The sequence below is a fragment of the Mesorhizobium sp. WSM3859 genome (assembly GCF_002295065.1).
GTDB lineage: Bacteria > Pseudomonadota > Alphaproteobacteria > Rhizobiales > Rhizobiaceae > Mesorhizobium.
In genome coordinates this window covers 1-223,006 of record NZ_NSGG01000012.1, presented here as the reverse complement: position 1 = coordinate 223,006, position 223,006 = coordinate 1, and the positions used below count along the sequence as shown (strand labels likewise).

Here is a 223,006-nt window from a genome sequence, read left to right as displayed (position 1 = left end):
CCCGTGGCGCCCGTGGCTCCGGTATCGCCAGTCGCACCCGTGGCGCCGGTCGCACCCGTGGCGCCCGTGGCTCCGGTGTCGCCAGTTGCTCCGGTCGCGCCCGTTGCGCCAGTCGCACCTGTAGCTCCAGTCGAGCCGGTAGCGCCCGTGTCACCCGTTGCGCCGGTGGCACCTGTGGCTCCGGTGTCGCCAGTCGCACCCGTGGCGCCGGTCGCACCCGTGGCGCCCGTGGCTCCGGTATCGCCAGTCGCACCCGTGGCGCCGGTCGCACCCGTGGCGCCCGTGGCTCCGGTATCGCCAGTCGCACCCGTGGCGCCGGTCGCACCCGTGGCGCCCGTGGCTCCGGTATCGCCAGTCGCACCCGTGGCGCCAGTCGCGCCCGTGGCGCCCGTTGCGCCGGTAGCACCAGTTGCCCCGGTATCGCCGGTCGCTCCTGTAGAGCCCGTGGCTCCGGTGTCGCCAGTTGCTCCGGTCGCGCCCGTTGCGCCAGTGGCACCCGTCGCTCCGGTATCGCCGGTCGCTCCTGTAGAGCCCGTGGCTCCGGTGTCGCCAGTTGCTCCGGTCGCGCCTGTTGCGCCGGTGGCACCCGTGGCTCCGGTATCGCCGGTCGCGCCCGTGGCGCCAGTTGCGCCGGTTGCGCCGGTAGCACCAGTGGCCCCGGTATCGCCAGTCGCACCCGTCGCACCCGTGGCGCCAGTCGAACCCGTGGCGCCAGTCGCACCCGTGGCGCCGGTCGAACCCGTGGCGCCGGTCGAACCCGTGGCGCCGGTCGATCCGGTGGCGCCGGTGGAGCCCGTGGCACCAGTCGCACCCGTGGCGCCGGTCGAACCTGTGGCACCGGTCGAACCCGTGGCGCCGGTCGCACCCGTAGCACCAGTCGCACCCGTGGCCCCAGTCGAACCCGTCGCGCCAGTCGAGCCCGTGGCCCCGGTCGCACCCGTGGGGCCGGTCGCATTGGACGCGAGCATACTGGTCGATATCGAGCCAGTTTGCTCTGTGTTAAGTGTCCAGAGTCCTGCGCTAGAGCCGTTACCGAATGAGGCATTATATACGCTGATGTCAAAAGTGCCGGCTGCCGGATTTCCGGCAGAAGCGTCACCGACGTCGTAGCTACCGGTGTTCGACAGGAATACCGGGACGGCATAGTTGCCAGTCGCACCGCCTGTGGGAACTGTAAAGCTGCCCACAACAGTTTGCGTGCCGGAACTATTGGTAATTACGACGAAATATTCGCCCGCCGCCGTGCCTGCTGGCCAAGAACCATACAAATACCAGATGCCGGGGCTTGATACGGTGATAGTTGCCGCAAGCACCTCGCCATACGTCCCGATACCCGCCGCCGTCAGCGGTGGTGGCACCACTGCGCGACCTGGCTGAACTTCTAACTCCCAGCTTCCGCCGAGCGCCGCGGCGCCGATAAGGCCGGTGGCTGCTGCCACGGGCGCGCCAGTCGCTCGCGACAGTGCCTCTACGAAATCCCGCCCACGAGCGCCTTCGCCCGTATTACAACCCCACAGCAATAGATCGCCGTTCGTCCCGAGGGCATCACCGATCGCCGCGAGATCCTTAGAGTACTGGTCGATGTTCGCAACCGAGAGCGGCCCGCTGGAAAAGCTGAGCTCACCAGGGCGGCCGTGGACGACAATATGGATTGCTTCCAAACCTTCTCGGCCACGCAACGCACCCGCAATCTCCGCTGAGGCGGGCATTTCGCCGCTGAGAACCACCGGCTGGACACCCCGCCTGAGTCCGGCGACGAGCACGGCAATATCGGCGACCGAGGGATCGATGAAGACGATTTCGCAAGCGTTTTTCATCTTGCTGTCCCCCGGTCAGATTGGCTCGGGGCGTCACCTGTCCTGTTAAGCGATGCGGTTATCGTCGGATTGAAATCGCCGACCGACCATGTCCCGCCATTGCTGCCTGCAGGGCTCCACCGACCGTTGTAAACTGCGATGGTATTCGGTCCTGGGGCACTCGGACCCACGGTGTAGCGTCCAGCCGGGAGAGCTTCGGAAATCGCGAAGGTGCCGCCAAAATTCGTCGGGACGATAAACTGGCCGATAACATTCAACGTCCCGCCTTCATTCAGGACTATGAAGTATGTGCCAGCCGCCGTACCGGCAGCCCACTGTCCGAAAACAGTTAACCGTTCACCACGGCCTGTTGAGGTCAATGCCACGGAAAACACTCCCTTATAGCTCGACATACCCAGTTCTGTGAGCGGCGGCTGTGCGGTTGCGCTCCCTGACCGCATGTCCAATTCCCAATTTCCACCTAGTGCCGGCGAACCCACGCGGTCCGTCGCAGCCGCCACGGGCGCCGCGGCGGCGCGCGAGAGCGCGCCGACAAAATCCGCGCCCGCCGCGCCGGCGCCGACCTCACAGCTCCACAGGCCGAGGCCGGCATCGGGCCTAAGGGCCTGGCCGATCGCGGCAAGGTCGGCTTCGTCGTCTTCGATGGTGAGGGGTGTCCATTCCCCGCGCGAAAAGCTCACGCGGCCGGGCGCGCCGTGCGCAATGACGTGCACGGCATCGAGGCCCCGGCGGCCTTCGAGCGCGGTTGCCATCTGCCGCGCCGGCGCGCTCGCGCCGTCGAGGACGATCGCCTCCACCTGGAGCCGCAGGTTGCGCAGGATTGTGCCGGGATCGGACACCGACGGATCGAGGAATACGACTTCGCGGATGCCAGTCTCGGCGAAATCCTTCGTAGCACTTGCGAGATCTACTGCGCCTTCTTCGCTGGCGACGGGCGAACAGGCGAGGGTCGAAGCCGCAAGCTGCGTGGCCGCCGAGGCGCCTGTTGGACTGCCGACGATTGGACGCCGCACACGCCGGTGTTCTAGCGCAGCCGAGGCCTGCCTTCCGGCGACCGAGGGCCGATCAATACTGGTCAATTTACGGGTTACACTGCCCCGCCCCGCACGAGTTCTCGCCCGATACAACACGCACCCCCGATGCCGCCGGTTTGCCGGCGACACTTGCGAGGAACTCGGAACGGAAACCGTCTGCCCCAGCCGCGAGACAGACATAGACGCAGCTATAAGTGGTGCGCGGACGCACAACCACCCCCCTCATCTGCGAAGGATTCTCTACCCCAGCCCTCTCAACCCCAACCACATCGCTATATGGCTTTTCGCCATAAGACCTGTGGACATCGCGCATATTAGTAAATTAGAAAATTGTTGGTTTGTAAATGACTGGTTTCTAGTTTGTTAACAAAACTACAACCATTGGTTAACATCGAGAGCGAGGGCTGCTCTGCCCTCGCCGCTGCCCAGCCTGTCGCCTGTCAGCGAAAAATGAAGCCGGCACAACCGCTTCAAGGCGGAAGGCGGCGCATTTTAGCGAGGTCGGGCCCGCCCTGGGCGCGGCGAATTTTCGAAGGCCAAGAGGACGGATTTGGAGGCGCCAGTTGTCTCGACAGGCGCCCCTGCCATCGCATCTTGTCCGCCGCTAACCATGGTCGATAAGGTTAACAAAGAATGACACGGGACGGCACAGCATGAACCGTGAGACTAACAGGGCCGGGATGATTTCGACGCCCGTCACGACGGGGTATGCGGCAACTGACAGTCTCATCGAGCGACGGATGACAAACGGCAAGCGCCTTTGCCTCAACATGATCGTCAAGAACGAGATGGCGAACCTCGAGCGCTGTCTTGGCGCCGTCGCCGATCACATCGATTGCTGGGTCATCGGCGATACCGGGTCGACCGACGGGACGCAGGATTTCATCAGATCCTTCTTCGCTGCCCGCAACCTGCCCGGCGAGCTGCACGAGTTCCCCTTCCACAATTTCGAACAGGCGCGCAACGAGGCGCTCGACCATGCCTATGCCTCGGCGCTGCCCTACGACTACCTCCTTTTCGACGACGCCGACATGGAGCTCATCGTCGAGGATGCGGGTTTTCGCGAGCAGCTCAACGGCCCCGGCTACCGGTTGCTGCAGCGATCGGGTTCCGGCCTCGCCTATTGGAATACCCGTCTGGTGCGGCGCGACGCCGGGGCGCGCTATCACGGCGTGACCCACGAATATCTCGATGTTCCGGGAGGCGTGGAGGAATTGCGCAGCGCCTGGTACAAGGACCACGCCAGCGGATCGAACCGCGTCGACAAGTTCGAGCGCGACGCCAGACTGCTGTCGGAGGCGCTCGAGAAAGAGCCCGACAACCACCGCTACTGGTTCTACCTGGCGCAATCCTATCGCGATGCCGGGCGAATGACGGAGGCCGCCGTCGCCTATGCCAAGCGCGCCGGCATGGGCGGCTGGGACGAAGAGGCCTGGAACGCCCGCCTTCAGCAGGCGCGCTGCCAGCGCCAGCTCGGCGACGACGAGGGCTTCATCCGCCATGCGCTGGCCGCCTTCAACCAGCGGCCGCAGCGCGCCGAGCCACTCTACGACCTTGCGCGGTACTATCGCGAGAAGGGCATGAACGACGCCAGCGCGCTGTTTTGCGAAGCGGGGCTGGCGATCGCCAAGCCCGAACAGGACATATTGTTCATCGAGGATACGGTCTACACGACCGGCCTGCGGGAAGAGTATGCGATCGCCGCGAACTACGCCCGCGATCCCGTCCGCAAGGATCGCGGCTTCGCCGCTTGCAACTGGCTGGCGCTGAACCGCGAAATCGGCGACGGCCCGAGGGACCTGGCGTGGTCCAATCTCTACTACTATGTGCAGCCGGCCAAGACGACGATGCCGTCCTTCAACGCGCGCCAAGTCGACTTCACCGCGCCGGATGGCTACCGGCCTCTCAATCCATCAGTAACACGACTGGGTGGACAGATTGTAGTTTCACAGAGGACTGTGAACTACGAGATGACAGAGGACGGCCTTCGTTATGAGACGAAGAACGGCGACGCGATCCGAACCCGTAATTTTCTTCTCCGGTTGAATGATCAGCTCGATGTGCAGTCGGCCACCGAGATTCTGGCGCCTCTCGACATGCCGGAACCTGTCTACAAAGGTGTGCGGGGTTTCGAGGACCTTCGGCTGTTTGCGTGGAACGGCGAACTTTGGGGCTCTGCCTGTGTTCGCGAGTTCACGCCGGAAGCGTGGTGTGAGCAGGTTGTCGCACGGATCGACGAGAGCGGACCCTGCCGGCTCACGGACTGGCGCGTGCTTCGTCCGTCAGGGCCACGAGTGCATGAGAAAAATTGGATGCCTCGCGTTGGGCGCAACGGGGAGACCGGCGCGGAGGAACTGCAGTTCATCTATTTCTGCGATCCCACCCGCATAGTGAACGAAAACGCGGCCACGATCAGCGAAACGTCACCCGCGATTTCCGCCAAACTGTTCAGGGGCGGCAGCCAGGCCATTGAATTCGCCGGTGGATGGCTCGCCTTGATCCATGAGGTGCAGTGGAGAGCTTCCGAGAACCGGCGTTTTTACCTGCATCGATTTGTTTGGTTCGATCGGAACAACGGTTTGCGCAAGGTAAGCCGTCCGTTCTTCTTCAACAAAAAAGGCATCGAGTTCGCAGCCGGCCTGGCCTGGCATCCCGACGAGCAGCGGCTGTTGATTTCCTACAGCGTTGCCGACAGCGAATCCTGGCTCGCGACGGTCGATGCGGCGGAGGTCGACGCCTCGTTGGAGGATGTGGGTGACCTGCAATCGGGCCTGCCGGCTTCGAACCCGGCCCCGTCCCCCCGCCCGATCACCGCTCTTTCCGGCGCATCAGGACACGCCGGTTCTCAAGGAACGGCGGCTGTCCAGTCTAACGGCATTGATGGTCAGGTGACCGGCGACCGACGCGACCTGTCGACGGACGATACGCAGGACGGGTCCGGCAGCGGCAAATCGGCCGACGAGATCTTTCATGGGTTGGCGCCGTTCCTGCGCGACGTGACCTCGCAGCGGGAACGCTCCGACCGGTCGCGCGAATTCGATGCCAGGATAACGCCCCTTCTGGGAACCGACGACGCTGCACTGCCGCGGATCAACTGCTTCTATGAAGTGATGTCCGAGACGGCGGAGCACCGAACGCTGATTGCCGCCGTCACCTCGATGCGCGCCGCCGGCCACCCAGTGCGGGTGTGGAGCTACACTCCCGACAAGCTCGAGTTCCTGCTCAAGCTTGGCGTGGAAGTGCGGGGCGCGGAGGACGTGGTGCCGCGCGCGTTGTTCGAGCGGATCGTCGCCGGTTCCGAAATCCGCTACTTCAGCGACGTATTCCGCTATGCCGTGCTCTACGAGCATGGCGGGCTGTGGATGGATACTGACGTGATCCTGCTGCGGCCGTTCCCGTTCCAGGGCGACCACTTCCTGAACCTGCAATGGCGCGGCTCGCACAAAGGCCACTTCATCTGCGGCAACGTGATGTACGCCAAGCCCTACAGCAGACATATGCGGGCGCTCTACGAACAGTCGATCGAGCGCTTTTACGCAGGGCAAGGCAAGGATTTCGGCGACGTCGGCCCCAAGCTTCTATCCGACTATGTCGGCTCGGACGAAGGTGCGGAATTGCGCAGCCAGGTCTTCGGCCCGATGTTCTTCAACTCGATCGACTGGATGGAGCTCGACAGGTTTGAAAAGCCGATCGGGGAGCTGGCCGACCACCTGAACGACGAGCGCGTGTTCGGCCTGCATCTGTGGACGGCCCGCAACGCGCCAAGGCCCGACGAGACGGGCACTCCCCTCATAGCGCAACTGATCGACCCGCTGGAGGGCTTCCCGGCGTTCACGACCCTGGCCGACCGGTTCAACACCGACAAGAACCGGCACACCGGCAACCGGCATTTCTACTCGAGGATCTACGATCGCCTGCTGTCGGCCCGGCGACTATCCATGCGGCGGCTGATGGAAATCGGCCTCTGTCGCGGATTGGCGGAAGGCAATCAGAGCGAGACGCCTTCCGTCTCGCTGTGGCAGAGCTATTTTCCGTTCTGCCAGGTGATCGGCGTCGATCTGACGGATTTTTCGCGGCTCAACAACAAGATGTTCAAATCGTTCGTCTGCGACCAGTCCAAGCTGGACGATCTGCGCGGTGTCGCCGCCAAGCTCGAACCGGGCTCGCTCGACGTGATCATCGACGACGGCAGCCACGCCTCGTTCGACGAACAGCTGACGCTGCGCGAATTCTTCCCGCTGCTTGCCGAGGGCGGCTGGTATTTCCTGGAAGACCTCGACTGGCAGCCGCCCGGCGAGGACCTCGGCAAGATCACGCTGACCAAGACCCTGCTGCGGGAGATCCAACAGCGCGGCAGCGCGCGCTCGGTCGACCCGCTGGGCGTCAGCGCTCTTGCCGATCAGTTCGCGGAGATCCTGTTCTTCGACAGCCACTACGAGTTGAACCGGGCAAAGCTGATGGGCGGGCTGGTGGCTATCCGCAAGGGCGCGTCGGGCATGTCCGTCAAGCAAGGTTTTTCAGCAGCGCGCGAGTGAGCGGTACACAGTGAAGATCGCGGTCTACACCATCGCCTTGAACGAGGCCGGAAACGCCGAGCGCTGGGCCAACTCCGCGATCGACGCCGACTACCGCATCGTCGCCGACACAGGCAGCACCGACGACACGGTGGGCCGGCTGACCGCGGCCGGCGTCGCGGTGCATAGCATAGCGGTCCGCCCATGGCGTTTCGACGACGCCCGCAACGCCGCCATGGCACTCATCCCCGCCGACGTCGATGTGTGCTGCACGATGGACATGGACCGGTTTCTTGAGCCGGGTTGGAGGTCAAAGCTCGAGGCGGCATGGACCCCTGAAACGACTGCTCTCTATTGCCAGACGGTTTACAGAGCGAGTGTCGACGATCCCACGCCGTTGCGGAGTTGGCCGGCGAAGAATTTTCATCACCGCTGGGGTTATCGGTTCAAGCGACCTGTCCATGAGGCCTTGGTCTTCGCCGGAGAAAGCGAAGTCACCGCGAGCAGCGACATCGTCATGTTCGAGGTGCAGGATCTCGCCAAACCAACGAGGAGCAATTACCTGCCGCTGATGGAAGTGGCGCACAAGGAAAATCCCGACGACGCGCAGATCTGCTTCTGGCTCGGGCGGGATTTGATGTGGGCCAACCAACACGAGCGGGCGGTTCCACTGCTTGAGCGCTACCTTGCATTGCCGGCGACCAAGTGGGCGGAAGAACGCTCCGAGGCGATGCGCTATATAGCACGCATGCTGCCAGAGCAAAGATTGTCCTGGCTGGACAAGGCCCGGATGGAAGCGCCGCACCGGCGTGAAATCTGGCTCGACCTAGCCGAGGAGTTCCACGGCAAGGCCGACTGGGTAAATCTATTTTGGGCCTGCACCAATGGGATTGAGAAGACGCACCGCACTGGTAGTTATCTGGACGACTCGAATTGCTGGAGTTTCCGGTTGTTCGACCTAGGGGCAATCGCCGCCTGGCATCTTGGCGTGATGAACCTCGCCGTGGAATGGGGCCAAAAGGCGCTCGACCTCGATCCGAGCAATCAGCGGCTGAAGAACAATCTTGAATTTTTCATTCGATTGCGAGAGGAGCGACGGGCAGGAGCATGAGCGTTTCCACTCTGCGACCGGCGCGGCTTCTGACCGCGTTCAACTCTGTTTTGTACGTCGACCCGGCCTCAGGCGAACTGCGCCACGGCGCAATTGAGACCAGCCCCGCAAACTTACATTTCGAAGCGATCGATAAAGTGCCGGGCGGCTCATGGCGTGGGCGATTGGTTTGGTCAGGCAACGTCTCTCCAGAGCCAATGACGTGTGGGCCAGACCGCTGCCTGCCCTGGTCTCTCCCCCTCAGTTCTGAAACGCCTGCCGAGGCCACTGTTTTCGACCTTGTTCCGCTAGAGCGCGGGTTGCTGGCACTTAAGTCAGCAGGCTTGTTCCTGTCATCCATACCGGATGGACGGGTCCGCCTATCAGCACCGGTCTGCAGCACATGGGAGCTGTTTGTCGCCTCTGAGGACTGGTGCAACGACGGCAATATAGAAACCCTACGTGAAACGGAGGGTTTGGATTTCAGGCGCATACAAGAATACATTATTCATCCAACCATACGAGCCGTCGCGAAATCAACCTCCAGTCGATTGAAGCTGCTTATTTATGGATACACCAAGTGGTCCCATGGACGCGTCTATTACGATTTGTGCAAACAATTGCATCGTAGAGGCTTTATTGTCGATGTAATGGATTGGCAGGTTAGTAATGAACAACATATTGACCTAATATCGAGCTATTACGACTTATACTTGACCGCATTGGACGGGGTTCCATCTCTGGTCGACAGATACGGCATATCGTACGACCGAATAATAGCAATATCCCATCACGAACTAGACATAAGAATGCTCGTTGAGCAGAAGGGAATTGAGGTATTCGACAAACTGGCCGCCTACGGGGTTGTCAGCGAATACGTGTATGCGGCCTCGGCAATGCGGGGCATACCAAGGATGCCGAAGGTGGCATCTCTTGGAATCGACTATCAGAGCTTTTTCGCCCCATTGCCGGACCGCCTGGCGACAGTCGGCTACGGCTCATCGATGTCTGTCAAAACCTACGGTGTAGAATGGAAGCGGGGCGAGTTGGCCGAGGCGGCTGCCCGCGAGGCAGGGCTTGCGTTCAAGATAGCAGGCTCGACTGGAAACCAAACTTCGTTTCACGACATGCCGCAATTCTATAGAACGATCGACGCTCTTTTGACGAGTTCAGTCAGCGAAGCCGCGCAACTGCCGGTGATGGAAGCGGCGGCGGCTGGGAGATTGGTGATAGGAACCCCGGTTGGACATTTTCCCCTAAGAGCCTATCAGGGAGGTGGCATTCTCGCACCGATCGAAGCCGACAAATTCAAGGCATTCGCCGCAAAAACCCTTAGTCACTACAGGGACAACCCTAGCGAATTCGCCGAAAAGTGCGCATCCATCCAAGAAGCGGCGCGAACGTTCGATTGGACGTTCGCAATCAACGATTGGGTCGAACTCATAGAAAGCGCCGGTCAAAGCGCCCGGATTCATCGCGGCACACAACCCGCAACCACTCCTGCGACCGCTAGAATCATCCGAAAAGCCGTAGTGTGCGACGTGGAGTGGCTTAGCTCGTACCTAACAAATGAGCATTACTATCTCATCAAGCTCCTCGGTGAGGAGCACGGTTTTGATGTACTCGACTCTTCGAAAATGAACTTTGAAGAAGAGCGAACAATATCGTTATTGAATTCATATGGCGCATTGCTTATTGCCTACCAAAGAGGGGCTCGAATACCAATTGACCGCCTTACTCCATATAAGATATTTCGAATAGATGAATTGGTCAGCTATAGCGACGTTCATGACAAGCTTGTTTCATCATACATTTCGGGATGCGATACTATCATAACCCCGTATTCTTATGATTTTGATAAATACTATACTCATAGAGACGTCGTATTGATCCCATATTCATCGTCTCTGGAAGGATGTCTGGGATACGATGATATTAAATTCAATGCGGACCCATTGGTTAAGGTTTTGGTGTCTGGAAGCGTCGCCTGGGACCGGCCATTCAGGCAGTACACTGCCGGTCTCAGCAATGAAACAATAGCCGTGTTAGACCATCCCGGTTATGGCAACCGCTATACTGATGACAGCACCGCTATTGTCAGAACCGCCTATTTTCGGGAGCTTTCCAAGTATATATCCTGCTTCTGCGATGGCCATACAGCAAACGGTGACGTAATTCGCAAATGCGTTCTTCTCAAGAATTTCGAAATAGCGTCTGTTGGATCCCTGCTGCTCGCCGATCGTGTCATTGAGAAAGAGTTGAACGATCTGGGTTTTGTAGATTATAAAAACTGCATTTTTTGCGGCCGGGACGATTTCTTAGAAAAAACGAAATGGATCACAAGTGAGGATAATCGGCGGGAGGTCGACAGGATAAGACGTGCCGGAATGGACCTGGCAAGAGGGAAGCATTTAACTCGACATCGAGCTGAGCAAATAGCCGAACTTGTCACAAATAGACTGCAAGGAAGGTCTGTAAACAGAACCAAGGGGTTGACGGAATTTAACGACTCCAAGCCGACTGTGCGAAGCTTCGATCTATTCGACACGCTGGTAGCGCGTAGATGCGTTGAGCCTCGAGAGGTTTTCCGGATTGTCGAGATGCGCGCCAAGCGCATTGGGTTTGCCGAAGCACGAATGAGGGCTGAAGCCGAAATATGCGGCTCTACCTACACGCTTCAGGATATTTACGACCAACTATCAACGAGCCACGGCGTCGCCAAAGATTCTGCAGAACTTCTGATGAATGTGGAACTGGCCGTCGAGGAGGAAATGCTGTTTCCAATTGCGGAGACATGCTCCTCATTTGCCCAAGGTGACGTCATCGTGTCCGATATGTACTTACCAGAAGATTTCTTGATGCGAATCATCTCGCAGCAGTGCCGTCTAAACCCAAGTAAACTGTTTCTTTCCTCGCACGGAAAACGGTCCGGCGACATCTGGGCGACGATCAATGAAGAGGTGCATCTCGCAGAACACATTGGCGACAACGAGGTTAGCGACGTGGCCTCTGCCCAGGCGTCAGGAATTGCGGCGCGGCTGTTCACCGGCGCGAAACAGACACCGGCCGAAAGTGACCTAAGTGACTCCGGGTACGGATGGTTAGCCAATCTTGTTAGGGAAGCCAGGCTTAGGTCATGGAATCCCGATGGAGAGTTGCGTCTGTTGCAGCTGTACCAGATCGACTTGAATTTCCCGGTTATCTTGCTGGCGACTCTGAGCCTTCTGCATCTTTCAAGGGAAAGGGGCTGGCGTCGGATTCTTTTTAGCGGCCGTGACTGCTACCTCTGGCATCAACTGTATCAGGAGCTTCTGCCAGAACTTTCCAACCCGCCCAGCTCGGCATATTTCTACACTAGTCGAATTGCTCGGGTGTCGCCGTCGCGCTCTTATTTGAAATACTTCAGAGAGGCGTGCGGAGGAGACCCGGCTGTAGTTGCCGACGTTTGTGGAACTGGATGGTCTCTGGATAGACTGCTTGATCATACGGGTTTTTTGACGGTGGATTCTTTCCTTATTCATCACATAGATACCGCCTCATGGAGGGAAGAGTATGAAAGCTTTGCGCCGGTGAGAAGGAGGTCGAATGTTATGTCGCTCGTTCGGCGCGCGGTGCACAGCGACGAGGCGGAGGTGATGGAGGAACTCAATCGCGCACCGCATCCTCAGGTTGAGGACGTGACCGAGATCGACGGTAGATTTGAGCCTGTGTTCACCGCAAGCGATAGGGAAGGAGGAGTGGCCCGGGATGATGTCCTCGCGGTGCACCATGGAGCCTTTCGCTCGGCGGTCGCATTGCTAAAAGGCGCTGGCGTCGGTGAAATGCACGTCGGTGACCATCGCTTGATGGTGGAAAGAATCTATCGGAGATTTGAAGGGCAACTCGCTTCCGTAGGGCACTTTCTAGCGCAAAAGCGGCAGGAACAGGCTCGGTTTTGGAACGTGGTGAAGCATGTCAATTGAAACCTGACGGGCCTGGTTGTCTGAATGAAGCGCCGGTACCTCCTGCAGGCAACGCTTGGCCTGGCTGCCTTGAGCCCAACCTTTGCGGCCCACGCGCGTTGGTTATCTTTGGCCACCGGGCACACCTGCATGCCAAAGCGCATCTCGTCGACCACTCCGCCTCCATCCCTCCTCACCGCCCCGATCGAACTCGCCGGCGATTGGGGTCACATGCTTCCTCGCTCCGCCGACCTCGTCCTCGAGCGCATGCGCCATGCATGCCTGGACGGTGTCCGCCTCGTTTCCGATCGCCAACCAACAAAGCTCCGCGTCGAGGAGCATACGTCGGGCACGCCCGCCATCTGGCTGCACCCGGACGGCAGCAGCATGGCCTGGATCATCGTCGACATCGGCGAGCGGGACTGGTCGAAGCTTGCCTATCAGTTCGGTCATGAACTAGGCCATGTGACAGCCAATAGCTGGCAGGCAGACGCCAAGCCGGCGCCTCCCTGCCAATGGTTCGAGGAGGCAATGGTGGAGGCCTTCTCACTGCGTGGGCTGGGGCTTTTGGCAAAAAGCTGGATGGCGGACCCGCCCTTTCCCGGAGACAACGCTTTCGGCGACGCCATTGCCGGGTATCGCGAGAACATCATCAAGGGCTATCGCGCGCTCGCCGACAGCCAAGGGCTCACCCGCGATGCTTCATCGTGGTTCGCGAAACATCGAAGCGAAATCGAGATCCCCGGCCTCAATCCTTTCGCGCAAGCCATGTCCCTGACCATTCTCGCGCAGTACGAGCAGGCTCCGGAGAGCGTCGAGGCGCTTGGCGCGCTCAACCGCTGGCCCGAGCGCACGGCTTTGTCAGCCAGCCAATATCTCGGGCGCTGGAAGGAGAGCTGCGCCGAGTTGCGCGCCTCGCCGCACCTTCCAAACCGCTTGAGCGAGCTGCTGGGGATTCCGGCGCGCTAGCAATTTCAGGAAAAGTGTGAGCGGTTTTCCGTCAAGAAATTGCGACAAATCAAAGAGACAGAGCGGTTCGCCGTTTCGGTGAAACGTGCAACGCGCTAGACTCCGTCGGGAAACGTCCTGCGGCCAGAGGCTTCGGCTATTCGGCCGCAACCCGCTGACCGCGGGCACGGCTCAACAGCGCGTATCCCGCTTCCTCGACCGCCTGCGCGGCGCGTTTGCGGATCGCTTCGGACACAAGCACGCCGTCGGCGAAATCCTTGTCCGTCGCATAAACTCCCGTCGGCAAGGCAAGCGCCTCGAAGAATCCGAACAGCGGCCGAAGCTGATGCTCGACGATCAGCGCGTGCCGCTCGCCGCCGCCGGTGGCAAGCAACAGCACCGGCTTGCCTCTCAGCGCCGTCGGATCGAGCAGGTCGAAGAAGTGCTTGAACAGGCCCGTGTAGCTGCCCTTGTAGGTCGGTGATCCGACCACCAGCACATGGGCGTTGACGACCTTGTCGAGGACGTCGCGGCCCTGCTGATCGAGATCGCGCGCCCATTTGGCGCTGCCGAGCGAGGCCCCGACATCCTCGATGTCATAGGTGCTCGCCGACAGATTGTTGCGGACCGCGATATCCCTGACGACATGCTCGACGAAGCCGCGCGTCTTCGACGGCCGGGTGAAATTTCCGGAGAAACCGACGACAGTTGGATTGTGCATGCTGTGGCACTTTCTCGGTAGGTCGACGCCAAACGTCCAATGTCTATAATTTTTATAGACTCCGGCCCGCCTTAGAAGGAACCGTCGACCCTTGGAGGGCTCGCCGCCGAACAATTTTTCCATGGATCGAACAGATTATGGATACCGACGGCGAGACGCATAAGCAGCGTGCCGATCAACAGGGGCGCCAAGACATCGGGCGCCATCCTCGATCGTCTCTTCAGCCCTGCGGATGAACTTGCGGCAGGGCGGCGTCGAGCGACCGCTCGAACGCATCGACCAGCACGTCGATCTGCGCCTCGGTGATGATCAGCGGCGGACAGAAGGCGATCGCGTCGCCCATGTTGCGCGAGATCACGCCGTTCTGCTGCAGGAAGCCGTTGACCAGCGCGCCGAGCGCCGCCGGCTTGCCCCAGGACGCCTTGGTCGCCTTGTCAGCGACGAGCTCGACCGCGGCGATGAGGCCGACGCCGCGCACCTCGCCCACCAGCGGATGCGAGGCGAGCTTGCGCAGCCTTGCCTGCAGATGCGCGCCGACCTTGCGCGCATTGCCGACGAGGTCGCGCTCCTCGATCAGCTTGATGTTTTCCAGCGCGACGGCTGCGGCGACCGGATGACCGCCGCCGGTGAAGCCGTGGCCGAAAGTGCCGATGCGGTTGCTCTCGTCGGCGATCGGCTCGAACACCTTGTCGTTGATGAGCAGCGCCGAGATCGGCAGATAGGAGGACGAGATCTGCTTCGACAGCACCATGATGTCTGGCTTGATGCCAAACGTCTGCGAGCCGAACATCTCGCCAGTCCTGCCAAAACCGCAAATCACCTCGTCGGCCACCAGCAGGATGCCATATTTCGACAGCACCGCCTGGATCTTTTCCCAATAACCGGCGGGCGGCACGACGACACCGCCGGCGCCCATGATCGGCTCGCCGATGAAGGCGGCAATCGTTTCGGGCCCCTCGGCAAGGATGAGCTTTTCCAGCTCGTCTGCGAGCCTGGCGGAGAACTGCTCCTCGCTCTCGCCGGGCTGGGCGTCGCGCCAGTGATGCGGCGTCGACGTGTGCAGGATATTGGCGATCGGCAGGTCGAAGGAGAGATGGTTGTTGGGCAGGCCGGTCAGGCTCGCCGACGCGATGGTGACGCCATGATAGCCGCGCTTGCGGCTGATGATCTTCTTGCGCGCCGGCTGTCCAAGCGCATTCGAGCGATACCAGATCATCTTGATCGCGGTATCGTTGGCCTCGGAGCCGGAATTGGTGAAATAGGCCTTGCTCATCGGCACCGGCGCCATCTGCACCAGCTTCTCGGCCAGGTCGATCAGCGGCGAATGCGCCTTCGAGCCGAAGTCGTGATAGAAAGGCAGCTTCGACATCTGCCGCGTTGCCGCTTCGACCAGCCGCTTTTCCGAGAAGCCGACGGCAACGCTCCACAAACCCGCCATCGCCTCGATGTAACGATTGCCGGCAATGTCCTCGACATAGACGCCGTCGCCCTTTTCGATGACCAGCGGACCAGTTTCCTGGTGCTTGCGGGCATTCGTGTAGCCGTGCATGTGGTAGCGGATATCGCGGGCTTCGGGGGAATTCGGTCGGGCGTCCATCATGGCGGGGTCCTGTCTTGGGGGTCCAAAGCGGAATAGAACGAGCTTCCTCGTCGAGAAATCCGAAAATTCCGCGTTGCATTGTCGCGGCTGATGCCTCATCGCGAAGGCTGATCGCAAGAGCCGCGAAGCCGGGATCGATAGCGCCAACAAGCCGCGACCGTCGCGGAACTGATGGTGCAGCAGGGTTGGAGCATGGAACAAGTCGATTGCATCATCGCGGGCGCAGGCGTGATTGGTCTGGCGATTGCGCGCGCGTTGGCTGCGCAAGGTCTTGAAACGCTGGTCCTCGAAGCGGCGGATGCCATCGGCACTGAGACGAGCTCGCGCAATTCGGAAGTCATCCATGCCGGGATCTACTATCCGCAAGGGTCGCTGAAGGCCCGGCTCTGCGTCGCTGGCCGCGACATGCTGTACCGGTACTGTGCGGAACGCGCGATCCCGCATCGCCGCGCAGGCAAGCTGATCGTCGCGACCGACGAGGCCCAAGACCCCGTGCTTGCCACGATCCAGGCCGGCGCCGCTGCCTGCGGCGTCGACGACTTACGCTTCGTCTCCGCCGCCGAAGCCCAAGCCCTGGAGCCGGCGCTTCACTGCACCAAGGCGCTGCTTTCGCCTTCCACTGGCATCATCGACAGCCACGCGCTCATGCTTGGCCTGCTCGGCGACGCCGAGGACAACGGCGCGACGCTGTCGCTCAACACCCGCATCGTCTCAGGCCGCGTCGAGCCAAACAGGATCGTGGTGCGGACGATGGACGCGGCGAGCGGCGAGCAGTTCGAGATCGCCGCGCCGCGCCTTATCAACGCGGCCGGCCTGGGCGCCGTCGCCTTGGCAGGTTCGCTCGAAGGGTTTGGCCGGCAATTTGTGCCGACGCTTCGGTACGCCAAGGGCAATTATTTCTCGGTTGCCGGGCGCGCGCCCTTTTCACATCTTGTCTATCCCGTGCCTGAGCCGGGCGGGCTCGGCGTCCATCTTACTCTCGATCTTGCAGGCGCCGCACGCTTCGGACCCGACGTCGAATGGACGGACACGCTCGACTACCGCGTCGATCCGGCGCGCGGCGAGCGCTTTTATGCCGCGATCCGCAAATATTGGCCTGATCTGCCCGATGGCAGCCTACAGGCGGCCTATAGCGGCATCCGGCCGAAGCTCTCCGGCCCAGGCGAGGCCAACAGCGATTTCGTCATCCAGGATGCCGCAACGCATGGCATCGACGGCCTCGTCAACTTGTTCGGCATCGAAAGCCCCGGCCTGACTGCCAGCCTGGCGATTGCAGAACACGTGATGTGCATCCTCGCGCCCAAGACGGGCTGACGGCGCCGCGGCGCCAAGACGCGGCGCGCTGGCGCTCAATTCTGGCGTCCACGTCCAACGAGGTGGTATCCGAAAGGACTCGCCGCGGCGGATCGTACCGAATGTTCTGGATTGCAGTGGAAGGCATGGCCGGCATCCTGTTCCCAACCTAACCCTTCACGCGTCTCCAGATTCCGCAGGCCGGGAGTGGCCTTGCACACATGCTCCGATCGCCTATCTGAGCCGCATGTCATCAGCCAAACGCCCGACCAAGGAGAGCGCCCGCCAGGGCGACCTCTTTGGTGCGCCCGGACGCGCGCTGCCTGCAAGCCTGCCCGAAGGATTCTCCTACCAGCCGGAACTGATCACCCGCGACGAAGAGCACGAACTGGTCAGCCACATCCAGGGCCTGCCTTTCAAGCCGTTCGACTTTCACGGCTACCTTGCTAACAGGCAGGTCGTCGGCTTCGGCCTGCGCTATGACTATGAGCGCCGCCAGGTGCTCGAAGCGCCGCCCATTCCGGATTTCCTGCTGCCGCTGCGCGCCAAGGTCGCCGAATTCGCGGGCGTCGCGGCGAGCGAATTCGCACAGCTGCTGATCAACGAATATCGCCCGGGCGCCGGCATAGGCTGGCATCGGGACAAGTCGCATTTCGAGCTGGTCGCCGGCGTTTCCCTGCTGGCGCCCTGCAGCTTCCGGCTGCGCCGCAAGAGCGGCACGGCATGGGACCGCGAGACGATAAACGTCGAGCCCAGGTCGGTCTATTTCATGGCGGGACCGGCGCGAAATGAGTGGGAACACTCCATCCCGCCTGTCGAACAACACCGCTACTCCGTCACCTTCCGGACAATGCGCGTCGGCTGAAGGGCCGGGCGTCCAGGTGATCCGCTATCGCGCCAAAAAAGAGCTAGGGCGGCCCACCGATTCCTGAAACGATGAACCCCTTCGGCCCTTATTTCTTGATCGGAAACGTCAGTTCACGTTGGGAAGTGTCGACGACGAAGACTGCCAGCAGCTTTGCCGGTTTCGTCTTGCTGGCATTTTCGCTGACGCCGTGGCGGTCGCCGGGCATTTCCGAAAAGCTCTCGCCAGCCTTGGAGACTGTAACGGGACCGTCATTGACCTGGCTGCGGATCTCGCCTTCCAGCACAGTGGCGTAGATGAAGGCGGACTGGGGGTGCGTGTGGCCCTCGGAGAAGCCGCCGGCTGCATATTCGACGAGAACGCCTTTCATGCTTTTGCCGGGCACATTCGGCAGCTCATGGTCGTAGACGAGGGTGACCTTTGCGCCTTTACCGCCGCCGGTGGTGTCGTCGGCGAAAGCCGAAGCGGGCAGAAACGCCGCGAGAATTGCGGCGGCGGCGAGTGACTTGATCATTTCGATTTTCCTTTCACGGGTTGAATGCCGCCGGATCAACGGCGGCGGGGCGCGCCATTTTTTCGGCTGGGCAGCGAACCATTGATCGAAGCCGACGCGGCCGATGCGGGGGTGGTCGTCGGAAACGAGCGAACCGTCTTGCAGTCTGGTTCCGAAGTACCGCGCCTCCGGATCGGCTAAGACGGTGCGCGTGTCGCCGATCGCCTTGAGGTAGCGGGCGACGAAATCACACAGCCGCAGGCGCTCCGGACCGGAGATCTCGACGATGCCGTTGACCGGCGCGGCAAGGGCGGCGTCCGTCACGAAGTCAGCGACGTCGTCGGAAGCGATCGGCTGAAGATAGCCCGTCGAAAGGCGCGTCGTATCGCCGACCGTGCCTTCCTTGGCGATGCCGCCTAGAAATTCGAAGAACTGGGTGGAGCGCACGATCGTATAGGGAGTGCCGCCTTCCCGGATGATCTTTTCCTGAGCGACCTTGGCGCGAAGATAGCCGCTGTCCGGCAATCGGTCCGTCCCGATGATGGACAGCGCGACGTGGTGCTTGGTGCCGGCAGCCCTCTCCGCGGCGATCAAGTTCCGCCCCGACGTCTGGAAGAATTCGAGCACGGCCTTGTCCTCGAAGGAAGGGGAATTTGCCAGGTCGATGACCACCTCGGCCCCCATCAACACAGCTGCCAGCCCCTCGCCGGTGATTGTGTTGACGCCGGTGTTGGGGGAGGCCGCAATCACCTCATGACCGTGCTTGCGGAGGCGTTCTGCGGTTTTGGAACCGATCAGGCCGGTTCCCCCGATGATGACGATTTTCATGTGATGTCTCCCTTTGCGCCACTCTTGCGGCACGCTCCTTGTTCGATGGTTCGTCGGGGCGAGCGGCCTGATCAGTCGATCATAAACCGCCTTCCCTTTATCAAGGATATCAAATATCCTCAAGGATACACAATATCCTTAATTGCCGAGCTGTAAAGCCCCTCCGAGATGAGCGAAGCGCTTCGAGCTTGAGCAGTTTCAGCAGAGGGTTCAGATGCCGCTTGTCCTGACCAACATCCTCGGAATCGCAGGTATCGTCGTGTGGCAACTCCAGGGCAGCAGCCGCCCGACAGGCCGGCTGATCGTCCAGATCCTTTTCTTTATCGGGATGAGTTCGGTGCTCTATCTTGGCGGCATCTCTCCGCAGCACGTCGACGACACCGATCTGCGGGGCTTCGCCGCGCTGCTCGTCAAATCGGCCATGATCCTGTGGTGGACGCACCTGGCATGGACGACCATCGGCCTGATCCACTTCTTGCTGATGCTCAAGCGTGGGCCGCGGGAAGCGCATCTCGTCCAGGATATGGCCGTCGGCGTCATCTATCCCGGCGTGGCGCTATCGATCATAGGCTTCGTTTTCGGCCTGCCGGTCGGCACCCTGGTCGCAACCTCGGGCATCGTCGCGGTCGTATTCGGCCTCGCCCTGCAAAACACTTTGGGCGATGTCTTTTCGGGCATCGCGCTGACGCTTGGCAGGACTTATGCGATAGGCGACTGGATCCAGTTGAAGGATGGCGCGGAAGGCCGTGTCATCGAAACCAACTGGCGCTCCGCCAAACTGCTCACCGCCCAATATAATGTCGTGGTGGTGCCGAACAGCGTGCTGGCCAGACAAGCGGTGACCAATCTCAGCCGTCCCGACGACACGCGCCAGATCACGTTTGGCGTGCGCGTCGCCCTCGCAACACCGACTTTTGTCGAACAGGTGATGTGGTCCGTGCTGGATGGCAGCACGCGGATCGTCAAGGACCCGCTGCCGATTGTCGCTTTGAAGACGATCGATGCGGCTGCGATCGAAGTCGACTTGCTGTTCCGCATCACAGACCCCGCCGATTGGGCAGCGGCCCGCAACGAAATCATCGGCCTCCTCTACAGCCACTGCAAGGCAAACGGCCTTTCGTTCGCCGCACCGGCCGAAAGCCTCGTCTTCGGCCTGGCCGCGACTGCCCAGGGCATCGATGCACGCTCAACCAGCGCGGTCTAACACCCACGCGAAAGTGTCCTTCCAGAGCTTTGCCGGGGTTTCCCGCACGAGCATGCGCCCGAGATCCGACAGTGTGACACTGCGCAGTTTTTCACGCCAGGCTTCGTCGGCTTCCCACATGATGCGTGCGACGGCGCACGAACCGCTGTAGCAATGGTCGTCGGGCAGGCAGGGATTGTTCGCGCGGATATTGTTGCACACGAAGGTGCGCGTCTCACCTTCCACCGCCTCGACGATATCCAGGAAAGTCATCTGCTCTGGCGGCTTTGCAAGGCGGTATCCGCCCGATGGACCCAGGGTCGTATCGACGAGCCCCGCCTGCGACAGGCTCTGCAGTGCCTTGGAGAGATATTCCTTCGGAAGTCCATGGAGTTCCGCCAGCGCCTTGGTAGACAGATAGCGCCCCTCCGGCAGACCGGAGAGAATGGCGCAGCAATGCAGCGCCCATTCAACCTGGCTTTTCAAAATCATAGGTCTTTTCCGGGAACGTATTAAGGATACATAATATCCCTATTATAGCACTATGTAAACATTGAGGCTTTGAACGCCTGCGACAAAGGCGGTTAGCAGCGCGGCGATGGACGCTCGAGGATTTCGCAATCGATGCGTGGCATCCCTCATATCCAGAGGCGCAGCGCACTCGCGCGCAGGGCGCATGAGGACTGCAATGGGGAACCATCACCCGGCCCCTGGGTTGTGTGGTCAGATTTCGAGATCGAGAGGAAAGACGATGCGCACCCTGACGATGGTCCTGACGCTGTCGGCAATGGCATTGGCGCAGCCCGCTTCTGCTCAACGCGCCGATCCGCAGCCGCCGCAAGCCCCGCCTCCTGCTCAGCAGCCGCCGCAAGCCCCGCCTCCTGCTCAGGAGCCCATCCCAGACCAGCCGCAGCCTGGCCAGGACGATGGCGCCCAGAACGTCACCAACATCGTCGTGGTGGCGATCGAGGACCTGCCTTCGGAAGTGAAGGCGCAGGCGGAGGCCATAGTCACCAGGACGACCGCCAAGGAGCTGGCCAAGCTGCAGAACTCGGTCGATGCCTCGCCCGAGGCAACGTCGGTCCTGCATGCGAACGGGCTGAATTCCTCGCAGGTCGTCGCCGCCAACATCGACGGTGACGGCACACTGACGCTGATCATCCAGACGACGGCCTGACCGGCCAGCGGCCGAGCGGCCGCGTCCCGCCTTCGATCCTCACTCTTGCGGAGGTCGCCATGACCGAAGCCGCGGTTCGCAACTTCACCCTGAATTTCGGGCCGCAGCACCCGTCCGCGCATGGCGTGCTGCGGCTGGTGCTGGAATTGGACGGCGAGATCGTCGACCGAGCCGATCCGCATATCGGCTTGCTCCATCGCGGCACCGAGAAGCTGATTGAGTACAAGAATTACCTGCAGGCCCTGCCCTATTTCGACCGGCTCGACTATGTCGCACCAATGAACCAGGAGCATGCCTTCTGCCTTGCCGCCGAAAAGCTGCTGGAAATATCGGTTCCCCGGCGCGGGCAACTCATCCGCGTGCTGTTCTGCGAGATCGGGCGACTGCTCTCGCATCTTCTCAACGTCACCACGCAGGCCATGGATATCGGCGCGCTGACCCCGCCGCTCTGGGGTTTCGCCGAACGCGAGAAGCTGATGGTGTTCTATGAACGCGCATCCGGCGCCCGCATGCACGCCAATTATTTCCGCGTCGGCGGCGTGCATCAGGATCTGCCGGAACAGCTCCTGGACGACATCTGGAATTTCTGCGATCCGTTCCTGAAGGTCTGCGACAATCTCGAAGGCCTGCTTACCGACAACCGCATCTTCAAGCAGCGCAACGTCGATATCGGTGCGATCTCGCTCGATGACGCCTGGGCCCTGGGTTTCTCCGGCCCCATGGTGCGCGGCTCGGGCGCCGCTTGGGACCTGCGCAAGGCACAGCCCTATGAATGCTATCCCGAGATGGAATTCGATATCCCGATCGGCAAGAACGGCGACTGCTACGACCGCTACCTGGTACGCATGGAAGAGATGCGCCAGTCGGTGCGCATCATGCGGCAGTGCCTGGAGAAGCTGCGTTCACCCGATGGCCAGGGCCCGGTCGCGGTGCCCAATCAGAAGATCACGCCGCCGCCGCGCGCCACCATGAAGCGCTCCATGGAAGCGACCATCCATCATTTCAAGCTTTATACCGAAGGCCACCGCGTGCCGCGTGGCGAGGTCTATGCCGCGGTTGAGGCGCCGAAGGGCGAGTTCGGCGTCTATCTGGTCTCCGACGGCAGCAACAAGCCCTACCGCTGCAAGATACGCGCGCCATCCTTCGCCCATCTCCAGGCGATTGATTTCCTGTCGCGCGGGCACATGGTGGCGGACGTCGCGGCGATCATCGGCTCGCTCGACATCGTCTTCGGCGAGATCGATCGCTGACTAGATCGATCGCCGACGCGGAGGAGCGCCCGGCGCCTCCCCATCTCTTCCATCAACCGTCGAGCCCGGCGCGCTCGCCGACGGAACTGCCTCAATGCATGAACACAGCTCTCAGCCACGCAAGAATGCCTGCCCCCGGAGAGACCGCCGCGCGCACGCGCGACGCCGCCCAGCGTGCCGGCATGTTGGCGCCGACATGGCAATGGCAGACAACCTCATGCAGTTGCCAGTCGCTCATCTCGAAGAAGCGCTTGGCTTCGCCGTAAGTATCGTCCTGCAGGCCCTGCGCACGGAAGATCGGATCTTCGAATGCGACGGTGATCGCCGATCCGTCGGTGCGCATTCTTTCACGCACGTCGGGTGGAGCGTATTCGGTGCCCGCCAACGCCGTGAGGCGGCGGCTGGGGCTTTGTTCGAGAAGTTGCGCCCAGCGCTCAAGGCGCTGGCCCCGATTGGCGATGAGAGCCGGTGCTTCGGCATGAACGTCGGCAACGGCGTTGATTTGGTCAAGGGTTTGGTGCTTCACGGCCGTCTCCTGTATCGACAGACAATCACCCGCCCGCAATGGGAATTAATGCGCCGACCGGCGCCGGCAAGAGCCGAAACGGACGCGCAGAATCATTTGATCGTCACCTGTCGCAATCTCGCGGAGCGATCGTGTGGGAACCATCCGCCGGCGCGGCCGTTCTGCCAGCTTGCGCCGCCGATCGCCCCCGACGAAACGTCCGAACGCGGCGATCGCCTCCATCATTTCAGGCCGGGCAGGACATCCCGCTTGTCGGGATCGCGCAGAGCCCTGCCAAGGCGCCGAGCGGAAGGAAAAAGCGATGGCCATTCTCCCCAATCCGGACCCGTCTCCAACGCCGGTGCCCACGCCTCCGCCGATCCCGGAACCCGAGCCGATGCGCGAGCCGGATCCGGATCGGCTTCCCGATGAGGAGCCGGTCCCCAATCCCGATGAGAATGACGCGCCGCCCAAGCATTCCACGCCCGGGCCGGCACCGACCTTGAATGGCTCATAGGAGGCGGCGGATACGCCTCCCGGGCCTCTCAGCACCACGCCAATGCGACGTTGCGGATTGACGCGCCTGCCCTCAGGCTGCAATGGTTGTTAACCAGCTGTTAACCTTGCGGCTGAGATCGAGGTGGGGGGCGATTTGGAACCGTTTTTGGACGCGAACCTCCTGAATTGGGATGATCGGGCCGAACTGCACGCGACCGACAATACGGGTAGTTACCGCATCGAGAATGTGCTGGCTGGCGGATCCAATCTCTATGAGTTGGAAACGCGTGAGGTCGGAGACATTTTCGGCAAGGACATCGTTCATCTGCAATGCCACATCGGGCTCGACACGATCAGCTTGAGGAATCTCGGCGCGGGCAGTGTGACCGGCCTGGACTTTTCACCAAGGGCAATCGCGGCGGCGCGGGATTTCGCATCCAAGGCAGGCAGCGACGTTCGCTTCGTCGAAGCGCCGCTATACGAAGCTGTCGAAGCGCTCGACCGGACCTTTGATATTGTCTACGTCACCTGGGGGTCGGTGAACTGGCTTGACGATGTCTTCCGTTGGGCGCGAGTGGTCGCCGATCTTCTGCGGCCTGGCGGTAGGCTCTATATGGCCGAGGGCCATCCCTTGATGTTCCAATGCAATCGCAAGGCTGCCGCCCTCGAATTGAAGGACGACTGGCGAACGCCGGTGGCGCGACCGCTCGTCTGGAACGAGCAGCGGACCTATACCGGCGATGAACGAACCTTGAAGCATCCTCGATATTACGAGTGGATCCATCCGATCAGCGACGTGGTGAACGCGCTGATTGCCGCGGGTCTGACGCTCGATTTTCTCAATGAGCACGACACTGTTTCCTGGCAGCACTTTTCATTCGCGGTGAGGGCCGGCAAGGACATGTATGGCCTGCCCGAAAACGCTCCCAAGATTCCGATGGCTTATTCAATTGGTGCGACCAAGCGCGGTGTTGGGACGTATCGGATCGTCCAGAAGAAGGTCGATCGCCACTAGCCCACCACGCGGCGAGTTTCTCGTGCGATTGCCGGCGTATCAGCGCCCGACGGCGCGAAATTTTAAGGACTGTGAAGTCTAAAATTAATTTATTGCGAACTAATATTCCCTTGATGAGGCTCACCCGGAGAGCCTGACAGCCACAGGGATTCTCGCTTTATTGGCTCTTTTTGCCAACATGTACAGCCGCATGAGGGGAGCCGTCCTTTCACCGGCAAGGATACCGGCGGCGATCGCGGTCGTGGTCATGGCCGTTTGCGCGATATTCGCTGATCATCAGAACAAGATCGTTTCGGACCAGGCCTCTCGCGCGGAGGTCCTGGCCAAGGTCAATGTCATTCGCGCCAAGCTCGAAGGCAACATCAACGGCAACCTCCAGCTGGTGCGGGGACTGGTCGCGGCAGTCACGACCGAACCCTATATGGGCCAGCAGCGCTTCGCGGAGCTTGCCAGCAGGCTGTTCAGCGAGGAGTCCCAGCTTCGCAACATTGCCGGCGCGCCGGATCTGGTGATTTCCTTGATGTATCCGATGGCCGGCAATGAAAAGGCCATCGGTCTCGATTACCGCAAGAACGATCAGCAGCGTGCCGCTGCCTTGCGTGCGCGTGACGAGCGCAAGCTCATTCTCGCCGGCCCGGTCGATCTGGCGCAGGGTGGGCAGGCTTTCATCGGCCGCTTTCCGGTTTTCGTCAAAAGCGCGGGCAACACCGACCGGTTCTGGGGCATCGTTTCAGCGGTCGTCGACGTGCAGCGCCTCTACAAGGCGAGCGGTCTTCTCGACAAGGATCTCGGGATCGACATCGCACTCATCGGCAATGATGCCCTTGGCACAAAGGGAATCCAGTTCTTCGGCGACGAACGCGTCGTCAAAAGCAATCCGGTGACGGCCGACGTTCTCGTCCCGTCAGGCTCCTGGCGGATCGCTGCCGTCCCCACTAGCGGTTGGCCCGACACGCCCGGCAATGCATGGCAGCTCCGGGCGATCATGGCGGCGGCGGCGGCACTGATCTTGATCCCTTTCCTGACGGCGGGCCGCCTGATTGGTGAAAGGCAGCGCAATTACTGGGAACAGCATCGGCTGTCGCGGCGACTGGAACTCGCTCTGGAGGCGTCGACCATCGGAGTGTGGGAGCACGACCTCGAAACCAACGATCTGACCTGGGATGACCGCGTCAACGAAATATACGGCAGAGACCCCGATGGTGGACCGCCCGGATACTCGGATTGGGCCGGAGCCATTCATCCCGCCGATCTGCCTGGCGCGCTTGCAGACTTCGACAATGCCGCGGCCGGGCGCGGCACCTATTCGTCGGAATACCGGATCATTCGCCCGGACGGCGAAATTCGCCACGTCCGCTCCAGGGCGATCTTCTACCAGACTGCAAACAATTCCCCTCGAATGGTCGGTGCCGAATGGGACGTGACTGCGGACGTTCTGCTGAACACCGATCTGGTTCGCGCAAAGCAGCTGACCGAGTCGAAAAATACGGAACTTGAGTCCGCCAAGGCGCGCATAGAACACATCGCACTGCACGATTCGCTGACGGATTTGCCCAATCGCCGTTACCTGGACCAGGTGCTGGAGGATTATGCGGCAAAAGCCAGGCTGAGCGGCGGCTACGCAGCGTTACTTCACGTTGATCTGGACCGCTTCAAGCACATCAACGATACGCTCGGCCACGCGGCGGGCGATGCAATGCTGGTGCATGCATCCTCCGTCCTCCAGTCCAACGTCGGCGACCGCGGTTTCGTCGCCCGGGTCGGCGGCGACGAATTCATCGTGCTCTGCACGGTGCATGAGGATGTCGATCAAGCGGCCGTGCTCGCGAACCGCATTATCGAACAGATGCGCAGACCGGTTTACTACCACGGTCATCAATGCCGCTTTGGCGTCAGCGTCGGAATTGCCATCGACAATGGCCGGGTTGCCGATGCCAAGCAGTTGCTGGTCAACGCCGATATTGCCCTCTACCGGGCAAAGAGGCGGGGCCGCAACCGGCATGAATTCTTCAGCGGAGAGCTGCAAAGCGAAATCGTCAACACGAAGAGGATTGCCGACGAGATTCTAGCCGGTCTCGAGCGCGACGAATTCATCGTGTACTACCAGCCTCAATTTGACGCCAAGACGCTGGAGATTGTGGGCGTTGAGGCGCTGGCGCGGTGGAAGCATCCAGAGAGGGGCATTCTGGCACCCGACGTGTTCCTGAAGACCGCCGAAGAACTGAACGTCGTCTCGGTGATAGACCGGAAAGTCCTCCAGCAATCGCTTTTGGACTTCGACGTTTGGTCGGCCGAGAAAATTGGCATTCCGCGCGTTTCGGTCAACGTTTCGGCGCGGCGTCTTCAGGATGAGGAACTGCTGAAGAGTCTGCGGGTCCTTAACATCAGGAAGGGGACTTTCTCCTTTGAACTCGTCGAGTCGATCTTCCTCGACAACAACGACGATCTGGTCACGTGGAACGTCGAGCAAATCAAGCAACTAGGCATCGACATCGAAATCGACGATTTCGGCACCGGTTATGCATCCATTGTCAGCTTGCTCAAACTGCAACCTCGCCGCCTCAAGATAGACCGGCAGTTGGTGGATCCTATCGTAAACTCACCCGCGCAACGGCAGGTCGTCTCGTCGATCATCGAAATCGGCAAGTCCCTGGGCATCGAAATCATTGCCGAAGGCGTCGAGACGATGAAGCACGCACGTCTGCTCAAAGGTCTTGGCTGCGACATTCTCCAAGGCTACGCATTCGGTCGCGCAATGGATTCCGACGCGCTGAGAAGCTTCGTTCGAGCTCGTCGGTTGCGCGTCGCAAGCTAGCCATTGATCGAGATCATGGCTTGCGTCTTATCGCACAAGGCTTCGCGTGCCTCACCCGAGTCGCGCCGCCGTCCAAGCCCCGCCCGCGGCACTCGACTCCACCGCCGCCGCAACGAACTTCACGCCGCGCGCGCCGTCGACCACGTCGGGCACCTGCGCCGCCCGCGCGGCATCGACCGCACCGCCCGCGCGATGCGCGCGGATGATGTCCGCCGCATCGCGATAGAAATTGGCGAAGGCCTCGATATAGCCTTCCGGGTGCGCGGCCGGCATGCGCGAGACGCGCCGGGCTTCCGCCGTCGTGCCATGGCCGCCACGCACCAGCGTGCGCGTTTCCTCGCCATAGGGCGAGAAGCGCAGTTCCTCCGGCCGCGATCCAGACCATTCGAGCCCGGCCTTTTCGCCATAGATGCGCACCGAGAGGTCGTTGTAATGGCCGGGCGAGGTCTGGCTGGCGAGGATCGTGCCGCGCGCGCCGCTCGCCCAGCGCACGAGCACATGCGCGTTGTCGTCGAGCCGCCGTCCCGGCACGGCGGTGAAGAGGTCGGCCGAAACCGCCTCGGCCTCGAAGCCGGAGACGAAGCTCGCCAGGTTGAAGGCATGTACGCCGATATCGGCGAGCACGGCCGACTGGCCCGCGCGCGCCGGATCGGTGCGCCATTCCGCCTGCTTCTGGCCCTCGGCGTCGATCGGCTTGGTCAGCCAGTCCTGGATATAGGCGCCATGCACCGACACGATGCGGCCGAGCTCGCCCGTCGCCACCATCTCGCGCGCCTGGCGCACCATGGCGTAGCCGGTGTTGTTGAGCGTGACGACGAAGCGGCGCTTCCTCGCTTTCGTCAGCGCCACCAGGGCCTCGGCCTCGCCAAGCGTCGTCGACAGTGGCTTGTCGCAGATGACGTCGATGCCAGCCTCGAGGAAGGCCGTCGCGATCGGCGCATGCAGATGATTGGGCGTGACGATGACCACCGCCTCGATCCCGTCCGGCCGTGCCGCTTCGGCCTTCGCCATGGCGTGGTAGTCGGCATAGCTGCGCTCCGGCGCGATGCCGATCTCGGCGGCGGAGGCCGCGGCGTTATCCGGATCCGAAGACAGCGCTCCAGCGACCAGCGCGATCTGGTCGTCGAGCCGCATGGCGAGGCGGTGCACGGCGCCGATAAAGGCATTGCGGCCGCCGCCGACCATGCCGACCCGCAGGCGTTGACGCGACATACCATCAGCGGTTGCATAGACCATGATTGTGATTATTCTCCAGGGTAGGACGGTTGGCGACGATAGCTGTCGCGAGTTTCGACCAAAGTCGATTGCTTGTTTTCGAATGATATTTCTATTTTCCGGTTTGTAAAACGATTGTGCCGCGTTAGCTTTTGATCAAGGTCCAGCGATGGACTGCATCCGGAGGGCAGGGATCGGATGACGCATCCGATGGTTAGGGTCACGATGGGGCATATCGTATGAGCGGCCGCGGCAAGGCGGCCGACGAGCCGTCCACACATAGCCTGGAGACGGCTGCGAGAAAGCGAAGCCGTTCGCTGGCGGCGCTGGGCTACACCAAGCCTCAAACCTATGAAGAGCTGCGGGCGGTGCTTTCGTCAGGCACCGTGCATTTCCCGAAACGGCTTCGCCAGGTGGCGATCTTCCTCTGGCAGCATCCGAGCGAAGTGGCGCTGGGCACGATCGCGCAGGTGGCGGACCAGGCCGGCGTGCAGCCGTCGACCCTGGTGCGCTTCGCGCAGATCTTCGGCTATTCCGGCTTTTCCGATTTCCAGCTGCTGTTCAAGGATCGCATGAAGGGCTCCTGGCCGGATGCGCAGGGCAGCCCCGACAAGGCCGAGGAGCCGAATGCCGATCTGCATTTCCTTCATGGCATGGTCGGCGCCTGCCAGGCCTCGCTCGGCCGCATCGGCAATAATTTCGATACCGCCGCTTTCGAGACGATGGTTGATCATCTGGCGGCGGCGGAGCTGATCTACGTCATCGGCAGCAAGCGCGCCTTCCCGGTCACCACCTATGTGTCGTTGACGCTGTCGCAGCAGGGCGTGCGCAATGTGCTGGTCGACAATGTCGGCTCGACTGCGCTCGACCAGGTCGGCTGCATTACGCCGCGCGACGCGGTGCTCGCCGTCTCCTTCAGCCCCTACAATTCGATCACGCCAGACCTCGTCGCCGTCGCGCATGAGCGCAAGGCGCGCATCGTGACCATCACCGACAGCACGTTCTCGCCGTTGGTGAAGCTTTCCGACACCTGGCTGGAAGTGGTCGAGCAGGATTTTGCCGGCTTCCGCTCGCTCGCCGCCTCGCTCGCGGTCGGCATGGCCTTGGTCCACGGCGTCGTCGCGCGCCGGACAGGCTGACAAGAGCAATTCCAGGAAAAGTGTGGAGCGGTTTTCCGTCCGGAATTGCGCAAGACAAGGAGATAGAGCGGTTCGCCGGTTCCATGAAAACGGTGAACCGCTCTAGCGCGGTTGACTAAAGGGAACTATCGTTCCATATTCTAAAAAATGGAAACTTTGTTCCGGGAGGAGGAATGGAGGTTCGTCTCGACGGCAAGGTTGTGCTGGTCACCGGCGCGACGCAAGGCATCGGCCGGGCGGTTGCCGAGACGCTTGCGCGCTCGGGCGCTGCCGGACTGCTGATAACCGGCCGGGACCAAAAGCGCGGCGACGCTGTCGCCGCCGAACTCACGGCCATGGGAGCCGCCACCGCTTTCGTTGCCGCCGACCTCGGCGATCCCGAAGCCCCAGCGCGGTTGGCCGGGGCCTGCATCGAACGCTTCGGCCGCATCGACGGTCTCGTCAACGCCGCCGGCCTCACCGATCGCGCGTCCTTCGTCGATGCCACGCTCGACGATTGGGCGTCGCTGTTCGCCGTCAACGCCCGCGCGCCCTTCTTCCTCATGCAGGCGGCGATCGCCGACATGAAGAAGCGCGGCCAGGGCGGCGCGATCGTCAACATCCTGTCGATCAACGCGCATTGCGGCGCGCCGGAGCTTGCCGTCTATTCCGCCACCAAGGGCGCGCTGGCGACACTGACCAAGAACGCCGCCAACGCCCATCGCTTCGACCGCATCCGCGTCAACGGCATCAATGTCGGCTGGACCGACACCCCAGCCGAGCGCGTCATGCAGGCCGAGACGCTCGGCCAGGGTCCGGGCTGGCTCGACGCGGCCAATGCGACGCAGCCCTTCGGCCGGCTGTTCTCCGTCTCCGACATCGCCAATCTTGCGGTCTTCCTGCTTTCCGACGCGGCCGGCCCGATGACCGGCACGCTGGTCGACCAGGAGCAATGGGTGATCGGAGCCAACCGGTGAGCGCCGAGAACCTCAGCCCTGCTCTCCTGGAACGCTTGCCATCGGAAGTCCGCAAGCCGGCTTACGATCGCCCCGCGCTGAAGCCGGGGATCGCCCATATCGGCGTCGGCGCGTTCCACCGCTGCCACCAGGCCGAATACACCGACGATCTGCTGGCGAAGGATTTCGACCGCTGGGGACTGGTCGGCATCAACATCCGCCCTCCTTTGCTGGCCAATACGCTGGGGCGGCAGGACGGTCTCTACACGCGGCTCATCCGCCAGAACGACGAGGTCGAGGCGCTCGTCATCGGCAGCATCATGCGCGTCATCGACAGCCAGGAGAGTGCCGCGCCGGCGCTGGACGTGCTCGCCTCTTCCGACATCGAGATCGTTACCATGACGGTAACCGAGAAAGGCTATTGCCACATCCCGTCGAGCGGCGCGCTCGACCTTGACCATCCCGACATCGTCCATGACCTCGCCAATCCGGAAAAGCCACGCAGCGTGCCCGGCATATTGGCAAGGGCGCTGGAATTGCGCATGGCCTCGCGCGGTCGTCCGGTGACGCTGCTGTCCTGCGACAACATCCCAGCCAACGGCACCATCCTCGGCAATGTCGTGCAGGCGTTCGCAGAGCGGCGCGACGCGAAGCTGGCCGACTGGATCGAAGCCAATGTCGCCTTCCCTTCGGCCATGGTCGACCGCATCGCGCCGGCGACGACCGCTGCCGATATCGACACGGTCGAGCAGCGCTTCGGCTACCGCGACGCCGCCGTCGTCGTCGGCGAGCGCTTCCGCCAATGGGTGATCGAGAACCGCTTCGCCGGCCGCGTGCCGCGCTGGGACCTTGTCGGCGCCAGTTTCGTCGATGACGTCACGCCGTTCGAGCATCTCAAGATGCGGGTGCTGAACGGCGCCCAGACGACGCTTAGCTATCTCGGGGTTTTGGGCGGTTTCGAGCACACGTTCGAGGCGATAGCCGACCCGTTTCTGGCAGGCTTCGTTCGCCGCATGCTGACCGAGGAAACACTGCCGACGCTGATGCCGGTCCCCGGCATCGAGCCGGCGGCCTATGTCGAGCAGAGCCTGTCGCGCCTCACCAACACCGCGATTCGCCACCGCAATCACCAGATCGCCACCGACGGCTCGCAGAAGATCGTGCAGCGCCTGCTCAACCCGATCCGCGACCGCCTGGCGAAGGGCGGGAGCATCGAGCTTCTTTCGGTTCCCGTGGCAGGCTGGATGGCCTATCTGATCAAGGCGTCGGCGCGCTTCGGCCGCGCCTGGCAGGTGTCCGACCCCTTCGCCGAAAGAATTGCAATAATCGCCGACCGCATTGGTTCGCACAGCAAACTGCTCGCCGACGCGATCTTGGCAATCGACGCTGTCTTCGACCCGTCCTTGGCCGCCAACGCGACTTTCCGCGCGCACGTCGTCGCCGGCCTCGACGGCTTGCTCTCGAATGATCCAATGGGCTTTGTCAAACAAACCTGTTCTGGGCCAACAGATGCGCCGTTGAAGCAGCCGGCTCGATCTGCATAGTTAGCTATTGGGAGGCATCATGAAACTTGGACTGCTCACGGCACCATTTCCGGATACTGCTCTCGGCGATGTTGCCGACTGGGCGCGCTCGGCCGGTTTCGAGGCGTTGGAAATCGCCTGCTGGCCGAAGACTTCCGGTGCCAGCCGCCGCTATGCCGGCACCAGCCATATCGACGTGGACATCTCGTCCGCTGAAGCCCAGGACATTGCCGCCGGGCTTGCCGGCAAGGGCCTCGCCATCTCCGGCCTCGGCTTCTACCCCAATCCGCTTCATCCCGACCGGGCGCATCGCGAGGCGGTGATCGATCACCTGAAGAAGGTGATCGTGCTGGCGAGCCGCATGGGGGTCTCGCTGGTCAACACGTTCTGCGGCGGCGACGCCTCGAAGCATGTCGACGCCAACTGGGAGGACGCGCAAAAGGTCTGGCCGGCGATCATCGCCCACGCCCGCGAGCACGGTGTAAAACTCGCCTTCGAGAATTGCCCGATGATCTTCAGCTATGACGAATGGCCGGGCGGGCACAACATCGCCTACTCGCCCTATGTCTGGCGCCGCATCCTCGAAGCCTGGGGCGGCGATGTCGGCATGAACTTCGACCCCTCGCATCTCGTCTGGCAGATGATCGACAAGGAGCGCTTCATCCGCGAGTTCGGCAAGAGCATGCTGCATGTGCATGCCAAGGACCTGATGATTGATCATGATGGTTTGTACGAGCGCGGAATTCTTTCCGCTGGCATAGGCTGGCAGGTGCCGCGCATGCCGGGGCTTGGGGACATCGACTGGAGCAGGATTTTTTCGGGCCTCTACCGGGCCGGATATGACGGGCCGGTCATCATCGAGCATGAGGACCGGCGCTTCGAGGGGACGGATGAAAAGGTCAAGCGCGGCTTCCTGCTTGCTCGCGACGTGCTGCGTCCTTTCATCAAATGACGAAAAGCTTGACGCCGGTCGCATCGGCGCCCGCGAACTGAAAAATCGAACTGAACTGAAAGATCAATGTGGAGGAGTACTGACATGAAGAAACATCTGACCGTGGCCTCGCTTCTTGCCGGCGCCGCCTTGCTTGCCTCGGTGGGCGTCTCGGCCGCCGCCGGCAAATACACGATCGGCATTTCCAACACCGTGCAGGGCAATGGCTGGCGCGAGGAAATGATCTGCGCGATGAAGGCGCAGGCACTCGCTTCCGGCGAAGTGGCGAAGCTCAACATCGCCCACCGCAACACCGACGCCGCCGGCCAGCTCGAGGACATCCGCAACCTGATCAGCGCCAAGGTCGACGCCATCGTCGTCAACCCGGCCGATCCGGCCGGCATCAAGGCAGGCCTCGAGGAAGCCACCAAGGCCGGCATCGTCGTCGTCGCCGTCGACCAGGCGGTGACCGAGCCCTCCGCCTACATCATCTCCAACAACCAGGAACAATACGCCTATCTCGGCGCCAAATGGCTGTTCCAGCAGATGGGCGGCAAGGGCGAGGTGTTCTACATGCGCGGCGCCGCCGGCGCATCGGCCGACAGCGATCGTGACAAGGGCTTCAAGAAGGCGCTCGCCGAATTCCCGGACGTGAAGGTCGCACAGGAAGTCTTCACCGGCTGGCAGCAGGATCAGGCCAAGCAGCAGATCCTCTCGTTCCTCGCCACCGGCACGCCGATCAACGGCATCTGGACCTCGGGCATCGACAACGTCATCGTCGACGCGCTGGTCGAGCAGCAGGCGCCCATGGTGCCGGTCGTCGGCGCCGACAATGCCGGCTTCGTAGGCCAGTTGAATACGGTCAAGGACCTGGTCGGCGCTGCCGTCACCAACCCCGGCTCGATCGGCGGCGCCGGCGTGACGCTGGCGCTGCAGATCCTCGACGGCAAGAAGCCGGCGCAGCAGACCGTGCTGGTCGAGCCGCAGCTTTGGGAAAACGCCACCGAGGAAGGCAAGGCTAAGCTGAAGTCCGCCGCCGACCCCTCGCTCAGCCCCGAATGGCCGGTCTCGATCTCGATCCCCGACTGGACGACCTACACCAAGGACCAGATCGTAGCCTGCAAGGGCCCGGGCGAATAAGCGCCTGATCTGAAACGGCAGCGCAAGGACGCCGGACTAATGCATGTCGCCCAGGAGTGTGCGCGGTTCTGGGGCAACGACATGCATGAAACAAGAACTTAAAGCGCGTCGCCTGAATCCGTTTCAGCGCGACGCGCTTTAAGTCTGGCGTCCTTGCCATTTGATTTGTCGCGCATAGTTTGAGCCTTTTAATCGAGAACGCTTTGACCACCAACCCTCTCCTCGACGCCACCGGTGTCGCGAAAAACTACGGTGCGGTTGCAGGGCTGCGCAACGCCTCGCTGTCCGTGCTGCCTGGCGAAGTCCATGCGCTGATGGGCGCCAACGGCGCCGGCAAGTCGACGCTGGTGAAGATCCTGACCGGCGCGATCAAGGCGGATGCCGGCCGCATCCTGATCCGCGGCAAGCACCTTGATGTCCGTTCGCCCGCCGACGCCCGCCGCGCCGGCCTGCTGCCGGTCTACCAGGAACCGTCGCTCATCCCCGACCTCGATGTCCTGTCCAATTTGCGGCTTACCGGCACGCCGGTCGAGCCATTCCGCGCCTGGGTGCGCGAGCTCGGCATTCCGAACCTCGACATTCGCGACACCGCGCGCGACATCCCGTTGGCCATCCTGCGCGTGCTCGACCTGGCGCGCGCGCTCGCCGTAGAGCCCGACGTGCTCCTGCTTGACGAGATGACCGCTGCCCTGCCGGCGAACCTCGCCGAAAAGGTGCTGGAAGTCGTGCGCCGCCAGGGCGACGCCGGCCGCTCCGTCATCTTCATCTCGCACCGTTTCGTCGAGATTTCCGCGCTCTGCGACCGCGCCACCGTTTTGCGTGACGGCTCCACGGTCGGTGTCGTCGACATCGAGCCGGGTATCGAGGAAAGAATAGTCGAGATGATGCTCGGCACCCGCATCGAGAAGACGCGCGTCGCCGCGCGCGCGGCGAATGATGTGGCGGTTGCGGCCGGCGGCCGTACGCGCCTATCGGTCCGCAACCTGCAGCTCGGCACCAAGCTCAACGACGTCTCCTTCGATCTCGCCAATGGCGAGGTCGCCGGCGTCTTCGCCCTCGAGGGCCAGGGCCAGGACGAGCTCTTCGCAGCCCTTGCCGGCTCGATCCGCCCGAGCGGCGGCACGATCGACGTCGACGGCGCGCCGGTGAAATTCTCGCATCCGAGCGACGCCATCCAGGCCGGCATCGCCTATGTGCCGGGCGACCGTAGCGAGGCCTTGGCCATGCAGCGCTCCGTGCGCGAGAACATCGCGCTGCCTTTCAGCGCCGGGCTGCGCAAATGGGGGCCGATCCGCATGCGCCGCGAGCAGGTGGTGGTTTCCGGCGCCATCGGCAGATTGCAGATCGACACCCGCGCCCAGGGCGAGGTGCAGCGCCTTTCCGGCGGTAACCAGCAGAAGGTGACCATTGCCCGCTGGATCGCGGCCAACGCCCGCACCATCCTGTGCTTCGACCCGACGCGCGGCATCGATGTCGGCACCAAGCAGGAGATCTACAAGCTGCTGCGCGAGCTCGCCGGCCAGGGCAAGTCAGTGCTGTTCTACACGTCCGAAATGGAAGAGGTGCAGCGTGTTTGCGACCGCGTCATCGTCATCTTCGGCGGCCGCGTCGTCGACACTTTTTCGGTCGAAGAGGCCGACGAGCCCGCTCTGATGCGCGCCGCCTACGGCCTGCCGCGCGGCGCCAGGGCCGATGTCGGCATTCTTGCCGACGTCAGGCCCGCCTCCGATGCGGAGGCCGCGTCATGAGCCGCTTCTTCCGCAACCAGGGCTGGGTCGCCGGCCTGTTTGCCCTGCTCATCTTCCTCTTCGTCATCACCAAGCTGATCCAGCCCGGTTATGGCAGCGGCGACTTCGGTTCGCTCGCGCGAGCAGTCTTACCCTATGCCTTCGCCGTCGCGGCGCAGACCGTCGTCGTCATCGCCGGCGGCATCGACCTGTCGGTCGCCGCCATGATGGCGCTGACCAGCGTCACCGCCGCCTCGATGATGAACGGCGCCAGCGAGGAATACGCGCTCTTCGTCGTGCCCTTCGTGCTGGCCATGGGGTTCGTGCTCGGCGCGCTGAACGGCATCCTCATCGTCGTCACCCGCGTGCCGGATATCGTGGTCACGCTTGCGACGCTGTTCGTGCTGCAGGGCGCGGCATTGCTCGTGCTCGGCGCTCCCGGCGGTGCCGCGGCCGAATGGCTGAAGGCGAGCGTCATCGGCACCGCGCCGATCCCCGGCCTGCCCGACTGGGCGGACGCCTGGGTGCCGAGGGCGCTGGTGCTGCTCGTCGTTTGCCTCTGCATCGTCTGGATACCGCTCACGCGCTCGCGCCTCGGCCTCTCCATCTACGCCATCGGCAGCAACGAGCTTGCCGCCTTTCGCAGCGGCGTGCCGGTGGCGCGGACCAGGATCATCGCCTATGCGCTCTCCGGCCTCTTCGCGGCGATGGGCGGCCTGTCGTTGACTATCAGCACCGGTATCGGCGCGCCGATCCCCGGGCCTTATCTGCTCGCCAGCGTCGCCGCGGTGGTGCTGGGCGGTGTCGCCCTCGGGGGCGGCAAGGGCGGCCTGTTCGGACCGATCATCGCCGTCTTCGTGCTGAGGCTGGTGCGCACCGACCTGACGCTTCTGGCCATCGATCCGAATGTCACCGCGATCATCGAAGGCCTGATCATGGTCGCGGTCGTGATGTTCGGCGCCTTCATCACCATCCGCGGCCGCCCGGCGGGAGCAACGCCATGACCGACATCGCGACCATGCCCCGGCCGGTCTCATTCGGCCGCCGCATCAAGCGCTTCATGGCGGACCGGCCGCTCATTCCGCTGATCATCCTTTTGATCATCCTCGTGGCGATCCTGCAGATCCTGCGCCCCGGCATCGTCAACGAGCGCTGGCTCGCCAACACGGCGAAGTTCGCCATCCCGCTGGCGATCCTCGCCGGCTGCCAGACCATGACCATGCTGACCGGCGGCATCGACCTTTCCGTCGGCACGGTGGCGACGATGAGCGCCTTCATCATGGCCACCCAGATCGTCAGCCAGGATCCGACGGTGGCTTTCCTGCTGGCCATCCTGCCCGCCGTGCTGATCGGCCTCGTCAACGGCATCGGCGTCGGCGTGTTCCGGGTGCATCCGCTGATCATGACGCTCGGCACCAGCCTGATCGGCACCGGCTTCCTGCAGGTCTACCAGCGCACGGTGATCGCTTCCGGCGCGAAAATTCCGGATTTCCTCAACTGGCTGGGCACCGGCGTCACCTACGGTTTTCCCAATGCGCTTCTGCTGTTCGTGCCGGTGGCGGTGCTGATCGTCTTCATGCTGAACCGCACCGGCTTCGGCCGCCTGCTCTATGCCGTGGGCGACAATGAACGCGCCGCAAGGCTGTCCGGCGTCCGCTACTGGCAGGTGATCACCGCGCTCTACGTGCTTTCCAGCCTGCTCGCCGGCATCACCGGCCTGCTCTATATCGGCCTGATCAAGGCGCCCTCGCTGTCGCTCGCCGAACCGCTGGTGCTGCCTTCGGTGGCCGCCGCCGTCATCGGCGGCACCTCGATCTTCGGCGGCCGCGGCGGCTACACGGGCACCATCATCGGCGCCCTGATCCTGACCGTGCTGACGACGCTGCTCACCATCCTGCAGATGCCCGAAGGCGGCCGGCGCATCCTGTTCGGCTTCATCGTGCTGTTCGTGACGGCGGCGTATCTGCGGATCATCGAGGACCGGTAGAACCGGTCGAAAGGCAGGCACATTTCACTCCGCCGCCTGCACCTGACGGGCATCGATGATCGCCCTGATCTCCGAGCGGCACGAGCCGCAATTGGTGCCGGCGCGCAGCGTCGAGCCTATCGCTTCGAGGCTGTCGCATCCGCCCGCGACTGCCGATGCGAGCTGGTTGACGCCAACATGGAAGCACGCGCACACGACGCGGCCGATGGCCGGCATCGGCACGGGCGAGCGGCCGGATAGAAGCGCATGGCGATCGGTTGTCGACAGCGGTTGGCGCGTGGCAAGCAGCGACACCAGCCAGTCGCGCGCCGGCAGCTGGTCCGGAGCGGCGACGAGCAGGGCTTCAGCCATGGCGCCTGCATCGTCGATAGCTGCCGCGCGATAGGCGAGCCCGCGGCGATCGGTGTATTCCAGCAGCTGATCCCGCCGCTGGACAGCGAGCAGCTTGCGCGAGAGCAGAATGCCCTGGTCCGGCGGCTCGGTTCCGGTCAGTTCGTAGACCCAGCCGCCCTCGACCGCGTACCGGCTCCAGTGGACGAAACCCGTCGGCCGCAGATCGCCGCGCGTGATGAGCACGCCGGTCCAGCCAGTGTTCTCGCGCACGATCCTCGCCGGAACATGCTTGAGCTCCGGTTGGCCGGAATGCGGATCGGTGACCGGTGACGACAGCAGGCCGGCGGAAGCCCTGGCTGCGAACTGCCCGCTCCAATGCATGGGCATGAAGGCCTGGCCGCGCCGCTGTGCATCGGCCACGCGCACCCTCGCTCGAACGAAGCCAAAGCGTGTCGAAAGCCGGGCGAGATCGCCATCCCTGAGATGGTGCGCTGCCGCATCGGCCGGATGGAGATCGACCGCCGGCTCCGGCGCATTCGCCATCAAACGAGGCACATTCCCGGTGCGCGTCATCGTGTGCCACTGGTCGCGAAGCCGGCCGGTGTTCAGGGCAAGCGGATAGTCGGCATCGACCGTGAAGGCGGTCGCCTCCTGCCGCACGGGCACGAAGCGCGCGCGGCCGTCCGGCGTCGGGAAACGGCCGTTGGCGAACAATCGTGTCTGCTGCTCGCCCCGCTCCGACGCGGGCCAATGGCGCGGCGCGAAAGCGGCATACTCTTCATCGCCGAAATCAGCCATGCCGCCGAGATCGAACAGGCGCTCGCCCCTGTTCTCAAAAGCTGAGAGTGCGGCATGCTCGCAGAAGATGTCGGCCGGCGACTGGTAGGCGAAGGCATCGCCAAACCCCATGCGCGCGGCAACCTCGCAGACGATGCGCCAGTCGGCCTTTGCCTCGCCCGGCGATGACAGGAACGGTCGCTGACGCGAGAGGCGCCGCTCCGAATTGGTGACGGTGCCGTCCTTCTCGCCCCAGACGGCGGCCGGCAGCAGCACATCGGCATAGCGCGTGGTGTCGGTGCGGGTGACATCCGAGACCACGACGAAATCGCATTTGGCGAGCGCGGCGCGCACGCGCGAAGCGTCCGGCATGCTCACGGCTGGGTTGGTGCCCATCACCCACAGCGCCTTGATGCGGCCGTCGGCGACCGCCTGGAACATGTCCACCGCTTTCAGGCCGGCGCGTTGCGCGATGTTCGGCGCGTTCCAGAAGCGGGACACACGATCGATGTTGGCCTCGTCGGCGAAGTCCATATGCGCCGCGAGCTGGTTGGCCAGCCCTCCCACCTCGCGACCGCCCATGGCGTTCGGCTGCCCGGTGACCGAGAACGGCCCCATGCCGGGCTTGCCGATGCGGCCGGTGGCGAGATGGCAGTTGATGATGGCGTTGACCTTGTCGGTGCCATGCGCCGACTGGTTGACGCCCTGGCTGTAGACAGTGACAGTACGCTCGGTCTCGGCGAAGAGATCGTAGAAGTCCTGCACATCGGCGGCCGCCAATCCGCAGCCTTTCGCGACACGCGCGACCGATGGCGCATCGGCGCCGGCCAGCGCGGCCGTGGCGTCGAAGCCCGACGTATGGTCGCGGATGAAGCCGGCATCGATCTTTCCAGATTGCGCGAGGTGCGCCAGCAGCCCGTTGAACAACAGCACATCCGTGCCCGGATCGAGCGCCAGATGCAGGTCGCATTCGTCGGCCGTGGCGGTGCGGCGAGGATCGATTACGACGATCCTGGTGCCGCGCTTCTTGCGCGCGACAAGCATGCGCTGGTAGAGCACGGGATGGCACCATGCGGTGTTGGAGCCGGTGAGCACGATGAGATCGGCGTGCTCGAAATCCTCGTAGATGCCGGGAACGATGTCCTCGCCGAAGGCGCGGCGGTGGCCGGCGACGGACGACGCCATGCAGAGCCGCGAATTGGTGTCGATATTGGCCGAGCCGATAAAACCCTTCATCAGCTTGTTGGCGACGTAATAGTCCTCAGTGAGCAACTGGCCGGAGACGTAGAAGGCGACCGAGTCCGGACCATGCTCGGCAATCGCCCGCGAGAATTTTTCGGCGACGAGGTCGAGCGCTTCGTCCCAACCGGCCTGCTTGCCGAGAACCTCCGGCTGCAGCAGCCGGCCGTCGAGGCCGAGCGTCTCGCCGAGGGCGGCGCCCTTCGAGCACAGCCGGCCGAAATTGGCCGGATGGTCGGGATCGCCGCGGACGGTTGTCGTGCCGTCAGCGGCGATCCCGGCCAGCACGCCGCAGCCCACCCCGCAATAGGGGCAGGTGGTCCTCACCTCGCGCGCTTCTTCCATGCCTCAGGCCGCTTTCGAGGCCAGCGCTTCGAGCGCGATGAAGATCCGTTCGCCCTCGACCTTGAGGGGAAGCGTCCTCACCGAGCCCTCGTCCGCGCCGAGCGCCTTGCCCGTCTCCAGCGAGATCACCCAATTGTGCAGCGGGCAGGTCACCGCCGCGCCATGGACGATGCCCTGGCTGAGCGGCCCGCCTTTGTGCGGGCAATGGTCGTCGATGGCGAAGACCTGGTCGTCCGCCGTGCGGAAGACCGCGATCTTGCCCTGCGGTGTGGCGACGCAACGCGCGCCGCGCGGCGGAATGTCGGCGATGGCGCCGATGGCGATCCAGGTCATTGGGACGCTCCCGCATTCGATTGATAGGAATGCGCCCAGGCACCCCCCTCTGTCCTGCCGGACATCTCCCCCGCAAGGGGGGAGATTGACAGCTTGGGCGCTCCGCCCAATCCTGCAACGGTGGAGATTGGCGAAAGCCGCGATGACACCCGATCTCCCCCCTTGCGGGGGAGATGGCCGGCAGGCCAGAGGGGGGTGTCCAAGCTCGATGTCGGTAAGAAACGGGCCGAACGACTGGACGCTGGCGGTGTGAATGACGCAACCATCCCCATCACTCCGCCGCCTCCGCGAACCCGACCGAGGCCATCGGTCGAAACTCATGCTTGTCCTTGCCGGAGACGCGCTCCGACCACGGATCCACCTGGGCGAATTTCTGGGAAAAGACGAAGCGCTGGTAATAGACCTTGCGCTTCTCGCCGTCATCCAGGATCTGCCGCTTGATCTCGGCAGTGCCAATCCGCTTGGCCCATTTGTAGATGCGCTCCAGATAGCGGGCCTGCTCGCGATACATCTGGACGAGCGCCACGATCACCTCCAGCGCCTCGTCCTCGGTCTTCACGAGACCCAGCACTTCGGTGCCTTTGATGTCGAGGCCGGCCGCACCCGCGAAGTGTATCTCGTAGCCGGACTCGACGCACACCACGCCGACATCCTTGCAGGTCGCTTCGGCACAGTTGCGTGGGCATCCCGACACCGCCATCTTCACCTTGGCCGGCGTCCACGACCCCCACATGAACTTTTCGATGCGGATGCCGAGGCCGGTCGAATCCTGCGTGCCGAAACGGCACCAGTCGGTGCCGACGCAGGTCTTCACCGTGCGCAGGCCCTTGGCATAGGCGTGGCCTGAGACGAAGCCGGCCTTGCCGAGATCGGACCAGACCGCCGGCAGGTCCTCCTTGCGGATGCCCAGCATGTCGATGCGCTGGCCGCCAGTGACCTTGACCATCGGGATCTCGAACTTGTCGACGACGTCCGCGATGGCGCGCAGTTCAGCGGCGCTGGTCACGCCGCCCCACATGCGCGGCACCACCGAATAGGTGCCGTCCTTCTGGATGTTGGCGTGCACGCGCTCGTTGATGAAGCGCGACTGATAGTCGTCGGCATATTGGTCCGGCCAATCGCAGACCAGATAATAGTTGAGGGCCGGGCGGCATTTGGCGCAGCCGCAGGAGGTCTTCCATTCGAGCTCCTGCATGACGGCGGGGATCGTCTTCAGCCCCTTCGCCTTGATCAGGCGCCGCACATCGTCATGGCCGAGCGACGTGCAGCCGCACATGGGCTGCACCGCCGCCGGGTTGTAGGCTTCGCCGAGCGTGAGCTTCAGCAGTTGCTCGACGAGACCCGTGCATGAGCCGCAGGAGGCCGAGGCCTTGGTGTGGCCGCGCACGTCATCGAGCCCGGTCAGGCCCTTGACGGTGATCGCGCCGGTGATCTTGCCCTTGCAGACGCCGTTGCAGCCGCAGATTTCCGCATCATCCGCCAGTGCCGCAACGGCCGCCAAAGGGTCCGAGGAAGCACCTCCCTGGAACGCCTGGCCGAAGATCAGCGTGTCGCGCATCTCGGAGATGTCGGTCGCCTTCTTCTTGAGGTCGTTGAACCAGGCGCCGTCGGCCGTCTCGCCGAACAGCACCGTGCCGATGATGCGGTTGTCCTGCAGCACGACGCGCTTGTAGATGCCGGCCGAAGCGTCGCGCAGGATGATCTCCTCGCGGTCCTCGCCGTCGGCGAAGTCGCCTAGCGAATAGAGGTCGATGCCGGTGACCTTGAGCTTGGTCGGCGTGTCGGAGTGGACGAAGCGCCTGTCTTCGCCATCCGCGAGCCCGGCCGCCGCGACGCGGGCCATCTCGTAGAGAGGCGCGACCAGTCCGTAAACATGGCCGCCGACCTCCGCGCATTCGCCGAGCGCCATGATCGCCGGATCGGACGTCCGCATTCGGTCGTCGACGACGATACCGCGATTGACCTCGAGCCCTGCCTCCTTGGCGAGCGCAGTGCTGGGGCGGATGCCAACCGCCATCACCACCAGCGTTGCCGGGATGATCGTGCCGTCCATCAGCTCGACGCCCTCAACCTTGCCGTTGCCGAAAATCGCCTTGGTATTGGCCTTGGCCATGACCTTGATGCCGCGCGCCTCGACGGCCTTCTGCAGCAGATAGCCGGCGGCCGGATCGAGCTGGCGCTCCATCAGCGTCGGCATGACGTGCAGCACGGTCACGTCCATGCCGCGCTCCTTGAGCCCCGCCGCGGCCTCGAGCCCGAGCAGGCCGCCACCGATGACGACCGCCTTGGCGCGCGACTGCGCGGCAAGCAGCATGGCGTTGACGTCGTCGAGGTCGCGATAGGTGAGCACGCCGGGCAGGTCCTTGCCCGGCACCGGAATGATGAAGGGCACCGAGCCGGTGGCGATGACCAGCCGGTCGTAGCTCTCGGTCACGCCATGGTCCGAGGTAACGGTCTTGGCCTCGCGATCGATGGCGACGATGCGGTGGCCCTTGTAGAGGGTGATGCCGTGCTTGATGTACCAGCCGTCGCCATGGATGACGATTTCCTCGAACGCCTTCTCGCCCGAGAGCACCGGCGACAGCATGATGCGGTCGTAGTTCACGCGCGGCTCGGCGTTGAAGATGGTCACGGCGTAGCGGTCGGGCGCGGCCTCCAGCAGGTGCTCGAGCATCCTGCCGGGCGCCATGCCGTTGCCGATGATGACGAGTTTTTCGCTCATGTCGGTCTCCGGTCTATTCGGCGGCGTACGAAAGGGACGATGTCTTGACGGCGGCCGCGCGCTCCATCCGGCGGATGCTGAGATGCATCCAGACCAGGCAGGAGACGACGATCACGAAAAGCAGCATGAAGCAGCTCGACCAGACGCCGGTGAGGTCGTTCAGCGCGCCGAAGGCGATCGGCAGGATGAAGCCGCCGAGGCCGCCGATCATGCCGACGACGCCGCCGACCGCGCCGACGCTCTGCGGGTAGTAGGCCGGGATGTGCTTGTAGACGGCGGCCTTGCCGAGGCTCATGAAGAAGCCGAGCACGGAGGCGACGGCGATGAAGGCGAGCGGGCCGATCTCGAAGTGGAACGGGATCGGCCCGCTGATGCCGCGCACCACGTAATCTGCCGAGGGGAGAGACAGAACGAGGGTCGCGACGGCAGAGACGCTGAAGGTCCAGTAGAGCACGGTGCGGGCGCCGATGCGGTCGGAAAGCACGCCGCCATAGGCGCGGAAGATGCTTGCCGGGATCGAATAGGCGGCGCCGATCATGCCGGCGGTGGCGATGCCGAAACCGTAGACGCCGATCAGGTAGCGCGGCAGCCAGAGCGACAGCGCCACGAACGCGCCAAAGGCGAAGAAATAGTAGAAGGCGAAGCGCCAGACCTGCAGGTTCTTCAGCGGCGCGAATTCCTGCCAGAAGCTCCTCGCCGGTGCCGCCTTGCCGGCGCGGCGCTCGCGGATGACCGGATCGTCGTTGGTGGTGAACCAGAAGACAATGGCCATGACGACCAGCGCCGCCGCCCAGATCAGCGCCACCGACTGCCAGCCCCAGGCAAGCAGCACGAGCGGCGCCAGGAACTTGGTGACCGCCGCGCCGACATTGCCGACACCGAAAATGCCGAGCGCCGTGCCCTGTCTGCCGGCGGGGAAGAAGCGCGAGACATAGGCGACGCCGACCGCAAAGGAGCCGCCAGCAAGCCCGACGCCGAGCGCGGCAAGCAGCATCTGCTGATAGGTGTGGGCGAAAGCGAGCAGGAAGGTCGCGACCGCCGCCGCGAGCATGGTGAGCGTGTAGACCAGCCGGCCGCCATAGCGGTCGGTCCAGACGCCGAGCACCATGCGCACAAGCGAGCCGGTGAGGATAGGCGTGCCGACCAGCAGGCCGAATTCGGTCTCGTTGAGCCCAAGCTCCTGCTTGATGCGCACGCCGATGATGGAAAAGATCGTCCACACCGCGAAGCACACGGTGAAGGCGATGGTGGACATGACGAGCGCCTGCCGGGGAGCACTGTCCTGGCTGGGCGCGGCTGGGAGGTTTGCGGTCATGGTCGGCTCCGGTTTGCGGCATGGCACGCGCCGCGTGTGGTGTTGATCAGGGGCACGGCATCGGTCAGCGCGACGGGGCTTGCGCGGTCACTTGCGGACCCTTGCCCTCGGCTTCGTGGCTGGCGGGAAACAAGAGCAGCGCGGCGATGAACAGCACCGCCGTCAGCGCGCTGCTCGCCAGGACATCGCGGCGGGTGAAATCCCTGAGCGAAGGTCCGATCCGTCTCGTCATCGTCGTCTCCGGTCCAAAACGAAAAAAGCTGCCGACCAGGCCCCCTCGCGTCCGTACATCCGGGATCGCGTGGTGACCTGAGCGGCAGCTTTGCCTGTGGCGCCCGCCATTGGACGCCGATTCTGTTGCCCACGAGGGGCTCGGTTTATTTCAAAGCACGAAGCGTGCCAGTTCTGCGAGAAATAAGAATTTCAATTAGAATCAAGTAGATAACGGAATCGGCCTGCGACGGAGCCAAGCGGCAACGCGGTCAAACATTGATCAATGGCATAGACAGGTCGCATAAATTTTGTGCAATGCACAAGAATGGCGCGCAAATGATCAGGCACTTATCTGGCTCGCAATGTAGGCGTCGATCTGGTCTGGATCGAAGATCTGGCCGTCGAAGAATCCATCCGGGCCAAGCACCAGGCTCGCTCCCGCCGAGCCGACCGGCGTCGCAACCTTCAGCGCCCCCTCGACCTTGGCATTGGCGCCGGGCAGCGCCACGCCAAGCGGCTTCAGGGCCGAGCGGTAGAGGTCGGGCCGGTAGCAGTCGCGGGCGATGGCGAGGTTTTGCGGCGTGTGCGGCAATTGCCCCCAGCGCACCATCTGCGTGTAGAACCACAGCGCATGGCTCTTCCAGGGGAAGTTCGCCGCTTTGTCGAAGGGCAGGAAGAAATCCTCGACGCTCCGCTCCACACCGCCGCCCAGTTGAAGGCGTCCAGTGAGCGCCGGCATCTGGATCGCCTCCGGCTGACCGAGGAAAGCGGGCCTCGCCATCAGCGCGGCCAGCTCGCCGCGGTTTACCGGATCCTGGCACCAGCGGGCGGAATGATGCAGCGCTCTCAGCAGCGCCGCCAGCGCTTCCGGGTTCTCCTCCGCCCAGGCTTTGCGCGCGCCGATCACCTTTTCCGGGCTGTTGCGCCAGAGCAGCGCCTTGACGGTGACGATGCGGCCGGTTCCGGCTGCAACAGCGGCGCTGTTCCAAGGCTCGCCGACGCAATAGCCGTCGATGCGGCCGGCAGCCAGCGCATCGGCCATGAAGGGCGGCGGCACGATGACGATCTCGATGTCGCGATCGGGGTCGATGCCGCAGGCGGCGAGCCAATAGCGGAGCTCGTAGTTGTGCCCGGAATGCGGATGCACGACCGCGAAGCGCAGCGGCTCGCGGCCGGCAGCCGACCGCTCGCGGATCAGCGCGCCGAGCGCCGCTCCAGCGCGCGCCGGATCGAGGTCAGGGATGGCTCCGTTCGCCACCATGCCGTCCCACACGGCGTTGGAGACGGTGATGCAATTACCGCCGAGCCCGAGCGAGAACGGCACAATGGTGTCAGAGGCAAGCGGCGTGAGGCCGAGGCTGCAGGCGAGCGGCATCGGCCCCAGCATGTGCGCGACGTCGAAATGGCCGATGGCGATGCGGTCACGGATGTTGGCCCAGGAGGTCTCGCGCTGCAGCTTGAGCTCGATGCCCTCGCGGGCGGCAAAGCCCATTTCGCCGGTCGCGACCAGGACGGCGCTGTCGAAGAGCGGCATGAAGCCGGCGGTAATCTCATGCGTCGTACTCATTCGCCCTCCAGCGGGCCCAGCAGCCCTGCCGCCGTCACCAGGCTCTGGGCGATCTCGGCAATCTTGCGGTTCTGGTTCATGGCGGTCTTGCGCAGAAGCGTGTAGGCAGCCTCCTCGCTCAAGCCGCGCGACTTCATCAAGATGCCCTTGGCCCGGTCGATGACCTTGCGGTTCTCCAGCTCGCTGCGCGCCTCCTCCAATTCGCGCGCCATGCGTGAGAAGGCGTTGAAGCGGCTGATCGCCATGTCGAGGATCGGTTTGATGCGTTCCTTCTTCAGCCCGTCGACGACATAGGCGGACACGCCGGCATCGACGGCCGCCTCGATCGAGGCCTGGTCGGAGCGGTCGACGAACATGGCGATCGGTCGTTTCACCGCGCGCGACAGCTGGAACATGTTCTCCAGCATGTCGCGGTTGGGATTTTCCAGATCGATGACGATGACATCCGGCTCGATCTCGGCGATACGCCGGGCAATGCCCGCCACGTCATGGATGACCGTGACATGGCGATGGCCGGCGTCCCGCAATCCGGCCTCGATGATCGAGGCACGGATGCTGTTCTCGTCGATAACAAGGATGGTCAACGAACCGGCGGACATGCGCCTATTGTGCAGGCGGACCGCAATTGTGCAATGCGGTGGTCGACGGGAATGGTTTGCATCCGATCCTCGCGGCATGGGCTGCGACGCTTTCGTGTCCCGGCCTGCGTTGCCGCTGAGGGGCGGGAACACTATAGATATTCCATCGTGCGCGAGGATATTCACACGGCAGGCGTCCCGGTGCTCTGCGCTTCATGCGAGGCGCGGCATCGCGGCATATGCGGCGCGCTCAACTCTGAGCAGCTCATGGCGCTTGCCAAATCGACGAAGCGGCACAACGCCGAAGCCGGCAAGGAACTGGTGGGTGATTCCCGGAGCGTCGAGCGCTTCTCGAACGTGCTTTCGGGTGTCGTGAAGCTGACCAAGACGCTCTCCGACGGCCGCCAGCAGATCGTCGGCTTGCAATTCGCTCCCGATTTCCTCGGCAGACCCTTCCAGAGCGAGAGCACGCTCACCGCCGAGGCTGCAACCAAGGTCGAACTCTGCTCTTTCCCGCGCCATGCGCTGGAACGCATGATGAGGGAGCAGCCGAATCTCGAGCATCGCCTGCTCGAACAGAAGCTGCGCGAGCTCGATCAGGCGCGCGACTGGATGGTGGCGCTCGGCCGCAAGACGGCCTCCGAGAAGATCGCCAGCTTCCTTTTGATGATCGTGCGCAACATCGATCCCGCCGCCGGACCTGAGCGGCGCGGCGCCGCTTTCGACCTGCCGCTGTCGCGCGCGGAGATCGCGGATTTCCTGGGCCTCACCATCGAGACGGTGAGCCGGCAGATCACCCGCCTGCGGGGCGAGAGCGTCATCCGAGTCGAAAACAACCGCCACGTCATCGTCGACGACATCGGGCGTCTGGCCGCGCGGGCCGGAGACTGATCCCGCGGCGTTCGATTATTGAGTGCCGAGAACCTTCGGCAGCACGTGGTCGCGCTCAAAGGCAATGTGGCGGCGCAACGATTCGAAAAAGGCGCGCAGCATGTAGCCGAACGCCTCGGGATTCTCGATCTGCCGCCCGTGGCCATAGGCCAGCAGCGCCTCGCTGAGGTCCGCCGCCGCGCTTTCATCCTCCAGGTGCTCGAGCTTCAGTCGGGCGACGGTGTCTTCCTCGCCCGTCTGCCGCGCGAAGTCAGGGAAGACGACCTCTTCCTCGAAGCGGTGGCACTCGCGCATCAGCGGCAACAGGTCGGCCGCCACAGCGAGGCACTGGAGCCGGTCGACGCGCGACGGCAGGTCGTCGGCGATGCCCTCGAGCATGTGGCAGAGCGCGAGCTTCTGCATATGCGCCCGCCGCATATCCGCCGGGCCATGCAGCGGCTCCGGCCCGGTGCCCGTCATGATAGCTCCTCCGTCATGCCCAGACTCAAGGAGTGGGCAATGAGACGGCGTCCTCTACGGGTTCTTCGCGAACCGTGCGCAACTCGTACCAGAGCGCGTTGAGGATGCCGACGGAGGCCGCCAGCCCGAGGCCAAGTATCCAGGAAAAATACCACATGGTCAGAAACTCCGGTTGGATCAATAGGCCGACGAACCCGCTTTCTCGATGCTCTTTTCACCGACCTTGCCCCACAGCACCCTGTAGACCCAGGCGGTGTAGGCAAGGATCAGCGGCATGAAGATCACCGTGGCAATCAGCATGTTGCGCAGCGTGGCGCGGCTCGACGAAGCGTCGAAGACCGCCAGCGAATGGCCGGGATTGCTGCTCGACGGCAACAGGATCGGGAACATGGCCAGTCCCACCGTAGCGATGATCGTCACGACGCCGAGCTTCGAGGCGATGAAAGTCCACCCTTCGAGCCGCGCCTGGAAACCGGCGGCGGCAAGCAAAGGTGCTGCGACGCCGAGCCCGGGCACGATCCAGAGCAGCGGGTGGGCATGGAAGTTTCCCAGCCAGGCGCCGCCGTCAGCCACCACCGTCTTCACCAGCGGATTGGAGGGCCCGTCCCAGACGATCGGCGACGTCACGCGGTAGCCGCCGAGCAGGCCGAGCCAGACCAGCACGCCGCCGCCGGCAAACAGCACCGCCGTGATGATCGCGGAGCGCGTGCCGACGACGCGGGCGCGCTCGGCGACGCTGCCCTCCGCCTTGAAGGTCAGCCAGGCCGCGCCATGGGTCACCAGCATGGCGAGCGACACCAGGCCGCAATAGAGCGCGAGCGGATTGAGCAAACCGAAAAGGCTGCCTTCATAGACCGGGCGCAGGTCCGGCGTGAAATGGAACGGCACGCCCTGCAGCGTGTTGCCGACGGCGACGCCGAAGATCAACGCCGGCACCGCGCCACCGACGAACAGCGCCCAGTCCCAGCGCGTGCGCCAGGCCGGATCGGGCCTTTTCGAGCGATACTTGAAGCCGACGGGACGCATGATCAGTGCCAGGAGCACCAGGAACATGGCGAGGTAGAAGCCGGAGAAGCTCACCGCGTAAAGCGCCGGCCATGCCGCGAAGATGGCGCCGCCGCCGAGGATGAACCACACCTGATTGCCTTCCCAGACAGGCCCGATCGTATTGATCGCCACGCGACGCTCGGCATCTGTCTTGGCCACGAAGGTGAGAAGCGCGCCGACCCCCATGTCGAACCCGTCGGTCGCGGCGAAGCCGATCAAAAGCACGCCGAGCAGTATCCACCACATCACGCGCAGCGTTTCATAGTCGAAGAGAAATTCGATCATCGTCGTGATCCTTCACTCTGCCGGTTGCATTGCGGGGTCGGCGCTCGGGCGCAGGTCATCGATGACCTTCGCCACCTCCGGCCCCTTGCGGATGGCGGCCAGCATCAGCCTGACCTCGATGATCGCGAGCACGCCATAGACGAGCGTGAAGCCGGCGACGGTGAGCAGAAGATCGCTGACGCCGAGCTCCGACGTCGCAAGGAAGGTCGGCAGCACGCCGTCGATGATCCACGGCTGGCGTCCGAACTCGGCCACGAACCAGCCAACCTCGATGGCGATCCAGGGCAGCGGCATGGCGACGAGCGCGGCGCGGAACAGCCAGCGCGGCGCTCCGGTCTCCCGCGTCGTATGCCAAAGCGATACCGCGAACAGCGCCAGCAGCGTGAAGCCGCAGGCCACCATCAGGCGGAAGCCGAAGAAGAGCAGCGGCACGTAAGGCACTGTCGACCAGGCGGCGTCCTTGATCTGCTGCTCGCTCGCTAGCCGCGGATCGGGTAGGTAGCGCTTGAGCAGCAGCGCGTAGCCGAGATCCTTGGAGCTGGCGTCGAAGACCGCACGGGCGGCGGTGTCGTTGCGGTCCGCCTTTATCTTCTCCAGCGCGTCATAGGCGACGACGCCGTTGCGGATGCGGGCTTCGGCATGGGCGACGAGTTCGTCGATGCCGGCGATCTGCTTGTCGAAAGAGCGGGTGCCGATGATGCCCATCACCCATGGAATGTGGATGGCGAAATGCGTTTGGCGATCGCTCTGGCTCGGAATGCCGAACACCGTGAACGACGCGGGCGCCGGCTCGGTCTCCCACATGGCCTCGATGGCCGCGAGCTTCATTTTCTGGTTGTCGGTGAGCGCATAGCCGCTCTCGTCGCCGAGCACGATGACGGACAGCGCCGATGCCACGCCGAAGGCCGAAGCGATCACGAAGGAGCGCTTGGCGAGCTCGACATGGCGTCCCCTGAGCAAATACCAGGCCGATACGCCGAGCACGAACGTGGCGGCGCAGACATAGCCGGCCGAAACGGTGTGGACGAACTTCGCCTGCGCCACCGGATTGAAGATCACCGCCATGAAGTCCGTGACTTCCATGCGCATTGTGTCCGGGTTGAAAGCCGAACCGACGGGATTCTGCATCCAGCCATTGGCGATCAGGATCCAGAGCGCAGAGAAGTTCGTGCCAAGCGCCATCAGCCAGGTCACGATCATATGCGCGCGCGGCGAGAGCCGATCCCAACCGAAGAAGAACAGGCCGACGAAAGTGGCCTCCAGGAAGAAGGCCATCAGCCCTTCGATGGCGAGAGGCGCTCCGAACACGTCGCCGACATAGTGCGAGTAGTAGGCCCAGTTCATGCCGAACTGGAATTCCATGGTGATGCCGGTCGCGACGCCGAGCGCGAAGTTGATGCCGAACAGCACGCCCCAGAATTTCGTCATGTCGCGCCATACGGTGCGGCGGGTCATCACATAGACGGTTTCCATCATGGCGATCAGGATGGAAAGGCCGAGCGTGAGCGGGACGAAGAGGAAATGATAGAGGGCCGTCAGCGCGAATTGCAGCCGCGACAGGTCGACGAGAAGAAAGTCGGACATGGGAGCATCCTTTCTGGATACAGCCTGATAGCGCCGGACGAACGCCGGCGACTTGATCTGGATCAATTCCTTTCCTCCTTGCGCGTGCGAAAACCTGCGCATGAGATCGCCAGCCGCTTCCGCCTCAGCTCATGATCCAGCCGCCTCGGCGCCGGACGCTTTCGAGGCGCTCGCCACCGCCCAGCGTCTGGCAAAACGCGGGTTGCGCCGCTTGCTCTGCCTGCAAGTCGCCCGCACGGCGTTGCGGCTGGGTTTTGCCGCGACGGCAGCCATGGCGGTGGGCCGGCTCGTCATGGGCGAGCCTGTCGCCTCCTGGCTCGTCCCGGTCACGATGGTTTTTCTCTTGGCTGCCTGCGTCGCCGGGTTTGCTGCCGACAGGGCGCAAGCCTTCGCGGAGAGCACCGTATCGATCGCTCTGCGCCGGCTGGCGGGCAAGCGCCTGGACGAGATGCCGGCACGCCGGCTGCAATCGCTCTCCGTCGGCAGCGTCATCCTGTCGATGCAGCGTCATCCCGAAGCGATCGCCGGCCTTGTCGTCGGCCACCGCGCGGCAAGCGCCATGATGGCGGCGGGGCCGCTCCTTGCGGCGGCGGCGCTTTTCCTCGTCTCCTGGCAGGCAGCCCTGCTGGTCATCTGCCTGACGCCGGTGATGATCCTGTTCTTCGCGCTGATTGGCGACGCCATCCGCCGCCGTGCCGATGCGCAGGAACGCGCCTTGGGCCGGCTGGCCGACCAGTTCGCCGATCGCATCCGCACCTTGCCGACGATCCTCGCCAACCATGCCGCGAGCGGCGAAGAGGCCAAGCTCGCCCGGCGCCTTGAAGCCTATTCGGACAACACCATGGGTGTGCTGCGCATCGCCTTCGCCAACGCCGGCATTATCGACTTCTTCGCCTCGCTCTCGATCGCCATCCTCGCCGTCTTCCTCGGCCTCGGCCACCTCAAGCTCGCGATGATCCCCGGTTTCTCCAACCTGGCACTCTGGCAGAGCCTGTTCATCCTGATGATCGCCCCGGAATATTTCGCGCCGTTCCGCCGCTTTTCGGAGCAGTACCACGCCAAGGCTGAGGGACAGGCGGCGGCTGCCGCACTGAACCGGCTGATGAATGCCGAGCCGGTCAAGGCAAAGGCCCTGCCAGCGCTCGACCGCCTGCGTCTGATGCTGCCGGCGAAAGGCCTCGTCGCCATCGTCGGGCCTAGCGGATCAGGCAAATCGACCTTGCTGCGACGTCTCGCCGGCCTCGAACCTGGCGTCGCGCCGGCGCCAGGGACCCGTTCGTTGGTTGCTGAAGACATCGCCTGGGTTTCGACGGACGCCTACGTACCCGAGGGAATGCTGGCCGAGGCGATTTCGTGGAATGCCGGTGCGGTAGCCCGGAACCGGCTGGAAGATGCCGCCCACGCGATCGGGCTGCTCGACGACACGCTGCTGCCGGGCGGCCTCGATGCAAGGCTGGACCAGGGCGGCGCCAACCTTTCGGGCGGCCAGCGGCTTCGCGTCGCCGTTGCCCGCGCGCAACTTTCCGGCCGTACCGTGCTGGCCGACGAGCCGACGGCAAAGCTCGACCGCGAGACAGCCGAAGCCGTGCGGAGCGTGCTGCTTGAGATTTCGCGCGGGCGGCTGGTCGTTGTGGCGACACATGACCGCGATCTGGCTGCCGCCGCCCACCTGACCGTCGACCTTACCGACAGCGATGCCGTCGAGGTTGCGGCATGAGCGCAGCAGTTCAATCATCGAGCCGGAAGTCGTGGCGGCTGGCGACGGGTTTCGCCTTCGCCGCGCTCTTTTGCGCCATATTGCTCGGCGGCGTTTCTGCCTGGCTGCTGGGATCGGTGGCGATCGCCGGCCTTTCCGCCACCGCTTTCACCTTCAATTTCCACATCGCGGGGGCACTGATCCGGTTCTTCGCGGTCGGCCGCACCGCTGCCCGCTACGGCGAGCGCCTGGCCGGCCACAAGGCGGCGCTCGCCGATCAGGTAGCGCGTCGGGCCGAACTTTTCGCCGCCATGGCGGCGGCACCGGCCGTGCGCCAGGCGGGATGGCAACTCGGCGACGATTCGCGTCTCGCCGACTATCTCGACGACGTCGAGGATCTCGACTTCGCCAGGCTGCGCGCCGGCCTGCCGGCGCTGACGCTCGCCTGTGGCCTCGCGGTCCTGATCGCCGGCTCGGCGGTGCTGGCGCCTTTATCCCTCCTGCCGATCACATTCTTGCTGCTTGCCATCCTGTTCGCGGGAAACCGGGTGGCCAGAGCTGGCGCCATGGCGTGGGGTGAAGCCAGGTCGCTGCGTCGCGGGGGCGCAAGCCGGCTCGGCGCGGCCATGGCGTCAGGCGTACCCCTGAAGGCGGAGGGCGCCTGGAACCGCGAATGCACGGAGGCCCTTGCCGCGTTCTCTCGCGCCGACGGCGCGCTGCTTTCGCTTCGCCGGATGCAGGCCATGTTCGACATGATCGGCGCGGCCTTCGGTCCGGTTGCCGGCGTCAGCGTGATGGCGGCGGTCTGGCATGCCGGGCGGCAGGGCACGGATCTTCTCGCGCCAATGCTGCTCGCCTTCTCCTGGCTGGCGCTGGGCGAAGCCATGAATGGCGCATCGCGCATGCTGGTTGCCGTGCTTCGCCGCAACGCGGCTCGCGCCGAGATCGGCCAATGGACACGCGCGGCCGACAGGAGCGAATTCGCGCCGGATAACATCAAGCCCGGCCTGCTGCGTCACGGCGCCCTGCAACGCCGTGCGCCCGACGGCCGCTCGATCGGAACGCCCATCTCCCTGCTCCTCGCGCGGGGCCAGCCGACGGTGCTTGTCGGGGCAAGCGGCTCGGGCAAGACGAGCCTGCTCAAGCAGATCGCCGGCTGGATCGGCGACGATGCCTTCGCCGCCGGCGACCGCATCCTGTCGGCAGGCGAGCGGCGGGCGCTCGCGTCGCTCGTCCTGCACGACGCGGTCGTGCTCGAGGACACCGTCCGCGCCAATCTCTTCGCCGGCGATGTCCCGGATGCCGCGCTCTGGCGGGCGCTCGAAGCCGCCGAGATGGACGGCCGTATCCGCGACGCGGGCGGGCTGGACAGCTGGGTCAGGCAGGACAGGTTCTCGCTCGGCGAAGCGCAGCGCATCAACCTAGCGCGCGCCTGGCTGTCATCCCGCCCCCTCGTGCTGCTCGACGAGCCGACCGAACACCTCGACGAGGCGCAGGGGGAGCGTATCCTTGAGCGGCTGCTCGCCCGCTTCAGCGATAGGATCGTCGTCGTCTCCACCCATCACGCGTCGCTGCACGGCGCCAGCGCGATCGAGCTGCGGCCGTAATCACGCCGCTGAGCTGTCCTGCTCCGCTGCGTTGGGATCGCCCGGCGCCGTCGCCCAGGCGAGCTCGACCAGCGTCACGGTGCGGCGACCGGTGCCGTCGATCTGGCAGACGATGAGGCCCTGTTCCTCGATATAGTCGAGCAACCGCCGCGCGCGGCGCAACGAATGCGAGCCATAGGCGCGCGCGATCGCCGCGTCGCTCGGGCAGGGCCAGCCTTCCTTGGCCGCCCGGGCGATCATCATGAACACGCCCTGCATGTCCTCCGGCAGCAGCGAGGCGCGGACCGAAACGTCGCGCCACGCGTCGTCCTCGCCCATGTCGGAGCCGACGCCGGCACGAGCCCGCGTCAGCATGCGGCGGAATTCCGATAGATCGGGCACGACCGAAGCAAGGCCCTCGATGCGGCAGCGGACCACGAACTCCTGGTAAAGCACGCCGATGACACGGAACCCGGCATCCGGCTCGGCCAGGATGGCGCGCAGGATGCGGTCCATGCGCTCGCGCCGCTCGGCCAGGTCCTCGGCGCTGGGCTGCGGCTCCGCCGGCTCGGGGCGCATGTCCAGCGGCGCGGCCTTGGCCGCCATCAGCTGGTCGAGCAGGTCGGGCGAAGGCCGACGTTGCGGCCTGACCGTCTCCGGCGGCGGCGCCGCGAGAATGATCGAACGTGCATCTTCCAGCGTCGCTTCCGGCAGCGGCATCAGCCGCGGCGTGCCGTTGCGCGGGCTGGTCTCGGTCTGGCCGATGCGCACGCCGAGCGGACGGCGCGACAAGGCGGGCCCAAGCGCCATGAAATGCCCGCGCTCCAGGTCGCGAAACGCTTCGGCCTGGCGCCGTTCCATGCCGAGCAGGTCGGCCGCGCGCGCCATGTCGATGTCGAGGAAGGTGCGTCCCATCAGGAAGTTGGAGGCTTCCGCCGCGACGTTCTTGGCGAGCTTCGCCAGCCTCTGCGTGGCGATGATACCGGCAAGCCCGCGCTTGCGGCCGCGGCACATCAGATTGGTCATCGCACCGAGCGAGAGTTTTCGCGCTTCGTCCGAAACCTCGCCGGCGGCGGCGGGCGCGAAGAGCTGCGCCTCGTCGACGACCACCAGCATGGGATACCAGTGGTCGCGCGCGACCTCGAACAGCCCGCCGAGGAAAGCCGCGGCGCGTCGCATCTGGTTCTCGGCGTCGAGTCCCTCGAGGTTGAGCACAGTCGAGACGCGGTGGATGCGCGCTCGCTCGCCCGCCGCCTGCAGGCCGCGCTCGGTATGCTCCTCGGCGTCGATCACCAGATGGCCAAAGCGTTCACCCAGCGACACGAAGTCGCCTTCGGGGTCGATGATGGTCTGCTGCACCCACGGCGCGCTCTGCTCGAGCAGCCGGCGCAGCAGATGCGACTTGCCGGAGCCCGAATTGCCCTGCACCAGCAAGCGGGTCGCCAGCAGTTCCTCAAGGTCGAGGGCGGCCGGAGCGCCTGCTCCTGTCTGCCCCATCTCGATTGCAACCGTCATATTTCGACTCGGATCGTCTCCCTGCGCGCCACGGGCTTATCAACCGAAGCCGGGCGCGTCGAGCATGGCAGCGCACGGCCGGGCGGTGTTCCACATCTAAGGGCGAGCGTGAGCTCTTCCCAAGGGCGAGCGTCAGCTCGTCCCCACGGGGCAACTGGCGGCAGGGTGTCGCCATCGGCACTGGTCGGACCACCATTTCGCTGGCGCAATCCAGCCATTGGCGTATCATCTTTCCAGGGAGGGTTCATGGCAGGAGGAGGCCAATGAACGTCGCTGCGGAAGTGCCCGTCATGGACCCGACGGTGCAAGACCTTGTTTCGTCTGCCCTTTCGAAATTTCGCGCCGGCGACACCGTGTCCACACGCGCCATGCTCGAGGCCATACGCCATGCCGATCCATCCTGCGGGGACAGCGATGACCATCTGGTCGAGCTGATCGTGATGGCCGCCGTTGGTAAGACCATGGGGGTCGTGTTCGACCACCGGTCGCCTGACGAGCGGTTGCCGCGGCTGTCATAGGCTCCGAAGCGTTTACCTGCGGATACATGAGAACTGGAAGCGCGGGAACCCGCTATTTGCAGGCCGGGCTCACCTGAATTTCGACATGCATTAGCCCAGCGGATGCGGCATGTAACCGACAAAGCCGGCGATCTTCCAGCGCCCGCCGACCTTGCGGCAGAAGTAGAGCGTCTGCCATTTGAGCCGGTCGATGCCGCCGTCGGCCTTGGCGATCGAGCCATCGAACTTCTTGTGCAGCACCGCACGATCGCCGTCGACGTCGATATCGCGCATGTTGGTGACACGGAAAATCGCCTCGCGCAGCGGCTCGGCGAATTTCGTCGCGGCTGTCTCCTTGGCCTGCCGCAGCCATTCGTCGCGATAGACGTCGAGCCTCGGAAACTGCAGCCGCCAGGCATCGGCATTGTTGAGGAAATGCGCATGCATGCCGAAAAAACTCTCGGCGATGAAATCGTCCTCGACCATCGACCAATCCTGGCCGAGGAAGGCGTCGATGTCGCGCCGCACCAGCATTTCCCACAGCGCGTGGCGATCGGCATCACCTTCCGGAAACGGATTGTTGTCGAAGGTCATGCCCGATCTCCTCTCATATCGCGCAGCCGGACGAAAGCGGCGTCGAGCGCAAGATGCTCAGGCCTTTGTAATAAAGCAACATAGATTTCGAAAAAATGTTGCTTTCCGACATTGCCTCTATGAGGATCATGCCGACAAGCGTAGACGGCCACGCGAACGGTTCCGCTCGATCGCCAAGAGGAGGCTTACTTGCCCAAGCAATGCTTTGGAAAATCGCATGTCCCGCTCTCGCCGGCCGTGCGCGCCGGCGATTTCGTCTTTGTCTCCGGCCAGGTGCCAGTGGGCAGCGACGGGCTGGTGGTGAAGGGCGGCATCGCCGAGCAGACCGAGCAGGTGCTGCAAAACGTCAGCGCGGCGCTGGCGCTGGCCGGCTGCACCATGGACGATGTGGTGAAGACCACGGTCTGGCTGGAGGACGCGCGCGACTTCGGCACCTTCAACACCGTCTATGCAAAACATTTCTCGAAGGATCCGCCGGCGCGCACCACCGTCGAATCGCGGCTGATGATCGACATCAAGATCGAGGTCGAGGCGGTCGCCTACCGGCCGCTCTGATCGCAAAAAGCAATTCCAGGAAAGTGTGTAGCTGTTTTCCGTTCGGGATTGCGTCAAACAACAGGGAGGGCAGCGATGCAGTTCGATCTCCTGATCAAGGGCGGGCGCGTCATTGACCCCGCATCGGGCCTGGACGCGCAGCGCGATGTCGCCATCGCCGATGGCCGCGTCGCCGCGATCGAGGCCGCCATCGATGCCGAACACGCCACGCAGGTGGTCGATGCCAGGGACTGCATCGTCACGCCCGGCCTCGTCGACCTGCACAGCCATGTCTATTGGGGCGGCACCTCGCTCGGCGTCGATGCCGACCGGCTGGCCGCCAAGAGCGGCACCACCACCTTCGTCGACGCCGGCAGCGCCGGCGCCGGCAATTTCCTCGGCTTCCGCCGCCATGTCATCGAGCGTTCGAAGGTCCGCATCCTCGCTTACGTCAACATCTCCTTTGCCGGCATTTTCGGCTTCTCGAACACCGTGTCGGTCGGCGAGTGCAGCGATCTGAGGCTCTGCGAGCCGCGCGAGACGGTGGCGGCGGTGCGCGAGCACGCCGATGTCGTCGTCGGCGTCAAGGTTCGATCCGGCAAGCATGCCGGCGGTACCAGCGGTATCGCTCCGGTCGACCTCGCGCTCGAGGCCGCCGACAAGGTCGGCCTGCCGCTTATGGCGCATATCGACGAGCCGCCGCCGGGCCGTTCGGAAGTGCTCCCGAGATTGCGCCGTGGCGATATCCTCACCCACTGCTTCCGGCCATTCCCCAACGCGCCGGTCTTCGCCTCGGGCGCGGTGCGGCCGGACATGCGGCTGGCGCGCGAGCGCGGCGTCATCTTCGACATCGGTCACGGCATGGGTTCCTTCGACTTCGAGGTGGCGAAGGCGATGCTCGCGGAGGGCCTGGCGCCCGACGTCATCTCCAGCGACGTGCATCTCTACTGCGTCGACGGCCCGGCCTTCGACATGCTGGTCTGCATGTCGAAGCTGATGGCGCTCGGCATGCCGCTGGTCGAGGTGCTGCGCGCGGCGACGGTGAACCCCGCGCAGGCGATCGCGCGGCCCGAGCTCGGCGCGTTGAAGGCCGGTGGCATCGGCGATGTCGCGGTGCTGAGGCAGCAACCTGGCCGCTTCACCTTCGTCGACGCTGTCGGAGCGTCATTGGTCGCGGACCAGCGGTTGGTCTCCAGCGGCATCGTCGTCGCCGGCAAATGGTGGCCGAACGACGCGCCCGACCACAACGAGACCGAGCGTTTTGAGCCGCATGCGCACCACGCGCATGTGGATGTGGCGGCGAGGCATTTTGGGAAGTGATGAGGGGGCGCGAAGGAACGCGGCGCGCCAAGATCAAGGTTCCTCGCCCCACGAAGTGGGGAGAGGTGGCTCGGCGAAGCCGAGACGGAGAGGGGAGCGCCCTACGAGGCCCCCTCTCCGTCCGCTTCGCGGACACCTCTCCCCCGCCTCTGTGTACAGACTGGGGAGATGGTGGACAGGCGTTCGGAGACATCGTGGACACTTCCCGATCCTTGGATCGGGAGGGATGGAATGCCGTTTTACGAGGTGTCCATGATGGATCAGAAGCGAGAGTTCGTGGAGTTTGCCTCGCGAGAGGGGGCGAATGTGCGTGAACTTTGTCGACGGTTCGGGATCAGTCCGACGACCGGCTATAAGTGGCTCGAGCGATACCGGTCGGAAGGGCCGGCTGGATTGGTCGAACGATCGCGTCGCCCGCACTTGAGCCCGCAACGCACCGCTTCGGCAATTGAGGCAAGGGTGTTGCAGGTACGCGACGAGAGCAACGACGTCTGGGGCGGTCGCAAGATCAGACAGGCGATGAAGAGACATGGTGAGCTCGACATCCCGGCGGCGAGCACGATCACCGCGATCCTGCGTCGTCATGATCGGCTGACGGAGTCGACAGCAGCGCAACATCCGGGACCATGGCAGCGCTTCGAGCGGGAGGCTCCCAACGAGCTGTGGCAGATGGACTTCAAGGGTCACTTCGCCATCCATGGCGGGCGCTGCCATCCGCTCACCACGCTCGACGATCACTCGCGCTTCAACCTGGTGCTGTCCGCCTGCGGCGACGAGCAGGGCCGGACGGTACGCCGGGAGCTGGAGATTACCTTTCGCCGCTATGGCTTGCCGCTGGCGATGCTGATGGACGGCGGCTCGCCGTGGAGCGATTCCGGCGGTGAGCCTTACACCGGCTTCAGCTTCTGGCTGTTGCGGCTCGGCATCCGCGTGCTGCACGGTCGGCCGCGCCATCCGCAGACCCAAGGCAAGGAAGAACGCTTCCATCGCACACTCAAGGCCGAGGTGATCAATGGGCGAAGCTTCGGAGATCTCGCCGAGTGCCAGCGAGCCTTCGATCGATGGTGCCCGCGCTATAACTACGAACGACCACACGAAGCACTCGACATGGCCACGCCGGCCGAGCGCTACCGGCCGAGCCCGCGCAGCTTTCCCGACGTCCTGCCCGCGATCGAGTACGCACCGGGCGACCAGGTTCGCAAGGTCGACAGTGATGGCTTCATCAGCTTCAGGAACCGACCCTGGCGACTCGGCAAGGCATTCCGCGGCGAGCTGGTGGCGCTTCGCCCGACCGTTGAGGATGGTGTCTTCAGCGTGCACTACTGCTCGCATCGAATTGCCACCCTGAACCTACGTCAGGGCGCAAGCGAGACCTGTGGACTTGTGGACAACGCTGAGCGTTGCCCACAGGGTCCACAGGCCGAACAACAAAAACAACCCAGCAGTTCGTGATGAACAAAAGCGTCCACGATGTCCCCGAACACCCGTTCACCTTGTCTCCAGCACAAACACAAAGGCGGGGGCGAGGAACGCAAGCGGTGAGAGGCCGGTGCGACGACCCCCCTCTGCCTGCCGGCATCTCCCCCTCGAGGGGGGAGATCGAACGTCACCGCCCTGCATTACTCGGCTCGCCATAGACCGGCGTCGCAATCCCTTCCATGCGCGCCTTGAGCTGCAGCGCCACATATTTCGAGTAGAACCTCGACAGCGCCAGATTGCCGCCATGGAACCACAGCGCTTCCTGCGCCGTCGGCTTCCACATGTTGCGCAATTCGCCCTGCCAGGGACCCGGATCGCCCTTGACGCCGGAGCCAAGGCCCCAGCACGGGCCGACCTTGTCGGCGACCTCGCGCGAGACGATCCCCGCCACCGTCTCGTTCATCGACTGGTAGCCGGTGCAGCAGACGATCGCATCGACTTCCAATTCGCTGCCGTCCTCGAACAGGATGCCGCTCGGCGTCAGCGACGTGATGCCGACGCCGCTCTTCACCTTGATCTCGCCGTTCAGGATCAACTCGCAGGCGCCGACATCGATGTAGAAGCCGGAGCCTGTCCGATAGGCCTTCATCAGCAGCCCGGTCTCGTCCTCGCCGAAATCGATGGCAAAGCCGCTGTCGCTGAGACGCTTGTAGAAATCCGCGTCGCGCGCCCGGATGACGTCGTAGAGCGCGCGCTGCCCCTTCGGCACCAAGGCAAAGGGCGTCGAGGCGACAATCATGTCGGCCTTGTCGGTGGTGATGCCGCGCGCCAGCGCCTTCTCGGAAAAGATCTCGAAGCCGACCTCCATCAGCGTATCGGACTTCACCACAGTCGTCGGCGAACGCTGGACCATGGTCACCCTGGCACCCGCTTCCCAGAGGTCGACACTGACATCGTGGCCTGAGCTTGCGGCGCCGATCACCGCGACGCGCTTGCCGCGGAATTTCTCGCCGGTGGAATACTGGCTGGAATGCAGGAGCTCGCCCTTGAAGCTGTCCGCTCCCGGCAATTCGATCTGCCGCGGCGGGCCATAGGCGCCGGTGGCGAAGACGATGTGCTTCGGCTTCAGCGTGACGCGCTGGCCGACGCGGTCGACCACCACGGTCCAGACCTTTTCGGCCTCGTCATAGGCGGCGCTGATGCATTTGGTGGCCACCCAATAGTTCAGCTCCATGACGCGCGTGTACATCTCCAGCCAGTCGCCCATCTTGTCCTTGGGCGTGAAGACCGGCCAGTTTTCCGGGAACGGAATGTAAGGCAGATGGTCGTACCAGACCGGATCGTGCAGCACGAGCGAGCGGTAGCGGTTGCGCCAGGAATCGCCGGCGCGCGCATTCTTCTCGATGATGAGTGCGGGCACGCCGAGCTGCCGCAGCCGGGCGCCCAGCATGATGCCGCCCTGCCCGCCGCCGATCACCAGGCAATAGGGCTGCTCGTGCACGCCGAGATCGCGCGCCTCGCGCGCCCGTGCTTCCGCCCAGGTCTCGCGCTTCGGGTCCGCCTTGTGGCGAATGCCGAGCGGCCGTGCCGGGCCCTTCCGCTCCTCGAAACCCTTGAGCTCGCTCATAGCCGTGAACAGCGTGCGGCAGCGACCCTCCTTGAGCCGCAGGATCCCCTCGCCCCGCGCCACCGCCGTCTCGAAGCTGAACCATGCCTCGACGGTGCCGTCGTCGACGCTTGGCTTTCCGGTCAGGTGCCAATGCGACGGCCGCGCCAGCGACAGCGTTGCCTTCAGCATCTCGCGGATCGCGGCCTGCCCCTCCATGGTCTTGATGTTCCATGTGAAGGTCAAAAGATCGCGCCAGTAGCAATCCTCCGCGAAAAGGCCGGTCGCTGCCTCGATGTCGCCGGCCTCAAGCGCCCGGCCGAATGAGCCGAGCCAGCTTGCCGCCTGTTGCGATGGTGCGATGCCGAGCATTTTTGTCCTTCCCTTGCTTCAATTCGAAAGCCGGCGCGTGGCCCTCATCGCGAAGAGGTGTGCGAGGACATCGCGAACAGTTTTGCATGCTATCGAGCGAGGGCATTGAGGTCGACCGTTTCTATTTTCTGATGTCTGAACCAGGCGTCGAAGACCCCGTCGGCGGCGGTGGGGCCCAAAGCGACAGACTTTCCGGTGGTGAGTCGCCGCCTCAGGGAAAGAGCACCTGCGGACAGCTCACCTTGGCGACAGGTTCACGGCTGAATAGTCAGGCCAAATTCCTATAAAATTCCTATATCTTGCCGATCCGCCCCGTCTCGAACCTTTATGGCGATCGGGTCCATATTTCCATTTGAAAAGACGCATTGTCGCCGTTGCTGCCAAGGTGGCGTGCGCGCGCGTGCAGTTTCGTGCCTGCCGACGCGGACCGAAAATACAAATGCAAACAAGGAAGACCTGCCATGGACCTTATAGTTCTCGGGATCGGGATTTTGTTCTTTGCCCTGTCTTTAGCCTACGTCAAAGCCTGCGACAGAATCTGAGCGGAAGGGCGCTATCATGCTTCTTGATTACATCCTTGGCGGCGCGGTGACCCTGTTCCTGCTCGCCTACCTCACCTACGCCCTCATCCGCCCCGAGCGTTTTTAGAACGCTCCGGCGCCAGGCACGGAAAGCCATCCCAATGACAATCTACGGCTGGATACAGATCCTTATCTACTGCGCCATTCTCGTCGCGCTCGTTAAGCCGCTTGGCTTCTACATGCACCGCGTCTTCAATGGCGACCGCACCTTGCTCTCGCCCGTGCTCGTCCCGATCGAGCGCGGCCTCTACCGTCTCTCCGGGACAAGCGAGAAGGAAGAACAGCATTGGGCCGTCTATGCGACGGCCATGCTGCTCTTCAACCTTGTGGGCCTTCTCGTTCTCTATGCGCTGCAGCGGCTGCAGGGTGTGCTGCCCTACAATCCGGCAGGCATGAGCGCGGTCGACCCGCAGCTCGCCTTCAACACCGCCGCGAGCTTCGTCACCAACACCAACTGGCAGAACTACGGCGGCGAAAGCACGATGTCCTATCTCGTGCAGATGGCGGGCCTCACCGTCCAGAATTTCGTCTCGGCCGCCACCGGCATCGCCATCGCTATCGCGCTGATCCGCGGCTTCGCTCGTGCTTCGGGCAAGTCGATCGGCAATTTCTGGGTCGATCTGACCCGCTGCACGCTCTACGTGCTCCTGCCGATGTGCATCGTGCTGACGCTGGTCTATGTCTGGCTCGGCATTCCGCAGACGCTTGGACCTTATGTCGACGCCACCACGCTGGAAGGCGCCAAGCAGACCATCGCGCTCGGCCCGGTCGCCTCGCAGATCGCCATCAAGATGCTCGGCACCAATGGCGGCGGCTTCTTCAACGCCAATGCCGCGCATCCGTTCGAGAATCCGGATGCGATCTCGAACATGATCCAGATGCTGACGATCTTCGCGCTCGGCGCCGGCCTCACCAACGTCTTCGGCCGCATGGTCGGCAATCAGCGCCAGGGCTGGGCGATCCTCGCCTCGATGGGGGCGCTGTTCATAATCGGCGTCATCGTCTGCTACTGGGCCGAGGCCGCGGGCAACCCGCTGGTCCATGCGCTCGGCATCGACGGCGGCAACATGGAAGGCAAGGAGACCCGCTTCGGCATTGCCGCCTCGGCACTGTTCGCGGTTATCACCACGGCTGCCTCCTGCGGCGCCGTCAACGCCATGCACGATAGCTTCACCGCGCTCGGGGGCATGATCCCGCTCATCAACATGCAACTTGGCGAAGTCATCGTCGGCGGCGTCGGCGCCGGTTTCTACGGCATTCTGATGTTTGTCGTCATCGCCGTTTTCGTTGCCGGCCTGATGGTCGGCCGCACGCCGGAATATCTCGGCAAGAAGATCGAGGCCAGGGAGGTCAAGATGGCGATGCTCGCCATCCTGTGCCTGCCACTGGCCATGCTGATCTTCACGGCCATCGCCGTGGTCCTGCCGAGCGCCGTCGCCTCGATCGCCAATGGCGGCCCGCATGGCTTCACCGAAGTGCTCTATGCCTATACCTCGGCGGCCGCCAACAACGGCTCGGCCTTCGGCGGCCTCACCGGCAATACGCCTTGGTACAACCTGACCATGGCCATCGGCATGCTGATGGGCCGCTTCCTGGTCATCATCCCGGCTCTGGCGATTGCCGGCTCGCTGGCGGCGAAGAAGACCGTGCCTGCTTCGGCGGGCACCTTCCCGACCGACGGCACGCTGTTCGTCGGCCTGCTGGTCGGCGTCATCATCATCGTCGGCGGCCTCACCTTCTTTCCGTCGCTCGCCGTCGGTCCGATCGTCGAACACCTGGCGATGATCCATGGACAGACTTTCTGAGATGGCCATGCTCCGCTTCAACGACATCCTTCGGAACGATCCTCACCAGCCTGGTGACGGATCGCCCGACAACGGAAGGGACGAGAAGCCTCGTCCTTTCCCCACCCTTTCAACCTTTCTCGGCATGGCGGCTGTGCTGTTCGTGCTGTGGCTGCTGGCCGTCGGCCTTCCGCACCTCCTCCCGAAGACCGAACACCCGGCGCCGTCCAACATAACCGATACTGGAGCCTCGAAATGAGCCAGTCCAAATCCGCGAGCATTGTCGATGCCCGCATCCTTGTGCCCGCCATCGGCGGCGCCTTCCGCAAGCTGAACCCGCGCACGCTGATCAAGAATCCGGTGATGTTTGTCGTCGCCATTGTCTCGTTGCTCACCACCGTGCTTTTCATCCGGGATCTCATCTCCGGCGGCGGCGATCTCGGCTTCACCCTGCAGATCATCATCTGGCTGTGGTTCACGGTGCTGTTCGCCAATTTCGCCGAGGCCGTCGCCGAAGGCCGCGGCAAGGCGCAGGCCGACTCGCTGCGCAAGGCGCGCACCGAGACCCAGGCCAAGCTGCTCACCAATGGCGACCGCGCCAAGTTCAAGCTGGTGCCTGGCACCAGCCTGAAGGTCGGCGATGTCGTGTTGGTCGAGGCCGGCGACATAATCCCGTCCGACGGCGAGGTGATCGAAGGCGTGGCCTCCGTCAACGAGGCAGCGATCACCGGCGAATCTGCGCCCGTCATCCGCGAATCCGGCGGCGACCGCTCCGCCGTCACCGGCGGCACCCAGGTGCTTTCCGACTGGATCCGTGTGCGCATCTCCGCCGCGTCCGGCCATACCTTTCTCGACCGCATGATCTCGCTGGTCGAGGGCGCCGAGCGCCAGAAGACCCCGAACGAGATCGCGCTCAACATCCTGCTGGTCGGCATGACGCTGATCTTCGTGCTGGCGACCGCGACCATCCCGAGCTTCGCCTCCTACTCGGGCGGCTATATTCCGGTGACAATCCTGGTTGCCCTGTTCGTGACGTTGATCCCGACCACGATCGGCGCGCTGCTGTCGGCCATCGGCATCGCCGGCATGGACCGCCTCGTGCGCTTCAACGTGCTTGCCATGTCCGGCCGCGCCGTCGAGGCCGCAGGCGATGTCGACACGCTGCTCCTCGACAAGACCGGCACCATCACGCTCGGCAACCGCCAGGCGACCGAGTTCCGTCCGGTCAAGGGTGTCACCGAACAGGAGCTGGCCGATGCCGCCCAGCTGGCCTCGCTCGCCGACGAGACGCCGGAAGGCCGCTCGATCGTCGTGCTGGCCAAGGAGAAATACGGCATCCGCGCCCGCGACATGGCGACCCTGCACGCGGCTTTCGTGCCCTTCACCGCGCAGACCCGCATGAGCGGCGTCGACATCGACGGCTCGTCGGTGCGCAAGGGCGCCGTCGATGCGGTGCTCGCCCATGTCAACCAGGCGACCGTCGCAGCCCACGGCACACGCCCGACAAGCGACACCATCCGCGATCTCCAGGCCGTTGCCGACGAGATCGCCAAGGCCGGCGGCACGCCGCTGGCGGTCGAGCGGGACGGACGCCTGCTCGGCGTCGTCCACCTCAAGGACATCGTCAAGGGCGGCATAGCCGAGCGTTTCGCCGAGCTGCGCAAGATGGGCATCCGCACGGTGATGATCACCGGCGACAACCCCCTGACTGCAGCGGCGATCGCCGCTGAAGCCGGCGTTGACGACTTCCTTGCCCAGGCGACGCCTGAGAACAAGCTGTCGCTGATCCGCGAGGAGCAGGCCAAGGGCAAGCTGGTTGCCATGTGCGGCGACGGCACCAACGACGCGCCGGCGCTCGCCCAGGCCGATGTCGGCGTCGCCATGAACACCGGCACGGTCGCCGCGCGCGAGGCCGGCAACATGGTCGACCTCGACAGCGACCCGACCAAGCTGATCGAGATCGTCGAGATCGGCAAGGCGCTGTTGATGACGCGCGGCTCGCTGACGACCTTCTCGATCGCCAACGACGTGGCCAAGTACTTCGCCATAATCCCGGCGATGTTCGCGGTCTTCTATGTCGCGCCCGGCCAGTCCACCGGACCGCTGCAGGCGCTCAACATCATGCATCTGGCGACGCCGCAGAGCGCCATCCTGTCGGCCATCATCTTCAACGCGCTGATCATCATCGCGCTGATCCCGCTGTCGCTGAAAGGCGTGAAATATCGTGCCATCGGCGCCGGCTCGCTGCTCACCCGCAACCTGCTCGTCTACGGCCTGGGCGGCATCATCGTGCCCTTCGTCGGCATCAAGGCGATCGACCTGATCGTCACGGCCCTCGGCCTCGCATAAGGATTTATCCCGATGTTCAAGCAACTCAGACCCGCTTTTGTCATGATCGTCTTCTTCACGGTGCTGACCGGCCTGATCTATCCGATCGGCATGACCGGCATCGCCCAGGCGCTGTTTCCGAGCCGGGCCAACGGCAGCCTGATCGAGAAGGACGGAAAGGTCATCGGCTCCAGCCTGATCGGCCAGGCCTTTGTCGGCGAACGCTATTTCCACGGCCGGCCGTCGGCCGCCGGCGACGGCTACAATGCGACGTCCTCCAGCGGCTCGAATCTCGGCCCGACCAATCCGAGGCTGATCGAACGCATCAAGGGCGACGCCGAGAAGCTGAAGGCCGAGAACCCGAACGCGCCGGTGCCGATGGACCTCGTCACCACCTCCGGCAGCGGCCTCGATCCCGACATCAGCCCCGAGGCCGCCTATTTCCAGGTGCCGCGCGTCGCCAAGGCGCGCGGCGTCGACGAGGCCAAGCTTAAGGCGCTCGTCGACGGCCATGTCGAAGCTCGCGAGCTTGGCGTCCTGGGCGAGCCGGTGGTCAATGTGCTTGCGCTGAACCTGGCACTGGACGAGCTGAAGTGATCCACGCGCGCCGGGGATCGACACGGTCCCCGGCGCAATCCATGATTGGACTGATGCCCGACGACAGGACCGACTCCGAGAACCGCCCCTCCCCCGACGCGCTGCTGGAGCATGCCGAGCGCGAGGGCCGCGGCCGCCTGCGCATATTTCTCGGCGCGGCACCCGGCGTCGGCAAGACCTACGAGATGCTGATGGCGGGCCGCGCCCGCCGCGCCGACGGCGTCGATGTCGTGATCGGCATCGTCGAGACGCATGGCCGCAAGGAAACCCAGGCGCTGGTCGACGGCTATGAGGTGATCGCGCGCCGCCTGGTCGACTATCGCGGCCAGACCTTGGACGAGATGGACATCGACGCCATCCTGAAGCGGCGCCCCGCTTTGGTCCTGGTCGACGAGCTTGCCCACACCAACGCGCCAGGCAGCCGGCATCCAAAGCGCTATCTCGACGTGCAGGAGATCCTGGCGCAAGGCATCGACGTGTACACCACGCTGAACATCCAGCATGTCGAGAGCCTGAATGACGTCGTCGCCCAGATCACGCGCGTCAGGGTGCGCGAGACGGTTCCCGATTCCATCATTGACGAGGCCGACGACATCGAGATCATCGACCTCACGCCTGACGATCTCATCAAGCGGCTGCAGGACGGCAAGGTCTATTTCCCCAACACCGCGCAGCGCGCCATCGAGAATTATTTCTCGCCGGGTAATCTGACGGCGCTGCGCGAGCTGGCGCTGCGCCGCACCGCCCAGCGCGTTGACGAACAGCTGCTCAACCACATGCAGTCACACGCCATTCCCGGTCCCTGGGCGGCTGGCGAACGGGTGCTCGTCTGCGTCGATTCGCAGCCTGGCGGCGCGGCCCGCATCCGCTATGCGCGCCGGCTCGCCGACCGGCTGCGCGCGCCCTGGACGGCGCTTCACATCGACACGCCGCGTTTGGCCGGCATGTCCGAGGAAGACAAGGACCGCCTGGCCAGGAACCTGCGCCTCGCCGAGCAGCTCGGCGCCGAGATCACCACCATTCCCGGCCAGAACGTCGCCCAGGACATCGTGCGCCACGCGACGACGAACAATTTTACCCATATCGTCATCGGCAGGCCGACGCGCTCGCGCTGGCGCGAGCTGATCGAGGGCTCGCTCACCTATGACCTGATCCGCAATGCCGGCGACATCAGCGTCCACGTCATCTCGGGCGCTGAGCGCGATGGCGACGCCCCGCCGGTACGCGTCAAGGCAGCGCCCGAGCAGAAGCCTTTCCAGATCTGGCCCTATCTGATCTCGACCGTCTATGTCGTCGGCGCGCTGGCCGTCAGCTCGATCCTCGACCAGTTCCTGGATGTCCGCAATCTCGCCAGCGTCCTGCTTCTGGCGGTGCTGACCGCGGCTGTGACCTTCGGGCTCTGGCCGGCGCTCTATGCCTGCTTCGTGAGCGCGCTTGCCTTCAACTTCTTCTTCCTCGAGCCGCGCTACACGCTGACGATCCGGGATCCGGAAAGCATCGTAGCCTTCGTCGTCTTCGTCGTCGTCGCCGTGATCGCCAGCAATCTGACGGCGCGCGTGCAGCGCCAGGCCGCCGCCGCGCGCTCGCGGGCGCGCGCCACCGAGGACATCTATTCCTTTTCCAAGAAGCTCGCCGGCGCCGGCACGCTCGACGACGTGCTGTGGGCCACCGCCTTCCAGATCGCCTCGATGCTGAAAGTCCGTGTCGTGCTGCTTCTGCCGGAAAACGGCACCATCACCGTCAAGGCCGGCTATCCGCCCGACGATACATTGGCCGAGGCCGACATCGCGGCCGCCCGCTGGGCCTGGGAGCACAACCGCGCCGCCGGCCGCGGCGCCGACACCTTGCCCGGCGCAAAGCGTCTCTATCTGCCCTTGCGGACGGGGCGGACCGCGATCGGCGTGGTCGGCCTCGACAACGACAAGCAGGGACCGCTGCTGACGCCTGAGCAGCAGCGCCTGCTCGACGCCCTGGCCGACCAGGCAGCGGTGGCCATCGAGCGCGTCCAACTCGTCGACGATGTCGACCGCGCCAGGCTCGCGGCTGAAGCGGACCGGTTGCGCTCGGCGCTGCTCACCTCCATCTCTCACGATCTGAAGACGCCGCTCGCCGCGATCATGGGCGCGGCCGGCACGCTGAAGGAATTCGCGCCGGCGCTGCCGGAAAAGGATCGCGCGGAGCTTTTGTCGACGGTCGTCAGCGAGTCGGAGCGGCTGAACCGCTTCATCGCCAATCTCCTCGACATGACCAGGATCGAGTCGGGCGCGATGGAGCCGAATTACGCGCTCCATTATGTCGGCGATGTCGTCGGCTCGGCTCTGAACCGGGCGCAGACGATCACCGCCGAGCACACAATAGAGACCGACATTCCGGCCGACCTGCCGATGCTGAGGCTCGATCCCGTGCTGTTCGAGCAGGCACTATTCAACCTCCTCGACAATGCCGCCAAATACGCGTCGCCCGGCTCGATCATCCGGCTGCAGGCCTGGGTCGACAACGGCGCCATCATCCTGCAGGTGATGGATGAGGGGCCGGGCATCCCGCCGGGCGACCTGGAGCGGATATTCGACACCTTCTACCGCGTGCGCAAACGCGACCAGGTGCGTGCCGGCACCGGTCTCGGCCTGTCGATCAGCCGCGGCTTCATCGAGGCGATGGGCGGCACGATCGCGGCGGCCAACCGCACCGACCGTCCGGGTGCGATATTCACCATCCGCATGCCCGTGCCGGCTGACTTGCCGGCGCTCGGCGCACCCCTTACGGATGATGCGGCATGACAAATCAGACCGTTTCCATTTTGGTCGTCGACGACGAGCCGCCGATCCGCAAATTGCTGCGCGTCGGCTTGGGCAGCCAGGGCTATACGGTCTCCGAGGCGCCGAATGCCAAGGCGGCGATCGAACTCATGCAGACCGAACGGCCGGATCTGATCCTGCTCGATCTCGGCCTGCCCGGCATGACCGGCCTGGAGCTGCTCGGCAAGTGGCGCGGCGACGGGCTCGACATTCCGGTCGTGATCCTCTCCAGCCGCACCGACGAGGCCGGCATCGTCTCGGCGCTCGAGCTCGGCGCCGACGACTATGTGACAAAGCCCTTTGGCATGAACGAGCTGGTCGCCCGTATCCGCGTGGCGCTGCGCCACAAGTTCCAGCAACAGGGCGAGAAGCCGGTGTTCCACACCGGCGATCTCTCCGTCGACCTGGTGAAGCGCATCGTCAAGGTTGAGGGCAAGGAAGTGAAACTGTCGCCCAAGGAATACGACATCCTGCGCATGCTCGTGCAATATGCAGGCAAGGTGCTGACGCATCAGTTCCTGATGAAGCAGATCTGGAACGACTCGACCGACGTGCAATATCTGAGGGTCTATGTCCGCCAGCTGCGGCAGAAGATCGAGAAGACGCCGGACCAGCCGCGCTACATCATCACCGAGACGGGCGTCGGCTATCGTCTGCGCGAGGTGGAGTAGCTGAGGCAAGCCGTGGTGGTTGGCCGAAGCATCTCAAGGTCGTCATCCCAGGGCGAAGCAGGAGCGAAGCTCCGTCGCGGAGACCCTGAGATGACGAAGCATTCAGCCGGCCGGCCTAAAACGAACTAATCCGCCGACAAATCCGCCGTCCGTGCAAGCGCGCTTCCAAAACCGTTGAGCGAGATGGTGAAGGAGATCGGCTGCAAGGTGTCCGCCGCTGTGGCGTTGATCTTCAGCATGGTGGCGTTCTGCAGCAGCGGCGTGGTATCGGCATCGAACGTCACCGGCACCAGGCAACCCACCGCCTGGCAGGTGTTGAACTGCAGCGCGCCGTCGAGCTTCTTGTCGTCGATTTCGAGCGCGACGCCGTTGGCCAGCGCAAGTCCGAAGGGCAGCGCCAGCGTGCCCGCGGCGTCCTGACCGGTCTTGGTCGTCAATTCGATCGCCAGCAGCCGCTGGCCGCTTTGCTTGTTGAACTGCTGATGCGACAGGCTGCAGACCTTGTTGGTGCCGGTGACCTGGCAATTGACCGTCCAGTCGCCATGCGTTTCCGACAGCGCCGAGGCGCCGCCCGGCAACTGCGGCTTGGCCGCCGCGTCGGCGGGCTGAGCGGCAACCTTGTCGCCCTTGTTCTGCGCCGCAAATGCCGGCAGACCGACGATACTCGCGACGGCCAGCATCGCTATGGCGAACTTATACCTGATTTTCATCGAATCCCTCTTTGCCAACCGGCCAGTCGCGCGGACGGGCGGAGCCGCTGTTAGAGCCGCCAGCCGTCGCCGCCGTCAAGTGCAATGCTGGGGCACGGGCCGGGTTTTCTTTGGCATGACAATCGATCAGCTGACCATGGCACCGCCGGTCGAACACCCTATATTAGATCGAGGTTCTGTTTTTCATGCGGACAAAGAAGCCATGTCGTCCCGCTACCTGTCGACGTTTCTGATTTCAGCTGCCCTGGCGGCCACCGGCCTGGTGGGCATGGCTTCCGGCGTGTCGGCCCAGGTCGTCATCCCGACGAACCGCAACGCATTGGTGCAGCAGAACCAACTGCAGCAGTTGCAGAACCAATTGCAGCGGCAGCAATACCAGCAGCAGCAACAAATCTATCGTGAGCTCGACCGGCCGACCGCGCGCCAGCCTCAGCCCAACGTGCCGGTATATGATCAGACATGTCGAATGGAAGCGGTCGGCAACACGATTTCGCGAGTTTGCCGCTGACATTTTGTTTTTTTCAGTTTATTAGCCGACTTACTTACCGGCAAAATACCAGATTGCAAGGGCGGTGGTTTTAGAGCAATTCCAGGAAAAGTGTGACACGGTTTTCCGTAAGGAATTGCGTCAAGACAGAGAAATAGAGCGGTTCGCCGTTTCCACGAAACGGTGAGACGCTCTAGGGTTTGCAGGGGACAGGTTTTGCCGGCGCCGATAGCGTATGGCAGGGATGCTGCTCTCACCGGAATTTGGGATGGCAACAACCAAGAAGAAAGCAGTTCGCCGAGCCAAGAAAGGGCAACGGATCCGCCAGGTGGCGGCCATTCCGTTTCGGTTGCGGGAAGACGGTGGCCTCGAAGTGCTGCTCGTCACCTCGCGCGCCACGCGGCGCTTCATCGTGCCCAAGGGTTGGCCGATGAAGGGCAAATCCGGACGCAGGGCGGCAACGATCGAAGCCCAGGAAGAGGCCGGTGTTCTCGGCAAGGCCCTGAAGCAGCCCGCCGGTACCTATTCCTATTGGAAACGCATGACCGATGGCTTCATTCGGGTGGACGTTTCGGTCTATCTCCTCCAAGTCACCGAGGAACTTGCCGATTGGCGGGAAGCCGCGAACCGGCAACGCGCATGGCTGCCGCCGGCAGACGCTGCCCTGCTCATCGACGAGCCTGAGCTTTCGACGCTGCTCCGGGATTTGACCATTTCTCGAACTTCCCCGGCATAGATAGCCACTCTATTCCGTGTCGTTCGGGAAAGGCCGTGCCGGTGCGCCGGTATAGGCCCACAGCCATTCCCGGGGCAGCGGCCCCTTGTTGCGGTCGCTTTGTTGCGACTGTTCCCATGCATGCGCCAGAATGCCGACCGACCGCGACAAAACGAAAAGGCCGCGCGTCAGCGCCGGGGGGAATCCGAGCTCGCCATAGATGACGGCCGTCGCGCCGTCGATGTTGAGCGGGATCGTCTTGCCCTTGCGCGCGGCGACCTCCGCCTCGATTGCCCCGGCAATGTCGGCAAAACGCCCACCGACCACGCCGCGCGCGGCGAATTCCCGCGTCAGCTCGATGAGGCGCGGCGCGCGCGGATCGACCGGATGGAAGCGGTGGCCAAGCCCTGGCACATAGCCTTTCTCCTCGGCGAAGAAACGATCGAGCCGCGTCTTTACTGCCTGGGCAAGAGGCGTGCCGCCATCCATCGCCGCGGCGATATCGCCATAGAAGGAAAGCGCCTGCTCGCCGGCGCCCCCATGCACGTCGCCAAGCACGTTGATGGCCGACGCCATCGCGTTGTTGATGCCGACGCCGCAAGTGGCGGCCATGCGGGCGATCGCGATCGACGGGGCCTGCGGACCGTGGTCGACGGCCGCACCCAGCGCAATGCCGAGGAGTGCCGCCTGGTCTTCGCTCGGCAATTCGCCGCGCAGCATCAGCCAGATCATCGCCGGGAAGCTGACGCGGCCGATCAGATCCTGGATCTCGTAGCCGCGCAGCCGGATGAGGCCCGGCCGCATCTCCATGATGGACGTCTGCCACCATTCCTCCGCGCGCTCGCGGCCGGTCTTCTTCTCATCGCTCATGCCCGTGCCCTCGACGTGCCGCGCCCGGGCAAGGCGGCGAACACCTCGTCCATATGCTCGCCAAGGCGCGGCGGCGGTGCCGTTGGCGTGGGCGCCACGCCGTCGACCATGAAGCCGCCGCGCACCACCGTCAGCGGCCGATCCATGCCGGACACGCCTTCGAACGAGGTCGCCATGCCGCGCTCGGTGACCTGAGGCTCCTCGAGCACCTGCGGGATCGTCAGCACCCGCCCTGCCGGCACGCCGGCGCGGTTGAGTTTCTCTTCCCACGCCGCCGCCGAAGCGCTGCCAAGCGCGTCCTCGATCAGCACCTTCAGCGCCGCCCGGTTCTGCTTGCGCGTCTCGCGCTCGGCAAAGCGTGTATCCGACGCCAGCTCCGGCCGCCCGATCAACCCGCAAAGGGTCACGAACTGCTCCTGCTTGTTGGCCGCAATGTTGAGCAACCCCTCGCCGGTGCGGAACGCGCCGGAAGGTGCGGCCGTCATGTTCTCATTGCCCATCGGCTGTGGCTCGACCCCGGCCGTCAGGTAGTTCGACACCGGCCAGCCCAGCGCCGACAGCGTGCATTCGAGCATCGAGACGTCGAGAAAGGCGCCCTCGCCTTTTGTCTTCTGCTTCACCAGCGCCGCGGCGATGGCGAAGGCGCCGACCAGCCCGCCCAGCGTGTCGGCGACTGGATAACCGACGCGCAGCGGCGCCGTTTCCGGCGTGCCGGTGATGCTCATGATCCCCGACAGGCCCTGGATGATCTGGTCATAGGCCGGATTGCCGCGCATCGGCCCAGTCTGGCCGAAGCCAGATATGGCGCAATAGACCAGGCTCGGCCGGATCTCCTTCAGCTTCTCATGGCCGAGGCCGAGGCGTTCCATCACCCCCGGCCGGAAATTCTCGACCAGTGCGTCGGCCGTCGCCACCAGGTCGAGGAAACGCTCGCGATCGTTGGGCTTCTTCATGTCGAGCACGACCGATCGTTTGCCGGCGTTCTGCGCCAGGAACGAGGCCCCCATACCGGCCTGGTTGAGGTCAGGCGAGGCGCCGAGCTGGCGCGCCAGATCCCCGCCCGGCGGCGCCTCGACCTTTATGACGTCGGCGCCGAGCAGCGCCAGCTGATAGGCGCAGTAGGGACCCGCCAGCACATTTGTGAGGTCGAGGACGCGGATGCCGGAAAGCAGGTCTGTCATGATGCTCCAACCCGGTCAGGCATCGCCCGGCACATGCTCCGGCCCGCGCCTGCGCCGGTGCTCGATCCAGGCCCAGATATGCGGCCCGACAAGGCCGATGAAGGCGAGCGTCAAAAGCGTCAGCGACAGCGGATGCCGGAAGAACACCGTCCAGTCGCCGTTTTCTATCGTCATCGCGCGGCGGAACTGCGTTTCGGCGAGCGGTCCTAGGATCATGCCGATGATGACCGGCGCGGTCGGGAAGTCGAAGCGCCGCATCAGAAACCCTGCCGCGCCCAAGAGATAGAGGATCGCGAGGTCGATCGGCGACTGCGAGATGCCGTAGGTGCCGACGGTGGCGAACACCAGGATGCCGGCATAAAGCTGCGGTGCTGGGATCTTCAGGAGCCGCACCCAAAGGCCGATCAGCGGCAGGTTGAGGACGACCAGGATGACGTTGGCGATGAACAGGCTGGCGATGAGGCCCCAGACCAGATTGGCCTGCGTCGTCAAAAGCAGCGGCCCCGGATTGATGCCGTAGCTCTGGAAGGCCGACAGCATGATCGCCGCGGTCGCCGAGGTCGGCAGGCCGAGGGTCAGCATCGGCACCAGCACGCCGGCGGCGGACGCGTTGTTGGCGGCTTCCGGCCCCGCGACGCCTTCGATGGCGCCGACAGTGCCGAACTCCTCCTTGTGCCTGGAAAGCTTCTTCTCGATCGCATAGGACAGGAAGGTCGGGATCTCGGCGCCGCCGGCCGGCATGGCACCGATCGGGAAGCCGATCGCGGCCCCCCTGAGCCAAGGCTTCCACGAGCGCGCCCATTCGGCCGCCGTCATGTAGAGCGAACCTTTCAGCGGCACGATCTCGTCCTTGCCGGCATAGCGGCGCGAGGCCATGTAGAGCGTCTCGCCGACCGCGAAAAGGCCGACCGCGACGATGATGACGTCGACACCGTCGAGCAATTCAGCCGTGCCGAACGTGAAGCGCGGCTGTCCGGTCTGCAGATCGACGCCGATCATGCCGACGACAAAGCCGAGGAACAGGCTGGTCAGTCCTCGCACCGACGACGAACCGAGCACCGCCGAGACGGTGATGAAGGCCAGCACCATCAGCGAGAAATATTCGGCCGGCCCGAACTTCAGCGCGTATTTGACCACGGTCGGGGCCAGGAAGGCGACGCCCAGCGTGCCAAGCGTGCCGGCGACGAAGGAGCCGATCGCCGAGGTGGCGAGCGCAGCACCTCCGCGCCCCGAACGCGCCATGCGGTTGCCCTCGAGCGCGGTGACGATCGTGGCGCTTTCGCCAGGCGTGTTGAGCAGGATCGACGTTGTCGAGCCGCCATACATGGCGCCGTAGTAGATGCCGGCAAACAAGATGAACGAGGCTTCCGGCGCCACCTGGTAGGTGATCGGCAACAACAGCGCGATGGTCAGCGCCGGCCCGAGCCCGGGCAGCACGCCGATGGCCGTTCCGAGCGTCGTGCCGACCAGGCACCACAACAGGTTGGTCGGCGTGAAGGCGACAGCGAACCCGTGCGCGAGATGGCTGAGCGTGTCCATGATCTCAGCCCCCCTTGCCGCCGAGCATGGCGCCGATCAGCGCGTTGAGCTGATTCTCGATCAAGCCGGCGCCGATGTTGACGCCGAGCGCCTTGGCGAAGCCGAAATAGGCGGCAAGCGCCAGCACCAGGCCGAGCAGCGCGTCACGCAGCGGGTGCCGGCTGCCGAAGCCGAAACAAACCAGAACGAACATGATGACCGAGGCCGCGGTGAAGCCGAGCGGCTGGATAAGCACGAGGTTGGCGACGAGACCCGCCGCCACCAGGCCCATCGCCTTCCAATCGGTCGGCGTTTCCTTCTCTTCGTCAGGCTGCCAGCCGCCGCGCATGGCGGCGAGAATGAGCAGCAGCGACAGCAAGATCATCCCGGCCATGGTGATATAGGGGAAGACCGTCGGGCCGACCTTGGAGTAGAGCGGCGAGACCGGGATCGCCAGCGTCTGCCAGGCCACGGCGCCGGCGCAGGCGAGAAGCCCGACGCCGATCAGCAATTCAGGTAAGGCAAGACGCGGCGGTGACGCCTGATGGTCGCTGGTGCTCATGATCTCCTCCCCGGATGGCCGGCACGCGGCTGCCGGCATCGCCGCAGTCCATTTCCTGCTTGCATGCTGTCACGGAGGCGGTACCGCCTCCGTGAGCCGGTGGAGACCTCAGGCGAGACCGAGATCCTTCAAAATGGCGCCGATGCGGGCGGTGTCCTCGGTGACGAACTTGGCGTAGTCGTCGCCGGTGAGCAGGATCGGCGTCCAGTTGCGGTTCTTGCACTCTGTCGCCCAGGCGTCGCTTTTGGCCATGGTCTCGATCAGCTTGATCATCGCCGCCTTGTCGTCGTCGGACACGCCGGGCGGCGCGAAGACGCCGCGCCAGTTGAACAGTTCGACATCGAAACCGGCCTCCTTCAGCGTCGGCGCATCGATGCCGTCCTGGCGCTTGTCGGCCGAGATGGCGAGCAGCCGGAGCGCGCCTGCCTTGATCTGCTCGGAGAATTCGCCGTAGCCGGAAATGCCGGCCGCGACCTGGTTGCCGAGCAGCGCCGACAGTGCCTCGCCGCCGCCGGCGAACGGCACATAGGAAAGGTTCGCGGCGGGCACGCCAGCCGTCTTGGCGATCAGGCCGAACAGGATGTGGTCGGAACCGCCTGCCGAGCCGCCGGCGACCGGAACCTTGGTCGGATCGGCTTTCAGCGCGGCAACGAAATCGGCGGCCGTCTTGAACGGCGATTCCGCCGGCACCACCAGCGCCTCGAACTCACCCGTAAGGCGGGCGATCGGTGTCACCTCGGTAAGATTGTTGGCTGCCTTGTTGGCGATGATGGCGCCGACCATGACCATGCCGGCGACCATCAACGAATTGCCCTTGCCCTTCCACTGATTGACGAATTGCGGCAGGCCGACCGTGCCACCGGCGCCGCCGACATTGGTGATCTGCGAGCCGGAGATGAGCTTCTCGGAGCGCAGCACCTGATCGATCGTGCGCGCTGTCTGGTCCCAGCCGCCACCGGGCGCCGCCGGAACGAAAATCTGGATCTGCGGCGCGTCCTGCGCCAAGGCGGGCGCAAGATGCAGCGCGGCGAAACCGGCGGCGCCGACGGCTGCCGTGGTCGTCAGGAATTTGCGTCTGTTCAGCATGGGATTTCCTCCAAATCACGACACCTCTCCTCCAGGTGCCTGCCAAGACGAGGCCCGATCACAGGCCTTCACTTCGATTTCAAGCAAATGTTATCTCGTTCTGTCAATAGGAATACCATTCTGCTAGACAGAACAGCGGCGCCGGGATTAAATCTCGTGTCCGGATCAGTCCCGGATGGGCGACTGCGATGAAATCACCGTTGCAATGACAGATACGCCTCCCAGTTCGGCACGAGCCGACGGCGTTGCCGCGCTCGACCGCGCCATCGCCATTCTCGATGCCTTCACCGCTGCCGACCGCTCGCTCGGTCTGGCCGAAATCGCCGCCCGTACCGGCCTTTACAAGAGCACGATCCTGCGGCTGGCAAATTCGCTGATACGCGGCCAATTGCTGGAGCGTCTGGATGATGGGCGCTATCGCATCGGGCCTGCCGCATTCCGGCTCGGCGCGCTCTACCAGCGGTCCGTCGTGGCGATGGACGTCCTGCTGCCAATCATGCGCGATCTTTCTGAGCAAAGCTGGGAAAGCGTCGCTTTCTACGTGCGCTCCGGCGATCTGCGCACTTGCCTTTACCGTGTCGAATCCAAGCATCCGATCCGCTACACGATCCGCGAAGGCGACGTGCTGCCTCTGCTTGTCGGCTCCGGCGGCCGGGTGCTTGCCGCCTTTTCGGGCCAGGAGGGCGCGCCCTACGAAACGATCCGCAAGACCTACAACTACATCTCGATCGGCGACCGCGACCCGCAGACCGCCGGCATATCCGCGCCCGTCTTCGGACCAGGACTCACACTGCTCGGCGCGCTGACGCTCGCAGGGCCGAGCACGCGCGTCGACGCGGCCTTTCTCGAGCGCATGAAACGCCCGCTGCTGGAAGCCGCCGCGCGCGCCACCCGCGCCTTCGGCGAGGATGCCTTCATGCTGGACGTGGCAGCCCTCAACGCGGGCGCCGGCAACTAGCGCCGTCCAGCTTTCTGCTTGACTCACATATACCCCAATAGTTATACGTCAATCAATAGCCAACGGGTTATCGATCTGAGATGCCGGCCACGCACGATATGCTGTTCAGGACGCTTGCCGATCCGACGCGGCGCGCCATCTTCGAACGTCTGTGCCGCCAGGGCGAGCAGACGGTCGGAGCCCTCACCGCGCAGGCAGGTGTGTCGCAGCCGGCGGTGTCGAAGCATCTCGGCGTGCTCAAGGAGGCGGGGCTGGTGCGGGACCGCCATGAAGGGCGCCAGACCCATTATAGCGCGCAGCTCAAGGCGCTTGCGCCGCTCATGGACTGGACGCGCGACATGGCTGGGTTTTGGGAAAGCCGGTTCGACGAGCTGGAAGACCTCCTCAAAAGGATGGATCAATGAATGAAGCAACAACGCGCTCCGTCATTGTCGAGCGCGAGATACCTTTTGCGCCGGAAAAGATCTGGCGCGCGCTCACCCAGCCGCATCTCATCGAGGCATGGCTGATGAAGAACGACTTCAAGCCTGTCGTGGACCATCGCTTCAATCTGAGCGCGGACTGGGGAGGCGTCGACTGCCGGGTGAAGACGGTCGAGCCGAACCGGACGCTGTCTTACAGCTGGGACACCAAGGACCTCGAGAGCGTGGTCACCTGGACGCTGACCCCGACGGGCACGGGCACGCATCTGCGCATGGAGCAGGTCGGCTTCCGCACCGATCAGGAGCCGTACTACCGCGGCGCCACTGTCGGCTGGAAGAGGTACCTGGCGAGCTTGGAGGAAGTCCTTTCGCGGCTCGACTGAGGTCCGGCCAACAGCAGGACTGCTCGGAACCACACACTGTTTGGCGGGCGGCACACCGCAGGCGCAAGCCATGGAGATATCGAAATGAAGATCAAGCTGACCAGCATCTATGTCGACGACCAGGAGAAGGCCCTCGGCTTCTACACTGACGTTCTGGGCTTCACCAAGAAGGCGGATTTCACCAACGGTCCGTTCCGTTGGCTGACCGTTGCTTCGCCGGAAGATGTCGACGGCACCGAACTGCAACTGGCGCTGAACGACAATCCCGCGGCGAAGACCTACCAGCAGGCGATGTTCAAGCAGGGCCAGCCGGCGCTGATGCTTTTCAGCGACGACATCAAGGCCGACCATGAGCGCATCAAGGCCAATGGCGGCAATTTTGCCATGGCGCCGACCGCGGTGACCGGCGCGACCATCGCGCAGCTCAACGACACCTGCGGCAACATCGTCCAGCTTTCGCAGCTGGCGCGCTGGTAGCGAGCTCGATCCGTCTCGTCATTTGCAAGGGAGGTCAGATTGGACTGGAGCAAATGGATCAGGCAGCTTCATCGCTGGCTGTCGATCATCTTCACCGCGACGGTCGTTGCCAATTTCGCCGCCATGGCCATGGGCCCGCCGCCCGCCTGGATCGTATATTCGCCGTTGATCCCGCTTTTCCTGCTCTTGTTCAGCGGGCTCTACATGTTCGTGCTGCCCTATGCCGCCAGATGGCGCGGCGGGCCGACGCGCGAGCGCACGGGATCGGCCTGATGGCGAAGGCGAAATCGAAGGCCGACGCATCTCCGGACAAGAAGCCGGTCCTGCTTTCGGGCGGCAATCCGCAGATCGCCAAGGGCCATGGCGACGCGCCCGTGCAGGCCTACATCGCGGCAATGCCGGGCTGGAAGAGCGAGGTCGGGCGGCGGCTCGACCAGCTCATCGAGCAAGCCATTCCCAATGTGCAAAAGGCCGTCAAATGGAATTCTCCATTCTACGGCATGGAGGGCGAAGGCTGGTTTCTCGGCATCCATTGCTTCGCCAAATACATCAAGGTGGCGTTCTTTCGTGGCCTGTCGCTGGACCCCGTGCCTCCGGTCGAATCCAAGAGCAGGGACACGCGCTATGTCCATATCCATGAGACCGATCGGCTCGACGAGGAGCAGTTCCTTTCCTGGGTGAAACAGGCGAGCCAGCTGCCCGGCGAACGGATGTAAGCGCACGAGAGAAGCGCCGTCTCCCCGAAAGACCACGGCGGCGATCTCATATTCAGCATCGAGGAGAAACCAGACATGCAAAAAGACGGCGAGCAGGACGGCAAGTCTGCGTCCGAGCTGATCGACGGAAGGATCAAGGAACTGGGCGACTGGCGCGGCGAGATGCTTGCCCGGCTCCGCGCCCTGATCCGGCAGGCCGCGCCGGAAGCCATCGAGACGTGGAAATGGCGCGGCGTGCCGGTCTGGGAGGATGCCGGCATCATCTGCACCGGCGAGACCTACAAGGCCGTCGTCAAGCTGACCTTCGCCAGGGGCGCGGCGCTGCCCGATCCCAAGAAGCTCTTCAACTCCAGCCTCGAAGGCAACACGAGGCGCGCCATCGATTTCAAGCAAGGCGACACCATCGACGCCGATGCGCTGAAGGCGCTCGTCCGCGAAGCCGTGGCCCTCAACAGATCGAAGGCCAAGCGCTGAGAGATGGCTGCGGTGTAATGCTATCGGGTTGATGTTGCCGACCTTTTTCTTCCGCGCCCCGGCAACACGGATCGATACTATGCGCCAAGTATCGCCATCACGCAGCGTAAGCGTCCTTCTGCTTCTGAGCAATAATTCATGAAACAAATACTGGGCAAATTTATCGGCCGTTAAGCCAGGCGCGCTATCTGGATCGATGTCGCCAATAACCGGGCGACATGCGGGAAAGAATATCGTCTCAACCGACGGATGAGCCAGTCGGACAGACACCGGGGGAGCCAGAACGAGCTCCATGGGAATGGGATGAAGCTCTCGTCGACCGATGCCGGTCCGCGTCTGATAGGGCTGGTCTGGCCCTTCGTCGCGGTGGTTCTGATCCAGGCGCTGGTTGCAACCCTCAGCCTTCACACACTATCGGCGGTCCGCGCCTATGTCGGCGGCGAAAGCCAATGGTCGAAAGGCCAGAAGCACGCCATCTACTTCCTGAACCTCTATGCCGATACCGGCCAGCAGGAGTATTTCAACGAATATCGTCAAGCCATCGCCGTGCCGCTCGCCGATCGGGCCGCGCGGCTGGCGCTCGAACGGGTCGAGCCCGACATGAATGCGGCCAGGATTGGCTTTCTCGGCGGCAACAACCACCCCGACGATGTTGACGGCCTGATCTGGCTGTTCCGGAATTTCCGCCGCGTCAGCTATCTCGACACCGCGATCCGCCACTGGACATCAGCCGATGAGATGATCCTCGCCATCGAGGGACTTGGCGACGACATGCATCGAAGGCTTGAGAAGGGGCCGGCATCCGCGGCTGAGATCGGTCTCTGGAAGGAAAAAATCCACCAGCTCGACCGCCGGATCGGACCGCTTGCCAAGGCCTTTTCCGACAGCCTCGGTGAGGGATCGCGCTTCATCAAGATGGCGCTGACGGCGGCCAATCTCGCCACCGCCGCCCTGCTTATCCTGCTCGTCGTCTGGCGCACGCGCAAGCTGATGATACAGCGTCAGGCGTTTCAGAGCGCCCTCAACGCCGAGCGCGAGCGCGCCCAGACCACGCTGGCCTCGATCGGCCAGGCCGTCATCAGCACCGATGCCGAGGGGCGGCTCGACTATATGAATGCCGGGGCGGAGCGGTTGCTTGCTTGCGCGCTGGCCGCAGCCAGGGGCAGACCCATCCCCTCCTTGTTCCGGCTCCTCGACAAGGACAGCGGCGTCGAGGAGACCGATCTGATCCCGCGCCTGCTGGCGGGCGAGCCGCGCCGCTCCAATGTGCGCCCGCAACTCCTGGAGCGTCTCGACGGCTCGGTCGTGCCGGTGGCGCTGAATGGCGCGCCGCTGATCGTTTCAGGCCAGATCCTCGGCTGTGTCCTGGCCCTGCACGACATGACGCGCGAGCAGGATTATATTGAGCGCCTGTCGTGGCAGGCATCGCATGATGCGCTGACAGGTCTCGTCAACCGCCGCGACTTCGAGAACCGGCTGGCGGGTGCGATCTCCGAAGCGCCGGAAAGGTCGCGCCGGCACGCGCTGATGTATCTCGATCTCGATCAGTTCAAGCTGGTCAACGACACATGCGGCCATGCCGCCGGCGACCAGCTGCTGCGCCAGATCTCGGTGCTGCTCGCCAACGAGCTGCCGCCCGGCGATATTCTGGCCAGGCTCGGCGGCGACGAGTTCGGCGTGCTGCTCTTCGACTGCGATGCCGATTGTGCCGCCGCAACGGCCGAACGGCTGCGCGCCACCGTCCAGGACCTGCATTTCTCCTGGGACGGGCGCCCCTTCAACATCAGCGTCAGCATCGGCATGGTCGAAGTCGCCAATGTCGGCATGACGCTGGAGGAGGTGCTGCGCGCCGCCGACGTCGCCTGCTACATGGCGAAGGAAAAGGGCCGCAACCGCGTCCAGTTCCACAGCGAGGGCGACACCGCGCTGCGCGAGCGCTTCGGCGAGATGGCTTGGGTGCAGCGTCTGCATGCCGCGCTGGATCAGAACCGCTTCAGGCTGCATGCGCAGGAGATCGCGCCCCTGCGCGACGATATCCCGGAGCAGGGCGCGCATATCGAAATCCTGCTCAGGCTGACCGACGAGGACGGCAGCTTCGTCACGCCGCAGAGCTTCATCCCGGCGGCCGAGCGCTACGGATTGATGCCGGCGATCGATCGCTGGGTGGTGCGCAACACCTTCGCCACCTTGGCGGCCAGGCAGGCCGATCCGCGCGCGACGCCGATATCCACCTGCGCGATCAATCTCTCCGGCGCCACCTTCGGCGACGAGGCCTTCCTCGGCTTCATGCGCGAGCAGTTCGCCACGCACGCCGTTGCGCCCGAAACGATTTGCCTGGAGATCACCGAGACCAGCGCCATCGCCAATCTTTCCGAAGCCATGCGCTTCATCGCCGATCTGCGCGGGCTGGGCTGCCGCTTCGCGCTCGACGATTTCGGCTCCGGCATGTCGTCCTTCGCCTATCTGAAGCATTTGCCGGTCGACTACCTCAAGATCGACGGCAGCTTCGTCAAGGACATGCTCGACGACCGCATCGATCGCGCCATGGTCGAAATGATCCATCACATCGGCAAGGTGACGGGAAAGCGCACCATCGCCGAATTCGTCGAAAGCGACGGCATCCTCGACGCCTTGAAAGCGATAGGCGTGGACTATGCACAAGGCTATGCGATTGCGCGGCCCCAGCCATTCGACGCAACCACGGTGCTGCGCGCCAATCGCAGCGAGCGCGATGCGACGGCGGATAGCTGGGAGACTTTGACGCGGACGCTGCGACGCAAAGCCGGCTGATTGCCAAACTCCAAAGCGCGTCGCGATCTTTCAGATTCGCTCCATGCGCTTTAGGTTTTTGATTTTACGCATCTTTATCCCGAAACCGGTTCCCATTTTCGGGAGACATGCTCTAGAGCAATTCCAGGAAAAGTGTGAGCGGTTTTCCGTCCGGAATCGCGTAAAAACAAGAAGATAGAGCGGTTCGCCGTTTCCGTGAAACGGTGAAATGCTCTAGGCGACAACCCCTCCGGCCCGCCGTTCCAGCAGGATCGTCGGCTTCTCGTGATAGGTGGTCCGCAAAATCTCTCCATAACCGTTCTTTTCGGCCACCTTCAACGAAGCGCCGTTTTCCGGATCGATGATGCAGACGGTTCTCGCCTCTCCGAACGCCTCGTCGCTCCAGGCGACGATCCGCCCGACAACCTCGCTCGCAAGCCCTCGGCCTTGTACCTCCGAGGCCAGGGCCCAGCCGGCTTCCGGCACGCCTTCGATCGAAGGTTCGATCTCGCGCTTCAAGTCATGGAAGCCGGCCTCGCCGATGAAATGCCCCGTCGCCTTGTCTTCGATCGCCCAGAAGCCGTAGCCGATCAGCGACCACAGGCCGGCATGGCGCAGGAAGCGCATCCAGCTTTCCTCGCGCGTGCGCGGCTTGCCGCCGATGAAACGGGTCACCGCAGGTTCCGCCCATATAGCGGCATACGTCTCGAAATCGCCCAGGCGATGGGGCCGCAGGATAGTCCGCGCCGTCTCCAGTATCGGCACGCCAGCTTCCGTTTTGATGCTCATGGCACTCCTCTCGTTGAGACGGCAGCGCTTAGTGTGTTTCACCGTTTCGCGGAAACGGTGAAACACACTAACTCTTTGTTTTTAGGCAATTCCGGACGGAAAACCGCTCGCACTTTTCCTGGAATTGCTCTAGCAAACCGGCGTCCCCTGGCAAGGGCCAGGATTGGCCGGGATCATCCTCCAGCGCAACGATTTCGCCGTCTGGGATTCTTGACCAATAATGCTACTCTTCGGACCCAGTATCCAGCCGTGTTGCGGCCATCATGCGAAGGGAAGAACATGGACACTACTGATCTTGTATTGGCCATTCTCCATCATCTGCTGGTGTTTTCGCTGGCCGGCATCATCGGCGCCGAGTTCGTGCTGGTGCGCGGCGATCTGGGCGCGACGACGCGCCTTTCCGGCATCGACCGCCATTACGGCATCATCGCCGCGCTGATCATCATCGTCGGCGTCTGCCGGGTATTCTTCGGTCTGAAGGGTTGGGATTTCTACGTCTACAACTGGGTGTTCTGGGCAAAGATGGCGGCCTTCGCCATCGTCGGCCTGCTGTCGATCGTGCCCACCATGCGCTTCATCTCCTGGAACAGGCAGGCCAGCGGCGATCCCTCTTTCGCGGTGCCGGCGGCGGAACTCGCCTCGGTAAAGAATTATGTCCGCGCCGAGGGCTTCATCTTCCTGCTCATCCCGGTTTTTGCCGCGGCCATGGCGCGCGGCTACGGCTACTGAGCAATTCCAGGAAAAGTGCGCAGCGGTTTTCCGTCCCGAGTTGCGCAAACAAAGACCTAGAGCGGCTCGGCGATTCGGCGAACCGCTGATCGGCTCTAGGCCTCGGCGGGAAACGTCTCATCCAGCGGCGCGATCGGCACCAGCGGCGCCGGAATGTCGGTGGTCTTCTCCTTCGACTTGCAGATATCGGCGATCACGCAAGCCGGGCAATCGGGCTTGCGCGCCTTGCAGACATAGCGGCCATGCAGGATCAGCCAGTGATGCGCATGACGCATAAACTCGGCCGGAATGACCTTGAGAAGCCCCTGTTCGACCTGGTCCGGCGTCTTGCCGGGGGCGAGCCCAATCCGGTTGCCGATACGGAAGATATGCGTGTCGACCGCCATCGTGTGCTGGCCGAAGGCGACGTTGAGCACGACATTGGCGGTCTTGCGCCCGACGCCCGGCAGCTTCACCAACTCGTCGCGATCCTGCGGCACCTCGCCCGCGTGATCGTCGATCAGCGCTTTCGACAGCGCGATCACGTTCTTCGCCTTGTTGCGCCACAGCCCTATCGTGCGGATGTAATCGCCGACCTTGGCCTCGCCCAGCGCCAGCATCTTGGCTGGCGTGTCGGCAGCCGCGAACAGTGCCTTGGTCGCCTTGTTGACGCCGGCGTCGGTCGCCTGCGCCGACAACACCACCGCGACCAGCAGGGTGAAGGCGTTGACATAGTCGAGCTCGCCTTTCGGCTCCGGCCGCTGCACCGAAAAGCGCCGGAAGATCTCATGCACCTCGGCGGAGCTGTAAAGCGAGCGCGAGGCGGCCTTTCGCGGCCGCCCAGCGAGCGCCCGACCGCCGCTGGCAGTGGAGGGTTGAGACTTTTTGACAGCTGCGGATTTTTTCGACTTGGGAGGCGCCATTTCCCTCCTATAATAGTCCCTCATGAGCGACACAAACGCCTCGTTTCAGGCCGACGAGCCATTTTTCCAGGCCTTGCTCACGCCGCATCGCTCGCTCGGCCGCACCGGCTTCCTGATCCTGATGGGAGCGCTTCTGTTCGGCTGGGCGGTCACCGGCGCCTTCTTCCTGGCGCACGGCGCCTGGCCGGTGTTTGGCTTCTTCGGCCTCGATGTGATCGCCGTCTATATTGCTTTCCGCGCCAACTATCGCGCCGCGCGCGCCCGCGAGGAAATCTCGGTATCGCGCACCAGCCTCGACATCCGCAAGACGGCGCCTTCCGGCCGCTCCGAGAGCCACCGCTTCAACCCGTTCTGGACGCGGTTCTCGATCGCCCGCCATGCTGAGATCGGCATCACCAAGATGGCCGTCGAGGCGCAGGGCAAGAGCGTGGCGATCGGCGGCTTCCTCAATCCCGACGACCGCGAAAGCTTCGCCACCGCCTTTTCGCGCGCGCTGGCGACCGCCAAGACGCGCTGACGTCCAAGCAAATCTGAACCGGTAGCGCAGCAACCTGCCGACCTTGCGCATGGCGTGATAAGCCTCCAGAGGCCAACGAACAAGCGCGCGGACCAGCTAAGCCGCGCCCCTTGTCGCAGCTTGTAGGACGGTCTGGGTGCCGGCGTCAGGAAGGCAAGTTTCGGGTGGTTGCAAAGCTCTGGAAGACCGATATTCGCGGCCAAGGAGATATTGCCATGAACGCTCAGATGACCATGAATACGCAGATGCGCCCGATCGCGATCCTTGAGAACGACATCACGCCGGAAGGCAGCGACTACGACGTCGTGCGCCGCGCCATCGAGAAGATCAGCCTCGACTATCGCGACCAGCCCTCGCTGGAGGTGCTGGCCGCGGAAGTCGGCGAGACGCCGACCGGCCTACAGAAGCTGTTCACGCGCTGGGCCGGCCTGTCGCCGAAAGCCTTCCTGCAGGCGGTGACGCTCGACCATGCGCGCAGGCTGCTCGATTCCGGCATGCCGCTCCTGGAGACGTCGTTCGAGCTCGGCATGTCCGGCCCCGGCCGGCTGCACGACCTCTTCGTCACCCATGAGGCGATGTCGCCCGGCGACTACAAGACCAGGGGCGCGGGTCTCACCATCCGCTACGGCTACCACATCTCGCCTTTTGGCATCGCGCTGATCATGGTCACCGACCGCGGCCTCGCGGGTCTCGCCTTCTGCGATGCCGGCAGCGAGCGGGCTGCCTTCGCAGACATGTCCGGCCGCTGGCCGAACGCGACCTATGTCGAGGACATGTCAGCCACCCAGGCTTACGCCGCGCGGGTCTTCGACCCGACGAAGTGGCGCGCCGACCAGCCGCTGCGCGTGGTGATGATCGGCACCGATTTCCAGCTGCGCGTCTGGGAAGCCCTGCTGCGCATCCCCATGGGCAGGGCCTGCACCTACTCCTCGATCGCAGCGAGCATCGGCCATCCCAGCGCCAGCCGGGCCGTCGGCGCGGCGGTGGGCGCCAACCCGATGTCGTTCGTGGTGCCCTGCCATCGCGCGATCGGCAAATCCGGCGCGCTCACCGGCTATCACTGGGGCCTGACACGCAAGCGCGCCATCCTCGGCTGGGAAGCGGGGCAAGTGGGCTCCTGAAACAATCGATTTTTTGGCATGCCATTGCGAAAAACCGCGTATCGTAATATAAATCGGTACATCCTAAATAGACCGATCGATCTATTCGCAAAATACAACCGGCGACAACCCATGGTTATCGTCGGTTGTCTGTTAAGTTGCTTCCGGATGTTACTTCACTTAACGCTTAATTAACCACGATAAAGGGAAGATGACCCGACGTTGAGCCGGCCCCATCCGGCTCGAAAGAGGGGTCTCAATGAAGTTCTTTCGCGTCGCCATGGCTGCGAGCCTGCTGGCCGCCTGCGCCGGCCAGACGGCATCGGCCGCCACCGGAAACGTGCTGTTCAATGGCACGATCACCGCCACCTGCACCATCACGATCAACTCCAACGGCACGATGACCGTGAGCAGCAATCTTCAGTCGCTGAGCTCGCACAATGCCGGCGGCTCGGCGGGTAGCGCTCAGGTCGATACGACGGGCGGCGTCTCGCTCAGTGTGGACCCGGTAACCACGACGACCGTGCCGGCATCGGACACGACGGCGACGACATGGACTCCGACCTTCGCCACTTCAGGCGCGCAGACGATTGCCGAAACCGGCACCGCGACCGCGCTGACGGTGCCGGGCACATCGACGGTGGCGGTCAATCTTGCCGGCACCAAGAGCGGCACAAACCGGTTCTCCGCCGGCAACTACCAGGCAACGGTGACGCTGCGCTGCGAATAGTCCTAACGCGAAAGGAGCGATCCTTGAGAAGAATTGCAATCCTGGCGGCGGGCCTGATCGCCGCGCTGTCTCCCGTGGCCGCGACCGGCCAGTCGATGACGCCGATGCGGGGCGAGGTGCGATCCTTCACCGATGCCTTTGCCGTCCGCGTCTTTCCGGGCAACCCGTACAACCAGCGCATCCGCGTGGAGGTCCATGTCTACGACCAGGATTTCCAGCCCGTCGCGGCCAGGATCACGCCGAGCGCCTTCCTTCTGGCCGGCCAGGCTTCGCGCCCTGTCCTGGTGGTCGTCCCGTTCGACGGCGCGAACGAGCGTAAAGTGCGTATCTGTACCGAGAGCATCCCCTTTCCAAGCGAGCAGACCCAGATAAGGGCACAGATATGCGGAAAGTTCTTCGGGCATCGCAGGTTCTGACCTTGTCCTTGCTGCCCGCCCTGGCTGCCGTCAGTCAGGGGCTTGCAGAGGATATCCTGAACCTGAACCAGAACCAGACCGGTTTCAGCCTGCCCGGCGTCACTCTGCCCCAGGGCCAGGACGAGGTTCATGCCAGCGACGGCACGACCTGCCGATCGGCCGTTTCCGGCAGCGGCGCCTATCTCGACCTCGGCGTCATCCACGGCAACAACTCGAGCAACCTGACCAACAGCGACATCGCCACCTATGGCCGCGTGGTCATCCCGATCGGGCGGACGCCGAAGCGCGTCGATTGCAGCCGCCTTTACGAGTTGGAAGTCGAGCGCCTGCAGCTTGAATTGAAACTCCTCAAAATGGGTCTCGGCGCCGACGGCCAGACGACGGGGAGTGTGGCCGCCTCCACACCCCAAGGCCCCGCGCCCCAGACCAGTGCGGCCCAAGCCAGTGCAGCACAGGTCAAATCAGCGGGATGGGCCAATGAAGGCTGGACCATCAGAGGCACGACCGGCAATGGCAAGAAGCGAAAATAGCCGCGCGCTGTTCGCGGCAGCAGCGCTTGCCGGCTTTTGTCTCCCGGCGCAGGCGGCGATCATCGGCACCTGCACGATCATGATCGGGGCGTCGGGAACGATGAAATCCAATCCCGCAATCAACATCTTCGGCTCCAAGCAGGCAGGCGGGTCGAGCGCCGGCGCCACCATCACCGCGAACTCGACGCTGTGTTCCATCCTAAACCTCCTGGACTGCTATTCCGTCTCCGCGCCGGCGCCGATCGCCTTCACCTCAGCGCCAAGCGGCGGCGACACCAATGTCACTTTCGCCACTGTTTTCCGGCTCGACGGCTCAGGCGTGGACATTCCGGGCAGCTCGCCGCAGCGGGTGACCAACGGTACCCATACCATCCAGGTCGATCTGACCGCCACGAAGTCGCCCGGCATCTTCCCGGCGGGCAATTATCAGGGCACCGTCACCGTGCGCTGCGAATGATGCCTGTGGGCCGTGGGCGCGCACAACCGACATGATCTGGCAACCGGCGGGCTTTGCGGCTAGCTTCGCGCCCAGCCCGCAATTGCAGGAAAAGCGCTTCGCGCATTTCGCCTGGACTTGCGCAAAAGCAAAGTCTTGGAGCAGGTCCGCCTTTCAGCACGGGCTGAGCCGCTTCGATGGGAGGCAGTTTTTTGATTATCGTTGTCGGTTCGATCAACCTCGACCTTATCGCCAATGTCGACCGCCTGCCGGAACCCGGCGAGACGGTGCGCGGCTCCAGCTTCGCCACCGCGCCCGGCGGCAAGGGTGCCAACCAGGCGCTGGCCGCGGCGCGCGCGGGAGCCCAAGTGCGCATGGTGGGCGCGGTCGGCAAGGATAGCTTTGCCGCCGACGCGCTCACGCTGCTCAAGGCCGGCAATGTCGATCTCTCCGGTGTCGGCCAGAGCTTCGCATCGACCGGCACGGCGTTGATCCTGGTCGGCGCCGACGGGGAGAATGTCATCGCCGTCGTGCCGGGCGCCAATGATTCGGTGGTGCCTGGCGATATTGCCAAGGCCTATCTCAAAAAGGGCGATGTCGTGCTTCTGCAGCACGAGATCCCGCTGCAGACGGTCGAGGCCACGCTTGATGCTGCGCGCGCCGCGGGTGCCGTCAGCGTGCTCAACACCGCCCCCTTCCGTGCCGAAGCGGCCGGCTTCGTCGGCAAGGCCGACTATGCGGTCGCCAACGAAACCGAGTTCGATCTCTATGGCGAGGCGCTGGCGCTTTCGGGGCGCGACCGCCCCGCCCGCATGCGCGACTATGCCCAAAAAACCGGCCGCGCCATCGTCGTCACGCTGGGTGGCGACGGCGTGCTCGCAGCCACGCCGGATGATTTCCTCACGATTCCGGCGCTGAAGATCACCCCGGTCGACACGGTCGGCGCCGGCGACACTTTCTGCGGGTATTTCGGCGCCGGCCTGTCGTCGGGTCTTTCGCTCGAACAGGCGCTTACCCGCGCCGCCGCGGCCGGCTCGCTCGCCTGCCTGAAGCCCGGCGCGCAGCCGGCGATCCCGCTGGGCAAGGATGTCGACGTGGCTTTGGCGGGAACGCGTTAAGCATGCGTCCCGTCACCAAGCATGCCGTACCGCCGGCCGGCGATATCTGCCGCCTCCCCGCCGTCGAGCTCGCCGACAGGATCAGGCAGCGACAACTCTCGGTGCCTGAAGTCGTCAGCGCTTTCCTCGATCGCATCGAGGCCGTGAACCCGCTGGTCAACGCGATCGTATCGCTGCGCGAGCGCGCCGAGATCCTGGCCGAGGCCGAGAGCGCCGATGCTCATCTGGCCCGCGGCGGCTCGGCCGGATCGCTGTTCGGCCTGCCGATTGCCATCAAGGACCTCGCCCTGACCAAGGGACTCAGGACCACCTTCGGCTCGCCGATCTTCGCCGACTTCATCCCTGACACGGACGACTTCTTCGTCGAGCGCATCCGCAAGGCCGGCGCCATCATCATCGGCAAGACCAACGTTCCGGAATTCGGCCTTGGCTCCAACACCTACAATCCGGTCTTCGGGCCGACGCTCAACGCCTTCGACCCGGCGCTCACCGCCGGCGGCTCGAGCGGCGGCGCGGCGGTGGCGCTGGCGCTGGATATGCTGCCGGTCGCCGACGGCAGCGACTTCGGCGGCTCGCTGCGCAATCCGGCCGCCTACAACAATGTCTACGGCTTCCGTCCCTCGCAGGGGCTCGTGCCGGCCGGTCCCGACATCGACGTCTTCCATTCGCAGATGGGCGTCGAGGGACCGATGGGCCGCAGCGTCCGCGACATCGCGCTGCTGCTCGACGAACAGGCGGGCTACCACCCGCAGGCGCCCTTGTCCCATGCCAAGGAAGGCTCGTTCCTCGACGGCTTGAGCACAAAAGCCTCCGGCGGCCGCGTCGCCTGGCTGAGCGACCTCGGCGGCCACCTGCCGACGGAGCCGGGCGTCATCGACCTTTGCGAGGCCGCCCTTGCCCGCTTTGCGGACGCGTCGTTCCACAGCGAAAAGCTGGTGCCGGATGTCGATTTCGAGGCGCTGTGGCAGGCTTTTGTCACCTTGCGCCAGGCAAGCAGCGGCTGCGGGCTGAAGGCGCATTGCGACGATCCGGAAAAACGCAAATTGCTGAAGCCCGAGGCCGTCTGGGAAGTGGAGCAGGCGATGCGTCTCACTGCGCCGCAGATCCATGCGGCAACGGTCCGGCGCACCTCCTGGCACGGGACGCTGCTGTCGCTGTTCGAGCGCTTCGACCTCGTCGCCTTGCCGACCGCGCAAGTCTTTCCGTTCGACGTCTCGACCCACTGGCCGGACAAGGTCGCGGGGCGGACCATGGACAGCTATCACCGCTGGATGGAAGTCTCCGCCTTCGCCACGCTGGGCGGCTGCCCTGCGCTCAACGTGCCGGCCGGGTTCGACGCAAAAGGCCGGCCAATGGGCATGCAGTTGATCGGCCGCCCGCGCGGCGACCTCGGCGTGCTCAAGGCTGGCGCCGCCTATGAGGCGACGATGCCATGGCCGGCGGGGGCTGCGTGACGGGCCGCCCTGCCCGGCGAGCTTGCGCCAACGCCAATCCCGTGCATTGATCGCGCTCCGCCCAAGTCGGCGCCGTCCCGTTCGAGGAAATCATGTCGCTGGAACTCTACGCAACCTATGTCGTCGCCTGCATCGTCATCGTCCTCGTGCCGGGTCCCACGGTCACGCTGATCATCGCCAACAGCATCCGCCACGGTTCGCGCGCGGGCTTGGCCAACGTCGCCGGCACGCAGGCCGGGCTCGCCATCATGATCGCCATTGTCGGCATTGGCCTCAACACGCTGATCGCCGGCATGGGCCACTGGTTCGAATGGGTGCGGCTGCTCGGCGCCGCCTATCTGATCTGGATGGGCGTGCAGATGTTCCGCGCCAAAGGCACGCTGAACCCTGACGGGTCGGCGAAGAAGCCGCGCGGCGGCTTCTTCCTGCAGGGGTTTCTGGTGGCGATCTCCAATCCGAAGACGCTTGTCTTCTTCGGCGCCTTCTTCCCGCAGTTCATCGCGCCGCAGGGAAACTATACGCTGCAGATCGTGGTCATGGGCCTGACGGCGATGATCTTCGCCGCCATGTCGGACTCGACCTACGCCCTTGCCGCCGGCCGCGCCGGCCGGCTGCTGTCGGCCAGCCGCGTCAGGCTGATGTCGCGTATCAGCGGCAGTTTTCTCGTCGGTGGCGGCCTATGGCTGGCGTTCTCCAAGGCGAAGTAGCAACTCTTTCCCTTCTCCCCTTGTGGGAGAAGGTGGATCGGCGCGCAGCGCCGAGACGGATGAGGGGTGTTCCGGCGGAGTGAGACATTGGCGCTCCCTGGAACACATCCGAACTCGCCTCGCGAGGCCACCTTCCCCCACAAGGGGGGAAGGAGCGGCCCTACAACCGCCCCAACCTCTCCACCAGCAGCGCGAAGAAGCCGTCATGGTCGATGTCGCGCATCACCATGGCGTTCTTCTCGCGCTTGGTGACGCCCCACCAGTCGATCACCGTCATGCCCATGGTGAGCTCCGACGCGGTCTCGACGCTGACATTGCAGTGACGGCCTTTGAACAGTTCCGGCTTGAGGAGATAGGCGATCACGCACGGATCATGCAGGGGCCCGCCGTCGGTGCCGTATTTTCCCTCGTCGTAGCGCTCGAAGAACTCCAGCATCTCGGCGGTCGCGGTGCCAACCTTGGTGCCGAGCTGGCGGAAAGCCTGGATGCGCTTGGAGGTGGTCAGCGCCTTGTGGGTGACGTCGAGCGGCATCATCACGATCGGAATGCCCGACTTGAAAACGACATCGGCGGCCTGCGGGTCGACATAGATGTTGAACTCGGCGGCCGGAGTGAGGTTGCCGCCTTCGAAGAAGCCGCCGCCCATCAGGACGATTTCCTTGATGCGCGGCGCGATCCTGGGCTCGCGGATCAGCGCCAGCGCGATGTTGGTGAGCGGGCCGAGCGGGCAGAGCGTGATTGTGCCGCTTTCCTCGCGCATCAGCGTGTCGACGATGAAATCGACGGCGTATTGCTCCTGCAACGGCATGGTGGGCTCAGGCAGCTGCGGGCCGTTCAGGCCGGTCTTGCCATGCACTTCCTCGGCGGTGACGAGCTCGCGCGCCAGCGGGCGGATAGCGCCGGCATAGACCTTGATGTCGGGCCTGCCGGCCAGCTCGCAGATCTTGCGGGCGTTGTTCTGGGTTAGCTTCAGCGGCACGTTGCCTGCAACTGCGGTGATACCGACGATCTCCAGCTCGGAACTGCCAAGCGCCAACATTATGGCGACGGCATCGTCCTGGCCGGGATCGGTGTCGATGATGATCTTTCTGGACTGGGGCATTTCATTTCCTTTTGGGGAGTCTTTTTGGGCGGGGTTTCGAGCATGATCCCGAACCGAAGGACCGCGTCAGCGAAAAGTGGGAACCGATTTCGGACGAGATTATGCTCCAACGAAGGGCTGAGCCAGGAGGACGGTTCAACGAAACATCATCCTGATTCAGCGGCTTGAACTTGATCGGCCGGCGGACCATATCAAGACCATCGGGAAAAATGCCATCCGGGTTTTTCCAGTTTGTGTCGCTCTTCAGAGGACAGTGTAACAATGAGTCGAATGACGCCCTTCTCCAGCCCGCTTCTTCTGGGCTTCGATGCCATGGAAAAGACGCTTGAGCGTCTGGCGAAGACCGGCGACAGCTATCCCCCGTACAATATCGAACGCCTCAGCGCCGCTGACGGCAAGGCCGAAAGGCTGCGCATCACACTGGCCGTTGCCGGTTTCGCCGAAAGCGACCTCGATGTCACCACGGAGGAAAACCAGCTGATCGTGCGCGGTCGCCAGACAGACGACACCGAGCGCGAATTCCTCCACCGCGGCATCGCCGCGCGCCAGTTCCAGCGCTGCTTCGTGCTGGCCGACGGCATGCGGGTGATTGCGGCCGAGCTGAAGAACGGCCTGCTGTCGATAGATCTCGATCGGCCGGAGGCCGAGCGGCTGGTACGGAAAATAAACATATCGGTGAAAGACTGACCTTTGCCGATGGCTCTATGCGAGGCGGCCAATCCTGGCGTCCTCGCGCCAAGGAGGCTTTGAAATGACCAGAACTGATGAAACGATCACCATGACCAGCGGCGAACTCGCCCATCTCGGCGAAGGCTCTGTGGCCTATCTGAGGAAAGTGTCGAGCGACGACCTGCGCGGCCGCTTCCCGGGCCTCGGCGAAATCGCGCCCGGGCTGGAGTTGTGGGCACTGTTTGCCGCCAACGGCCAGCCGATCCTGCTTTCCGACGCCCGTGACCGGGCGCTGGCGGGTGCGTTGGAGAACGACCTGACCACTGTCGCGATCCACTAACGCGACTTTGGACGTTTGAAACGGAAAGGGCCGCTTGGGGCGGCCCTTGGAAGCTTTAATCCGAAAACTTCAGGCCGCGTGCGAGGCCTGCGTGTCGGACAGCAGGGCGTGGATCGCCACCGCGTCGCGCGTACCCCTGATCTTGGCAACCGTATCGGCATCGCGCAGCACGCGCGCGATGCGCGACAGCGCCTTGAGATGGTCGGCGCCCGCGCCTTCTGGCGCAAGCAGCAGAAACACCAGGTCGACCGGCTGGTCGTCCAATGCCTCGAAATCGACAGGCGTTTCCAGCCGCGCGAAAACGCCGGCGATCCGCTTCACGCCGGCGAGCTTGCCGTGCGGGATGGCGATGCCGTTGCCGACGCCAGTCGAGCCCAACCGTTCGCGCTGCAGGATGGTGTCGAACACCTCCCGTTCCGGGATTCCCGAAATCGCCGCCGCCCTCTCCGACAGCAATTGCAGAAGCTGCTTTTTGGAATTCGCCTTCAACGCCGGCATGATCGCCGGGACGCTGATGAGATCGCTGAGATCCATGCTTGAAAAATCCCTTGCTCGCCTGCCGCGCCAGTCGTCGCCCCCTCGCGCGGCTGGCTTTTTATGCCTGTGCGACTTTGGTCGTCGACGGATCGATCCAGCCGATATTGCCATCCGGCCGGCGGTAGACGATGTTGAGATGGTCGGTCCCGGCGTTGCGGAATAGGAATACCGGGCTGTCGCTGTTGTCGAGCTCGATGACAGCCGACGCCACCGACATGGTCCGCAGCGTCATGCTTGATTCGGCGACGATGGCCGGAGCGAAGTCCGCCGGAATGTCTTCTTCATCGTCGGTGAGAGGCGCCATCACGGTGTAGGCGATGTCGGTCGGCTCTTCGCCATTGCCGTTGCCGGTGTTGCGCGATTTCAGCCGGCGCTTGTAGCGGCGCAGGCGCGTTTCCAGGCGGTCGGCCGCCGCCTCGAAGGCAAGCGTCGGGTCCTGGGCGTCGCCGGTCGCCTGCAAGGAAGCGCCGGAATCGAGCCGGACCATACAGTCGGCGGAGAAACGCGACCCCGATTTGATGACCGTGACATGTCCTGAAAAACCCCGGTCGAAATATTTCTCGATCGCCTCGCCGACCCGGTCGTTGATGCGCGTGCGGAACGCATCGCCGATGTCCATGTGTTTTCCCGAAATGCGTAGATTCATCTGAAAACTGACCTTCCTTGCTCAGGCTTCAAACTGGTTCCGAGTTTATACCCGTGGCGCGCGCGCACAAGCTTCGCAACGGCATGCGCGCCGATTTTAGACCCGAACTTTCCGGTTGATCACAAGTCGCCTTCTTGGCCATCCGTGGCCGTATCTGACGGACCCATTCGCAAGCGGGCATTACCGCCCCGCTCATGCGGGCGGGCTTCTAGACACTTCATTGCGGCTTGTCAATGAAGCTTGGGAATTGTGGAAAATCAGCCTGTCTCGCACCGGCCAGGGCTTGTGGGGTTTCGGGTCGGGCCGGCATCACCCCGAATACCGGCAGGCCTAGCGGCCGGCGTTCGCGAGCGCTCGCTTCTCCCGTCGCCGCTGCACCGACGATGGAATGTTCATGCCTTCGCGGTATTTCGCGACGGTGCGGCGCGCGATGTCGACGCCGCTTTCCTTGAGCATGTCGACAATGGCGTCATCGGAGAGCACGTCGGCGGGCTTTTCCTCGTCGATCATCTGCTTGATGCGGTCGCGCACGGCCTCGGACGAGTGCGCTTCGCCGCCTTCGGCCGAGGCGATCGACGCGGTGAAGAAATAGCGCAGCTCGAAAACCCCGCGCGGCGTCAGCATGTATTTGTTGGCGGTGACACGGCTGACAGTCGATTCATGCATCCCGATGGCGTCGGCCACCGTGCGCAGGTTGAGCGGCTTGAGGTGGCGCACGCCATTGACGAGGAAGGCGTCCTGCTGCCGCACGATTTCCGAGGCCACTTTCAGAATGGTCTTGGCCCGCTGGTCAAGGCTGCGCGTCAGCCAGTTGGCGTTCTGCAAGCATTCGGCGAGAAAATCCTTTTCCGCCTGCTCCCTGGCGTGGCTCGAAACGCGGGCAAAATAGACATTGTCCACCAGCACGCGCGGCAGCGTGTCTGCGTTGAGCTCAACCGCCCAGCTGCCGTCATTGGCGGCGCGGACCTCGACATCGGCGACGATCGCGTCGCTTGCGCCGCCTGAGAATGCCAGGCCTGGCCGCGGATCGAGCGCGCGGATCTCTGCCAGCATGTCGAGAAGGTCCTCCTCGTCGACGCCGCAGATGCGCTTCAGCGTCTGGAAATCGCGCCGCGCCAAAAGCTCGAGATTGGCGACCAGCGCTTTCATCGCCGGATCGAACCTGTCGCGCGCCTGAAGCTGCAGCGACAGGCACTCGGCAAGGTCGCGTGCGAAAAGCCCTGCCGGCTCGAAGCTCTGGCAGACGCCAAGCACATGCGCCACCGCCGCTTCATCCGTGCCGAGCCGGACCGCGGTCTCCACCAGGTCGGCGCGCAGATAACCAGCCTCGTCGAGCCCGTCGGCAAGCTCGCCAGCGATGAGGCTTTCGCCAGGGCTCAGCGAGGCAAGCGCGATCTGCTCGCCGACATGTTCGCGCAATGTGACGGCGGCCGCAGCCATGTCACCGACGTCGAACCCCTCGGATGAGGCCGTGCCGGCGCTGCCCGCTGCCGACTTCCACTGCGCCGTGAGGTCCGGCCCCAGCCGCTCGCTGGTGCCGGGATCGTCGGGAAACAGGTTCTCCAGGGAAGAGTCGAGTTTTTGCGAGATCGCTTCCGCGCTCCACTCCGTCTCGCCCTCGAACCAATCGCCCGCGCTATCCCGCTCCGGCGCGGCCTCGCTTTTCTGGGCCTGGTCGCTGGCGGCGTCGTCCTGCGGCTCGGCACGCTCCAGGAGGGGGTTGCGCTCGATCTCGTCGTCGATGAAGCGCTCGAGTTCGACATGGGTGAGCTGCAGCAGCCGGATCGACTGCATCAGCTGCGGCGTCATCACCAGCGACTGGGATTGTCTGAGCTGCAGTTTGGCTGCCAGCGCCATGATGGGATTCAAACGCCTCGTCTACGCGTCGTACAGTTGCTTTCCGGTCGGGCATAGAAACTGGCCCGGCTTTTGCTTGTCAAGGAAAACGCTAGCAGGATCGGCTTACCGGAGCGTTATCGGGCCAAAAAATCGCGGCAAACCGGTCGAAATTCGCTCAAATTCACTCTGGAGAAAGGTATTTTACGCTCAGAGCGTGAAACCCTCGCCGAGATAGAGACGCCGCACATCCGCGTTGGCGACGATTTCGTCGGCCCGGCCATGCGTCAGCACCTGGCCGGCATGGATGATATAGGCGCGATCGATCAGGCCGAGCGTCTCGCGCACATTGTGGTCGGTGATCAAGACGCCGATGCCGCGCGCCGTGAGGTGGCGGACGAGCTGCTGAATGTCGGCGACGGCGATCGGGTCGATGCCGGCGAAGGGCTCGTCGAGCAGCATATAGGCAGGCCGCGTCGCCAGCGCCCGCGCGATTTCGAGGCGACGCCGTTCGCCGCCCGACAGCGACATCGATGGCGCCTTGCGCAGATGGCTGATGTGGAACTCCTCGAGCAGCTCGTCGAGGTTGCGTTCGCGCACCTTGCGATCCTTTTCGACCACTTCCAGCACGGCGCGGATATTCTGCTCGACGTTCAGGCCACGGAAGATCGACGCTTCCTGCGGCAGATAGCCGATGCCAAGGCGGGCGCGCCGGTACATCGGCATCGAGGTGACATCGAAGCCGTCGATCTCGATGGAGCCCTCATCGACGGGGACAAGGCCGGTCACCATGTAGAAACAGGTGGTCTTGCCGGCGCCGTTGGGGCCAAGCAGGCCGACGGCCTCGCCGGCGCGCACGCCGAGCGTCACCCCGCTCACCACCTTGCGGCCCTTGTAGCTTTTGGTCAGGCCCTTGGCGATCAGGGTACCCTTGAACTTCGCCTTGTCGGTGCCGACCGTCGCCGGGGCAGCCGGCTTTGCGGCCGCCCGTCCCGGAAGACGGGCAAGCAGCGAGGATACGCCGGCCATTACTTGCTCGACGCTCCCTGCTGGGCCGTGCCCTGCTTCTGGGGCGTGATCGACATGATGACGCGGCCGCTGCTGCCGCAGCCGTCGACATTGGCTAGGCCGCTTTTCATCTGCACGGTCAGCTTGCAGCCCTTGAGCACATTGTCGCCCTGCGACAACACCACTTCCTTGCCTGTGAGCACCAGAACCTGCGTCTTCATGTTGAATGTGCCGCTGTCGCCGGTGGCGATTTGGTCGTTCGATTTGACGTAGACTTTGTTCTCGACCTCCAGGCGGTCGATATTGGCGGCGCCCGTCATCGCCGACGCGCCGGCCGCGGCGCTTTTGCCGGCATTGGCATCCTTGACATAATACACCGTCATCTTGCCGGCCTTCAGCAAGGTCGGCCCTTGATTGACGGTGACGTTGCCGCTGAATATGGCCATGCTTTCCGCTTGGCGGACCTCGAGCTTGTCGCTCTCGATCTGGATCGGCTGGTCACCCGAAAGCTTGAGTCCCGAGATCTGGCTGGTCGCGCTCGACTGCGCGAAGGAATGCGCCGCTCCCAGAAACAGCAACGCGGAGGCAGCACCCAGAGCCCACGCGGATTTACTGCGACGCATTCTGTTCTCCACTGTTTACCCCTGCCGCCTTCAGCGCAGTCGGATCGATGTTGACGCGAACCCGGTTCTCGAAGACCACAAGCCTGCCATTGTCCTCGACCGACATCGAGTCCGCGGTGATGCGCGACCCGCCACGGCTGACGTCGACCGGATTGCTCGTCTTCATAGAGCCTTTGCCCATGTCTAGGAAGATCGATTTGAATTTCGCCGCAAGGCCGTCCGTCGTCGTCACGCTGACGTCGCTGGTGAGGTTCATCGTATTGGCGTCGCGATTGTAGATACCGTGCTCGGCATCGACCGATACGATATTGTCGGTGGCGACTGGCAGTTTGGCGTTGATGCCTTCGAGATCGATCACTGCCTGCTGGCCGACATCCTGCGTCGCCCTGGTCGCCGTCAGTGAATAGGGCAGCTTCTGCTTGGTGAAGCCGTTGAGCTTCGGATTGGCCATCACCAGCTTGCCGTTCGAAAACGCCGTGCCGTCGGCCTGCACGGAAATGGACATGGGCGCTTTAAGGTAGGAATAGACTGGAAAGGCGATCGCAATCGCGACCGCGAGCAGCGGCACTGCGAATTTCAGCACGCGCACGCGGCGCGAGTGTCGTCGCGCGCGGTTGAACGCCTCGCCGCGCGTGCCGTCTGGGATCGCGGGAGCCGGTGCCGGTGCGGCATCGCTCGTTTCGTCAGATCGCGCCAACATGACTTTTCTAATGGACCTTTGCCCGCCCAAACATCGCCTATAGGTGGTATGCCGGCACCTACACGCAAGCACAAGGGGACGAAAACTGCAAAAATGTGACGGCTGCCGCCCACAAAATCGGGAGGAATTCGGGGAGACGGCCCGCACTTCATAGCAGATACAGACGGGGACTGCGTTAATTTTTCGTGAGGTCGGCATCAACGCCGAGGCTCGAAGCCGGCGTTCAGGAAACGGTAGCCGTGTGCCGAGGCTTGCTTTAAAAGCTTGCTTTCCCACCGACCCATGAGGCTGACGATGGCAATGAGAGCCGACGACCTGATCGACCGCCGCCGCTTGCGCCGCAAGCTGACTTTCTGGCGCGTGGCCGCTTTTGTGGTTCTGGCGGCAGCCGTCATCGCCTTCTCGGCCTGGTTCTATGACGACAATTTTACCGGCCGCGCGGTCCCTCACATCGCCATGGTGAAGATCGAAGGCACCATCACCGAGGACGAGGAACTGCTCAAAAGGCTGGAAGCGATCGGCAAGTCGCCGCAGGTGAAGGGCGTCATCCTGTCGATCGACTCGCCCGGAGGCACCACCGTCGGTGGCGAGTCGACATTCGAAGCCGTGCGCAAGCTTGCCGGCGACAAGCCCGTGGTGGCCGAGGTCGGCACGCTGGCGGCATCGGCCGGCTATATGATCGCAAGTGCCGCCGACCATATCGTCGCCCGCAAGACCTCGATCGTCGGCTCGATCGGTGTGCTGATCCAGTATCCTGATGTCAGCGGCCTCATGGACAAGCTCGGCATCAAGCTGGAGGAAGTGAAATCCTCGCCGCTCAAGGCTTCGCCCTCGCCCTTCAAGCCGACCAATGACGATGAGCGCGCCATGGTGCGCAAGCTGATCCTCGACAGCTACGACTGGTTCGTCGGCATCGTCGCGGACCGCCGCAAGATGACGCATGAGCAGGCGCTGGCGCTGGCCGACGGTTCGATCTTCACCGGCCGCCAGGCTTTGGCCAACCATCTGGTCGACGCCGTCGGCGGCGAACAGGAGGCGATCGACTGGCTGGCGACGAAGGGCGTGGATGCCAAGCTCAAGGTCGTCGAGTGGAAGGACAAGGACAGGCGTGGCGGTTTCCTGTTCTCGCAGTCGATGGCAAAAATGGCCGCCAGGGCGCTTGGCCTGCCGGATGCCGGCGGCGATGTCATTCACGAGCTCGGCGCCGACCGCTTGTTTCTTGACGGTCTCGTTTCGGTCTGGCACCCTTGACATGCCGTTGGCAAGAGCCAAAAAAGCAATAAAAATCATCCTGATAATCGTCTGCAGTGGTTTTACGGGGAACGTTCTATGATCAAATCCGAGCTTGTGCAGATCATCGCTGCACGCAACCCGCACCTTTTTCTGCGCGACGTCGAAAATATCGTCGGTGCGATCTTTGACGAAATCACCGACGCGCTTGCCGAGGGCAACCGGGTCGAGTTGCGCGGTTTCGGCGCCTTTTCGGTGAAAAATCGTCCCGCCCGCACCGGCCGCAATCCACGCACCGGCGAATCCGTCGAGGTCGAGGAAAAGTGGGTGCCGTTCTTCAAGACCGGCAAGGAGTTGCGCGAAAGGCTGAACGGCGGCAAATAGGCGCCGCGCCGGCGAGTGAGACGGCATCTTGGGGCTTAAAGCATGTCTCCCGAAAGTGGAGGCCGGTCTCGGGGCAAAGACATGCGCGCTTAGGAAGCTTCTCTCTATGGAGATCTGATGTTCAATCGCTTCATCCTCGTCGTGGTCTTCGTGCCGCTGGCCATCATCCTGATCGCGCTCGCCGTCGCCAACCGCGGCGCCGTCGCCTTCACGCTCGATCCATTCCATCCCGGCAATCCCGCGCTGACGCTGAACCTGCCGCTTTTCATCTTCCTGTTCCTGGCCTTGGCCATCGGCATGGTCGTCGGCAGCATGGCGACCTGGGTGAAGCAGGGGCGCTACCGCAAGCTCGCGCGCCAGCGCGGCCTGGAGGCTGAAAACCTGCGCCAGGCGGTGAGCCGCGCGCCGGCGGCGCCGAATGGACCGGCGCTGCCCAAGCCGACCAATTAAAGCAATCCGGAGCCTTCGATGCTGACCATTTCGGCCGCTGAGGTCGACCGCGCGCTGACCTTTCCCGGCCTGGTCGAGACATTGCGCACCGCTTTCCGCGAGGGCGCCGTGCAGCCAGTTCGTCACCATCATGGCGTCGAGAGGCCGGATGGTGCGGCCTCGACCCTGCTTTTGATGCCGGCCTGGACCGACTTCAACGCCGCCGGCACCTCGGCGGGAGGCCATATCGGCGTCAAGATTGTCACCGTCTCGCCGGACAATAACGCCATCGGCAAGCCGGCGGTGATGGGTCTCTATCTTTTGCTCGACGGCGTCACCGGCGAGCCGCAGGCGATGATCGACGGCCAGCGGCTGACGCAGTGGCGCACGACCTGCGCCTCGGCGCTCGCCGCCTCCTATCTCGCCCGCAAGGATGCCTCGCGGCTCTTGGTCATCGGCGCCGGCGCGCTGTCGCCGTTCCTGGCCAAGGCGCATTCGGCGGTCAGGCCGATCACCTCCATCCGCATCTGGAACCGCACGCCGGCCAATGCCGAAAAGGTGGCCGCCGCCTTGCGCGCCGAAGGCCTTCCGGCAAGTGCGGCCGGCGATCTCGACGCGGAGCTTGCCGAGGCCGACATCGTCGCCTCCGCGACCATCTCGAACACGCCGTTGGTCAAAGGCGCGCTGCTGAAGCCGGGCGCCCATGTCGATCTGGTCGGCGGCTTCACGCCCGAAATGCGCGAGGCCGACGACGATGCCATTTCGCGCGCCCGCGTCTATGTCGACACCCGCGCCGGAGCCACCAAGGAGGCCGGCGACATCGTCCAGCCTCTGGCCTCGGGCCTGCTGAAGCCGGAGGCGATCATCGCCGACCTGCATGAACTCGCGCGCGGCGAGAAAGAAGGCCGCCAAACCGACAGCGAGATCACGCTGTTCAAGTCGGTTGGTGCGGCCCTTGAAGATCTCGCCGCCGGTATCGCCATATATAAGGCGCTGAGGTAGCGGCTAGGCCGGCCCGGCTCCCATCGCTTCGCCGACCAGCCGGAAATCGTCTTCGCTGATCTCGAAAAGTCCGAAACGAAGCTGATAACCCCAGTTCGGCTTACCCGCGGTGAAGTCGAGCCGTTCGAGCAACGGCTTGATTGGCGCTTCCTTGGCGTCGAACCAGTCGACGTCGCGCCGGGCAGGCGTGAAACCGCCGCCCATGACGCCCTCATACACCTCCCCTTGCCGCACCGTGCCGACGGCCGTGAAGGATTGCAGCCCGTCTTTCTCGCCGAGCACGGTGCTTGGCGAGTAGTAGACGATGCCGTCGCCCGGCTTGATGCGGCGTAGCGGTGCCGCCTTGCCGTGGTTGACCTGCATGAGCCGTTCTTGCGGCCGATCCGCACATGCTCGGCCGATGCGACAGCGAGCCAGAAGGCACTCATCCCTGCGCTCCCGCGAAAGGCCAGTAGACGCGCAGGCGATGATTGTCCGGATCGAGCGCCACGAAGGTTCGGCCGAAATCGAGATCGGTTGGAGCTTGCAGCATTTTGAGGCCTCTGCCGGTCCAATCGGCATGGGTGGCATCGACGGCGCTCGCATCCGCCACCGCGATCACGAGCTCGCCGCCACCGCCTGCGGCCGCAGCCGCCGGTTGCACCGTATGGCGCGACCAGAGGCCGAGCTTGAAGCCCTTGTCGAGCACGAACATGACGAAGGTCGGCGAGGACTCGACCGGCTCGCGCCCGAGCAGCGAAGCGTAGAACGCACCGCTCTTTTCCGGGCTGTCGACATAGAGGATGACGAAATTCGGCGTGGTCATATCTGATCTCCAATGTGTCTGGACCTTGGGGACCCATACGCAGACTTGCTGTCAGATTCTGGCAGCAGCAATCAACCGGAAGCGTCTTTCGCGCGGTTCTGATCCGGCCCGTTGAGCGTCGCCCGCCACTCCTTCAGCATTGACTGGCGGCGGCGCGGATAGCGGATGCCGGTCGCTGTCAGGTCGGACATACGATCGGCGCGGAAATGCCGGAAATCCTGGCGCGTTTCGCACCACGCCGCCATCACCCGCACTTTGTCGAAGAAAGCAAGCGCGAACGGCCAGACCACGCGCTTCGACGGCGAGCCACCGGCATCGCGATAGAGAAAGCCCAGCTTGCGTTCCTCGCGGATCGCCTGCCGCACAACGCCGAGGTCGATCGCTTCGAGGTTGTCCGATCGCGGTCCGACCAACAGCGTCGTCGCGTCGAGGTCATCGCGCAGATCACCCGGCAGCACCGCCGCAATCTTGGCCAGCGCATCCGCCGCGGAGGTCGCCAACCTTTTGTCCGGCTGCTTCGCCACCCAGCGCGAGCCGAGCACGATCGCCTCGATCTCCTCGTCGGTGAACATCAGCGGCGGCAGCATGAAGCCGGGCTTCAGCACATAGCCAAGCCCCGCCTCGCCGTCGATCGGCGCGCCCTGCCCCTGCAGCGTCGCAATGTCGCGATAGAGGGTGCGGATCGACACACCCATCTCGTCCGCAAGCGTGCGGCCGCTCACCGGCCGGCGATGGCGGCGCAGGATCTGGATAAGGTCGAGCAGTCGTTCAGAGCGGGACATCGATTTGCTGTTTGCTGCGGCCGGACGATAGGTCGGCAACGCACGCCACGGCAAGATAGCGTTGGAACACCTCCGCTCCGGCATCGTTACCCCGAATGGAGATGCGCGGGTTCCTGTTGTTCTGGTCTGTGCTTAGCGTCACTGTCGCCGCGCTAAGCCTCGGACCATCATTTGCTCATACCTTGGAATCTCTTCCCAGATTGATGAAATGGTCGCCCGCGCTTTGGCGCGAGACGACCGTCTTCAATGCGCAGTTCCAGCTCTTTCTGCTGATCGGAGCGCCGCTCGATATCGCGGCCATCGTCTGCCCGGCGGTGCTTGTCTGGATGCTGCGCGACGAGGCTAGCGCCTTCTGGTTTTTGCTGGCCGCCACCTTGCTTTATGCGCTGGCGCTCGTGCTTTGGACTGTTCTCGTCAAACCGGCGAACGATATCCTCGCGACCTGGACGCCGGGGCCAATTCCGGAAAACTTCGACACCGTCCGGCTGCGTTGGGAAACCGGCCACATGGCGGTGACCGCGGCGAAGGTCCTTGGCTTCATTTCGCTTTGTTTCGGCCTGCTCGGCGTCCGGCATGGTTGATGACCCCACCATTGAATAGGCCAGGCTTTGTTGCGCCGGGGGGCTTAGCTGTGGCAGAAGCGGGCCGAACCGCCGGAGATGATCCTTCTTGAAATCTTTTCGCGACAAACGCCGCGATAATCGACCGCATCCCGCAAGGACGGAACAGCCCCGCTTGCGTGAGGCGTCCCCGGCCGGCCGGCAGCAGGCCGCACCCGCCGAGCGCCGCGAAGTCAAACCAGCGGATCGGCAGGACGCCAAACCGACGCAGCGCGTGCTTGCGCGCCGCGAGGGCTCCTTGCCCGCCGAGCGCCTGCCGCTGATCCTCGAAGTCGCGCCCAACGCCGATTACGCGCTGCTGGACAGCGGCGCGGGCGAAAAGCTCGAGCAATACGGCCCCTACCGCATCGTGCGCCCCGAAGGCCAGGCGATCTGGCAGCGGGCCCTTCCGGCGAAGGAATGGGAGCGCGCCGACGCCATCTTCACCGGCGACACTGACGAGGAAGGCATCGGCCGCTGGCGCTTTCCGAAATCGCCGCTCGGCGAGACCTGGCCGATGAAGCATGACGGGATCGACTATCTCGGCCGCTTCACCTCGTTTCGCCATGTCGGCGTCTTTCCCGAGCAGGCTTCGCATTGGGACCATGTGGCGGGGCTGATCGCGGCTGCGAAGCGTCCGGTCAAGGTTCTCAACCTGTTCGGCTATACCGGCTTGGCCTCGCTGGTGGCGGCCCGCGCCGGCGCCGAGGTCACTCATGTCGATGCCTCGAAGAAGGCGATCGGCTGGGCGCGCGAGAACCAGGAAATGGCCGGCCTTGCCGACAAGCCGATCCGCTGGATCGTCGAGGATGCGGTGAAATTCGCCGAGCGTGAAGAGCGCCGCGGCAGCCGCTACGACATCGTGCTGTTCGACCCGCCGGCCTATGGCCGCGGCCCCAAGGGCGAGGTCTGGCAATTGTTCGAGGACCTGCCAGGTCTTACCGACCTTTGCCGCGCGATCCTGACGCCGAAACCCCTGGCTGTCGTTCTCACCGCCTATTCGATCCGCGCCTCTTTCTTCGCGATCCATGCGCTGATGCGCGATACATTCGCCGGCATGGGCGGCACGGTCGAATCCGGCGAATTGATCATTCGCGAGAGATCCGCCGGCCGCGCGCTGTCGACCTCGCTGTTCTCGCGCTGGGTGGCTTCCAATGAACGCACATGACGGCGCTCGCCCGGTCGGGCAGGTCAAGGAAGTTACCAGCCTCGCCAATCCGCTGGTCAAGGACATCAAGGCGCTGGCGCTGAAGAAGTTCCGCGACCAGCAGAACGCCTTCATGGCCGAGGGCCTGAAGCTGGTCATCGACGCCCTCGATCTCGGCTGGTCGATCAAGACCCTGGTCTTCGCCAAGGCCGGACGCGGCAACGCGGCCGTCGAAAAGGTCGCCGCGCGGACTGTCGCCGCCGGCGGCACGGTGCTGGAGGTCTCCGAAAAAGTGCTCGCGGCCATTACCCGCCGTGAAAACCCGCAAATGGTGGTCGGGGTCTTTGCCCAGCAGACCGTGCCGCTGAAGGACATCCGCGCCAGGGACGGCGACGTCTGGGTGGCGCTCGACCGCGTGCGCGACCCCGGCAATCTCGGCACCGTGATCCGCACCGTCGACGCCGTCGGCGCCAAGGGGGTCATCCTGGTCGGTGACACCACCGATCCGTTCTCGCTGGAGACGGTGCGCGCCACGATGGGCTCGATCTTCGCCGTGCCGGTCGCGAGAGCAACCGAGCAGGCCTTCCTCGCCTGGCGGCGCGATTTTTCGGGCCTGGTCGTTGGAACGCATCTCAAGGGCGCGGTCGACTATCGCTCGGTCGATTTTTCCAGGGGACCGGTTCTACTGCTGATGGGAAACGAGCAGCAGGGACTGCCCGACAGCCTGGCCGAGAGCTGCGACCGGCTGCTCCGAATCCCCCAGGCAGGCCGGGCCGATTCGCTGAATCTGGCGGTCGCCACCGGCGTGATGCTGTTCGAGATCCGGCGCGGCGCGCTGAAACTCGAGCCTGCCAGCGATGTCCGATGAAGACTGGCGATGAGGACTGATAAGTGAAATCCTGGTCCCCTTATGCCCTGCTGGTCGTCGTTGCCATTGCGCTCGACCAGTGGATCAAGCAACTGGTCGAGAACGGTCTCGCCTTTCAGGAGAAGGTCGATTTCCTGCCCTTCCTGGCGCTGTTCCGCACCTACAACACCGGCATCGCCTTCTCGATGTTCCAGTCCTTCGGCGATACCGGCCTGGTGGTCATCGCCGTGCTGGTCGTCGCCTTCGTGCTCTATCTCGCCACGCGCACGCCGGCCGGCCATGTCATCGCCCGCATCGGCTTTGCGCTCATCATCGGCGGCGCGCTCGGCAACCTCATCGACCGGGCCGTCTACGGCCACGTCATCGATTACGTGCTGTTCCATACGCCCGTCTGGTCCTTCGCGGTGTTCAATCTTGCCGACGCCTTCATTTCGGTCGGTGCGGCGCTCGTGGTCTTCGACGAGCTGATCGGCTGGCGGCGCGAGCCGAAACCTTCGCAAGATTGACGGCGCGCGGCTGCCGCCCCACAGTCAGCTCCATCGCCGCAACCAGAGGAGAAAACCGTGTCCGACACCTTCAAAGCCATCCTCGTTTCGCGCGATGCCGAAAAGAAGCAGTCGGTCGATGTCGTCGACCTCACCGAGGCCGACCTGATGGAGGGCGACGTCACAGTCGCCGTCGAGGCGACAACGGTGAACTACAAGGACGGGCTCGCCATCACCGGCAAGGCGCCGGTCGTGCGCCGCTGGCCGCTGGTTCCGGGTATCGATTTCGCCGGCACCGTGATCGACTCTTCCCATGCCGATTGGCGCAAGGGCGACAAGGTGATCCTGAACGGCTGGGGCGTTGGCGAGACGCATTACGGCGCTTATGCCGGCCGCGCCCGCGTCAAGGGCGACTGGCTGGTGCCGCTGCCCGAGGGCATGAGCGCGCATGATGCGATGGCCGTCGGCACGGCCGGCTACACGGCCATACTCTCCGTCATGGCGCTGGAGCGTCACGGCATCGTGCCGGATCGCGGTCCGGTGGTGGTGACGGGCGCGGCCGGCGGCGTCGGCTCGGTCGCCATCTCGATCCTGTCCAGCCTCGGCTATCATGTCATCGCCTCGACCGGCCGCAACGCCGAAAGCCCCTATCTGATCGACCTCGGCGCGGCCGAGGTCATTTCGCGCGACGAGCTCAGCCAGCCGGCGAAGCCGCTGGCCAAGGAGCGCTGGGCGGGCGGCGTCGACTCGGTCGGCAGCCATACCTTGGCCAATGTGCTGTCGATGACCTCTTATGGCGGCGCGATCGCCGCTTGCGGCCTGGCCGGCGGAATGGACCTGCCGGGAAGCGTCGCGCCCTTCATCCTGCGCGGCGTCTCGCTGCTCGGCATCGATTCGGTGATGGCGCCGAAGCCGGTCCGCCTGGAGGCATGGCGCCGCATCGGCGCCGACCTCGACCTGAAGAAGCTGTCGACATTGTCACGCACCATCGGCTTCGACGGCATTATCGCCGCCGCGCGCGACATCGTCGAAGGCAAGGTCCGGGGCCGCGTCGTTGTCGACATGTAGCCGGCAGGCCCCGCAAAAAGTCCCGTTCGCCCGCGCATGCGGGCGGCCGGAATCCGGGCAATCGCTAAAATTCGAACGATCCGCCCCAGTCTTCCATAATTTCTGTCTGGCATGGTCCGCGCATGGTCGCGGACTCCCACATCAGGCAGGACAGCAAAGCCGCGGGCGCTGACAGGCTCATCCCCGATGCGCCGAAGCGGCAGGTGCTTGTCGCGCCGCCGCTGGCTCCCGACTTGCCTGCCGCCAGCCACGAAGGCCTGCCCTTCCTGACGATCGTCGCCATCGTCGTCCTGGCGGGGCTGGCGCGTCTCACCGGGGCGCCTATCATCGTCACCATCGGGCTCGCCGCCGCGGCCTTCGCCGGCCTTGCCATGCACCTGCGCAGCCGCCGCGACGAGCGGCGCACCGCGGCACTTCTCGACGAGACCGCCGCACGCAGCCGCGCCGAGATCGAGACCCTCGCCGACCGCATGTGGGAGATGCAAGAGAGCGAGGAACGCTTCCGCGGCCTGATCGACGCGCTCGGCGACCTCGTCGTCCATCGCGATCGCGACGGCCATATCGTCTATGCCAACAGCGTCTTTGCCTCGCTTGTCGAGATCGACCCTCGCAATCTCGCCGGCAAGACCCTGTCCGAGCTTGGCATCGACGTCGGCATCGTTCCCGACGCCGCCTTCTCCGACCATGAATGCCTGAGCTCCACCGATGTCGCGATCCGCACGCCGAACGGGCCGCGTTGGTTCTCCTGGATCGAATTGTCGGTGCGCGACAAGGACACCGGCGCCGTCTCGCACCGGGCGATCGCCCGCGACATCACCGCCCGCAAGCGCGCCGAATCCTCGCTGATCACCGCGCGCGAGCGGGCCGAATATGCGAGCCAAGCCAAGTCGCGCTTCCTCGCCACGGTCAGCCACGAGATCCGCACGCCGATGAACGGCATCATGGGCATGGCGAAGCTGCTTGCCGACACCGACCTGTCGCCGGAACAGCGGACCTATGTCGGCGCTGTTTCCACCTCGGCCAGCGCGCTGCTCGCGCTTATCGAGGACCTGCTCGACTATTCCAAGATCGAGGCTGGCCGCTTCGAGCCCGAGCCTCAGCCGACTTCGCTGCGTGAAATCGCCGACAACATCATCGAACTTCTGGCCGCGAAGGCCTTTGCCAAGAATATCGGTCTCGGCTGCTATGTCGAACCCGATGTGCCGCAGATGATCACCGCAGACCCCGGCCGCCTGCGCCAGGTGCTGCTCAACCTCATCGGCAACGCGGTCAAGTTCACCGATACGGGCGGCGTGCTGCTTACCGTGGCGCGCGCCCGCACCGAAACCAGCGACTGCATCTGCTTCACCGTCGCCGACACCGGCCCCGGACTGCGTGAAGAGGACATGGAGCGTATCTTCGAGGAGTTCGAGCAATCCGACGGCACCTCGACCAGGGTGCATGGCGGCGCCGGCCTCGGCCTTGCCATCTCGAAGCGGCTGGTGACGGCGATGGGCGGCACGATCTCCGTTTCGAGCCGGCTCGGTGAAGGATCGGAATTCTTCCTCGAGATCCCGGCGGTCGCGGCGACCGAGCCGCCGCCGCACCGGCAGAACATCCTTGCCGACCGGCGGGCGGTGATCGTTTCGAAGAACACCATCGAGGCCGATGCCATCGCCCGCGCCATCAGAGCCCATGGCGGCATTGTCGAGGTTGCGGCGACGCCAGGCCAGGCCGCTCCGTTCGCTGCCGGCTGCAACGTGTTGCTGATCGACGCGGCGCTCGAAAACAGTGATGGCAGATTGCTCAAGCGGATGCGCGACTCAGGCTTTGCCGATTGTGAAGCCATCACCCTGATCGCGCCCACGGACCGAGGCATGCTCGGTGAATTCCGCGCCAACGGCTACGCCACCTTCCTCGCGAGGCCCGTGCGCGGCGAGACGCTTTTGCGGGTGCTGTTGACCAGCCATGGCTCCCCACTCACCCAGCCGCGGCCGGAGCCGCGCGGCGCCACCTCGGTGCGCAGGCGCGACCAGGGCCTGTCAGTGCTGATCGCCGAGGACAATGACATCAACGCCATGCTCGCCCGCGCCACGCTGCTCAAGGCAGGGCATCGCGTCAAGGTTGTCGGCAACGGCAAGGCCGCGGTCGACGCCGTTACCGAGGCCGGCCTCAAGTTCCGCTTCGATGTGGTTCTGATGGACCTGCATATGCCTGTCATGGACGGCCTGGATGCGATCGCCGCCATCCGCCGCCATGAAGAGTCCCTGGCCATGCCGCCGATCCCGATCATGGTGCTTTCGGCCGACAGCCAGGAAAAGACCCGGCATGCCGTGCTCGCCCATGGCGCCAGCGGTTTCGTGACCAAGCCGCTCGACCCGGACGCGCTCGTTCAGGCGGTCGAGGGCCAGGTCGCCGCCTGACGAAATTTTGAAGCCTTGAAAGCCGTGCATTGCCTGGCTTTCGCGACCGTAAGATAGCCGGTTGAGGGTATTGTCCAGCCGACAAAGTATTGCCCGCCACCTCGTATCACGGTACTGTCACAATCCTGTTGCACCTACACCGTATCCCCGTGCCAAGAGGGATGGCTCGAAGGAGAATCACTCGTGCATACAGTTATGCCTGAATGTGACACTCGGCCGAATGCCGGCGGCGCCCTGCTCGCCGCCCGTACCGCCGATGCCGTCGCAAGCGGTGCTCCGCTGGGCCGGATCGGCAACCTCGAAGTGCGGCTCGCCCGCAACGAGGCTGAGATCGCCGCCGCCCAGGAAGTCCGCTATCGGGTATTTTATGACGAGCTTGGCGCGAGGAAGGACCTGTTCCAGGCGCAGGACCGGCGCGATGCTGACCGTTTCGACCCGCTCTGCGATCACCTTCTCGTGTTGGACACGTCCCTTCCAGGTCCCGAGCATCGCCGCATCGTCGGCACCTATCGCCTGCTGCGGCAGGAGATAGCCGCGACCGCCGGCGGCTTCTATTCCGAGGGCGAGTTCGAGCTCACCAAGCTGATCGCGCGCCACCCCGGCCAGCGCTTCCTCGAGCTCGGCCGCTCCTGTGTTCTGCCCGAATACCGCTCCAAGCGCACCATCGAGGCGCTCTGGCAAGGCATCTGGGCCTACATCAATCACTACAACATCGGCGTGATGACCGGCTGCGCCTCTTTCCACGGCATCGTGCCGGCGGCGCATGCCGAGGCGCTGACCTACCTCGCCCATCATTGTCGCACCAACTCCGCCTGGGATGTCCGCGCGGTTCCGGGACGCTATTGCTCGATGGACCTGATGCCGATCGAAGCGGTGAACACCAAGGCGGCGATCGCCGCCATGCCGCCGCTGGTCAAGGGTTACCTGCGCGTCGGCGCCCGCATCGGCGACGGCTGCGTGATCGACCACGAATTCTCGACCGTCGACGTGTTCGTCGTCATGCCGGTCAAGGAGATCGGCGCCCGCTACGTCAATTATTATGGCGGCGAAGGGCAGCGCTTCGCGGCCTAGCGAATAGCGAATAGCGAATAGCGAATAGCGAATAGAGCGCTATCTCGGGTGATCTCTATTCGCTACTCCCTATTCGCTATTCGCTCACGGGATGTCTTCCGGCCTTCGCCCCGGCCGGCTCTTGTAAGCCGGAAACGACCAGCCGAACCTGAGCGCCCCGCCGCGCACGACGAATGCGGCCGCGAAGCCGAGCAGGCTGGACGCCAGCGCCGGCAGGCCGGCAATATCGCCAATTGTGAAAATGGCGGCGCCGGCAAGGGCGGCCGTGACATAGATTTCAGGCCTGAGCAGCACCGAGGGTTCGCCGGCAAGCAGGTCGCGCAATATGCCGCCGAAGGTCGCCGTCAGCACGCCCATGATGACCGAAACGACCGGCGAACCGGTGATCGCCAGCCCCTTTGCCGCGCCCATCACCGAGAACGCGGCAAGCCCGATGGCATCCAGCCAGAGCAGCAGCTTGTAGCGGGATTCGAACCGGTGGGCGCTGAAGAAGACCAGCACCGCGACGACGGCGCAGATCAGCACATAGCCGCTGTTGGCGACCCAGAATACGGGCAGGTTGAGGATGACGTCGCGCAGCGTCCCGCCGCCGATGCCGGTGATGCTGGCCAGGAACAGGAAGCCGATAATGTCGAGCTGCTTGCGCGATGCGGCAAGCGCGCCCGTCGCCGCGAAGACGGCGACGCCGGCGTAGTCGAGCAAGGCGATGGGATTCATGGTTGAGCGAGTAGTGAGTAGCGAATAGTGAGTAGTGAATACCACGAAGCCGAGCCGTTGATAGCCAGCTTCCCTATTCGCTACTCACTACTCACTACTCACTATTCGCTACTCACTATTCGCTACTCACTCTCACGCATCCTTCTCGGCCTGCTCGTTCACCGGGCCGGGCTCGACCTTCGCTTCGGCGGTTGCCTTCGGGCCACCCTTGGCGACACCGACCATCGCCGGCCGCAGCACGCGCTCGCCGATCGAATAGCCGGGCTGCACCACCTGGACGACGGTGCCGGCCGGGACCTCCGGGTTGGGCACTTCGAACATCGCCTGGTGGAAGTTCGGATCGAACTTCTCGCCCTCGGGCGAGAGTTTCTTCACGCCATGGCGCTCCAGTGCGGAAAGCATGGCGCGCTCGGTAAGATCGACACCCTCGATAAGCGCCTTGAAGCCGGCATCGCCGGAGGCCTTGGCCTCGGCCGGAATGGCATCGAGCGCGCGGCGCAGATTGTCCGACACCGACAGCATGTCACGTGCGAAATTGGCCACCGCATAAGTGCGCGCGTCATGCACGTCGCGCGCGGTGCGCCGCCGCAAATTCTCCATTTCGGCCGCGACGCGCAGCGCCCGGTCCTTCAGTTCCTCGTTTTCCTTCAGCAGCCGTACAAGCGCCTCATAGTCGCCGTCGACGCCACCTTCCGCACGCTCGCCGGAAGCCTGGGTGGCTTCCATATCTTCGGGCGTGCGTTCGTCTTTTGCCTGGTCGCTCATCGCCGTTTCCCGTCATTCGGATTGGTCTGGATTTGCGCCCGATATCGAGGTTTGGAGGCCAAAAATCAAGGGGTAAGCGCTCGCGGCGGATGTCGAGCCATCATTCCAAATTAATTCAAATTTTACCGTATCACGCAGCTTTGCTTGCCCTCGAATGCCGTTGCGGGAACCATAAACGGGCTGGAGGAGTTTCGAAGCCGACACAGGATTTTGGGACGATGAACGGCAACAACGGCAACCGGCGCGCCGAATTGGCCAACGATATCAGGCGGCAGGCAGGCAGCGAAGCGACAAAGCGCTTTCTGCGTACCTTGCCGGCATTTCGCCTGGAAAAAGAGGTGCCCCGGCGGCTGAGCGACCTGCTTGACCGCCTGGACGGGGTCGATGCCAGGAAAGCAGGCGGCGAGCGGCGTCAATAGCCGCGCGCCGCGGTTAGAGCAATTCCAGGAAAAGTGTGTAGCGGTTTTCCGTCCGGAATTGCGCAAAGAACAAGTTTAGGCCGCCTTTCGGTCCTCACGCATCAGCGCTTCGCCGTGGCGAATCTCGGTGCCGAGCACCTTCAGGCATTCCCGCATGAAGGCTGCAAGGCCAGGCCAGCCTTTCGCCGAAACCAGATTGCCGTCGACATGCGCGCCGGTCGGCGCGACGTCAATATAGGTGCCGCCGGCAAGCGTCACTTCCGGCTCGCAATAATGCAGCGCCGCCACTTCCTTGCCGCGCACCACGCCGTCGACAGCGATCAGGATCTGCACGCCGTGGCAAATGGTGAAGATCGGCTTGCCGACCTCATGGAAATGCCTGACCAGCGCCTGCACGCGCTTGTCGATGCGGATATATTCCGGTCCGCGCCCGCCCGCGGCGTAGACCGCGTCATAGTCGGCGGGGTTCACCTCGGCGAAGGCCTTGTTGAGGATGTAATCGTGGCCGAGTTTTTCGGTATAGGTCTGATGGCCCTCGAAGTCGTGCAATGAGGTCTTGAGCACGTCGCCCGCCTTCTTGTCAGGGCAGACGACATGGACGGTATGACCCACCGCGTGCATGGCCTGTTCAAAGACGAAAATCTCGTACTCCTCGCTGAACTCGCCAACGAGCATCAATATCTTCTTGCCTGCCATGCCGTTTCCTCCTTTAGCTGGCATTTATTTCGGGGCGCAAAATAACAACCCTATCCTAAGGTGAGGGCGGCAAAAGGGGAAGCGCAAATCGCCGAATTGGTCTGACCAGATGGATTCGATCCTATTGGTGGCGGGCGGGCAAAGGCGACATCCCGGTGACAGAACCGAAAGAGGCTGGTCCGACCAAGACCCGCCATTCAGGCCGCGGCCCGGATCATATCCGCGGCCTTCTCGGCGATCATGATCGTCGGCGCATTGGTATTGCCGCCGATCAGGGTCGGCATCACCGAGGCATCGACCACACGCAGTCCCTCCAGCCCGTGAACCCTGAGCTGCGGGTCGACCACGGCCATGTCGTCTACGCCCATCTTGCAGGTGCCGGCAGGGTGGTAGATCGTGTCGGCGCGCGCCCTGATATGCGCCATCAGCTCGGCATCGCTGGACGCGCCGGTGGTGTAGATTTCCCTGGCGCGGTATTTCGCCAGCGCCGGCGCCTCCAATATGGCGCGCATCATCCGCACGCCCTTGAGCAGCAGGTCGGCGTCGCGCTCGTCCTCGAGGAAGCGCGGATCGATGCGCGGCGGCGCCAGCGGATCGGCGCTGTTCAAACCCACCTCGCCGCGCGAATACGGCCGAAGCACACAGACATGGCAGGAAAAGCCATAGCCCAGATGCAGCTTGCGGCCGTGGTCGTCGACGATGGCGATGCAAAAATGCAGTTGCAGGTCGGGACGCTCGATCGCCGGGTCGGATTTCAGGAAAGCGCCGCCTTCGGCATAGGGCGTTGCGATCATTCCGGTGCCGTCCTTGCGCCAGCGCAGCATGTGCCTGATCAGACCCGGCATGCCACGGAGGCCGATGCCCATCAGATCCGTCTGCCTGGACTTCCAGGCGAGGATGAAATCGAGATGGTCCTGGAGATTCCTGCCGACGCCCGGCAATTCGTGGACGAGCGGAATGCCGTGCGCCGCGAGCTCGACCGCCGGCCCGACGCCCGAGAGCAGGAGCAGCTGTGGCGAGCCGAACGCCCCGCCGCAAAGGATGACTTCGCGCTTGGCCTCCGCCACGTCTTCCCTTTTACCGATACGATAGCGCACGCCCTTGGCGCGCTTGCCGTTGAGCGCGACCCCCGTCGCATGCGCGCCGGTGACCACAGTGAGGTTCGGCCGGTTCATCGCCGGATGCAGATAGGCAGCCGCCGCCGAGCAGCGCTCGCCATTGCGGCGCTCGCCCCAGAACTGCGTCACCTGGTAGAGGCCGGCCCCTTCCTGCTCTGGCCCATTGAAATCGTCGTTCAGCCTGATCTGGTTTTCGCCGCAGGCCTCGACGAAGGCCCTGGAGATCGCGCGCGGCTCCTGCTGCTCGCAGACCTTCAGCGGCCCGTCGCCGCCATGCAGTTCATCAGCGCCCCGCTGGTTGCCTTCGGCGCGCCGGAAGTAGGGCAGCACCTCGTCCCACGACCAGCCGTCGCAGCCGAGCTCGGCCCATTCATCATAGTCGCGGCGGTTGCCCCGCGTGTAGAGCATGGCGTTGATGGCACTTGAGCCGCCCAACGCCTTGCCGCGCGGCTGATAGCCCCTGCGGCCGTTGAGACCTTCCTGCGGTATTGTCTGGAAGCCCCAATTGTTGATCTTCGGCCGGCCGGGCAGCAAAGCGATGATGCCGGCCGGCGCGCGGATCAAGAGATCCTTGCCGGCGCCGCCGGCTTCGAGCAGACAGACCGTCTTCGACGGATCTTCGGAAAGCCTGGCGGCAAGCGTCGAGCCGGCGGAGCCGCCGCCGGCAATCACATAGTCGTAGCGCATGGTTCCCTCCCGGCGGATCTTTCCGTCCGTTACCTGGAGAGAATGCTTGCTGAAGCGCCTTGTAAAGATGCCGTTGCGTTAGCCAGAGCATGATCCCGGACCGAGGGTTCGGAAAAGATCATGCTCCGGCAAAGGACTGGATCAGGGATGACGTTTCAACCGAACGTCATTCTGATCCAGCGCGCTTACGCCGCCAGGAATATTTAGGCCCCTTGGGCTCCGGCTCCACGGCCGGCTGGTAATGGACCGGCAGGCCGCCGATGCGGCCTTCCTCCAGCCGCTTCAACAGCACTGGATTGGAGACCTCGAACTCGTCGAAGCCGAGCCGCAGCATATGCGGAAGCTGGTCGACTAGCACCTGGCCGGTGGCGCGCACCGCGCCCTTGAAATGATGCCGGGCGCGCAGCAATTCGCCCTTGGAGAAGGAGCGGCCGTCATTGAAGGCCGGGAAGGCGAGCGCCACCAGCGACAGCTGGTCCAGCAGGCCGGTTATCTTGTCGAGCTCGTCGCCCGGCTGCAGCAGCACCCCGAGGCGTTCCTTGGCTGACTTGCGGACTTCTTCATCCAGCCCGAGAAAAGCCTGCAGCGGCAGGATGAAACGGCCATTGCCGGCAAGCGCCTCGGCACTTTCGGCGTGCGTCCACTCATCCTCGCGAAAACCGTCCGGGGTCCAGAGGCGGGTCCCCGCTATAGTCGATCCAGTCATCAAAAATCCTAAAGTGCCAAAGATTCCAAGGATATGTCGAGATTCAGGTCAGGCCGAGCCGAAAATGGTGGCTTCCGAGAACCGGAGCGGAGCGTACTTGAAGTACGTGAGCACCGGAAGCGCAGGAAGTCGCCATTTGCAGGCCGGCCTCACCTGAATATCGGCGTATCCTTAAAGCGAGGCGTCGGTCAGCGACTTCTCCAGTCCGGAGAGATGAATGCCGCACTCGGTCTTGGCGTGGCCGGCCCAACGGCCGCTGCGCGCGTCCTCACCGGGCTGCACCGGCTGTGTGCAGGGGAAGCAGCCGATCGAGAGGTAGCCATAGGCGACCAGCGGATTTTCGCGCAGCGCATGCGCGCGCATATAGTCGGCCTGGTCCGAGGTCGTCCAATGCGCCAGCGGATTGATGCGGATGCGCGAGCCGACCGCCTCGAAGACGGGCAGCGCCGCGCGCGTCGAAGCCTGGAAGCGCTTGCGCCCGGTGAACCAGGCACGGAACGGCTCGACGCCGCGCGCCAAGGGCTCCACCTTGCGCACGTTGCAGCAGGCGTCGGTGTCGGTCTCGTTGAGCTGGCCGGTCGGGTCGACGCGTTCGAGCGCCGTCTCGTCCGGGTTGATCACCCTTATATCCGTCAGGCCGAAATCGGCGACCAGCGCGTCGCGATAGCCGAGCGTCTCCTCGAAATGCTTGCCGGTGTCGAGGAAGATCACCGGCGTTGAGCGGTCGATCTCCGAAATCATGTGCAGCAGCACCGCCGAATCCGCGCCGAAGGACGACACCGCCGCGACCTCGCCGCGGAAGGATTCGCGCGCCGCGCGCTCGATGATCTCGATCGGCTTCAGATGGCCGAGCAGCGCGTCGAGCCCCGCCGCTTCGGCGGCGATGCCGGCCTCGGCGTCGACAATACGGTCAAGCGGCCTTGGTTTCGCCAGCATAGAGCGCCTCCTTGAACGGCGCGGGACCGACTCTGCGGTAGGCGTCGATAAAACGTTCGTCGGGACTGAGCCGAAGGCCGAGATAGGTATCGACGATCTGCTCGATGGCATCGGTGATCTCTTCCGATGAAAAGCCGCGGCCGATGATCTCGCCCACGGAGGTGTTCTCGTCGGCCGAGCCGCCAAGCGTCACCTGGTAGAGCTCGGAGCCCTTCTTCTCGACGCCCAGAATGCCGATATGGCCGACATGGTGGTGGCCACAGGCGTTGATGCAGCCGGAGATCTTCAGTTTCAACTCGCCGATCTCGCGCTGCCGCTCCAGCGAGGCGAAGCGCTGCGAGATTTCCTGCGCGATCGGAATGGATCGGGCCGTGGCCAGCGCGCAATAATCCAGGCCCGGGCACGAGATGATGTCGCTGATCAGGTTGGAATTGGCGGTCGCGAGGCCGATCTCGACCAGCGCGTCATAGACCGTCTTCAGGTCGGCGCGCGCCACATGAGGCAGGATCAGGTTCTGCTCATGGCTGACCCGCAGTTCGTCGAAGGCGTATTTCTCGGCGATGTCGGCCACCGCCTCCATCTGGCTGTCGGTGGCATCGCCCGGCACCTCGCCGATGCCCTTGAGCGAGACGGTGACCGCCGCATAGTCGGGGTGGCGATGCGTCACGACATTCTGGTCGAGCCATTCCGAAAAGCTCTTGGAATCGAGGCGCGCCTGCTTAACCAGCGCATCGCCTTCAGGCCTATCCGTCAGGGCGGGCGGCGCGAAATAGGCGTTGATGGCCTGAATGTCGGCCTCCGGCAGCTTCAGCTCGGCGTCCTTCAGCTCCTGCCATTCGGACTCGATCTGGCGCGTGATCTCCTCGACGCCGGTCTCATGCACCAGGATCTTGATGCGCGCCTTGTACTTGTTGTCGCGGCGGCCATAGAGATTGTAAACGCGCAGGATCGCCGTGCAATAGGACAGAAGATCGGCTTCCGGCAGAAAGTCGCGGATCTTCTTGGCCACCATCGGGGTGCGGCCCTGGCCGCCGCCGACATAGACCGCAAAGCCGAGCTCGCCGGCCGCGTTCTTCTTCAAGTGCAGGCCGATGTCATGCGTCTGGATGGCGGCGCGGTCGCGCTCGGCGCCCGTGACCGCAATCTTGAACTTGCGCGGCAGGAAAGAAAACTCCGGATGCACCGAAGACCATTGACGCAGGATTTCCGCATAGGGCCGCGGATCGGCGACCTCATCGGCGGCGGCACCCGCGAAATGGTCGGCGGTGACGTTGCGGATGCAGTTGCCGCTGGTCTGGATCGCGTGCATCTCGACGCTGGCGAGATCAGCCAGGATCGCCGGAATGTCCGACAGCGCCGGCCAGTTGAACTGGATGTTCTGGCGCGTGGTGAAGTGGCCGTAGCCCTTGTCGTATTTGCGCGCGATATGGCCGAGCATGCGCAACTGCCTGCTGTTCAGCGTGCCGTAGGGCACGGCGATGCGCAGCATATAGGCGTGCAGTTGCAGATAGACGCCGTTCATCAGCCTGAGCGGCCGGAACTGGTCCTCCGTGATCTCGCCGGCAAGCCGGCGCTGCACCTGGTCGCTGAACTCGGCGACGCGGGCGTGTACGAAATCCTGGTCGAACTCGTCGTAGCGGTACATGCTTCGTCTTTCCGGGCGCGTCCGCCCGCTCTTTACTTCAAATCTTAAGCGGCCTGGATCGCTTCCGGGGCCGCCTGCTTGCCAAGATCGGTGCGGATGGTCGGCCCCGCGGCGCGGATCTTTTCGCGCAGCCGCACCGGCTCGGCCAGGCCATCGACCACTTCGACGTCGATCAGGTTGACGTCGACCACCTCATTGTTGGCGTAGGCCGCTGCGCCGATCGCTTCCAGCCGGTCCTCCGCCGCCTTGTCATGCGCGATATCCGCATGACCCACCGTCTCCGCCCAGCCGCCATCGGCGTACCAGACGGCGATTCCATCGGAGAGCCTGTTCGCGGTCAGAACCTTCATTGCTCGACTCCTTCGGCGACGGCTGAAGCCGCTCCCTCATGCTTATGTGCCGCGAGCGGCTCAGATTGTTCGAAGTTGGCGCCCGCGACCGCATCGCCAATGATGGTCATGACCGGGCCGGTGAGGTCGGCGCGCTCTTCCAGTGACGGCAGGTCGGCGAGCGTGCCGTGGAAACGGCGCCGGTTGCCGAGGCTGGCATTCTCGACAACGGCGACGGCGGTGTCCGGCGACAGCCCGGCTTCGATCAGCCGGCCAGCGACTTCCGCCGCGACCGAACGGCCCATATAGACAGCGACCGTGGCGCCCGAGATGGCGAGCTTGGCCCAATCGGGCAGCGAGTTGCCCTTGAGATCGTGGCCGGTGGTGAACACCATGGAGGACGAAACACCGCGCAGCGTCAGCGGCAATTCGAAATCGGCGGCCGCGGCAAAGGCGGCGGTAACGCCCGGAACCACCTCATAGGCGATGCCGGCCTCGCGCAGCGCCGCCATTTCCTCGCCGGCGCGGCCGAACACCAGCGGATCGCCCGACTTCAACCGCACCACGCGCTTGCCGGCTTGGCCGAGTTCGATGAGCAATGCGTTGATCTCTTCCTGGCTCTTGGAATGGCAGCCCTTGCGCTTGCCGACCGGCAGGCGCTCGGCGTCGCGGCGCCCCATGGCGACGATCGCCTCCGGCACCAGCGCGTCATAGACGATGGCATCGGCTTCCATCAGCAGGCGGTGCGCGCGCAGCGTCAACAAGTCCTCCGCGCCGGGGCCGGCGCCGACCAGCGCGATGTGACCCTCGGCCGACGCATCCGCACTCAGGAGTTCGAGCGCCGCGCCATGCGCCTGGGCGAGGTCACCGGCTTCGATAGCCTTGGCCGGCGCGCCGGCGAAGAAATCGCTCCAGAAGCGGCGGCGGCGATTTCCCTTCGGCAGCCGCTCGGCAGCAGCGCGAAATGACGCGGCAAGTGCCGCCAGCCGGCCGAGCGACGGCGACAGCATGCGGTCGATGCGCCCACGCAGCATCTGCGCCAGAACCGGTCCGGCCCCTTCGGTGCCGATGGCGATCGCCACCGGCGCGCGGTTCACCAGCGCCGGAGTGAAGAAATCGCACATTTCTGGCTGGTCTACCGCATTGACCGGAATGCCCAACCAGCGCGCGTCGTCAACGACGCGGCGATCGAGGGCTTCATCACCGCTCGCAGCGAACACCAGGGCAGCACCCTGGAGATGCGCGGCCTCATAGGCTGCGTTGATGTGAACGGCGCCGGTCGATGCGATGAAATCCAGCAACCCGCCACTGGCATGGTCGGCGACGATGCGCAGCACGGCGCTCGACTGCGAAAGCAGCCTGGCCTTGGCGAGCGCTTCCTCGCCATTGCCGACGATGGCTACGGCTTGGCCGTCGACCCTCATGAAGACGGGAAAGGCATTGAGCTTGGTATTGGCTTGCGGCATGGCGATTAGCGATACTGGAACAGTTTGGCAGTTTTACGCGGGCTGGCCAAAAACCAGAAGGCAAGCACTCGCGCGTCGCCGAACGGCAGGCAATCGCTTTTTCGCAGCCGCGAAGAGCAAGAGAAAAAAATTCTACTTTGAGAATAAGAGAGCCAGAACGGCGTGAGAAACCACCTTGATCCGCCGCGATTTTTAGCACCGTCTCGGGAAAACGGCAAAACAGTTTTTTCTAAATTCTACTAACTTAGTAGATTAAAGCCGACCTTGCCGGTCAGCGCCCAGCCCTGATCTGCGGCGAGCGATCGAGGCATCGCCGTCAAGCGGAACAATCCTGCTTCGCGGCTCGTTTGGCTAGCAATCCATTCTGTCGATCCTGGGCTCGACCAGTCGACAACCCGCAAGCAAAGGAGGAACGCCATGAACATCAAGCTGAAGCACGGATTGTGGGTCGTCGTGGCCGATGGCGAAAAGGCGCTTTTCCTGCGCAACCAGGGCGACAACAAGTTCCCGAACCTGGAGGTGGTGCAGGAGATGGAGCAGGAGAATCCCGCGACGCGTGAGCAAGGCACGGACAAGCCGGGCCGGTATGGCAACGAGGGACCTCGCAGCGCCGTTGAGGAGACCGACTGGCACCGCCTGAACAAGGAACGCTTCGCCATCGACATTGCCGACCGGCTCTACAAGCTCGCGCATCGTGGCGCGTTCGACGCGGTCGTGCTGATCGCGCCGCCGCAGGTGCTTGGCGAGATGCGCCAGAAACTGCACAAGGAAGTCAGCGAGAAGGTGCAGGCCGAAATCCCGAAGACGCTGACCAACCACACGATTTCGGATATCGAGAGCCTGCTGCAGGCCGCATAAAGCGGCCGAAAGGCAGCGGGTTCAAGGCCGAAAAGGGCCTCGAAGCCGCCTCTTTGACGGCGTGGCGCTGATTTTGCGCGCCGCGCCCTGCCTCAGCGTCGATTTCTGCGCGCCGGCGGTTGCGTCATCGCCGCTCCCTCCACCATATTGCCAAAGGCGGCAGCCTCGGCGGGCGCCCATCCGACATCGTGAATTTTCGAAAGCCGCGCAAAAGACAATGCCGCATGACACGCCCCTTATCGCCACCATCGTCGCCGGTCTGGGGCTTGCTTTCGTCTTCGGGGCCTTAGCCAACCGTTTCCGCATTCCGCCGCTTGTCGGTTATCTTGTCGCCGGCGTGCTGGTCGGGCCGAACACGCCGGGCTTCGTCGCCGACGCTAGCCTTGCCAACGAGCTCGCGGAAATCGGCGTCATCCTTTTGATGTTCGGCGTCGGCCTGCATTTTTCGCTGAAGGATCTCCTGTCCGTCCGTGCCATCGCCGTGCCGGGCGCGATCGTGCAGATCGGTTTTGCAACCCTGCTTGGCGTCGGGCTTGCCTGGCTGCTGGGCTGGTCGCTTGGCGCCGGCCTAGTCTTCGGCCTAGCGCTTTCGGTCGCCTCGACCGTGGTGCTTTTGCGCGCGCTGCAGGAGCGGCGGCTGATCGAGACCGAGCGTGGCCGCATCGCCGTCGGCTGGCTGATCGTCGAGGACCTCGCCATGGTGCTGGCGCTGGTGCTTTTGCCCGCGCTCGCCGGCGTGCTTGGCGGCCAGCCGCAGGTCGACGATCATACGAGCCTGCTCTCGCTGCCCGCCAGCTACGGCATATGGGGCGTGGTCGGCATCACGCTCGCCAAGGTCGCCGCCTTCGTCGTCGTCATGCTGGTGGTCGGCCGCAGGGTCATCCCCTGGATCCTGCACTACGTCGCCCATACCGGCTCGCGCGAACTGTTCCGGCTTTCGGTGCTGGCCATCGCGCTCGGCGTCGCCTTCGGCGCGGCAAAGCTGTTCGGCGTCTCGCTGGCGCTCGGCGCGTTCTTCGCCGGCATGATCATGAGCGAGTCTGAGCTCAGCCACCGCGCTGCGGAAGAATCGCTGCCGCTGCGCGACGCCTTCTCTGTGCTGTTCTTCGTCTCGGTCGGCATGCTGTTCGACCCACTCAGCCTGATCAGCAACGGCCTGCCGATCCTCGCCACCCTGGCCATCATCATCATCGGCAAGTCGATCGCCGCTTTCGTCATCGTCATCGCCTTCCGCCATCCGATCGCGACCGCGCTGATGATTTCGGCGAGCCTTGCCCAGATCGGCGAATTCTCCTTCATCCTGGCCGAGCTTGGCGTCGGCCTGAAGCTGTTGCCCGAGCAGGGCCGCGACCTGATCCTGGCGGGCGCCATCCTCTCGATCCTGCTCAATCCGCTGATGTTCCTGGTTGTCGACTGGATGAAGCCGTGGCTGGAAAAGCGCGCTGGCAAGACGGCACCGGTCGAAGAGGCAAGGCCGATCGGCCCGGCCACCGAGCCCGGCCAGGTCGCTTCGGTCCAGGCAGCTCCAGGCAAGGAAGACGGCCCGCCGCCCAAGACCGCGCTTGCCGGCCATTCCATCCTGATCGGCTACGGCCGCGTCGGCAGCCTTGTGGGCGCGGCGCTGAAGGAAGCCGCCCTGCCCTTCCTGGTCATCGAGGATGCCGACAAGACGCTGGCAAAGCTGAAGAGCGACGGCGTCGAAACCGTCGCCGGCAACGCCGCCAATGCGGACGTCTTCTCGGCCGCCAATCCGGAAGGCGCCAAGCGGCTTATCCTCGCCATCCCCAATGCGTTCGAGGCCGGGCAGATTGTGCTCAGGGCCCGCGCGGCCAATCCGGCGATCAACGTGATCGCCCGCGCCCATTCCGATGCCGAGGTCGAGCACCTGAAAGGCCTCGGCGCCGACATCGTGATCATGGGCGAACGCGAGATCGCCCGCGGCATCGTCGAGGTGGTGACCGGCAAAGCCGCCGTTGCGGCAAAGCCCGTCATGGAGATCAAGCCGCAGCCCGCTTGACCAGTGTCACGCCGCGAATGCGGAGCCGCCGTTCTGCGCGATATCGCTGAGATATTTCGCCGGCGGCTTGCCCAGCGCCTTCTTGAACATGGTGATGAAGGCGGTGACGGATTCATAGCCGAGATCGCCCGACACCCGCTGTACGCTGGCGCCGGCGGACAGTTCCCGCAGCGCCACGATCAGGTGCAATTGCTGGCGCCAGCGGCCGAAGCTCAGGCCCGTCTCCTTGACGATGAGGCGCGCCAGGCTGCTCTCGCTGAGCGCCACGCGATCCGCCCATTCCGCCAACGTGCTGCGGTCGGCAGGGTCGTCGGCCAATGCTTCGGCTATCCGCCGCAGCCGCGGCTCGGCCGAGATCGGCAAGTGCAATTGCTGAACCGGCATAGACGGCAGCTCGGCAAGCAGGACGCCTCCCAGGAAATCGCATCGCGCGTCGTCCGGCGCGCACTCCGACAGTTCGATGATCAGTTCGCGCAGCAGCGGCGAGATCGACAGCGTGCAGCAACGATCCGGCAGCGCAGCGGCGCCCGGCTCGATATAGACGAAGAAAATCTGCGCGTTGGCTGTTGCGGTGTTGCTGTGCTCCATGCGGCTCGGCACCCAGACCCCGCAATGCGGCGGCACCATCCAAAGCCCGCTGGGAACCCGGCATGTGACGCCGCCGCCCAACGCGAAGACGAGTTGTCCCTTGCGATGCCAATGTGCCGGCACCTCGGCCTTTGTCTCGGTCACGTCGACGCCGACGGCGATCGCCGGCGCGACGACGTCGTCGACATCGAAATCCAGCCAGGGCCAGCGAAGCGGCTGTCTCATGCTTGACTGATTTTAGCGATCATTTGGCTTTATCTCTAAATTCTTCAGCCGCGAAAGTCGATAGGCTCGCGCCAATATCGTCGCAATCGCGTCTGTCAGGCGCCAATTTCAAAGGTGGGCCATGCTCGCTCTCGTTATTTCTTCCGACAGCCCCAGCGGGCTGAAGCTCGCCCAGGCCGACGAGCCAAGCTGCAATGCGAATGAAGCATTGGTGGCTGTTCATGCAACATCGTTGAATCGTGGCGAGCTGCGCCTGCTCGGCATCCGTCCCGACGGCTGGATACCCGGCCAGGACATCGTCGGCATCGTGGAACGCGCGGCGGCCGATCGCTCCGGCCCGGCCGCGGGCACGCGCGTTGCGGCTTTGGTCGACCAGGCCGGCTGGGCCGAACGCGTCGCCGTTCCGACCGACCGACTCGCCGTCATACCCGAGGGCGTCGGCTTCGCCTCCGCCGCGACGCTTCCAGTGTCGGGCACGACGGCGCTGCGAACGTTGCGCCATGGCGTCGACCTCGCCGGCCAGAAAATCCTGATTACCGGCGCAAGCGGCGCGGTCGGCCGCTTCCAGATTCAGATCGCCCGCGAGCAAGGCGCTTCGGCGACGGCGGTCGCCTCGGCCCGGCACCATGATGATCTTCGCAATCTTGGCGCGGGGCAGGTCGTGGAGTCGATCGAACTGGCCGAGGGACCCTTTTCGCTGATCACCGAGTCGGTCGGGGGCAAAAGCCTCGCCGCTGCGATCGAACGCGTCGCGCCGGGCGGCACTATCGTCATGTTCGGGTCGAGCAGCGGCGAGCTCACGCCGATCGGGTTTCGTCAGTTCGTCCCGGGCCACGAAGGCGCGCGGCTGCAGACCTTCGCCTATTACACCTCTGGTTCAGCCATCGGCGCCGACATCGCCGCGCTGCTCGATCTGGTCGCAGCTGGCAGGCTCGAAACCCGCGTGGCCATGACCATGCCCTGGACCGACATCGGCCAGGCCCTGGATGCGCTCAGGCGGCGCAGCTTCAGCGGTAAGGCCGTTCTCACACTGGCTTGAAGGCAGTCACGTCACACGTGCTGGCCGCCATTGATGTGGATTTCCGATCCGGTCACGTAGGACGACTGGCCGGAGCACAGGAAGTAGATGATGTCGGCAACTTCCGAGGTGGCGCCCAGCCTTCTCAGCGGGATCGCCTCGACTATTCTGTCCGTGCCGGGCGACAGGATCGCCGTGTCGATCTCGCCCGGCGCAATCGCGTTGACGCGGATGCCGTGCGGGCCGAAATCATGCGCCATCTCACGCGTCAGCGAACCAAGCGCGGCCTTCGATGTCGCATAGGCCGTGCCGGCGAACGGATGCACGCGGGTGCCGGCGATCGAGGTGACGTTGACGATCGAGCCCTTAGCGGCGGCGAGTTCCTTGAACAGGCCGCGCGCCAGCATGATCGGCGCGAAGAAATTGACCTGGAAGACGTCGCGCCAGACATGCATCGGCGTCTCGATCGAGTTCATCCGGCTGCCGTCTTTCAGCTTCGGCGAGATGCCGGCATTGTTGACCAGCGCGTGCAGCTGGCCGCCATGCGCCTCCAGCCGGTGGCGGATTTCCGAGATGGCGATGCCGACGTCCTCCTGATCGGCGAGATCGACCTTGATGTGGTCTTCCGGCCCGGCCGGCCACGGGCAGTCCTCGGCGAAGGCCTGGCGCGAGCAGGTGATGACGCGCCAGCCCTCGCGCGAAAAACGCTTCACCGTCGCATGGCCGATGCCCCGGCTGGCGCCGGTGAGCACGATGGTTTTTCTGCTGTCGGTTTCGGCCATGAGCTTTGTCTCCGGCCGGACATGTAGCCGAAGGCGCTTGCCATGGCGAGAGGCGAAGTTGCCGCTTCAGCCGCCGCCGAGGATATCGAGGATCGAGGTCTGCCGCTTTTTCTTCGGGCCGCCGACATCGCCGGGCGGCACCGGATGCTTGATCGAGGCGGTCGACCCGCTGTCGCTGGGCATGTCGAAGCCCTCGGCATCGACGGTCTGGGCTGGACGCGCTTGCCGTGCCGGCGCCTGGGCGACGGGCTGCGATGGGGCAACAGGCTGCGACTGGCCGACGGCCGCGGGCGGCGCGGGCGGCTGCGAGGCGTCCGCCGACGGGATCTCATCCGGCACGATCGTGTCGGACGGGGTCGACTTCCAGGTGCCGGGCAGCGGCCGCACGGGCACGCCTTGATGCGCCGCCACCATGAATTCGTGCCAGGCCTGCGCCGGGAGCGCGCCGCCGGTGACCTTCTTCATCGGGCTGCCGTCGTCATTGCCGAACCAGACGCCCGTGGTGAGATTGGCGGTGTAGCCGACGAACCAGGCGTCGCGCGAGTTCTGGCTGGTGCCGGTCTTACCGGCCGAGGGCCAGTTGAACGCCGCCTTCTTGGCGGTGCCGACCTCGACCGTGCCGGTCATCATTGAATTCATCATGCCGACGATATCGGCCTTGATTACGCGCGGCGCGCTGCCGGCGGTGCCCTCGTAGAGCACCTTGCCGTTGGCGGTGGTGATGCGCTGGATGAAGTGGATGTCCGGTTTGTAGCCGCCATTGGCGAAGGGCACATAGGCCGAGGTCAACTCCAGCGGCGTCACTTCCGAGGTGCCGAGCGCGATTGAGGTGTTGGCCTGCAGATCGGATTGGATGCCCATGCGATGCGCGGCCTCGACCACGGCGTCTGGGCCGACTTCCATGGTGAGCTGCGCCGCCACTGAGTTGAGCGACTTGGCCAGTGCGGTCGCCAGCGTGACCTTGCCGTAATATTTGCCGCCGTAATTGTCGGGCGTCCATTTGCCGATCTTGATCGGCGCGTCGTTGCGGATGCTGTCCGGCGTGCGGCCGGCCTCCAGCGCCGCCATATAGACGAAGGGCTTGAAGGCCGAACCTGGCTGCCGGCGTGCTTCCGAGGCGCGATCGAACTGGCTGGTCGAATAATCATAGCCGCCGACCATGGCGCGAACCGCGCCGGAATCGTCGATCGACACCAGCGCGCCCTGCGTGACGTTGAGCTTCTTGCCGCTTTCGTCGATCAGCCGGCGGATCGACTGTTCGGCAAGCTTCTGCAGGTTGAGGTCGATCGTGGTGTCGATGACGATGTCGCCGCGCACATCGCCGATCAGGTCGGGAAGCTCGTCCATTACCGTGTCGGCGACGTAGTTTTCCGAGCCGGTCCAGTAGGACGGCGCGCGCGTTGCCGGCGCGCTCAGCGCGGTCTTGTATTCCTTGTCGCCGATCTTGCCTGTCTCGCGCATGGCCGCGAGCACGAGCTGCGCACGTTCCTCAGCCGCCTTAGGGTCGCGCGCCGGCGAAAGCTTCGACGGTGCCTTCAGCAGCCCAGCCAGCAACGCGGCTTCCGAAAGCGACACGTCGCGCGCGCTCTTGCCGAAATAGCGCCGCGAAGCGGCCTCGACGCCATAGGCGCCCGAACCGAAATAGACCCTGTTGAGGTACATTTCGAGAATCTGGTCCTTCGTGTGCTTGTGCTCGAGCCAGAGCGCGAGCAGCACTTCCTGCACCTTGCGCTCCAGCGTGCGGTCCGGCGTCAGGAAGAGGTTCTTCGCCAGCTGCTGCGTCAGCGTCGAGCCACCCTGCGAGAAATGCCCGCCAAGCAGGTTGGTGACCATGGCGCGCGACAGGCCGATCGGGTCGATGCCGAAATGCGAATAGAAGCGCCGATCCTCGATGGCCACGACCGCCTCGGGGATATAGGGCGACATTTCATCCAGGCCGACGGCCTCGCCGCCCGACGCGCCGCGATTGGCGATCAGCGCGCCATCGACCGAGACGATCTTGATGTTGGGCGCGCGGTCCGGGACCGACCACGTCGTAGCCGCCGGCATCTTGGCGCCGTAATAGACGACGATGCCGGCCGCCGCGATGCCGCCCCAGATGCACAGCACGAAGCACCAGTAGGCAAGCCGCGTGGCGATGCCGAGCAGTCCGCGCCGATTGCGGTCGCGGCCACGTCCGCGTGATTTCGCCTTGGCGGATTTGCCCTTTGCAGCGGATTTGCGGGTGCGCGGCACGACGCGATCCTCCTCGCTCACCGAAAAGCCCACGGAGGATTTCGCCCGCGGCGATTCCTCGAAGCTCGGTTCGATGCGACTATCTCTGCGGTTCGCCATGCGCTCTAGCTGTCTGTCCCCGGTACCGATGGCGTTCGGGTTGAAGAGTAGATGCGGCGGTTTAAAGGCGCGTTAAAGCAGGGTTTATGCACGGTTTTGAAAACCCTTGGGATTTTCTGAATGTGCCATCACCATCGACATCCCGGCGGCACGAGGAGAGCCCGGCCGGTCGGTGCGCGGCTCCTGGCACCGCATTAGGCGGCCACACGACCTTGTCGCAGCCTCAATCGCACCGTCAGCCCGGCTGGGAGACTGCCGCGGCGGGTCTGGCTCTTACCGGGGCAGGATCGGCGCTCGCCGGCACGGCATAGCGAAGACGCAGCCGCAGGAACGGCACTTCGATGCAGGAATAGCTGAGATGACCGATCGGGATGGTTGCCAGGAAGCATGCCAGGGACCAGAGGCATGCGATGTAGAAATTGCTGATGTCCATGATGTTGTCGTTGATGAACGCGGCCAGCTGATGCACGAAAAACAGGTGCAGCAGGTAGATCGAATAACTGTAAGATCCGGCCTTCTCCATGATCCTGAAGGGCAGGCTCGTTCGCTTCCTGGCAAAGGTCATGTCGTAGTAGGCGATCCCGAAGGCATAGGCGGCCGCTTCCAGGGTGGGCAGGATCACCCATATCCAGGGCGGCGCCGAGCCGGGCCCTAGATGGTAGAAACCGCCCGCCGCGTCGAACCACCAGAAGAACGCCGAAAATGACGCCAGAACGGCCAGCGCCAGCCAGTGCCTGCCCTTCGCATAGGCGCGAAAGTGGAAGGCAAGAATGCCGGCCAGGAACTGGTCCGCATGTCCTATGATCGTCCAGTACGCTGCCCACTGCACCTCGCCGAACTGCACATACAAAGCGAGCCTCAACAAGATGGCTGCAGCAATGAACAGCAACGGGGCAAACTGGAATCGCCTGGACGCCATCAGCAGGAATGGCAGCAAAAGGTAGAAATGAGCTTCGACGGTGACCGACCAGCCGCCATTGGGAAGCGTGGGGAAAATCAGTCCCTTGCCGACATCGGTGAAGTACGTGTTGAGGTCCTCGCCTGCCAGATATCTGCGGCAAGCCTCGACGCAAATCACGGCGAACAAAAGGGGCAGCAGCCTGAGCGCCCTGTTGGCGAAGAACGGCAGATATCTGACCTGCTTGCCGTCAAGAAGCTTGGCAAAAAGGTAGCCGGAAAGCGCCATGAACAACGAGACGCCTGTGTGCCCTTCATCCAGGATGCTGAACAAGGGCAGAGCTGGCACGAAGCCATAGGCCACCGGCCCATCCGGAGATGCATGAAGGAAGTGAAAGGAGAAGACCAGAAAGGCCGCCATACCACGGATGTGATCCAGCGCTGGATAGTATTCTCCGGTCGAGGACTTCATTTCGAGATCACGCGCTCCCGCGCCTTGCCGCCACCAATTCCGAGAATCCCCGACCTTAAGTCGCTGCCACACGCTCGCTCGGTGCGCCCTCGAAGCTCGGTTCGATGCGACCGTCCCTGCGGTTCGCCATGGGCTCGTGCGTGCCTGCCCGGCGCCTATGGCGTTCGAGTTGCAGACTAGAGGCTGCGGGTTAAAGGCGGGTTTATGCAGCCTGTTGAAAACCCTTGGATTTTCTAAATCCAGCTGTCTCGCGGTCCGGTTCGAAGTCAGGTCGACCACCCTGCTGGACGCCGTACCATTGCGTGTGGAGATTGCTCAAAGTCCCGCCGCCTTGGCCAGATAGGGCGCCAGCGCCAGCGCGTAGGTGGCGGTAAGATGATGGTTGTCGCGCAGCACGACGATGTTGCCGACCACCGCCGGGCAGCTGTCCTTGCCGCACAGCGCGTCGTTCATGTCGACCACGGTCACTCCCGTCACGGAGCGGGCCGCGAGCGCGAAGATGTTTTCCCGTTCGACCTTGCCGCGCGGATTGACGCATTTGCCGGGATCCGTTCCCAGGCAATTGCGTGGGTCGAACAGGCTGAAGGGCGTATTTCGTATGGCAATTACGTGCACGCCCTCACCGGCGAGCTCGCTCCAGACGCTGCGCAAACCCTCGATCATCGCATCCTGCGCAACGCTGGCGTAGTTGCTCTGGCTGGTGATCACGAAATCGGGCTTCAATCTCGCAATCTCGGCGAGAACCTTCTCCCGCCACAGCGCGCATTGCTCATACGGCTTGCCGTGGTCCAGGATCGTGACCCGGCTCACCGGGCATGCCGCCTTGGTGAAGCTGATGAGCTTCCACTTCCTGTCCTTGGCGATCTTGTCGACCGCCGGCACCCATTGCGCCGCGTGGGAATCGCCCATCACGACAATGGTCCTCGTCCCCGCCGGGTCGCCGAGCCGGCAACCGGTCGCATCGATGCCCTTCTGCTCCTGATGACATTTCATCCTGTAGATGACGGGCACGTCGCTGCCGATCTTGCTCAAGGGGGGCAGCGGCCTGACGCCATCGGGGACGGCAGCGTTCGACAGCAAGGCGGCCGGCCCCGGGTAACTTGCCGTACCGACCAGGCTGGTATCGATGGGCTGCCGGTCGATCGCATAGACGAGCCCGCCGGCCACCGCCACACACAACCCCACCGCCACCGTGCCGTCGATCAGCGGCCGCCATTCCAGGCGCGAGCGCGAATGGCGATAGGGCTGTTCAACAAAGCGATAGGAGAGTTCGGAGATGGCCAGGGTGGCGACGGTCAGCAGAAGACCGTCGACGAGGCCGATCGAACCTCGCTGTGCGGCATAGAAAATGATCAGCGGCCAGTGCCACAGATAGATCGAATAGGAACGATCGCCGATATAGCGCAACGCGGCGATATCCAGGCCGCGGAAGCGGCCGATGCGTATGCCACCGGCCGCAATGACCAGAGCCGCGCCGAGCGTCGGCAGCAGCGCCTTGAAGCCCGGAAAATCGGTCGACCTTGAAAACAGCATGGCCGAAGCAAGCGCCGCCAGCATGCCGGCTCCAGCCATCGCCGCCCGCACGCCCCCGCTTGGCTGGAATCGGCCGAGGATCAGCGCCAGCAGCCCGCCCAGGGCCAGTTCCCAGATCCGGGTGTGGGTGACGAAATAGGCCCATGCCGGATCGGACCGGGTGAGAGCGACGGAAGCCGCGAGCGAGCCCGCCAGGACCACGCCGAGCACGAAGGTGAGTATTTGCACCGGTGAGTGCCCGCGACGCCTGGCCCACCACAGCGCCCCGATCATCAGCACCGGCCAGACGATGTAGAACTGCTCCTCGATCGACAGCGACCAGAAATGCTGGACGGGGCTCGGCGCGTCCTCGGCGCCGAGATAATCCACGGCCTGCCCGGCAAGCCGCCAGTTCTGCACGTAGAGCGCGCTTGCAATCACTTGCTTGGCGGTCTCTTCCCACCAGGCGTCCGACACAAACAACAGCGTTCCCGCGAGCGTGACCAGAAGTGTGACGATCGCCGTCGGCAGCAACCGCCTCACCCGGCGCGTGTAAAAGCCGACAAGCGAGATGCCGCCCTCGCCGAGCGCCATGCGGGTGAGCAGGCCGGTGATGAGGAAGCCGGAGATGACGAAGAAGATGTCGACGCCGACATAGCCGCCGGGAAGCGCCGCCGGCCAGATGTGGAAGATCACCACAAAGGCTACGGCAAGCCCGCGCAGCCCCTGTATTTCCGGCCGAAATCCCCCCGACGCAATGTCGTCTCGCAAAGTCAGTCTAGCCCCTCACGGCGCCGGCGGCTGGCCACCGTGATCAATTCTGCTGGATTGAAATGCCCTTGTCGTCGATCTTGAGCTCGACGCCTTTCGGCTTGGTCTGCTCACGATAGACATAGATGCCGAGCGCGATGATCACCGCGACCAGCGCTCCGATGATGAGATAGAGCGTGTTCTGCCTCATTCGCGTCCCCTCATTGCGACAGTCTCACGCCTGCTTTGAAATGGCGGGCCGCGGTCGCCTACTGGTCGTCGTCGTCATCGCCCGATGCCGGACGCCAGCTCGTCGGATCGACCTTCTTCTGCGTGTCGCTGTCGGTGTAAACCCACCAGCCACCGTCGCGATACTGGCCGACGGATTCGTTGACGACGCCGTCGCCGTCCTTCCACAGGATGGTGACCTTCGAGCCGTCCTTCGGGGCGCTGTCCATCGGTTTGCGGTCTGCCATCTCACTCCTCCACGAACCGGCCCAACGTCCTTTCGGAGCGCCGGGTTCCGTCAGCTATGCGCGAAGATGTCTTCCTCGGCCCAGCCCATCAGATCGAGCTTGGCGCGCGTCGGCAGGAAACGGAAGCAGGCGTCCGCCTCCTTGGTGCGGTTTTCGCGCGCCAGGCGCGCCGCCAGCACCTCGCGCAGACGGTGCAGGTAAAGCACGTCGGAGGCGGCATAGTCGAGCTGCTCGGGCGACAGCGTCTCCGCTGCCCAGTCCGAGGATTGCTGCGCCTTGGACAGGCCGATGCCGAGCAACTCGTTGCACAGATCCTTCAGCCCGTGGCGGTCGGTGTAGGTGCGCACGAGTCGCGAGGCGATCTTGGTGCAGAACACCGGCTCCGCCATCACGCCGAAGGCATTGTAGAGCACGGCGATGTCGAAGCGGCCGTAGTGGAACAGCTTGGTGATCGCGCGGTTGCGGAGCAGGCTGACGAGGTTGGGCGCCTTCTTCTGGCCGGGTGCGATCTGGATGACGTCGGCGCTGCCGTCGCCGGGAGAGATCTGCACCACGCAGAGCCGGTCGCGATGCGGGTTCAAGCCCAACGTTTCCGTATCGATGGCCACCGCCCCGACATTGTACCGGGCGAGATCGGGCAGATCGTTCTTGTGGAAACGGATATCGGTCATTCTCTTCTCCGGATCGCACCTGCGGCGCCGCGCATCCCTGGGATGCGCGAAGAACGCCGCGGCGCTTCGCGCCAGCTAATTCGTCCTCGCCGCGATCCGGAGAAAAATCAACAGAAAGTTGAATCTCACGTCTTTCGTGACTTTCGCCTCAGCGGGTCAGCGCATCGAGGATGCGCGCCCAGGACCGCTGCCCCTTGTGGAAGGAGGTCAGCTCGTATTTCTCGTTGGGCGAATGGATGCGGTCGTCATCCAGTCCGAAGCCGACCAGCAGCGACTCCATGCCGAGATAGGTCTGGAAATCGCCGACCACCGGGATCGAACCGCCGCCGCCGGTGGTGATAGCCTGCTTCTGCCACTCGTCCGACAGCGCGTCCTTGGCCTTGGCCAGGAACGGCGAGTCGTAGGAAAGCTGGATCGCCGGCGAGCCGCCATGCGGGTGGAATTCGACCGAGCAGTCGCCGGGGATGCGTTCGCGTACGAAAGCCTGGAATGCGGCGCGGATCTTCTTCGGGTCCTGTTTGTGGACGAGCCGGAACGACACTTTCGCCGAGGCTTCCGCCGCGATCACCGTCTTGAAACCCTTGCCGGTATAACCGCCGATGATGCCGTTGAATTCGGCCGTCGGCCGCGCCCAGATCATTTCGAGCACCGAGCGGCCCTTTTCGCCGGCCGGGATGGAAAGGCCGACCGGTCCGAGAAACGTCTCGGCTGTCTCGCCCAGGCCTTCCCAGGATTTCAGCACTTGGCTGGGTGTCTCCTCGACGCCGTCATAGAAGCCCTGAATGGTGACGCGGCCATCCTTGTCGTGAATGTCGGCCAGCACCTTGGTCAGGATGCGGATCGGGTTGGCGGCCGGGCCGCCATAGAGGCCCGAATGCAGGTCGCGGCTGGCCGCCTTGACGGTGACCTCCTCGCCGACCATGCCGCGCAGCGACACGCAGATCGACGGCGTCTCGCAGTTCCACATGCTGGTGTCGCAGACCAGCGCGAAATCGGCTTTCAGCTCGGCGGCGTTGGCTTCCAGGAACGGCTTCAGCGACGGCGAGCCGGATTCCTCCTCGCCCTCGAACAGTATGGTGACGCGGCAAGGCAGATTGCCATGCACCTGCTTCCAGGCGCGGCAGGCCTCGACGAAGGTCATCAACTGCCCCTTGTCATCGGCCGAGCCGCGGCCGGTGATCACCTTGCGACCGGGCTCGATCTCCTTGATCGAAGGCGCGAACGGATCGGTTTCCCACAATTCGATCGGATCGACCGGCTGCACGTCGTAATGGCCGTAGAACAAAACATGCGGCGCGCCTGCCGGTCCCTCGTGATGCGCCACCACCATCGGATGTCCGGGCGTGTCGCGCACGCTTGCGTCGAAGCCGATCAGCTTGAGCTCGGCGACCAGCCATTCGGCGCCCTTGCGGCAGTCGGCGGCAAAGGCCGGATCGGTGGAGATCGACTTGACGCCGAGCAGGCCGAACAGCCGCTCCAGGCTCTGGTCGAGATTCTGGTCGAGACGTTCGAGGACGGCGGAGATTCTGGACATGCTTTTGCCTTTCGATTTTGGGCAGACCCTAAAGGGCCACGCCCAAAACGAAAAGGCGCGATCGTTGGACCAAGACGCAATCGTCGCCGAGGATAAAAAGAAGACCGCCGTGGTGGAGGGGGGAACCACGGCGGTCTCTACTCGAAACGTTGCGGCAGCCCGGAGAGGGGGGATAGGCTGCCGCAGTTTGCCCGGAATAGGCGGGGGACGGGCCTTGCTCCGGACTTCGGCGAAAATTGCCGATGACGTCTATTTGGGTCTCTGAACATGGCGATTCAAGGGCACGAGAATTACACTTTTGTAACATGCCCGTGAGCGCCCGAATTCGGGCCGGACAGGATCTGTCAGGGGTGTTGCCCGTACCGGCGGGTTCCTCCGCCTTTGGCATGGACCGCGAAGGCTGGCCGCGCTATCCCTGCCGGCATGAAAAAAGGCGATCACCTCTTCCTCGTCGACGGCTCCGGCTACATTTTTCGCGCCTACCACGCGTTGCCGCCGCTCAACCGCAAATCCGACGGCCTGCCGACCAGCGCCGTGCTCGGCTTCTGCAACATGGTGTGGAAGCTGATGCAGGACGCCCGCAACACCAATGTTGGCATCGTGCCGACGCATTTCGCCGTCATTTTCGATTATTCCTCGAAGACCTTCCGCAGCGATCTCTACCCCGAATACAAGGCGAACCGCTCCGCTCCGCCAGAGGACCTGATCCCGCAATTCGGGCTGATCCGCCAGGCGACCGTGGCCTTCAACCTGCCCTGCATCGAGATGGAGGGTTTCGAGGCCGACGACATCATCGCCACCTATTGCCGGCTCGCCTGCGAGGTCGGCGCCGACACCACCATCATCTCCTCCGACAAGGACCTGATGCAGCTGGTCGGCCCGACGGTCGGCATGTACGACCCGATGAAGGACCGCCAGATCGGCATCCCGGAAGTGATCGAGAAATGGGGGGTGCCGCCGGAAAAGATGATCGACCTGCAGGCGCTGACCGGCGACTCGGTCGACAACGTGCCGGGCGTGCCCGGCATCGGCCCGAAGACCGCCGCGCAGCTGCTGGAGCAGTTCGGCGACCTTGACGGGCTGCTGGCGCGTGCTTCCGAGATCAAGCAGGAAAAGCGGCGCGAGACCATCATCGCCAATGCCGACAAGGCTCGGATCTCGCGCGAGCTGGTGACGCTGAAGAACGATGTGCCGCTGAAAGAGGAGCTGGACGATCTGGTGCTGCACGCGCCGGACGGACCGAAGCTGATCGGCTTCCTGAAGACCATGGAATTCACCACGCTGACGCGACGCGTCGCCGAGGCGACCGCCACCGAGATCGGCGACGTTCAGGCTTCCGCAGTCGTCGTCGAGCGGGCCGATGCCGCGCACGGGCCCGATGTCGGCGCCGGAGTGCCGCCGAGACGGCCGGCACCTCAATCAAACGGCGACGCAAAACCCGCCGCGCCGGCCACAAGGGGTGAGGACGCGCCGCCGCAGGGCGACACTCCATCGCTCCTCTCGGCGCTGCGGCTGGAACAAGCGGCAGCGCGCAAGATCGACCCTTCGGCCTATGGCGCCATCCGCGACGCGGCCGGGCTGAAAGCGTGGATCGCCGAAGCCCGCGACGCCGGCATCCTCGCCTTCGACGCCGAGACCAGCTCGTCCGACCCGATGCAGGCCGATTTGATCGGCTTGTCCATGGCAATCGCGCCCGGTCGGGCGGTCTATGTGCCGCTTGCCCACAATAGCGGCAATGGCGACCTGCTCGGCGGCGGCCAGTTGGAGAACCAGATTCCGGTCCGCGAAGCGCTGGCGCTGCTCAAGCCGCTGCTCGAGGACCGGTCTGTCCTGAAAATCGTGCAGGACATGAAATACGACATTGTCGTGATGAGCCGGCACGGCATCGAGGTCGGCCCGTTCGACGACACGATGCTGATCTCCTACGTGCTCGACGCAGGCACCTCAGGCGGCCACGATCTCGCCTCACTCTCGGAAAAGTGGCTCGGCCACGCGCCGGCGGTGAAAAAGGAACTTGCGGGCTCGGGCAAGAGCGCCATCGGCTTCGACCAGGTCGACATCGAGCGCGCTACGAAATATGCCGCCGAGCAGGCCGATATTGCGCTGCAGCTCTGGCAGGTGCTGAAGCCGAGGCTCGCCGCCAAGGGGCTGGCTTCCGTCTACGAGCGGCTGGAACGGCCGCTGGTGCCTGTGCTTGCCCGCATGGAGCAACGCGGCATCTCGGTCGACCGCCAGATTCTGTCGCGGCTGTCGGGCGAACTGGCGCAGGGCGCCGCCCGCGTCGAGGAAGAGATCTACGGGATTGTCGGCGAGCGCATCAACATCGGCTCGCCGAAGCAGCTCGGTGACATTTTGTTCGGCAAGATGGGCCTGCCGGGCGGCTCGAAGACCAAGACCGGCCAGTGGTCGACCTCGGCGCAACTGCTGGAAGACCTCGCCGCCGAAGGTCATGAGCTGCCGCGCAAGATCGTTGACTGGCGCCAGCTCACCAAGCTGAAGTCGACCTACACCGATGCCCTGCCCGGCTTCATCAACCCCGGCACCAACCGCGTGCATACGTCCTATGCGCTTGCCGCGACCACGACCGGGCGGCTGTCGTCCTCCGATCCCAACCTGCAGAACATCCCGGTGCGCACCGCCGAGGGCCGCAAGATCAGGACCGCCTTCATCGCCGAGAAAGGCCACAAGCTGGTCTCGGCCGACTACAGCCAGATCGAATTGCGCGTGCTTGCCCATGTCGCCGAGATCCCGCAGCTCAAGCAGGCCTTCGCCGACGGCGCCGACATCCATGCCATCACCGCGTCGGAAATGTTCAACGTGCCGGTCGAGGGCATGCCTTCGGAAGTGCGCCGCCGCGCCAAGGCGATCAATTTCGGCATCATCTACGGCATCTCGGCCTTCGGCCTCGCCAACCAGCTGTCGATCCCGCGCGACGAGGCCGGCGCCTATATCAAGCGCTATTTCGAGCGCTTTCCCGGCATCCGCGACTATATCGAGGAAACCAAGGCCTATGCGCGGGAGAACGGCTTCGTCGAGACCATCTTCGGCCGCCGCATCCACTACCCGGAGATTAGGTCCTCCAACCCGTCGGTCCGCGCCTTCAACGAGCGCGCCTCGATCAACGCCAGGCTGCAAGGCACCGCCGCCGACATCATCCGCCGCGCGATGGTGCATATGGAGGAGGCGCTGGAGAAGGCGAAGCTCTCGGCCCGCATGCTGCTGCAGGTGCATGACGAGCTGATCTTCGAAACGGTGGAAGCGGAAGTCGAAGCGACTATTCCCGTTGTGCGCCGCGTGATGGAAAACGCGCCGATGCCGGCCGTCTCGATGTCGGTACCGCTGCATGTCGATGCGCGGGCGGCGAACAACTGGGACGAGGCGCATTGATGTGAGCGAGATGCTGCCGCTCTCGACGGCCACGCTGCTCTCCTTCGCGCTTGCTGCCCTGCTGATCGAGCTGACGCCGGGACCGAACATGACTTATCTGGCGCTGGTTTCGGCCAATGATGGCCACCGCGCCGGATTCGCCACGGTCGCCGGCATCGCGTCAGGGCTGGCCATCATCGGCGCCATCGCCGCTTTCGGCGTCGCCGAGCTGATCCAGGCTTCCAGGCTGCTCTACGAAGGCCTTCGCTGGGCAGGCACGCTGTTTCTTCTCTATCTCGCCTGGGAAGGCTGGACGGCCGGCACCGATGTGGTTTCGGCCAACGGCATGCCGGGCGGCAGGTATTTCACCGGCGGGCTTGTGACCAATCTGCTCAACCCGAAGGCGGCGATCTTCTACATTGCGGTGCTTCCGACATTCATCGAGGCCGATCGGCCGGCGCTTGCCCAGACCGAGTTGCTGACGGCGGTCTATGTCGCCATCGCGACCGCCGTCCATGCGATCATCGTGATTTTGGCGGGAACGCTGGAGCCGTTCCTCAACGATCCGCGTCGCGAAAGCATCGCCCGCAAAGTGCTCTCCGCCATGCTGGCGCTGGTCGCGATTTGGTTCGCCTGGTCGACGGCGCGTTAGCTGCCCAAAGCTATCTCAGGCCGCTTCAGCCCGGCACTTGGCGCACACGCCGCGAAACTCGATCACCGCCTTCTTGGCGGCGAATCCAGTCGAGCGCACCCACTCGTCCAGCCGGTGGTCGACATCGTGGTCCGACATCTCGGTCACCTGGCCGCAATTGTCGCAGATGGCGAAGGCCGTCATCGAATGGCTGTGATCATGCGGCTCGGCGCAGGCGACGAACGAGTTGAGGCTTTCGAGACGGTGCACGAAGCCCGACTTCACCAGCGTGTCGAGCGCCCGGTAGACCTGCAGCGGGGCGCGAAAACCACGCTCGCGCAGCTGGTCGAGCAGCGTATAGGCGCTGAGCGGCCCGCTGGACGCCTCGAGCTTCTCGAGCACGCAGAGCTGGTTCTTGGTCAGCGCATCTCTTGCCGTCATCTTGTTCGCCCAATCGACGCCCGCATTAAATCTCTAATGCGAACGACTTGAATTCCCCTGAGATAACGACGAACGGATGATTTTGCCACTGTTTCCGCAGCGCGTCCCTTCAAGCACGGGCCGGATCGGGATGCTTCGGCGGCTAACCTCTACTTGCGCGGCGGTCCCTTGCGTTCGGCCGAGGCCGCCCACAGGTTGATGTCGGACTCGCGCGCGTAGGTATCGATGTCCGCGAGCTCGGCATCGCTGAAGTCGAGCGCCTTCAGCGCGCCGACGCAATCCTCGACCTGTTCCGGCCGGCTGGCGCCGATCAGCGCGGTGGTCACGCGGCCTTTGCGCAGCACCCAGGCCAGCGCCATCTGCGCCAGGGTCTGACCGCGCTTCTTGGCGATTTCGTTCAGCGCCTTGATGTTGGCGATCGACTTGTCGTTGATGAAGGCCGGCCTGAGCGACTTGCTTTGGGACGCGCGGCTGCCCTCGGGAATGCCGCCGAGATATTTGTCGGTCAGCATGCCTTGGGCCAGCGGCGAGAAGACGATCGAACCGATGCCCAGCCCCTCCAGCATGTCGAGCAGCCCGTCCTCCTCGACCCAGCGGTTGAGCATCGAATAGCTCGGCTGATGGATCAGGCAGGGCGTGCCGAGCTGCCTCAATATGTCGGCCGCTTCGCGCGTGCGTTGCGAATTGTAGGACGAGATGCCGGCATAAAGCGCCTTGCCGGAGCGCACGGCATGGTCGAGTGCGCCCATGGTCTCTTCCAGCGGTGTCTCGGGATCGAAGCGGTGCGAGTAGAAGATGTCGACATAGTCGAGCCCCATGCGCTTCAGGCTCTGGTCGAGGCTCGCCAGCACATATTTGCGGCTGCCCCATTCGCCGTAGGGACCAGCCCACATCTCGTAGCCGGCCTTGGTCGAGATGATCATCTCGTCGCGATAGGCGGCGAAATCGGTGCGCAGGATCTCGCCGAACGCGGTTTCCGCCGAGCCGGGCGGCGGGCCGTAATTGTTGGCGAGGTCGAAATGCGTGATGCCGAGGTCGAAGGCCTTGCGCACGATCGCCTGCTTTGTCCTGTGCGGCGTGTCGTTGCCGAAATTGTGCCACAGCCCGAGCGAGATTGCCGGCAGTTTCAGGCCGGACCGGCCGCAGCGGTTGTAGATCATCTTCTCGTAGCGGTTTTCGGCGGCGACATAGGGCATGGGAAAATCCTCGGGATCGAAGCGGCGCCGCAAGCGCCGCTAGAACATGAAGCCGCAAAGTGTGGAGCGGTTTTCGAGCGACTTCATGCTCGGCTCAGGGGTTAATTGAATCGATGCTTGCCCCTAACCCTTACCCTCTCCCCGCCGAAACGGGGAGAGGGGTTGCCACCTAGTTTTTCTTCGCCAGCAGCGCCTTCGCGTCCTTGACGCCGAGCGCGGCCGGCCGTTCGCAGCTCGTCTGCATGGCGACGTATTTGCCGGTTTCGCCGGAACGCAGGATGCCGGTCATGACATCGACAGCGTGCAGCGCCAGCTCCATCGAGCAGCGGTGCGGCCGCCCTTCGGCGATCGCGATCGCCATGTCGGCAAGGCCGGCGGTGCGGTAGTTGGCCATCATGCCTTGGCCGTGCATCTCGTTCGGCACGCCGAACGGATGGTTCCATTTCGGCAGCTTCTTCACCGGCTTGGCCGCGTCGGTGAAGCGCACCTCGCCGCCGAAGAAATTCGGGTCCGGCACGAAGACGGTGCCCAACTCGCCATAGAGCTCCATCGGCGCGTGACCGTGGCTCCAGACGTCCCAGGAGGTGTTGAGCGTGATCACCGCGCCGTTGGCGAATTCGAGCAGCGCATGGATCGTGGTCGGCGTGTTGACCGGGATCTTCTCGCCCGCCCGCGGTTTCGACGAGATCGTCCGCTCCTTGGCCGGCGTCGTCGCGAAGGCCGCCACCTGTTTCACCGGCCCGATCAGCTGGATCAGGTTGGTGACATAGTAAGGCCCAATGTCCAGCACCGGACCGGCGCCCGGCTGGAAGAAGAAATCGGGATTGGGGTGCCAGTGCTCCATGCCGTGGCCCATCACATGGCAGGTGCCGCTGGTGATCTTGCCGAGCTTGCCGGTGTCGATCAGCTCGCGCACCAGCTGGTGTGCACCGCCGAGAAACGTGTCCGGCGCCGAACCGATGCGCAGGCCCTTCTTCTCGGCCCGTTTCTTGAGATCGAGTCCTTCCTCGATCGACAGCACGAACGGCTTTTCCGAATAGACGTGCTTGCCGGCGTCGAGCACAGCTTTCGAGATTTCGTAGTGCACGGCCGGGATAGTCAGGTTGACGATGATGTCGATCTCGTCGTCGTTGAGAAGGTCGTTGACCGTCTCGGCGCGCAGCTTGAACTCCTTTGCCCGCGCTTTCGCCGCATCCATGTTGATATCCGCGCAGGCGCGCATCTTGATGCCGCGGAACAGTGGCGCCAGTGAGAAATACGCCTTCGATATGTTGCCGCAGCCGATAACGCCGACGCCAAGCTTGTCTGCCATTTCGATTACTCCTGCCAGCTCTTGGCCGTCGCGATCGAGCGCCGGGCGTAACGCTCGATGTCGTTGGGGTTGTCCTGTTCCATGATGAAATACTGCGCCGCGCTCTTGGCGCGCAATGTCTTGAAAAGGCCTGCCCAGTCGATTGTGCCGTGACCGACATCGGACCAGCCGTCCTCGTCCAGCCCCTCGCCCGGCTTGGCGATATCCTTGACGTGGACCGCGACGATGCGCTTGCCGTGTTTTTCGATCCAGGGCAGCGGATCGGCACCGCCGCGCACCACCCAGGCGACGTCCATTTCCCAGCCGATGTCGGGTGCGGCGGACAGGATGTGGTCCTGCGGCAGCGAGCCGTCGGCAAGCGCCTTGAACTCGAAATCATGGTTGTGCCAGGCAAAGCCGTAGCCGGCCTTTTTTGCCACCTCGCCCACCTTGGCGAGACGTTCGCCGAAGCCGCGCCAGCCGGCAGCATCCGACGGGCGCTGGTCGGGCATCAGATAGGGGCAGATCAGCAGCGTGATGCCGAGCGCGTCGGCGGTTTTGCGCACGCCGTCGAAGTCGTTTTCCAGCGCGTCGATCGAGAAATGCCCGGTCGGCATCGCAAGGCCGTTCTTGTCGAGCTCGGCGCGGAACGCTTTGGGGTCGTCATAGACGCCACCGAAGCCCTCGACTTGCTTGTAGCCGAGCTCGCCGAGCATCTTCACCACGCCGTCCCATGGCTGGAAATTGCGGGCGCTGTAGAGTTGGAATGACCAGTTCATCTGTCCTGTCCGTTCTGCTTGGGGGATTTTTTCGGAGTTAGAGGCGATTGTCGGTTTGAGCGTCGAACAGCGAGGCGCGCGCTGGATCGAAGCCGATGCGGATTGCATCGCCGTTGCGCAGCGTCTTATCCGCTTCGACGCGGAAGGAGATGATCTGGCCGCCGAGCTTGGTCCACACCAGCGTGTCGGAGCCCATCGGATCGACGATCTCGACTGTCGACTCGGCGGTGAACGGCATTGCCTGGGCGGCGTCGCCGAAGGCGATGTGCTCAGGCCGGATGCCGAAGATGCAAGGCTTGGCGGCCCGGCCACCGTCGCCGTCGAATTGATAGCGGCCGAGCGGCACCGATATGCCGTCCGCTTTGAAGACGGGGACGGCGCCCACCTCCAACTCGCCCTTGAGGAAATTCATCGCCGGCGAACCGAGGAACCCGGCGACGAAGCGGTTGACCGGCCGGTTGTAGATCGTCTGCGGCGCATCGAGCTGCTGGATAACCCCGCCTCTCATGACGGCGATGCGGTCGGCCAGCGTCATGGCCTCGATCTGGTCGTGGGTGACGTAGATCATCGTGTTCTCCAGGCGGCGGTGCAGCAGCTTGATCTCGACGCGCAGTTCCGAACGCAGCTTGGCGTCGAGATTGGAGAGCGGCTCGTCGAACAGGAAGACATCGACGTCGCGCACCAGCGCCCGGCCGATCGCCACACGCTGGCGCTGGCCGCCGGACAGCGCCGAGGGCTTCCTCTGCAAAAGCGGTTCGATCTGCAGGATCTCGGCGGCGCGGGCGATGCGCTTGGCGATCTCGTCCTTCGGCACGCCGGCGACACGCAGGCCGAAAGAAAGGTTCTTCTCCACCGTCATCTGCGGATAGAGCGCGTAGGACTGGAACACCATGCCGATGCCGCGGTCCTTCGGCTCTTCCCAGGTGACGTTCTTGCCCTTGATGAAGATGCGGCCGTCCGAAATGTCGAGCAGGCCGGCAATGCAGTTGAGCAAGGTCGACTTGCCACAGCCGGACGGGCCGAGCAGCACGATGAACTCGCCCTCGGCGACATCCAGGTTGAGCGTCTGCAGCACCGAGACGGCGCCGAAATTGAGCGACAGGTCCTGGATCGAAACGCTGGGATTGGCGATGTCCATCATCATCCTTTCACCGCGCCGGCGGCGATACCGCGCACGAAGAGCTTGCCGGAAACGAAGTAGACGATGAGCGGAACGAGGCCCGTCAGGATGGTCGCAGCCATGTTGACGTTGTATTCCTTCACGCCCTGGACCGAATTGACGATGTTGTTGAGCTGCACCGTCATCGGGTAGGTGTCGGGGCGGGTATAGACGACGCCGAACAGGAAGTCGTTCCAGATGCCTGTGACCTGCAGGATGATGGCGACGACGAAGATCGGCAGCGACATCGGCAGCATGATGCGCAGATAGATGCCCCAGAAGCCGGCGCCGTCGACGCGCGCGGCGCGAAACAACTCCTCCGGCATCGAGGTGAAATAGTTGCGGAAGAGCAGCGTCAGGATCGGCATGCCGAAGATCGAATGCACGATCACAAGGCCGGTCAGCGTGCCGTAGATGCCGATTTCGCGCAGGATGATGACGATCGGGTAGATCATCACCTGGTAGGGGATGAAGGCGCCGACGATCAGGATGATGAAGAAGGTGTCGGCGCCCTTGAATCGCCAGTTGGCCAGCGCATAGCCATTCACCGAGGCGATCGCGATCGAGAGCAACACCGACGGCACCGTGATGCGCACCGAATTCCAGAAGCCGCGCGAGAGCCCGTCACAATTGAGCCCGGTGCAGGCGGTGGCCCAGGCCTTCACCCAAGGCTCGAAGGTGATCTCCATCGGCGGCGAGAAGATGTTGCCGAGGCGGATCTCGGGCATGCCCTTCAGCGAGGTGACGATCATCACGTAGAGCGGCAAAAGATAGTAGAGCGCCACGACGATCAGCGTGCCGTAGAGGAAGATATTGCGGCGCGACAGCACATGCCGCGGCTTCGGGCCGCTGGGACCGGCGGCACCGCGCCTGAGCGCTTCGGCGCCTGGGGACAGGGAGGCGACGTCAGCCATGCTTCTTGCCTCCGAATTCGAGATAGGCCCAGGGCACGATGACGATCACCACCGACAACAGCATCATCGTCGAGGCGGCAAAGCCCTGGCCGAGATTCTGGGCGAAGAACATGTAGTCATAGACATATTTCGCCGGCACTTCGGAGGCGATGCCGGGACCGCCGCTGGTCTGTGCCACGACGAGGTCGTAGACCTTGACGATGCCGGCGGCGATGATCACCAACGTGGTGATGAAGACCGGCCGCATCATCGGGATGATGATGAAGAGATAGGTCTTCCAGGCGGGAATGCCGTCCACCCTCGCCGCCTTCCAGATGTCTTCGTCGATGCCGCGCAGACCGGCGAGCATCAGGCACATGATGAGCCCGGTGCCCTGCCAGAGCGCAGCGATCGAAATGCCGTAGATGACGATGCTGGAATTATAGAGCGGGTCGAAGCTGAAGCTCGTCCAGCCGAGATCGCGCACGACGCGCTGCACGCCGAAATCCGGATTGAGCAGCCACTGCCAGACCAGCCCGGTGACGATGAAGGACAGCGCGAAGGGATAGAGGAAGATGGTTCGGAACGTGTCCTCGAAGCGGATCTTCTGGTCGAGAAGCGCCGCCAGCAGGAAGCCGATGACCAGCGAGAACACCAGCGAGATCGCGCCATAGATCAAGAGGTTCTCGATCGAGACCAGCCAGCGCGATGTCGACCACAGCCGGTGATATTGGTCGAGCCCGACGAAGTTGAGCCGCGGCAAGAGCTTCGAATTGGTAAAGGAATAGAGCACTGTCCAGGCCGTGCCGCCGACGAACACCACCACAGCCGTCAAGATCATCGGGATCGACGCGATCTTGGCGTTCAGGTTGCGGAAAAGCTGGTTGGGGCGTTCGTTGTTGCTCATCTAGGCAGCCGGACAATGAGACGTCAGGCTCCCGGCCCCGGATAGGCTGGGGTCGGGAGTTGGCGGGGGCGCCGTTGATCAGTCGGCCGAAGCGATGATCTCGGCGAAGCGCTTCTGCGCCTCTTCGAGCGTCATGTCGGGCTTGGCGAAGAACTCGGAGAACAGATCCTCCTTCTGCTTCTGGCTGTCCTGCGAAAGCAATTGGTCCGTCCACGGGATGACGGCGCCCTTGGCGAGGATGGCAAGACCCTTCTTCATGCAGTCGTTCGCCGCGTTGAGGTCGACGTCGCCGCGCACCGGCAGCGAGCCCTTCTTGAGGTTGAAGGCGACTTGCGTCTTCGGATCGAGCAGCGTCTCGGCCAGCACCTCCTGCGCCTTGGACTTGTCGGCGTCCTTGAGCAGCGGGAAGTAGAAGGCGTCGCCGCCGGTGGCGATGACCTCGTTGAGCCCAAGGCCGGGCAGGCAAGTATAGTCCTTGCCGGCGGTCTTGCCGGCGACCTGGAACTCGCCCTGCGCCCAATCACCCATGATCTGGCCGCCGGCCTTGCCGGTGATGACCAGGTTCGTCGCCTGATTCCAGTCCTGCACATTGGTGTTCTTGGCCATCTTGCGGGCGTCGTCCGCCGCTTTGAACACCTTGGCGATCTCGGGGCCGGCGGCGAACTTGGCGTCCTTGTCCTTGTAGACCTTGAGGAAGGCGTCGGTGCCGCCGACCGCCGCCAGCAGCACGTCGAAGGCGCCCGATGCCTGCCAGGGCTGCCCGCCGACCGCGAGCGGGATGATGCCGGCCTTCTGCAGCGCCGGAGCGGCGGCCACGAATTCATTCCAGTCCTTCGGCGTCGGCACGCCGGCCTTCTGGAAGGCCTCGTTCGACAGCCACAGCCATTGCCAGGAATGGATGTTGACCGGCACGCAATAGATCTTGCCGTCGATGGTGCAGCTGTCGAGCAGGCTCTTCGGCCGCACGATTTCGGTCCACTTGTCCTTGGTGGCGATATCGGTGAGGTCGCGCATCAGCCCGGCCTGCACCAGTTCCTCGGCCTGGCGGCCGTGGTTGAACTGCGTGGCGCCCATCGGGTCGCCGCCGGTGATGCGGCTGATCATGATCGGCCGCGCCGTGCCGCCGGAGCCGGCGATGGCGCCGTCGACCCAGTGATTGCCGGTCCCGTCGAAGGCTTTGGCAAGCTCGGCCACCGCCGCCGCCTCGCCGCCGGAAGTCCACCAATGGGTGACTTCGAGGTCGGTCGCGGCCGCCGGACCGGCGAAGTTGAGTGCAGCAACCGTCGCGGCAAAGGCGGCGGTCAGGAATTTGTATCGCATTTCGGCTTCCTCCCAGAATCTGAAACGTTACAGATTTTCGATACGGCAAATGCTCCGCCTAGGCAACCCCTCGTTTCAAAATGCGTTGAGATTTTTTCGAGGCGCGAACAAATTCTTTCCGCTGGGGCGGCGGAGTTGAAACCCGAACGGCCGATCCGTGCCAAAAATGGGTCCAGGCCGACATTTCCTTGGGATTCCGGCAACTTTCACCCATCTCTATGTCGGGAAGGCAGAATCGGCGGCCTCGCCGGTCAATCACGAAGATTGGCAATCTGTAACGTTTCAGTATATTGGACCCGACCGCAGCCTGAAGTCGCGCAATCGTCAACGCTGCACGATTGCCGGTCGGCCCTGCGGCTGCTATGCGCCTGACGGGCGGGACGAATGGATAGACGGGTAACGAAGAAGGGCGACGACACGTCGGGCAAGGAGCGCCCGACGCTGAAGACGCTCGCCTTCATGACCGGGCTTGGCGTCACGACGGTGTCGCGTGCGCTGAAGGATGCACCCGAGATCGGCGCCGAGACCAGGCGCCGCGTCCAGCTCGTCGCCAAGCAAATCGGATATCGCCCCAACCGTGCTGGCGTGCGCCTGAGGACCGGCAAGACCAACGTCATCTCGCTCGTGCTGAACACCGAGCACGAGCTGATGAGCTTCGTCTCGGACATCATCTACGGCGTCACCGAGGTGATCGCCGACACGCCCTACCATTTGATCGTCACGCCCTATTCGCGCTCGCAGGATCCGCTCGACCCGGTGCGCTATCTGGTCGAGACCGGCTCGGCCGACGGCGTCATCATCTCGCGCACGCAGCCAAACGATCCGCGGGCGCGCTACATGCTGGAGCACGGCGTTCCCTTCGCCACACATGGGCGCACCGACATGGGGCTGGTGCATCCCTATCACGATTTCGACAATTACGCCTTTGCCGGCGAAGCTGTCCGCGCGCTCGCCGCCAAGGGCCGCAACCGGCTTGCGCTCGTGACGCCGCCGGTTGGCCTCACCTATTTCCGCTATACGGTGAACGGCTTTGCCGATGCGCTGAGCGAGGTCGGCGCCTCAGAGGTGCCGTTCAATACCGTCTCGATCGACCATACGATCGAGCAGATCAGGATGCGCACCGCCCAGCTCATGCGCCGAGACGACCGCCCGGACGGCATCATCAGCAGCGCCGCCGCAGCAACGCTCGCCGTCGTCGCCGGCATCGAGGATGCCGGCCTGAAGCTCGGCCGCGATGTCGACGTGGTGTCGAAACAGTCCTCGGAGGTGCTGCACCTGTTCCGGCGAGAGCTGCTCGTCGTCAACGAGGATTTCCGGCTGGCCGGCTCAGAGCTCGCCCGTGCCGTGCTCGGTTGGATTGCAGGCAAGGAACCCGGCTCGCTACAGTCGCTGAGCAAGCCGAGTGAGGTTCTGCCCTATCGGGGCTAATGCCCGGCCCCACTCCCCCAAGGACCGTGGAACGCCCCCTGCTCGCCGATGCGCTCGAAACCATGCGCGCCGAAGAAATCGCGCTGCGCCTGGATCAGGTTCGACGTGCCGCGTCCCTGGCGGTAGCTGTCGAAATAGGCGAGCGCCGACGACAGCGCCGGCACCGGCGAGCCGGCTTCGGAGGCCCGCGCCACGATACGCCGGAGCGAGGGATGCGCCTCCTTCATCATCGCGATGAAGGCCGGCGCCATCAGGAGGTTGGTGGACGCGCTGCCCGAGCCGAACGCTTCGGCCATCGTGTCCAGCATCTGCGAGCGGATGATGCAGCCGGCGCGCCAGATCTTGGCGATGGTCGGCATCGGCAGGTTCCAGTTGAACTCCTTCGAGGCGCCGCTCATCACCGCGAAGCCCTGCGCGTAGGCCGCGATCTTGCCGGCGAACAGTGCCAGCTCCAGATCCTTCAGCAACGCGGCCTTGTCGCCGGAAATCTTCTCGACGCCGATATTGCCGTAGGCTTTTTCCGCTGCCTGCCGCTCATCCTTGATCGAGGACAATACGCGCGCCGCAACCGCCGCCTCGATGGCGGTGGCCGGAATGCCGAGCTGCTGCGCTTCGATGACCGACCATTTGCCGGTGCCCTTCTGTCCGGCGCGGTCGAGGATGATGTCGACCACGGGCTTGCCGGTCTTCGGATCGTCGGCGGCCAGCACCTTGGCGGTGATCTCGATCAGGTAGGAGTTGAGGCGGCCCTTGTTCCATTCCTCGAAGACCTTGCCGATCTCCTTGGGCGCCATGCCGAGCCCGTCGCGCAATATGCCGTAGATCTCGGCGATCATCTGCATGTCGGCATATTCGATGCCGTTGTGGATGGTTTTTACGAAATGACCGGCGCCGTCATGCCCGAGCCAGGCCGCGCAGGGCTCGTCCTTGAACTTGGCGGAGATCGCCGTGAGCACCTTCTCGACGCGCTTCCACGAGTCTTCCGTGCCGCCGACCATGATCGACGGACCGTGGCGCGCGCCTTCCTCGCCGCCCGAAACGCCCATGCCGATGAAGGTCAGGCCCGAGCCGTTGAGCTCCGAGAAGCGCCGCATCGTGTCGCGGAAATTGGCGTTGCCGGCATCGATGACGATGTCGTTGTTGGAGAGCACGCCGCGCAATGCCGCGATCTGCTCATCGACCGGCTTGCCGGCCAGCACCATGATGATGATCGGCCGCGGCGGCCGGATCGCCGCGGCAAGCTCCTCCAGGCTGTAGCAGGGAACGACCCTGTCCTTCAGCGGACCGGCGCTCTCGACGAAGGCGTCGGTGCGTGCCGGCGTGCGGTTGAAGACGGCGATGCGGTGCCCGTGCTCGGCGATGTTGAGCGCCAGGTTGGAACCCATCGTGCCAAGGCCGATCAGGCCGATTTCGGCTTTTTCCATCGTTTCTTCCCTGCTTTCGCATGCTTGTTGGTTGGAGCCCGCGATTTGCGCGGATGATTGACGGGCCTTTCGCGCCACGTCAACCGTCCCACTGTCGTCGCGGATCACCGCAACGCTTCGGTGGTCGATTTTTGTCGCCTAATAGCCCAAAGAGTTCTGGAAGGCCACTCCGCACTTCAGCTGTTACAAGCACTTTGTATCTCCCAGGCGGAGCGGCCCATGACGACTTCTCCGCGGGTCAAATTACGTTCTGACATTGGGTACCGTCCTCTTACCAGGGACGAGGAATGCAGCTCTCCGGGCGGTACGTGGCCAGGACTGCGTCCATGGCCTTGCTGTATTCGGAAAAGCCTGGAATGAGCCCCAATTCGATGGCCTGAGCGACACATCTATCACCGGCAGGAGGGGAATTTGCCTGAGACAGGCAATTTTTCAACTTTGTCATTAAAACCGGAGGGGGAGGCTTGATTGAGCTATAACTGATCAAGCCTGAACGAATGGATACAACCGTGACATCGGCCTTGTTCCATCGAGCAGGGTCAAAGACGTAGTTGAGATTGCGTTTGCCGTCAGGGTGTTTTGATGCACCGTAGACGGCAATGACAATCACATTGGCATCATGCCGATCACCTTTCATATCCGAATCCGAGGCCGGCATCTTGAGCCCTAGCTCAAGCTCAAAGGCCAGCTCTGAAAGAGCTTCGCCATCGCCTTCTCGCGCCAAGGGCCAAAGCACAGCCCACTGCTTTTTACATTGGCCTTCGGAGAAGGAGTCCAGCGCAAACTTTAGACGTTGCTCACGGGTCAAACTTGGCTGCATCAAGCTTGTTTTACCTGTAAGATCGCATCCGCAGATAACGAAGAGGACCAGAAGGCCCCAACATGCCTTCGCGATAAACCGGGTCGAAATGGCGGTCCTGCCCGCGAACAAAATCCGTGGCGCGCCGTCAGCGACAATTTTTGACACTACAGAAGCACCTTGTCGTCGAGCGCATTGTAGCGTGTGAACGCCAAAGACTCGATCTTCACGTGAGTTTCCTGTCCTTCATGGACGCAGCCCCTATCGCAGCTCCGCGGCATTGCCCAATCCTGACATACCTATGCAATAGTAAATACCAATAAACGACACAAGCCGATCCACAGCTTATATGGAAAACGAAAACATAGCTACCTGGTATATTCACGCTAGACTAGGACACCCATCCACTCTTTTAAGAAGCCATCCCAGTGAAAGCCTAGTCAGCGCGGATATCGATCGGCGCTTCGATCTTCACCATCTCGAAGTCGGAAACGAGGATGTCGAGCCGGGCGTTCCATCGGCCAGGCAGCGGAATGACGAGATTGTCGACGCGCCAGGTGCCATCGCCGGGTTTCCTCGCCGGCCGCTTGATCGGCTCGATGCCGGAATCAGGCTTGGACAGCACCAGCGTCACCTGCTTGGCGTCGAGTGGTCCGAAATCGCCAGTCATGATCACCATCGAAGCGGCGACCGCGCCGGCATGTCCGGGCGTGATGCTGAGATCGGCCATCGCTTCCAGCGTGTGGATGTGGATCGACACCGGCTGGGCGGCGGCGATCGCCAGCGCGCGCGGCGGCGGGGTGAAGCGCCAGCCGGCGGCGACGCCGAAGATGGCAAGCACGATGACGACCTCGATGCCGATCGAGCGCACCAGCCGTCGCTGCACCTCCGTGTCGCCCGCTTGGGCGGGCGCCGTCAGCGTCCAGCGGTTGACTGCGGCAAGCGTGAACACGAAAAGCAGCAGCGCCAGCTTCAACAGCAGAAGTCGGCCATAGGACGTGTTGATCAACGCCGCCGGTTCCTGCACCTGGATGATCGCCAGCACGATGCCGCTTGCGGCAAGCAGGATGACCACCGGCAGGATCGCGCGGGAGAAGCGGCGCAGAAAGACTTTTGCTTCCGCCGGTTCTCGCCGCAATGCCAGGCCGAGCGGCGCGAGCGAACCGGCCCAGAAGGCGATTGCCGTGCCGTGCAGGAACACCAGCGGCCGCGTCAGCCATTGCGGTTCGGCGGCGCTGGCGTGGCCGCTGGCGGCAAGGGCTGCGCCGACACCAAGCAACGCCGCGCCTGCCGACAGCTTGCGAAGACCTGCCGGCCCGGCAAGCGACAGCAGAGCGACACCAAGCGCGATCAGGCCGATCAGCACCGTCCAGACGAAGCTCGTCTCAACCGCCGTCTTCCAAACCGCCGGCGTCGCAAACCGCGCGAGCGGCGCGCCAAGCCCATCCAGCCCCTGCAGGCCGAGCGACACCGGCGCCGCGACGAGACCAAAAAGCAGCGCCGCCGTGACAAAGCGCTGGCCGCGGCGCCCGTCCCCGGCCAGCCAGGCGAGCGCGAACGCGCCGCCGACGCCGAGGAAGAGCCCGGCATAGAAAAACGGCCTGACTGCCCAGATCGCCGCGCGCAGCGTCCAGTCCACGGCTTCGCCCGCGTTCGGTGCCGCACTTGGCGCGCCGATGGAAAACAGCGCCGAGCCCCCGACCGGATGGCCGTCGACCGACACCACCCGCCAACTCAGCACATGCGTGCCGGATTTGAGCACCTCGGGATTATCGATCTCGACCGTCTGGTCGTTGAGGCGGAAGGATGTCAGCGCAAGCCGCGAGCCATCGGGCCGCACAAGGGTCAGGACCAGCGGCGAGACGGGTTCGCTGAAGGTCAGCGAAAACTGCGCCGGGCTTTGCGCCAGCACGGCGCCGTCGGCTGGGTCGGTCGCGACCAGCGCCGCATGCGCGAAGGCGCGCCCGGGCAGGATCAGCATGGCGATCAGCACGAAAATTCCGACCAGGCCGCTGGCGAGCAGCCTGGTGCGGGAGCCGTCCTGGGAAGCAGTCGACAGCAGGAGAATTGGGCTCATCCTATCACTTCGAGGGAGCGATGACGCGGCGAGCGCGCCAACGCCCGGTTCGTGTCTTCAACGATGCCCGGATTATTCGGCGTGATCCATATCGCCACTGCCCGTCTCGCCCATGCCTTCGACGGCAAACTCGACTTTGACGCTGCCGGCCTTCTCGAAGGTCAGGGTCGCGGGGAATTTCTCGCCCTGCTTCGGCTGCCGCTTCAGGCCGGTGAACATCAGATGGTAGGCGCCGGGCTTCAGCGCGACCTTGCCGCCGGCCGGAATCTCGAGCCCGCCCTCGACCGGCCGCATGGTCATGACGCCGTCCTTGACGCCCATCTCATGCAGCTCGGCCTTGTCGGAGATGTCGGAGGAAATCGACAGCAGCCGGTCAGGCGCGCTGCCCTTGTTGACCACGGTGAAATAGCCGCCGGCCACCTTGGCGCCGGGCGGCGTCGCCCGTGACCATGGATGCTCGATCTCGAGGTCGCCGGCCTTGAATTCATGCGCGATGGCGGAGGGAACGCAGGCTAGGAGAAGCAGAAGGCTGAGCACGGCAAGGCCGACGCGCTGCTGAAGGTGGAACGGCGGCGTGGCGCGAAGGGCATAGGTACGAGCCGTGGAAAAAAGATTGGACATGGTTGCTCCATGAATATGAGGATCGCGCCGCCTTTGCGGCCGCGAACAGTCTGATCTTTGGATGAATGGGTCCGCGAAAAGGTTCCGCGGCTCAGACCATTGCCGGCGGCGCGCGCGGATTGGCTGGAGAACGGTCGCGGGCGAAATCCTGGTGCCGGAAGGCCGGAAGCTGGAAGGTGACCGCCTCGAAAATCCGGGTTCCGGCCAGCGCGCCTGCGTCCGGTGGCGGCAGATGCGCCGGCGAAACCATGCTGCAGCCGAGCGAGCAACAGGCCGGCATATGCTGCTGGTGCGGATCGCCGCCGGGGAGTTTTACGGCCCCTTCATGCGTGCAGATGACGTTGCCGAAGGCATCGAGCTGCGACGGCGCGCCAAAGGCGAAGGCGCCGAGCGAGGACTGAAGCAACAGGAACAGCGCCGCGACGAACGCGGCCGGCATGCTCCCTCGTCTCAGCCGGATATGCAACGGAAATCCTCTCCCGGAAATTCGATCGACCGTAACACGGACGATAAGGCGGGAAAATCGGCAAAACCGTGCTGCGGCAACGCGGCGCGATACCCGTTCATGCCCGGGCAAATGTGCCCGATAACGTGCCGTCGGCGGGCTGCGCCTGGCGTCCTTCGGGAATCGAGCTCAGCAGCGTCTGGCGCGCCGACTTCAGGTGCTTGCGGCAAGCGGTGTCCACCTTGGCGGGATCGCGCGACTTCAGCGCCGCAATATAGGCGAGATGCTCCTGGATCGCGACCTCGTTGCGCTGGCGCTCCTCGGCCTTGTTCCACTGATAGTGGTAGTGGAAGATCATCGCGATCACGTCATAGAAGTCGACGATGAAGCGGTTGTGCGATGCGCGGTGGATCAGCCGGTGTAGGCGCTCGTCGAGCTCGGAGAACTCGTTGAAGCGCGTGGCGATATCGCTGGCAAGCTGGCGGTGTTCGACCTCCAGCCGGTCGAGATCGGCCCACACCGCGCTGTCTTGCGGCAGCGCGGCGAAGGCCGCCGCCGAGCGCAGCTCGAACATCTCGCGGATTTCGGTCAGCTCCAGCGCGAAGGCGCGCGTGAAACCCTTCAGCACCCAGTGGCTGTTGCGCCGCTTCTCGATCAGCCCGAAGCGCGAGAAGCGGATCAGGAATTCTCGCACGCTGGTGGTGCCCACCCCGATCTCGCGCGCCAGCTCCAGCTCGTTGATCTGCATGCCGGCCTCGGCGCCGCCGGCAAGCAGCCTGCGCATGAAGGAGCGCTCGATGATCTCGGCCAGCGAGTCCGTCTCTTCCTCGGGGAAGAAATCCTCCGGCCGCGGCGTCCTGAGCACTGTCTTGTTGCGCTTGTTCCAGGCGATCAGCCCGGTCTCTTCCATGCGCGAAAGGATGCTGCGCACCGTGGTGCGGCTGACACCGAGCAGCGTGCCGAGTTCCGGCTCCGACGGCAGGCTTTGGGTCTCGTCGAGCAGCCGCAGGCAGCGGTTGAACGCGTCCTTATAGACGTTGTTGCTCTTCGACATGCCTGTAACCCCCAGCGCTTGCGGCGGGCGGCCGGAAGCGCGATATGATCGGTGTCTCCTAGCGCACGGCCCCGAAAAGCGGAATCGTTTTTCGCCGGCTTGCCAAACGGGCGGTCGCGCATCGAACAAGAGGCGCCAGCCGCCGCTGATGAAAAAACAATTGACGCAAAAATGTTTTTTCACGATAAAAGACATTACCCCCAAACGGGCGCATGTCAATCCGCCCGCATTCCCAGGATGACTCAGGACAGCCGCTCGTGACCCCCGCAAACACCATTCTTCTTTCCCCCGCCGACAATGTCGCGGTCGCCAATGGCCGCATCGAGATCGGCACGGCGCTGCCGGGCGGCGCCACCGCGATCGCGGTGATCGAGCCTGGCCACAAAGTTGCGATCAGGCCGATCGCCGCAGGCGAAGCGGTTGTGAAATACGCGCAGGCGATCGGCCGCGCCACACAGGACATCGCGCCCGGCGAGCACGTCCATTCGCACAATCTGGTCTTCGAGAGCGGCCGCCTGCCGGTGGTGCCGCCGAGCGAGGCCGAGCACGCCACCGAGGCCGACCGCAAGCGCACCTTCATGGGCTATCGCCGCGCCGACGGGCGCGCCGGCACGCGCAACTTCATCGGCATCATCGCCAGCGTCAATTGTTCGGCAACCGTCTGCCATGCCATTGCCGACGAGGCCAACCGCACGATTCTGCCGAAATATCCCGGCATCGACGGCTTCGTGCCGATCGTGCATGGCCAGGGCTGCGGCATGAGCGGCACCGGTGACGGCATGATGGTTCTGCACCGCACGCTCGCGGGCTATGCTCGTCATCCGAATTTCGGCGGCGTGATGATGGTCGGGCTCGGCTGCGAGGTCAACCAGCTCACCCTCTACGGCCAGAAGGGCGTGGCGGCGGGAAAACGCCATTTCAACATCCAGGAGGCCGGTGGCTCGCGCAAATCTGTCGAGAAGGCGATGGGCGTCCTCACCGAGATCGCCGAGGAAGTCGGCCACCTCAAGCGCGAGCCCATCCCGGTCAGCGAGATCGTCGTCGGCCTGCAATGCGGCGGCTCGGACGGCATGTCCGGCATCACCGCCAATCCGGCATTGGGCGCCGCTGTCGACATCCTGGCCGGCGTCGGCGGCATTGGCATCTTGTCGGAGACGACCGAGATCTACGGCGCCGAGCATCTGCTCGCCTATCGCGCCGCCTCGCCCGAGATCGCCGCCAAGCTCGACGGGTTTGTGAAGTGGTGGGAGGACCATACCGCCAAGCACGGCGCCTCGATCGACAACAACCCCTCGCCCGGCAACAAGCGCGGCGGCCTGACCACGATCCTGGAAAAATCTCTGGGCGCGGTTGCCAAGGGCGGCCAGACGCCGCTCAACGGCGTCTTCGGCTATGCCGAGAAGGTTTCGGGCCACGGCCTGGTGTTCATGGACACGCCCGGCTACGACCCGGTCTCGGCCACCGGGCAGGTGGCGGGCGGCGCCAATGTCATCGTCTTCACCACCGGCCGCGGTTCTTGCTTCGGCTGCCGGCCGACGCCGTCGATCAAGGTCGCGACCAACTCGACCATGTACCACCAGATGGAAGAGGACATGGACGTCAATTGCGGCGTCATCGCCTCGGGCGAGAAGACCATCGCCGGCATGGGCCGCGAGATCTTCGAGCTGATCATCGAGACGGCGTCCGGCCGCAAGACCAAGAGCGAGGCGTTCGGCTACGGCGACAACGAGTTCGTGCCCTGGCATCTCGGCGCGACGCTTTAGTCCGAAGACCTTCGGCCGAAGTGCGACTAGGACGCGGGCCTTCATTGCCGTATGACTTCATGATGGAATGAATATTCCACATTGACAGTTCAGTGAAATTATCGTTCCATGTCATAGGGAGGAACGGAAGCGCCGACATGCTGCCAATGAGGAGCCGCAGGGCGGAGCAAATCCATCGCACATCACACAAACGGTACCAGACACCGCTTGCATCCGCCATGGCAATGCTCTATCAAAAAATGGCATCTGTTTTTTATTGATAAAGTTCTGTTTGGGCCGCGCCTATCCAGATGGAGCTTCCGAAACCTTCACCAGGCGACTTAGGGAGGAACCTAATGAAATTCGTGACCAGCCTTCTCAACCGCCGTGCTTTCGTGGCCCTGGCCGCTGCGTCGATGCTTGCCGGCGCCATGCATTCCGCGCCCGCCTCGGCGGCCGACGTGACCATTCCGATCATCGTCAAGGACACCACCTCCTTCTACTGGCAGATCGTGCTGGCCGGCGCCCGCAAGGCCGGCAAGGACCTCGGCATCAACGTGCCGGAGCTCGGCGCCCAGGCTGAGACCGACGTCAACGGCCAGATCTCAATCCTCGAGAACGCCGTCGCCAGCAACCCCGCTGCCGTCGTCATCTCGCCGACCGAATTCAAGGCGCTCGGCAAGCCGATCGATGAGGCGGCTTCCAAGGTCAAGGTCATCGGCATCGACTCCGGCGCCGACTCCAAGGCCTTCACCTCCTTCCTCACCACCGACAACGTCCAGGGCGGCCGCGTCGCCGCTGACGGTCTCGCCGCCGCCATCGGCGCCGCCAATGGGGGCAAGGTGGAAGGCAAGGTCGCGCTGATCACGGCCCTTCCCGGCGCCGGCTCGCTCGAGCAGCGCAAGCAGGGCTTCATCGAACAGATCAAGGCCAAATATCCCGGCCTCGAGCTGGTCGCCGACAAATACGCCGACGGCCAGGCCACCACCGGCCTCAACATCGCCACCGACCTGATCACCGCCAATCCGGACCTCAAGGGCATCTTCGCCTCCAACCTGATCATGGCCCAGGGCGTCGGTCAGGCGATCGCCGAGAACAACCTTGCCGGCAAGGTGGGGCTGATCGGCTTCGACAGCGACGAGAAGCTGATCAAGTTCCTCAACGACGGCGTCATCTCCGGCCTCGTCGTCCAGGATCCGTACCGGATGGGCTATGACGGCATCAAGACCGCTCTGGCCGCCTCGAAGGGCGAGAAGGTCGAAGCCAATGTCGATACTGGCGCGAACCTCGTCACCAAGGCGAACATGAAGGACCCGAAGATCGACGCGCTGCTCAATCCGAAGCTCAACTGAGCATCGTGACCCAATCCGTTTCCGGGGCCTCTGCGCCCCGGAAACTCCACCGGGCGATTTGGAAATTCGCCGGCCTGATTTAGGCTCCTGCTTCAAGATGCGCGTCAGACGCATCGCTGCGTACCCAATGGTTGAGACCAATCTGGGAGGATTGTCATGACGTCGACGGCGCAGGAACTGCACCCCGCCCCCACGCTGCAGCCGGGCAGGACGATCCTCGAACTCAACGGGCTAGAAAAGCGCTACCCCGGCACGCATGCGCTGAAGCCGGTGCACCTCGCCTTCAAGGCGGGCGAGATCCACGCCATCGTCGGCGAGAACGGCGCCGGCAAATCGACCCTGATAAAACTTCTGACCGGCGTCATGCCGCGCACCTCGGGCGAGGTGATCTGGGAGGGCAAGCCGGCCGCCCTGGCCACGCCGCATGAAGCGATGGCGCTGGGCATCAACGCCGTGCACCAGGAGGTGGTGCTGTGCCGCCATCTCACCGTCGCCGCCAATATGTTCCTCGGCGAGGAGGAGTCCCGCTTCGGCCTCCTGCAGCAGCGCACCATGGTCAAGGACGCGCAGAAGATCATCAACGGCCTCGGCTTCGACCTGCCGGCGCATGTCGTGCTCGGCGACCTCACCATCGGCCAGCAGCAGCTGATCGCCGCGGCTAGAGCCACCGTTCGCGGCACGAAGTTTCTGATCTTCGACGAACCGACCGCCTACCTTACCCGCAAGGAGGCCGACCAACTGTTCAAGCTGATCCGAAGGCTGAAGGGCGAAGGCGTCACCATCATCTATATCAGCCACCGCATGGAGGAAGTGTTCGAGCTCGCCGACCGCGTCTCCGTGCTGCGCGACGGCACTTTGGTCGGCACCCGCAACATCGCCGAGACCAACGAGCCGGAGCTGGTCAAGCTGATGATCAACCGCTCGATCGAGCAGATCTACCACAAGGAGCATTTCACCCCCGGCGCCACGATCGTCGAGACGAGGAACCTTTCTGGCAAAGGTTTCGAGAATGTCTCGGTGACTGTCCGCGCCGGCGAGATCGTCGGCCTCTACGGCCTGATCGGCGCCGGCCGCAGCGAGTTCGTCACCACGCTCTACGGCCGCCACAGGAAATCAGCCGGCCAGATCCTGTGGGAGGGCAAGGAGGTTCAGGTCAATTCCGAGCATGACGCCATAAGGCTCGGCATGGCCCTTGCCCCGGAAAGCCGCCGCGACCAGGGCCTGTGCCTCAATCTGCCGGTCGGCATGAACCTCAACCTGCCGATCTACAAGCGCATTTCCAGCAACATGCTGATCTCCGGCGCCAAGGAAAAGGCCGAGGCCGACCGCCAGATCGCCGACCTGCGCATCAAGACGCCGACGCGCAACGCACTCGCCTCCAGCCTGTCCGGCGGCAACCAGCAGAAGATCGTCATCGGCAAATGGCTGGCGCATGGCGCCAAGCTGTTCATCTTCGACGAGCCGACGGTCGGCGTCGACGTCGGCACCAAGGCCGAGATCTACCGCCTGTTCAGCGCGCTTCTGTCGAAGGGTGCCGGCATCATCCTGATCTCGTCCTATCTGCCGGAAGTCTACGAGCTTGCCGACACGCTGCATGTGTTCCGGCGCGGCAAGCTGGTCGCCACGCATGGCTTCCGCACCGCCGACCACGAGGAAATCCTCACGCAGGCGCTCGCCGAGAAGCAAGAAAAACAGGGAGGTCAGACATGAGCACCGAGGCTATCGCCGCCGAACGGCCGAAGCGAAATTACAATGCCCTGTTCGGGCTGACGCTGCTGGCGCTGCTGGTCCTGCTGTGGGTGATCCTGTCGCTGGCGACGACGAGCTTCGCCTCGGCCAACAACATCTCGAACCTTTTGCGTCAGGGTTCGATGATCGCCATCCTGGCGGTCGGCCAGACCTTCGTCATCATCACCGGCGGTATCGATCTTTCCGTCGGCGCGGTCGTCGGCTTCTCGACGGTCATCGCAGCCATGCTGATCAATGCCGGCGTGCCGGTCTTCGCCGCCATCCTGATCACACTGCTGGTCGGTGTTGCCATTGGCCTGTTCCACGGTTTCGGCATCGTCAAGATGGGCCTGCCGCCCTTCATCATCACGCTGGCGACGCTGACATCGCTGCGCGGCATCGGCCTGCTGATGACCAACGGCAATTCGATCTCGATCAACAACGACGCCTTCCAGGAATTCTCGCGCAACTCCTTTGTCGGCATCCCCAACCTGTTCTGGATGGTGATCCTGGTCGGTATCCCGGCCTACATTTTCCTGCATCACAGCCGCTGGGGCCGCTATCTGTTCTCGGTTGGCTCCAATGCCGAGGCCTCGCGCCTGTCCGGCGTCAACGTCCCGCGCACCATCTATATGGCCTATACGCTGTCCGGCCTGTGCGCGGCCTTCGTCGGCGTGCTGCTCGCCTCGCGCATCGGCATCGGCAATCCGACGCAGGCCGAGGGCTGGGAGCTCCAGGCGATCGCCTCGTCGGTGATCGGCGGCACCTCGCTGTTCGGCGCGGTGGGTTCGGTGCACGGGCCGCTGCTCGGCGCCTTCATCCTCGCCACCATCAACAACGGCGCCAACCTGCTCAACGTCAATGCCTTCTGGCAGCGGATCATCACCGGCCTGCTGATCATCGTCATCGTCTACTTCGACGGCCTGCGCCGTCGCGGCAAGTGACTCCTCCCTGAAACTCCGCGCCGGCCTCGCAAGACCGAGGCCGGCGCGCCTTTTTGCTTTGGATTGCCCATGAAAGCCGTCGTCTGCCGCTCGCCCGGCGACCTTGTCCTCGAAGACCGCGCCGATCCAGGCGCACCTCCATCAGGTTGGGCACGCGTCGCGGTCAGCCATGTCGGCATCTGCGGCACCGACTATCACATCTTCGAAGGCAAGCATCCCTTCCTCGCCTATCCGCGCATAATGGGCCATGAGGTTTCCGGCACCATCGTCGAAAAGGGAGAAGGCGTCGATCTCAGCGTCGGCGAGGCGGTCATCATCAACCCCTATCTTTCATGCGGCAAATGCATCGCCTGCCGGAACGGCAAGCCTAATTGCTGCGTGAAGATCGAGGTGCTGGGCGTTCATCGCGACGGCGCCATGTGCGACGAGATCCTGGTGCCGGCGCAGAACCTTTATCCGACAAACGGCCTGTCGCTGGCCGATGCCGCGGCGGTGGAATTTCTGGCGATCGGCGCGCATGCCGTGCGCCGATCGCTTGGGCTCCCCGGCCAGCGCACGCTGGTCATCGGCGCGGGCCCGATCGGGCTGGGCACGGCGATCTTCGCGCGCATCGCCGGGCTCGACGTCAGTCTGCTCGACATGAGCAGCGAGCGCCTCGGCTTCGCCGAAAAGGAACTCGGCTTTGCCCCGCTCGACACCTCGAAGGCGGCAGCCGACGAACTCGTGCGGCAGGCAACCGGCGGCGAAGGGTTCGACCTCGTTTTCGACGCGACCGGCAACACGGCATCGGTGCAGTCGGCATTCTCCCATGTCGCGCATGGCGGCACGCTGGTGCTGGTCAGCGTCGTCAAGGACGATATCACCTTCTCCGACCCTGAATTCCACAAGCGCGAGATGACGCTGGTCGGCAGCCGCAACGCGCTCAAGGCCGATTTCGAGCATGTCGCGGCTTCGATCCGCGACGGCGCCGTGCCGTTGGGCAAGCTCGTCACCCATCGCACCACGCTTGCCGGAACGCCGCGCGACCTCGCCAGATGGACGCATGAGAAGTCGGGGCTTATCAAAGCGGTTATTGAGGTCGGGTGACGACATGGCAGGCGGCGAGTCGGCCCGAATTGACGACGCGACGCGCAGTCGACCCCCACTCCGTCTCGGCTTCGCCGAGCCACCTCTCCCCCGATCGACGGGGTAGAGGAAGGGCGCGAGGCGATTCCAGCGGGTTCCCTTCCTCTCCCTCCGGAGGGGGGAGAGGTGGCGCCGCGAAGCGGCGACGGAGTGGGGGAAGGCGGTCCTCAAACGCCAAGCCGCGGACAAGCAGCTGGTCTGACATCAGCGTGAGGCAGATTCAATCACAGGTCTCAGACAAGACCAGCATCTCCTACAACGCCAACAGCCTCAACTCCACTCGTTCCGCCGGGAACCTCGATTCCGCGAACTGAATCGGCTCACCGTCGAGCGTGACGTTGACGGCGACTGTGACCAGCACGATGGCGCCGGGCTGCAGATCGAGCGCTGCGAGGTCGTCGGCGTCGGCGTGGCGCGCCGACAGCACCGTCGAATGCCGCAGATAATCGTTGATGCCGAAACGCTTCAGCGAGGCGGTGATCGATCCCGTTTCCGCCATTGCCGCCTCGATGCCGGCGAAGCGCTTGGCGTCGAACCAGGTCGTCGCGCGTGACACCGCATGACCATCGGCCTCGCCGCGTGTCTCCAGGCGGATGACGGCCGCGCCCTTGGCGAGGCCCAGCGCCTCGGCGATGCGCCGGCTGGCCGGCTCCGTCGATGAAGACAACAGCGCGATATGCCGCTCGCTCGTCTGCCCCTGCAGCCCGGTCGAGAAGCGCGTGCGCGCGCCGATCGGATAGGACAGCCGCTTGCGCGACAGGACGAAGGTGCCACGGCCCTGTTCGGCCTTCAGCACGCCCTCCTGCACAAGTGCCGCAATGGCGCTGCGCACCGTGTGGCGGTTGACGCCGTAGCGTTCCGCCAACGCGACTTCGGGCGGCAGCGCCGCGTTCTCGGCGAAATCGCCGCTCGCGATCCCCTGCAGGATCCGGTCGGCGATCTGCCGCCACAGCGACACGCCGTTACGCCTTTCGATGCTGCTCGCCAGTCCGGTCACCCATCGCCCCCAAGCTTTTTTGCCGGGTTGTCATCCACCCGTCATGGACTCCCGTTACGAGATAAGTATAATTTGTATAGTTGTCTATATCAATAGACAAATTTTACGCATGCAGGGAGCAGTGCCATGCGAGGACAGGAAGCGCGCAAGCAGGCCGGGCGGAAAGCCTTGATGGCGACGCTGGCGCATGCCGAAGCCGATGAGATCGCGCGCCTGTGGAACGAAGCGGGCCTGCCCTCCGAGGCCGAGCTTTTGCGCGGCCCCGAAACCGGACTGGTGACGGTGCGCGGGCGGATCGGCGGCGGCGGCGCGCCCTTCAATGTCGGCGAGGCGACCGTCACCCGCGCCACGGTGCGGCTGCCGTCCGGCCAGGTCGGCCATTCCTATGCGCTCGGCCGCGACAAGGGCAAGGCCAGGCTCGCGGCGATCGCCGACGCGCTGTGGCAGGACGCGGCGCACCGTGAAGCAGTCGAGACGAAGCTCGCCGCGCCGTTGCGCGCGGCGCTCGATGCGGCGCGCGAGACGCGGCGCGTCGAGACGGCGGCAACGAAAGTGGATTTCTTCACCATGGTGCGCGGAGAGGACTGATGAACATCGGCACGCAATCGATCGACGGCGGCTTCGCCGAGCCGGTCTTCAACGCCCAGACCGTCTTCCGCGCCATCATGGACGCGATGGCGCGCCCCGGCACCGTCCTGGGCCTTCCGCAGCTCGCCCGCCCGCCGGCGCCGCTGTCGGCGACCGGTGGCGCGGTGGCGCTCTCGCTCTGCGACAACGATACGCCGGTCTGGCTTGACCCGCCGCTGCAGGCGGAAGCTTCGGTCAAGGCCTGGCTTGGCTTCCACACCGGCGCGCCCTTGGCCAACACGCCGGCCGACGCGCATTTCGCCCTGATCGCCAATCCGAAGGAGATGGCCGCGCTCGACGGTTTTGCGCAAGGCACGCAGGAATATCCCGACCGCTCGACGACGCTGATCCTTCTGGTCGACGACCTCGCCTCGGGCCCGTCGCTGCTGCTTGAGGGCCCCGGCATCGAAAAAACGTCGATGATCGCGCCTCCGGGCATGCCGCGCCATTTCGTCGAACAGTGGAAGCAGAACAACCAGCGTTTCCCGCGCGGCGTCGACATCATCCTGGCGGCGCCAGGCCACCTCGCCTGCCTGCCGCGCACCACCCGCATCAAGACGATGGAGGCGTGACATGTATGTCGCGGTGAAAGGCGGCGAAGCCGCCATTGCCAACGCCCATCGTCTGCTTGCCGACCGCCGCCGCGGCGACCGCTCGGTGCCGGCGCTGCGCCTCGACCAGATCGTCGAGCAGCTGGCGCTCGGCGTCGACCGGGTGATGAGCGAAGGCTCACTCTACGATCGCGAGCTTGCGGCTCTCGCCGTCGTCCAGGCGCGCGGCGACATGATCGAGGCGATCTTCCTGGTGCGCGCCTACCGCACCACGCTGCCGCGCTTCGGCTACACCAATCCGGTCGATACCGGCGCGATGCAGGTCGAGCGTCGTATCTCGGCCACCTACAAGGACCTGCCGGGCGGCCAGGTGCTCGGCCCGACCTTCGACTACACCCACCGCCTGCTCGATCCGGAGCTAGCCGCCGGCGCCGAGGTCGAGACGCCGGCGCAGCGCCCGGTCGAGCCGGAGACCATGCCGCGCGTCTCGGCGATTCTTGCCCATGAGGGCCTGATCGAGGCCGACGGCGAGATGCCGCTTGACCACGTGCCCGGCGACATCACGCGAGAACCGCTGCAGTTCCCGATGGCGCGCGACATTCGCCTGCAGGCGCTGTCGCGCGGCGACGAGGGTTTTCTGCTGGCGCTCGGCTATTCGACCCAGCGCGGCTACGCCCGCAACCACCCCTTCGTCGGTGAGATCCGCATCGGCGAGGTCGAGTTGGAGCTCGACGTGCCGGAACTGCCCTTCGCCGTGCCGCTCGGCTCCATCCGCGTCACCGAATGCCAGATGGTCAACCAGTTCAAGGGATCGGCCAAGGCGCCGCCGCAGTTCACCCGCGGCTACGGCCTGGTCTTCGGCCAGAGCGAGCGTAAGGCGATGGCCATGGCGCTATGCGACCGGGCGCTGCGCGCGAGCGAGCTCGGCGAGGATGTCGTTGCCGCCGCGCAGGACGAGGAGTTCGTCATCTCCCATTCCGACAATGTCCAGGCGACCGGCTTCGTCGAGCATTTGAAGCTGCCGCACTATGTCGATTTCCAGGCCGAGCTTGGCCTCGTGCGCCGCATGCGCGCCGAATACGAGGCGCGGGAAAATGAGGACAGGGCCGCCGAGGAGAAGCGGGAGGCAGCGGAATGATCCAGAGCCTCTCTCACATGACCTTCGTCGTGCGCGACCTCGACCGCATGACCGAGATCTTGACCGGCGTCTTCGATGCGCGTGAGGTCGACAGTGGCGCTCGGCAATTCTCACTGGAGGGCGTGCAATGAGCTCAGCTGTCTCCGCCACCGTGACCGGCGTGCCCACCGCCATCGTGTCCACTGTGGCCCTCGTAGCCACCACCGCCGCCGTACCAACTTTCGGAATTGTTGGAACCTTTACTTGGCGTCGGAAAAATCGTGCGCCGAAGAAACATGACGACCGCGCCGACGAATGCCAGCAACACGATCCCGAGGTGCATCCATCCGGCAGAATTCATTTCGATCCGGTCCGGTTTCCACGCCTTGCAATTCAATTCGATAGCACGAAGCGGATGGTATCACCATGACCGACATCGCCACCTACAACTTCGCCTATCTCGATGAGCAGACAAAGCGGATGATCCGCCGGGCCATCCTGAAGGGCATCGCCATTCCCGGTTACCAGGTGCCTTTCGCGTCGCGCGAGATGCCGATGCCCTATGGTTGGGGCACCGGCGGCGTGCAGGTCACCGCCTCGATCATCGGTCCGGACGATGTGTTGAAAGTCATAGACCAGGGCGCCGACGACACCACCAACGCCGTCTCGATCCGCGCCTTTTTCAAGAAGGTCGCCAAGGTCGACGTCACCACCGAGACGGCGAAGGCGACGATCATCCAGACCCGCCACCGCATCCCCGAGCAGCCACTGACCGCCGGCCAAGTGCTGGTCTTCCAGGTGCCGATCCCTGAGCCGCTGCGCTTCCTCGAGCCGCGCGAGACTGAGACGCGCAAGATGCATGCGCTGGAGGAATACGGCCTCATGCATGTGAAGCTCTACGAGGACATCGCAAAGCACGGCCGCATCGCCACCACTTACGCCTATCCGGTCAAGGTCGAGGGCCGTTACGTGATGGACCCGTCGCCGACGCCGAAATTCGACAATCCGAAGATGCATCGTTCGCCGGCTTTGCAATTGTTCGGCGCCGGCCGCGAGAAGCGCATCTACGCGGTGCCGCCCTTCACCGACGTCGTCAGCCTCGATTTCGAGGACCATCCCTTCGAGGTGCAGACCTTCGACCAGCCATGCGCGCTCTGCGGCGCCGAGAATGTCTATCTCGACGAGGTCATCCTCGACGACCATGGCGGCCACATGTTCGTCTGCTCGGACACCGACCACTGTGAGAAGCGGCGCGCCGACCCTACCTCCCCCTCGTGGGGAGGTCGCGCCGAAGGCGCGGGTGGGGGGAGCGGCCAATCTTCTCTTTCTTCAACCCCCACCCCGGCGCTACGCGCCGACCCTCCCCACAAGAGGGAGGGTAAGGAGGCCGAATGACCGACGAACCGCTGCTGCGCGTTTCAGCGCTGTCCAAATTCTACGGCTCGCGCGTCGGCTGCGAGAACGTCACCTTCGATCTCTGGCCGGGCGAGGTGCTGGCGATCGTCGGCGAGTCCGGCTCCGGCAAGACGACGCTGCTCAACTGCCTGTCTACCCGGCTGCTGCCCTCCTCCGGCACCGCCAGCTACCGCATGCGCGATGGCCAGTGGCGCGAGCTCTACCGCATGAGCGAGGCCGAGCGCCGCTTCCTGATGCGCACCGATTGGGGCTTTGTCCATCAGAACCCGGCGGACGGGCTGCGCATGACGGTGTCGGCCGGCGCTAATGTCGGCGAAAGGCTGATGGCTGTCGGCGACCGCCACTACGGCAAGATCCGCGCCACCGCCGTCGACTGGCTGTCGCGCGTCGAGATCGACGAGGACCGCATCGACGACGAGCCGCGCGCCTTCTCCGGCGGCATGCGCCAGCGCCTGCAGATCGCCCGCAACCTGGTGACCGGACCGCGCCTGGTGTTCATGGACGAGCCTACCGGCGGTCTGGACGTCTCGGTGCAGGCGCGTCTGCTCGATCTATTGCGCGGGCTGGTAACCGATCTCGGGCTGGCGGCGGTTGTCGTCACCCATGACCTCGCCGTGGCGCGGCTTTTGTCGCAGCGCATGATGGTGATGAAGGACGGCCGCGTCGTTGAAAGCGGCCTCACCGACCGCGTCCTCGACGATCCGCGCGCGCCTTATACCCAGCTTCTTGTTTCCTCGATTTTGCAGGTCTAGCCGCATGGTCCCGAAAAGTGGAAGCCGGTTTTCGGACCAGACCATGCGGCAAAACAAAGGACTCTAATCATGGCTACGCCGCTTGTTGTTTCCGACGTCGCCAAAAGCTTCACCATGCATCTGCGCGACGGCGTCACGCTGCCGGTGGTGGCGGGCGTCTCCTTCTCGATCCGCGCCGGCGAATGCGCCGTGCTCGGCGGTCCGTCCGGTGCCGGAAAAAGCTCGATCCTGAAGATGCTCTACGGCAACTACGCCGTCGATGAAGGCCAGATCATCGTCCAGCATGGCGGCGGGTTGATCGACCTCGCCTCCGCCAGCCCGCGCACCGTGCTTTCCGTGCGCCGCCACACGATCGGCTATGTCAGCCAGTTCCTGCGCACCGTGCCGCGCGTTTCGGCGCTCGACGTCGTCGCCGAACCGCTGGTCGAGCGCGGCGAGGATCGCGAGACTGCGCGAGCGAAGGCTCGGGCCTTGCTTGCGCAGCTCAATCTGCCCGAAAAACTCTGGGCGCTGCCGCCGGCGACCTTCTCGGGCGGCGAGCAGCAGCGCGTCAACATCGCGCGCGGCTTCATCACCGAGCATCCGATCCTTTTGCTCGACGAGCCGACCGCCTCGCTCGATGCCCGGAATCGTGATGTCGTGGTCGAGCTCATCGCAGCGAAGAAGGCGGCAGGCGTTGCCCTGCTCGGCATCTTCCATGACCTCGACGTGCGTGACGCGGTGGCCGACCGCGTCATCGACGTCACCGCCTTCGCCGCCGGAAAGATCGCCGCATGAAGAAGCTTTCGGAGACGCCGCTGATCCATCCGACGGCGGAGGTCGAAAACTCGACCCTCGGCCGCTGGACCGAAATCGCCGAGCGCAGCCGCGTCGCCGAATGCGAGATCGGCGACTATTCCTACATGATGCAGGACTGCGCCGTCTGGTGCGCCACCATCGGCAAGTTCTCCAACATCGCGGCGAGCGTGCGCATCAACGCCACGAACCATCCGACCTGGCGTCCGACGCTGCACCACTTCACCTACCGCGCGTCGGATTATTGGGACGACGCCGAGCACGAAAGCGAGTTCTTCGCTCAGCGCCGTGCCAGGCGCGTCACCATCGGCCACGACACCTGGCTCGGCCACGGCTCGACCATCCTGCCCGGCGTCACCGTCGGCGACGGCGCGGCGGTCGGCGCCGGCGCGGTGGTGTCGAAGGACGTCGCTCCCTACACCATCATCGGCGGCGTGCCGGCGAAACCGATCCGCGAGCGCTTCGACCGCCGCACCGCCGAGCGCTACCAGGCGCTCGCCTGGTGGGATTGGGACCATGCAAGGCTGCGCGCCGCGCTCGACGATTTTCGCGAGCTGTCGGCCGAGGCGTTTCTGGAGAAGTATGGTGGCTGATTTCAGTGAATGGTGAATGGTCAATAGTGAATGGCAACGAAGCCTTCTTCTCACCATTCACCATTCACCATTCACCATTCACCATTCACCATTCACCATTCACCATTCACCATTCACCATTCACCATTCACACCCTTGACACATGACTCGGACAAGAGCCGATCTCCCCAGGAGATCGCCATGCTCGCCACTGTTAGACCCTCGCTCGCCGGATTCTTCGAAGGCTCCAATCCGAAGCCGCCGATCCATCTCGGCACTCGTTACGACGCGTCGGGCAACTTCCTCCTCGAACCGGGCAACACCGTCGTCTGCCATCTGGTTGAAGACTCGCCTTCGCAAGCAGCCATTGTCGAGGTGCGCGAACGCATGCTGGCCATGCCTGACGCCAATCGCCTTGCCTTCACGCCGATCTCCAGCCTGCATATGACGCTGTTCCAGGGCATCATCGAATACCGCCGCCGGCTTCCCTACTGGCCGTCCGACGTCCCGCTCGACACCGGCATCGACGATATGACGCGTCTTTATCTGGAACGCCTGCAGGGCTTCGAGGGCAACGGCGCATTCCGGGTCAAGACCATAGGCGTCACACCGAACGGCCTGACCGTCGCCGGCGCCACCGAGGAAGACCGCCAAATCCTGAAAGCGTGGCGCGATGCGCTATCCGTGCCGTTCGGCTACCGCCATCCGGACCACGACGCCTATGTCTTCCACATCACCTTCGCCTACCAGCTCCGCCGCCTCGCCGACGAACGGACGGCAGCCTGGCAGGATCTGTTCGACGAGAGCCTGTCCTTCCTCGAGCGGGAAGCCCCCGTGATTGAGCTTGAGCCGCCGGCCTTCTGCAGCTTCAGGGACATGAAGCATTTCGAGGAATTGCTGGTGCTTGGCTGACGCCGAGCAGCGACACAGCCCAGCATTCCCCGCCAAGCCTGTGACTCGTAACAAAACTGACATCAATCCGACACCCCAGCTTCATCGGGCTGCGCTAGCGAAGGTTAACGGACCTTCGAAACCGCGACGTACCGGAGTTTTGCCATGTCAGCATCATCGGCCACGCTCGAAATCCGCGGCGTAACCCGACGATTTGGCAAGAACACCGCTGTCAGCGACATCAACATCTCGATCCCGCGCGGTCAGATGGTCGGTATCATCGGCCGCTCCGGCGCGGGCAAGTCGACATTGCTGCGCATGATCAACCGCCTCATCGATCCCAGCCAGGGGTCGATTTTTTTTGACGGCGCCGAGGTCTCCAGCCTGCAGGGCTCGCCGCTGCGCCGCTGGCAGCGCGACTGCGCCATGATCTTCCAGCAGTTCAACCTCGTGCCGCGTCTCGACGTCTTGACCAATGTCCTGCTCGGCCGCCTCAACCATCGCTCCACGGTTTCCAACCTGCTCGGCATGTTCACGCGCACCGAATGCGCCGAGGCGGTGGCCGCGCTTGAGCGCCTCGACATAGCCCGCACCGCGCTGCAGCCGGCCGGCACGCTGTCCGGCGGCCAGCAGCAGCGTGTCGCGATCGCGCGCGCCATGATGCAGCAGCCCAAGGTGCTCCTGGCCGACGAGCCGATCGCCTCGCTCGACCCGCTCAACGCCAAGGTGGTGATGGATTCGCTGCGCGACATCAATCTGCGCGAAGGCATCACCGTCGTCACCAACCTGCACACGCTGGACACCGCGCGCGCCTACTGCAACCGCATCATCGGCATGGCCGCCGGCAAGGTCGTCTTCGACGGCGCCCCGGAAGACCTCGACCGCGACGCCGTGCGCACCGTCTACGGCGCCGATGCCAGCGGCGCCGAGATCTCCGAGGCGATCACGTCGACCAGCGTGACCGTCAGGCCGAAGATCACCGCATCCGCCGGACCGCTCGAACCCGCCTTCCCTGGTTACTAAGTCCATCGCCCCGACCCCAGTCGGTCCGGGCAAATCGTGGATTTCGGCAGAGCAACCCGGATCGCCCGCCAGCGTCAAAGGCAAGACTTGAAAAATCAGAACGCCGCCGGCGCGCAGCCGGAACAACAGGAGAGAGAGCAAAATGTTCAGGAAGATGGTTTTTGGAGCGGTTTCGCTGCTCGCCATGGCGGCAAGCGCCGCGCACGCCGCTGATATCAAGGAATTCCGCGTCGGCATCCTCGGCGGCGAGAATGAGACCGACCGCCTGCGCAACTATCAGTGCCTCGCCGACCATCTGAAGTCGGAATTCGGCTTCGAGAAGGTTTCGCTGTTCCCGGCCGCCGACTATGACGGCGTCATCCAGGGCCTGCTCGGCGGCACGCTCGACTTCGCCGAGCTTGGCGCGTCCGGCTACGCCAGCGTCTATCTGAAGGACCCGAAGGCGGTCACCCCGATCCTCACCACCAAGCAGACCGACGGCTCGACCGGCTATTATTCGGTCGGCCTGGCGCTGAAGACCTCCGGCATCACCGACATCAAGTCGGCCAGGGGCAAGAAGCTTGGCTACGCCGATCCGGACTCGACCTCGGGCTATCTGATCCCGCTGACCCAGATCCCGAAGGACACCGGCGCTTCCAACGAAACCTACTTCGCCTCGACCCAGTTCAACGGCGGCCACGAGAACAACATCCTGGCCGTGCGCGACGGCAAGGTCGACGTGGCGGTGGACGATTCCTCGGGCATCGGCGACTTCAAGAACGGCTACACCTCCGGCACCTTCCACAAGGAAGTCGCCAAGGGCGCCGTCGACCCGAACGACTTCGTCGAAGTGTGGCGCTCGGGCCTGATCCCGAACGGTCCGCTGGTTGTCCGCACTGCGCTGGGCGACGACATGACCGCCAAGCTCACCGCTTTCTTCACCGCCCTGCCGGCCAAGGACAAGGCCTGCTTCGAAGGCGTCGAAGGCGGCGACTTCACCGGCTACGTGCCCGTTAAGCCGGACTTCTACAACGTCATCGTCGAAGCCCGCAAAGCCGCCATCGGCGGCTAAAGGCATCAGGAAAAGGGCGGCGCTCACCAAAGCGACGTGCGTCCACTTGGACGCACAAAGTACGCTTTGGCACTTTGGATTGCCGCATCGGACTTTCCGAAAATCGGATTTCGATTTTCGGGCCGATGCGGCGGCGCCGCCCTTTTTGCATGTCCCGATCATGACATCAGCGACACTTCATTCCGACGCCACCCGCCAGCAGGCCGACGCCTGGCGACGCCAGACCTCGCTGCGCCGTTTCTACACCGCGCTCGGCGTCGGCCTGCTGCTTGCCGCCATGTTCGCGACCATGTGGTTCGCCGACGAGGCCAATGCCGGCCATTTCTTCGACCGCCTGCCGCATATCCTCGATTTCCTGAGCTGGCTGATCCCGAAGGATTTGAACGATGTCTGGCGGGCGCTGTTCGACATCGCCTCGCCCAGCGACAGGGGCACGCAGGAATTCAACTTCCCGCTCGGCCGCGTCTATATATGGGATGGCTTCTACATCCCCGAATATTTCGAGCTGATGCTGACCACGGTGAACGTGGCGCTGGTCTCGACCTTCATCGGCTTCGTCTTCGCCGTTCCCTTCTCCTTCATCGCCGCGCGCAACCTGACGCCGAGCCCGATCCTGCGGCTTGTCGTCAAGCGCTTCATGGAATTGCTGCGCGCCTTTCCCGAGATCGTTATTGCCGGCCTGTTCGCGGCCATCGTTTCGATCGGCCCGGTCGCCGCCATCATCGCCATCGGCCTGCATTCGATCGGCGCGCTGGGTAAGCTGTTCTACGAGATCAACGAGAATATCGACATGCGCCCGGAGGAGGGCCTGCGCGCGGTCGGCGCCAACTGGTTCGAGCGCGTGCGCTTTGCCGACCTGCCGCAGGTGCTGCCCAATTTCATGTCCTATACGCTGCTGAGAATCGAGATCAATGTGCGCATCTCGACCATCATGGGCGCGGTCGGCGGCGGCGGCATCGGCGAGGAGTTGAAGCTCGCCATCTCGCGCGGCTTCGGCGCCAAGACGCTGGCGCTGGTGCTCCTGCTCTTCATCACCATCGTCCTCGTCGACCAGTTTTCCGCCTGGCTGCGCCGCAAGCTTGTCGGCGAGCAGGCTTTCCTGATGAGCGCCTAGACCATGTTCTCGAACCGAAGGACCGCGCTAGCGAAAAGTGGACGCCGGTTTTCGGACAAGATCATGGTCAACCGAAAAGGTGGCCTATGGTCATGACCGCCGACGAACTAAGCGCCATCGAAGACCGCCACCCGCAGATCTTCCAGCGGCCTGCCTACAAGCGCTTCTGGCCGCTGCTGCTGATGGCGGGCACAGTGCTCTATCTTGGCTATGCTCTGTGGTTCTTCAGCCTGCCGCAGGTGCTGCGCGAGTCGCATTGGGAGCGCCTGCCGCTCTTCCTGTCGCAATGGATCAGCTACGACCTGCAGCCGGAATTCCGCCTCGATCAGCCCGAGATCACGCCGAAATATCTGCGCTTCTCGGCGCTCGGCGAAAACCCCAACCCGGACTGGGTGATCAAGAATCCTGACGGCACTTACACCGTGCAGGTCGACGGCGATGCCAAATCCGTCACCTTCGACAAGACCAAAGCGGCGATCACGGCCAACGGCGTGACCGTGCCGATATCGCTGACCGGCGGCAAGCCTGTGATCACAGGTCCGGTGCCCGACTGGGTGACCGTCCATGACGACGAGATCGTCGCCAAGCTGGGCTTTGCCGGCGAGGTGCGCGTCACCGTCGACCGCGTCAAGGTACGCAAGCGCTTCCTCGGCTGGGCCAATTTCGTCTTCGACACTCGCTCGCCCTTCTTCGGCAAACCGGCCGGCGAGGTCATCTCGCTGATCGTCTCGGGGCCTGAGCTCCGGCCCGGCACGTCGAACCTCGCTCTGGCCGCCGACAATTTCTGGAACAATGCGCAGTGGCAGCATGGCGATGTCTGGACGAAGCTCCTGCAGACCATCGTCATGGCGTTCCTCGGCACGCTGCTCGGCGGCATCGTCGCCTTCCCGCTCGCCTTCTTCGCCGCCCGCAACATCACGCCGAGCGGCGTTCTGAGCCAGGTGCTGAAGCGCTTCTTCGATTTCATGCGCTCGGTCGACATGTTGATTTGGGCGCTGTTCTTCACCCGCGCCTTCGGCCCTGGACCGCTGGCCGGCAGCGCCGCGATCTTCTTCACCGAGATAGGCACGCTCGGCAAAACCTATTCCGAGGCGCTGGAGAACATCGACGACAAGCCGCGCGAAGGCGTGCTCTCGACCGGCGCCAACGGGATTTTGGTGCAGCGCTACGGCGTGCTGCCGGAAGTGGTGCCGGTCTTCATCAGCCAGACGCTCTACCAGTGGGAATCCAACATCCGCGGCGCGACCATCATCGGCGCCGTCGGCGCCGGCGGCATCGGCCTGAAGCTGTGGGAAGCGATGCGCACCAATTCGAACTGGGCCAACGTCTTCTACATGGTGCTTTTGACGCTGCTCGTCGTCTTCATCTTCGACAACATCTCGAACTTCCTGCGCCGCCGGCTGAGCCGCACGCTGCATGATTACAACCGGCTGCAGGCCGAGCGGGGGTAACCCTAACTTCGTCATCCTCGGGCTTGACCCGAGGATCCATTCCGTTCCCTGAGCCGTCGAATGCAGCGGTGCAGAATTCTGCATCGTCGCGGAGCGTCGACGTCACGGAATGGATCCTCGGGTCTCCGCGTCCGCTTCGCTCCCGCTCCGCCCGTGGATGACGAACGGAGAGGCGCCTACGCGGCAGCCTTCCACCCTTCCCTGATATGCCGATATCCCTCGCGATAAACCGCCTCCGGGCTCTCCGCGAAATCCCTCCAAACCTTCGTCGCCGCAGCGAGATCTTTCAGCGAGCGTCCGAACGACTCGATCGTCAGCCAGTCGTCATAGCCGCTTTTGCGGATGGCGGAGAAAGTCTCCTTCCACGGGATGTTGCCACGCCCCGGCACGCCGCGATCGTTCTCTGAGATGTGGATGTGAACGATATTGCGGCAATGCTTCGTATAGGCGCCGATTGGATCGGCCTCCTCGATGTTGGCGTGGAACGTGTCGTACATCGCCTTGATGTGCGGCCGGTCGATCGCGTCGATATGCTCCGACAGGTCGGCCATGGTGTTGACCAGATAGCATTCGAAGCGGTTGAGCGCTTCCAATCCGATGGTCACGCCCTTCTTGCCGGCATGGTCGCCGATGGCGCGCTGCGAGGCGATCGAGCGCTTCTTCTCGGCGGAAGTCGGCCCGCTGCCGGAAAAGGCGCCGAGCGTCGAATGCAGCGGTCCGCTCAACGTGTTGGCGCCAAGGGCAGCGCTGCAGTCGATCGCCCATTTCATGTAGTCAATACCGGCCTTGCGCGTGGCGGCATCCGGCGAGATCAGGTTCATCGCCGGATCGCCCATCGCCGAGACCGCGGTGCGCTCCAGCCCGATACGGTCGAGCATGGCGCCGAGTTTCTTGTAGTCGTCAGGCGCGCCGGCAAAGACCGGTATCTCGACACCGTCGAAGCCCGTCGCCTTGATGTCCTTCAGCAGCGCCTCGTGCCTCTTCGACACGCTGGTGGTCCATAAGAACATGCACATGCCGATTTTCATCGACACCCCCTCCCCATTACCTTCGATCAAGGGGTGATGAGATTCAGGTCATGCCGAGTCGAGAACGGTGGCTTCCGAGAACCGGAGCGGAGCGTACTTAGGTACGTGAGCACCGGAAGCGCAGGAAGCCGCCGTTCGCAGGCCGGCCTCACCTGAGTATCGGCACCCCTAGAGCTTCGTCCACGCCCCATTTTTCTTCGACGACTTCACGCAAGCCTCGATGAAGGCCATGCCCTCGACGCCGTCCGCGATCGTCGGGAAGACCACGTCCTTAGCCGGCTTGCCGCCTCTTCTGCGCGCCGCGCGGATGGCGCGGGCGGCCTCCTGGTAGATGTTGGCGAAACCTTCGAGATAGCCTTCCGGATGGCCGGATGGCACACGGGTCACACGCGCCGCAACTGGCATCGCGCCAGCGCCGGCCCGCGTCAAAAGCTGCTTTGGCTGGCCGAACGGCGTGTACCAGAGATAGTTCGGATCGGCCTGCACCCATTCCAACCCGCCCTTCGAGCCGTAGATGCGCAGCTTCAGCCCGTTCTCATGGCCCGGCGCCACCTGGCTTGCCCAGATCATGCCCTTGGCCGGATGCTTGTTGCCGACCGGCTTGAAGCGCAGCATGACATTGACATTGTCGTCGAGCTGGCGGCCCGGCACGAAGGCGTCGAGATCGGCCGACAAAGAATCCAGCTCCAGCCCCGAGACGAAACGGGCAAGGTTGTAGGCATGCGTGCCGATGTCGCCCAGCGCGCCGCCGGCGCCGGCCTGCTTGGGGTCGGAGCGCCACGAGGCCTGCTTCTGGCCGGTGGCGGCGAGATCCTCGGTCAGCCAGTCCTGCGGATATTCCGACTGCACGATGCGGATGTCGCCGAGCTGGCCCTTGGCCACCATGTCGCGCGCCTGCCGGATCATCGGATAGGCGGTGTAATTGTGGGTAAGCACAAACACCTTGCCGGCCTTCTCGACCAGGGCGGCAAGCTTCTTCGCCTCGGCCAGCGAGGTCGCCAGCGGCTTGTCGCAGATGACATGGATGCCGGCCTCGAGGAAGGCCTTGGCCGCCGGCACATGCACGTTGTTGGGCGTGACGATGGCCACCGCCTCGATGCCGTCGGGACGCTTGGCTTCCGCCTTGGCCATCTCCGCATAGGAGCCGTAGCTGCGTGCCGGATCGAGCCCGAGTTCCGCGGCCGAGGCCTTCGCCCGTTCCGGGTTCGACGACAGCGCGCCGGCCACCAGCACGAAGTCATTGTCCATGCGCGCCGCGATACGGTGTACCGCACCGATGAAGGCGCCCTGCCCGCCGCCAACCATGCCGTAGCGGATCGGGCCGCCTCCTGTTTCCGACTTCGATGCGCCGACCATTTTTTGTCCTCTCCTCTTGGTTGTCACCTCCCCCTTGAGGGGAGGTCGATCCGCGCAGCGGATCGGGTGGGGTCGCCCGGCGTGGAGCTCGGCATGAACCGACCCACCCGGCCCTTCGGGCCATCCTCCCCTCAAGGGGGAGCATAAATCGGGTCAAATCCCCATCATGGCGCGCAGCAGCTTCTTGTCGGTCGTGCCGGCGGCGAAATCGTCGAAGGCCTTCTCCGTCACCCGGATGATGTGATGCTGGATGAAAGGCGCGCCTTCGGCAGCGCCGTCCTCGGGATGCTTCAGGCAGCATTCCCATTCCAGCACCGCCCAGGAATCGTAATTATACTGGGTGAGTTTTGAGAAGATGCCGCCGAAATCCACTTGCCCGTCGCCAAGCGAACGGAAGCGGCCCGCCCGGTTTACCCAGCCCTGATAGCCGGAATAGACGCCCTGCCGTCCGGTCGGGTTGAACTCGGCATCCTTGACGTGGAACGCCTTGATCCGCTCGTGGTAGATATCGATGAATTCGAGATAGTCGAGCTGCTGCAGCAGGAAATGCGACGGGTCGTAATTGATGTTGCAGCGCTTGTGCCCGCCGACCGCGTCCAGGAACATCTCGAAGGTCGCGCCATCGAACACGTCCTCTGAAGGGTGGATCTCGTAGCCGATATCGACGCCATTGTCCTCATAGACATCGAGAATCGGCTTCCAGCGTTTGCCGAGCTCGCCAAAGGCTTCCTCGATCAGCCCCGCCGGCCGCTGCGGGAAGGGATAGAGGTAAGGGAAAGCCAGCGAGCCGGTGAACGACACCGAAGCGTTCAGCCCGAGATTGCGCGATGCCTTGGCGCCGAACTCCATCTGTTCGACAGCCCATTTCTGCCGCGCCTTGGGATTGTTGTGCACCGATGGCGGCGCGAAGCCGTCCATCTGCGCGTCATAGGCAGGATGCACCGCCACCAGTTGCCCTTGCAGATGCGTCGACAATTCGGTGATCTCGACGCTCGCGTCCGAGCAGATGCCTTTCACCTCGTCGCAATAGGCTTTCGACGAGGCTGCTTTCTTGAGGTCGAACAGGCGTCCGTCCCAGGTCGGAATCTGCACGCCCTTGTAGCCGAGGCCGGCCGCCCATTTGGTGATCGAAGCCAGTGAATTGAACGGTGCGGCGTCGCCCGCGAACTGCGCCAGAAACAGCCCGGGACCCTTCATCGTCGTCGGCATCGGCATCCTCCCTCTCTTGTTTTCGCGACCAAAGCATAGCGCCGATTTGAGCGAGGGCCAGCCTGTTTGGTCAGTCCTGACGGCATCGAAACGCCATGCCATTCTGGTAATACCAAATCTCGTAATTCGGTCAAGCGCCTGAAAGCCTCAAACGGGCGCCAACCTTGCTGTCAAATGGGCAAAATTTCCTCGCAAAATCATAGCATTGATCAGGACAGTCAGTGCCACCTGTCCGCTCCTTGCCGTATATTAAAATTTGCTGTAGAGGTCATGACAGGCCCAATTGGTCGAACCAGTTTCAAGGAAAATGCTGGCAACGCCTTGGGGAGGAAACGTGCGGCCGCCTCTGTCGGAGACGTCGCGGGGTAAAATGTGACAGGCGAATTCTGGGAAGGATAGACCATGCATCTTTCGACGCACAATTGGATGCGGGCGGAGCCGCTGGAGGTGACGCTGAAGCGCATCAAGAAGTTCGGCTACGAATCGATCGAGATTTCCGGCGAGCCCGAGCAGTACAAGACCAAGGAGACGCGCGCGCTCCTGAAGGAGCATGGCATCCGCTGCTGGGGTTCGGTGACGCTGATGCTGGGCGAACGCAACCTCGCCGCCAAGAACCAGGGCCAGCGCGAGCGGTCGGTCCAATATGTCAAGGACGTGCTCACCATGGTGAGCGAGCTCGACGGCGAGATCATCACGCTGGTGCCCGCGACCGTCGGCAAGGTCGTGCCGGACGGCACCGAGGCGGAGGAATGGGGCTGGGTGGTCGACGCCACGCGCGAATGCTTCACTCATGCCAAGAAGGTCGGCGTCAGGATTGCCGTTGAACCGCTGAACCGCTTCGAGACCTACCTCTTCAATCGCGGCGCCCAGGCGCTCGCGCTCGCCGACGCGGTGAGCCCCGAATGCGGCGTCTGCCTCGACGCCTACCACATCCACATGGAGGAATTTAACGTCTATGACGCGATCCGCCAGGTCGGAAAGCGCCTGTTCGACTTCCATGTCGCCGACAACAACCGCTTCGCCGCCGGCCTTGGCCAGATCGACTGGCCGAAGATCGTGCGCACGCTGAAGGAAGTCGACTATGACGGCGCGCTGACCAACGAATTCGTCGCGCCCGTCGACCGCACGCCGGCCGCGCCCTATCCGGAGATGGTCGAGCGCAATCCGGTCGACATCTCGCCCGAGCAGCTCAAATTCATCCAGGACCACGGCTCCAGCGTGCTTACGGAGAAATTCTACACCGACCAGATGCGCATCACCGCCGAAACGCTGCTGCCGCTGATCAAGTAGACCTCCGATCAAAGCTTGTCCTTCCGCCAGGCGGGCGGAGGGGGCGAAGGGAAAACATGCGCATCAAAAGCGTCCAGGCCTGGTGGGTCCGCATCCCGATCGAAGTCGCGAAGCAGCATCGCAGCGACTTCGGTCAGGTGACGACGTTTGACGCCGCCATTGTGCGCATCGAGACCGATGACGGCCTGGTCGGCTGGGGCGAAGGCAAGAACGCCGCCGGCAGCGCCGGCAGCTATGGCGCGCTCGTCCATATGCTCAACCACGAGATCGGCCCTCAGCTCATCGGCCGCGACCCCGCCGACATCGGCATCATCTGGGAGATGCTCTACAACGGCGTACGGCACGAGACGGCCGCGCATGCCGGCCATGCCATGCCGCAGCTGGCGCGGCGCGGCGTGAGCGTGGCGGCGATCAGTGCCGTCGACATCGCGCTCTGGGATATCCTCGGCAAGTCGCTCGGGCAGCCGGTGTGGCGGCTGCTCGGCGGCCGCAAGGTCGAGCGCATGCAGGCCTACGCTTCGGGCGGCTGGGCCTCCCCCGATGCCATCGGCGAGCAATTGAAATCCTACATCGCCAAGGGCGGCTTCAAGGCGCTGAAGATGCGCGTCGGCGCCATGGACGGTGCCCCGCATCTTTCGGCCGCGCGCGTGCGCGCCGCAAGGCAGGCGCTCGGTCCCGACATCGACCTGATGGTCGATGCGCACGGCACCTACACCGTCGCCGAGGCCAAGCGCTTCATCAGCCTCACCGCCGATCTCGACCTCGCCTGGTTCGAGGAGCCGGTGATCGCCGACGACAAGCCGGGCATGGCCGAGGTGCGCGCCTCGGGCTCGACGCCGATTGCGACAGGCGAAAGCGAGGCGACGCGCTACGCCTTCCGTGACCTGGCGGTGCTGAAATCGGCCGACATCTTCCAGCCGGATCCGGCGTTTTGCGGCGGCATCAGCGAGGCGATGAGGATCGGCACCATCGCCAGCGCCTTCAACCTGCGCTTCGCGCCGCATCTTTGGGCCGGCGCGCCCTGCTTCTTTGCCGGGCTGCATGTCTGCGCCGCCTCGCCCGCCAGCTTCATCATCGAATATTCGCTCGGCGCCAACCCGATGATCCACGACCTGGTCGAGGAGACTGTCGAAGCGAAGGACGGTATGATAGCGATCCCTGACAAGCCTGGATTGGGATTCACCATCGCCGAGCGATTCCTGGAGGCGCACGCGCAACGTATTTGACGATGAAAGAAAAGAACCTTCTCGCGGAACTCGCCGCCTATCTCTTCTCCAACTCGGACAACGAGTCCGGCCGCACGCCGTCGGAGCGCGAGCTGGCGGAACATTTCGGCGTCAGCCGCGGCCAGATCCGCGAGGCGCTGGCGATCCTCGAGGCCATGCGCATCGTCGAGCGGCGCGCCAAGTCCGGCATCTATATCGACACCAAGCAGGCAAGCGTGGAAGCGCTGGCACTCTTCGCCCGCGCCGGCCTGCCGCTCGATCCGGTGCAGATCTACGAGACCGTCGAGCTGCGCAAGATCCACGAGATCAAGGCGGCCGAGCTTGCCTGCTCGCGCGCCACCGAGGAGAACTTCGAGCGCCTGCGCGAGATCCTGAAGGCTTCCGAAGAACGCATCGCCGCCGGCGAGGGCCTCGCCAAGGAGGACCGCGAGTTCCACCTCGAGATCGTGCGCGCAACCAAGAACAGCGTCTTCCACAACATCTGTAGCGTCTATTACCTGATGGGCGAGCAGCGCCTGCCGATCTATTTCAACGATCCCGAACGCTCAGTGCGCTCGCATGCCGAGCACGTCCAGATCTACGAGGCGCTGCTGCGCCGCGACGGCAATCTCGCCCAGGCCCTGATGAATGCCCATCTGCAGGGCGCCGAGAGCTACTGGAAGGGGATCATCGAAGGCCACGGCACGGAGCCGAAAAGCGCGGCGCTCGAAAAGGCTTGAGCAATTCCAGGAAAAGTTTGACGCGGTTTTCCGTCCGGAATTGCGTGAAACAAATGGACCCTCCATGCGCAAGATCCTGACGACGCATCCGCTGCATCCTCGCGCCACGGCCATGCTGGCGGGCGCCGGACGGCTGGTCGTCGCTTCCGCGCTCGATCCCAAGACATTGACCGCTGAGGCCCGCGACGCAGACATCGTCATCGTGCGCGCGCCGCTGCCGCCGGAACTGTTTGCGGGTGCTTCGAACCTGCGCGCCGCGATCCGCCATGGCGCCGGGTTGGACATGATCCCGGTCGAGGCGGCGACCACCGCCGGCGTGCTGGTCGCGAACGTGCCCGCCGTCAACGCCCGCTCCGTCGCCGAGCATGTGATGCTCACCGCGCTTGCTTTGCTGCGGCGCTTCCGCGTGATGGACCGCGACCTGCGCGCCAAGGGCTGGCTTGCAGGGCGCGAGCATGCCAATTCGACCAGCGAGCTGGCCGGCAAGACGATCGGCATTGTCGGCCTCGGCGCGGTCGGCCAGGCTGTCGGCCATATCGCCGCGCACGGCTTCGACCTCAATGTCGTGGCGGCGACGCGCAGCCTGCGCCCGGCGCCCGAACGTGTCGGCTTCCTGTCGATCGACGCGCTGGTCGAGCAAAGCGACATCATCCTGCTCTGCTGCCCGCTGACGGACGAAACGCGCGGCCTGATCAGCCGCGAGCGCATTGCCCGCATGAAACCCAATGCGCTGCTGATCAACGTCTCGCGCGGTCCGGTGGTCGATGACGAGGCGCTGATAGAAGCCCTGCAAAAGGGCCGCATCGGGGGTGCGGCGCTCGACGTCTTTTCCACGCAGCCGCTGCCGCCCAACCATCCCTATTTCGGCTTCGACAATGTGATCATCACCCCGCATATGGCCGGCATCACCGAGGAATCGATGATGCGCATGGGCGTCGGCGCGGCGGGCGAGGCGCTGCTGGTGCTCGCCGGCAAGCTGCCGGTCAACCTGCGCAATCCGGAAGTGATCGAGCACTACCGGCAACGCTTTCCGGCTGGCGATTAATTCGCCCGGAGCGTTGCGACGACGCAGGCCGGAGACGCTGGCGGGACAGCGCCCCCCTCTGTCCTGCCGGACATCTCCCCCACAAGGGGGGAGATTTGCAGTTTCAACGCCGCGCTCGATCCTGCAGCGTCAGAGATTGGCGAAAGCCGGCGTGACGTCTGATCTCCCCCCTTGTGGGGGAGATGGCCGGCAGGCCAGAGGGGGGCGCGAAGGAACGCAACGGCAAATTTCCCTGACGCCAATTTTGCCTCGGCTCGCGGCATCCTCATCAACGGCCGAGCAAAGCCTCAACGGCTGCCGCGATGGATAGAAGCCGCCGATCTTCCCCATGCCTGCCCACCAGCATCAACCCGGCCGGCAGTTTCGTGCCGGGCATCGGCAGCGAGATCGCGCAGAGGTCGAACTGGTTGGCGACCTGCGTGTTGCGCAAGAGCAGCCCTTCGGTCCTGTCGCGCAACGCCTCGTCGCCGGCCATGGCGGCAATGGACGCCGCGACCATCGGCACGGTCGGCAATGCCAGCACATCAACCGTCTCCAGCCGCTCCGTCATGGCCGCCACAAGCTCCCCGCGACGGCGCATCGTGCGGATATAGGTCGAGGCGGGAACCGCCAGCGCGCGCGACAACGGCCCAGTGACATGCGGATCGACCGGCACCGAGGCGCGGCTCGCCAGCCAGTCGGCATGCACTTCGGCGCCTTCCATCGACGCGATCGTGCCGCTTCTGGTCGCCGCGCGCATCTCCGCGATGAGATCGTCGATGGACAAATCGGCGACACGCGCACCGGCTTGCCCGCTCCTGTCGATGCAGCCCTCGAAAGCTCCGGCGACCTCGGCTTGCATCTCGTCGAACAGCACGCCACGCGGGATGCCGATGCGCAAGGTCGCGAGCGATGCCGGCTGAAGCGCCGCCGGCTCATCTGCGGCCATGATCGCATCGGCAAGCGCGCAATCGGCGACGCTGCGGGCAAGCGGACCGATCGAATCCAGCGTCATCGACAGCGGAAAGGCTCCGGTCAAAGGCACGCGCTTCGCCGTCGGCTTCAAGCCGACGACACCGTTGAGCGCGGCCGGGATGCGCACCGAGCCGCCGGTGTCCGAACCGATCGACATGTCGCTCGTGCCCTCACCGACTGCAACGCCCGCTCCCGATGACGAACCGCCCGGGATCAGGCTTGCGTCGGCGGCATTGCCGGGCGTGCCATAATGCGGATTGTCGCCGATCGCGGTGAAGGCGAATTCGGTCATATTGGTCTTGCCGAGGATGACGGCGCCCGCGTGGCGCAGACGCTGCACGATTATCGCATCCCGCTTTGCCGGCGCGGCGCCGGCGTGGATCAGCGACCCGGCCCTCGTCGGCTCGCCGGCGACATCGAACAGGTCCTTGATCGAGACGATGCGCCCGTCGAGCGGGCCAACGCTGACGCCGGCCTTGCGGCGAGCGTCGGACGCATCGGCGGCTGCCCGCGCCGCCTCGCTATAGAGCTTCGTGTAGACCTTCTCGTCGGCCGCGCGATTGGCAAGACGTGACAGGATGTTTTCAAGACGGTCGCGGACGGATTGCATTTTCGATGTCGGGCCTTGCAAAGTTGCAGCGTCTTTTAGGCGCGGCCCGATGTTGGGCCGGCAAAGAGATAACCCGGCAAGCGTGCCTTTGCACCCTGCCAGCGATGGGAAGATGCTGATGCTGTACAAAGGCAGCTGCCACTGCGGCAAGGTGGCGTTCGAGGTCAAGGGTGAGATCGGCGGCGCGGTGCGCTGCAACTGCTCGATCTGCGCCCGCAAGGGCGCGCTGCTGTGGGCCGTGCCGCATGGCAGCCTGCGCCTGGTCGCCTGGGGCGATGACCTCGGCCGCTACACTTTCGGCAAGGCGCAAATCGCGCATCGTTTCTGCCGCACCTGCGGCATTCATCCGTTCGCCGAGGATGTCGGCGAAAGCGGCGAGCGAACGGCCTATATCAACGTCAACTGCCTCGAGGACGTCGATCTTGCCGTGGTGGAGGTCTTCGCGTTCGACGGTCGCGCCGCCTAGGCGGCGCCGGAACGTCCGTTTTCGCCAAGGAGGCCGGTGGCTTCGGTCATCGCATGATGGTGGATGGCTGACATGGTCAGAGGCGGTCGACCCGTCAGCCAGGCTGCCCGCCGGCTCTTGGCCTGGTCGGGCGCGGCGCGATAAGGCGGCAGGCGAAGCCGCTATCCTGCATGCCGCAGGCTCACCCCGCTGCCCTTGTCGAACATCACCACCTTGTCGGGATTCCAGGCAAAGCGCACGGCCTGTTCGATCGCGACATCTGTCCTGGCCGGCACGGTGGCGCGCAGCATGGTATCGCCGACCCTGAGCGTGAGGATCTTTTCCACGCCGTGGTTCTCGACATCGTGGACCTGGGCCTCTACCGGAGCGCTGCTTTCCAGATACACGTCCTCCGGACGGATACCGAAGACGAGTGGCCGGCCATCGGTCGCGCCACTCGTCCTGCCCCCGCCAAAACTCTTGCCCCCAGTTGCAAGCGGCAGTTCGAAATTCATCGGCGCCATCACCGCGCGGTCGTTGACCAGTTTGCCGTCGATCAGGTTCATCGGCGGCGAGCCGACGAAGCTCGCCACATAGGTGTCGCGCGGATTGTTATATATCTCCTGCGGCGTGCCGGTCTGGACGATGCGGCCATGGTTGAGGACGCCGACCTTGTCGCCCATCGACATCGCCTCGATCTGGTCATGCGTGACGAACAGGAAGGTGGCGCCGAGCTGCATCTGCAAATTCTTCAGCTCCGTGCGCAGCGCCTCGCGCAGCTTGGCATCGAGCGCCGACAGCGGCTCGTCCATCAGAAAGACGCGCGGCTTGCGCACGATGGCACGACCGATAGAGACGCGCTGCATCTCGCCGCCGGAAAGCCGGTCGGTCTTACGGTCGAGAAGATGCTCGATCCTGAGCGTGCGAGCAGCGCGAGCGACACGATCCTTGATCTCGGCATCCGGCAGCCGGCGGATCTTCGGCTTCAGTGGGAATTCGAGGTTCTCGCGCACCGTGTAGCGCGGATAGAGCGAATATTGCTGCAGCACCAGCGCCACGTCGCGCTCCGCGGCACCCCACCCGGCAACGTCGACGCCGTCGATCAGAACCTGGCCCTCGGTCGGCTTGTCCAGCCCGGCGATCAGGCGCAGCGTCGTCGTTTTGCCGGCACCGGTTTCGCCGAGCAGCACGAAGAACTCGCCGTCGGCAATGTCGAGGTTGAGGCCGGTCAGCGCGGTGTGGCTGCCGAACTTCTTGGTGATGTTCTTGAGCTCGATATGGGCCATGTCTACTGTCTCATTTCCATTTCGAGGGTGATCAGCCCTCCGCTATGGCTCCGGGCGTTCGATTGTTCGAAAGTCCAAATCGTTGGCCTTTCATGTCCTTCGGCCATCACAATCTCACCCCAAGCGACTTGCCGCTTGCCGTGTCGAAGAAATGCGCCTGCTCAGGATCGATGCGGACATGAACCCTCTCGCCGGGACCCGAGACGTAACCGGCTTTGGTGCGCGCGCGCAGCATCGTGGAGCCGACCTTGAGGTCGACGATGTCGAAGGATCCCAACGGCTCGATGATGCTCGCCTCGACCGGCATGTAGCCGGGCGCCGCATCGTGCCGGACAAGCACGCCCTCCGGCCGGATTCCCATCGTCAGGCCGCCATTGGCTGCATGCCCGTTGAGCTTGGACAGGAGTTGGTGGGGGAACTCGAAGCCCGCCGGCGCCTCGCCGACCGTCACGGAAGCGGCGCCGGCCTGATCCGCGACGCGGGCCTCGGCGATGTTCATCACCGGGCTGCCGACGAACTGTGCCACGAACAAATTAGCCGGGTGCGAATAGACCTCGTCCGGCGTGCCGACCTGCTGGATGAAGCCCTCGTGCATGATGACGATACGGTCGGCGAGGCTCATCGCCTCGATCTGGTCGTGGGTGACGTAGATCGTGGTCGACCCCTGCTTCACGTGCAGGCGCTTGATCTCGGCCCGCATCTCCTCGCGCAGCTTGGCGTCCAGCGCGCCGATCGGTTCGTCCATCAGCATCGCCTTCGGCCGCCGCACCAACGCCCGGCCGATCGCCACGCGCTGCATGTCGCCGCCCGAAAGCGCCGACGGCCGCTTGTCAAGCAGGTCGGTGATACGCAGGACCCGGGCGACCTCGCGCACGGACTTGTCGACCTCGCCGCTGCTCATGCGCGTGGCGCGCAGCGGAAAGGCGACGTTCTCGAACACCGTCATATGCGGGTAGAGCGAGAAGGACTGGAACACCATGGCGATGTCGCGGTCGGCGGCCTTGAGGTGCTGCACCGGCTTGCCGTCGATCAGGATGTCGCCCTTGTCGATCGTCTCCAGCCCCGCGACCGCGCGCAGCGTCGTGGTCTTGCCGCAGCCGGACTGGCCGAGCAGCACGATGAACTCGTTGTCGGCGATGGCGAGGTTCAAATTGTGGATGACCTGGACGGCACCGAAGAATTTCTCGATGCCGCGAAGTTCGATCTGCGTCACTGCCGGGCTCCCTCATGCGTCGCGGCGCCGGTTTCCTCGCTTTGCTCCGGCGCGATCTTGGACGTGATGTTGAAGCCGATCAGCCCGATCAGGATGATCGTCACGCCGTAGGAATGCAGGTTGAGGCTCCATGGCTGGCAGAGCGCGACGATGCCGAGCACCATCAGGATCTGCGAGGCCGGCAAAAGGTACTTCTCGTTGGCGGCTCGAAAACTCATTTGCGGATCGCCCCGAACGTCACGCCGCGAAGCAGATGGTTGCGCAGCAGGAAGGTGAAGATCGCGACCGGCAGCAGGAACAGGAAAGTGCCTGCCGCGATCGTGGTCCAATCCGGCAGACCGGAGCCGATCTGCGAAGGGATGAAGGGCGGCGCCGTCTGGGCGCGCCGGTTGGTCATGATCAGCGCGAAGGCGTATTCGTTCCAGGCAGTGATGAAGCAGAACACGGCTGTCGCAGCGATGCCCGTCGCCGCTTCCGGCAGCACGATCTTGAAGAAGGCCTGCATGCGCGTGTAGCCGTCGACGAGCGCTGCTTCCTCATATTCCTTCGGGATCTCATCCATGAAGCCTTTCATCAGCCAGACCGAGAAGGACAGGTTGAAGGCGACGTAGAGGATGATCAGCCCGATATGCGAGTCGTTGAGGCCGACCATCCGGTACATCAGGAACATCGGGATGGCGACCACCACTGGCGGCAGCATGCGCGTCGACAGGATGAAGAACAAAAGATCCGCCTCGCCGGCGATCTTGAAGCGGGAGAAGCCGTAGGCGGTGAAGGTTCCCATGCCGACCGCCAGCACCGTGCTGATCACCGCCACGATCAGGCTGTTCATGAACCGGTCGGGATATTGCGAAAGCTGCACGTCCTTGCCGACCTTCAGCACCCGCTCGCCGCCGTCATAGATGCGCTTTTCCCACCACGGCGCGGCCTCGTAGACTTGCGGGTCGACGGGCTTCTGCATCTGGACGCGCTTGGTGAACAGGCGGATGAACGGCGTCACTTCCGGCTGGAAAAGCACGGTCGGCGGCACGCTGACGGCGAGTTCCTTCGGCTTGAACGCCGTCGAGGCGATCCAGTAGATCGGCGCCAGGAAGATCAGCGTCGCGACCAGCACCGCGGCGATGGCGATGCGGTTGAAAGCGACCTCGGAAGAAGTGCGGACGGCGGCCATGTCAGCGCTCCTTCACCTTGTTGAGATACTTCACGTAGAGGTTGGTGATGGCCAGCACCATGATCAGCACGATGTAGGCCAGCGCGCAGGACTTGCCCGTATCCCACTGCTGGAAGGCCTGCTTGTAGAGCCGGATCGCGATCAGCTCGGCGGTCGGCTGGGTCGTCATCGTGTAGGCGATGTCGAAGGTCTTGAAAGCTTCCATGGTGCGGAAGATCAGCGCGATCAGAAGGATCGGCGAGACCAGCGGCAAGGTGATGCGGGTGAAGGTGTACCACCATCCGGCGCGGTCGATCGCGGCGGCCTCGTAGAGATGCTGCGGCACCGCCGACAGGCCGGCAAGCGACAAGAGCATGACGAAGGGCGACCACATCCATATGTCGGTGATCGCGACCGCGTAGAGCGCGCTGTCGGGATTGGAGAGCCAGGCGAAGTCGCCAAGGCCGAAGACGTAGTTGATCGGGCCCCAGGACGGGCTGTAGAGCAGCTGCCAGAACAGGCCGACGACCGCCGCCGACATCATCATCGGCAACAAAAGCAGCGTGGTGATCAGGCCCTTCATCGGAAAGGAGCGGTTGAGCAGCAGCGCAAGGCCGAAGCCGACGACCATCTGACCCGCCACCGAAACGATGACGTATTTCGCTGTGATGACGAAGTTCGACCAGATGTGGTCGTCGCTGAGCAGCTCGCGATAATTCTGCAAGCCGACGAATTGCCATGGCTCGCTGCGGTTTGCGGCGAAATTGGTGAAGGAATAGCCGAGCGAATAGATCAGCGGAAAAATGTTGAAGACGATCAGGAAAACCAGCGTCGGGATGATGAACAGGTTGCGGATGGTCAGATCCGACCAGCCGCGCGCGGCGGCCCTGGAGGCCGGATCAAGATTGGTGAGGGCTACCGAAGCCAACGAATGTCTCCCTGAAAACAGGAATGCCGGAGGGGAAACCCTCCTCCGGCATTCTGACTGTGGTGCTTACTTGTAGCGGTTGTACTTGGTGAAGGTCGCCTTCCAGTCGGCGGCGGTCTTGTCGAGCGCCTCCTGGGCGGTGCCCTTGCCGCCGACCACGAACGGATAGATGTTCTGGTTCAGCTGATCGAGCACTTCGGCGTATTCAGGCGTTGCCCAGAAGTCCTTGACCATGAACATCGTGTCGTAGAACGCCTTGTTGTAGGGCGTTGCGTTCTGGAAAGCATCCGACTTCAGCACGGCCTGGCTGCAGGTGTAGCCGCCGAGTTCGGCCCATTTCCTCTGGGTCTCGTCCTTGATGAACCACTGCAGGAACTTCATCGCCTCGTCCTTGTTCTTCGAATACGAGACGACCGAGATTCCCTGGCCGCCGAGAGCAGCAAAGCGCTTGCCGTCCGGACCGGCCGGATTGGCGAAGAAGCCGGTGGCGTCGGCATAGGGGTTTGTGGCCTTGTTCACCAGCGGCGGGAAGAAGGCGAAGAAGTTCATGCTCATGGCAGCGAGACCGCCGGTGATGGCCTGGTTGTCTTCCACGAAGAAGGTCTTGCCCCAGCCGGGAGGCGTGAACTTGTAGAGTTCTTTGTACATGTCGAGGCCGGCTGCAGCCTCTTTCGAATTGGTGATGCCGTCGACCTTGTAGGTGGCGTAGTCGCCGAGATCGCCGCCATAGCTGAAGATGGCGCTTTCGACGCCCATCGCCATCGCGTCATAGGAGTTGTCGGTGTAGATGGCGACGCCGTAACGCTTCTGGTCCGGACGGTGGAAGAACTCGGCGATGTCGCGCAGCTGCGCATACGTCGTCGGCACGGCGAGGTCGTAGCCGTACTTCGCCTTGAACGCTTCCTTCTCCTTCGGATCCTCGAACCAGTCCTTCCGGTAGGACCAGCCGATCGCGTCGCCTTCCAGCGGGATCGCCCAGTACTTGCTGGAACCACCTGGATATTCGGCATAGTATTTGATGGTCGCGGGCGCCATCACGTCGTTGAGCTTGTGCTGGTTGAAGAAGTCGGTCAGGTCGACATAGTGGCCTTGCGTTGAACCGGCGCCCAGCCATTGCGAGTCGCCGACAACCATATCGTAGGCGTCGCCATGCGCGTTGAATTCGGTGAAAGCCTTGGTCTGGAAGTCGGGCCACGGCGTGGTCTGAACCGTGACCTTCACGCCGGTCTCGGCCGTGTAGTCGTTGACGAGTTCCTGCAGGTAGTTCGCCGGATCCCATTCCGCCCAGAAGATGGTGAGTTCCTTGTCCTGCGCGCGGACGGATGTCCCGCAGGCAAGTGCCAACCCGATACCAGCGATCACGCTGGTCATTATCTTGCGCATAGTTTTCCTCCCTTGTGCGCATTCCACCGTGTCATGCGAGCCGGCGGTGAGGCCGACCCTGGTAGTTCCTCCTGTGATGCACCTCCCCGGTTCCGGGCCCTCCTCGCCTGCCGGAAATGGGTCGCAGCCTTTACTTTTGACCCGCGTTGTCGGTCTTAATCTGGTATTACCAATTTCAGCTTGGCGTCAAGCGCTTTCTTAAGCGTCCGATAGCAGCCGAACAAGCGGACCGTTGCGATATCTGGCTGTTTTCCCTTGTTTTTCCTACTCTGCGATATGTGGAGCCCTTGTCGCGGGCCGCCCACCACAACTAACATTCGAAACGGGCTTCGCAATCTGGTCGAACCAGATCTAAGCGGCTGTCAACTTTGACGCTGCCGACATTCCTGCTCATTTCGCTCCTGATTCCGCCATCGCGGCGCGCACCAGCGCCCCCGCCGCCCATTGCGCCACCGACATCATCTCGGCGCTGTCCAGCCCCCAGATGTCCTTCAGCACCGTGACCACCTCGACGCCGAACACCAGCGACAGCGCCTGCGCCAAGCGCCTGAACTGGCGCGGCTTCAGGCGGCCCTCGAGCGGCGTTATCGCGTCCTTCAGCAGGTCGACGCGATGGCCGCGCGTGAAGGCGGGCTCCGATCCGAGCGTGCCGGCCTGGCGCCGCGCCCATTGGTCGAGGGACAGCTTCAGCGCCGCTTTGAACGTCGCCTCGAAGGCTTCGATGCGCGGCATCGCGGTGGCGAAGAGGTCCGCCACGCGCCGCTCGGCATCATTCGACTTAGACTTCCAGTTGAGGATCGGGCCGAGCCCTTCATCGACCACGGCCTGCACCAGCGCCGCCTGGCTCGGGAAATACCGGTAGGCGGTTGCGCGTGAAACCTCCGCCGCCTCCGCGACCTCGCTGACCGAGGGCGTCATGCCGGACTGCATCAGCCTTGTCGCCGTTTCCAGCATCAGCCGCCTGGTACGGGCGCGCGCCCCCTTCTCGACGACCGGCGCCTGGGCGGCATCATCGCTTGAGGCGGCTTGTTGACGTGAGACATCCATACCAATACGATACGCGCGTCTCAAAAATTTACAATGGCGCAACGCCGGGCAAGGACGGGGTCTCCACCAGCGACGAGGCTTTTGCCGAGGAGCTTGAGCGCGGGGCAAAAAAGCAGGCGGGCGGCAAAGCCGACCATGGCCGACGACGGGGAAACGCGCATGAAGCGCATCTATGTGGTCGGCACCGCCGACACCAAAGGTGAGGAGCTCGCCTTCCTGGCCGATGCCGTCACTACTGCCGGTGGCGCGGTCGTGCGGGTTGATATCGGCACGCGCGGCGCCACCGTCCCGGTCGACGTCCCCGCAAACGAGGTCGCCGCGCATCATCCCAAGGGAGCCCACGCGGTTCTGGGCACCGATGACCGCGGCGCCGCCGTTGCGGGCATGGGCACCGCTTTCGCCAGTTTCATCCAGTCGCGCGCCGACATCGCCGGCGTGATCGGCATCGGCGGTGGCGGCGGCACCTCGATCGTCACTGCCGGCATGCGCGCGCTGCCGCTCGGCCTGCCGAAGCTCATGGTGTCGACGCTGGCCTCCGGCGATACCGCGCCTTATGTCGACGTGTCCGACATCATCATGATGCCGTCGGTGACCGACATGGCGGGACTGAACAGGCTCTCTCGCGTCGTGCTGCACAATGCCGCCCAGGCGATCGCCGGCATGGCCGCGAAACCGGCGCCGATCGCCGCCGGCAAGCCGGCGCTGGGGCTCACCATGTTCGGCGTCACGACGCCTTGCGTGACGGCGATCGTCGACCGCTTGCGCGCCGACTACGACTGCATGGTTTTTCACGCCACCGGCACCGGCGGCCGCTCGATGGAAAGGCTCGCCGGCAGCGGTCTGCTCGCCGGCGTGCTCGACATCACCACGACCGAGGTCTGCGATTTGCTGTTCGGCGGCGTGTTGCCGGCGACGGAAGATCGCTTCGGCGCCATCGCCCGCACGAAATTGCCCTATGTCGGCTCAGTGGGAGCGCTCGACATGGTGAACTTCTGGGCACCGCCGACAATTCCGGAGCGCTACCGCGGCCGTCGCTTCTACGAGCACAATCCCAACGTCACGCTGATGCGCACCACGGCGGAGGAATGCCGCCGGATCGGCGAATGGATCGGCGGCCGCCTCGCCCGCTGCGACGGTCCGGTCCACTTCCTGATCCCGGAAAAAGGCGTCTCGGCGCTGGATATAGAAGGCGGCGCCTTCTTCGACCCGGAGGCCGATCAAGCGCTGTTCGATGCCATCGAGCGCACGATCGAGCCGACGAAAGACCGCACCGTGACGCGCCTGCCGCTGCACATCAACGATCCCGCATTCGCCACGGCCGCCGCCGAGGCTTTCCTCGACATTGCCAGCAAGTGAGACAAAAAGGCATGGCCGCCATTCCGCGCAAAACGATCCTGGAGAAATTCCGCAAGATGATTGCCGACGGCGTGCCGATCGTCGGCGGCGGCGCCGGCACCGGCCTCTCGGCCAAGGCCGAGGAAGCCGGGGGCATCGACCTGATCATCATCTACAATTCCGGCCGCTACCGCATGGCCGGGCGCGGCTCGGCCGCTGGCCTGCTCGCCTATGGCAACGCCAACGAGATCGTCAAGGAGATGGCCTATGAGGTGCTGCCGGTCGTGAAGAAGACGCCGGTGCTGGCCGGCGTCAACGGCACCGATCCCTTCGTCATCATGCCGCTGCTGCTCTCCGAGCTGAAGACGATGGGCTTTTCCGGCGTGCAGAATTTTCCGACCGTCGGCCTGTTCGACGGCACCATGCGCCAGAGCTTCGAGGAGACCGGCATGGGTTTTGGGCTCGAGGTCGACATGATCGCCGAAGCGCACAAGCTCGACCTTCTCACCACGCCCTATGTCTTCAATCCGGATGAGGCGCGCGCCATGACCAGGGCCGGCGCCGATATCGTCGTCGCCCATATGGGCGTCACCACGGGCGGCTCGATCGGCGCCACCTCGGCGAAGACCCTCGACGCCTGCGTCAAGGAGATCGACGCCATTGCCGATGCCGCGCGCTCGGTGCGCAAGGACGTCATCCTGCTCTGCCATGGCGGGCCGATCTCGATGCCCGATGACGCGCGCTACATCCTCGAGCGCTGCGAGGGGCTGCACGGCTTCTATGGCGCAAGCTCGATGGAACGGCTGCCGGCCGAGGCGGCAATCGCCAGGCAGACGGCGGATTTCAAGGCGGTCGCGCTGGGGCATCGGACCTAAAAGTGGAAGCCGGTTCTGGGAAATCCGATGCCCCGACAAAAATGAAAACGAAGGGATGAGGCAATGGCCGACAAGAGCAAAGTGTTCGTCTACCCGAAGGATGTCAGCGCCTTCGGCTTCGATTGGGGCAGACTGTCGCTGACCGTCGCGCCGGAAGTGAACGGCGCTGAGCGCTTCTCCGGCGGCGTCGTCGACCTGCCGCCCGGCCAGGGCCACACCCGCCACAACCATCCGGGCGCCGAGGAGATCATCTTCGTCATCTCCGGCCATGGCGAGCAGATGGTGGAGGACGAGAAGGGCAATCCGGTTGTGGCGAAGGTCGGCCCCGGCTGCACCATCTATGTGCCGGAAAGCCGCTTCCATTCGACGCTCAACACCGGCGACCAGCCGATGCAGCTCTTCGTCGTCTATTCGCCCGCGGGGCCTGAGTTGGCACTTCGCGATCTGCCGGATTTCAGGCTGCTGCCGGCGGGGCAATAGTAGATTTAATTCCTGTCCAGGGCAGCGCTGCCCCTCATTGTCCTGCCGGACATTTCTCCCCGAATAGTGACGGGGAGAAAGACGCTTTCATCTGCGCTTTCGCCAATTTTCGAAGTTGCAAGACGAGCGCCGAGATAGCAGCAGCTCCCTTCTCCCCGTCACTATACGGGGAGAAGGTGCCGGCAGGCGGATGAGGGGCAGCGCCAGCCTTTCGCTTTATGCAGCCCCACCCCTGTTCCACCCCCTACCGCGATCGCCGAACATCACATAACCGCTGTCCGTCACCGCGACCGTATCCTCCAGCTTGATGAAACCACGCGTCGGGTGGAGCATGGTCGTCTCGACCGACAGCACCATGTTCTTTTCCAGCGGCTTTGCCGCATAGGTGCCTTCATAGGCGACCGGATGGTTGGTCATCAGGAACGGCGCCTCATGCGTGATCAGCCCCATGCCATGGGCGAAAAAATCCGTATAGGCCGCGACCTTCGAGGCCTTCAGCAGGCTTTCCGCATGCGAAATCATGTCGCCGCCCAGCGTGCCTGCCTTGACCTTTGAAAAGGCTGCCTGCTGCACCGCTTCGACCTCGGCCAGCAGATCCTCCAGCTCGGCATCCGGCTCGCCGAGCACGCCCATTCGGCAGAGGTCGCCGATATAGCCGTGATAATTGCCGCCGGAATCGATCGACAGCACCTCGCCCTTTTTCCACGCCTGGCTGGACGAAGCGCGGTTGTGGCTGGAGCCCAGCGTCAGCAGGCAATATTCGAAATGCGCGCCGCGATTGGTCTCCTCGCGCCTTAGCCGCTCGATGATATCGGCCTTTGTTGTTCCTTCGCGCGCCCAGGCGATCGTCGCCAGCATCGAGTCGGTGATCAGTTCGGACGCGATGCGCAGCTGCTCCAGCTCCGCCTCGGTCTTGATGGCGCGCATGCTCTCAAGCATGCCGGTCGCATCGATCAGCTTCGCGTCCGGCAACGCCTTGCGGACCAGCGCATAGGCGTCGGACGGCAGGAAGCCCGGCTCGATGCCGATGCGGGCGGCTTCCTTGCCGATCTTGCGTAGGTGCTCCACTGCCAGATTGGCGGCATCGAGCGTGCCCCAGCAGGCGGCGTGCAAGGTCGGCGTCCAGAACGGATGGTTCTGATGCTCGCCGCCTTCCATCTTGTTGCCGATATAGGCCGCATGCTCCGGCCCGCCCTTCTCATAAAGCACGATCGGCAGATAGCGGCTGTGGCCGATGGCATCCATCGCCGCGAAGAAGATGAACTTGTAGCCGCCGAGCAGATATTGCGTGTTGTGCTTGGAGGTGGCGAAGAGCACGTCGATGCCGGCCTCTTCCATCAACCGGTCCACCCGCGCCTGGTCGAACGGAACGCTGCTGACCTCGGCCTTGCCCGGAGCAATGTTCATCTGCCTCTCCCTATCTTCATCGGCTGCAGGAGCGCCGAACGTTATGATTTATGGCTGTCAGTCAAATCTGCATCATTTTGGCCGCTCTGGTCTAGCCAGAATTGACCAAATGGCGCCAAGGGCGATTTCTGTCTGAGCCTCGGCACCTGCTTCGTCATAATCTGGTCCTACCAGACAAGGACATCGGAGTGTCTTTCGACTGGCTGGTCCAGCGGACGGAAATTTCAAAGCCAAGCCATGATGCGCCAAATCCGTCTCTGGCGAAACCGTTGCCGAGAGCCATAATCACGGCATTGGCGCACCTGCCACGGTGCGAAGAGGGGAGTTTGAACGATGTCCGAATTCACGATTTCACGCCGCGGCCTGCTGGCCGGTTCGGCCCTGCTGCTGGCTTCGACCGCGCTGCCGACCATCGGCTTTGCGCAGACGCCGAAGAAGGGCGGCCGTCTCGTTCTGGCCGCCGATTCCGAACCGCGCAACCTCAACCCGGCGATCGTCGCCTCCAACGGCGTCTTCTTCATCTCCAGCAAGATCGTCGAGACGCTGGCCGAAGCCTCCTTCGACGGCAAGGACGGGCTTCAGCCGCGGCTCGCGCTTTCCTGGGAAGGTGCGGCCGACGGCCTGTCGGTGACCTTCAGATTGCGCGACGGCGTCAAATGGCATGACGGCAAGCCCTTCACCGCCGCCGACGTCGCCTTCTCAGCGCTGCAGATCTGGAAGCCGCTGCAGAATCTCGGCCGCACCGTGTTCAAGGATCTGGAGGCCGTCGACACACCGGACGACCTCACCGCAATCTTCAAATTCGCCAAACCGACGCCGTTCCAGCTGATCCGCAACGCGCTGCCGGCGCTGTCGAGCGTCGTGCCGAAGCACCTTTATGAGGTGGGCAAGATCGAGGAAAACCCGGCCAACAACGCGCCGGTCGGCACCGGTCCGTTCAAATTCGCCGAATACAAGGCCGGCCAATATTACCGGCTGACGAAGAACGACGCCTATTGGGGTAAGGACGAGCCCTATCTCGACGAGATCGTCTACCAGGTGCTGCCGGACCGCACGTCCGCCGCGGCTGCGCTCGAAGCCGAAGAGATCCAGCTCGCCGCCTTCTCCGCCGTGCCGCTCGCCGATCTCGACCGGATCTCCAAGGTGCCGGGACTGAAGGTCATCACCAAGGGTTATGAGGGGCTGACCTATCAACTCGTCGTCGAGATCAACCACCGCCGCAAGGAACTGGCCGATCTGAAAGTGCGGCAGGCAATCGCCCATGCCATCGACAAGGATTTCGTCGTCAAGACGGTCTTCCTCGGCTACGCCGCGACCGCCACCGGCCCGGTGCCGAAGAACGACCCGCAATTCTACACCGCCGACGTGCCGACCTATCCTTTCGACGTCGCCAAGGCCAATGCGCTGCTGGACGAAGCCGGTTACAAGCGCGCCGATGACGGCAAGCGCTTCGCGCTGAAGCTTTTGCCGGCTCCCTATTTCAACGAGACGAAGCAGTTCGGCGATTACCTGCGCCAGGCGCTCGCTGCCATCGGCATCGACGCCGAGATCGTCAACAACGACTCGGCCGCCCACATCAAGGCCGTCTACACCGACCATGCCTTCGACCTCGCCGTCGGCCCGCCGGTGTTCCGCGGCGATCCGGCGATCTCGACCACCATCCTGGTGCAGAGCGGCATTCCCGACGGCGTCCCCTTCTCCAACCAGGGCGGCTACAAGAACGCAGAGCTCGACGCGCTGATCGTCAAGGCGTCCGAGACGCTCGACACCTCGGCTCGCACCGAGCTCTACAAGGAGTTCCAGAAGAAGGTGGCTGCCGATTTGCCGCTGATCAACGTTGCGGAGTGGAGTTTTATCAGCGTCGCGCGCGATAGGGTGGGCAACATCGCCAACAACCCGCGCTGGGCGGTGTCGAACTGGGCGGACACCTATTTGGCGGGCTGATCCGGCACTTGCGGATCGGCAGTCGGGGTGCTCAGCTTCGAGAATGAGAGTTCCTTACCGTAGAGCGCGACCTCGGAGGATTGCGAGCAGCGTCCTTTCGCCATGACCCGCGCCCTCCGCCTCCTCCGCCGCCGTCTCGTCGGCAGCGTCTTCGTGCTGCTCATCGTCGTCATCGGCAGCTTCCTTCTTCTCGAAGCCGCGCCAGGCGATGCGGTCGACGCCTATATCGTCTCGACCGGCGGCGACGCCGGCATGATCGAACTGCTGCGCCACCGCTGGGGCCTCGACCAGTCGGAACTGACGCGGCTCGCCAACTACCTCTGGGCGCTGCTGCATTTCGATCTCGGGCAGTCCGTCACCTTCTCGCGGCCGATCCGCGACATCATCCTTGAACGCTTGCCGACCACGCTGGTCCTGATGGGCAGCGCCACCGCGCTTTCCTTCGGCCTCGGCTCCGCGCTCGGCGTCTATGCCGGTGCGCGACCTGGCAGCTTTCGCGACCGCTTCCTGTCGATCGGATCGCTGGCGCTCTATGCCGTGCCCGGCTTCTGGCTCGGCCTTGTGCTCATCGTCGTCTTCGCCGTCGATTTGCGCTGGCTACCGATCGGCGGCATCGAGACCATCGCCTCCGGCAAAACCGGGTTTTCCCGCGCCACCGACATCGCCATCCATCTCGTATTGCCGGTCTCGGCGCTCGGCTTCATCTATCTGGCGCTCTATCTGCGCATGATGCGCGCCGGCATGGCCGAGGCCTGGCGGCAGGATTTTGTCCTTGCCGCTCGCGCGAGGGGATTGACGCGGCGCCGCATCGTGCTTGCTCATGTTGCCCGCAACGCGCTCTTGCCATTGGTCACCATGCTCGGCCTGCAATCGGCTCAGATGCTTGGCGGCAGCGTCGTCATCGAGAGCGTCTTTGCCGTGCCCGGCCTCGGCCGCCTGGCGCAGGAAGCCGTGGCCGGACGCGACACGCCGCTGCTGCTCGGCATCATCCTGGTTAGCGCCATCCTCGTCGTCATCATCAACCTTCTGGTCGACCTCGCCTACGCTGTCCTCGATCCGCGCGTCGGCGCAGGCGAGGCAAGCGCATGAACTGGCTACGCCATTTCTTCCGCACCCCGGAAGCGGTCGCGGGCGCGCTTATCCTCGCCCTGCTGGCCGCGATGGCGCTGGCGGCGCCGCTGCTCTTCCCGGGCGACCCGCAGGCGATCGCCGGCCCGGCGCTGCTGCCGCCATTTCAGGACTGGTCGCTGCCGCTCGGTACCGACCGCCTCGGCCGCGACGTGCTGGCCGAGCTTTTCCACGGCGCCCGCACCTCGCTCGCGGTTGGGCTGGCGGCAGCCGCGGCGGCGCTCCTGATCGGTGCCGTTGTCGGTACTCTGGCCGGCTTCGCCGGCGGCCTGATCGACGAGGCGCTCATGCGCATCACCGACGCCTTTCAGACCGTGCCGAGCTTTCTTCTCGCGCTCGCCTTTGTCAGCATTGTCGGTCCCTCGCTGGGCGTCGTCGTCGCCGCGATCACGCTCGGCGCCTGGACCGGACCCGCGCGCGTCGCCCGCGCGGAGGTTCTCTCGATCCGCGAACGCGACTATGTTGCCGGCGCGCGCGTCATCGGCATGCACCCGCTGGAGATTGCTTTTCGCGAGGTGCTTCCCAACGCGCTCCCGCCGGTGCTGGCGCTGTCTTCCGTGATCGTCGCGGCGGCGATCCTGACAGAGGCAGCGCTCTCCTTCCTTGGGCTCGGCGACCCCAACCGCGTCACCTGGGGCGGCATGATCTCCGAGGGGCGCACTGTTTTGCGAACCGCCCCGTTTCTGTCGATCGTTCCCGGCGTTGCGCTCGTGCTGACCGTTCTCGGCGTCTATCTCGCTGGGGAGGGCGTGGTGGAAAGCACCGCAGTGCGCAGGAGCCTGTCGTGACGGTGTTGCTTTCCATTCGGGATCTGTCGGTGCGGTATCAGCGCGACGGTGTGGCGGCGCTGAAAGGTGTGAGCCTGGACGTTCTCGCAGGCGAGCGCCTGGCGATCATTGGCGAAAGCGGCTCGGGCAAGAGCACCCTGGCACTGGCGGTTGCGGGGTTGTTGGCGAGGGGTGTGGAGATTGGCGGACGCATGGATTGGTTCCTGCCGGCAAGCGCTGGCGCCAAGGCCCCCCTCTCTGTCCTGCCGGACATCTCCCCCTCAAGGGGGGAGATTGGCAGTTCCGTCGCCGGCCCTCTTCTTGCGGCCTCGAAGATTGGCGAAGGCGGAGATCACAGCGTAATCTCCCCCCTTGAGGGGGAGATGTCCGGCAGGACAGAGAGGGGGGCGAAGGATCGCCAACCGTCCGCACTTGCCACAAGCCACCCCCTCCTCGGTCGCGACATCGGCTTTGTCTTCCAGGACCCCTCCTCCAGCCTCGACCCGGTCATGCCAATCGGCAAGCAGATCGCCGAGGTCGCGCACACGCATCTCCACCTCACTTGGCGCGAAGCCATCGCCAAGGCCAAAACCCTGCTCGAACGCGTCCGCCTCCCCAATCTCGACGCCACCCTCCACGCCTACCCCCACCAGCTCTCCGGCGGCCAGAAGCAGCGCGTGGCCATCGCCGCGGCAATCGCCGCCGCACCGAAACTCCTGATCGCCGACGAAGCGACCAGCGCGCTCGACACCATCGTCCAGGCCGAGATCGTTTCCCTGATCCGCCGGTTGGTGGCCGAGGACGGCATGACGCTCATCTTCATCAGCCACGACATCGCGCTCGCAGCTTCCCTTGCCGATCGTATCGCGGTGCTGCGCCATGGCGAACTGGTCGAACTCGGCGAGACCGACCAGATCCTCAACGCGCCGCGCCACGCCTACACGCGCGCATTGCTCGACGCCCATCTCGGTCTCGACGCGGAGCCCTTGTTCGACCGGCAAGGCAGCCCGGCATGAGCGTGCTTACCGTCTCCAGTCTCGCCAAGCGCTACCGCCGCGGCGGCAAGCCTTTCGCGGCAGTCGACGACGTGTCCTTCGAAATCAACCCGGCCGAAACGCTGGCGGTTGCCGGCCCCTCCGGCAGCGGCAAATCTACGATCGCCAAGCTGGTGCTGCGGCTGATCGAGCCCGATGCCGGCCGCATTGATTTCGAAGGGCAGGACTTGCTTGCGCTGTCGGGCGCTACGCTGCGCGCCAAGCGCGCGAAGGTGCAAATGGTGTTCCAGGATCCGCTCGCCGCCTTCAATCCCCGCGCCACCGTGGCGCGCGTGCTCGACGACCCTTTGCGCACCCATAACATCGCTTCGCGCGCCGATCGCCCGCGCCGGATCGCGGCACTGCTGGAGCGCGTCGGCCTCGACGCCGGCCTTGCTGCGCGCGCCATCCACGAGATTTCCGGCGGCCAGCGCCAGCGCGTTGCGATCGCGCGCGCCATCGCCACGCGGCCGTCGCTGATCGTGCTCGATGAGGCCGTCTCGGCGCTCGACGTATCGGTGCGTGGACAGATCCTGGAATTGCTGCTCGACCTGCAACGGCAGGAACGCATCGCCTATCTGTTCATTTCGCATGATCTCGGTGTCATCCGCGCCGTCGCCCATCGCGTCGTCATCCTCGATGCCGGTCGGATCGCCGAGAGCGGCGATGCCCGCGACGTCATCGCCAAACCGCAATCGGCGATCGGCAAGGCGCTGGTCGCGGCGACACCAAGACTGATCAGGAACCGACCATGATCCCGCAAAGTGGCAACCGATCTGCGGACAAGATCATGGTCAAACTACAAAATCAGGATGCGTCATGACCGACCCCCACGCCGCCAGAGCCGAAAAACTGTCGCGCGAGCTTGATTCCGCCTTCCGCAACCGCGCCGATCTCTACCGCCTGATCCTCGACGAACTGATCGCCGAGCTCGGCGCCGAGAAGGCCGAGGCGGTGATGATCCGCAGCATCGAGAAGCGCGGCCGGGAAGTCGCGGCAGCGGCTTTCGCCAACTTCGGCCCCAACGACGCGCCGGCGATCGGCGAAGCGTTCCTCTCCGTCAGCCCTGACGGCGGGCGCATGTATCCGACCGACGTCGATCGCGGGCCGGACCACATCGCCTTCAAGGTAAAGCGCTGCCCGCTGAAGGACGCCTGGGCCGAGGCCGGCGTCGGCGAGGAAAAACTTGCCACGCTCTGCCGCATCGCCGGCGCCTTCGACCGCGGCCTGTTCGAGGCGACCGGCGTGCGCTTCGCCAATGTCACCTGGACGCCGGGCCACGGCTCCGACTGTTGCCACATCGCGCTGACCAACCGCGACGCCTAAAGCAATTCCAGGAAAAGTGCGCAGCGGTTGGGCTCGGCGACTCGCCGTAGCCTTCCGTCCGGAATTGCGCAACAACAAAGAGACTAGCCGGCTACAGCCCTAACCGTCGGCAAAGACGTGCAGCTCGCCGCCCGCCTCGTCGATCGCGGCGCGCAGTTCGGCTGCCGGCTCGCTGTCGGTGACGACATCGGAAATCTCGTTCAGCGCGCAGACGCGCTCCAGGCCGCTGCGGCCGAACTTGTCGTTGGTGACGACCAGCATCGTCGACAGCGACCGCCTCATCATCGCCCGCTTCACCGCCGCCGCGCCCGAGATCATGTCGCTCGGCCCCTCGGCGTTCAGCGCCGAGGCGCCGATGATGGCGACGTCGGCATTGTAGCGGCGCACGAATTCGACCGTGTCCTCGCCCAGCACCGCGGCCTCGCGGCTGTCATAGGTGCCGGGGCAGAGGATGACGCGGAAGCCGGGATTGGCACCGGCCACCGAGGCGACGCCGATGGAGTTGGTGATAATCGTCAGGTCTCGGCCGTGTTGCGACAGGCTGCGCGCCACCTCGTAGGTGGTCGACCCGCCGTCGATCATCACGATCGAGCCTTTCTCGATCAGCCCGGCCGCGCCGCGCCCGATGCGGGCCCGCTCCTCGACCATTGTAAGGCCGCGTTCGGCGATCACCGGTTCCGACGTCACCAGCGAGATAGTGGCGCCGCCATAGGTGCGGTTGATGAGCCCCGCATCACCGAGCTCGATCAGATCGCGGCGGATGGTCTCGCCGGCGACGCCGATGCGGCGCGCCAGCTTCGAGATACGGATCGAGGCGGAGCGCCGGACCTCCGACAGGATCAGCTCATGTCGTTCCTTCTTCGTCAGTCGGCCCGGCTCGATGTTCATCGGTCTTCCCTAGCTGCAACACCGAAGACTCGTCCCCGGCGCCGCCAAACATTAGCCACGCCGGGGGCAGGAAAGCCAGCCCGGGGTCTGTTGGGATTCAGGTAAGCACCGGAAGCGCAGGAGACCGCCATTTGCAGGCCGGCCTCACCTGAATATCAATAGACCCTCAGTGCCTGAGCCGGTCGCGCATGGCGTACCAAAGCATGCCGAGCACATAGAGCGGCCCGCGCAACGCGGTGCCGCCGGGGAACGGCATCGGCGTCAGCGTCGAGAACAGGTCGAGCCGCGAGGCGTCGCCTGTGATCGCTTCCGCCAAAAGCTTGCCCGACAGCGTCGACAGGATGACGCCCTTGCCGGAATAGCCATGCGCGAAATAGACCTCGCCATAGTGCCCGACATGCGGCAGGCGCGACGTCGTCACCGACACCAGCCCGCCCCACGCGTGGTAGATGCGGCAGCCCTTGAGTTGTGGAAAGGTCTTTTCCAAATGCGGCCGCACGAAGCCGGCGATGTCGGCCGGCGGCGACGGCGTGTAGCGCTCGCCGCCGCCGAACAGCAGGCGGCCATCCGCCGACATGCGGTAGTAGTTGACCACGAACAGCGTGTCCGAGACGGCGACATTGGCCGGGATGACGTCGGCCTTTCCGTCCAGCGGCTCGGTGGCGACGATGTAGTTGCCGACCGGCATGATGCGGCTGTTGACGCGCGGCTCCAATCCTTTCAACAGCGCATCGCCGGCCAGCACAACATGCCGGGCCCGGACCGATCCTTTGTCGGTGAACACCCGGATCGACGGCTCGCGCTCCAGCCGGACCGCAACCGAATTCTCATGGATGACGACGCCGGCGCTGACCGCCGCGCGGGCAAGCCCCAGCGTGTAGTTGAGCGGATGCATGTGGCCGCCGAGCGGCTCGAACACCGCGCCTTGGTAGGGCGTGTCGACCATCTGCCGCGCCTCAGCCGCCGACAGGATCTCGACATCGGTGAACTTCATCACCTTGGCGAGGCATTCGGCTTCGTCTTCGAAGTCGCGCACATCCGAAGCGCTGACCGCGCCGACCAGGTGCCCGGTCTGGCGCAGATCGCATTCGATGCCGTAGCGCTCGATGATGTCGAGCACCAGCCCGCGTGCCTCGAAGGCGAGGTCGAACAGCGCCTTCGCCCGCTCCGGCCCGAAGGACTTGACCAGCCCCTTGGCGCCCTTGCGCAGCCCGGGGATCATCTGGCCGCCATTGCGGCCCGAGGCGCCCCAGCCGATCTTACCGCCCTCGAGCAGCACCACCTTCAGCCCGCGTTCAGCCGCATGCAGCGCCGCCGAAAGGCCGGTGCAGCCGCCGCCCACCACCACCAGGTCGGCTTCGACATCGCCGGCAAGTGCCGGATGGTCGGGCGCCGGATTGGCCGTCGCGACATAATAGGATTTGCCGATATCGAGACCGGAATTGAAACCTGTCGAACGCGAAGCCATGGTCACACCTTGAGCAGCAGGTGGTCGCGTTCCCAGGACGTCACGACGCTCTGGAACAGGTCGAGCTCAACGCTCTTCACGCGCAGATAGGTCTGGAAGAAATCCTTGCCGAGCAACGCCCGGACGGGCTCGCAGGCGGCGAAACGATCGAGCGCTTCCTCCATCGTCTTTGGCAGCGTGCTCTTGCTTTTATAGGCATTGCCGAAGGCTTCCGGCGAGCGCGCAAGCTTCTCCTCGATGCCGAGATAGCCGGCGATCAGCGAGCCGGCCATGGCAAGGTAGGGATTGGCGTCCGCTCCCGGCAGCCGGTTCTCGATGCGGCGGGCGGCGCGGCCGCCCATCGGCACGCGCAGGCCGCAGGAGCGATTGTCGTGCGACCACTCGATGTTGGCCGGAGCGCTGTGGTTCGGGCGGATACGCCGGTAGGAATTCACGTTGGGCGCGAACAGCGGCATGATCTCGGGGATGTATTTCTGCAGGCCGCCGATGAAATGCGCGAACATTTCGCTGTCCTCGCCGTCTTCGCCGGCGAACAAGGGTTCGCCCTTCCGGTCGACGATCGACATGTGCAGATGCATCGAGCTGCCCGCCTGCGCGGCGATCGGCTTGGCCATGAAGGTGGCGTGCATGCCGTTCGCCTGCGCCGCCTGTCTGGCGAGGCGCTTGAACAGCAGCACCTTGTCGGCGAGCGCCAGCGGATCGCCATGCAGGAGATTGATCTCGAGCTGCGCCGTGCCGGATTCATGGATCAGCGTCTCCAGCGGCAGCCCGGTGACAGCGGCATGGTCGTATATCCGTTGCGTCACCGCTTCGAACTCCTCCATCGCCTGCATGTCGTAAGGATGCTGCACGCTTTCCGGACGGCCGTTGCGCCCGGTTGGCGCGGTGATCGGGCGATCCGGATCCGGGTTTGGCGCCGTCAGATAGAATTCAAGTTCCGGCGCCATCACCGCGCGCCAGCCGCGCTGCTCATAAAGCTCAAGCACCGCCCTCAGCACATGGCGCGGCGAAGCCATCCACGGCCGTTCGTCCATGTGGAACGTATCGGCGAAAACATAGGCTCTGCCGGCACTGCCGGGCGCAAGGCACAGGCTCGAAACGTCGGGCACCATGCGCATGTCCGGATCGGAATAGGCAAAGCCCTCGTCGATAGAGCCGGAATAGCGGCCATCGATCGCCACCAGGAACGCGCTGCTCGGCAAATAGAGCGCGCGGTCGTCGAGCGACTTGAGGAACTTGGCGACCGGCAAGGTCTTGCCGCGCAACACGCCGTTGACGTCCGGCACGAAGCATTCGACTTCGTTGATCGCGTGCGTCTTCAGCCAGCTTTGCGTGTCCGCGCCGGGGAATGAGGTGTTCAGATTGTCAGGCATTGCTCATGTCCATACGAAGGAGAGATCGCTTCGGCGGGCATGTCCGTTCCGGGTGGGGCGTTATCTAAGCTGCGTTATCCGAGGACGGACGCCCGCCTGATGGCCGGCCGAAGGGCCGGGTGCGACGCGCCTTGCACCCCTTCGGTCCAACCGTCGCGAACGACATGCGAGCCCACCTTGGTCTCCTCCGCGCGCTGCAGATTCTCGTGGCGGCAGCAGCGCATGATCAGTGATACCCCGCGCGCGCAAAAGAAAAACCGCAGGCAACAAAATGCCTGGCGCGGTATTGCTGGTTTGCGGCTTGCATGACTGATCCTGTCAAAGTGAGCTTATGATTTGACCGATCATCGCCGCTGGCGCAAGTCCGCTTAGCTGGACCAGATCAGCCGATGCTCTCGCCGCCATCCACGACTAGGGCCTGTCCGGTCGAGATCATCGACGCACGGATAGGCTGAGCCTCGACTCCATCGGGTTCGGGACCGCAAACACCGCGCTTGCCTCGCTGACGATCGAAACGTGGTCCCGCGCCGCCTTGCCTGCAGCCGCGCCGTCGCCCCGCATGATCGCGGTGACGATGACGTCATGTTCCTGCCAGGATTTGGCCAGCCGGCCCGGCAGCATGAACTGCGCGCGCCGGAACGGCGCCAGCCGGCTGCGGGTCGTCACGGTCAGATCATGGATATGCGTGCTGTGCGCGCCGCGATAAAGCCTGCTGTGGAAGTCGGTGTTGAAATACTCGTAGTCCTCCTCGGCGCCGAGCTGCACCAGACGCGCCGACCCCTGATGCTCGAGCTCCAGCGAGCGGCGCTCTGCGCTGGTCATGCGCTCGGCCGAGAAGCGCGCGCAGATCGCTTCCAGCTCGGCCATGCTCTCGAACATCGAGGCCAGATGCTCCTGCGTGATCACGGCGACGATGGCGCCCCTGTTGGGCCGCCTTTCGACCAGCCCCATGGCGCTCAACTGGCCGAGCGCCTCCCGGACCGGCGTGCGCGAGACGTCGAAGCGGGCGGCAAGCGAGCCCTCGTCGAGCCTTTCACCGGGACGCAGATAGCCGGTGACGATGCGGTCGGCGATCGCCCGCACCATCTGATCCACGGTCGTCCCCGACCTGACCAAGCCGCGCTTTCCCGACACGTCTCCTCCGCCCAGTTTATTGCGGACGGCCCGCAAGGTGGACGGCCCACGGGCAGTTTCGACTCAAGGCCGCATCCCTGTATGCCTAGATTTTGACCTCAATGTCAAATTGATTACTTTTCAGTCAAAAAGTGCATGCACTTGCCTTCGGTTTATGCAGGCCTTCTAAATTCATCTGTTGATTTTATTACAGAAAATCAGAAAAAGGAACTGGCACAGCGATTGCATGCACTTTCCTGACGAGGCGTTAACCGACCCCACCAGGGTCCAAGAAAGGGGAGCATTCGATATGACCGGGAAATTCATGCTTAGCCGCCGCGACCTGCTCAAGACCACCGCCGCCGGAGCGGCGCTCGGTCTGGCCTCGGCCGCCTTTCCGATCCGCGCCGCGCGCGCCGCCGCCGCGACCGTCGGCTTCATCTATGTTGGCCCGAAGGATGACTATGGCTACAACCAGGCGCATGCCGAAGGTGCTGCGTCGCTGAAGGGCGTCGAAGGCATCTCCATCGTCGAGGAAGAGAACGTCCCCGAGACCGTCGACGTCCAGAAGACGATGGAATCGATGATCAATCTCGACGGCGCCTCGCTGATCTTCCCGACCTCCTTCGGTTATTTCGATCCGCATATGCTGGCCATGTGCGCCAAATTCCCCGACGTGCAGTTCCGCCATTGTGGCGGCATGTGGAACAAGGACAAGCATCCGATGAACGCCGGCTCCTATTTCGGCTATATCGGCATGGGCCAGTACCTGAACGGCGTGGTCGCCGGCCACACCACCAAGTCGAAGAAGCTCGGCTTCGTCGCCGCCAAGCCGATCCCGCAGGTCCTGCTCAACATCAACTCCTTCCTGCTCGGCGCGCGCTCGGTCGATCCTGCAATCACCTGTCAGGTGATCTTCACCGGCGAATGGTCGCTGGCGGTGAAGGAGGCCGAGGCCACCAATGCGCTGATCGACCAGGGCGCCGATGTCGTCACCTGCCATGTCGACAGCCCCAAGGTGGTGGTCGAGACGGCTGCCGGACGCGGCGCCTTCATCTGCGGCTACCACGCCAACCAGAGCCCGCTGGCGCCGGAAAAATACCTGACCGGCGCGGAATGGAACTGGGCCAAGGTCTACAAGATGTTCGTCGACGACCTCATCGCCGGCAAGCCGCTGCCCAATTTCACGCGCGGCGGCCTTGCCGACGGCTTCGTCAAGATGAGCCCGCTCGGCCCCGCCGTCGGCGAAGCGGCGCGCAAGCAGTTCGACGCCACGCTGGCCGAAATGATGAAGGGCGGCTTCTCCGTCATCAAGGGACCGTTGAAGAGCAACAAGGGCACCGTCGTCGCGACCGAAGGCCAGGCCTTCGTCGAGACCGCCATCGAACTCGAAAGCATGGACTATCTCGTCGAGGGCGTCGTCGGTTCGACGGCCTGAGGCATTGCGTGTCGCCCAAAAGTGCACAGCGGTTTTGGGATGACGACACGCATCCGAACAAGGGCTTGAAGCACGCTTCAAGCGCGAGCCGAGCGGAGACGGGGACTATGGCGGACACTGTGAGCAGCCCGGACGTGCGGACCATCCTCGATGCCAGGGGATACCGGGCGGCACTCGAATGGACCGCCAGGCGGGCGGAAGCCTTCGTCATTCCGCTCGCGGCGCTGGTCGTCGGCATGGTGCTGTTCAGCCTGTTCGTCCTGGCTGTCGGCAAGTCGCCGGTCCAGCTCTATGAGACGATGTGGCGGGGCGGCTTCGGCTCCTGGTTCTCGATCCAGAACTCGCTGTCGCGCGGCGCGCCGCTTCTGCTTGCGGCGCTCTGCGTGGCGCTGCCGGCGCGCCTTGGCCTGGTCGTGATCGGCGGCGAAGGCGCGATCGTGCTGGGCGGCGTCGCCGCGGCCGCCATCGGCGTGGCGCTGAACGGCGCGCCGTCTTTTCTTGTTATCCTTCTCATGGGCGTGGGGGGCGCAGCCGCCGGCGGCACCTGGATAGGTGTCGTCGGCGCGCTCCGCCACTATCGCGCCGTCAACGAGACCATCTCCAGCCTGCTGATGGCCTATATCGCCATCGCCCTGATGAACCATCTGGTGGAAGGACCGCTGCGTGACCCGGCCTCGCTGAACAAGCCCTCGACCCAGCCGCTGGCCGACATCTACCGCATCGGCAACATACCGGGCATGGAGGTGCATTGGGGCCTGGTGGTCGGCATCCTCGCCTGCGTGCTCTCCTGGCTGCTAATCGAGAAGACTCGCTGGGGCTTCGCCGCCCGCATCGCTGGCGGCAATGTCAGGGCAGCGCAGGTCCAGGGGCTGGCCGTCGGGCCGCTGATCGTCGGCTTCACCGCACTGGCGGGTGGTTTCGCCGGCCTTGCCGGCATGCTGGAGGTCGCGGCCGTGCAGGGCAGCGCCAACGGCTCGCTTGCCGCCGGCTACGGCTATACCGGCATCCTCGTCGCCTTCCTCGCCCGCCACAACCCGCTTGCCATCATCCCCGTCGCCATCCTGCTCGGCGGCATCGACGCGTCCGGCGGCCTGATCCAGCGCCGCATGGATCTGCCCGACGCGACTGTGCTCGTGCTGCAGGGCATGCTTTTCATCGTCATCCTGTTCAGCGAGACCTTCTACGGCCGCTTCAAGCTCTTCAACCCGGACCTCTGGCAGAGGAGCACCTGATGGAAACGACCGACATCGGCCTGTGGGGCGTGCCGCTCGCGATGCTGGGCGGCGCCATCCGCGTCTCCACACCCTTCATCTTCGTCTCGCTCGGCGAAGCCATCACCGAGCGCTCCGGTCGCATCAATCTCGGCCTCGAAGGCACGCTGGTGTTCGGCGCCATGAGCGCCTACGCGGTCGCGGTGATGACCGGCTCGCCATGGCCCGGCCTGCTGGCAGCGGCGCTTGCCGGCCTCTGTTTCGGTCTCTTCCATGGCTGGATCTGCAAATTCCCGAAGGTCAACGACATCGCCATCGGCATCGCCCTGATGCTGTTCGGTACGGGACTCGCCTTCTTTTTCGGCAAGCCCTTCATCCAGCCCTCGGCGCCCGACCTGCCGGCAATCGCCTTCGGCGCCTGGTCCGACATCCCGCAGGTGCAGGCGGCGCTCAACGTCAACGTGCTGTTCCTGATCGGTGCCGCTCTTGCCGTTTTCCTCTGGTGGGCCTTCCGCAACACGCGCATCGGCCTGATCGTGCGCGTGGTCGGCGACAGCGCCGATGCCGCGCGCGCCATGGGTCTCAACCCCAACACGGTCAGGCTGCTGGCCACCGGCGTCGGCGGCGCGCTGGCCGGCATCGGCGGCGCCTATCTGTCGCTCTACTATCCAGGCAGTTGGACCGAGCGCATCTCGTCCGGCCAGGGGCTTATGGCGGTGGCGCTGGTCATCTTCGCGCGCTGGAATCCGCTTGGCTGCTTCGCTGCCGCGCTCCTGTTCGGCGGCGCCGGCGCGCTCGGCCCGGCGCTGCAGTCGGTGGGCGTCACGCAGGGCTACTACCTCTTCTACGCCGCGCCCTACATCCTCACCCTCATCATCATGATCGCCACCTCGTCGCCGAGCCGCACGCTCGCCGGCGCGCCCGGCGAACTGTCGATCACCAAATGACCGCGCACCACGAACCGCTCGCAAGACCGGAGTTTTCGCCATGAACGCCAGAGCCGAGATCCCCCAGCGCTACATCGATGCCGATCCCTATCCCTGGCCCTATAATGGCGATCTCCGGCCGGACAACACGGCGCTGATCATCATCGACATGCAGACCGATTTCTGCGGGCCCGGCGGCTATGTCGACCATATGGGCTACGACCTGTCGCTGGTCCGCGCACCAATCGAGCCGATCAAGTCTGTCCTGTCGGCTATGCGAGCCAAGGGCTACCCCATCATCCATACCCGCGAGGGCCATCGCCCCGACCTCGCCGACCTGCCCGCCAACAAGCGCTGGCGCTCGCGCCGCATCAATGCCGGCATCGGCGATCCCGGCCCGTGCGGGCGTATCCTGGTACGCGGCGAGCCGGGCTGGGACATCATCCCCGACCTCTATCCGGCCGAGGGCGAGCCGATCATCGACAAGCCCGGCAAGGGCTCGTTCTGCGCAACCGATCTCGAGCTGATCCTCAACCAGCGCGGCATCGAAAACATCGTGCTCACCGGCATCACCACCGATGTCTGCGTGCACACCACCATGCGCGAAGCCAACGACCGCGGCTTCGAATGCGTGATGCTGGAGGATTGCTGCGGAGCGACCGACTACGGCAACCACCTGGCGGCGATCAAGATGATCAAGATGCAGGGTGGCGTTTTCGGCGCGGTGTCGAATTCGGCAGCGCTCGTCGCGCAGCTGCCGTGAGGAGCCGGCGATGAGCGGAACGCATAGAAAGGCGACCGGCGTCGAGACCATCGGCATGACCATGCGCTTCGGCGCCTTCACCGCGCTGGACGATGTCTCCATCAAGGTGCCGGCAGGCTCCTTCCATGCCCTGCTCGGCGAGAACGGCGCCGGCAAGTCGACGCTGGTCAAATGCATGATGGGTTTCTATCACCCGACATCGGGCGACATGCTGGTCGACGGACGCCAGGTCGAGATCGCCAGCCCGAGGGACGCATCGGCGCTCGGCCTCGGCATGGTCTACCAGCATTTCACGCTCGTGCCGTCCCTGACGGGCGCCGAGAACCTGGTCATCTCGCGCGAAAAAGTGCCGGGCGTCATCGACTGGCGCAAGGAGCGCACAGCACTTGGCCAATTCATGGAGCGCATGCCCTTCAAGCTGCCGCTCGACGTCAAGGTGGCCGAGCTCGCCGCCGGCGAGAAGCAGAAGCTGGAGATCATCAAGCAGCTTTATCTCGGCCGCAATTTCCTGGTGTTGGACGAGCCGACATCCGTGCTCACCCCGGGCGAGGCGCAGGAAGTGCTCGGCCTGGTCCGCGGCATGACCAAGGCCGGCGACCTCACCGTGCTGATGATCTCGCACAAGTTCCACGAGGTCACCGCATTCGCCGACGACATCACGGTGCTGCGCAAGGGCAGGCTCACCGGGACCGGCAAGGTCTCCGATCTCACCCACAAGGCGATGGCGGCGATGATGATCGGCGACCAGCCGATCGCCGCGCTCGACAGCCGCGCGGCGCCGAAGCCGGACGCCGAGATCGTGCTCAAGGTGAAGGCGCTGAAGGCGCCGGACCGCACCGGGCTGAAGTCGATCGACATCGCCGATCTCGGGGTGCGTTCGGGAGAGATCGTCGGCATCGCCGGTATCTCCGGCAACGGCCAGAAGGAGTTCCTGGAAGTGCTGGCCGGGCAGCGCGCCCGTGACCAGGGGGAAGTCATGGTGCGCGGCGCCGCCTATGCGGCGACGCGCACCGAGGCGCGCGCGCTCAATGTCCGGCTGATCCCGGAGGAGCCGCTGAAGAATGCCTGCGCGCCAAGGATGACGGTCGCCGAGAACATCGCTTTCCGCACCTTCGACGTGGACGGTAACGGCAAGCCGGTGAGCTGGATCAGCGCCGGCGCCATCAAATCGTTCAGCGCCCGCCTGGTCGAGCAGTTCAAGGTCAAGACGGCATCGCTGTCGTCGCCGATCGCCTCGCTCTCGGGCGGCAATGTGCAGCGCGCAGTGCTTGCCCGCGAGCTCACGGGCGAGGTCGACCTTTTGATCGTCTCCAACCCCTGCTTCGGACTCGATTTCTCCGCCGTCGCCGAAATCCGCGCCCGCATCATGAAGGCGCGCAATGCGGGGGCCGCGGTGCTCCTGATGTCCGAAGACCTCGACGAGCTGCTGGAACTCTCGGACCGCATCCTCGTCATGTCCGACGGCGCGCTCGTCTACGAGACTCCGATCGCGCAGGCCAGCGTGCAGACGATCGGCGAGCATATGGCGGGGCATCACTGATGGGGGAAATCGCAGCGCAGCCCTTCGCCTTTGCCTTCAAGCCCGAAACGACAGCGCTCATCGTCATCGACATGCAGCGCGACTTCGCCGAGCCCGGCGGCTTCGGCGCCAGTCTCGGCAACGACGTCAGCCGGGTCACGGCGATCGTGCCGACGGTGAAGCGGCTGATCGAGGGGTTTCGCGCCGCGGGCCTGCCGGTGATCCATACCATGGAGTGCCACAGGCCCGACCTTTCCGACCTGCCCCCCGCCAAGCGCGATCGCGGCAACCCGTCGATCCGCATCGGCGATGCCGGTCCGATGGGCCGTGTGCTGATCGCCGGCGAGCCTGGCACCGCGATCCTCGAGGAGCTCGCGCCACTGCCCGGCGAGATCGTCATCGAGAAACCCGGCAAGGGCGCCTTCTACGCAACCGGCCTCGGCGACGACCTGAAACGGATCGGCGCGCGGCAACTGGTGTTTGCCGGCGTGACGACCGAAGTCTGCGTGCAGACGACGGTGCGCGAGGCCAACGACCGCGGCTACGAATGCCTGGTCGCCGAGGATGCAACGGAAAGCTACTTTCCCGAATTCAAGGCGGCCGCGCTCGCCATGATCCGGGCGCAGGGCGCCATCGTCGGCTGGACGGCGACCACCGACCAGGTCCTCGAGGGAATTGCGAATGCCTAATCTTGCCTTTGCCGGCCTCGTCGATGGCGGCTGGCGCGATCTGGCGTTCGAGCCTTTCCGCGATGGCGTCACCGTGCATTGGCTGCTCAGGGGCGGCCCGGTCGAACCGTCGGTCGCGATCCTCAAATACCAACCCGGCGCCGGCGTGCCGCGCCACCGCCATGCCGGGCTGGAGACCATCGTCGTGCTGGACGGCACCCAGAGCGACGAGAACGGCGACTATCCTACGGGCAGCGTCATACTCAATCCGGTCGGCACCGAGCATTCGGTGTGGACGAAGGACGGCTGCGTGGTGCTGATCCAGTGGGACCTGCCGGTGATCATTCTGGGGGAGACGAAATGAACGACATCCGCTTCGACATCGGCAGCCTGCACGCGGCCTACCAAAGCGGGCTTAGCATCGCCGAGGTGATCGATGCGGTGCTGGCGCGCATCGCAGCCGCTGGCGATCCCGGCACCTTCATCCACCTTGCGACGAGAGCCGCGATGCTGGCCCAGGCCGAGGCGCTCGGCCCGTTCGATCCGGTATCGAAGCCGCTCTGGGGCATCCCTTTCGCCGTCAAGGACAATATCGACGTCGCCGGCATGCCGACCACGGCGGCCTGCGCCGAATATGCCTACACGCCGGACAAAGACGCGACGGTCGTGGCAAAGCTCAGGGCCGCGGGCGCTTTTGTCGTCGGCAAGACCAATCTCGACCAGTTCGCCACCGGCCTTGTCGGCGTGCGCACACCCTGGCCGATCCCAAGGAATGCGATCGATTCCAAGCTGGTGCCGGGCGGCTCTTCGTCGGGCTCGGCCGTTGCGACGGCGCGCGGCATCGTCTCCTTCGCGCTCGGCACCGACACCGCAGGCTCGGGGCGCATCCCGGCCGGCCTCAACAACATCGTCGGGCTGAAGCCTACCGTCGGCGCCCTGTCGACGGCAGGCGTCGTGCCGGCTTGCCGGACGCTGGACTGCGTCTCGGTCTTCGCGCTGACCGTCGACGACGCCTATGCGGTATTCTCGGTCGCCGCGGCGCACGATGCCGCCGATCCCTATTCACGCGCGGTCGCCGTCCAGCCCCTCGCCGCCCGACCGCCGGTGCTGACCGTCGGCATCCCGGCCAGAGACGACCTGAAGTTCTTTGGCGACGCGACGACGCAGGCCGGCTTCGAGGCAGCTCTCGCATCCTTGGAAACGCTCGGCGCCAAGCTTGTCGAAATCCCGTTCGGCGACTTCTACGCCGCCGCCGACCTGCTCTACGAAGGCGCCTGGGTGGCGGAGCGCTATGCCGCGATCCGCGATTTCTTCGAGGCGAATGAAGCGGCCCTCCATCCGGTGACGCGCAAGATCATCGGCGGCGCCAGGAACCTGTCCGCCGCCGACGCTTTCCGCGGGCTCTACGCCTTGCAGGCCTACAAGGCGCGCCTCGCCCCAGTCATCGCCTCCGTCGATCTGTTCTGCGTGCCGACCGCGCCGACCCACTATAGCGTCGATGCCGTGCTTGCCGATCCGATCGCCACCAACAGCCGGCTCGGCACCTACACCAATTTCGTCAATCTGCTCGACATGTGCGGCATCGCCGTGCCGGCCGGCACGCGCGACGACGGTTTGCCGATGAGCGTGACCCTCCTTGCCGCCGCAGGACGCGACGGCCTCGTCGCGGCGGTGGCGCGCGATCTCCATGCCGCGAGCGGCCTCGCTCTCGGTGCGACCGGATGGCGGCAATCGGGCGCGCTAGCCGTCAACGCATCGGCCGAGGATGGCACGATCGAACTGGTGGTGGTCGGGGCGCATCTTTCGGGAATGCCGCTCAACGGCCAATTGAAAGAGGCCGGCGCCCGCTTCTGCAGATCGGCGCGGACGACGCCGTCCTACAAGCTCTATGAGCTCGCCGACCAGACCCCGCCCAAGCCCGGGCTTGTCCGGGTCGGCCACGGCGGCACCGCCATCGAGATCGAGGTCTGGCGGCTTTACGCCGACGCGTTCGGCCGCTTCGTAGCTGCCATCCCACCGCCGCTCGGCATCGGCACCATCGAGCTCGACGACGGCACCTCGGCGAAGGGTTTCCTGGCGGAGAGCGTCGGTCTGTTGGCGGCGACTGACATCTCGGCATATGGCGGCTGGCGCAGCTATGTTGCCCGAGCGAGCGGGATTCAACGACAACTGGAGAGCGTTCCCTCCAACTGAGCGGCGGCTCGTTCAGCGGCAATCTCGCCGGAGGCGGTCAGGCCGCGCCATGTCGAAGCACTTCGGAAGTCCACCTCAAGCCAGCTCGAACCGCTCCACGGCGCGCATGATGCCACGCAGCTCGGCAAGGCCTTTCAGTCGGCCGATCAGCGAATAGCCGGGATTGATCTTGGTCTTGCCGATATCGTCGGCGAGCAGATGGCCATGGTCCGGCCGCATCGGAATGCGCCAGTCGGAGCGCCCCTCCTTGCGCCGACGCGCCTCTTCCTTCATCAGCGCCAGGATGACTTCGGTCATGTCGGTCGAACCTTCCAGATGCTCGGCCTCGTAGAACGAGCCATCCGCCTCGCGCGTCACGTTGCGCAGATGCGCGAAATGGATCTTCGGACCGAACGCCTCGATCATCGCGACGAGGTGATTGTCGGCGCGCACACCGTAGGAGCCGGTGCAGAAGGTCAGTCCGTTCGACGGGCTGTCGACCACGCCTAGGATGAAACGCGCGTCGCCCGCCGTGGAAACCACGCGCGGCAGGCCGTAGAGCGAGAAGGGCGGATCGTCGGGATGGATGCACATGCGCGCGCCGACTTCCTCGGCGGCCGGGATGATCTCCTTCAGGAACCAGGCGAGGTTGGCGCGCAGTTCGGCCGGGCCGATCGCGGCATAGTCGGCAAGCGCCTGACGCATCGTCTCGCGATTGTAAGTGCGCTCGGTGGCCGGCAGGCCGGCGATCAGATTGCGCTCTATTCTGTCGATGTCCTCGCTGCTCAGGGTCTTGAGCCGCGCTTCCGCTTCCTGCAACCGCACCGGGCTATAGCTCGCCTCGGCATTCGGCCGCTTCAGCACGAAGACGTCGTACGCGGCGAAGTCGAGGGCGTCGAAGCGCAGCGCATAGCCGGTGGTCGGCAGCCGGTACATCAGGTCGGTGCGGGTCCAGTCCACCACTGGCATGAAATTGTAGCAGATCGTCGAGATGCCGGCCTTGGCCAGCGCCCGGATCGTATCCCTGTACCAGCCGGCGTAACGTTCCCTTCCAGGCATTCCGGTCTTGATCGAGTTGTGGACGGGGATGCTTTCCACCACCGACCAGGTCAGGCCCGCCGCCTCGATGATGCGCTTGCGTTCGAGGATGGCGTCGGGCGGCCAGGCGCTGCCGTCATAGATGTGGTGCAGCGCTGTCACGATACCAGTCGCCCCGGCCTGCTTGATGTGGTCGAGCGTGACTGGGTCGTTCGGGCCATACCAGCGCCAGCATTGTTCCATGACTGCCTCTCAAAGCATGCGTTTTCATACATGTCGGTTCTGATTGGCCGCCATGCATCAAAACAAAGGCGTAAAGCCGCGCCGACCGGTTCTGTTTCAGCGCGAGCGCTTCAGCGCGGTTGCGATCGACCATATTGTCGGATGACAATGGCCGTCAAATCAGGTGATTGCGACGCCTTGCGACGGACCACCGACAGGCGCTTTCGTCCATCATTGCAGGAGTTTTGTCCATGAACGATTTCGACGGCAAGGTCGCCCTGGTGACGGGAACGACCGGCATCGCCGAGGCAACCGCGCGGCGTCTTGCCGAGGGCGGCGCCGCCATCATCGCGCTGGGCATCGACCAGGCCGCCAACGCGATGCTGCAGGCCGAGCTCAACCGCGCGGGTGCGGCCGCGCTCGTGCTGGCCACGGATGTTGCCATGCCAGACCAGGTGGAGAAGGCAATCGCCGACGGCGTCGAAAAATTCGGCGGACTGGACGTCATCGTCAATTCGGCCGCCGTGCATCCTTACGGCACGGCCACGACGACGGATTTCGAGACCTGGAACCGGGCGATGTCGGTCAATGTCGGGTCGATCTACCTCACCGCCCGTTTCGGCATACCCGAAATAATCAAGCGCGGTGGCGGCGCCATCGTCAACGTCGCCTCGGTGCAAGGCACCGCCTGCCAGGAGAATGTCGCGGCCTACGCCACCACCAAGGGCGCGATCCACACGCTGACGCGCTCGCTGGCGCTCGATTATGCCCGGAAAGGCATCCGCGTGAACTCCGTCAGCCCGGGATCCGTCCGCACCCCGATCCTCGAACGCGCTGCCCGCGCCGACGATCCCAATGCGGATGTCGAAGCTGCCTTCAAACGCTTTGGCGAAGCGCATCCGCTCGGCCGCATCGGCGAGCCGGAGGAAGTGGCCGAGCTGATCGCGTTCCTGTGCTCGTCCAAGGCAAGCTTTTGCACCGGGGCGGACTACAGGATCGACGGCGGCCTTTTGGCGGGCATCGGAGTTCGATAACGCAGCAGTCGCAATGACGCGGTTGGGAGCCGACGCGCGCTCCCTTGCGAGGGCGCGCGTTAACCGTCTATCGTGCACCCCAATGCCATCGGAATCTATCCCCGCGGCGGATAGAGCGACGAAGCAGCTTTCAGGACGACGAAGTAACGCAGAGCCAATGGCCGACAAAACACGATTCGGACTGACCGCTGTCGATACCGTTCCACTGCATGAGAAAGTCTATTTGGAGCTGGTTCGGGCCCTTATGTCTGGACAGTTGCAGCCTGGCCAGAAGCTGACCTCGCGCAAGCTCGCCAAGGAGCTTGGCACCAGCGACATGCCTGTGCGCAGCGCCTTCACCCGGCTGCAGGCGCTGAGGGCGCTGAGCCCGATGCCGAACGGTAGCGTCGAGGTGCCTCTGATCTCCGCCGAGCGGTTTGCGCAATTGACCGCCGTGCGAACGGTCCTGGAAGGCACGGCCGCCGAGCTCGCCACAAAACGCATCAACGGCAACAATCTGCGCGCCATCCGCCGCCATTGCGCCGAACTTACCCAGGCCGCGCGCAGCGGCGACATCGAAAACTATCTGCGCAAGAACCACGACTTCAAATTCGGGGTCTACCGCCACTGCGGCAACGAGCAGATGATCTTCCTGATCGAGACGGTGTGGATGCAGGTCGGTCCGTTCCTGCGCAACCTGCGCATCGGCTTCGAGGACGATCTCGCCGGGATTCTCGGCATCGATTACCATGAGGAGGTCGTGGCGGCGATCGAGGCCGGCGACGGCGAGCGGGCGCGTAAGGCGATCGTGCGCGACATCGACGAGGGCGCCAAGCACATCCTCGGCCAGGTGAAGTTTCCGGAGATGCGGCATTAGGAAAAGCCTTCGAGGTTGGCCGAAAGCGCCTCAAAGCTCGTCATCCCAGGGCGAAGCAGGAGCGAAGCTCCGTCGCGGAGACCCTGGGATCCATTCCGTTACCTCTACCGAAGGATGCAGCGGTGCAGAATTCTGCACGAGTCGCGAAGCTTGGAAGCCACGGAATGGATTCTCGGGTCCGCGCCGCGTCGCTTCGCTCCTTGCTCCGCCCGAGAATGACGAGAAATCTCGACTTGGCTTTCCCTCACCGCCCAGCTATGTTGCGATCGCAGATCGCGAAAATGAACCTGAAATGCCGCCCGATATCCCAGCTAGTGACTTGAAAAAATGAAGAAAGCCACTTCGGCGCCAGTCGATACGGCCTTCATAGACTCACAAGCTGAAAATTGGATATCGTAGCCCAGCAAGGGCTACAGCACCTAAAAAGGGGCTGGAAATTGAGCGATGCGGTCACGGACGTTTTGAATTGGCTTGAAAGCAGGAAGGATATCCAGAGCCTCAGGGCGGCGGTGTGCGACCTGAATGGCATCATGCGCGGCAAGCGCATTCCGGTCGAGCAGGCGCGCAAGGCGCTCGAAGGCAAGCTGCGCATGCCCTATTCGGCCATCGGCCTCGACATCTGGGGCGAGGATATCGAAGGCAACGCCCAGGTGTTCTCGACCGGCGACGCCGACGGCCTTTGCCACTGGACCGGGCGCGGCATCCTGCCCGTCAACTGGACGGCCCATCCGACCGCGCTTCTGCCCCTCTGGCTGGCGGACGACGGCGGCGCGCCCTATCTCGGCGATCCGCGCCGCGCGCTGGCCCGCATCCTCGACCGCTACGCGGCGCTCGGTCTGACGCCGGTCACCGCGACCGAGCTCGAATTCTACCTCGTCGATCCGACCTCGCAGCGGCCTGTCGGCCCCGTCTCGCCGGTCACCGGCAGGCGCCTCGATTCCGACGCGGCGCTCTCGATCGACGAGGTCGACGATTTCGAGGCCTTCATCCACGACATCTACGAAGCCTGCCGCATGCAGGACATTCCGGTCGACACCGCGATTGCCGAGAACGGCGTCGGCCAGTTCGAGATCAATTTGAACCATGTGCCCGACGCCTTGCGCGCCGCCGACGATGCGGTGCTTTTCAAGCGTACCGTCAAGGGAATCGCCCGCAAGCATGGCTTCGCCGCCTGCTTCATGGCCAAGCCCTATGGCGAGCGCGCCGGCAACGGTTTCCATGTCCATTTCAGCGTCCTCGACAGGGACGGCCGCAATATCTTCGACGACGGCTCCGACCAGGGCTCCGGCACCATGCGCCATGCCGTCGGCGGCCTGCTGGCTGCGATGGCGCAAAGCACGCTGGTGTTTGCGCCGCACTTCAATTCCTATCGCCGGCTGCGGCCGAGATCCTATGCGCCGACCGCCGTCGCCTGGGGCTACGAGAACCGCATGGTGGCGATTCGCATTCCGGGCGGACCGTCGGCCGCGCGCCGCATCGAGCATCGCGTCTCCGGCGCCGACGCCAATCCTTATCTGGTGCTGGCGGCGATCCTCGGCGCGGCATTGATCGGCATCGAGCGCCAGCTCTCGCCCGGCGAGCCGACGGGCGGCGAAGGCCAGGGGCTGACGCTCGCCAAGCTGCCGCCAGACTGGGCCTCGGCCATCGCCGCCTTCGAAGCCGGTCCCCGCGTGGCCGAGATATTTCCGGACGTGCTGCGCGACGCCTTTGTCGCCTGCAAGCGCCAGGAGTTGAACACGTTCGCGCTGAATGTCAGCGACTTCGAGATCGAGACCTATCTCGAGAGCGTTTAGAGCAATTCCAGGAAGTGCGACGCGGTTTTCCGTCCGGAATTGCGTAAAAACAATGAGATAGAGGCGTTTACCGTTTCCGTGAAACGGTGAAACGCTCTAGCCGGGTTTACCCGTCGACTCAGCGGGGCCCACGCCAGTCCGCAGCGTAGCATGGTGCGCATCTGCGGCAGCTGGAATTTCGACGCCACGTGCTCCAGCGAGGAATAGAACACCCGCCCCTTGCCGCGGTCGCTGCGTGCATATCTGGAGGAACTGGCGCGCGGCGATCCTGCTGGATTCGGTAAGCAAGGATGAACTACCGGCCACCAAGGCCAAAAAGCAAAACGCCCGCTTTCGCGGGCGTTTGTTTGGTTGCGGGGACAGGATTTAGCTTTTCTGTCCCGCGG

At 64.1% G+C, this 223,006-nt stretch carries 206 protein-coding genes and 4 pseudogenes; 118 read left to right on the top strand and 92 right to left on the bottom strand.

Annotated features, from left to right (window positions below; genetic code table 11):
• Together CK230_RS23745 and CK230_RS23740 are read right to left on the bottom strand one after the other, a co-directional pair.
• The coding region (locus CK230_RS23745) for a DUF4347 domain-containing protein (protein ID WP_141246080.1) at positions 1–1,817 on the bottom strand (1,817 nt) is incomplete at its 3' end.
• Positions 1,814–2,896, bottom strand: coding sequence for a DUF4347 domain-containing protein (locus CK230_RS23740; RefSeq protein WP_176480186.1), 1,083 nt, complete (start codon positions 2,894–2,896; stop codon positions 1,814–1,816). The genes CK230_RS23745 and CK230_RS23740, both read right to left, overlap by 4 nt.
• Positions 2,897–3,591: 695 nt before the next feature.
• Here CK230_RS23740 and CK230_RS23735 point away from each other — a divergent pair.
• The 4 genes from CK230_RS23735 to CK230_RS23720 all read left to right on the top strand — a co-directional run bounded on the left by CK230_RS23735 (position 3,592) and on the right by CK230_RS23720 (position 13,365).
• A complete protein-coding gene (locus CK230_RS23735) occupies positions 3,592–7,386 on the top strand; it encodes a glycosyltransferase (RefSeq protein WP_095819553.1) in 3,795 nt (1,264 codons plus the stop codon).
• A 10-nt stretch (positions 7,387–7,396) separates the two neighbouring features.
• A complete protein-coding gene (locus tag CK230_RS23730) occupies positions 7,397–8,476 on the top strand; it encodes a glycosyltransferase (RefSeq protein ID WP_095819552.1) in 1,080 nt (359 codons plus the stop codon).
• The gene (locus CK230_RS23725; protein WP_141246079.1) at positions 8,473–12,417 is read left to right on the top strand and encodes a glycosyltransferase; all 3,945 of its coding nucleotides are present in this window, start codon (positions 8,473–8,475) and stop codon (positions 12,415–12,417) included. Before CK230_RS23730 ends, CK230_RS23725 begins: the two co-directional genes overlap by 4 nt.
• Before the next feature lie 129 nt (positions 12,418–12,546).
• A complete protein-coding gene (locus CK230_RS23720) occupies positions 12,547–13,365 on the top strand; it encodes a hypothetical protein (RefSeq protein WP_095819550.1) in 819 nt (272 codons plus the stop codon).
• Positions 13,366–13,501: 136 nt separating this feature from the next.
• Here the strand turns inward: CK230_RS23720 and msuE are convergent, their stop codons facing one another.
• Together msuE and CK230_RS23710 are read right to left on the bottom strand one after the other, a co-directional pair.
• The gene (msuE, locus tag CK230_RS23715) at positions 13,502–14,065 is read right to left on the bottom strand and encodes an FMN reductase (protein ID WP_095819549.1); all 564 of its coding nucleotides are present in this window, start codon (positions 14,063–14,065) and stop codon (positions 13,502–13,504) included.
• A gap of 220 nt (positions 14,066–14,285) precedes the next feature.
• Positions 14,286–15,662, bottom strand: coding sequence for an aspartate aminotransferase family protein (locus tag CK230_RS23710; RefSeq protein ID WP_095819579.1), 1,377 nt, complete (start codon positions 15,660–15,662; stop codon positions 14,286–14,288).
• Positions 15,663–15,857: 195 nt separating this feature from the next.
• Between CK230_RS23710 and CK230_RS23705 the strand changes: the two genes are divergently transcribed.
• Both CK230_RS23705 and CK230_RS23700 read left to right on the top strand, forming a co-directional pair.
• The gene (locus CK230_RS23705) at positions 15,858–16,979 is read left to right on the top strand and encodes an NAD(P)/FAD-dependent oxidoreductase (RefSeq protein ID WP_095819578.1); all 1,122 of its coding nucleotides are present in this window, start codon (positions 15,858–15,860) and stop codon (positions 16,977–16,979) included.
• A gap of 226 nt (positions 16,980–17,205) precedes the next feature.
• Complete coding sequence (locus CK230_RS23700) at positions 17,206–17,823, top strand: alpha-ketoglutarate-dependent dioxygenase AlkB (RefSeq protein ID WP_095819548.1); 618 nt, start codon at positions 17,206–17,208, stop codon at positions 17,821–17,823.
• A gap of 88 nt (positions 17,824–17,911) precedes the next feature.
• On the opposite strand, the gene CK230_RS33665 is transcribed toward CK230_RS23700, so the two are convergent.
• Positions 17,912–18,193: a cupin domain-containing protein gene (locus tag CK230_RS33665; protein WP_245430039.1), complete on the bottom strand. Its 282-nt coding sequence runs from the start codon at positions 18,191–18,193 to the stop codon at positions 17,912–17,914.
• Between the two features lie 201 nt (positions 18,194–18,394).
• Positions 18,395–19,144: pseudogene (locus CK230_RS33660) on the bottom strand (SDR family oxidoreductase); the annotation flags it as partial.
• Positions 19,145–19,358: 214 nt separating this feature from the next.
• Between CK230_RS33660 and CK230_RS23690 the strand changes: the two are divergent.
• Positions 19,359–20,348 carry a mechanosensitive ion channel domain-containing protein gene (locus tag CK230_RS23690; protein ID WP_095819546.1) on the top strand — a complete coding sequence of 330 codons (990 nt, stop codon included), beginning with the start codon at positions 19,359–19,361 and terminating at the stop codon, positions 20,346–20,348.
• Here the strand turns inward: CK230_RS23690 and CK230_RS23685 are convergent.
• The gene (locus CK230_RS23685) at positions 20,331–20,819 is read right to left on the bottom strand and encodes an Rrf2 family transcriptional regulator (protein WP_095819545.1); all 489 of its coding nucleotides are present in this window, start codon (positions 20,817–20,819) and stop codon (positions 20,331–20,333) included. The genes CK230_RS23690 and CK230_RS23685 overlap by 18 nt on opposite strands.
• A gap of 259 nt (positions 20,820–21,078) precedes the next feature.
• Between CK230_RS23685 and CK230_RS23680 the strand changes: the two genes are divergently transcribed.
• Both CK230_RS23680 and CK230_RS23675 read left to right on the top strand, forming a co-directional pair.
• The gene (locus tag CK230_RS23680; RefSeq protein ID WP_095819544.1) at positions 21,079–21,504 is read left to right on the top strand and encodes a hypothetical protein; all 426 of its coding nucleotides are present in this window, start codon (positions 21,079–21,081) and stop codon (positions 21,502–21,504) included.
• 59 nt (positions 21,505–21,563) lie between these two features.
• The gene (locus CK230_RS23675) at positions 21,564–22,754 is read left to right on the top strand and encodes an NADH-quinone oxidoreductase subunit D (RefSeq protein ID WP_095819543.1); all 1,191 of its coding nucleotides are present in this window, start codon (positions 21,564–21,566) and stop codon (positions 22,752–22,754) included.
• A gap of 91 nt (positions 22,755–22,845) precedes the next feature.
• On the opposite strand, the gene CK230_RS23670 is transcribed toward CK230_RS23675, so the two are convergent.
• Complete coding sequence (locus tag CK230_RS23670) at positions 22,846–23,280, bottom strand: hypothetical protein (protein ID WP_095819542.1); 435 nt, start codon at positions 23,278–23,280, stop codon at positions 22,846–22,848.
• Between the two features lie 301 nt (positions 23,281–23,581).
• Between CK230_RS23670 and CK230_RS23660 the strand changes: the two genes are divergently transcribed.
• From CK230_RS23660 to CK230_RS23650, 3 genes are all read left to right on the top strand, one after another.
• Positions 23,582–23,776 carry a hypothetical protein gene (locus CK230_RS23660; RefSeq protein WP_095819540.1) on the top strand — a complete coding sequence of 65 codons (195 nt, stop codon included), beginning with the start codon at positions 23,582–23,584 and terminating at the stop codon, positions 23,774–23,776.
• A gap of 147 nt (positions 23,777–23,923) precedes the next feature.
• Positions 23,924–24,772 carry a class I SAM-dependent methyltransferase gene (locus CK230_RS23655; RefSeq protein ID WP_245430033.1) on the top strand — a complete coding sequence of 283 codons (849 nt, stop codon included), beginning with the start codon at positions 23,924–23,926 and terminating at the stop codon, positions 24,770–24,772.
• Positions 24,773–24,962: 190 nt separating this feature from the next.
• Positions 24,963–27,587 (top strand): EAL domain-containing protein, encoded by a 2,625-nt coding sequence (locus tag CK230_RS23650; RefSeq protein WP_176480188.1) that lies wholly within the window; start codon positions 24,963–24,965, stop codon positions 27,585–27,587.
• Between the two features lie 51 nt (positions 27,588–27,638).
• Here the strand turns inward: CK230_RS23650 and CK230_RS23645 are convergent, their stop codons facing one another.
• A complete protein-coding gene (locus CK230_RS23645) occupies positions 27,639–28,823 on the bottom strand; it encodes a Gfo/Idh/MocA family oxidoreductase (protein WP_095819538.1) in 1,185 nt (394 codons plus the stop codon).
• Positions 28,824–29,041: 218 nt separating this feature from the next.
• On the opposite strand from CK230_RS23645, the gene CK230_RS23640 reads away from it, so the two are divergent.
• The 8 genes from CK230_RS23640 (at position 29,042) to CK230_RS23605 (ending at position 38,184) form a co-directional block, all read left to right on the top strand.
• A complete protein-coding gene (locus tag CK230_RS23640; RefSeq protein WP_095819537.1) occupies positions 29,042–29,941 on the top strand; it encodes a MurR/RpiR family transcriptional regulator in 900 nt (299 codons plus the stop codon).
• A gap of 173 nt (positions 29,942–30,114) precedes the next feature.
• Positions 30,115–30,897, top strand: a complete 783-nt coding sequence (locus tag CK230_RS23635; RefSeq protein WP_095819536.1) for an SDR family oxidoreductase — start codon at positions 30,115–30,117, stop codon at positions 30,895–30,897.
• Positions 30,894–32,420: a mannitol dehydrogenase family protein gene (locus tag CK230_RS23630; protein WP_245430032.1), complete on the top strand. Its 1,527-nt coding sequence runs from the start codon at positions 30,894–30,896 to the stop codon at positions 32,418–32,420. Before CK230_RS23635 ends, CK230_RS23630 begins: the two co-directional genes overlap by 4 nt.
• Before the next feature lie 19 nt (positions 32,421–32,439).
• A complete protein-coding gene (locus tag CK230_RS23625) occupies positions 32,440–33,351 on the top strand; it encodes a sugar phosphate isomerase/epimerase (RefSeq protein WP_095819534.1) in 912 nt (303 codons plus the stop codon).
• Between the two features lie 84 nt (positions 33,352–33,435).
• A complete protein-coding gene (locus tag CK230_RS23620) occupies positions 33,436–34,470 on the top strand; it encodes an ABC transporter substrate-binding protein (protein ID WP_095819533.1) in 1,035 nt (344 codons plus the stop codon).
• A gap of 203 nt (positions 34,471–34,673) precedes the next feature.
• Entirely contained in the window at positions 34,674–36,218 is a 1,545-nt protein-coding gene (locus CK230_RS23615) for a sugar ABC transporter ATP-binding protein (protein ID WP_095819532.1), read from the top strand.
• Positions 36,215–37,201: an ABC transporter permease gene (locus tag CK230_RS23610; protein WP_095819531.1), complete on the top strand. Its 987-nt coding sequence runs from the start codon at positions 36,215–36,217 to the stop codon at positions 37,199–37,201. Before CK230_RS23615 ends, CK230_RS23610 begins: the two co-directional genes overlap by 4 nt.
• Positions 37,198–38,184, top strand: a complete 987-nt coding sequence (locus CK230_RS23605; RefSeq protein WP_095819530.1) for an ABC transporter permease — start codon at positions 37,198–37,200, stop codon at positions 38,182–38,184. The genes CK230_RS23610 and CK230_RS23605 overlap by 4 nt, the downstream gene beginning before the upstream one ends.
• A 24-nt stretch (positions 38,185–38,208) precedes the next feature.
• On the opposite strand, the gene CK230_RS23600 is transcribed toward CK230_RS23605, so the two are convergent.
• The 7 genes from CK230_RS23600 to CK230_RS23570 all read right to left on the bottom strand — a co-directional run bounded on the left by CK230_RS23600 (position 38,209) and on the right by CK230_RS23570 (position 47,627).
• Complete coding sequence (locus tag CK230_RS23600; protein WP_095819529.1) at positions 38,209–40,878, bottom strand: nitrate reductase; 2,670 nt, start codon at positions 40,876–40,878, stop codon at positions 38,209–38,211.
• A gap of 3 nt (positions 40,879–40,881) precedes the next feature.
• Entirely contained in the window at positions 40,882–41,211 is a 330-nt protein-coding gene (nirD, locus tag CK230_RS23595) for a nitrite reductase small subunit NirD (RefSeq protein ID WP_095819528.1), read from the bottom strand.
• A gap of 271 nt (positions 41,212–41,482) precedes the next feature.
• Positions 41,483–43,933: a nitrite reductase large subunit NirB gene (nirB, locus tag CK230_RS23585; RefSeq protein WP_095819527.1), complete on the bottom strand. Its 2,451-nt coding sequence runs from the start codon at positions 43,931–43,933 to the stop codon at positions 41,483–41,485.
• Between the two features lie 13 nt (positions 43,934–43,946).
• Positions 43,947–45,248, bottom strand: a complete 1,302-nt coding sequence (locus CK230_RS23580; RefSeq protein WP_095819526.1) for a nitrate/nitrite transporter — start codon at positions 45,246–45,248, stop codon at positions 43,947–43,949.
• 64 nt (positions 45,249–45,312) lie between these two features.
• Positions 45,313–45,480, bottom strand: a complete 168-nt coding sequence (locus tag CK230_RS33195) for a hypothetical protein (RefSeq protein ID WP_176480185.1) — start codon at positions 45,478–45,480, stop codon at positions 45,313–45,315.
• 321 nt (positions 45,481–45,801) lie between these two features.
• On the bottom strand, positions 45,802–47,028 hold the full coding sequence (locus tag CK230_RS23575; protein ID WP_095819525.1) for a CmpA/NrtA family ABC transporter substrate-binding protein: 1,227 nt from the start codon (positions 47,026–47,028) through the stop codon (positions 45,802–45,804).
• Positions 47,025–47,627 (bottom strand): ANTAR domain-containing response regulator, encoded by a 603-nt coding sequence (locus CK230_RS23570; RefSeq protein WP_095819524.1) that lies wholly within the window; start codon positions 47,625–47,627, stop codon positions 47,025–47,027. The genes CK230_RS23575 and CK230_RS23570 overlap by 4 nt, the downstream gene beginning before the upstream one ends.
• Before the next feature lie 246 nt (positions 47,628–47,873).
• On the opposite strand from CK230_RS23570, the gene CK230_RS23565 reads away from it, so the two are divergent.
• Positions 47,874–48,497, top strand: a complete 624-nt coding sequence (locus CK230_RS23565; protein ID WP_348629166.1) for a Crp/Fnr family transcriptional regulator — start codon at positions 47,874–47,876, stop codon at positions 48,495–48,497.
• Between the two features lie 15 nt (positions 48,498–48,512).
• On the opposite strand, the gene CK230_RS23560 is transcribed toward CK230_RS23565, so the two are convergent.
• Genes CK230_RS23560 through CK230_RS23545 form a run of 4 tightly spaced genes read right to left on the bottom strand, consistent with a single transcriptional unit; the run spans position 48,513 to position 51,872 of the window.
• A complete protein-coding gene (locus CK230_RS23560; RefSeq protein WP_245430031.1) occupies positions 48,513–48,956 on the bottom strand; it encodes a hemerythrin domain-containing protein in 444 nt (147 codons plus the stop codon).
• A gap of 25 nt (positions 48,957–48,981) precedes the next feature.
• On the bottom strand, positions 48,982–49,113 hold the full coding sequence (gene cydX / locus CK230_RS23555) for a cytochrome bd-I oxidase subunit CydX (RefSeq protein WP_095819575.1): 132 nt from the start codon (positions 49,111–49,113) through the stop codon (positions 48,982–48,984).
• Between the two features lie 20 nt (positions 49,114–49,133).
• On the bottom strand, positions 49,134–50,288 hold the full coding sequence (gene cydB / locus CK230_RS23550) for a cytochrome d ubiquinol oxidase subunit II (protein ID WP_095819522.1): 1,155 nt from the start codon (positions 50,286–50,288) through the stop codon (positions 49,134–49,136).
• 12 nt (positions 50,289–50,300) lie between these two features.
• The gene (locus CK230_RS23545) at positions 50,301–51,872 is read right to left on the bottom strand and encodes a cytochrome ubiquinol oxidase subunit I (RefSeq protein WP_095819574.1); all 1,572 of its coding nucleotides are present in this window, start codon (positions 51,870–51,872) and stop codon (positions 50,301–50,303) included.
• A 100-nt stretch (positions 51,873–51,972) separates the two neighbouring features.
• Between CK230_RS23545 and CK230_RS23540 the strand changes: the two genes are divergently transcribed.
• Entirely contained in the window at positions 51,973–53,589 is a 1,617-nt protein-coding gene (locus tag CK230_RS23540) for an ATP-binding cassette domain-containing protein (protein WP_095819521.1), read from the top strand.
• A complete protein-coding gene (locus CK230_RS23535) occupies positions 53,586–55,175 on the top strand; it encodes an ATP-binding cassette domain-containing protein (protein WP_095819520.1) in 1,590 nt (529 codons plus the stop codon). Before CK230_RS23540 ends, CK230_RS23535 begins: the two co-directional genes overlap by 4 nt.
• Here CK230_RS23535 and CK230_RS23530 read toward each other — a convergent pair whose 3' ends face one another.
• The gene (locus CK230_RS23530; RefSeq protein WP_095819519.1) at positions 55,176–56,669 is read right to left on the bottom strand and encodes an ATP-binding protein; all 1,494 of its coding nucleotides are present in this window, start codon (positions 56,667–56,669) and stop codon (positions 55,176–55,178) included.
• Positions 56,670–56,932: 263 nt separating this feature from the next.
• On the opposite strand from CK230_RS23530, the gene CK230_RS23525 reads away from it, so the two are divergent.
• Positions 56,933–57,187, top strand: coding sequence for a hypothetical protein (locus CK230_RS23525; RefSeq protein WP_095819518.1), 255 nt, complete (start codon positions 56,933–56,935; stop codon positions 57,185–57,187).
• Between the two features lie 90 nt (positions 57,188–57,277).
• Here the strand turns inward: CK230_RS23525 and CK230_RS23520 are convergent, their stop codons facing one another.
• Complete coding sequence (locus CK230_RS23520) at positions 57,278–57,760, bottom strand: hypothetical protein (RefSeq protein WP_095819517.1); 483 nt, start codon at positions 57,758–57,760, stop codon at positions 57,278–57,280.
• Positions 57,761–57,949: 189 nt separating this feature from the next.
• Here CK230_RS23520 and CK230_RS23515 point away from each other — a divergent pair, with 189 nt between their 5' ends.
• The 3 genes from CK230_RS23515 (at position 57,950) to CK230_RS23505 (ending at position 61,066) form a co-directional block, all read left to right on the top strand.
• Positions 57,950–58,315 carry a RidA family protein gene (locus tag CK230_RS23515; RefSeq protein WP_095819516.1) on the top strand — a complete coding sequence of 122 codons (366 nt, stop codon included), beginning with the start codon at positions 57,950–57,952 and terminating at the stop codon, positions 58,313–58,315.
• Between the two features lie 75 nt (positions 58,316–58,390).
• Positions 58,391–59,614, top strand: coding sequence for an amidohydrolase/deacetylase family metallohydrolase (locus CK230_RS23510; protein WP_095819515.1), 1,224 nt, complete (start codon positions 58,391–58,393; stop codon positions 59,612–59,614).
• Positions 59,615–59,845: 231 nt separating this feature from the next.
• Complete coding sequence (locus CK230_RS23505) at positions 59,846–61,066, top strand: IS481 family transposase (RefSeq protein WP_245430030.1); 1,221 nt, start codon at positions 59,846–59,848, stop codon at positions 61,064–61,066.
• Positions 61,067–61,220: 154 nt separating this feature from the next.
• On the opposite strand, the gene CK230_RS23500 is transcribed toward CK230_RS23505, so the two are convergent.
• Entirely contained in the window at positions 61,221–63,011 is a 1,791-nt protein-coding gene (locus CK230_RS23500) for an NAD(P)/FAD-dependent oxidoreductase (protein WP_095819514.1), read from the bottom strand.
• Between the two features lie 558 nt (positions 63,012–63,569).
• On the opposite strand from CK230_RS23500, the gene CK230_RS23495 reads away from it, so the two are divergent.
• The 7 genes from CK230_RS23495 to CK230_RS23465 are packed head-to-tail and all read left to right on the top strand — an operon-like array spanning position 63,570 to position 71,767.
• A complete protein-coding gene (locus CK230_RS23495) occupies positions 63,570–63,659 on the top strand; it encodes a K(+)-transporting ATPase subunit F (RefSeq protein WP_040990279.1) in 90 nt (29 codons plus the stop codon).
• A 34-nt stretch (positions 63,660–63,693) separates the two neighbouring features.
• A complete protein-coding gene (kdpA, locus tag CK230_RS23490) occupies positions 63,694–65,397 on the top strand; it encodes a potassium-transporting ATPase subunit KdpA (RefSeq protein WP_095819513.1) in 1,704 nt (567 codons plus the stop codon).
• Positions 65,381–65,635: a hypothetical protein gene (locus CK230_RS23485; RefSeq protein ID WP_245430029.1), complete on the top strand. Its 255-nt coding sequence runs from the start codon at positions 65,381–65,383 to the stop codon at positions 65,633–65,635. The genes kdpA and CK230_RS23485 overlap by 17 nt, the downstream gene beginning before the upstream one ends.
• A complete protein-coding gene (gene kdpB / locus CK230_RS23480; RefSeq protein WP_095819512.1) occupies positions 65,632–67,725 on the top strand; it encodes a potassium-transporting ATPase subunit KdpB in 2,094 nt (697 codons plus the stop codon). Before CK230_RS23485 ends, kdpB begins: the two co-directional genes overlap by 4 nt.
• A 12-nt stretch (positions 67,726–67,737) precedes the next feature.
• The gene (gene kdpC / locus CK230_RS23475) at positions 67,738–68,301 is read left to right on the top strand and encodes a potassium-transporting ATPase subunit KdpC (RefSeq protein WP_095819511.1); all 564 of its coding nucleotides are present in this window, start codon (positions 67,738–67,740) and stop codon (positions 68,299–68,301) included.
• A gap of 53 nt (positions 68,302–68,354) precedes the next feature.
• Complete coding sequence (locus CK230_RS23470) at positions 68,355–71,078, top strand: sensor histidine kinase KdpD (protein WP_095819572.1); 2,724 nt, start codon at positions 68,355–68,357, stop codon at positions 71,076–71,078.
• Positions 71,075–71,767, top strand: a complete 693-nt coding sequence (locus CK230_RS23465) for a response regulator transcription factor (RefSeq protein ID WP_095819510.1) — start codon at positions 71,075–71,077, stop codon at positions 71,765–71,767. The genes CK230_RS23470 and CK230_RS23465 overlap by 4 nt, the downstream gene beginning before the upstream one ends.
• A gap of 125 nt (positions 71,768–71,892) precedes the next feature.
• On the opposite strand, the gene CK230_RS23460 is transcribed toward CK230_RS23465, so the two are convergent.
• Entirely contained in the window at positions 71,893–72,477 is a 585-nt protein-coding gene (locus CK230_RS23460; RefSeq protein ID WP_095819509.1) for an invasion associated locus B family protein, read from the bottom strand.
• 115 nt (positions 72,478–72,592) lie between these two features.
• On the opposite strand from CK230_RS23460, the gene CK230_RS23455 reads away from it, so the two are divergent.
• On the top strand, positions 72,593–72,985 hold the full coding sequence (locus CK230_RS23455; protein ID WP_245430028.1) for a hypothetical protein: 393 nt from the start codon (positions 72,593–72,595) through the stop codon (positions 72,983–72,985).
• A 247-nt stretch (positions 72,986–73,232) separates the two neighbouring features.
• Positions 73,233–73,700: an NUDIX hydrolase gene (locus tag CK230_RS23450; protein ID WP_095819508.1), complete on the top strand. Its 468-nt coding sequence runs from the start codon at positions 73,233–73,235 to the stop codon at positions 73,698–73,700.
• 9 nt (positions 73,701–73,709) lie between these two features.
• Here CK230_RS23450 and CK230_RS23445 read toward each other — a convergent pair whose 3' ends face one another.
• The 5 genes from CK230_RS23445 to CK230_RS23425 all read right to left on the bottom strand — a co-directional run bounded on the left by CK230_RS23445 (position 73,710) and on the right by CK230_RS23425 (position 78,896).
• Positions 73,710–74,549 carry a citryl-CoA lyase gene (locus tag CK230_RS23445; RefSeq protein WP_095819507.1) on the bottom strand — a complete coding sequence of 280 codons (840 nt, stop codon included), beginning with the start codon at positions 74,547–74,549 and terminating at the stop codon, positions 73,710–73,712.
• A complete protein-coding gene (locus CK230_RS23440) occupies positions 74,546–75,730 on the bottom strand; it encodes a CoA transferase (RefSeq protein WP_095819506.1) in 1,185 nt (394 codons plus the stop codon). The genes CK230_RS23445 and CK230_RS23440 overlap by 4 nt, the downstream gene beginning before the upstream one ends.
• 15 nt (positions 75,731–75,745) lie before the next feature.
• Positions 75,746–77,269, bottom strand: a complete 1,524-nt coding sequence (locus CK230_RS23435) for a tripartite tricarboxylate transporter permease (protein ID WP_095819505.1) — start codon at positions 77,267–77,269, stop codon at positions 75,746–75,748.
• Positions 77,270–77,273: 4 nt separating this feature from the next.
• Positions 77,274–77,810, bottom strand: a complete 537-nt coding sequence (locus tag CK230_RS23430; RefSeq protein WP_095819504.1) for a tripartite tricarboxylate transporter TctB family protein — start codon at positions 77,808–77,810, stop codon at positions 77,274–77,276.
• Between the two features lie 108 nt (positions 77,811–77,918).
• Positions 77,919–78,896, bottom strand: coding sequence for a tripartite tricarboxylate transporter substrate-binding protein (locus CK230_RS23425; protein WP_095819503.1), 978 nt, complete (start codon positions 78,894–78,896; stop codon positions 77,919–77,921).
• A gap of 205 nt (positions 78,897–79,101) precedes the next feature.
• On the opposite strand from CK230_RS23425, the gene CK230_RS23420 reads away from it, so the two are divergent.
• From CK230_RS23420 to CK230_RS23385, 8 genes are all read left to right on the top strand, one after another.
• Positions 79,102–79,854: an IclR family transcriptional regulator gene (locus CK230_RS23420; RefSeq protein WP_095819570.1), complete on the top strand. Its 753-nt coding sequence runs from the start codon at positions 79,102–79,104 to the stop codon at positions 79,852–79,854.
• Positions 79,855–79,934: 80 nt separating this feature from the next.
• Entirely contained in the window at positions 79,935–80,258 is a 324-nt protein-coding gene (locus CK230_RS23415) for a metalloregulator ArsR/SmtB family transcription factor (RefSeq protein WP_095819502.1), read from the top strand.
• The gene (locus CK230_RS23410) at positions 80,255–80,659 is read left to right on the top strand and encodes an SRPBCC domain-containing protein (RefSeq protein ID WP_095819501.1); all 405 of its coding nucleotides are present in this window, start codon (positions 80,255–80,257) and stop codon (positions 80,657–80,659) included. The genes CK230_RS23415 and CK230_RS23410 overlap by 4 nt, the downstream gene beginning before the upstream one ends.
• An 84-nt stretch (positions 80,660–80,743) precedes the next feature.
• On the top strand, positions 80,744–81,136 hold the full coding sequence (locus CK230_RS23405; RefSeq protein ID WP_095819500.1) for a VOC family protein: 393 nt from the start codon (positions 80,744–80,746) through the stop codon (positions 81,134–81,136).
• 39 nt (positions 81,137–81,175) lie between these two features.
• The gene (locus CK230_RS23400) at positions 81,176–81,409 is read left to right on the top strand and encodes a hypothetical protein (RefSeq protein ID WP_095819499.1); all 234 of its coding nucleotides are present in this window, start codon (positions 81,176–81,178) and stop codon (positions 81,407–81,409) included.
• A complete protein-coding gene (locus CK230_RS23395) occupies positions 81,409–81,852 on the top strand; it encodes a DUF1801 domain-containing protein (protein ID WP_095819498.1) in 444 nt (147 codons plus the stop codon). Before CK230_RS23400 ends, CK230_RS23395 begins: the two co-directional genes overlap by 1 nt.
• Before the next feature lie 75 nt (positions 81,853–81,927).
• On the top strand, positions 81,928–82,326 hold the full coding sequence (locus CK230_RS23390; RefSeq protein WP_095819497.1) for a DUF1801 domain-containing protein: 399 nt from the start codon (positions 81,928–81,930) through the stop codon (positions 82,324–82,326).
• A 303-nt stretch (positions 82,327–82,629) separates the two neighbouring features.
• Positions 82,630–85,116: an EAL domain-containing protein gene (locus tag CK230_RS23385; protein WP_095819496.1), complete on the top strand. Its 2,487-nt coding sequence runs from the start codon at positions 82,630–82,632 to the stop codon at positions 85,114–85,116.
• A gap of 213 nt (positions 85,117–85,329) precedes the next feature.
• Here CK230_RS23385 and CK230_RS23380 read toward each other — a convergent pair whose 3' ends face one another.
• A complete protein-coding gene (locus CK230_RS23380; RefSeq protein WP_095819495.1) occupies positions 85,330–85,884 on the bottom strand; it encodes a GNAT family N-acetyltransferase in 555 nt (184 codons plus the stop codon).
• A gap of 279 nt (positions 85,885–86,163) precedes the next feature.
• On the opposite strand from CK230_RS23380, the gene CK230_RS23375 reads away from it, so the two are divergent.
• The gene (locus CK230_RS23375; RefSeq protein ID WP_095819494.1) at positions 86,164–86,613 is read left to right on the top strand and encodes a DUF2214 family protein; all 450 of its coding nucleotides are present in this window, start codon (positions 86,164–86,166) and stop codon (positions 86,611–86,613) included.
• A gap of 95 nt (positions 86,614–86,708) precedes the next feature.
• Here the strand turns inward: CK230_RS23375 and nth are convergent, their stop codons facing one another.
• Complete coding sequence (nth, locus tag CK230_RS23370) at positions 86,709–87,515, bottom strand: endonuclease III (protein ID WP_095819493.1); 807 nt, start codon at positions 87,513–87,515, stop codon at positions 86,709–86,711.
• A 22-nt stretch (positions 87,516–87,537) separates the two neighbouring features.
• Here nth and CK230_RS23365 point away from each other — a divergent pair, with 22 nt between their 5' ends.
• The 9 genes from CK230_RS23365 (at position 87,538) to CK230_RS23325 (ending at position 94,523) form a co-directional block, all read left to right on the top strand.
• The gene (locus CK230_RS23365) at positions 87,538–88,032 is read left to right on the top strand and encodes a DUF2244 domain-containing protein (RefSeq protein ID WP_095819492.1); all 495 of its coding nucleotides are present in this window, start codon (positions 87,538–87,540) and stop codon (positions 88,030–88,032) included.
• Between the two features lie 215 nt (positions 88,033–88,247).
• Positions 88,248–89,153: a methylated-DNA--[protein]-cysteine S-methyltransferase gene (locus tag CK230_RS23360; protein WP_095819491.1), complete on the top strand. Its 906-nt coding sequence runs from the start codon at positions 88,248–88,250 to the stop codon at positions 89,151–89,153.
• 238 nt (positions 89,154–89,391) lie between these two features.
• Positions 89,392–89,862: a hypothetical protein gene (locus tag CK230_RS23355; RefSeq protein ID WP_095819490.1), complete on the top strand. Its 471-nt coding sequence runs from the start codon at positions 89,392–89,394 to the stop codon at positions 89,860–89,862.
• 32 nt (positions 89,863–89,894) lie between these two features.
• Complete coding sequence (locus tag CK230_RS23350) at positions 89,895–90,278, top strand: hypothetical protein (RefSeq protein WP_245430037.1); 384 nt, start codon at positions 89,895–89,897, stop codon at positions 90,276–90,278.
• Positions 90,245–90,808: a hypothetical protein gene (locus CK230_RS23345; protein WP_095819488.1), complete on the top strand. Its 564-nt coding sequence runs from the start codon at positions 90,245–90,247 to the stop codon at positions 90,806–90,808. Before CK230_RS23350 ends, CK230_RS23345 begins: the two co-directional genes overlap by 34 nt.
• Entirely contained in the window at positions 90,789–91,265 is a 477-nt protein-coding gene (locus CK230_RS23340) for a hypothetical protein (protein ID WP_176480184.1), read from the top strand. Before CK230_RS23345 ends, CK230_RS23340 begins: the two co-directional genes overlap by 20 nt.
• A 191-nt stretch (positions 91,266–91,456) precedes the next feature.
• On the top strand, positions 91,457–92,362 hold the full coding sequence (locus CK230_RS23335; RefSeq protein WP_095819569.1) for a ribokinase: 906 nt from the start codon (positions 91,457–91,459) through the stop codon (positions 92,360–92,362).
• A gap of 2 nt (positions 92,363–92,364) precedes the next feature.
• Entirely contained in the window at positions 92,365–93,816 is a 1,452-nt protein-coding gene (locus CK230_RS23330; RefSeq protein ID WP_095819486.1) for an amidase, read from the top strand.
• Positions 93,817–93,908: 92 nt separating this feature from the next.
• On the top strand, positions 93,909–94,523 hold the full coding sequence (locus CK230_RS23325) for a LysE family translocator (RefSeq protein WP_095819485.1): 615 nt from the start codon (positions 93,909–93,911) through the stop codon (positions 94,521–94,523).
• Between the two features lie 160 nt (positions 94,524–94,683).
• Here CK230_RS23325 and CK230_RS23320 read toward each other — a convergent pair whose 3' ends face one another.
• Positions 94,684–95,625, bottom strand: a complete 942-nt coding sequence (locus CK230_RS23320) for a nucleoside hydrolase (RefSeq protein ID WP_095819484.1) — start codon at positions 95,623–95,625, stop codon at positions 94,684–94,686.
• Positions 95,626–95,886: 261 nt separating this feature from the next.
• Here CK230_RS23320 and CK230_RS23315 point away from each other — a divergent pair, with 261 nt between their 5' ends.
• Together CK230_RS23315 and CK230_RS23310 are read left to right on the top strand one after the other, a co-directional pair.
• Positions 95,887–96,312 (top strand): Hsp20 family protein, encoded by a 426-nt coding sequence (locus CK230_RS23315; protein ID WP_042641067.1) that lies wholly within the window; start codon positions 95,887–95,889, stop codon positions 96,310–96,312.
• A gap of 64 nt (positions 96,313–96,376) precedes the next feature.
• The gene (locus tag CK230_RS23310; protein ID WP_036257920.1) at positions 96,377–96,634 is read left to right on the top strand and encodes a DUF1150 family protein; all 258 of its coding nucleotides are present in this window, start codon (positions 96,377–96,379) and stop codon (positions 96,632–96,634) included.
• A 69-nt stretch (positions 96,635–96,703) separates the two neighbouring features.
• Here CK230_RS23310 and ptsN read toward each other — a convergent pair whose 3' ends face one another.
• From ptsN to lptC, 6 genes are all read right to left on the bottom strand, one after another.
• Complete coding sequence (gene ptsN / locus CK230_RS23305) at positions 96,704–97,168, bottom strand: PTS IIA-like nitrogen regulatory protein PtsN (RefSeq protein ID WP_042641064.1); 465 nt, start codon at positions 97,166–97,168, stop codon at positions 96,704–96,706.
• 61 nt (positions 97,169–97,229) lie between these two features.
• Positions 97,230–97,817 (bottom strand): ribosome-associated translation inhibitor RaiA, encoded by a 588-nt coding sequence (gene raiA / locus CK230_RS23300; protein ID WP_095819483.1) that lies wholly within the window; start codon positions 97,815–97,817, stop codon positions 97,230–97,232.
• A gap of 330 nt (positions 97,818–98,147) precedes the next feature.
• Positions 98,148–99,674: an RNA polymerase factor sigma-54 gene (gene rpoN, locus CK230_RS23295; protein WP_095819482.1), complete on the bottom strand. Its 1,527-nt coding sequence runs from the start codon at positions 99,672–99,674 to the stop codon at positions 98,148–98,150.
• A gap of 189 nt (positions 99,675–99,863) precedes the next feature.
• Positions 99,864–100,682 carry an LPS export ABC transporter ATP-binding protein gene (lptB, locus tag CK230_RS23290; RefSeq protein WP_042641058.1) on the bottom strand — a complete coding sequence of 273 codons (819 nt, stop codon included), beginning with the start codon at positions 100,680–100,682 and terminating at the stop codon, positions 99,864–99,866.
• Positions 100,682–101,284 (bottom strand): LptA/OstA family protein, encoded by a 603-nt coding sequence (locus tag CK230_RS23285; RefSeq protein WP_095819481.1) that lies wholly within the window; start codon positions 101,282–101,284, stop codon positions 100,682–100,684. Before CK230_RS23285 ends, lptB begins: the two co-directional genes overlap by 1 nt.
• A complete protein-coding gene (lptC, locus tag CK230_RS23280) occupies positions 101,271–101,984 on the bottom strand; it encodes an LPS export ABC transporter periplasmic protein LptC (protein WP_095819480.1) in 714 nt (237 codons plus the stop codon). Before lptC ends, CK230_RS23285 begins: the two co-directional genes overlap by 14 nt.
• 294 nt (positions 101,985–102,278) lie before the next feature.
• On the opposite strand from lptC, the gene sppA reads away from it, so the two are divergent.
• The 4 genes from sppA to CK230_RS23260 all read left to right on the top strand — a co-directional run bounded on the left by sppA (position 102,279) and on the right by CK230_RS23260 (position 105,029).
• Positions 102,279–103,235: a signal peptide peptidase SppA gene (sppA, locus tag CK230_RS23275; RefSeq protein WP_095819568.1), complete on the top strand. Its 957-nt coding sequence runs from the start codon at positions 102,279–102,281 to the stop codon at positions 103,233–103,235.
• Between the two features lie 78 nt (positions 103,236–103,313).
• Positions 103,314–103,598, top strand: coding sequence for an integration host factor subunit beta (locus CK230_RS23270; protein ID WP_027165368.1), 285 nt, complete (start codon positions 103,314–103,316; stop codon positions 103,596–103,598).
• 117 nt (positions 103,599–103,715) lie between these two features.
• Positions 103,716–104,048 carry a DUF1049 domain-containing protein gene (locus CK230_RS23265; RefSeq protein WP_095819479.1) on the top strand — a complete coding sequence of 111 codons (333 nt, stop codon included), beginning with the start codon at positions 103,716–103,718 and terminating at the stop codon, positions 104,046–104,048.
• Positions 104,049–104,066: 18 nt separating this feature from the next.
• Positions 104,067–105,029, top strand: a complete 963-nt coding sequence (locus CK230_RS23260; RefSeq protein WP_095819478.1) for an ornithine cyclodeaminase family protein — start codon at positions 104,067–104,069, stop codon at positions 105,027–105,029.
• A gap of 3 nt (positions 105,030–105,032) precedes the next feature.
• Here CK230_RS23260 and CK230_RS23255 read toward each other — a convergent pair whose 3' ends face one another.
• The 3 genes from CK230_RS23255 to CK230_RS23245 form a co-directional block, all read right to left on the bottom strand.
• The gene (locus CK230_RS23255) at positions 105,033–105,392 is read right to left on the bottom strand and encodes an EVE domain-containing protein (RefSeq protein ID WP_348629165.1); all 360 of its coding nucleotides are present in this window, start codon (positions 105,390–105,392) and stop codon (positions 105,033–105,035) included.
• Between the two features lie 61 nt (positions 105,393–105,453).
• Positions 105,454–105,834 (bottom strand): VOC family protein, encoded by a 381-nt coding sequence (locus CK230_RS23250; protein ID WP_095819477.1) that lies wholly within the window; start codon positions 105,832–105,834, stop codon positions 105,454–105,456.
• 71 nt (positions 105,835–105,905) lie between these two features.
• Positions 105,906–106,616, bottom strand: coding sequence for a YafY family protein (locus CK230_RS23245; protein ID WP_095819567.1), 711 nt, complete (start codon positions 106,614–106,616; stop codon positions 105,906–105,908).
• 95 nt (positions 106,617–106,711) lie between these two features.
• Here CK230_RS23245 and CK230_RS23240 point away from each other — a divergent pair, with 95 nt between their 5' ends.
• From CK230_RS23240 to CK230_RS23210, 7 genes are all read left to right on the top strand, one after another.
• The gene (locus CK230_RS23240) at positions 106,712–107,197 is read left to right on the top strand and encodes a hypothetical protein (protein WP_095819476.1); all 486 of its coding nucleotides are present in this window, start codon (positions 106,712–106,714) and stop codon (positions 107,195–107,197) included.
• 88 nt (positions 107,198–107,285) lie between these two features.
• A complete protein-coding gene (locus CK230_RS23235) occupies positions 107,286–108,383 on the top strand; it encodes a class I SAM-dependent rRNA methyltransferase (protein WP_095819475.1) in 1,098 nt (365 codons plus the stop codon).
• Positions 108,370–109,230 carry an RNA methyltransferase gene (locus tag CK230_RS23230; protein ID WP_095819474.1) on the top strand — a complete coding sequence of 287 codons (861 nt, stop codon included), beginning with the start codon at positions 108,370–108,372 and terminating at the stop codon, positions 109,228–109,230. Before CK230_RS23235 ends, CK230_RS23230 begins: the two co-directional genes overlap by 14 nt.
• A 23-nt stretch (positions 109,231–109,253) precedes the next feature.
• A complete protein-coding gene (gene lspA, locus CK230_RS23225) occupies positions 109,254–109,736 on the top strand; it encodes a signal peptidase II (RefSeq protein ID WP_095819473.1) in 483 nt (160 codons plus the stop codon).
• A 57-nt stretch (positions 109,737–109,793) separates the two neighbouring features.
• On the top strand, positions 109,794–110,783 hold the full coding sequence (locus CK230_RS23220) for an MDR family oxidoreductase (RefSeq protein ID WP_095819472.1): 990 nt from the start codon (positions 109,794–109,796) through the stop codon (positions 110,781–110,783).
• A gap of 122 nt (positions 110,784–110,905) precedes the next feature.
• Positions 110,906–113,185 (top strand): PAS domain-containing hybrid sensor histidine kinase/response regulator, encoded by a 2,280-nt coding sequence (locus CK230_RS23215; RefSeq protein ID WP_095819471.1) that lies wholly within the window; start codon positions 110,906–110,908, stop codon positions 113,183–113,185.
• Between the two features lie 195 nt (positions 113,186–113,380).
• Positions 113,381–114,256 carry a GNAT family N-acetyltransferase gene (locus tag CK230_RS23210; RefSeq protein WP_245430027.1) on the top strand — a complete coding sequence of 292 codons (876 nt, stop codon included), beginning with the start codon at positions 113,381–113,383 and terminating at the stop codon, positions 114,254–114,256.
• 84 nt (positions 114,257–114,340) lie between these two features.
• On the opposite strand, the gene CK230_RS23205 is transcribed toward CK230_RS23210, so the two are convergent.
• Together CK230_RS23205 and grpE are read right to left on the bottom strand one after the other, a co-directional pair.
• The gene (locus tag CK230_RS23205; protein WP_095819469.1) at positions 114,341–114,973 is read right to left on the bottom strand and encodes a trimeric intracellular cation channel family protein; all 633 of its coding nucleotides are present in this window, start codon (positions 114,971–114,973) and stop codon (positions 114,341–114,343) included.
• A gap of 132 nt (positions 114,974–115,105) precedes the next feature.
• Positions 115,106–115,738, bottom strand: coding sequence for a nucleotide exchange factor GrpE (gene grpE / locus CK230_RS23200; RefSeq protein WP_095819468.1), 633 nt, complete (start codon positions 115,736–115,738; stop codon positions 115,106–115,108).
• A gap of 218 nt (positions 115,739–115,956) precedes the next feature.
• Between grpE and CK230_RS23195 the strand changes: the two genes are divergently transcribed.
• Complete coding sequence (locus tag CK230_RS23195; RefSeq protein WP_095819467.1) at positions 115,957–116,157, top strand: hypothetical protein; 201 nt, start codon at positions 115,957–115,959, stop codon at positions 116,155–116,157.
• Positions 116,158–116,232: 75 nt separating this feature from the next.
• Here the strand turns inward: CK230_RS23195 and CK230_RS23190 are convergent, their stop codons facing one another.
• From CK230_RS23190 to cysG, 7 genes are all read right to left on the bottom strand, one after another.
• Complete coding sequence (locus tag CK230_RS23190; RefSeq protein ID WP_095819466.1) at positions 116,233–116,853, bottom strand: DJ-1/PfpI family protein; 621 nt, start codon at positions 116,851–116,853, stop codon at positions 116,233–116,235.
• 197 nt (positions 116,854–117,050) lie between these two features.
• On the bottom strand, positions 117,051–118,658 hold the full coding sequence (locus CK230_RS23185) for a GMC family oxidoreductase N-terminal domain-containing protein (protein WP_095819465.1): 1,608 nt from the start codon (positions 118,656–118,658) through the stop codon (positions 117,051–117,053).
• A 166-nt stretch (positions 118,659–118,824) separates the two neighbouring features.
• Positions 118,825–119,364: a DUF934 domain-containing protein gene (locus CK230_RS23180; protein WP_095819464.1), complete on the bottom strand. Its 540-nt coding sequence runs from the start codon at positions 119,362–119,364 to the stop codon at positions 118,825–118,827.
• Between the two features lie 171 nt (positions 119,365–119,535).
• The gene (locus tag CK230_RS23175) at positions 119,536–120,300 is read right to left on the bottom strand and encodes a phosphoadenylyl-sulfate reductase (RefSeq protein WP_095819463.1); all 765 of its coding nucleotides are present in this window, start codon (positions 120,298–120,300) and stop codon (positions 119,536–119,538) included.
• Positions 120,275–121,945 (bottom strand): nitrite/sulfite reductase, encoded by a 1,671-nt coding sequence (locus tag CK230_RS23170; RefSeq protein WP_095819462.1) that lies wholly within the window; start codon positions 121,943–121,945, stop codon positions 120,275–120,277. The genes CK230_RS23175 and CK230_RS23170 overlap by 26 nt, the downstream gene beginning before the upstream one ends.
• Positions 121,946–121,989: 44 nt before the next feature.
• A complete protein-coding gene (locus tag CK230_RS23165; RefSeq protein WP_095819461.1) occupies positions 121,990–122,295 on the bottom strand; it encodes a DUF2849 domain-containing protein in 306 nt (101 codons plus the stop codon).
• Positions 122,292–123,740, bottom strand: a complete 1,449-nt coding sequence (gene cysG / locus CK230_RS23160) for a siroheme synthase CysG (RefSeq protein WP_095819460.1) — start codon at positions 123,738–123,740, stop codon at positions 122,292–122,294. Before cysG ends, CK230_RS23165 begins: the two co-directional genes overlap by 4 nt.
• 417 nt (positions 123,741–124,157) lie before the next feature.
• Here cysG and CK230_RS23155 point away from each other — a divergent pair, with 417 nt between their 5' ends.
• Both CK230_RS23155 and ybaL read left to right on the top strand, forming a co-directional pair.
• Positions 124,158–124,598, top strand: a complete 441-nt coding sequence (locus tag CK230_RS23155; RefSeq protein ID WP_095819459.1) for a host attachment family protein — start codon at positions 124,158–124,160, stop codon at positions 124,596–124,598.
• Between the two features lie 217 nt (positions 124,599–124,815).
• On the top strand, positions 124,816–126,615 hold the full coding sequence (gene ybaL / locus CK230_RS23150; RefSeq protein ID WP_095819458.1) for a YbaL family putative K(+) efflux transporter: 1,800 nt from the start codon (positions 124,816–124,818) through the stop codon (positions 126,613–126,615).
• Positions 126,616–126,621: 6 nt separating this feature from the next.
• On the opposite strand, the gene CK230_RS23145 is transcribed toward ybaL, so the two are convergent.
• Positions 126,622–127,428, bottom strand: coding sequence for a helix-turn-helix transcriptional regulator (locus CK230_RS23145; protein ID WP_095819457.1), 807 nt, complete (start codon positions 127,426–127,428; stop codon positions 126,622–126,624).
• Positions 127,429–127,549: 121 nt separating this feature from the next.
• On the opposite strand from CK230_RS23145, the gene CK230_RS23140 reads away from it, so the two are divergent.
• Positions 127,550–128,467, top strand: coding sequence for a zinc-binding dehydrogenase (locus tag CK230_RS23140; RefSeq protein ID WP_095819456.1), 918 nt, complete (start codon positions 127,550–127,552; stop codon positions 128,465–128,467).
• A gap of 11 nt (positions 128,468–128,478) precedes the next feature.
• Here the strand turns inward: CK230_RS23140 and CK230_RS23135 are convergent, their stop codons facing one another.
• The 8 genes from CK230_RS23135 to CK230_RS23100 form a co-directional block, all read right to left on the bottom strand.
• Positions 128,479–129,228 carry an SDR family oxidoreductase gene (locus CK230_RS23135; protein ID WP_095819455.1) on the bottom strand — a complete coding sequence of 250 codons (750 nt, stop codon included), beginning with the start codon at positions 129,226–129,228 and terminating at the stop codon, positions 128,479–128,481.
• A 66-nt stretch (positions 129,229–129,294) separates the two neighbouring features.
• A complete protein-coding gene (locus CK230_RS23130; RefSeq protein ID WP_095819454.1) occupies positions 129,295–131,562 on the bottom strand; it encodes a transglycosylase domain-containing protein in 2,268 nt (755 codons plus the stop codon).
• 235 nt (positions 131,563–131,797) lie between these two features.
• Complete coding sequence (locus tag CK230_RS23125) at positions 131,798–133,210, bottom strand: acyltransferase (protein ID WP_245430026.1); 1,413 nt, start codon at positions 133,208–133,210, stop codon at positions 131,798–131,800.
• 36 nt (positions 133,211–133,246) lie between these two features.
• The gene (locus tag CK230_RS23120; protein ID WP_176480183.1) at positions 133,247–135,214 is read right to left on the bottom strand and encodes an acyltransferase family protein; all 1,968 of its coding nucleotides are present in this window, start codon (positions 135,212–135,214) and stop codon (positions 133,247–133,249) included.
• Between the two features lie 43 nt (positions 135,215–135,257).
• The gene (locus CK230_RS23115) at positions 135,258–135,404 is read right to left on the bottom strand and encodes a hypothetical protein (RefSeq protein WP_095819451.1); all 147 of its coding nucleotides are present in this window, start codon (positions 135,402–135,404) and stop codon (positions 135,258–135,260) included.
• Positions 135,405–135,462: 58 nt separating this feature from the next.
• Positions 135,463–135,669, bottom strand: a complete 207-nt coding sequence (locus CK230_RS23110; protein ID WP_095819450.1) for a hypothetical protein — start codon at positions 135,667–135,669, stop codon at positions 135,463–135,465.
• Positions 135,670–135,719: 50 nt separating this feature from the next.
• Positions 135,720–136,340, bottom strand: a complete 621-nt coding sequence (locus tag CK230_RS23105) for a ribonuclease D (protein WP_095819449.1) — start codon at positions 136,338–136,340, stop codon at positions 135,720–135,722.
• 148 nt (positions 136,341–136,488) lie between these two features.
• Positions 136,489–137,874, bottom strand: a complete 1,386-nt coding sequence (locus CK230_RS23100; protein ID WP_095819448.1) for a M20/M25/M40 family metallo-hydrolase — start codon at positions 137,872–137,874, stop codon at positions 136,489–136,491.
• A 423-nt stretch (positions 137,875–138,297) separates the two neighbouring features.
• Here CK230_RS23100 and polA point away from each other — a divergent pair, with 423 nt between their 5' ends.
• Entirely contained in the window at positions 138,298–141,261 is a 2,964-nt protein-coding gene (gene polA, locus CK230_RS23090; RefSeq protein WP_176480182.1) for a DNA polymerase I, read from the top strand.
• A 10-nt stretch (positions 141,262–141,271) separates the two neighbouring features.
• Positions 141,272–141,892 (top strand): LysE family translocator, encoded by a 621-nt coding sequence (locus CK230_RS23085; protein WP_095819566.1) that lies wholly within the window; start codon positions 141,272–141,274, stop codon positions 141,890–141,892.
• Between the two features lie 15 nt (positions 141,893–141,907).
• On the opposite strand, the gene CK230_RS23080 is transcribed toward CK230_RS23085, so the two are convergent.
• From CK230_RS23080 to CK230_RS23045, 8 genes are all read right to left on the bottom strand, one after another.
• On the bottom strand, positions 141,908–142,312 hold the full coding sequence (locus CK230_RS23080; protein ID WP_041003614.1) for a Fur family transcriptional regulator: 405 nt from the start codon (positions 142,310–142,312) through the stop codon (positions 141,908–141,910).
• 149 nt (positions 142,313–142,461) lie between these two features.
• The gene (gene mgrA, locus CK230_RS23075) at positions 142,462–143,508 is read right to left on the bottom strand and encodes an L-glyceraldehyde 3-phosphate reductase (protein WP_095819565.1); all 1,047 of its coding nucleotides are present in this window, start codon (positions 143,506–143,508) and stop codon (positions 142,462–142,464) included.
• 169 nt (positions 143,509–143,677) lie between these two features.
• A complete protein-coding gene (locus tag CK230_RS23070; RefSeq protein WP_095819445.1) occupies positions 143,678–144,820 on the bottom strand; it encodes a Gfo/Idh/MocA family oxidoreductase in 1,143 nt (380 codons plus the stop codon).
• A 5-nt stretch (positions 144,821–144,825) separates the two neighbouring features.
• Positions 144,826–145,578, bottom strand: coding sequence for a sugar phosphate isomerase/epimerase (locus CK230_RS23065; protein WP_095819444.1), 753 nt, complete (start codon positions 145,576–145,578; stop codon positions 144,826–144,828).
• Positions 145,579–145,615: 37 nt separating this feature from the next.
• Entirely contained in the window at positions 145,616–146,719 is a 1,104-nt protein-coding gene (locus CK230_RS23060) for an ABC transporter ATP-binding protein (RefSeq protein ID WP_095819564.1), read from the bottom strand.
• Positions 146,719–147,651 carry a carbohydrate ABC transporter permease gene (locus CK230_RS23055; protein ID WP_095819443.1) on the bottom strand — a complete coding sequence of 311 codons (933 nt, stop codon included), beginning with the start codon at positions 147,649–147,651 and terminating at the stop codon, positions 146,719–146,721. Before CK230_RS23055 ends, CK230_RS23060 begins: the two co-directional genes overlap by 1 nt.
• Positions 147,644–148,537 carry a sugar ABC transporter permease gene (locus CK230_RS23050; protein WP_095819442.1) on the bottom strand — a complete coding sequence of 298 codons (894 nt, stop codon included), beginning with the start codon at positions 148,535–148,537 and terminating at the stop codon, positions 147,644–147,646. The genes CK230_RS23055 and CK230_RS23050 overlap by 8 nt, the downstream gene beginning before the upstream one ends.
• A gap of 78 nt (positions 148,538–148,615) precedes the next feature.
• Entirely contained in the window at positions 148,616–149,857 is a 1,242-nt protein-coding gene (locus CK230_RS23045; RefSeq protein WP_095819441.1) for an ABC transporter substrate-binding protein, read from the bottom strand.
• Positions 149,858–150,241: 384 nt separating this feature from the next.
• Between CK230_RS23045 and CK230_RS23040 the strand changes: the two genes are divergently transcribed.
• Positions 150,242–151,285 (top strand): LacI family transcriptional regulator, encoded by a 1,044-nt coding sequence (locus CK230_RS23040; protein WP_095819440.1) that lies wholly within the window; start codon positions 150,242–150,244, stop codon positions 151,283–151,285.
• Here the strand turns inward: CK230_RS23040 and gndA are convergent.
• From gndA to CK230_RS23010, 6 genes are all read right to left on the bottom strand, one after another.
• Positions 151,282–152,709 carry an NADP-dependent phosphogluconate dehydrogenase gene (gene gndA, locus CK230_RS23035; protein ID WP_095819439.1) on the bottom strand — a complete coding sequence of 476 codons (1,428 nt, stop codon included), beginning with the start codon at positions 152,707–152,709 and terminating at the stop codon, positions 151,282–151,284. The two genes, CK230_RS23040 and gndA, sit on opposite strands and share 4 nt — an antisense overlap.
• A gap of 271 nt (positions 152,710–152,980) precedes the next feature.
• Entirely contained in the window at positions 152,981–153,676 is a 696-nt protein-coding gene (locus CK230_RS23030) for a hypothetical protein (protein WP_141246078.1), read from the bottom strand.
• Between the two features lie 268 nt (positions 153,677–153,944).
• On the bottom strand, positions 153,945–155,585 hold the full coding sequence (locus CK230_RS23025) for a copper resistance CopC/CopD family protein (protein ID WP_095819437.1): 1,641 nt from the start codon (positions 155,583–155,585) through the stop codon (positions 153,945–153,947).
• Positions 155,586–155,657: 72 nt separating this feature from the next.
• The gene (locus CK230_RS23020) at positions 155,658–156,206 is read right to left on the bottom strand and encodes a copper chaperone PCu(A)C (RefSeq protein WP_095819436.1); all 549 of its coding nucleotides are present in this window, start codon (positions 156,204–156,206) and stop codon (positions 155,658–155,660) included.
• A gap of 91 nt (positions 156,207–156,297) precedes the next feature.
• Entirely contained in the window at positions 156,298–156,645 is a 348-nt protein-coding gene (locus CK230_RS23015) for a hypothetical protein (RefSeq protein WP_095819435.1), read from the bottom strand.
• Positions 156,646–156,769: 124 nt separating this feature from the next.
• Positions 156,770–157,705 carry a GntR family transcriptional regulator gene (locus CK230_RS23010; RefSeq protein WP_095819434.1) on the bottom strand — a complete coding sequence of 312 codons (936 nt, stop codon included), beginning with the start codon at positions 157,703–157,705 and terminating at the stop codon, positions 156,770–156,772.
• Between the two features lie 257 nt (positions 157,706–157,962).
• Between CK230_RS23010 and CK230_RS23005 the strand changes: the two genes are divergently transcribed.
• The 5 genes from CK230_RS23005 (at position 157,963) to CK230_RS22985 (ending at position 164,557) form a co-directional block, all read left to right on the top strand.
• On the top strand, positions 157,963–159,468 hold the full coding sequence (locus CK230_RS23005; protein ID WP_095819563.1) for an altronate dehydratase family protein: 1,506 nt from the start codon (positions 157,963–157,965) through the stop codon (positions 159,466–159,468).
• A gap of 335 nt (positions 159,469–159,803) precedes the next feature.
• Positions 159,804–160,799 (top strand): ABC transporter substrate-binding protein, encoded by a 996-nt coding sequence (locus CK230_RS23000; protein ID WP_095819433.1) that lies wholly within the window; start codon positions 159,804–159,806, stop codon positions 160,797–160,799.
• A gap of 156 nt (positions 160,800–160,955) precedes the next feature.
• Positions 160,956–162,509: a sugar ABC transporter ATP-binding protein gene (locus tag CK230_RS22995; RefSeq protein ID WP_095819432.1), complete on the top strand. Its 1,554-nt coding sequence runs from the start codon at positions 160,956–160,958 to the stop codon at positions 162,507–162,509.
• Positions 162,506–163,471: an ABC transporter permease gene (locus CK230_RS22990; RefSeq protein WP_095819431.1), complete on the top strand. Its 966-nt coding sequence runs from the start codon at positions 162,506–162,508 to the stop codon at positions 163,469–163,471. The genes CK230_RS22995 and CK230_RS22990 overlap by 4 nt, the downstream gene beginning before the upstream one ends.
• A gap of 69 nt (positions 163,472–163,540) precedes the next feature.
• Entirely contained in the window at positions 163,541–164,557 is a 1,017-nt protein-coding gene (locus CK230_RS22985; RefSeq protein WP_095819430.1) for a zinc-binding alcohol dehydrogenase family protein, read from the top strand.
• 292 nt (positions 164,558–164,849) lie between these two features.
• On the opposite strand, the gene phnF is transcribed toward CK230_RS22985, so the two are convergent.
• Positions 164,850–165,584: a phosphonate metabolism transcriptional regulator PhnF gene (gene phnF, locus CK230_RS22980; RefSeq protein WP_176480187.1), complete on the bottom strand. Its 735-nt coding sequence runs from the start codon at positions 165,582–165,584 to the stop codon at positions 164,850–164,852.
• 135 nt (positions 165,585–165,719) lie between these two features.
• Between phnF and phnG the strand changes: the two genes are divergently transcribed.
• The 14 genes and pseudogenes from phnG (at position 165,720) to phnE (CK230_RS22910) (ending at position 176,953) form a co-directional block, all read left to right on the top strand.
• Positions 165,720–166,181, top strand: a complete 462-nt coding sequence (gene phnG / locus CK230_RS22975; protein ID WP_095819428.1) for a phosphonate C-P lyase system protein PhnG — start codon at positions 165,720–165,722, stop codon at positions 166,179–166,181.
• Positions 166,181–166,792, top strand: coding sequence for a phosphonate C-P lyase system protein PhnH (phnH, locus tag CK230_RS22970; protein ID WP_095819427.1), 612 nt, complete (start codon positions 166,181–166,183; stop codon positions 166,790–166,792). The genes phnG and phnH overlap by 1 nt, the downstream gene beginning before the upstream one ends.
• A gap of 1 nt (position 166,793) precedes the next feature.
• On the top strand, positions 166,794–167,909 hold the full coding sequence (locus tag CK230_RS22965) for a carbon-phosphorus lyase complex subunit PhnI (protein WP_095819426.1): 1,116 nt from the start codon (positions 166,794–166,796) through the stop codon (positions 167,907–167,909).
• Positions 167,906–168,025 (top strand): annotated as a pseudogene (locus tag CK230_RS22960) (FosX/FosE/FosI family fosfomycin resistance thiol transferase); the annotation flags it as partial. The gene CK230_RS22965 and the pseudogene CK230_RS22960, both read left to right, overlap by 4 nt.
• A gap of 11 nt (positions 168,026–168,036) precedes the next feature.
• Positions 168,037–168,318 (top strand): hypothetical protein, encoded by a 282-nt coding sequence (locus CK230_RS32640; protein ID WP_141246077.1) that lies wholly within the window; start codon positions 168,037–168,039, stop codon positions 168,316–168,318.
• Positions 168,315–169,142: pseudogene (locus CK230_RS22950) on the top strand (alpha-D-ribose 1-methylphosphonate 5-phosphate C-P-lyase PhnJ); the annotation flags it as partial. The gene CK230_RS32640 and the pseudogene CK230_RS22950, both read left to right, overlap by 4 nt.
• A gap of 137 nt (positions 169,143–169,279) precedes the next feature.
• A complete protein-coding gene (gene phnK, locus CK230_RS22945; RefSeq protein ID WP_095819424.1) occupies positions 169,280–170,056 on the top strand; it encodes a phosphonate C-P lyase system protein PhnK in 777 nt (258 codons plus the stop codon).
• Between the two features lie 69 nt (positions 170,057–170,125).
• Positions 170,126–170,833, top strand: a complete 708-nt coding sequence (gene phnL / locus CK230_RS22940) for a phosphonate C-P lyase system protein PhnL (RefSeq protein ID WP_095819423.1) — start codon at positions 170,126–170,128, stop codon at positions 170,831–170,833.
• Positions 170,830–171,444: a DapH/DapD/GlmU-related protein gene (locus CK230_RS22935; protein WP_095819422.1), complete on the top strand. Its 615-nt coding sequence runs from the start codon at positions 170,830–170,832 to the stop codon at positions 171,442–171,444. Before phnL ends, CK230_RS22935 begins: the two co-directional genes overlap by 4 nt.
• Positions 171,445–171,624: 180 nt before the next feature.
• Entirely contained in the window at positions 171,625–172,335 is a 711-nt protein-coding gene (locus tag CK230_RS22930) for a DUF1868 domain-containing protein (protein ID WP_095819421.1), read from the top strand.
• A 144-nt stretch (positions 172,336–172,479) separates the two neighbouring features.
• Positions 172,480–173,337: a phosphonate ABC transporter ATP-binding protein gene (gene phnC / locus CK230_RS22925; protein WP_095819420.1), complete on the top strand. Its 858-nt coding sequence runs from the start codon at positions 172,480–172,482 to the stop codon at positions 173,335–173,337.
• A gap of 142 nt (positions 173,338–173,479) precedes the next feature.
• Complete coding sequence (gene phnD, locus CK230_RS22920) at positions 173,480–174,388, top strand: phosphonate ABC transporter substrate-binding protein (protein ID WP_095819419.1); 909 nt, start codon at positions 173,480–173,482, stop codon at positions 174,386–174,388.
• A 160-nt stretch (positions 174,389–174,548) separates the two neighbouring features.
• The gene (gene phnE / locus CK230_RS22915; RefSeq protein ID WP_095819562.1) at positions 174,549–175,502 is read left to right on the top strand and encodes a phosphonate ABC transporter, permease protein PhnE; all 954 of its coding nucleotides are present in this window, start codon (positions 174,549–174,551) and stop codon (positions 175,500–175,502) included.
• Positions 175,503–175,588: 86 nt separating this feature from the next.
• The gene (phnE, locus tag CK230_RS22910; RefSeq protein ID WP_095819418.1) at positions 175,589–176,953 is read left to right on the top strand and encodes a phosphonate ABC transporter, permease protein PhnE; all 1,365 of its coding nucleotides are present in this window, start codon (positions 175,589–175,591) and stop codon (positions 176,951–176,953) included.
• 176 nt (positions 176,954–177,129) lie between these two features.
• Here the strand turns inward: phnE (CK230_RS22910) and CK230_RS22905 are convergent, their stop codons facing one another.
• The 3 genes from CK230_RS22905 to CK230_RS22895 all read right to left on the bottom strand — a co-directional run bounded on the left by CK230_RS22905 (position 177,130) and on the right by CK230_RS22895 (position 180,546).
• Positions 177,130–177,981: a sugar phosphate isomerase/epimerase gene (locus CK230_RS22905; protein ID WP_095819417.1), complete on the bottom strand. Its 852-nt coding sequence runs from the start codon at positions 177,979–177,981 to the stop codon at positions 177,130–177,132.
• 168 nt (positions 177,982–178,149) lie between these two features.
• Entirely contained in the window at positions 178,150–179,337 is a 1,188-nt protein-coding gene (locus CK230_RS22900) for a Gfo/Idh/MocA family oxidoreductase (RefSeq protein ID WP_095819416.1), read from the bottom strand.
• Between the two features lie 153 nt (positions 179,338–179,490).
• Complete coding sequence (locus CK230_RS22895) at positions 179,491–180,546, bottom strand: sugar phosphate isomerase/epimerase (RefSeq protein WP_095819561.1); 1,056 nt, start codon at positions 180,544–180,546, stop codon at positions 179,491–179,493.
• 402 nt (positions 180,547–180,948) lie between these two features.
• Between CK230_RS22895 and CK230_RS22890 the strand changes: the two genes are divergently transcribed.
• The 4 genes from CK230_RS22890 to CK230_RS22875 all read left to right on the top strand — a co-directional run bounded on the left by CK230_RS22890 (position 180,949) and on the right by CK230_RS22875 (position 184,826).
• Positions 180,949–181,836 carry a sugar phosphate isomerase/epimerase gene (locus CK230_RS22890; protein WP_095819415.1) on the top strand — a complete coding sequence of 296 codons (888 nt, stop codon included), beginning with the start codon at positions 180,949–180,951 and terminating at the stop codon, positions 181,834–181,836.
• A 56-nt stretch (positions 181,837–181,892) separates the two neighbouring features.
• A complete protein-coding gene (locus CK230_RS22885; RefSeq protein ID WP_095819414.1) occupies positions 181,893–183,062 on the top strand; it encodes a mandelate racemase/muconate lactonizing enzyme family protein in 1,170 nt (389 codons plus the stop codon).
• Between the two features lie 2 nt (positions 183,063–183,064).
• A complete protein-coding gene (locus tag CK230_RS22880; protein WP_095819413.1) occupies positions 183,065–183,781 on the top strand; it encodes a FadR/GntR family transcriptional regulator in 717 nt (238 codons plus the stop codon).
• Positions 183,782–183,845: 64 nt separating this feature from the next.
• On the top strand, positions 183,846–184,826 hold the full coding sequence (locus CK230_RS22875; RefSeq protein ID WP_095819412.1) for a hydroxyacid dehydrogenase: 981 nt from the start codon (positions 183,846–183,848) through the stop codon (positions 184,824–184,826).
• A 268-nt stretch (positions 184,827–185,094) separates the two neighbouring features.
• On the opposite strand, the gene CK230_RS22865 is transcribed toward CK230_RS22875, so the two are convergent.
• Entirely contained in the window at positions 185,095–186,390 is a 1,296-nt protein-coding gene (locus CK230_RS22865; protein ID WP_095819411.1) for an amidase, read from the bottom strand.
• Positions 186,391–186,508: 118 nt separating this feature from the next.
• On the opposite strand from CK230_RS22865, the gene CK230_RS22860 reads away from it, so the two are divergent.
• The gene (locus CK230_RS22860) at positions 186,509–186,856 is read left to right on the top strand and encodes a GFA family protein (RefSeq protein ID WP_095819559.1); all 348 of its coding nucleotides are present in this window, start codon (positions 186,509–186,511) and stop codon (positions 186,854–186,856) included.
• A 161-nt stretch (positions 186,857–187,017) separates the two neighbouring features.
• On the opposite strand, the gene CK230_RS22855 is transcribed toward CK230_RS22860, so the two are convergent.
• The 7 genes from CK230_RS22855 to CK230_RS22825 form a co-directional block, all read right to left on the bottom strand.
• Positions 187,018–188,121 carry an ABC transporter ATP-binding protein gene (locus CK230_RS22855; protein WP_095819410.1) on the bottom strand — a complete coding sequence of 368 codons (1,104 nt, stop codon included), beginning with the start codon at positions 188,119–188,121 and terminating at the stop codon, positions 187,018–187,020.
• 106 nt (positions 188,122–188,227) lie between these two features.
• Positions 188,228–189,334, bottom strand: coding sequence for an ABC transporter ATP-binding protein (locus tag CK230_RS22850; RefSeq protein WP_095819409.1), 1,107 nt, complete (start codon positions 189,332–189,334; stop codon positions 188,228–188,230).
• On the bottom strand, positions 189,331–189,552 hold the full coding sequence (locus CK230_RS22845) for a hypothetical protein (RefSeq protein ID WP_095819408.1): 222 nt from the start codon (positions 189,550–189,552) through the stop codon (positions 189,331–189,333). Before CK230_RS22845 ends, CK230_RS22850 begins: the two co-directional genes overlap by 4 nt.
• Entirely contained in the window at positions 189,549–190,505 is a 957-nt protein-coding gene (locus CK230_RS22840; RefSeq protein ID WP_095819407.1) for a carbohydrate ABC transporter permease, read from the bottom strand. The genes CK230_RS22845 and CK230_RS22840 overlap by 4 nt, the downstream gene beginning before the upstream one ends.
• 1 nt (position 190,506) lies before the next feature.
• Positions 190,507–191,412 carry a sugar ABC transporter permease gene (locus CK230_RS22835; RefSeq protein ID WP_042640683.1) on the bottom strand — a complete coding sequence of 302 codons (906 nt, stop codon included), beginning with the start codon at positions 191,410–191,412 and terminating at the stop codon, positions 190,507–190,509.
• Positions 191,413–191,478: 66 nt separating this feature from the next.
• Entirely contained in the window at positions 191,479–192,795 is a 1,317-nt protein-coding gene (locus CK230_RS22830; protein WP_095819406.1) for an extracellular solute-binding protein, read from the bottom strand.
• Between the two features lie 390 nt (positions 192,796–193,185).
• Positions 193,186–193,842 (bottom strand): TetR/AcrR family transcriptional regulator, encoded by a 657-nt coding sequence (locus tag CK230_RS22825; RefSeq protein WP_095819405.1) that lies wholly within the window; start codon positions 193,840–193,842, stop codon positions 193,186–193,188.
• A gap of 159 nt (positions 193,843–194,001) precedes the next feature.
• Between CK230_RS22825 and CK230_RS22820 the strand changes: the two genes are divergently transcribed.
• The 3 genes from CK230_RS22820 to CK230_RS22810 all read left to right on the top strand — a co-directional run bounded on the left by CK230_RS22820 (position 194,002) and on the right by CK230_RS22810 (position 196,532).
• Positions 194,002–195,198, top strand: a complete 1,197-nt coding sequence (locus tag CK230_RS22820; protein WP_095819558.1) for a Tm-1-like ATP-binding domain-containing protein — start codon at positions 194,002–194,004, stop codon at positions 195,196–195,198.
• A gap of 11 nt (positions 195,199–195,209) precedes the next feature.
• Positions 195,210–196,052, top strand: a complete 843-nt coding sequence (locus CK230_RS22815; protein ID WP_095819404.1) for a phosphoenolpyruvate hydrolase family protein — start codon at positions 195,210–195,212, stop codon at positions 196,050–196,052.
• A gap of 63 nt (positions 196,053–196,115) precedes the next feature.
• Positions 196,116–196,532: a cupin domain-containing protein gene (locus CK230_RS22810; RefSeq protein ID WP_095819403.1), complete on the top strand. Its 417-nt coding sequence runs from the start codon at positions 196,116–196,118 to the stop codon at positions 196,530–196,532.
• Between the two features lie 216 nt (positions 196,533–196,748).
• Here CK230_RS22810 and CK230_RS22800 read toward each other — a convergent pair whose 3' ends face one another.
• Positions 196,749–197,939 (bottom strand): Xaa-Pro peptidase family protein, encoded by a 1,191-nt coding sequence (locus CK230_RS22800; protein ID WP_095819402.1) that lies wholly within the window; start codon positions 197,937–197,939, stop codon positions 196,749–196,751.
• A 333-nt stretch (positions 197,940–198,272) separates the two neighbouring features.
• On the opposite strand from CK230_RS22800, the gene CK230_RS22795 reads away from it, so the two are divergent.
• The 6 genes from CK230_RS22795 to CK230_RS22770 all read left to right on the top strand — a co-directional run bounded on the left by CK230_RS22795 (position 198,273) and on the right by CK230_RS22770 (position 204,138).
• A complete protein-coding gene (locus CK230_RS22795) occupies positions 198,273–199,883 on the top strand; it encodes an ABC transporter substrate-binding protein (RefSeq protein WP_095819401.1) in 1,611 nt (536 codons plus the stop codon).
• Positions 199,884–199,985: 102 nt separating this feature from the next.
• Positions 199,986–200,972: an ABC transporter permease gene (locus CK230_RS22790; RefSeq protein ID WP_095819400.1), complete on the top strand. Its 987-nt coding sequence runs from the start codon at positions 199,986–199,988 to the stop codon at positions 200,970–200,972.
• The gene (locus CK230_RS22785) at positions 200,969–201,799 is read left to right on the top strand and encodes an ABC transporter permease (protein WP_095819399.1); all 831 of its coding nucleotides are present in this window, start codon (positions 200,969–200,971) and stop codon (positions 201,797–201,799) included. The genes CK230_RS22790 and CK230_RS22785 overlap by 4 nt, the downstream gene beginning before the upstream one ends.
• Entirely contained in the window at positions 201,796–202,794 is a 999-nt protein-coding gene (locus CK230_RS22780; RefSeq protein ID WP_176480181.1) for an ABC transporter ATP-binding protein, read from the top strand. Before CK230_RS22785 ends, CK230_RS22780 begins: the two co-directional genes overlap by 4 nt.
• A complete protein-coding gene (locus tag CK230_RS22775; protein ID WP_095819398.1) occupies positions 202,791–203,567 on the top strand; it encodes an ATP-binding cassette domain-containing protein in 777 nt (258 codons plus the stop codon). The genes CK230_RS22780 and CK230_RS22775 overlap by 4 nt, the downstream gene beginning before the upstream one ends.
• 64 nt (positions 203,568–203,631) lie before the next feature.
• Complete coding sequence (locus CK230_RS22770) at positions 203,632–204,138, top strand: L-2-amino-thiazoline-4-carboxylic acid hydrolase (protein ID WP_095819397.1); 507 nt, start codon at positions 203,632–203,634, stop codon at positions 204,136–204,138.
• Between the two features lie 99 nt (positions 204,139–204,237).
• Here CK230_RS22770 and CK230_RS22765 read toward each other — a convergent pair whose 3' ends face one another.
• From CK230_RS22765 to CK230_RS22750, 4 genes are all read right to left on the bottom strand, one after another.
• On the bottom strand, positions 204,238–205,026 hold the full coding sequence (locus tag CK230_RS22765; protein ID WP_245430025.1) for a DeoR/GlpR family DNA-binding transcription regulator: 789 nt from the start codon (positions 205,024–205,026) through the stop codon (positions 204,238–204,240).
• 166 nt (positions 205,027–205,192) lie between these two features.
• A complete protein-coding gene (locus tag CK230_RS22760; RefSeq protein ID WP_095819396.1) occupies positions 205,193–206,494 on the bottom strand; it encodes an FAD-binding oxidoreductase in 1,302 nt (433 codons plus the stop codon).
• A 2-nt stretch (positions 206,495–206,496) separates the two neighbouring features.
• Positions 206,497–207,867: a glutamine synthetase family protein gene (locus tag CK230_RS22755; protein ID WP_095819395.1), complete on the bottom strand. Its 1,371-nt coding sequence runs from the start codon at positions 207,865–207,867 to the stop codon at positions 206,497–206,499.
• 432 nt (positions 207,868–208,299) lie between these two features.
• Positions 208,300–208,953, bottom strand: coding sequence for a GntR family transcriptional regulator (locus CK230_RS22750; RefSeq protein ID WP_245430034.1), 654 nt, complete (start codon positions 208,951–208,953; stop codon positions 208,300–208,302).
• A gap of 337 nt (positions 208,954–209,290) precedes the next feature.
• On the opposite strand from CK230_RS22750, the gene CK230_RS22745 reads away from it, so the two are divergent.
• The 8 genes from CK230_RS22745 to atzF all read left to right on the top strand — a co-directional run bounded on the left by CK230_RS22745 (position 209,291) and on the right by atzF (position 217,698).
• Positions 209,291–210,418 carry a BMP family ABC transporter substrate-binding protein gene (locus CK230_RS22745; RefSeq protein WP_095819394.1) on the top strand — a complete coding sequence of 376 codons (1,128 nt, stop codon included), beginning with the start codon at positions 209,291–209,293 and terminating at the stop codon, positions 210,416–210,418.
• A gap of 107 nt (positions 210,419–210,525) precedes the next feature.
• Entirely contained in the window at positions 210,526–211,650 is a 1,125-nt protein-coding gene (locus CK230_RS22740; protein ID WP_095819393.1) for an ABC transporter permease, read from the top strand.
• Positions 211,650–212,576 (top strand): ABC transporter permease, encoded by a 927-nt coding sequence (locus CK230_RS22735; protein WP_095819392.1) that lies wholly within the window; start codon positions 211,650–211,652, stop codon positions 212,574–212,576. The genes CK230_RS22740 and CK230_RS22735 overlap by 1 nt, the downstream gene beginning before the upstream one ends.
• A gap of 40 nt (positions 212,577–212,616) precedes the next feature.
• On the top strand, positions 212,617–213,318 hold the full coding sequence (locus tag CK230_RS22730; protein WP_095819391.1) for an isochorismatase family cysteine hydrolase: 702 nt from the start codon (positions 212,617–212,619) through the stop codon (positions 213,316–213,318).
• 10 nt (positions 213,319–213,328) lie between these two features.
• The gene (locus tag CK230_RS22725; RefSeq protein ID WP_095819390.1) at positions 213,329–214,858 is read left to right on the top strand and encodes an ABC transporter ATP-binding protein; all 1,530 of its coding nucleotides are present in this window, start codon (positions 213,329–213,331) and stop codon (positions 214,856–214,858) included.
• Positions 214,858–215,526: an isochorismatase family cysteine hydrolase gene (locus tag CK230_RS22720; RefSeq protein ID WP_095819389.1), complete on the top strand. Its 669-nt coding sequence runs from the start codon at positions 214,858–214,860 to the stop codon at positions 215,524–215,526. Before CK230_RS22725 ends, CK230_RS22720 begins: the two co-directional genes overlap by 1 nt.
• Positions 215,519–215,869: a cupin domain-containing protein gene (locus CK230_RS22715; RefSeq protein ID WP_095819388.1), complete on the top strand. Its 351-nt coding sequence runs from the start codon at positions 215,519–215,521 to the stop codon at positions 215,867–215,869. The genes CK230_RS22720 and CK230_RS22715 overlap by 8 nt, the downstream gene beginning before the upstream one ends.
• Positions 215,866–217,698: an allophanate hydrolase gene (atzF, locus tag CK230_RS22710; protein ID WP_095819387.1), complete on the top strand. Its 1,833-nt coding sequence runs from the start codon at positions 215,866–215,868 to the stop codon at positions 217,696–217,698. Before CK230_RS22715 ends, atzF begins: the two co-directional genes overlap by 4 nt.
• A gap of 75 nt (positions 217,699–217,773) precedes the next feature.
• Here the strand turns inward: atzF and uxuA are convergent, their stop codons facing one another.
• Positions 217,774–218,958, bottom strand: a complete 1,185-nt coding sequence (gene uxuA / locus CK230_RS22705; protein WP_095819386.1) for a mannonate dehydratase — start codon at positions 218,956–218,958, stop codon at positions 217,774–217,776.
• 230 nt (positions 218,959–219,188) lie between these two features.
• Here uxuA and CK230_RS22700 point away from each other — a divergent pair, with 230 nt between their 5' ends.
• From CK230_RS22700 to CK230_RS22690, 3 genes are all read left to right on the top strand, one after another.
• Positions 219,189–219,971 carry an SDR family oxidoreductase gene (locus CK230_RS22700; RefSeq protein ID WP_095819385.1) on the top strand — a complete coding sequence of 261 codons (783 nt, stop codon included), beginning with the start codon at positions 219,189–219,191 and terminating at the stop codon, positions 219,969–219,971.
• A gap of 157 nt (positions 219,972–220,128) precedes the next feature.
• Positions 220,129–220,827, top strand: a complete 699-nt coding sequence (locus CK230_RS22695; RefSeq protein ID WP_095819384.1) for a GntR family transcriptional regulator — start codon at positions 220,129–220,131, stop codon at positions 220,825–220,827.
• A gap of 437 nt (positions 220,828–221,264) precedes the next feature.
• On the top strand, positions 221,265–222,620 hold the full coding sequence (locus tag CK230_RS22690; protein ID WP_095819383.1) for a glutamine synthetase family protein: 1,356 nt from the start codon (positions 221,265–221,267) through the stop codon (positions 222,618–222,620).
• 125 nt (positions 222,621–222,745) lie between these two features.
• On the opposite strand, the pseudogene CK230_RS33450 reads toward CK230_RS22690, so the two are convergent.
• Positions 222,746–223,006 (bottom strand): annotated as a pseudogene (locus CK230_RS33450) (hypothetical protein); the annotation flags it as partial.

Coding starts and splice junctions, on each gene's coding strand:
- CK230_RS23685 (WP_095819545.1), bottom strand. CDS start 20,819: ATGATTTTGAAAAGCCAGGTTGAATGGGCGCTGCATTGCTGCGCCATT.
- CK230_RS23640 (WP_095819537.1), top strand. CDS start 29,042: ATGAGCGGCCGCGGCAAGGCGGCCGACGAGCCGTCCACACATAGCCTG.
- CK230_RS23625 (WP_095819534.1), top strand. CDS start 32,440: ATGAAACTTGGACTGCTCACGGCACCATTTCCGGATACTGCTCTCGGC.
- CK230_RS23530 (WP_095819519.1), bottom strand. CDS start 56,669: ATGACGGTTGCAATCGAGATGGGGCAGACAGGAGCAGGCGCTCCGGCC.
- CK230_RS23735 (WP_095819553.1), top strand. CDS start 3,592: ATGACAAACGGCAAGCGCCTTTGCCTCAACATGATCGTCAAGAACGAG.
- CK230_RS23520 (WP_095819517.1), bottom strand. CDS start 57,760: ATGACCTTCGACAACAATCCGTTTCCGGAAGGTGATGCCGATCGCCAC.
- CK230_RS23365 (WP_095819492.1), top strand. CDS start 87,538: ATGAGCGACACAAACGCCTCGTTTCAGGCCGACGAGCCATTTTTCCAG.
- CK230_RS23325 (WP_095819485.1), top strand. CDS start 93,909: ATGTCGCTGGAACTCTACGCAACCTATGTCGTCGCCTGCATCGTCATC.
- CK230_RS22990 (WP_095819431.1), top strand. CDS start 162,506: ATGAGCACCGAGGCTATCGCCGCCGAACGGCCGAAGCGAAATTACAAT.
- uxuA (WP_095819386.1), bottom strand. CDS start 218,958: ATGGAACAATGCTGGCGCTGGTATGGCCCGAACGACCCAGTCACGCTC.
- CK230_RS23565 (WP_348629166.1), top strand. CDS start 47,874: ATGGCGCTTGCCAAATCGACGAAGCGGCACAACGCCGAAGCCGGCAAG.
- CK230_RS23320 (WP_095819484.1), bottom strand. CDS start 95,625: ATGCCCCAGTCCAGAAAGATCATCATCGACACCGATCCCGGCCAGGAC.
- CK230_RS23110 (WP_095819450.1), bottom strand. CDS start 135,669: ATGGCAGACCGCAAACCGATGGACAGCGCCCCGAAGGACGGCTCGAAG.
- CK230_RS23130 (WP_095819454.1), bottom strand. CDS start 131,562: ATGGCGAACCGCAGAGATAGTCGCATCGAACCGAGCTTCGAGGAATCG.
- CK230_RS33665 (WP_245430039.1), bottom strand. CDS start 18,193: ATGAAAGGCGTTCTCGTCGAATATGCAGCCGGCGGCTTCTCCGAGGGC.
- CK230_RS22745 (WP_095819394.1), top strand. CDS start 209,291: ATGACCGGGAAATTCATGCTTAGCCGCCGCGACCTGCTCAAGACCACC.
- CK230_RS23690 (WP_095819546.1), top strand. CDS start 19,359: ATGCCGCTTGTCCTGACCAACATCCTCGGAATCGCAGGTATCGTCGTG.
- CK230_RS22865 (WP_095819411.1), bottom strand. CDS start 186,390: ATGCAATCCGTCCGCGACCGTCTTGAAAACATCCTGTCACGTCTTGCC.
- CK230_RS22930 (WP_095819421.1), top strand. CDS start 171,625: ATGCTCGCCACTGTTAGACCCTCGCTCGCCGGATTCTTCGAAGGCTCC.
- CK230_RS22995 (WP_095819432.1), top strand. CDS start 160,956: ATGACGTCGACGGCGCAGGAACTGCACCCCGCCCCCACGCTGCAGCCG.
- CK230_RS22840 (WP_095819407.1), bottom strand. CDS start 190,505: ATGGCCGCCGTCCGCACTTCTTCCGAGGTCGCTTTCAACCGCATCGCC.
- CK230_RS22750 (WP_245430034.1), bottom strand. CDS start 208,953: ATGGTGCGGGCGATCGCCGACCGCATCGTCACCGGCTATCTGCGTCCC.
- CK230_RS23215 (WP_095819471.1), top strand. CDS start 110,906: ATGGTCGCGGACTCCCACATCAGGCAGGACAGCAAAGCCGCGGGCGCT.
- gndA (WP_095819439.1), bottom strand. CDS start 152,709: ATGGAAAAAGCCGAAATCGGCCTGATCGGCCTTGGCACGATGGGTTCC.
- CK230_RS23500 (WP_095819514.1), bottom strand. CDS start 63,011: ATGCTCGGCATCGCACCATCGCAACAGGCGGCAAGCTGGCTCGGCTCA.
- CK230_RS22965 (WP_095819426.1), top strand. CDS start 166,794: ATGTATGTCGCGGTGAAAGGCGGCGAAGCCGCCATTGCCAACGCCCAT.
- kdpC (WP_095819511.1), top strand. CDS start 67,738: ATGTTCAAGCAACTCAGACCCGCTTTTGTCATGATCGTCTTCTTCACG.
- CK230_RS22905 (WP_095819417.1), bottom strand. CDS start 177,981: ATGAAAATCGGCATGTGCATGTTCTTATGGACCACCAGCGTGTCGAAG.
- phnH (WP_095819427.1), top strand. CDS start 166,181: ATGAACATCGGCACGCAATCGATCGACGGCGGCTTCGCCGAGCCGGTC.
- CK230_RS23440 (WP_095819506.1), bottom strand. CDS start 75,730: ATGACAGACCTGCTTTCCGGCATCCGCGTCCTCGACCTCACAAATGTG.
- CK230_RS22820 (WP_095819558.1), top strand. CDS start 194,002: ATGAAGCGCATCTATGTGGTCGGCACCGCCGACACCAAAGGTGAGGAG.
- CK230_RS23285 (WP_095819481.1), bottom strand. CDS start 101,284: ATGCGTCGCAGTAAATCCGCGTGGGCTCTGGGTGCTGCCTCCGCGTTG.
- CK230_RS23250 (WP_095819477.1), bottom strand. CDS start 105,834: ATGACCACGCCGAATTTCGTCATCCTCTATGTCGACAGCCCGGAAAAG.
- CK230_RS23205 (WP_095819469.1), bottom strand. CDS start 114,973: ATGAATCCCATCGCCTTGCTCGACTACGCCGGCGTCGCCGTCTTCGCG.
- CK230_RS23025 (WP_095819437.1), bottom strand. CDS start 155,585: ATGAGCCCAATTCTCCTGCTGTCGACTGCTTCCCAGGACGGCTCCCGC.
- mgrA (WP_095819565.1), bottom strand. CDS start 143,508: ATGCCCTATGTCGCCGCCGAAAACCGCTACGAGAAGATGATCTACAAC.
- CK230_RS23050 (WP_095819442.1), bottom strand. CDS start 148,537: ATGAGCAACAACGAACGCCCCAACCAGCTTTTCCGCAACCTGAACGCC.
- CK230_RS23070 (WP_095819445.1), bottom strand. CDS start 144,820: ATGGCAGACAAGCTTGGCGTCGGCGTTATCGGCTGCGGCAACATATCG.
- ptsN (WP_042641064.1), bottom strand. CDS start 97,168: ATGGATCTCAGCGATCTCATCAGCGTCCCGGCGATCATGCCGGCGTTG.
- CK230_RS23345 (WP_095819488.1), top strand. CDS start 90,245: ATGCGGAAAGTTCTTCGGGCATCGCAGGTTCTGACCTTGTCCTTGCTG.
- CK230_RS23535 (WP_095819520.1), top strand. CDS start 53,586: ATGAGCGCAGCAGTTCAATCATCGAGCCGGAAGTCGTGGCGGCTGGCG.
- CK230_RS22880 (WP_095819413.1), top strand. CDS start 183,065: ATGAAAGAAAAGAACCTTCTCGCGGAACTCGCCGCCTATCTCTTCTCC.
- CK230_RS23015 (WP_095819435.1), bottom strand. CDS start 156,645: ATGCCGGCCGCGTTCGTCGCGGCGCTGTTCCTGTTGCTTCAGTCCTCG.
- CK230_RS23210 (WP_245430027.1), top strand. CDS start 113,381: ATGCCTGAATGTGACACTCGGCCGAATGCCGGCGGCGCCCTGCTCGCC.
- lptC (WP_095819480.1), bottom strand. CDS start 101,984: ATGTTGGCGCGATCTGACGAAACGAGCGATGCCGCACCGGCACCGGCT.
- CK230_RS23545 (WP_095819574.1), bottom strand. CDS start 51,872: ATGTCCGACTTTCTTCTCGTCGACCTGTCGCGGCTGCAATTCGCGCTG.
- CK230_RS22760 (WP_095819396.1), bottom strand. CDS start 206,494: ATGGCTTCGCGTTCGACAGGTTTCAATTCCGGTCTCGATATCGGCAAA.
- CK230_RS22885 (WP_095819414.1), top strand. CDS start 181,893: ATGCGCATCAAAAGCGTCCAGGCCTGGTGGGTCCGCATCCCGATCGAA.
- CK230_RS23060 (WP_095819564.1), bottom strand. CDS start 146,719: ATGATGGACATCGCCAATCCCAGCGTTTCGATCCAGGACCTGTCGCTC.
- phnC (WP_095819420.1), top strand. CDS start 172,480: ATGTCAGCATCATCGGCCACGCTCGAAATCCGCGGCGTAACCCGACGA.
- CK230_RS23420 (WP_095819570.1), top strand. CDS start 79,102: ATGACAGATACGCCTCCCAGTTCGGCACGAGCCGACGGCGTTGCCGCG.
- CK230_RS22720 (WP_095819389.1), top strand. CDS start 214,858: ATGGGGGAAATCGCAGCGCAGCCCTTCGCCTTTGCCTTCAAGCCCGAA.
- phnL (WP_095819423.1), top strand. CDS start 170,126: ATGGCTACGCCGCTTGTTGTTTCCGACGTCGCCAAAAGCTTCACCATG.
- CK230_RS23360 (WP_095819491.1), top strand. CDS start 88,248: ATGAACGCTCAGATGACCATGAATACGCAGATGCGCCCGATCGCGATC.
- CK230_RS23675 (WP_095819543.1), top strand. CDS start 21,564: ATGACCGAAGCCGCGGTTCGCAACTTCACCCTGAATTTCGGGCCGCAG.
- cydX (WP_095819575.1), bottom strand. CDS start 49,113: ATGTGGTATTTTTCCTGGATACTTGGCCTCGGGCTGGCGGCCTCCGTC.
- CK230_RS23620 (WP_095819533.1), top strand. CDS start 33,436: ATGAAGAAACATCTGACCGTGGCCTCGCTTCTTGCCGGCGCCGCCTTG.
- CK230_RS23645 (WP_095819538.1), bottom strand. CDS start 28,823: ATGGTCTATGCAACCGCTGATGGTATGTCGCGTCAACGCCTGCGGGTC.
- CK230_RS23170 (WP_095819462.1), bottom strand. CDS start 121,945: ATGTACCGCTACGACGAGTTCGACCAGGATTTCGTACACGCCCGCGTC.
- CK230_RS23460 (WP_095819509.1), bottom strand. CDS start 72,477: ATGAAAATCAGGTATAAGTTCGCCATAGCGATGCTGGCCGTCGCGAGT.
- CK230_RS22700 (WP_095819385.1), top strand. CDS start 219,189: ATGAACGATTTCGACGGCAAGGTCGCCCTGGTGACGGGAACGACCGGC.
- CK230_RS23105 (WP_095819449.1), bottom strand. CDS start 136,340: ATGACCGATATCCGTTTCCACAAGAACGATCTGCCCGATCTCGCCCGG.
- CK230_RS23445 (WP_095819507.1), bottom strand. CDS start 74,549: ATGAGCGATGAGAAGAAGACCGGCCGCGAGCGCGCGGAGGAATGGTGG.
- CK230_RS23700 (WP_095819548.1), top strand. CDS start 17,206: ATGTCATCAGCCAAACGCCCGACCAAGGAGAGCGCCCGCCAGGGCGAC.
- CK230_RS23240 (WP_095819476.1), top strand. CDS start 106,712: ATGGAGATGCGCGGGTTCCTGTTGTTCTGGTCTGTGCTTAGCGTCACT.
- CK230_RS23450 (WP_095819508.1), top strand. CDS start 73,233: ATGGCAACAACCAAGAAGAAAGCAGTTCGCCGAGCCAAGAAAGGGCAA.
- CK230_RS22790 (WP_095819400.1), top strand. CDS start 199,986: ATGACCCGCGCCCTCCGCCTCCTCCGCCGCCGTCTCGTCGGCAGCGTC.
- CK230_RS23380 (WP_095819495.1), bottom strand. CDS start 85,884: ATGAGCATCAAAACGGAAGCTGGCGTGCCGATACTGGAGACGGCGCGG.
- CK230_RS23085 (WP_095819566.1), top strand. CDS start 141,272: ATGCTGCCGCTCTCGACGGCCACGCTGCTCTCCTTCGCGCTTGCTGCC.
- nirB (WP_095819527.1), bottom strand. CDS start 43,933: ATGAGCGAAAAACTCGTCATCATCGGCAACGGCATGGCGCCCGGCAGG.
- phnE (WP_095819562.1), top strand. CDS start 174,549: ATGACATCAGCGACACTTCATTCCGACGCCACCCGCCAGCAGGCCGAC.
- polA (WP_176480182.1), top strand. CDS start 138,298: ATGAAAAAAGGCGATCACCTCTTCCTCGTCGACGGCTCCGGCTACATT.
- CK230_RS22830 (WP_095819406.1), bottom strand. CDS start 192,795: ATGCGCAAGATAATGACCAGCGTGATCGCTGGTATCGGGTTGGCACTT.
- CK230_RS23140 (WP_095819456.1), top strand. CDS start 127,550: ATGCTCGCTCTCGTTATTTCTTCCGACAGCCCCAGCGGGCTGAAGCTC.
- msuE (WP_095819549.1), bottom strand. CDS start 14,065: ATGCACAATCCAACTGTCGTCGGTTTCTCCGGAAATTTCACCCGGCCG.
- CK230_RS23230 (WP_095819474.1), top strand. CDS start 108,370: ATGAACGCACATGACGGCGCTCGCCCGGTCGGGCAGGTCAAGGAAGTT.
- kdpB (WP_095819512.1), top strand. CDS start 65,632: ATGAGCCAGTCCAAATCCGCGAGCATTGTCGATGCCCGCATCCTTGTG.
- CK230_RS22890 (WP_095819415.1), top strand. CDS start 180,949: ATGCATCTTTCGACGCACAATTGGATGCGGGCGGAGCCGCTGGAGGTG.
- CK230_RS23635 (WP_095819536.1), top strand. CDS start 30,115: ATGGAGGTTCGTCTCGACGGCAAGGTTGTGCTGGTCACCGGCGCGACG.
- CK230_RS23135 (WP_095819455.1), bottom strand. CDS start 129,228: ATGGCCGAAACCGACAGCAGAAAAACCATCGTGCTCACCGGCGCCAGC.
- nirD (WP_095819528.1), bottom strand. CDS start 41,211: ATGACCTGGATCGCCATCGGCGCCATCGCCGACATTCCGCCGCGCGGC.
- CK230_RS23180 (WP_095819464.1), bottom strand. CDS start 119,364: ATGACTGGATCGACTATAGCGGGGACCCGCCTCTGGACCCCGGACGGT.
- CK230_RS23605 (WP_095819530.1), top strand. CDS start 37,198: ATGACCGACATCGCGACCATGCCCCGGCCGGTCTCATTCGGCCGCCGC.
- CK230_RS33195 (WP_176480185.1), bottom strand. CDS start 45,480: ATGACGAGACGGATCGGACCTTCGCTCAGGGATTTCACCCGCCGCGAT.
- cydB (WP_095819522.1), bottom strand. CDS start 50,288: ATGATCGAATTTCTCTTCGACTATGAAACGCTGCGCGTGATGTGGTGG.
- CK230_RS23560 (WP_245430031.1), bottom strand. CDS start 48,956: ATGACGGGCACCGGGCCGGAGCCGCTGCATGGCCCGGCGGATATGCGG.
- CK230_RS22795 (WP_095819401.1), top strand. CDS start 198,273: ATGTCCGAATTCACGATTTCACGCCGCGGCCTGCTGGCCGGTTCGGCC.
- CK230_RS23040 (WP_095819440.1), top strand. CDS start 150,242: ATGGATAGACGGGTAACGAAGAAGGGCGACGACACGTCGGGCAAGGAG.
- nth (WP_095819493.1), bottom strand. CDS start 87,515: ATGGCGCCTCCCAAGTCGAAAAAATCCGCAGCTGTCAAAAAGTCTCAA.
- CK230_RS22755 (WP_095819395.1), bottom strand. CDS start 207,867: ATGCCTGACAATCTGAACACCTCATTCCCCGGCGCGGACACGCAAAGC.
- CK230_RS23505 (WP_245430030.1), top strand. CDS start 59,846: ATGCCGTTTTACGAGGTGTCCATGATGGATCAGAAGCGAGAGTTCGTG.
- CK230_RS22735 (WP_095819392.1), top strand. CDS start 211,650: ATGGAAACGACCGACATCGGCCTGTGGGGCGTGCCGCTCGCGATGCTG.
- CK230_RS32640 (WP_141246077.1), top strand. CDS start 168,037: ATGAGCTCAGCTGTCTCCGCCACCGTGACCGGCGTGCCCACCGCCATC.
- CK230_RS23495 (WP_040990279.1), top strand. CDS start 63,570: ATGCTTCTTGATTACATCCTTGGCGGCGCGGTGACCCTGTTCCTGCTC.
- CK230_RS22725 (WP_095819390.1), top strand. CDS start 213,329: ATGAGCGGAACGCATAGAAAGGCGACCGGCGTCGAGACCATCGGCATG.
- CK230_RS23415 (WP_095819502.1), top strand. CDS start 79,935: ATGCCGGCCACGCACGATATGCTGTTCAGGACGCTTGCCGATCCGACG.
- CK230_RS22695 (WP_095819384.1), top strand. CDS start 220,129: ATGGCCGACAAAACACGATTCGGACTGACCGCTGTCGATACCGTTCCA.
- CK230_RS23465 (WP_095819510.1), top strand. CDS start 71,075: ATGACAAATCAGACCGTTTCCATTTTGGTCGTCGACGACGAGCCGCCG.
- lptB (WP_042641058.1), bottom strand. CDS start 100,682: ATGGCCGGCGTATCCTCGCTGCTTGCCCGTCTTCCGGGACGGGCGGCC.
- CK230_RS23390 (WP_095819497.1), top strand. CDS start 81,928: ATGCAAAAAGACGGCGAGCAGGACGGCAAGTCTGCGTCCGAGCTGATC.
- CK230_RS23395 (WP_095819498.1), top strand. CDS start 81,409: ATGGCGAAGGCGAAATCGAAGGCCGACGCATCTCCGGACAAGAAGCCG.
- CK230_RS23660 (WP_095819540.1), top strand. CDS start 23,582: ATGGCCATTCTCCCCAATCCGGACCCGTCTCCAACGCCGGTGCCCACG.
- CK230_RS22715 (WP_095819388.1), top strand. CDS start 215,519: ATGCCTAATCTTGCCTTTGCCGGCCTCGTCGATGGCGGCTGGCGCGAT.
- phnG (WP_095819428.1), top strand. CDS start 165,720: ATGCGAGGACAGGAAGCGCGCAAGCAGGCCGGGCGGAAAGCCTTGATG.
- CK230_RS23115 (WP_095819451.1), bottom strand. CDS start 135,404: ATGAGGCAGAACACGCTCTATCTCATCATCGGAGCGCTGGTCGCGGTG.
- CK230_RS22845 (WP_095819408.1), bottom strand. CDS start 189,552: ATGAGTTTTCGAGCCGCCAACGAGAAGTACCTTTTGCCGGCCTCGCAG.
- kdpA (WP_095819513.1), top strand. CDS start 63,694: ATGACAATCTACGGCTGGATACAGATCCTTATCTACTGCGCCATTCTC.
- CK230_RS23430 (WP_095819504.1), bottom strand. CDS start 77,810: ATGAGCACCAGCGACCATCAGGCGTCACCGCCGCGTCTTGCCTTACCT.
- phnE (WP_095819418.1), top strand. CDS start 175,589: ATGGTCATGACCGCCGACGAACTAAGCGCCATCGAAGACCGCCACCCG.
- sppA (WP_095819568.1), top strand. CDS start 102,279: ATGGCAATGAGAGCCGACGACCTGATCGACCGCCGCCGCTTGCGCCGC.
- CK230_RS23725 (WP_141246079.1), top strand. CDS start 8,473: ATGAGCGTTTCCACTCTGCGACCGGCGCGGCTTCTGACCGCGTTCAAC.
- CK230_RS22770 (WP_095819397.1), top strand. CDS start 203,632: ATGACCGACCCCCACGCCGCCAGAGCCGAAAAACTGTCGCGCGAGCTT.
- CK230_RS23405 (WP_095819500.1), top strand. CDS start 80,744: ATGAAGATCAAGCTGACCAGCATCTATGTCGACGACCAGGAGAAGGCC.
- CK230_RS23710 (WP_095819579.1), bottom strand. CDS start 15,662: ATGGACGCCCGACCGAATTCCCCCGAAGCCCGCGATATCCGCTACCAC.
- CK230_RS23270 (WP_027165368.1), top strand. CDS start 103,314: ATGATCAAATCCGAGCTTGTGCAGATCATCGCTGCACGCAACCCGCAC.
- CK230_RS22810 (WP_095819403.1), top strand. CDS start 196,116: ATGGCCGACAAGAGCAAAGTGTTCGTCTACCCGAAGGATGTCAGCGCC.
- CK230_RS22825 (WP_095819405.1), bottom strand. CDS start 193,842: ATGGATGTCTCACGTCAACAAGCCGCCTCAAGCGATGATGCCGCCCAG.
- phnD (WP_095819419.1), top strand. CDS start 173,480: ATGTTCAGGAAGATGGTTTTTGGAGCGGTTTCGCTGCTCGCCATGGCG.
- CK230_RS23185 (WP_095819465.1), bottom strand. CDS start 118,658: ATGCGCTACGACTATGTGATTGCCGGCGGCGGCTCCGCCGGCTCGACG.
- CK230_RS23525 (WP_095819518.1), top strand. CDS start 56,933: ATGAACGTCGCTGCGGAAGTGCCCGTCATGGACCCGACGGTGCAAGAC.
- CK230_RS23435 (WP_095819505.1), bottom strand. CDS start 77,269: ATGGACACGCTCAGCCATCTCGCGCACGGGTTCGCTGTCGCCTTCACG.
- CK230_RS23510 (WP_095819515.1), top strand. CDS start 58,391: ATGCAGTTCGATCTCCTGATCAAGGGCGGGCGCGTCATTGACCCCGCA.
- CK230_RS23375 (WP_095819494.1), top strand. CDS start 86,164: ATGGACACTACTGATCTTGTATTGGCCATTCTCCATCATCTGCTGGTG.
- CK230_RS23485 (WP_245430029.1), top strand. CDS start 65,381: ATGGACAGACTTTCTGAGATGGCCATGCTCCGCTTCAACGACATCCTT.
- CK230_RS22775 (WP_095819398.1), top strand. CDS start 202,791: ATGAGCGTGCTTACCGTCTCCAGTCTCGCCAAGCGCTACCGCCGCGGC.
- CK230_RS23265 (WP_095819479.1), top strand. CDS start 103,716: ATGTTCAATCGCTTCATCCTCGTCGTGGTCTTCGTGCCGCTGGCCATC.
- grpE (WP_095819468.1), bottom strand. CDS start 115,738: ATGAGCGACCAGGCAAAAGACGAACGCACGCCCGAAGATATGGAAGCC.
- CK230_RS23470 (WP_095819572.1), top strand. CDS start 68,355: ATGCCCGACGACAGGACCGACTCCGAGAACCGCCCCTCCCCCGACGCG.
- CK230_RS23410 (WP_095819501.1), top strand. CDS start 80,255: ATGAATGAAGCAACAACGCGCTCCGTCATTGTCGAGCGCGAGATACCT.
- CK230_RS22895 (WP_095819561.1), bottom strand. CDS start 180,546: ATGCCGACGACGATGAAGGGTCCCGGGCTGTTTCTGGCGCAGTTCGCG.
- CK230_RS22730 (WP_095819391.1), top strand. CDS start 212,617: ATGAACGCCAGAGCCGAGATCCCCCAGCGCTACATCGATGCCGATCCC.
- CK230_RS23080 (WP_041003614.1), bottom strand. CDS start 142,312: ATGACGGCAAGAGATGCGCTGACCAAGAACCAGCTCTGCGTGCTCGAG.
- CK230_RS23165 (WP_095819461.1), bottom strand. CDS start 122,295: ATGAAGGTTCTGACCGCGAACAGGCTCTCCGATGGAATCGCCGTCTGG.
- CK230_RS23255 (WP_348629165.1), bottom strand. CDS start 105,392: ATGCAGGTCAACCACGGCAAGGCGGCACCGCTACGCCGCATCAAGCCG.
- CK230_RS23385 (WP_095819496.1), top strand. CDS start 82,630: ATGAAGCTCTCGTCGACCGATGCCGGTCCGCGTCTGATAGGGCTGGTC.
- CK230_RS22800 (WP_095819402.1), bottom strand. CDS start 197,939: ATGAACATTGCTCCGGGCAAGGCCGAGGTCAGCAGCGTTCCGTTCGAC.
- CK230_RS22860 (WP_095819559.1), top strand. CDS start 186,509: ATGCTGTACAAAGGCAGCTGCCACTGCGGCAAGGTGGCGTTCGAGGTC.
- cysG (WP_095819460.1), bottom strand. CDS start 123,740: ATGCCGCAAGCCAATACCAAGCTCAATGCCTTTCCCGTCTTCATGAGG.
- CK230_RS23355 (WP_095819490.1), top strand. CDS start 89,392: ATGAAGTTCTTTCGCGTCGCCATGGCTGCGAGCCTGCTGGCCGCCTGC.
- CK230_RS23045 (WP_095819441.1), bottom strand. CDS start 149,857: ATGCGATACAAATTCCTGACCGCCGCCTTTGCCGCGACGGTTGCTGCA.
- CK230_RS23055 (WP_095819443.1), bottom strand. CDS start 147,651: ATGGCTGACGTCGCCTCCCTGTCCCCAGGCGCCGAAGCGCTCAGGCGC.
- CK230_RS23580 (WP_095819526.1), bottom strand. CDS start 45,248: ATGACCGCAAACCTCCCAGCCGCGCCCAGCCAGGACAGTGCTCCCCGG.
- CK230_RS23020 (WP_095819436.1), bottom strand. CDS start 156,206: ATGTCCAATCTTTTTTCCACGGCTCGTACCTATGCCCTTCGCGCCACG.
- CK230_RS23315 (WP_042641067.1), top strand. CDS start 95,887: ATGAGTCGAATGACGCCCTTCTCCAGCCCGCTTCTTCTGGGCTTCGAT.
- CK230_RS23680 (WP_095819544.1), top strand. CDS start 21,079: ATGCGCACCCTGACGATGGTCCTGACGCTGTCGGCAATGGCATTGGCG.
- CK230_RS23100 (WP_095819448.1), bottom strand. CDS start 137,874: ATGTCCAGAATCTCCGCCGTCCTCGAACGTCTCGACCAGAATCTCGAC.
- CK230_RS23195 (WP_095819467.1), top strand. CDS start 115,957: ATGAACGGCAACAACGGCAACCGGCGCGCCGAATTGGCCAACGATATC.
- CK230_RS23145 (WP_095819457.1), bottom strand. CDS start 127,428: ATGAGACAGCCGCTTCGCTGGCCCTGGCTGGATTTCGATGTCGACGAC.
- CK230_RS23175 (WP_095819463.1), bottom strand. CDS start 120,300: ATGCTGGCGAAACCAAGGCCGCTTGACCGTATTGTCGACGCCGAGGCC.
- CK230_RS23600 (WP_095819529.1), bottom strand. CDS start 40,878: ATGGAAGAAGCGCGCGAGGTGAGGACCACCTGCCCCTATTGCGGGGTG.
- CK230_RS23425 (WP_095819503.1), bottom strand. CDS start 78,896: ATGCTGAACAGACGCAAATTCCTGACGACCACGGCAGCCGTCGGCGCC.
- CK230_RS23245 (WP_095819567.1), bottom strand. CDS start 106,616: ATGTCCCGCTCTGAACGACTGCTCGACCTTATCCAGATCCTGCGCCGC.
- CK230_RS23455 (WP_245430028.1), top strand. CDS start 72,593: ATGACAATCGATCAGCTGACCATGGCACCGCCGGTCGAACACCCTATA.
- CK230_RS22985 (WP_095819430.1), top strand. CDS start 163,541: ATGAAAGCCGTCGTCTGCCGCTCGCCCGGCGACCTTGTCCTCGAAGAC.
- CK230_RS23650 (WP_176480188.1), top strand. CDS start 24,963: ATGAGGGGAGCCGTCCTTTCACCGGCAAGGATACCGGCGGCGATCGCG.
- CK230_RS22875 (WP_095819412.1), top strand. CDS start 183,846: ATGCGCAAGATCCTGACGACGCATCCGCTGCATCCTCGCGCCACGGCC.
- CK230_RS22815 (WP_095819404.1), top strand. CDS start 195,210: ATGGCCGCCATTCCGCGCAAAACGATCCTGGAGAAATTCCGCAAGATG.
- CK230_RS23000 (WP_095819433.1), top strand. CDS start 159,804: ATGAAATTCGTGACCAGCCTTCTCAACCGCCGTGCTTTCGTGGCCCTG.
- CK230_RS23310 (WP_036257920.1), top strand. CDS start 96,377: ATGACCAGAACTGATGAAACGATCACCATGACCAGCGGCGAACTCGCC.
- CK230_RS22740 (WP_095819393.1), top strand. CDS start 210,526: ATGGCGGACACTGTGAGCAGCCCGGACGTGCGGACCATCCTCGATGCC.
- CK230_RS23330 (WP_095819486.1), top strand. CDS start 92,365: ATGCGTCCCGTCACCAAGCATGCCGTACCGCCGGCCGGCGATATCTGC.
- atzF (WP_095819387.1), top strand. CDS start 215,866: ATGAACGACATCCGCTTCGACATCGGCAGCCTGCACGCGGCCTACCAA.
- CK230_RS23575 (WP_095819525.1), bottom strand. CDS start 47,028: ATGAGTACGACGCATGAGATTACCGCCGGCTTCATGCCGCTCTTCGAC.
- rpoN (WP_095819482.1), bottom strand. CDS start 99,674: ATGGCGCTGGCAGCCAAACTGCAGCTCAGACAATCCCAGTCGCTGGTG.
- CK230_RS23340 (WP_176480184.1), top strand. CDS start 90,789: ATGGCAAGAAGCGAAAATAGCCGCGCGCTGTTCGCGGCAGCAGCGCTT.
- CK230_RS22765 (WP_245430025.1), bottom strand. CDS start 205,026: ATGAACATCGAGCCGGGCCGACTGACGAAGAAGGAACGACATGAGCTG.
- CK230_RS23720 (WP_095819550.1), top strand. CDS start 12,547: ATGCCAAAGCGCATCTCGTCGACCACTCCGCCTCCATCCCTCCTCACC.
- ybaL (WP_095819458.1), top strand. CDS start 124,816: ATGCCGCATGACACGCCCCTTATCGCCACCATCGTCGCCGGTCTGGGG.
- phnK (WP_095819424.1), top strand. CDS start 169,280: ATGACCGACGAACCGCTGCTGCGCGTTTCAGCGCTGTCCAAATTCTAC.
- CK230_RS23065 (WP_095819444.1), bottom strand. CDS start 145,578: ATGAACTGGTCATTCCAACTCTACAGCGCCCGCAATTTCCAGCCATGG.
- CK230_RS23260 (WP_095819478.1), top strand. CDS start 104,067: ATGCTGACCATTTCGGCCGCTGAGGTCGACCGCGCGCTGACCTTTCCC.
- CK230_RS23540 (WP_095819521.1), top strand. CDS start 51,973: ATGAGATCGCCAGCCGCTTCCGCCTCAGCTCATGATCCAGCCGCCTCG.
- CK230_RS22785 (WP_095819399.1), top strand. CDS start 200,969: ATGAACTGGCTACGCCATTTCTTCCGCACCCCGGAAGCGGTCGCGGGC.
- CK230_RS23610 (WP_095819531.1), top strand. CDS start 36,215: ATGAGCCGCTTCTTCCGCAACCAGGGCTGGGTCGCCGGCCTGTTTGCC.
- CK230_RS23190 (WP_095819466.1), bottom strand. CDS start 116,853: ATGGCAGGCAAGAAGATATTGATGCTCGTTGGCGAGTTCAGCGAGGAG.
- raiA (WP_095819483.1), bottom strand. CDS start 97,817: ATGAATCTACGCATTTCGGGAAAACACATGGACATCGGCGATGCGTTC.
- CK230_RS22900 (WP_095819416.1), bottom strand. CDS start 179,337: ATGGTCGGCGCATCGAAGTCGGAAACAGGAGGCGGCCCGATCCGCTAC.
- CK230_RS22935 (WP_095819422.1), top strand. CDS start 170,830: ATGAAGAAGCTTTCGGAGACGCCGCTGATCCATCCGACGGCGGAGGTC.
- CK230_RS23155 (WP_095819459.1), top strand. CDS start 124,158: ATGAACATCAAGCTGAAGCACGGATTGTGGGTCGTCGTGGCCGATGGC.
- CK230_RS22855 (WP_095819410.1), bottom strand. CDS start 188,121: ATGGCCCATATCGAGCTCAAGAACATCACCAAGAAGTTCGGCAGCCAC.
- CK230_RS23570 (WP_095819524.1), bottom strand. CDS start 47,627: ATGTCCGCCGGTTCGTTGACCATCCTTGTTATCGACGAGAACAGCATC.
- CK230_RS23010 (WP_095819434.1), bottom strand. CDS start 157,705: ATGTCGAAGAGCAACAACGTCTATAAGGACGCGTTCAACCGCTGCCTG.
- CK230_RS23705 (WP_095819578.1), top strand. CDS start 15,858: ATGGAACAAGTCGATTGCATCATCGCGGGCGCAGGCGTGATTGGTCTG.